Genomic DNA, 226,228 nt, shown 5'->3' with positions numbered 1-226,228 from the left:
GCAGCGGTGATCTTGTTCATCCTGGCCGGACGCTACTTTGAGAAGCGTTCCAAGCGCGAGGCCGGCGCGGCACTGCGCGCGCTGCTGGAGCTGGGCGCCAAAGACGTGGCCGTGCTTCGCGACGGCGACGAGGTCCGCATTCCCACCGACCAGCTATCGGTCGGTGATGAGTTCATCGTCCGTCCAGGTGAGAAAATCGCCACCGACGGCGTCGTTGTCAGCGGCCGCAGCGCGGTCGATGAATCCATGCTCACCGGCGAATCCGTTCCCGTGGAAGTGGGGGAAGGTGACAAGGTAACGGGCGCCACCGTCAACTCCGGCGGCCGCTTAGTCGTCCGGGCCACCCGCGTCGGGTCCGACACCCAGCTGGCTCAAATGGCCCAGCTCGTGGAGAACGCCCAGTCCGGCAAAGCCGAAGTCCAACGGCTGGCAGACCGGATCTCCGGAGTGTTCGTGCCCATCGTGATCGCCATCGCCACAGGCACGCTGGCGGTTTGGCTCGGCGCAGGGTTCCCGGTGACGGCAGCGTTCACCGCCGCCGTGGCCGTACTGATCATTGCCTGCCCCTGCGCCCTGGGCCTTGCCACGCCCACCGCACTGCTGGTGGGCACCGGCCGAGGGGCCCAGCTGGGCATCCTGATCAAAGGCCCGGAAGTGCTCGAGTCCACCCGCAGGGTCGACACCATCCTGCTGGACAAGACCGGCACCGTCACCACCGGCAAGATGACCCTGCAGGGCGTGCACACAGCAGCAGGCACCGAGACAAACGAACTGCTCCGCGTCGCCGGGGCCCTCGAGGACGCTTCCGAGCATCCCATCGCCCAGGCCATCGCCCGCGGCGCCGCCGAACGCGTCGGCGACCTGCCCGTCCCGGAGTCCTTCACGAATGTCGAAGGACGCGGCGTGCAGGGTGTGGTCGATGGACACCTGGTCATCATCGGACGCGAAACCATGCTCGAGGACTGGTCCCTGACCATGCCCGCAGACCTGGCCCGCATCAAAGCACAAGCCGAATTCGCCCGGGAAACCGCCGTGGTCGTAGCCTGGGACGGGCAGGTCCGTGGAGTGCTCACCGTCGCTGACGCAATCAAGGAAACCAGCGCCGAAGCCATCACACAGTTCCGCGCCCTGGGCCTTACCCCGGTGCTGCTCACCGGCGACCACCAGGTCGTCGCCGAACAGGTAGCCGCCCAGGTAGGGATCGACCAGGTCATCGCAGAGGTCATGCCCCAGGACAAACTCCGCGTTGTCACCGACCTGCAGAAGCAAGGCAAAGTCGTGGCCATGGTCGGGGACGGCGTCAACGACGCCGCAGCCCTGGCCCAGGCCGACCTGGGCCTGGCCATGGGCACCGGCACCGACGTCGCCATCGAAGCCGCGGACCTCACCCTGGTACGCGGAGACCTGCGGGCAGCCGCCGACGCCATTCGGCTCTCCCGCAAAACCCTCAGCACGATCAAAACCAACCTGTTCTGGGCCTTCGCCTACAACGTGGCCGCGATCCCGCTGGCCGCCCTCGGGCTGCTCAACCCGATGCTCGCCGGAGCCGCGATGGCGTTCTCCAGCATCTTCGTCGTCACTAACAGTCTCCGTCTGCGCTCCTTCAAAAGCCAGGCAGGAAACCCGTCACCGGCCGCCGCGCACTCCCGTGCACGGCAGCCGATCGACGCCTGAACCAACAACCCCACCACCGAAAGGAATCCCCATGGGAAGCTGCTGCAGAACCAACAACACCCCTAACGAGCCCAAAACCGAAGACCTGACCCTCACCGCAGGCCCAGGACAGGCCGATGACGCCGTCACCACGTGCCCGGTCATGGCCGGCACCCCCGTAGTCAAGGCTCTCGCAGAAGCCACCGGCCTATTCCGGGACTACGAAGGCAACCGCTACTGGTTCTGCTGCGCAGGCTGCGGACCGGCCTTCGACGCCGACCCGGCCAAATACGCAAACGCCGGCTGACACCGTCGGCGGCAGGAACGCCCACGCTGGGCGCGGTGACCAATAGCCACCGCGCCCAATGCTTACCGCTTGGAAGGACCCACAGCTATGACTGGTAGACCTCTGACCATTCGCTGCGAAGACGGTTACGAACTGCATGGCCACATTTGGGAACCTTGCGCCCTGCAAGTGGAATCATCCGGCTCTGTAGTCGTCATCGTCGGTGCCACCGGAGTCTTAGCCTCGTATTACCACCGCTACGCTTCCTTCCTCGCGGAGAACGGATTTATCGCCATCACTTTCGATTACCGCGGGATCGGGCAGTCCAGGGGAGTGAACATCAGAAACCTGGAGGCCAACTGGTACGACTGGGGACTGAAGGACATTGACGCAGTTCTCGAGTGGGCTGTAGCCAACGTCAGCTACGACCTTCACGTCGTAGGCCACAGCTTTGGCGGATTCGGCGTCGGACTGGCAAAACACGGCCAACAGGTAAAGCGACTCTTAACCGTCGGCGCTCAACACGCCCACTGGCGGGACTACCGTCCTGGACACCGGTTGCACTTCTGGTGGCGGTGGCACATCCTGATGCCTGCCATAACGCTCCGGCATGGGTACTTCCCCGGCAAGCGACTCGGATGGCTCGAAGATCTCCCCAAAGGCGTTGCCCTGAACTGGGCGCGAAGCCCAAGAGACTTTGCCGCAGGGGCAGGGCCTATGAGGAGAGCGGTATACGCGCATCAATCTTCCTTCACGGCTGCGACCCTTGCCGTTTCTGCTGCCGACGATCCTTTTGCATCCGAGACCGCCATCGCGCGGGGACTGGAATACTATCCGAATAGCCCCGCCATCGTTGTGCAGCTAAAGCCGCAGGACTTCAACAGCTCGGAAATCGGGCACTTCGCCCTCTTCCACAGCCGCTTCCGTGCCACATTCTGGACCGGAACCCTCCATTGGCTGCGTGACGGGACTAATCCCTGGGCCTAAGTACAACTGTCCGGCTTCAATATTTCAGGCACGAACGAAGCGGGCGATAGCCTCTGTGGCTTCCTGCATCTTGACCAGTCCAGCCTCATCACCGAGCTGCGCTGCATCCAGGACGCAGTGCTTCATGTGGTCATCCAGCAATCCCAATGCGACGCCGCGTAGGGCGGCCGTCAGAGCTGAGACCTGGGTGAGAATGTCGATGCAGTATTGCTCTTCGTCAACCATCCGGGCAATGCCGCGGGCCTGGCCCTCGATGCGCTTAAGCCGGGCCAGGTAGCGCTCTTTGTCAGTGATGTAGCCGTGGGTCGTGTGGCATTGCTCGTCATCGTTGGAGGCGACAGGCGGTTTGGCTGTGGATGGAGTCATGATTTTCCTTGAGGTATGACAGACGAGGGGGATCCTGTGCCCCGGGGGAAGGACGGCCCCTGCAGGACTTGGGCGGCGGCATCGATCGCACACCGAAACAGGCAACCCGCTGCCCAGCCGAGGACTTTGCTTGTAGGACCGCTCAGCCGGCCAACGCTTGCCCCCACACTTTCACGGGTTCCCATGCGGCTCCTTCGCGAACGATACCCCCTTAGGGTATAGGACTCCCGTAGTGAACTCAAGGCACTCGATCTGGCCTGACGTCACTGATGCACGCGAAGGAACCGAGTCGGAGGGCCTCCGTGACGACATCGCAGCACTGGTATCCGCCTTGGGGTAAAGCGATGCCACCAGCGGCCGACGGAAGGCTCAGGCACCGAACCAGTCCCGCCGCGTTACGCTATGACGGTAGGCCACACCAGCGCCCCCGCAGCGAAGGACGACATGACGAATTCAGGATCGATGGCCGCCAGGCGGGCAGCCGTCATTATCAATCCCGCCAAGCCCACCGACGTGGACGTTTACGAGATGGTCAAGCGCCATTCGCGGGACAACGGGTGGGGCGAGCCCATGTTCTTCGAAACCACTATCGAGGATCCGGGGCTGGGTCAGGCCCGGAAGGCGATGGAGCAGGGAGCCGACGTCGTTATCGCAGCAGGAGGGGACGGTACCGTCCGCGCCGTTGCTGAGGCCGTAGCGGGAACGGATACCCCGTTGGGATTGGTCCCGATGGGCACCGGGAACCTTTTGGCCCGGAACCTCGGTATGGACGTCACGGATTTGGAGGCTGCCGTTGTTGCTGCGCTGTTGGGCGAGGAGCAAAGGATCGACGTCGTCCGGGCCGTTCAGAACGGCAAGGGCGGCGAGGAAGCTGACAAGGTGTTCCTGGTGATGGCCGGGCTGGGGTATGACGCCACCATCATGGCGGACACCGACGAAGACTTGAAGGACAAGGTGGGCTGGCTGGCCTATGTTGACGCCGGTATCCGGAACCTGCCGGGAAAGCCCGTGAGGGCCACGATTTCCGTTGACGGGCGCCTCGTTGCCCACCGCCGCGTCCGCAGCATCATGGTGGGCAACTGCGGGAAGGTGCAGGGCGGCGTCGAAATTTTCCCGGACGCCAAGCTGGACGACGGCTTGCTGGACGTAGTGGTCCTGGCCCCGCGCGGCAGGTTCGGCTGGTTCTCCGTCATCGCCGGAATGATCGTCAAGGGCCGCAGCAAAGATACGTCGGTGGAGTACTACCAGGGTAAAGAAGTTGAGGTGCGCCTGGAACACGGCGAGGACTACCAGCTTGACGGTGACTATGAGGGCAACAGCAAGCACGTCACCATGACCATGCAGCCGGCCGCAGTGTCGGTCAGAATGGCCTCCCCCGGCTCGGCCAGTTAGCAGTCAGTAACCCCCAACCCCACCATCTGCCCGGCTGAAGCCCGGGCAGCATCCCCTTTGAAAGGAAGAGTCATGTCCAGTGCCACGCCCAATGGAGAGCTGATTACTTTGGAGGCGGGGAGCTACAAGGCAACTGTCGCCAGCGTTGGGGCGGGACTGGTTGGCTTGTCGTACCAGGGCAAGGACATCGTTCTGCCCTTCCCGACAGACCAACTGCCGCCTGCTTATGCCGGAAAGGTGCTCATGCCCTGGCCGAACCGGGTGACCGGCGGTGCTTACAGCTTCGGCGGGCAGCGCTATGAACTCCCGGTGAATGAGTCCGCTACAGGCAGCGCGCTGCACGGGCTTGCGCTGTGGAACGACTGGCAGGTTGAACAGCGCTCCGACGCCGAAGTGGTGTTCACGCACCTGCTGCGCGGCGAACCCGGCTACCCGTTCCAACTGGCACTGTCGGCGCGCTATGCCCTGGACGCTGACACCGGTCTGCGCATAGAGCTGGGTGCTGCCAACAGTGGCGCTGCCCCGGCGCCTTATGGCTGCAGCTCCCACCCTTACATCACGGTAGGCGGGGAGGACGTCGCCAATTGTGAGCTGGGTTTCCGGGCCGGCAAGGTGCTCCTGACCGATGAGGCGCTGCAGCCGACTGAGCTTCTCGACACCCGGGGTACGGAGTTCGACTTTTCCGGGCCCGGGTTGCTGGCTTCCCAGTCCCTCGACCACGCCTTTACCGCCCTTTCCGGGGGAACCTGGGACGTCACGCTCCGTAACCCCGCCCTGAAGCTCGCAGCCGTGGTGGAAGCCAGCGGAACCGATGCCCCTTGGGTACAGATCTATTCAGGAGAGCTGCGGGGCCGGAAGGGGCTTGCTGTTGAGCCGATGACTTGCCCGCCGGCGGCCTTCAACTCCGGCCAGGACCTGATTGTCCTCGAACCAGGCCAGTCACATTCCCTCACGTTCCGGATCCATGCCGTAGAGGGCTGAGCACCGGTTACGCCGCCCCGAAAGGCTACCGTGAAAGTCCTTGCCGATCTCTTTGCCATGGCTCCCGGCAATAAGGACCACCATCCGGCTCTCCGTTGCGCAATCGGCGTGTTCGTCCCGTTGACCACGCTGGTGTTGTCGGGACGGGTAGACCTTGCCATTTTTGCCTCCTTCGGGGCCTTCACCGGAATTTACGGGCGCGGCGAACAGCACGGCCCCCGGCTTGTTTCCCAGCTCAGGGCCGGAGGCCTCATGCTGGCAGTGATCCTGATGGGGGCGCTCACCGCCAGGATGGGACCGGCCTGGGCCATGAGTGCAGAACAGCACACGTGGCTGGTGGTCGCTGCAACCACCCTGGTGGCCGGCGGCTGTTCCGTGGCCATCTCGCTGTGGCGCATCCGCCCGGCCGGGTCCCTCTTCCACATCTTCGCGTTTGCCGCCATTGCCTCCATTCCCGGTCAGCCGCCACTTTGGCAGGGCATGCTTGTCTCCGTCCTGACGGTGCTGTTGTCCTTGCTGATTGGGTTCTCCTCCCGGGTGCTGCCGAGCCGGCGGACCCAGTGGCGGCTGCCGCCTCCCATCCGGCACACGGAAGGCGAGCGGCGCGCCGCCTGGCTGGAGGGTGCCGGTTATGTGGTGGCAGCCGGGTTGGCGGGTTCGCTGGCCACCCTTGCCGGGCAACGCCTGGGCTTCGGCCACAATTACTGGGCCATGGTGGCGGCCGTGGTTCCGCTGGTGGGCCACAGCACCCGTCACCGGATCAGCCGCGGCGTCCAGAGAATTCTTGGAACGGTGATTGGCCTGGTGATACTCGCCGGCGTCCTGCTGCTGGATCTTCAACCGTGGCAGACGGTTCTGATGATGGCTCTTTGCCAGTTCGGCGTGGAACTGTTCATCATCCGGCAGTACCTGGTGGCGCAGATATTCGTCACGCCCCTGGCCCTGAGCGCGACCCTTCTGGCCGGTTCGGCCGCCCCCGGCGCCCTCCTGCGGGATCGGATCGTGGAGACCGTGATCGGCGCTGCGGTGGGGATCGCCGTAGTCCTCTCGCCTGCCGCGCTTGCACGCATCCGGGCACGGCGGCATCAGCGCGAGTTACGGAGTTAGGCCATGGCGGTGTGCGCGGCGCTGTGCGAGTTGATGGTCTTCGCGTAGCAGCGCGACTGCGGGCTGTCCGAGTAGGGGCCGAACGCTGGTATCTCCTCGAAGCCTGAGTGCCTGTAGAAGGTGTGTCCGTCCGGCTGGGCTGAGCCCGCTTCCGCCGTGATCCTGGTGATTCCCTGCTTGTATGCCTCCGCCTCAAGCGCTGCCAGGATGGAACTCGCCACTCCTGAGCCGCGAGCGTACGGAATCACATAAAGCCGTTTAATCTCCGCGGTGTTCGCGTCCAGGAGCCGTAAACCGCCGCACCCCACGGGGTTGCCGGAGCTCTTTTCGTAGGCCACCAGGAATACGGCACAATCAGCGCCCGACGGCGGATTGCCGGGTTCGTGGTCCAGGGTACCGAAGCGGGCGTCCAGTTCGGCCTGCTGGGCTTTCCGAAGGTCCGCACCCACCGGATTCGACCAGGGAACCTGCCTGATGTTCAGCCGGGGATTGGTCTGCATGACTGCCTCGATTCGCTCGGTTCACCGAAGGGGTATGCCCAGTAAGCCTAGATTTGCGCGGTTACGGCGGTGTTTCCACCCGGTAAGGGCTCCGAGAATTTGTGGTCCCGGGGTGGATAATATGTATGCTTACTATCTGAAATTGCCCAATGAAGCGTAAGGAATGTGTGCGATGACCCTGGTCAATGAAAGAGCAAGCATGGATTCCTGGTTCGCCGCAGGGGACCGCGCAGGCCATGCACCTGTGCACTGTGGAATGCCCATGGAGTTTGCCCGTCCCTCCCTCGGGAAGCGCAGCGAATTGCTTGTTGGCTACACCTTCGAACGGCCGGAAGGACAAGTCACGTTGCCCCCGGTGTGGCGCTGTGCCTGCGGCTTCCAGTTGGACGCTCAGGCCTCGCGGCCGGTGGGATCCATCGCCGTGGGATCAGCAAATGCCAGGCCGCCAATGGGGCTGCCATCCCAGTGAACCAGCTGCCAGCCGGCATCGGGATCACCTTCCAGGATCACGATGCCGGTGTTCAGCAGCACGTGCTGGACGGCGAAGTCGTGGTCCACCCCCTTGGCGCGGGCGCCTGACCAGCAACGGATGGCGGCGCCGTGGCTGACCACCGCAGCAGCGGCTGAGTCTTCCAGAGCTGCGGCGTCCCGGGCGATTCCGGCGATGGCGGCGTCGAAACGCTCAAAAAACTCGTGGCCATTTGGTCCGGCAGGCATCCGCTTGTCCAGGTCTCCGGCCGTCCAGGAAAAGACTGTGCCCAGATAGCGGGCATGCGACTCGTGGTCAGTCAGCTTTTCCAGGGCGCCTGCCTCGATCTCGTGCAGCCCGTCCACGATCCGGGTTTCCAGGCCCAACGACTTTCCCAGCGGGGCGGCCGTGACCTGGGTGCGCAGCAGGGTAGAGGCATACAGCGCAGCGATGTTTTCGCCGGCCAGAGAACGGGGCAGGGCCTCAGCCTGGCGTTGACCCAGCTCGGTCAGTCCCGGACCCGGATGCGCGGTGTCCAGTTGGCCAAGTACGTTACCGGGAGTTTGTCCGTGACGGATCAGCAGCAGCCTCATGGGTCCAGTTTCGCACGACGCGGCTGCAGGCAGGGTTCAATCGGGGCCCGCCGGGGTAGCTGCCCGGCAGAGTCCAGGGAAACGGAAGGCGCCGGTCCACAGGAGCCCGGCGCCGCCGTCGTGATGATTCTTCTGCTGCGTGGGAACCTTACTTGAGGTGGTCCACCAGCTGGTCTGCGATGCCAATGTACTTGCCCGGTGTCAGCGCGAGCAGGCGGGCTTCGGCCTCCGGCGAGAGCCCCAGGCTCTGGACGAATTCCTGCATGCGCTCAGCGTCCACGCGCTGTCCGCGGGTCAGGTCCTTGAGGCGCTCGTACGGGTTTTCCATGCCTTCGACGCCGGCAATCGCCTCTGCGCGCATGACCATCTGGATGGCCTCGCCCAGGACTTCCCAGTTGGTGTCCAGGTCAGCGGCCAGAACGTCCTCGGCCACGTCCAGGCGGTCCAGGCCCTTGGCAACGTTGGAGATGGCCAGCAGGGAGTGCCCGAACGCCACGCCGATGTTGCGCTGGCTGGAGGAGTCGGTGAGGTCGCGCTGCCAGCGTGAGGTGACCAGGGTGGCGCCAAGGGTGTCCAGCAGACCGTTGGAAATCTCCAGGTTGGCCTCCGCATTCTCGAAGCGGATGGGGTTCACCTTGTGCGGCATCGTGGAGGAGCCTGTGGCGCCGGCAACGGGGATCTGGGCGAAGTAGCCGATGGAGATGTAGCTCCAGATGTCCGTGCAGACGTTGTGCAGGATCCGGTTGAAGCGGGCCACATCGGCATAGAGCTCAGCCTGCCAGTCGTGGCTTTCGATCTGCGTGGTGAGCGGGTTCCAGGTGAGCCCCAGGCCCTCGACGAAGGACCTGGAAACCTGCTGCCAGTCCGCTCCGGGAACGGAGGCCACGTGTGCGGCGTAGGTGCCGGTGGCACCGTTGATCTTGCCCAGGTATTCGGTCCTGGCGATCCGGTCCAGCTGGCGGGTCAGGCGGTGCGCGATTACTGCCAGTTCCTTGCCCAGGGTGGTGGGCGTGGCGGGCTGGCCGTGCGTGCGGGACAGCATGGGAACGGCGCGGTTATCCTCCGCCATCTTGCTGATCTGCTCCACCAGTGCACGGGCCGCGGGCAGCCACACGTCCTCCACAGCACCCTTGACGCCTAGTGCGTAGGAAAGGTTGTTGATGTCTTCGGAGGTGCAGCCGAAGTGCACCATGGCGGTCAGGTTCTCAATGCCGATGGCCGGCAGGCGGCGGCCGATGTAGTACTCCACGGCCTTGACGTCGTGGACGGTGACGGCTTCGATCTCGGCCAGTTCGCTGACTGACGCGGCATCGAATTCGGTGACGATGGAACGCAGCTGTTCCTGCTGCTCCGAAGTGAGCGGACCGGCGCCGGGGAGGACGTTGTTGCTGGTCAAGTGGATGAGCCACTCAACCTCGACGGCGACCCGGTCCCGGTTGAGCGCCGCCTCCGACAGGTAGTCGACAAGCGGCGCGACGGCGGACTGGTACCTGCCGTCCAAGGGGCCAAGAGCGATCTGTTCCGGGGAAGCGGCGAGGGCCCGGCGTCCGGAGGGCGTGCGGGTATCAGCTGTGGCGGCAGTTTCAGGCATGAGGCGATTCTTTCACGAACAGCGGCCGCCCCTTAAGCGGTGGCTGCGTATGACCTTTCCGCCACAGCCGGGCTCCGCCGTCACGCTTGCCCGGGCTGGTGCCGTTGTCCACATAACGCGGCGGGAGGCTGCCGTTCCCTGGAAGTGCTGCGTAGCGTCGGTTCCGGCTCGATTTTTGTTGGTGGCGTGGGGATACCGGGAGGAAAACGTGGACGGATGGCCGGGCATGGGCGGGGTGGGAGGATCCTCGGGAGTAGATGGCTTGGATGGTGCGGATCGCGGTGAGCGGTCAGAGCAGCTGCGGCTCCTGGCGGGCAGGATTGGTCAATGCGGTGACGACGGCGAACGCATCGGGGCCGGGCTGCGCCACGTCCAGTTGCTGGACTGGCAGTCACCGGCCGGGCGGGCCTACCGCAACAGTCTGGCCAGGCACTGCGATGCCTTGTGGCTCGCGGGACACACACTTCAGGCCGCCCGGGCCGCGGTCACCAGGCATGCAGAGGCTGTTGCGGAGCAGGAAACCCGGGGCGGTGTCCCATGGTGGACCTAAGGGACCTTGAGCCTGTGCAGGTCGGGCAGCTCCAGGTCCGTGGGGGCGTGGGCGGCATGACTTTCCAGCTTGAGGAACTGTTGGACGGGGCGCGGCGGCTTGAGGTGCTTTCCGCGGAACTGAGGAACATCGAAACCCGGCTGCAGGGGGCGCAGGGGAGTCTGTTCGCCTACCAGCTGGATACACCAGCGACGGGTTCGGCCGCCGTGATGGCCGTCCGGCGTGCACTGTCAGAAATGACTGCCGTCCGTTCCGGACTGGAGGACATCAGCGGAGGTGTCCGGGCGGCGCACCGCGATTATGAATACAACGAGGCCATGACTGCCCTGCAGCGCGCCTTGGGGCCGATCAGTCCGCTGCCCGACGGACCCGTGGAAGGGCTCGTTGGCTTGTGGCCGCCAAGCCGCGAAGCCACGGAATCCCTGGTGGGAAGCGCGCCGGTGGCACTGGGGCTCCTTCTGCTGGGGCTGCCCCGCAAAGAGGCCGTTCTGGTACTCGCGGCTCACGTTGCGGCCGGCCGCAGTGCCTCGGACATCCGCAGCCTGGTCCGGTTTGTGGCCGAGTCCTACGGCTCCCGCTATCGGCCGAGGGCAATCACTGCCAGTGCAGGACCCGCCCATCGGATCGTGCTGGACGCCAGTCCCGCCGGCCTGTTGGAGCGCGCGCGGCAGTTGGAGGACGAGCCCGGCGCCGCGGTGGAGGTGATCAGGGTGGAGGGCGGGGACGAACCGGCCTACATCGTGATCGTCCCAGGCACCCGCAGCGGCGAGGCCGGCGGCAGCGATCCCTTCGATGCCGCGGGGATAGTTGAAGGCCTGGGGTACGACTCCGCTGAGACGGCGGCGGCAATCCGGGACGGGCTTCATGCCGCGGGCGCAACGCAGGGCAGCCACGTGGTGGCCGTCGGCTACAGCCAGGGCGGAATCCATGCCATGAACCTGGCCCGGAACCAGGCCTTCCTGGATGAGTTCGAGCTCAAATATGTCCTGACCGCAGGTTCCCCTGTTGGCGGGGTGGAAGCTGTTCCGGACATAAACAGCCTGCACCTGGAGCACCGGCAGGACTGGGTGCCGGGCAGCGACGGCATGCCAGGCCCCGATGCCAGGAATCGGGTGACTGTCACGCTCACCGGACACGCAGAGACCCCCAAAGGAGGGGAATTCGGGCTGGGGCCAGGCCACTCGCTGGAAAACTACCGCGATGGTGCGGCCGAACTCCCTGGTAGCCCGGATCCGTCGCTCGTCGAATCCCTGGGCCTGCTGGGTAGCGTCGTGGGTGTGGGCGGCCTCGCGACCTCGACGAAGGTGGGGCTGACCCGGGTGCCGGAGCCGGCCCGCCAGCCTCCGCCGTTACCGCAGCGCACTGCTGACCGGGCGCCGGAACGGATACGGGCCCGCTAGCTCAGGCGGGCCGTGCGGTGATCAGCGCTTGCCCGGAAGCAGCCCTGACACCAGCGAGATGAGGGAGATGATGATGGCGCCCAGGATGGCCGTCCAGAAGAAGGAGTCGATGGTGAAGTGGATGGGCGTATAGCTGCTGATCCAGGCCGTGAGGTACAGCATCGCAGCATTGATGATCACCGTGAACAGGCCCAGCGTGAGGATGGTGATAGGCAGCGACAGCAGGCTGACCAAAGGCCTCACAAACGCGTTAACCACTCCGAAAATCAGACCGATAAAGAGGTACGCCAGGATGACCCCGATGACGTCGGTGCCCTCCGTGACTCCGGAGTTCGCCACCGCATTACTGGTGGCACTGCTGGAAATGTCCATCCCCGCCAGCAGCCAGCTGGCCACCCAGAGGGCAAGACCGTTGATCAGGACCCGAACGACGAATGAGCGCATGCGCCCATGCTCGCATACTGCGGCCTGGGGCCCTGGTTCCGGGTTGGGAAGGGGCGGGCATCAGGTGTCGGCGGCATCAGGAGTGTCAGGAAGCGGGGCCCACCGATTCGCGCCAGATGATGCGGTTGAGGGGAGTGGCCGACGGGGTGAACGTTTCGCCACGGATGACGGCCACCAGACGGCGCAGGGCGTCGGCTCCGATCCGTTCCAGGTCCACGTCAACGGTGGACATGGACGGTGCCAGGTACTCCGCAGCCTCCAGGTTGTCCCAGCCGGTTACGCTGACATCCTCCGGAACGCGCCAGCCGCGCATCAACGCGCCCCGCACCACGCCTGCAGCCACCACATCGTTGGCGGCAATAACGGCCGTGGGGTGCTGGTCTTCAGCAACAGCCAGCATCGCTTCCATCCCTGACCTGGCGCTCCAATTGCCCTCCACCACGCCAACGGAATCCAGGCCCAGCCGTTCAATCGTTTCCAGGTAAATCTGCCGGCGCGCGCGGGCGGAGGCGAACTGCGCTGAACCTGCCACATGCAGGAAACGCCGGTGCCCCAGTCCGGCCAGGTGCTCCATCATTTTCGTTACCGGAGAAGCGTCGGCCAACGCTCCGATACCGCGCATCTCGTCGTCGAAGTCGGCGGAGACCACAATTGCGGCACCCGCCGGGAGGCTGCTTCCAATGCCTTCGGCAAGAGGGGCAAGCGAAAGGATTCCTTCAACCTGTCCGGAATCGGCGAGCTCGAGCATCCGCTCCGTCCTGGACTCTGCATCCGGAAGGCTCAGGATTTCCAGGACAAAGCCGGCGTCATGCGCAGCAGCGCTGGCTCCGGCCAGCATCCGTGCCGGACTGTACGTGGCGGCAGGCAGCAGCACTGCCAGGCGGCCGGTGCGCCGGGTACGCATGGAACGGGCTACCAGGTTGGGCCGGTAGTTCAACGCTTCGATGGCGGCGCGTACCCGCTCGCGGGTGGGCGGCTTCATGCCCACATCGGAGCGCAGGTAGCGGGACACGGTCTGGTGGGACACGCCGGCCGCTTTGGCTACTTCCTTGATGGTGGGCCGCCGGGAAGGGCCGCCGGGCTTTTCCATCGAACCGCCTCTCCCGCCGCCGCCGTCACCAAGCTGATGAACGTTCACCACGTTAGCAGCGGTGCGTACCCCGGCAGTGGGGACAGCCGGACCATACCGATGGGTGAATGCCAACAGTAGGCTGGGTGCCATGATGCCATCTTCCACTCCCGCGGAGGGGGTGAGGCCGCGTCCCGTTGTGGGCCGTCTGCCCCGCTATTCCGCAGGTAAACCGCCCGCCGCCGTAGCCGGGCTCACCAGCTTCAAACTGTCCTCCAATGAGAACCCGCTTCCGCCCCTGCCGGAGGTCACCGCTGCCATCGCGGCCCGGACGGACTTCAACCGCTACCCGGATCCGCTGTGTACCAGGCTGAGGACGTCGCTCGCCGGCTTCCTGGAGGTGCCGGCGGAAGACATCGTCACCGGTGCCGGCAGCCTGGGTGCCCTCGGCCAGGTGCTGGCAGCTTTTGCAGGACAGAACGACGCCGGCGAGGCGGACGAGGTGGTTTACGCCTGGCGTTCCTTCGAGGCCTATCCGATCAGCGTAGGGTTGAGTGGCGCCACCGGCGTCCAGGTCCCTCTCACTTCGGACGGCAGGCACGACCTCGACGCGATGGCGGCCGCCGTAACTCCCCGAACCCGGGTGATATTGCTTTGCACCCCGAACAATCCCACCGGGCCGGCCATCACTGCCGCCGAAACCGAGAACTTTCTCCGGGCAGTCCCGCGGGATGTTGTTGTTGTTATTGACGAGGCCTACTTCGAATTCGTGCGGGCGGCTGAGGCGGTCAATGGAATTGATATCTACCGCAAGTACGCGAACGTAGTGGTCCTGCGGACATTCTCCAAAGCCTTCGGACTGGCCGGTCTCCGGGTGGGCTACAGCATTGCCCAGCCCGGACTCACCCGTTATCTGCGTGCTGCAGCAACTCCTTTCGCCGTGTCACAGATTGCCGAGGAGGCAGCGGTGGTGTCGCTCGAACACTACGGCCGGATTGTAGAAAGGGTACAAACCCTGGTGGATGAACGGACGCGGGTGGTGGATGGACTCGGGGAGCTTGGCTTGCGTGTCCCGGACGCCCAGGGCAACTTTGTCTGGCTGGACCTCGGACCCGGCGCGGCGGATTTCGCAGCTCAGGCCGCGGACCTGGCGCTCTCCGTGCGGGCCTTTGCCGACGAAGGCGTCCGCGTAAGCGTGGGCGAACCGGAAGCGAACTCCCGGTTCCTGCAGCTGTGTGCGGACTATACAAAAGCGCCACGGGGTTCCTAGCGCTTAACATTAGGCCTTTACGGACCTTACTGAAGATAAAGTAAGAGGCAACAAGCCAAAATATATGCACAAACCGGAATGCATTCCATCTGAGGCATATATCCCAGCGATTGCGCCGCATCCGGATGCGGCAAGCAAGGAGACGGTATGGGCGCCACACATTTGCCCTCCACCGAGTTCGACGGAACCGCCGTCGACGAGCAGCGCGAAGCGAGTGCCGAGACCCTTCTGGGCGGACCGGGCGTGGACATGGTCCAGCTGCTCGACGTTGACGGCAGGCTTGGCGAGGACGAAACCTTTTCCAGCTATGCCAAGCGCCTGGACCCGGAAAAGCTCCGTGGTTTCTACGCGGACATGGCCAGAATCCGCCGCTTCGACCAGGAGGCCACGGCTCTGCAGCGCCAGGGCCAGCTGGCCCTGTGGGTGCCGCTGACTGGTCAGGAGGCCGCGCAGATCGGTTCCGGCCGCGCCACGCAGCCGCAGGACTACATTTTCCCCACCTACCGGGAGCACGGTGTGGCCCTGACCCGGAACGTGGATTTGGCCGAGCTGCTGCGCCAGTTCCGTGGTGTGTCCAACGGCGGCTGGGATCCCAGGGAGACGAACTTCCACATCTACACGCTCGTGTTGGCAGCCCAGACCCTCCATGCGGTCGGATATGCCATGGGTATCCAGCGCGACCAGTTGCTCGCGGATGCGATCGGTGCGGATTCGATCGGAACAGAAACAGCCGTGGAGCCTGAGGAGCGAGCCGCGGTCGTCGCCTATTTTGGCGACGGTGCCAGCTCGGAAGGCGACGTCCACGAATCCATGGTGTTCGCTGCGTCCTACAACGCCCCGGTGGTGTTCTTCTGCCAGAACAACCACTGGGCCATTTCGGTCCCCAGCACCGTGCAGACCCGCATCCCGCTGGCCAACCGCGCCAAAGGCTACGGTTTCCCCGGCGTCCGGGTGGACGGCAATGACGTCATTGCCGTGCACGCCGTCACCGAGTGGGCTTTGGAGCATGCCCGCAGCGGCAAGGGCCCCGTGCTGATCGAGGCGTTCACCTACCGGGTGGGTGCGCACACCACGGCGGACGATCCCACCAAGTACCGCGAACAGGCGGAAGAAACGGCATGGCGGGCCAAGGATCCGCTGGACCGCCTGGAAAAGCACCTTCGTGCCGAAGGCTATGCTGACGATGCCTTCTTCGAGCAGGTCAAGGCTGACGGCGACGAGCTGGCAGCCTACGTCCGCCGCACCGCTTACGACCTCAAGTCTCCTGACATCCGCGAGAGCTTCGCCAATGTTTACGCGGAGGCCCATCCGCTGGTGGCAGAGGAACTTGCCTGGTTTGAGCAGTACAGCGCGGGATTCGCCGCCGAAGAAGCAGACGCCGACGCAAGCGAGGATGCCCGCTGATGACCACCATGACCATCGCCAAGGCCATTAATGAAGGTCTCCGCGCCTCACTGAAAAGCAACCACAAAGCGCTGCTGATGGGGGAGGACATTGGTGCCCTGGGTGGGGTGTACCGCGTTACTGAAGGCCTGCTCGCCGAGTTCGGCCCCTCCCGGGTAGTGGATACCCCGCTGGCTGAATCGGGCATCATCGGCACGGCCATCGGCATGTCGCTGCGCGGTTACAGTCCGGTGTGCGAGATCCAGTTTGATGGCTTTGTGTTCCCGGGCTTCAACCAGATCACCACCCAGTTGGCCAAAATGCATGCACGCAGCAGTGGCCGTCTGTCGGTTCCCGTGGTAATCCGCGTGCCGTACGGCGGCGGCATCGGCTCGATCGAGCACCACTCCGAGTCCCCCGAGGCGTTGTTTGCGCACACGGCAGGCTTGCGCATCATCACGCCCTCCAATCCGCACGATGCCTACTGGATGATCCAGCAGGCCGTGGAATGCAAGGATCCGGTGATCGTTTTCGAGCCGAAGCGCCGGTACTGGCTCAAGGGCGAGGTGGATCTTGATTCGCCCGGAATTGCCGCGGACCCCTTCAAGGCCCATGTGCTTCGCGAAGGAACCGACGCCACCATCGTCGCTTATGGTCCGCTGGTTCCGGTGGCCCTGGCTGCTGCCAACGCGGCCGCGGAGGATGGACGCAGCGTCGAAGTGATCGATCTGCGCTCCATTTCGCCCATCGATTTCGATGCCGTGACGGCATCCGTCGAGAAGACCGGCCGGCTGATTGTGACCCACGAGGCCCCCACCTTCGGTGGCATTGGCGGGGAGATCGCAGCCCGCGTCAGCGAGCGGGCGTTCCTGTCCCTCGAAGCGCCGGTGATCCGCGTGGGCGGCTTCCACATGCCCTACCCGGTGGCCAAGGTGGAGGAAGACTACCTGCCGGACATCGACCGCATCCTTGAGGCGCTGGACCGCGCCCTCGCCTACTGACCTAGGACATCATGACCCTGAAGAAATTCAACCTCCCGGACGTCGGCGAAGGACTCACAGAGGCGGAGATCGTCTCCTGGAAGGTCAGGCCCGGCGATTCGGTGGCCATCAACGACATCCTCTGTGAGATCGAAACGGCCAAGTCACTGGTGGAACTGCCCTCCCCTTACGCAGGCACCGTGCGTGAGCTGCTGGTCCCCGAAGGCGTAACCATCGACGTCGGCACCGCCATTATCAGCGTCACTGAGGGCGTGGCGGGGGATCCAACGCCTGCTGACGCGCCGGTGCCCGCTGCCGCCGCGCCGATTGCCCCCGCCGACCGGTCAGGCGCCGAGCCGCTGATGTACGGAACGCTTCCCGCTGATGACTCGGATGCCGCCGGTGCCTCTGATGGCATGGCGGGCCGCCCGCTGGTGGGCTCCGGTCCCAAGGCCGACGCCGTTAAGCGCCGCCCGCGGATTTCGACAGGCCCAGCCAACGGCCCGGCAGGCTCACGGACCGGCGGCGCCACCGGCGCCCTGACGGTCAATGCCCCGGAAGTGGAACCCGTCCAGCCCCATACCCCGGCCGCCGTGACCCAGCCGCCGGCACCTGCGGCAGCATCCATCCCGGCAGCCGCTGAAAGCCAGGCACCCGGCGCCCGCTCCGCCGTCGAACATTCCATCGCATCCACGGCAGCCGCTGCGCAGGCCGGCATCGCGGGCATCACCGGACTGGTGAACCGCGTGCTCGCGAAGCCGCCGGTCCGCAAGATCGCCCGGGACCTTGGCATCGACCTGGCTGACGTCGTCGCCACCGGCTCCCACGGTGAGGTGACCCGTGAGGACCTGGTGAGCTACCAGGCCCAGCGCGATGCCGAACTGGATAAGGCGGAGGGCTTCTGGGGCAAGGCGGGACGGCCGCAGGAGCAACGGATCGAGCGGATTCCCGTGAAAGGCGTGCGCAAAGCCACGGCCAAGGCCATGGTGGATTCGGCCTTCGCCGCGCCGCACGTGAGCATTTTTGTGGATGTTGACGCCAGCCGGACCATGGAATTCGTCAAGCGGCTCAAGGCGTCCCGCGATTTTGAAGGCATCAAGGTCTCGCCCCTGCTGATCCTGGCTAAGGCCGTGATTTGGGCTGCCGCACGGAATCCGAGCGTTAATGCCACGTGGGTGGACAACGCGGAGGGCGGGACGGCGGAGATCCACGTCAAGCACTTCCTGAACCTCGGGATTGCCGCAGCCACGCCGCGCGGGCTCATGGTGCCGAACATTAAGAACGCGCAGGACCTGTCCCTGAAGCAGCTGGCCCTGGCCCTGAACGAGCTGGCCACCAGCGCCCGGGCGGGCAAGACCAAACCCGCGGAAATGCAGGGCGGCACGCTGACCATCACCAACATCGGTGCCCTGGGCATCGACACCGGCACGCCGATCATCAACCCTGGCGAGGTGGCGATCGTGGCTTTTGGCACCATCAAGCAAAAGCCGTGGGTGCTGGATGGCGAAGTGATTCCACGCTGGATCACCACCCTCGGCGGCTCCTTCGACCACCGGGTGGTAGACGGCGACCTGTCCGCACGCTTTATGGCCGACGTCGCCGCCATCCTTGAGGAACCGGCGCTGCTGCTGGACTGACCGGACGCGGTGAACGCACCGTATCCCGTGATTGACTGGACCCCGTGAAAACCGCCACCCCTACTGCCCGGATCCGTGAAGCCAGACGCCGGGCCGCAAAGATCAGGGCGGCGAACGTCCTCTCGGAGGTTTTCCAGCCCCCGGTGACGGTGCTGGCCATGCTCCTGCTGAGTCCCGCCGTCGAGCCCGGTTTTCCGGCCACCGCCGGCTATGGTGCGGTCGCCGGGCTGTTCGTCTGCGTCCTGCCGCTGATCCTGGTCCTGGTGATGGTCCGGCTGGGTAAGGTGACCGACCACCATGTGAGCACCAGGAGCCAGCGGCCGCTGGTGCTGCTCATGGCGCTCGTATCGGTGCTGGCGGGCATCGGCGTTCTGCTCGTTGTGGACGCACCGCGAAGCGTGCTTGCCGCCATGCTGTCCGTAGTTGCCGGCGTCTTCCTTGTCGCCATCATCAGCGCCTACTGGAAGATCAGCGGACACGCGGCGGCAGTGTCCAGCGCCGTGGTGGTGATCATCGCAATTCTGGGGCCTGCCTGGCTGCCGCTTCTGGTGCTCATCCCGGCCGTCTGCTGGTCACGCCTGGTGCTCCGCGCCCACACGCTTGCGCAGGTCGTAGCGGGAACACTCTTTGGCGCCGTGGTAATGGCCGGAACGTGGTGGCTGTTCCTGCAGTGGCTGCTTTAGCCGGCGTCGTAGGTGTTGGCGATGTAGACGTCGCAGGAGGCGTTGTGCGCCACGCTGTTGGCTACGCTGCCCAGCACGCGGGCGATGCCCAGCATGCGGCGGTTTCCTACCACGATCATCTGCGCGTCCAGGCGTGCCGCCTCATTGATCAGCGCTTCCGCGGGTTTGCCGCGCGCGGCCGAGTAAGTAACACTGACATCCCGGCCCAGGGATTCGGCCACCGTCCGCGCTACGTACTCGGCGCCGTCGGCATCGGAGATGATGACCTGGTCGCTGCCGCTGCCAAAGACTTCGGTGCGGTCCTTGTCGAAGGCGGAGATCACATGGAGTCCCGCCCCCAGGGCCAGGGCCAGGGTGTGCGCCTTTTCGGCGGCCTTTTTGGCTGTAGGGCTGCCGTCCACTCCGACAACGATGATTCCACTCATGCGGGTAACTCCTTTGTTCCGTAGCGCTCGGGCGTCCTGTTCAGTCCGGTGGGGCCTAGATTACAGTGCTGCAGCCTAAAGCGCGTCGATGGCCCCGCGCAGCACCGGAGCAAGCCGGCGCACGCCTTCCGTGATGGCTTCCGGAGGAACGGCACTGAAAGCCAGACGCAGCTGATTGGACGGCTCGTCCGACGGCGTGAAGGCAGCTCCCGGGATGAACACCACTCCGGCATCAATCGCCTTTTGCAGCAGGGGGTAGGTATCCACGCCGTCGGGAAGGGTAACCCAGACGAAGAAACCGCCCTCCGGGTGCGTCCAGCTGATGCCCCCGGGCATGTGCTCTTCCAAAGCGGCCAGCATGGCCCGGCAGCGTTCGGCGTACAGGCCGCGGTAGGTTTCGATCTGGCCCAGCCAGTCGTAGTCGCGCAGATAGGCAGAGACGAGCATTTGGTTCAGCGACGGCGGACAGAGCGTGACTGCCTCTGCGGCCAGGTAGTAGCGGCGCTGCAAGTGCTCTGGAACCAGTGCCCAGCCAATCCGCAGGCCCGGGGCGAAGATCTTGGAGAAGGAGCCCATATAGATGACGTCATGTGGGTTCGTCGCCCGGAGCGGCGTGAGTGGCCGGCCGTCAAACTTCAGCAGACCGTAGGGGTTATCCTCCAGAACTAAAACATTCGCCGCGCGGCATATATCAACGATGTGCTGGCGCCGGGCCGGTGCAAGCGTGATGCCTGAGGGGTTGTTGAAGTTGGGGATGGTGTACAGGAACTTGACGTTCTTTCCGGCTGCCTGGAGTGCTGCGATTCGTTCCTCGAGGACTTCAGGCACCAGGCCGTCGTCGTCCATGTCCACCGTCTCCACCTGGACCTGGTAGGCCTCGAACGTGTTCAGGGCCCCCACATAGGTCGGGGTTTCAACCAGGACGACGTCACCCGGATTGCAGAACAGCTTGGTGGCGATGTCCTGGGCGGACTGTGACCCGGCGGTGATGACAACATTGGCCGGTTGTGCATCGGTGATGCCCTCGGCGGCCATCACCTGGCAGATCTGTTCGCGCAGTTCCAGGGTGCCCTGACCGTTTCCGTATTGCAGTGCAGTGAGGCCGTCGTTGGCGATGATCCGCGAGGCGGTCTGTGCCAGCTTGTCCAGTGGCAGTGATTCCAGGTAAGGGCTGCCCCCGGCCAACGACACCAGCCCAGGTCTCAGGGAAATGTCAAAGACGTCACGGACTGCGGACTGCTTGATGTTGGCGGCGCGCTCCGAGAACAGTTCATCGTGGCGGTGGGCGGATGTTGCCGCACGCTCGAGGGCGTCAATTGCTTCTGCCGGCAGCAGCTCTGCTGCGGAATCAAGTGTTTCGTGGGTCACACTTGCAAGGATACCAACAGGGGTTGTCTCATACGCAACCCCTGTTGCCTTGAGCTAGCGGCAGAGTGGGAAGCGCGGCAAAGTGTCGGTTGCAATAGTGTGTGAGACACACTATTGTCCTTGCCATGGGCATCGAAGAAACCACAGCAGGCCATATCCAGGAACTGCGGCGCGGCACAGTGGTGCTGGCGTGCCTGGTGCGGCTCGAAACGCCGGATTATGGCTACGCCCTGCTCGAATCCTTGAACGCGCTCGGCATCATCGTGGACGCGAACACTTTGTACCCGCTGCTGCGCCGTTTGGAGAAGCAGGGGCTGCTGGAGAGCGAATGGAATACGGACGAAGCCCGGCCGCGGAAGTTCTACCGCACCAGCCCGGCCGGTGAGGACCTCGCCGTCGTCCTTAAGAATGACTGGCGCCGCATCGACGGTGCACTGGCCGGACTAACCAGGGGAGAAGGAAAATGAGCAGTCTGACAGACCGTTACATCTGGGCCGCCGCGCGCAGTGTTCCGGAGTCGCAGCGGACCGATTTCGACCAGGAGCTGCGCGAACGCATCGGCGACGACATCGATGCCCGCGTCGAGTCTGGCTCGGGCCAGGCCGACGCCGAGCGGGAAGCCCTGACCGGGCTGGGCGACCCCGCGCAGACCGCCGCCAGCTACATCGACAGGCCGCTGCACCTCATTGGTCCGCGGTATTTCCTCACCTGGCTCCGTCTCCTGAAGACCATTGCCATGGTGGCGCTGCCGTTTGGCACCGCAGGAATCCTGCTGGGCCAGCTGATTAGCGGCGCGTCTTTTGGCCAGATCGCGGGAGCCACGGTTTCCGGAGCCCTCTCCATCGCCGTCCATGTGTTCGGGTGGACCACCCTGGTGTTTGTGATCATTGAACGCAGCGGCAGTCCGGTGCCAACCGATAAGTGGTCCGTGGAGCAACTGCCTGAGGTCCCGGACAGCGGCCGCGCAGCCCGCCGGAGCGAGCTGATCGCGTCGCTGGTGTTCCTGGCCCTGTTCATCGGCGCGGTCATCTGGCAGCACTTCGGAGTGGTGTTCCGCGACGGTGTCCGGGAGCCCATCCCGCTCCTGAATCCGGAACTGTGGTCCTTCTGGATCCCGTACTTAATCCTGTTGCTGGTGCTGGAAGCAGTATTTGCCGTCGCCGTTTACCGCACGGGTTGGACCTGGCAGCTGGCGGTGATCAACGCCGTGATGAACCTGTCCTTCATCCTTCCGGCTCTGTGGCTCTTCCTGTCCGGACGCCTGGTTGACCCGGCGTTCCTGGAGGTCATCGGCTGGCCGTGGGGACCAGGCGCCGGGCCGGTCATAGCCGCTGCCGCTGCCGTTGGCGTGATCCTCGGCGCAGGGTGGGAGATTCTCGACGGCTTCCGCAGGGTCAACCGCGAACGCGCCGCCCGGCAGGTCCAGCCCGTTTAACGGGCGCTGCAGCCACAAAACGGTAAGCCCCGCACGCCCACTGGGCGTGCGGGGCTTTCGTTGCTTAGCCGCCGTCTTAAGGCCAGGGACTAGGAAGCCGCAGGCTGGGATGCGGTGAGGACGTCGAAGATGTTCTTGATCTGCTCCACTACCTTGGCGTCGTCCTTCGGGTGGATCTCGGCGAAACGGACCATGGAGCCGGGGACGGCAAGCTTGACGTCCTCCAGCACCTCGGCGCCGGCAATACCAACGGCCTTGCGCGCCTCGTCCTGCGCCCAGACTCCGCCGTACTGGCCAAACGCGGTGCCGACGACGGCCGTGGGCTTGCCGGTCAGTGCGCCGGCGCCGAAGGGGCGGGACAGCCAGTCGATGGCATTCTTGAGCGATGCGGGGATTGTGCCGTTGTGCTCGGGGGTGACCAGGAGCAGGGTGTCGGCCTCGCTTGCTGCAGCGCGCAGGGCGGCGGCGGCGGCAGGAACCTGGCCTTCGACGTCGATGTCCTCGTTGTAGAAGGGGATGTTGCCCAGGCTTTCGTGGATGATCACGTCAACGTGCTCCGGAGCGTTCAGCTGGATGGCTTCGGCAAGCTTCTGGTTGGTGGACCCGCTGCGCAGGCTGCCTACGAGGGTGAGGACGGTGCTCTTGGTCATTGTGACTCCTTGGGATCTGGTCCGGCGGTGACCGGTTGTCTGTTTGGAATGTCCGGCTATAAGGGCCTTCAGACGACTAAACGGACTACGGTCCGGTTATATTCCAAACACTAGACTGTGGGATGTGAGCTTCATCCCCTTGCCGCCCGGGGGCTCCCTGGGAGCGGCTGCCGAACGCCGCGATGCCGCGCGCAACCGGGAACGCCTGCTCTCAGCCGCTCGGGAGCTCATCGACGAGTGCGGAGCCGAGGGACTCACGATGGACCAGCTGGCCGAACGTGCCGGCGTGGGTAAAGGGACCGTGTTCCGCCGGTTTGGCAGCCGGGCCGGACTGATGCTGAACCTCCTCAACGAATCCGAAACAGACTTCCAGACGCGCTTTATGTTCGGACCACCGCCGCTGGGACCCGGGGCACCGGCCCTGGAACGGCTCATCGCGTTCGGGGTGGAGCGGATTGCCTATGTGATGGAGTTCGGGGACCTGCTGCTGGCGGCCGAAGCTGCGCCGTACCACCGCCTGGACGTTCCGGCCACCGTCCTCCAACAGCGCCACCTCGAAGTATTGCTGCTGGAGGACGGAATACAGGAGGAGACGTGGCTGCTGGCCGGTTCCCTGGTGGCCACGCTGGAACCCGAACGCCTGATTCATGAGGTCCGGATACACGGGGTGAGCACCGAGCGGCTGGCTGGTTCCTGGCGCCAGCTTGTGACAAGGGTGGTCCGCGGCGGATAGATTACGCTGCTTGTACCCGCGGAACACGGAAGGATCAAGGAGCCATGCTCAGGTACCTCGCCAAACGCGGTGTCACCTATATGGTCATGATCTTTCTGACAACCTCGGCCGGTTACCTGATGGCCGTCAGTGCCCTGAAGCCGTCCGTCCTGGAGCAGGAGCGCATTCCCCGCCCAACCCCGGAGCAGGTGGCGGGTTCCCTGCGGCTGAAAGGGCTGGACCCTGAGCTCAACCCCTGGGAACGCTACCTGGACTGGCTGACGGCCGTGGTGACCCGTTGGGACTGGGGACGCAGCCCCAACGGTGCCTTCATCAACGCGGAGTTTGGTGATCGCGTCTGGGTTTCCACCCGGCTGTTCCTGGCCGCTGTCGTCCTCACCCTGCTCATCGGCGTCGCGCTGGGCGTTTACTCGGCGGCGAGGCAGTACAAGCTCCAGGACCGCATCATCACCTCCTACAGTTACTTGGCGTACATCCTGCCGGCACCTATCGCCTACTTCCTGGTGCAGCTGGCGGCCATCCGCGTCAACGAGGCGGCCGGCCAAAGGATCTTCTTCGTCACGGGCATCTCCACTCCGGGAACCGAACCGGGTTGGGGACAGTGGCTTGACCTGATGGCACACTACGCAGTTCCGACGGCGGCAATTACCCTGGTGGGCTGGGGCAGCTACCAGATCGCGCAGCGCCAGTACCTGCTGGATAACGTGAACGCGGACTTTGTCAGGACCGCCCGGGCCAAGGGGCTCACCCGGAACCAGGCCATCAGCCGGCATGCGTTGCGTGTTTCGTTCATCCCGGTGGCGCAAAGCATCGCCTTCACCGTCCCGGCCATCTTTGCCGGAGGGTTCTTCGCCGAGAAAATATTCGCCTGGCCCGGGATCGGCTCGTGGAGCATAGACGCGATCGGCGCCCAGGATGTCAACGCCGCCACCGCTACACTGGCGTACGGTTCAGTGATTTTTGCTGCCGGAGCCGTCATCGCCGACTTCGCTACTGCTTTGGTGGATCCACGGGTTCGGGTGCAGGCATGACCGGCCTTAATTCCGTGGATCCTGCATTCCTCGTCCCCTCTGGCACTGCCGGTGCTGTTACGGGCAAGCCAAAACTTCTGTTCCGCCGGTTCCTGCGGAACAAGACGGCCACAGCGGGCCTGTTGATTTTTCTTGCGTTGGCCATCTTCGCCCTGGCGGGCGGGTGGTTCACCAACTGGGACAAAGACACCATCGATCCTCTCTCCATCGGCATGCCGCCCTCGGGCAGCCACCTCCTGGGCACCTCGCAGGCCGGTTTTGACCTGTACGCCCTGCTGGTGGAGGCAACGCGGGTTTCACTGCTGATCGGTGTGCTGGTGGGCGTGGGCTCGACTCTGGTTGCCGCCGTCTACGGGTGCACCATGGCCTACTTTGGCGGCAAGGTGGACACCATCATGCTGTTCATCCTGGAAGCTCTGATCATGATGCCGGTGCTCCTGGTTGTAGCGGTGCTGACCAGTGGCGCGAACAGTCTGCGTGAAAATATGCCGGGTTGGTTGCTGATGGCGGCAGTCCTCCTCGTTTTCAGCTGGATGGGTTCGGCACGGCTGATCCGCTCACTGTCGATGTCGGTAGTGCAACGTGATTACATCCAGGCGGCCCGGTACATGGGCGTTCCAGCCCGCCGGATCGTATGGAGGCATCTGGTCCCCAACGTTGCCTCGCTGCTGGTCCTGGACGCCACGCGCGGCATCACGGCGGCTGTCCTCGCGGAGGTAGCTTTCTCTTTCATCGGGATCGGCATCAGGCCGCCGGACGTGAGCCTGGGCGTTCTGCTTGGCGGGTCAACAGCCCAGGTGCAGTCTTTCCCCTGGATGTTCTGGGCGCCGCTGGCTGTGATGTTCCTGCTGACCGGTTCGCTGGCCATGATGAATGACGGCCTCCGGGACGCCTTCGATCCGCATTCCGCGTCGTCCGGCAGGGCAAAGCGCGCCAGGCGGGACGGCTGGCAGCACAGGAGCCGGCGGCAGGGGCAACAGCCATGAGGGATCCCCTGCTGTCCGTCCGTGGCCTGAACGTCCGCTTCGCTGCCGGGGGCCGTAGTGCAGAGGCTGTGGTGCAGGCGGTCAGCGGCGTGGACCTGGACCTGTTTCCGGGCAAGACGCTGGGGCTCGTGGGCGAGTCAGGTTCGGGCAAGTCCGCCACCGCCCTCGCCATCATGGGGTTGCTTCCAACAACGGCGGAAGTCACGGGTGCCGTCCGGTTGGGAGGGGTGGAGTTGCTGGGACTCAGCGACAAGGCAATGTCCCGGTACCGTGGCAAGGACATGGGCATGGTGTTTCAGGACCCGCTATCGTCCCTGACACCCGTGTTCACAGTGGGTGCGCAGATCGTGGAAGCGCTCGCTATCCACAATCCAGCCATGAGCCGGAAAGCCAAAACAGCCCGCGCCGTCGAACTTCTCACCATGGTGGGAATTCCGCACGCGCGGGACAGACTGGGGGCATTCCCGCATGAGTTTTCCGGTGGCATGTGCCAGCGTGTCACCATCGCCATGGCGATCGCCAATGGTCCCCGGGTGCTTATTGCGGACGAGCCGACGACGGCCCTGGACGTGACCATCCAGGCACAGGTGCTGGAGGTACTGCATACAGCGCAGCAGGAAACGGGCGCCGCCCTGCTGCTCATTACGCACGACCTGGGCGTTGTGGCCGCGATGGCGGACGACGTGATGGTGATGCGCTGCGGGGAACCGGTGGAGAGCGGCCCGGGAGGGGAAATCTTCAACAACCCGCAGATGCCCTACACCAAGGAATTGCTGGCAGATGCCCGGGCACTTTTCGAACCGATGCCGGCCACGCAGTTTCAGGACGATCTTCCTGGTCGAAAGACGGTGCTGAAGCTCGCAGACGCGCGGAAGCACTACCCGCTCCTGAAGGGAACACTCATCAAGCGGCGCATCGGGACCGTGAAGGCACTGGACGGCGTCAGCTTCGAAGTCCGCGAAGGCGAGTGCCTGTCCCTCGTGGGGGAGTCCGGGGCGGGCAAGACCACCACACTGCTGGAGATCATGGAACGCCGAAAGGGCCGGCCCGATGAGGTGCAGCTGGTGTTCCAGGACCCGACGGCGGCGCTCGATCCCAGGTTCACGGCCTTTGAAGTCCTGGCCGAGCCGCTGCAGAACGCCGGCCTTGCACCGGCGGCAGTGAAGGAGCGCGTCCTGGACCTGATGCGCCTCGTCGCGCTGCCGCCGGATCATCTGAACCGTTTCCCGAACCAGCTGTCCGGTGGCCAGCGCCAGCGGATCGGCATTGCGCGTGCGCTGGCACTCAACCCGAAGCTGGTGATCCTGGATGAGCCCGTTTCAGCACTGGATGTCTCGGTGCAGGCCGGCATCATCAATCTTCTGGCCAGGCTGCGGGCTGAACTGGGCCTGAGCTACCTGTTGGTGGCGCACGATCTCTCCGTCGTCCGGCAGATTTCGGACCGGGTGGCTGTGATGTATCTGGGCAAGATTGTTGAAATGGGCGATGTCGGCACAGTCTTCGGGAGCCCGCGCCACCCGTATACCCGGGCGCTGCTGTCAGCCATTCCGGTACCGGATCCTGCGGTAGAGCGGAGCCGGCAGCGCATTATCCTCAACGGCGAGCCACCCGGCCCGCTGGATATTACCCAAGGCTGCAACTTTGCTTCCCGCTGCCCCATCTTTGCGGCACTGCCGGAGGCCAAAAAGCAGAGGTGCCTTAGCGAAGAGCCGCCGCTTGCGGCTGGCACCGGAGTGTCCGTTGTACGCGAGGATCCACGGCAGGAGTACGCCTGTTTCTTCCCTGATGCCGGCCTGGACACGAAAAGCCGGTCATCGTAACGAGGCATACGCTGAGGCACCCTAGAATCTTGGAACTGCCACTTTTTTGCAGATCGCGCCATGAAGGGAAAACCATGAAGCACCTGACCAGGCTCGGCGGGGCGGTGGCAGTTGCCGCTGCCTTCGCCCTCACCGGCTGCGGCGGCACTCCGTCCGGTCCGGCAACTGCCTCCGGCCAGGCCCCAGGCAGTGATGTTTCCAAGCTGGTCAGCGTGAACGAAAAACCGGCCTCAGACCTTGAGCAGGGCGGCAGCGTCACCCTTCCGCTGCTCAGCATCGGCCCGGACTTCAATGATTTCTCCAACAACGGCAGCAGCGCGGACAACGCGGCCCTGCTGGTCCCAATGAACCCCGTTGCGGTCCAGAACGGCGGGATCGGCGGCTGTTGGAAGCGGGACTACGCCGGCAAGGCCACACCGAATACAGACTTCTGCGAGACCGTGGAAAGCACCATGAGCGATGGCAAGCAGACCATCACCATCAAGGTCAATGAAGATGCCACGTACAACGACGGTACGCCCATCGACGTCAAAGCCTTCCAGAACACCTGGAACATCCTCAAGAGTTCCGGGAACGGCTACGACATCGTCAGTACCGGCAACTACGCCTCGGTGGAATCGGTGGAAGCAGGCAGCAGCAGCAAGGAAGTAGTGGTCAAAACCAGCCAGCCCGTCTACCCGCTGGATTCACTGTTTTTCGGCTTGATCCACCCCGCCGTAAACTCCCCGGAAATATTCAACAACGGCTTCAACGGCGACCTGCACCCGGAATGGATGGCAGGCCCGTTCGCGCTGGAGGACTACGATTCCGCTGCCCGCACCGTCACCATGGTCCGGAATGACAAGTGGTGGGGCGCCAAGCCCGTCCTGGACAAGGTGACCTTCCGGCAGCTGGAAACCAGCGCCCAGGTGGCGGCCTTCAAAAACAGCGAAATCGACGCCATGCAGGCCAACAGCATCGGACTGTACAAGCAGCTGGAGGGCAGCCCCAATTCCGAGGTGCGGCGCGGGCAGCGGTTGTTTGCCGGCGGCTTGAACATCAACGCCCAGCGGATTACCGACGTCGCGGTCCGCGAGGCGATCTTCACGGCGGTGGACCGGGAAGCCATCCGCGACGTGCGCTTCAACGGCCTCAACTGGGAGGAACCCAGCCCGGGTTCCATGATGCTGATGCCGTTCTCGGAGCACTATCAGGACAACTATCCCGTGGCCGGGAGTGGCCCGGAAGCGGCTAAGAAGGTCCTCAGCGACGCCGGCTACACGGAAAACGCCAACGGCATCATGGAAAAGGATGGCGAGCCCGCAGCGTTCAAGATCTCAAACTTCGGCGACGACCCCACAAACCTTGCCACCATCCAGACTTTGCAGAATCAGCTTAAGGCGGCCGGTATGGACGCTGGCATCGCCCAGTACGGTGCGGCCGAATTCGGCAGGGTGATGGGCGGCCGCGAGTTCGATCTCAGCATGTCCGGCTTTTCGGTGAGCGCGGATGCCACCAATTCCGTCAGGCAGTATTACGAATCCAGCACGAACCAGAATGGCCTGGGGGACGCGGAACTGGATGGCAAGATCGCTGAGCTGGGCACCATCGAGGATGATGCCCAGCGGAACAAGGCGGCCATGGACGTGGAGAAGGAGCACATGGCCAAATACTTCTCCATGGGAGTGGTGTTCAACGGCCCGCAGATCTCCTTCGTCCGTACCGGCCTGGCGAACTACGGCCCGGCGCTGTTCCAGAGCCCGTTCCAGGTCCCGGACTGGACCACCATCGGCTGGGAGAAGAAGTAGCCGCGGAGTAGCGTGTCAGAATGACATCGCACACCATCCGCAGCGCCGTCGTGGGTTATGGCTTGTCCGGCCGCGTGTTCCACGCGCCGTTGATTGCCGCAGACCCGCAGTTCTCGCTGGACGTCATCGCCACGTCGGACACCGCCCGGGCCGCCGCCGCGAAGGGCCGTTACCCGGAAGCGGAAATCGTGCCGGATGGCGCGTCCGTGCTGGCGCTCGCGGACAGCCTGGACCTGGTGGTGCTGGGGACCCCGCCCGCCACGCACTATCCCCTCGCGAAGACTGCCCTGGAGGCGGGACTGGATGTCGTCGTCGACAAGCCTTTCACCGTCACCAGTGTCCAGGGTGAAGAGCTGGTTGCCTTGGCTGAGCGGTTGGGACGCGTACTCACCGTGTATCAGAACCGGCGCTGGGACAGCGGCTTCCTCACGGTCAAAAAGCTGCTCGACGCCGGGGCGTTGGGTGACGTGCTGCGCTTCGAGGCAGCGATGGAGCGGTGGGCGCCGGAGATCACCAAGGCGTGGAAGGCCGCGGCGACTGTGGACGATGGCGGTGGGATCCTGTTCGATCTCGGCACCCATTTGCTGGACATGGCCGTGCAGCTCTTCGGTCCCGCGGAAGTGGTGCATGCGGAAATCAACGCGCGCCGGCCGCAGGAGCAGGCGGATGACGACAATTTCCTGGTGCTCAGGCACCGGTCCGTCAATGGCAAGGCACCGGTTACCAGCCACCTCACCATGAACGTGCTGTCCGCGGCGCCTGGGCCTGGCCTGCGCGTCCTGGGCACCAGGGCGGGCTTCGTCAAGCACGGAACCGACCCCCAGGAGCAGCAGCTGGGCGCCGGCATGGCGCCCAGCGCTGCGGAGTATGGAGTAGAACCGCCGGAGTCTGAGGGACTGCTGGGGGTGCCCGACGACGTCGAACGCGTTCCCACCGAACCCGGTGCCTACCAGGAGTTCTACCGGATCCTCGGGCAGAAGATACTCGACGGCGGCACTTCCTCCGGGTTGCCCCTGCCCGTTGATCCGCAAGAACCTGTGGCCGTGCTCCGGCTGATCGAACAGGCCCGGGCGCTCGCAACACGCTGACCCTGTGCACGAGTTAGCGCGCGGTCCCTTCCAAATGTGGTCCACATCACTTAGGGTCGGAACCGCGGGTGCTAACTGGAACAGCTGTATCAGTTTGTACCCGACGGCAGCCGCGTTAACCAACTACCGGGTGCCGGTCCGAAAAATCCCGGTACGGTGCCCGCTATCCGCCTGGCGCCTGCCGAATTGCAGAATGGAGCAAGTCCCCATGAGAGCATTTCCGCGTTTTATGGCACCAGTAGCGGCCGTCGCCATGGCGGCAGGACTGTTGGCCGCATCCGCGGTACCGGCAGCATCTGCGCCGGCCGCAACCGCTGAAGCCCAGACCTACATCGTCCTGTACAAAGCCAACGGGGTGTCCAAGTCGTCCCTTTCCAAGGTGGAGGGCGCTGGCGGCACAGTGGTGAACACCTACCCGCAAATCGGCGTGGCAATCGTCAAGTCCGACCGTGCCGGGTTTGGGCAGACATTGAAGTCCGCCGATCCCGGTATCCAGGGTGCCGCCTCCACTGCCGGTCTCGGCGTGGCAGTGGTTGATGACCTGGCTGCTGAAGAGGCCGCCGCCGCGGACGCAGCCATTGAACCCGGGACTCCAGCACCAGGTAACGACAACCTGGCTGCTTTGCAGTGGGACATGGACCAGATCAAAGCTCCGGAAGCCCGTGCACTCAACGGTGGCAGCGCTTCGATTGTGGTGGGCGCCATTGACACAGGCGTGGACTGGTCGCACCCGGACCTGGCAGCCAACATGGACTTCTCCAGGAGCGCGTCCTGCGTGGGCGGCGTCCCGAACCCGGACCCCGCCGCCTGGATGGACGACAACGGCCACGGCACACACACGGCCGGCACCATTGCCGCCGCCAAAAACGGCGTCGGAATGGTGGGCGTTGCCCCGAACGTGAAGATCGCCGGCATCAAGGCCGGTAACTCGGACGGCTTCTTCTACCCGGAGGCGGTGGTGTGCTCCTTTATGTGGGCAGCCGAAAAGGGCATTCAGATAACCAACAACAGCTACTACGCCGATCCCTACCTGTTCAACTGCAAAAACGATCCAGAACAGCGCGCCATCTGGGAAGCCGAGCGCCGGGCCATCCGGTTCGCACAGCAGAGCGGCACCACCATTGTGGCCGCCGAGGGCAACCAGTCAGATGACCTGGCCCATCCCACCCAGGACATCAGCAGCCCCAATGACACCACGCCGGTCACCAGGGACATTTCCAACGCCTGTGCGGTAGTGCCTGTTGAGGTTCCCGGCGTCATCGGCGTCACGGCCAACGGCAACAAGGGCTTTAAGTCCTTCTACTCCAGCTACGGCGTGGGAACGGCGTCCGTCATTGCCCCCGGCGGTGACAGCCGCCAGCTGACCGCTGCTGCTCCCAACGGCCGCGTGCTTTCGACTTGGCCGGCCGCTGCCCCCTGCGCCCGTACGGTAATGGACGGTGCGGCGAAGTACTGCTACATCCAGGGCACGTCCATGGCTTCACCGCACGTTGCCGGCGTGGCCGCGCTCATTGCCAGCACCGGAGTCACCAACCCCGGCAAGGTGGCCGCGAGGATCAACAACACGGCGGACAACATCGCCTGCCCTGCCGACATGTCCTTCTACGCACAGGACCCGTCCGTTAGCAATGGCGCGCCCCAGGTGTGCCAGGGCGGGACCGGCTACAACAGCTTCAACGGCCACGGCCAGGTGAACGCGCTGCGCGCCATCGGCGGCTAGTTTCCTCCGGTGTTAACAGCAGCCATCAGTAGGCACTGTTAAACAAAAGTACGACGGCGGGTCCCGGCTTTTCCTTCGAAAAGCCGGGATCGCGCCGTCGTACTTCTTTGTCCTTGGCTAAGGCAGGTGTCCTTACGCGGAAACCAGCTTGTGCCAATCGGCAACGAGGGGCAGGCCGTGTGCCTCGGAGACGGAGTGGTGTGCAACGTGGCCGGCGGCAATGTTGAGTCCGGCAGCGAGGGCAGGATCGCGGTCGAACGCGGCTTTGACGCCCAGGTTCGCCAGGGAGATGGCGTAGCGCAGGGTGACGTTGGTCAGCGCGTAGGTGGACGTATTGGGAACGGCGCCCGGCATGTTGGCAACGCAGTAGAAGATGCTGTTGTGCACCTTGTACGTAGGCTCCTGGTGCGTGGTGGGGTGCGTGTCCTCGAAGCAGCCACCCTGGTCCACGGCGATGTCCACCAGGACCGAGCCCGGCTTCATCCGGGCCACCAGCTCGTTGGTGACCAGCTTGGGGGCCTTGGCGCCGGGGATCAGTACGGAGCCGATCACCAGGTCCGCGTCCACTACTGACTTTTCGATCTCGTACTTGTTGGAGGCGACAGTTTTCAGCCGGCCCTGGTACTGGGCATCCAGTTCGCGCAGGCGGTTGATATTGATGTCCATGATGGTGACGTCGGCGCCCAGGCCCAGCGCCATGGCTGCGGCGTTGGTACCGGCAACACCGGCGCCCAGGACAACAACCTTGGCCGGACGTACGCCCGGGACGCCGCCCAGCAGGACGCCCTTGCCGCCGGCCGGAGCCATCAGCGAGGTTGCTCCAACCTGGACGGAAAGACGGCCGGCAACCTCGGACATCGGGGCCAGCAGCGGCAGGGTCCGGCCGTCCTGGACGGTCTCGTAGGCGATCGCGGTGACGCCGGAGTTGATGAGCTCGCGGGTCAGTTCCGGCTCGGCGGCCAGGTGCAGGTAGGTGAAGAGGATCAGGCCCTTGCGGAAGCGGTGGTATTCGGCCTTGACGGGTTCCTTGACCTTCATCACCATGTCGGCGCGGGACCAGACGTCATCTGCGTCGTTGACGATCTCGGCGCCGGCAATGGCGTATTCCTCGTCCGTGATGCCGGAGCCGAGGCCTGCGCCGCGTTCCACCAGGACAGTGTGGCCATGGGTGCGGAACTCGTTGACGCCAGGGGCCGTGATGGCGACGCGGAATTCGTTGTTCTTGATTTCTTTCGGGACACCGATGATCATGGGGGGCTCCGTTGTTTGCGGCTGTTTTTGGCAGCCGGCTGGGGACGCTGGCTTGTGATTCCAGAATAAATCCGGTGTGAGGCAGGTGACATTGATCCCCATGGTTCCCGTTGAGTAGAACCGCGGAAAATCAAGGTTTTTATCCTTTTGAACTCGACATTCGTCGAGGTACGGAGCGTCAGGTGTCGCCTCCTGTTCGTTAGCGTGCGGGCCGGTACCGGCAGTAATGTTGCTCCATGCAGCAGGACGTTGAGCAACTCGTGGAACAAGTGGCCGGCAAGCTGGGCCGCGGCCTTTCACTGGAGGACCTGGACGGCATGCTGCTGGCCTACAGTTCCAACCAGTCGCACGCCGACCGGGTGCGGGTGAACTTTCTGTTGAGCAAGAAGGTGCCCTCGGACGTCAGTGCCTGGCAGCTCTCTCACGGGATTGCCACCGCGGTCCGCCCGGTTGCCATTCCGGCCAACCCGGAGTTGGGCATGCTGGGCCGGGTCTGCGTACCGTTGACAGTCCGCGGCTTCCGCGTTGGCTACCTATGGGTGCAGCAGGATGCCGAAGAGGAAAGCCCGACGACGATCCTGGCCCAGTTGCCGGACGTCCAGCGCGATATTGAGCTGCTTGCCGGCCTCCTGCTCGAATCCAATACTGTTGAGTCGGGCTTCCGGCGCGGCAAGGAGCGGGAGTTTCTGGCGGCCTGTGCCGGCGACGTGAACGCCGCAGCGGCTGTCGCCGGCTGGCGAGAGGTCCAGCACAAGGGCCCGTGGCAGGCCGTCACCGCACTCGATGCCGACGGTTGGGCGGGCGGCGCGGATCCGGGAGCGGCCACCCTGATCCACAGTTCCGCGGCTCTGCAATCCACTGTGGGCGTGGACGCGGCTCTGTTCAGTGCCGGGGCAGAGGCGCACTCAGTGATCCTGTTCCGCGAATCCGTGGGCCGCGCCAGTCATGCGCAGGTGCTGGTGCATTACCAGCTGGAACTGGCCAAGCGCTCAGGCCGGCCGGTGCACCGGATCATCCTGGGCATCAGCGAGCCGTTCGCCAGGGCCCGCGGGTTGGCCGCGGCGTACCAGCAGTCGAAGGTGGCCGCCCAGGCAGCTGCCGTTGAACCGCGCCTTGGGGAGCTGGTTGATTACCGGGCCTGCGGCGTCTATCAGGTGCTGGCCTCGGCCGGTGGTGGGGCGGCTGCCTGGAGTGATTCCGGCTCCATCTATTTCCAGCTGCTGTTGGACCATGACCGCAACAGCGAATTGCTGCCGGTCCTGGAGTTGCTCTATGACAACGATGGCTCGGTGCAGGACGTCGCCGGCCAGCTCCACCTGCACCGCAGCAGCATCTACAACAGGCTGGGCCGGGTACGGCAGCTGCTGGGCGTTGACCCGTTGAAAGGGGCAGTCCGGCTGGAGCTGCATGCCGCCATGAAGGCCCGGCGCTGGGATGCCCGGCCGCGGATCTGAGGCCAGGCGGCCTTGGCGGTTTCGGTTTGCGGGCGTGCCGCTCCTTCCCTTGCCTCAGCAGAGCGCTACCAACGTTGTACCGCTCTGCTTCCAACGTTGTACCCTTTTGTGAGGGCCGGTTGTGCCCTTAGTGCGCGGAGGGAGCGGCTATGTCGGTCACAATTCGGGATGTCGCCAAGCTGAGCGGGTACTCCATCAAGACAGTGTCCAATGTGATTAACGGGCATCCGCAGCTCCGCCCGGAGACCCGGAAGCGTGTACAGGACGCCATTGACGAGTTGGGCTACCGGCCGAACCTTTCAGCCCGAAATCTCCGCGCCGGACGCACCGGCGTTATCGGGCTCCTAATCCCCGACCTCACTACTGCCTATTTCGCCGAACTAGCGGACGCCGTCATGCGCGCTGCGGCAGCAAAGGGAATCGCCGTCCTGATTGAGCCGGTCGGCAGTGGCCGTGACAACGAGGTGGCGGCCCTCCGGGGCCAGCACCGGCACATGGTGGACGGCATCCTCTACAGTTCCCTGACATTGGGCTCCGAGGACGCTGGACTTCTCAAGAGCGTCGACACTCCCCTTGTGGTTCTGGGAGACACATCTTTCGGTGGCCAGGTGGACCGGATCACGATGGCGAACACGGCGGGGGCGAAGGCAGCCACGCAGCATCTGGTGGCAGTTGGTCGTCGCAGGATCGTTGCCTTGGGCGCGCACGAAGGGAACATCGTGGCGTCGGCAGAGCTGCGTCTGGCCGGCTACAGGGCAGCCCTTGAGGAAGCGGATCTGCCGTTCAACCCGGACTTGGTGTGCTATGCCGATTCATGGCACAGGCGAGGGGGTGCGGCCGCGATGAGCCGGTTCCTGGCAGATGGGCTGGACTTCGATGCCGTGTTTGCATTCAATGACACGCTGGCTCTGGGCGCCATGCGCGTCCTCCAGGAGGCAGGTATCCGCATCCCGCAGGATGTTGCAGTCGTGGGCTTTGATGACCTGGATGAAACACGGTATTCCCTGCCGGCCCTGTCCACTGTCAATCCGCGCAGAGATCAGATCGCCCAGGCGGCGGTGGAGACTCTGCTGCGACGCATCGCGGGCGGAAATAGCCTCGAGGCCAAGGAAATAGAAACAGGCTTTTCACTCGAACTCCGCGAGTCCTCCATGGTACCCGGGAAGAGCACAGCCTCAGCCACCACCGCAGCTTGAAATAAAGCAGCCAAACTCTTGACCGCTATCAATGCTTGGCTCATGCTAGATACAACGTTTACGTACAACGTTTACCTAAGCTTTTCCCGCAGGTTTAGGGACGCCGCTGTCCCACTTCACTGAAAGGGTCGACATGATCAGGTCGCTCACAATCCTCACCGCGGTTGCTGCCGCATCACTGGCTCTGACGTCCTGCTCAGCTGCAGGCTCTGGTGCCGGGTCTGAAAGCAAGGACGGGGCCAAGTCTGAACTGACGTTCTGGCATGGCTACACCGAAGCTGACGGCAAGGTCCTGAACAAAATTGTCGAGGACTTCAATGCCTCCCAGAACGACGTCAGCATCAAAGTGCAGACCAATCCGTGGTCAGTCATCGATGACACGCTTCTTCCCGCACTCTCATCAGGCAATGGGCCGGACATCGTAGCAATGCCGGCGGAAAGGCTTCCCGTTTACGCGGACAAGGGCGCCTTTGTTGAACTTGATGACTTCTACAAGGATCCGGCCAGCAACCTGGACAAGCTGATTCCGGCAGCAGCAGACATGGAAACCGTCAATGGCCATAAGTACGGAGTCCCGTCCGGTTTTGTGCCGCTGGCCATGTTCTACAACAAGGCCCTATTTGCGAAGGCCGGCATCACCACCCCGCCGGAAACCTGGGAAGACTGGATTGCAGCGGCGAAGAAACTGACCATCGACGAAAACAACGATGGCACTCCGGAACAGTTCGGTCTCGGTCTGCCTGACCACGCAACCGTCGCCAACGGCGTGTGGCCCTCCCTTTTCTACGGAAACGGAGGCGACGTCGTCAAGGACGGCAAGGCAGTCGTAGATTCACCGGAAAATGCGGAGACCCTTAAGACCTGGGTGGACGCTATCCGCAACGACAAGATCTCACCGGCAGGCCTGGACGGCATTTCCGGTGACAAGCTCTTCAGCAGCGGCAAGGCCGCCATGTACCTCGGCGGTCCGTGGATGTCCTCGATCGCCACCGAGAACAAGATCGACTACGGCATCGCCGCCGTCCCGGCAGGACCTAAGGACCAGGCGGCATCCGCAATCGGGATCTCAATGGGCATCACAGAACAGAAGGACGGCTCCAGGGTCGAGGCGGCGCAAAAGTTCTTCACGTACTTCCTGCAAAAGGAACAGGCAACTGCCTGGTCCCTCGGCTCCGGCTGGCCCCCGCTGCGTTCGGACATCCCGGCGACAGAGGTCGCAGCCAACCCTGTCGTGGAAGCCCTGACGAAGCAGTCCGAATTCGGCCGCCCCCTGCTCCCCGGCGTCGTCAACAGCACGGACGTGCTGACAGCCGTGGACAAGCTCACCCAGCGCGCCGTCGCCGGCGAAAACATCCAGGACCTGCTCGATGAAACCCAGGCCTCGGTCCAGAAGATCCTCGACGCCAAATAAGAGAACGGAACAGGTGCGGCGCGCAGTGGCGCCGCACCCTTCTGGAAAGAAGCTCCCATGAGCACCACCATTCACAAGAAAACTACGGAAGCACTGCGGTACCGCGCACCAGCCCCTCTAGGGGGCCGCAGGAATCCGGCAATTGGGCAACGCCGCAAGAACATGCAAGCCCTGGCTTTTCTACTCCCCGCCCTCCTGATCCTGGGCGCCTTTACCGCGTGGCCTATGGTCTCCGCCCTGCGCCTGTCCTTCACTGACGCCAGCGGCTTCGGCAAGGAGGAGTGGGTCGGATTCGGGAACTACGCCCGCATCTTCACCGACCCTGTCATCATCAACGCCGTTATCAACACAGCGCTCTATGCCCTGCTGTTCACCCCGACGGCTGTGGCCCTGGCGCTTGCCTTGGCGCTGTTACTGAACGACCCCCGCCTGCCGTTCCGTGGCTTCTTCCGAACCGCCCTGTTCCTGCCTTTCATCATCAGTCTCGCCGTCGCCGCCATCGCCTGGACATACCTGATTGACCCACAGGTCGGGCTGCTGAATTACTGGCTGGGCAGCGCAGGGATCCGGATCGGCAACGTCCTGCAGGATCCCGTCCTGGCCATGCCGACCGTCGCGTTCGTCGCCGTATGGAAGAGCTTTGGCTTCTACATGGTCATCTTCCTGGCCGGGCTCCAGGAAATCCCCGGCTCCCTGTATGAAGCGGCGAAGGTGGACGGTGCCGGACCTTTCACTCGATTCCGGCATGTGACCATGCCGATGCTGTCCAACACCACAGCCTTCGTGCTCATCTTCGCCCTGATCGCAGCCCTGCAGGCCTTCGACCAGATTTATGTGATGACCGGCGGTGGGCCTTATGGCCATACCGAAACGGTCGTCATGCAGATTTACACCTCCGGCTTCCGCAAACTCGACGTCGGCTTCGCCTCAGCCCTGTCCTATGTACTGCTCGCGGCGACGCTGCTGCTCAGTGTCATCCAGTTTGTTTTCTTTGGAAAACGCGAACGTGAAGGCGACTGATGTCCACGAAACTACAACCGCAACCCGCCCCGGCCCTCGCCGGGTCAGGATCCACGGCCCGCTCCGCCAGGAGATCACGGCTGAACCGTGCCCTGGTGGCCACCTTCCTGGGCCTGGCCACAGCAGTGATTCTGCTGCCCATCGCCATCATTGTCTTCACAGCCTTCAAGCCGGCGGCCGAGGTCAATGCCTTCCCGCCGACCCTCGTCCCGGCCCAATGGACGCTGGATAACTTCACCCGGATCTTCCAGGATCTTCCCTTCCTCCGGCTGATCGGCAACAGCTTCATCTTCGCCGGGGGTGTCACCCTCTTTGCCCTGCTGTTCGACTCGCTGGCCGCCTACGCCCTTGCCCGGATCGACTTCACAGGCAAGAAGTTCCTGCTGATAGCGATCATCGCCAGCCTCATGATCCCCTTCCAGGCCACCCTGGTTCCGGTCTACCAGCTCGCCAGTGACCTGGGCTGGGTCAACACCTTCGCCGCGCTCATTGTCCCCCGCGCAGCCGACGCCTTCGGAATATTCTTCCTGCGCCAGTTCTTCCTCTCCCTCCCCAGGGATCTGGATAACGCGGCGCGGATTGATGGCGCCTCCGAATGGCGGGTCTATTGGAACATCGTCATTCCCAACGCGATGCCGGCCATCCTGACCCTTGGCGTGTTCGTATTCGTGAACAACTGGAACGACCTGCTCTGGCCGCTCATTTTCACCACTGATAAGGACATGGGAACACTGACCTCCGGGCTGACCCTTTTGACCGGACCCGGCGGGATCGTGCCGTACGGCGTAATGATGGCAGGCGCCCTCGTGGCCATACTGCCCCTCGCCGCCATCTTTATGTTTGTCCAGCGCCGCTTCATCGAAAGCGTCGCCACCACAGGATTGAAGTGAGGAAAAATTTGAACTGGCATGAAGACGGACGCCTGCATTTCGGGCTCGGTATCGAAGACACCTTCATCCCCCAGGAACGCGCGGGGGAACGCGCCCTGGACGAGTATGAACTAACCCAGCATTACCGCTTCTGGCACCAGGACCTGGGACTCGCCAAGGAAGCGGGCGGCGAGTTTCTGCGCTGGGGCATTCCCTGGTACCGGATAAACCCCGAACCCGGGGTCTGGAAATGGAGCTGGCTGGACCAGGTAATGGCCCGCTTCGCCGAACTGGAACTCAGGCCGCTGGTGGACCTCATGCACTATGGCACCCCCACCTGGCTGGACAACCAGTTCCTGAACTCCAGCTACCCGGAACGGGTAGCTGACTACTCGGCACGGGTCGCCGCACGCTACGCCGACACGGTCGTGGATTACACGCCGGTAAACGAGCCGATGATCCACACCTTGTTTTCGGGGAAGTTCGGCCACTGGCCGCCCTACCTCTCTGGCGACGACGGCCTCGTAGCCTTGGTCCGGAACCTATCCAAAGGATTCGTCCTCGCCCAGCAAAGCATGACCGAAGTACTCGGCGACCGCGGCATCTTCACCCACGTCGACGCAGGCTTCCGGTTCGTCAGCGATTCCGACGACGGTGTGCATGACGAGGACATTAGCCACCTCAGTGCCCGCTCGTTCCTGGTGGAGGACTTGGTCACAGGCAAGATAGACGCCGGACACGAACTCCTGCCGTGGCTCAGCAGGCACGGTATGACCGACCATGACCTGGACTGGCACCAGAAAAACATCGTGCTCCCAGATGTGATGGGAGTGAATTACTACCCGCTGCATTCGACCGAACTGCTTGAAGCAGCACGTCCAGTGCGCGGGGACATTTCCGACCCACGAGCCGTCCGGAACGACTGGACTGCTGGATTGGCCGACGTCATCACCGCTTACGGCAAGCGGTACGGTGCCCCCGTCGCGCTCACCGAAACCTGCCTCACAGGCTCCTACGAAGAGCGCATCAGATGGCTTGATGCCTCCGTAGCATGCGTGCAGGAACTCCGGGCGGCAGGTCAGAACATCGTTGGCTACACCTGGTGGCCCGTCACCGACATGTACGAATGGACCTACCGCTACGGCAGCAAACCGCTGGAACACTACCGCCTCACCATGGGCCTCTGGGACCTCGTCCCGGACGAAATCGGAACCTTGCACCGGATCAAAAACCCCGTCGCTGACCGGTTCCAACACCACGCCAGCGCTGCAGCAACTCCCGCACTCGAGCCCGCTGGACTGCGCTCCTCCTGACCAGCACCCCCGCAGAAAACTAATAGCCCACCAGCTCAAACCTGGTGCGAACGGACCCGATCAGTCACGTATCAGCCCGACCACAAATGGGAGAAGCAATGCACGAACAACCGACGGCTACCAGCGCGCCCAATAACGGGACCAGCGCCGTTCACACCAGACCGGGCATCACCATACTGGTGCTTGTCATGCTGGCGGTCTTCGCAAGCCAGTTCATAGGAATGCCACCGGCGGTGGCAGTAACCACCGGGAACGGGGCGCTGGTGTATTCACCGCCGGCAGGGTCCTCATTCGCGCCGGAAGGCGGACGCGCAGTTGGAACAACCTATGCCAAAGTCATCGCCCTGAAAAACAACGGGACCTCCAACGGCACCCAACTGGCCACCTTCGACAAGCTTGTCCTGACGAATGGGGTCCAGACATATCCGATCCATCGCAGCACGAATAATGGCGCCACCTGGTCCAAAATCTCTGAAGTGAACCCAAGCATTAACTTCCCGACTTTCACCAGAACCGCTCAGCCCTTCCTCTATGAGCTGCCCCAGCAGGCCGGCAACCTGCCTGCAGGCACCCTCCTGCTCACGGGTATGGTGATGCCCGAGGACCGGTCCAGCAGCAAGCTTGTGGTTTACAAGAGTTTGGATAAGGGACTTACCTGGTCTTTCCAGAGCACCATTGATTCCGGAGGCCCCGCGGTCTACGACCCCAGCCCCACCTCCACCACCACCACTGTCTGGGAGCCGTCCCTCGCTATCGACGGTTACGGCGGCCTCGTCGCCTACTTCTCGGATGAGCGGCAAAAAGCCAACGGAGTGCTGCAAGCGGTGTCCTACCGCCGCTCCACTGATGGCGGTCTCACCTGGGGTGCACTCGCCAACGTCTCAGCACCGCCAAACAACAGCGACCGTCCCGGCATGATTACGGTGACCAAAATGCAGGACGGCCGCTACCTGGCCACCTTCGAAGTTGTCAATCGGCCCAGCCAAAGCCAGAACACTGCACCGGTCTACTACAAGACCTCGCCCGATGGCCTGAACTGGTCACCCGCGGCCAGTATCGGAACAAAAGTCGCTCTCAAAGACGGACGAGGAATCGGATCCTCCCCCTTCGTGAAATGGGTCCCGACCGGCGGCCCCAAGGGCATGGTCATCATCGCTTCCAAATGGTCCCTTGACGCAGCCGGCAACATTGACGGCGGGCAGAACTTCTACGTCAACTACAACCTTGGCGACGGTCCATGGGAGCGACTGCCCTACGCCGTCACCTACGACGCCTCCGACACCCAGGGCGGTTCCTTTACCGGCTTCGCGCAAGGCTTTGACACAAGCGTCGACGGCAGAACTCTCTACCAGGCCACCAACGTCGAAAATCCAGTTACCACCTACAACGACGTCCGGGTCGGATCCATCCCGCTGGACGCCCAGCAGTACGAAGCCGAACACGCAGTCCGGCAGGACGTAGCTCTGGTAAATCACACGGACGCGTCCAATGGCGTAAAAGTAGGCAACATCAACAACGCCGGTAGCTCTGTCACATTCGCGGTAAAGGTTCCGGCCGCCGGAACTTATACCCTCAACATGCGTTACGCCAACGGCACAGGGGCAAACAGTTCCCATTCCGTTAGGGTCAACGGGAGCACGGCAACCACACTGAACTACCCGGCCACAGTGGATTGGGGGCGTTACGGATGGGCGCAGATGACCACTACGCTGGCCGCCGGGACCAACTCGGTTTCGTTCAGTAAGGCCAGTTCGTTTGCCGAGCTGGACGCGCTCCACGTGTATAGGGCGGCCTCGCCCCTGGACACCCAATTCAGGATAAGCAATCGAAACAGCGGTAAATCACTGGAAATCCTGGGCGCATCAACCGCGGACGGTGCAGGGGCCGGACAACGGGGGCAATCGGGCAGTCCATCTCAAATCTGGAACATCAAACAAGCCAGCGGAGGAATCCAGCTCACGAATGTCAACAGTGGCAAACTCCTCGAAATAGGTGCTGCGGCAACAGCCGATGGAGTCCAGGCAACCCAGTGGGGCGCTAACGGACACCCCACCCAAGTGTGGGCACCGACCGTCAGCGGTGGCTGGTGGAAGCTCACTAACTCCAACAGCGGGAAACTCCTCGAGATAGCTGGTGCTTCGACGGCCGACGGAGCCGTCGCCCAGCAGTACACCGCCAACGGGTTCACCTGCCAGGAATGGAGACTCACCCGGGAAGGCATACAGTAACGCTCGAATTCGCCGTCACTTCTTAGGCGAAGGTAAGGCATTGGAGCACCCCCTTTCGGGCAAGCCGGGAGGGGGTGCTCCCGTGCAGAGAGGGGGTCGCCTCCTAAACGAACCGCAGGGGTCCCGTTGAGAACATCATTGAGATTCCTTGGCTTTCTGCAGCTCCAGCCAGGCCATGATGTCCGCTGAGCGGATCCGGCGGTGGGTACCGCGGTATTCAACGGGGATTTCACCGCGATCCGTCATGTTCCGCAGGTAGGTGTGCGAGATTCCGGCGAGTTCAGCTGCCTGCGAGGTGGTGAGCATTTCCTCCACGCTGCTGACGCTGACGGATTCGCCGCGGCTGAAGCGGGACAAGAGATCCACGACGGCGTCCCTGGCCTGTGCGGGCAGCCGGTGGACGGTGCCATCCACGAAGACAGTGATGTCGTGGCTGCCTTCCAGGGCGCGCTGAAGTTTGACTGCATCCTCCGGCGGCAGTGCCGCCGTCACCGTGGGAGCTACGAGTGCCATGGGCCTAGACTAGCCGCCGGCCTGGTCTGCCCAGACGCCCGTGTCGAAGAATTTTTGGAGCGTGGCTTCGTGGGGTGCGGGATCCAGCTGCTGTTCGGCCAGCCACTCCGGGTTGTAATAGTTCCCCGCATAGCGGTCGCCGCCGTCGCACATCAGCGTGACCACGCTGCCGCGCTGACCGTCCGCGATCATCTGCGCGATCAGCTGCCATACACCCCAGAGATTGGTACCTGTGGAAGGTCCCGCGTGCAATCCGGCGAATTCCTGGAGGTGGCGCATGGCCGCAACAGATGCGGCGTCCGGCACCTGGATCATGTGGTCGATGACGCCGGGCACAAAACTCGGTTCCATCCGCGGCCGGCCGATTCCTTCGATCCTTGAGGGCTTGCCGGTGGCGTCAGCCGAACCGTCCCGCCAGGCCGGGTAGAACGCCGAGTTCTCCGGATCCACCACGGCCAGGCCTGTGGGGTGGCGGTGGTACCGGAGGTAGCGGCCAAGGGTGGCACTGGTCCCGCCGGTTCCTGCGCCGGCCACAATCCATTGCGGGATGGGATGTTCTTCCAGGGCCAGCTGCCCAAAGATGGACTCGGCGATGTTGTTGTTGCCCCGCCAGTCCGTGGCGCGTTCGGCGTAGGTGAACTGGTCCATATAGTGACCGTTGGCAGTGGCCGCCACCTCGGCAGCAACGGCGTACACCTCGGAGGCATGGTCAACCAGCAGGCAGGACCCGCCGAACTGTTCAATGAGGGCGATTTTCTCCGGGCTGGTGGTCCGGGCCATCACCGCAACAAACGGGAGCCCCAGCAGCTGCGCAAAGTAGGCCTCCGAAACGGCGGTGCTCCCGCTGGACGCCTCCACAATCGTGGTGCCCTCGGAAATCCAGCCGTTCACCAGGGCGAACAGGAACAGCGACCGGGCCAGCCGGTGCTTCAGGCTGCCCGAGCGGTGCGTGGACTCGTCCTTGAGGTACAGCTGCACGCCCCAATGCTCAGGCAGGGGAACGGAATAGAGGTGGGTGTCCGCAGACCTGTTGTTCTCAGCATTGATCCGGCGGACGGCTTCGTCAGCCCATGCCCGGTCCTGTCTATGCACCTTTTTCACCGCTCAAGCCTAACGCCGGGCAGCGCGGGATAGCATCGACAGATGAAGCTGAGCGGTGGCACTGACCTGTTCCATTACGGCCTGAAGGGGCGGCTCTACGTGTCCCGGGTGCCTGAGTCCGGCCAGGAGGGCCCGACGGCGGCACCCCGGCGAGTGCCGCCGTCGTACGTTCTGCTGCACGGCATCGGAGTCTCGCACCGGTACCTTGCCCGGCTGCACCTGCAATTGGCCAAGACAGGGGACGTGCACACCTTCGACCTGCCCGGCTTCGGTTCCGCGCCGTCGCCGCGCGAGCAGTTGCAGGTGGAGCAGTACGCGGACTTTGTGGCGGCTGCGCTCACCGGATCTGTCCCTGGTGCGTCAGTGGAGACTCCGCCCGGCGGATACGTTGTGGTGGGTCATTCCATGGGCACGCAATTCGCCGCCGAACTCGCGCTCCGGCACCCGCATCTGGTGTCCGGTGTGGTGCTGATGTCTCCCGTGGTCGATCCGCAGCGCGGCACGGCGCTTCAGCAGGCCGCCGATCTGACGAAGGACGCCTTGTTCTGCGAGTCGCCGTCCTCGAACGTTACTGTGTTCACCGATTACTTCCGCGCCGGCCCGCGCTGGTACCTGACAGAGCTTCCGGTCATGCTGGCCTACCCACTGGCGGACCGGATCCGTCAGGTGCAGCAGCCGGTGCTCGTGGTGCGCGGCAGCCGGGACCCGGTGGCCCGCGGACGGTGGTGCCGGGAACTGGTCGAGGCCGCTCCCCATGCCACCCTGGCGGAGGTACCGGGCAAGGGCCACGTAGTACAGCACACCGGAACAGCCGCCGTCGCAACTGCCATCAGTGCGTGGGAAAGCGCGACGGCGGTCCGGCCGGAGCCGGGGTAGCGGAAGGTTGGCTGCTCCTGGCGGACTGTCAGGTTCGGTCCACCATGTCCACCTGAATCTTCGGATTCCCCAAGGGGCCGAGCACGCCGGCGGTCAGGGAATGAGTCGCTCGGCGCGGTATCGGTCGATGAGCGCGGCGAAAGAGTCGACAGTGCGCCGGTAACCCGTGAACCCGGCGGTCCTGCTCTTGCCCATGTCTGTGACGACCTCGATGTCATGCATTTCGACAACGCCGGCTTCCACAGCCCCATCCAACATTTCATCCGTCAGTGACTGCGGGCCGACACCAATGGCGCGGTGGAGGGAAAGTGAAGTCCATCCCCACAGAATATGTGTCATGACCGACACATCAGCTGCAGGACTTCAGACGATAGTGGCGCGCCCTACTGTCACCAGGTCGATTATCCCGGAGGTCTCAAAAAAGGATCCTTTGATAGGACGCTCCTAGCATAGGAGATGTTCCTATAGACAAGTCCCCACCTAGGGAATCCTCAGCGGACTTTATTCTGACAGCGCGCGGACGGGCGCTACTAGTACCGACATGAATTTAGACTTCTATCTGATGAACAGGGTCGCAGCCGCACAAGATTGCTAGGAGCGCACGATGTTTGAGCTGACCACGCCCTTCCCCAATGCCTTGATGTACCTCGTGATGGAGGCTAATCCCGTAGTTCCAGACATCGATGGTTCAGCAAACCTATGGCGAACCGAAAGTATGGTCGCCCAAGCCGTGCTTCACGATGCGGAAGGGCATGTGCATTTCGCAGTGAGCGTTGGGCCGCCTACGAACTCCATGACCCTCTTGTTCCAGGACGTCCTGCATTCAAGTAGGCAAAAGCTAGAAGTTTGGAACATCTATACCGAATCCCTGGTAACTATTCAGCTCGAAGTCGAGGACTTTTCAGTGCGCGCCTGGGGAAACGATCCAAGAGAGTCCTCAGAAGTTCATATCCAGTTCCTGAGCGGGAATCCTGCGCTGGTTAGCTGAACGGAGCAAAGAGCCCCTACGGGAATCTTCCATTGATCCATGGCTGGTAGGAAGGGGTCGTACTACCGCAGGAGCGATCCTTGCAGACGCACCGCCAACAGATCAGGAAGATGCACGATGCAGTTGGGGAACCTGCATCGGGCATTAAATCGACCAGGGTATGCGTGCACCTCAACGCTGAATTTGACGTGGACAAGCATTTATTCCCTTGCGTGCGGTCAGGGACCGGCTTGCGGGCACCGCCGGCTCATGCTCCCAGCACCCCGAAATGGTCGTCTGGCAGAAACACCGGGCATATACCGTTGAGGAATGACGATCAGCTTCGAGGTGCGTCGCGCTGAGCCCGCCGATGCGCCGAACATGGCGAAAGTTCACGTAGAAACCTGGCGCGAGACTTACCGGGGGTTGATGAGTGATTCTGTGCTGGATGATCCCACGCTCTTAGACTGGCGCGAGCGATTCTGGAAGGCTGCGCTGACCGATCCAAAATATGAGCAGAACACAGTCGCCGTCGCTTCGCATGAAGAGTCGCCGATCGGCATTGCAATGTCAGGCCCCTCACTAGACGGCGCCAACGAGCCACAGCAGTTGTACGTCCTCTACGCTTATGCCGCTTTTCACGGGTCGGGGGTCGGTACTGCACTACTCAATGCAGTCATCGACCCGTCTATGCCTGCGTCGCTTTGGGTGGCCGACCCGAATCCGCGAGCACAAGCCTTTTACCGAAAGAATGGGTTTGTCGCCGATGGTGCGGTGAAAATCGAATACGACGTGCGAGATATTCGAATGGTCCGTAGCGTCGAAAAAGCAAGTGCCCGCTGATGGATCGTCGTCAGCACAGTAGGCGGAGGGGGAGCGAATGAGCAATGGCACGACGAATGGTGGCCGTCTGCGCCAATGGTGGCACGAGTTCAATGCGAAGCCAGTCCCGTACCCGACGGACCCGGGCCGCGCCGCGGTGCCGTACCCGGCGTCCAAGCGGGGTCAACGGCACGCGTTCGCAGAATGCGAGCAGTACCTCTTGCGCGAGATCGTGCACGCTGGCGGCTGGGCCCGGCACGTGAACGCCCGCGGCGCCCTCACGTTCGTCGCCCCGTGGCTCATCCAGCCCTGGCGGATACACGCTTCGCTCATGGACGACACAAAGGGCCGCGGTCCCATGAAGGCCCAGATGCAGGAGGTGGTGGACTGGCTCGCTAGCCACGGAGCGCTCCGGACGCTCAGTGACGAGCAGCGGAACGAGCTCGTTCGGGCCGGTGAGGATGAACGTGCTGCAGAGGGGCGCACCGGTGGGTCTCCGTACGACTCGCCGGAGTACCGCGCCAGGGTCGAGGACATGTACCGCGAGTGGGACCGCGATTCGTGGGAGGTCATCCCGGTGAAGATGCTGCACGTGTACCCGCACCTCGCCGACGCGGACCAGGACTGGCACGACACTGCCGTTCGCGATGAAGAAGCGTAGGTAGCGTCGGCACCTGCTGACCGTCGTATCCGCAGTGCCGACTGACGGGCGTTCCCCCGTGGGCACCAGCAGCGTCCGATAGACCATCCCCTTTCGAGCTGACCCGTGCGTCGAAGAGCTCCGTGAAAACGCCGCCACTTATCGCCGAAAACCACAGGCCCCGTTTCCCCATCGAGACATGTCGCCGTCCGGATAATGGATCCTTTGATGGGACGACAGGAGCGCCCAGGGCCTTCCGGCTAGATTATGAGGGCGGGAGCTAGTTGGTGATGTGACGAGTCAGGGGGACGAAGTGACGAAGCAGGGGCAGCAAGAAGTATTAGTGAAATTAGTGAGCGACGGCGGCCTGTGGCGCGCAGAGTTGCGATCACTTACGGCCAGGATCAATCTGGTGGTACTCGTTGTTGCCGTTGCGGTTGGTGTGTGGGGCATTTTCGACAGTATGACGGACGCCGGAGGCGATCGTTTCGCAGGTAACCTCAGCATCGTCGCCCCGAGTGTCTATGCCGGTTGGTGCATGTTGGAGCCGGTGCTGCGCCGCACGACGAGCACGGGGTCGGTGATAATGCGATTGGCGTCGGCATGCCTGATTGCACCGGGATTGGCAGTTGTCCCGATCGCGGCGGTTCAGGCGAGCGCGGTGATCTTCCCCGACATCCGACACGTCATCGAAACTGCGGCAGAAGACAACGGCGGATTCCACTACTACTGGTCTGAGGGTATTGGCGCCCAGTTGTTCCTTGTGCCGTTGGCAGGATGGATGATCGGCATGGGTGTTGCGTTAGGCGTTTGCCTCATCCTGACTTTGCCGATTCTTTCCCTGCGCGCACCCGACACTGTATCGAGCGGTTCACACATTGAAGCGGTAGCAGCCGAGAAACGAGTGCCGATAACCGCATTCGTCTTCTGTGGCCTCGGTGCGACGATGCTGGGGGTCGTGCTTTGGGTGTTCGGTGAAGGCGGAAGCGTTGACGAGTTCCCCGAAGATCTCGGGCGCTTCATAGGAACGCTCTCGTCCGGCTATTTCGACTGGAACGGGGCGATGTGGCTGATCGGAGTCGTGCTTGTCGTCGCCGGTGTACTCGCAATGGCATGGGCATGCGTGCCCGTGATGTCAGCGCGGCGGCGCAGGGATTGATCTGCTGCCAGAGCTTTGGCAGCGATGGTTTTCGCATTACAACAGCCCGGTTGCGCAGCTGGGCTGCGAGGCGGGCGACCCTACGCGCCCGTTGGACAGGGCAGCTGTGCCCTTTCTGCAGGCGCATATTTCCTGACAGAGTGAGGAGATGACCACTCACTGGAACACCGTCAGGCATGGAGGCCAGCTCCGGCAGAAGCCCGGGTGCACTGCGATTTGCACTCACACGGTCACCGCGCCACCTCTGCCGTGACGTTCCTTGCAGAGTTGCTACTCGAAGGCCCCCGTGGACGGCGGCTCTGCCTTGAGCTGGCGATGGAATTGGATCAGGAGCTCAGAATCGCCCTGTACCGGCTGGCCCAAGAGTTGGATAGTGGCCGCAGAACATCGAAGGCATGGCTGACCGCTGGTTCTTCCGGTGTCACTGCAGTTCAGCCCCCTGTTCCGTCGCGGGAGTGGATCTTGGTACGGCTCGAATCCTTGGCTCTCCCTGCGCCCGGGGATGACGCGGTGCAGACCGCCCTGCAGCGCTCCGTGGACGCCGCGCGGTACTGGCAGGAACCTGACGGCGAGGATGTGCTGGCGGCCCTCCCGGAAATCGCTGCGGCTTTGTCCCGGACCGCCGAGCAGGTGATAGCTGCACCGTCGGCTCAGTGGTGGCGGGAGCCTCGCGGGGTGGAGCAGTGGGCGGTTGACTGGCGGGTGGCCGACGACCCCGCGCCGCTGCCGAAGAACCCGGGGAAAGCGCTTGCGGAGTGGGTCCACAAGGAACGCGCGGAGGAGGTTCGGGCGGAGCGTGACCGCCCGGCAGACCCAACCGCGAACTGGTCCGGAACGTGGTGGTCCATTCCGCATGGGCTGGTCAAGACGGTTGGCAAGGTGCCCGCCGGGTTAAGACTGGTGGAAGATTCCCTCGGGTGGGAGCAGGCGACGGCGATTCCGGTGCGCGGACACGGCCGGACCCTTGAGATCGATACAGCCGATGACTGGGTAGCGCTCTGCCGCCATTACCCGCTAGAGGTAACGGCGTCACGGCGGCACGACTGGTTCCGCACAACTGGACGCCATGGCAGGTGGGTGATCCCGGACTGGCAGAGAGTTGCCGGCGAGTGGGATGCAGTGCACCTCACCGTCCTGGGCTACCTCAGTGCCGCTGGCCGCGCTCTTGAGGTTAACGCGGAAACGGCAACGGTCATCGCAGGATGGGACCCGGACAGCACCATCTGGTTGACGGATGTGGCCCGTGAATGGGAAGGCCCGCGCCAGGCATGGAAGCGGGACTCAAGCAGTGACCACTGGTTCCGGGAGCGGGACGTCCCGGGGTTGGCGTGACATGACCTCAGGGAAGCTGTGCGGTAGCGTCGACGGGACGATTAGTTGATAGGGATACCAATGTCGAAGCTCAAAATTTCCATGGCCGTCGCAGCATTGGCAGTTCCGCTGCTGCTTGGCGGCTGCTCGGCTGACGGATACGGCATTAAAGCCCTGGAGGCCGCCGCTGGTCCGGAGGATGCTCTGCCGGACGGAGTGAACGTGCGCGCTCTCGTGGATTTTGACCCGGGTACAGTGCGCCTCCTGGTGGAGGACGATGGCCGGCAGTATTTCGCCGGGCAGAATACTGACGGCACCGAGTCCTGCGTGGCAGTGGTGCCGGACGATCACGAGTGGTTCGCAGGTTGCGGGGCGATGACCAGCGCAGACAACCGGATCGTCACCGTGGCCGGACCTGACGGCAAGCCCGTGGCGCTGGTCCGGGACAATGCCGATGCCGAACGCCTGGAATCCGAAGGGTTCACGCGCATCCACCAGAACGTGTACGTCGCAGGGTAGCAGCTTCCAGTAGTTGGGTGGGCCCTACAGCCCCAGTTCCTCCAGCACCGGCAGCTTCGCCCGCACCCACGCCCGGGCTTCCGTGGCGCTGGGCGCGGAAAGTGCCAGCTTGGCCAGCTCCTGCGCCTCGGCCAAGGTGACGGTCTTCAATACGGCGGCCACCGCCGCCAAGGATCGGGCGGTCATGGACAGGGTGCTCACGCCCAGGCCGGTCAGCACGACGGCGAGCGCCGGGTCCGCGGCAGCCTCACCGCAGACGCCTACAGGCTTGTCATTCCCCTCTGCGCGCGAACCTTCCACCGTCAGGCCCACCAGCCGCAGGACGGCCGGCTGCCAGGGCGTGTTCAGGTTGGCCAGCGGGCCCAGCTGGCGGTCTGCGGCCATGGCGTACTGCGTGAGGTCATTCGTGCCAAGGCTTGCGAAACCGACCTCGCGCAGGATTGCTTCGGCGGTGAGCGCGGCTGAAGGGACCTCGACCATGACGCCGGGGGTACGGATGCCGGCGTCGGTGCACATGGACGCAAAGCGGGCCGCTTCCTCAGCGGTGGAGATCATGGGCGCCATCACCCAGACGTCAGCCTCCGACTCCTTCTCGGCCAGGGCAATGGCTTCCAGCTGGCGGTCCAAGACGCCGGGAGTGGTGAAGTCCGTGCGGTAACCGCGGACGCCCAGCGCCGGGTTGGGCTCCGTGGAATCGGTCAGGAACGGCAGCGGCTTGTCCGCCCCCGCGTCGAGTGTCCGAAGCACCACTTTCTTGCCGGGGAACGCATCAAAAACGCCCTTGTAAGCCGCGGCCTGTTCCTCCACGGAGGGCTCGGAATCGCGTTCCAGGAAGCAGAACTCGGTGCGGAACAGTCCCACCCCCTCGGCGCCGAGGGCAGCAGCGGCTTCGGCGTCCTTGGCACCTCCGACGTTGGCGAGGAGCGGCACCAGGTGGCCATCCGCCGTCGAACCCGTTCCAGTGAAATCGGCGAGCAGCGACGCCGTGGTGGCCCAGGCTTCGGCGGCTTCGCGGTGGGAGTCCTCCGGGTCCCTGATTATGGTGCCCGCGGCACCATCTACGTAGACCTCGGTGCCGTCCGCCAGTTCATCCACTCCGGCAGCGGCAACAACAGCGGGCAGGCCGAGTGAGCGGGCGATGATGGCGGTGTGTGACTGCGGTCCGCCGCCGGCCGTGACCAGGGCCAGGACCTTGTTCGGATCAAGGGTGGCGGTATCTGCAGGGGCGAGGTCCTCCGCCACCAGTACGAAAGGTGCGCTGGATTGCGGAATGCCCGGCGCCGGTACCCCACGGAGCTGCGCCACGATGCGGGCGCGGACATCCAGCACGTCGGTGGCGCGTTCGGCCATGTAGCCGCCCAGGTTCATCAGCATCTCAGACACCGAGGCACCCGATTCCCAGACGGCGCGCTCGGCCGATGTCCCGCGGGCAATGAGCTTGGACGCGCCCTTGATCAGCATAGTGTCCTTGGCCATCAGCGCCGTGGCCTCAAGGACCGCCTTGCCATCGCCAACGGCCAGCGCGGCGCGGGCCTTCAATTCGTCATGCACAGCCTGGGCCGCTTCCTTGAGGGCTGCAATAGCTTCCTCGGCGGTGGTTCCGGCGGCGAGCTGTTCACCCGCCGGTGGCTCGCTGATCGGCTTGGGCATCTGCCGAATGGCTCCGATGATGCGGCCGGGGCTCACGCCCACGCCTGGGAAGTTCTGCATTGAAGGTCCTCATTCTTTGCCGTGTTCGCTGGTGCCGTGCTGATGGTGCTGAGCGGGTGAGCTGCGATGCTTCCGAAGCCTGCAAAACAGTCTATGTGATGCGGTTCATATAGCAACGCTATAGGTGTTAGGGTAGCGGTTATGAGTATCGATGGCCAGCTACCGCCTAAGGCGCGGTTGTTGCGTGCTGCCGCGGAGCTGCTGGCCAAGTCCGGGGGAGCGCCGGTTTCCACCCGCCAGATCACCAGGCTGGCAGAGGTCACCGCCCCCACGCTGTATCACCACTTTGGTGACAAAGAAGGACTGTTCGACGCCGTCGTCGCGGCCGGTTTTGAAGAGTACGTTGCGGGCGAACGCGACTTCGCTCCTTCCGGACAACCGCTGGAAGACATCCGGCGGATGTGGGACAACCATGTGCAGTTCGGCTTGAACCAGCCGGAGCTGTATTTGGTCATGTTCGGCAACATCCGGCCTGAAAGCCGCCCGGCCATCGTGGCTGATGCCGAGGGGCTGATGGAGGAAATGCTGAACAAGGCCGCAGCCATCGGGCAGATCAACGTGCCGCCGCGGGAGGCGGCCAGGTCCATCCTGGCCGCCAATGTGGGGGTGACGCTCATGCTGATTGCGGAGCCCGCCCCGGACCGGAACCTTGAACTGTCCGCCCTGACCCGGGACGCCATGATCTTCGCGGTGTCCACGGAGCAGGCGGCCGGTGCCAGCGCAGACACCGGGCGTTCCTCGGTGGTTGTGGCAGCCATTGCCTTAAACGCAGCCCTCCAGGCCTCCAACCCGGACCAGCTTTCCAGCTCTGAACTGAAGCTGTTCCTGGAGTGGCTGCACCGAATCTCCAGCTCGAATACCTGAACCCATCGAACCATCCTGCGGAGCAGCAGGATTCACGGTTAGGAAAGAACATGGCAACGCAGACAGTTGCGAAACCCCGCACCAGCGTGCGGGTTGGCGTCCAGAAGTTCGGGACGTTCCTGTCCGGCATGATCATGCCCAACATCGGGGCGTTCATCGCCTGGGGCCTCATCACAGCACTCTTTATCGAAAAGGGCTGGTTCCCGGTCCCGCAGCTTGGCGGCTTCGGCACCAACGCCGACGGTGAGCCGTGGACCGGCCTGGTTGGCCCCATGATCACCTACCTGCTGCCACTCCTTATTGCCTACACCGGCGGCAGGATGGTCTATGACGTCCGCGGCGGCGTGGTGGGAGCCATTGCAACCATGGGCGTCATTGTCGGCGCAGGCATTCCCATGTTCATCGGCGCCATGATCATGGGTCCGCTGGGCGGCTGGACCATGAAGAAGATTGACATGCTGTGGGAGGGCAAGATACGCCCCGGCTTCGAGATGCTGGTGAACAACTTCTCCGCCGGCATCTGGGGTGCGCTGCTGGCCATGCTGGGGTTCTACGGAATCGCGCCACTGGTATCAGCGTTCAGCACGGCCGCCGGCAATGTGGTCCAGTTCCTCGTGAACAACGGGCTGCTTCCGCTGACAAGCATTTTCATTGAGCCCGCCAAGGTCCTGTTCCTGAACAACGCCATCAACCACGGCGTGCTGACCCCGCTGGGCGTCCAGCAGTCCCTGGAGCAGGGCAAGTCCATGCTGTTCCTGCTCGAGGCCAACCCCGGCCCCGGCCTGGGCATCCTGCTGGCCTACATGTTCTTCGGCCGCGGTGCTGCCAAGGCTTCCGCTCCGGGTGCAATCATCATCCACTTCCTCGGCGGCATCCACGAGATCTACTTCCCGTACGTCCTGATGAAGCCGCTCCTGATCGTCGCAGCCATCGCCGGCGGCATGACCGGCATCGCAACACTGGCCATCACCAATGCGGGCCTGGTTGCTCCGGCTGCCCCGGGATCCATCATCGCGGTCCTGGCACAGACGTCCCGTGACAGTTACCTCGGAGTGATCCTCGCCGTTGTGCTGGCCACGGCGGTCTCCTTCCTGGTGGCCGCGGTGATCCTGCGGACTTCCAAGAACCGCGACGACGGCGACCTTTCCGCCGCCACCTCCCGCATGGAGGACATGAAGGGCAAGAAGAGCTCCGTCTCCTCTGCCCTGACGGGCGGCGGTACCGCTGTGATGGCCGGTCCCATCAGGAACATCGTGTTTGCCTGCGACGCCGGTATGGGCTCCAGTGCCATGGGCGCCTCGGTGCTGCGCAACAAGATCAAGGCTGCCGGATTCCCGGACGTGAAGGTCACCAATTCAGCCATCGCCAGCCTCAACGACAACTACGACGTGGTGATCACGCACCAGGACCTCACCGAACGTGCCCGTCCTGCCACCGGAAGCGCCCGGCACTACTCCGTGGACAACTTCATGAACAGCCCGCGCTATGACGAGATCGTGGAACTGGTCAAGGAGAGCAACACCGAGTCTCCTGCTGCCGGCACCACTGGTGGCGCTGATTCGGGTGTCACCACTGAGTCTGCTCCGGCGTCGGACATCCTGGTGGGTGAGAGCGTGGTGCTGACCGGCACCGCTACCACCCGTGACGAGGCCATTGACGAAGCCGGACGGCTGCTCCTGGCCCGCGGCGCGGTCAACACCGCGTACGTCGAGGCAATGCACGAGCGCGAGGAATCCGTCTCCACCTACATGGGCAGCTTCCTTGCCATTCCGCACGGCACCAACCCCGCCAAGAACCACATCATGAGGTCCGCCGTGTCCGTGGTTCGGTACCCCAACGGGATCGACTGGAACGGCAAGGAGGTCAAGTTCGTGGTGGGCGTCGCCGGCGTCAACAACGAACACCTGCACATCCTGTCCTCGATCGCCAAGGTCTTCACCAACAAGGAACAGGTGGCAAAGCTTGAAGCAGCCACCACGGTGGATGAAGTCCTGGACCTCTTCGGAAAGGTCAACTCCTAGTGAAGGCTGTTCATTTTGGTGCCGGCAACATCGGCCGCGGGTTTGTGGGACTGCTCCTCCACAACGCCGGGTATGAGGTGGTGTTCGCGGACGTCGCGGACACCCTCATCTCCCAGCTGGCCGCGGCGGACAGCTACGACGTGCACGAGGTGGGAGAGGAGCCTGCCGTCAAGACGGTGAGCAACTTCCGGGCACTGAATTCCAGCACCCACGAAGCTCAGGTGGTGGCAGAAATCGCAAGTGCCGACGTCGTTACCACCGCGGTGGGTCCGCACATCCTCAAGTTCGTGGCGCCGCTGATCGCCAAAGGGATTGCCGCCCGGGCGAGCGATGCCACGCCGCTGCAGGTGATGGCCTGTGAGAACGCGATTAACGCCACGGACATCCTGCGTGACGCCGTCAGGGAACTCTGGGATGACGCTGCCGGTTCGCTGGCAGGGCGTGCGGTGTTTGCCAACACGGCCGTGGACCGGATCGTCCCCAACCAGGAACCGGACCAAGGCCTGGATGTCACGGTGGAGACGTTCTACGAGTGGGTCATCGACAGGACGCCGTTTGGTTCGGCGGCGCCGGTGATCCCCGGGGCGACTTTCGTGGATGACCTGTCGCCGTACATCGAGCGGAAGCTCTTCACGGTGAACACCGGGCACGCCTCGGCAGCGTACTTCGGCTTCGCCGCAGGGCTGGAAAAAATTTCGGAGGCCATGGCAGACCAGGATGTTGCCGAGGACGTCCGTGCTGTTCTCGAAGAAACCAAGCAGCTGCTGGTGGCCAAGCATGGCTTCAGCAATGACGAGCAGGAAGCCTACGTGCAGAAAATTCTGCGCAGGTTTTCCAATCCACATCTGCCGGACACGGTGCACCGGGTAGGCAGGGCGCCATTACGCAAACTTAGCCGGCACGAACGGTTCATTGGGCCGGCAGCTGAACTGGCCGAACGCGGGATCGTGCCGGAGGCGCTGCTGGGCGGTATAGCGGCAGCCCTGCGGTTCAACGATCCTTCCGACGCCGAAGCTACCGAGCTCGCCGGGATCCTGGGCTCCTCCAGCCCGGCTGAAGCCACGGAGAAGATCACCGGGCTTCCGCCGGAGCATCCGTTGTTCGACGCCGTCTGCCGGCTGGTGGAGGAGCGCGTCGCCTGACGCTGCCCCGACCTAAACGCTCCCTCAACGCCCGCACACTGCCGGCGCTGGGGGAGCGTTTTTATGTTCTCCGACAGGCCGCCTCCTGAGACCGGTTTGAACAGGACCCCGGCCCGTGGGAGCGTGTTCTTCATGGGCAAAGTACACGGAGAAATCAATGAGCGGTTGAGGGGATTCATCGCACGGCAGCCGGTCTTTTTCGTGGCGACCGCTCCGCTCTCTACTGACGGGCACATCAACCTCTCGCCCCGCGGAATGCCCGGCACTTTCGCGGTCCTGGATGAGCGGAAGTTCGCCTGGCTGGACCTCACCGGCAGTGGCAGTGAAACCGTCGCGCACCTCCGGGAGAACGGCCGCATCACTGTGATGTTCTGCGCCTTCGAGGGGCCGCCCAACATTGTGCGCCTGCACGGCACCGGTCGCGTCGTCAGCCGGTACGACGACGAGTACGGCTCACTCAGCCAGCACTTCGCGGATCAGGACGAGGCAAGAGCCGTCATTGTGGTTGACGTGGCCCGCGTTTCTGACTCCTGCGGTTGGGGCGTGCCCCAGATGACCTTCGAAGGCCATCGCGATCTGATCGGCCCATACTTCAAGCGCAAAGGGATAAACGGCCAGGCCGAATACCGGATCGCCAAAAACCGTACCAGCATCGACGGGCTTACGGCGTACGATTACGACCCCGTGGACCCGGTGGAGGCCTGACATCCCCAGAGCCGGTCGCCCGGTAGCTGCCTGCCCTCGTCCTGCCAGGCTTACTGCGGATTATGCGGATGAGGTGTCACTTTCAGAAGCTGACTGGCTGAATGTGAGAATTCGTTTGCTGCACCGCGCTTGTGTTCGCAAAGCGGAAATTTTAACGGGGCACTATGCTGCCGGTCAGACTTCAACCTTGTAGCCAAGAGTGAGGTCAGCGGCATTAGATCCTCGCTGCGTCTTAGACAATTTTGGTTGCTTGCCTTTCAGTCGCCCCTTGGCTTTTGGTACCGCCACGCCCTCGCGGGTGCGCATGCGGATCAGATCCGTCTCAAATCCGGCCACCATTCCCAGGACGTTGAACAGCAGCGGGCCTACCGGGTCAGTTGGGTCATGGGTACTTCCACCGAGACTAAGCACAACCTTCTTGGCCGTCAGCTCATCGGCAATGTCCCTGGCATCAGCTAGAGAGCAGGCCAGCCGGTCGAGCTTGGTCACCACGAGCGTATCGCCGGCTCGGCAGGCCACCGTCGCTTCACGGAGGTCCGGCCACACCCGATCTTCATTCCAGTCCTAAGGAATATGGTTGCTGTAATCCCCCCGTCACCGTGCATTCCATCGTGCGGGTCTTACGTACATGGCTCAAACCAGCAAGGGTGTGGAACGTGGCGACAGGCTTTAGCGGCACGGTGATCGACCGGCCTACGGGCACTACAGGACGGTGACCATCGTGGCCAGGTTCCTGTTCTCATGGTCGTCTGCACAAATTCTTAAAGCCCTCTGAGCAGCCACAAGCTGATTGGAGCTCACCGACATCGGTAAGGGTTTTCATGGCAAGCGCGTTCAGTATTCGCAGTCAGTCCTCAATATCACCTAGGTCCTGGGGCGCTTCCCAGCTCCACGCGAGGGCCGCGGCTGGCAACATGCTTGCCGCGACGAACGCGACGAGAGTGAGATAGATCCAACCGACGTCGCTGAGGAACTGGAAGGTGCTGGCCGTGGTGTGGTCGATGACTGCTAGTGCGCAGAGCGTGCCGATGAGTATCAGGACCCACAGGAACGCACGTTGGTGGCCGTGATGGCGTTGGGCGGTCTCGCGCTCATCGAGGAGAGCCAGAGGTGCAGTGTCAACCATCTGGGTGATGCGCCGCAGCAGAATGGTGCCGCCTGCTCCGCAAAGTGTTGCGAGGATCAGGACTAGCAAGGCCCCGGTACTGCTGTCGAGGGTCGCTGCGAGAATGCCCAGAGCAAGGGTAAGAGCAGGTGTGAGAGCCAGGAGTCGTTGAGTGCTGCGCGTTCCCAGCCAAGCGGGTAAGTGCCGTTGGCGCTGCTGCTGGACGCGTGCTTCGACATCAGCACGCACTTCCAGGGTGCGTTGGCTGTTGCTCGGGCGGGATGCCTTCATGAAGTTTGTCCTGTCATGGGGTCGGTGATTGGGCTGTCATGTACAACTGCGCGGACATGGGTGGGAAGGGAGTGAGGGAGAAGAGTGCCTCGACCGGTAGTGAGAAGTAGGCAGCCAGGCGTAGGGCGAGTTCTGCAGAGGGCCCGTAGTCGCCGCGTTCGAGGAAGCCAATGGTCTGGACGTTGACGTTGACCGCTTCGGCTAGTTGGCGCCGGCTGACGCCGCGCTCAGCGCGTAGCACTGCGAGGCGGTTGTAGAGCGCCTTGCCGTCGGGTTCGCCTGAGGTGTTGCTTCTCATAATTAGAGTGTTGCGTTAACACAACAGTTTGGCAAATTGCAGAACGAAGCGGGCGGCTTACGCTGTGTGCTGCTTTTAGGGATCGGTTTGCGGGACGTATCCAGGACGCGAAGCAGCGCGAAAACGACGACATCGAGCGGAGCTGTCCACAGCAAACCCTTTTGTAAAAGGCACAGATTAGAATGGCGTCGAGCAGCTACAACCCGAACAGGTAGGATTCCCGGCATGGCCCACATCAGCGTCCGCGCCTTCGGCACCGTCATGATTTTTGGGGTTCCCGAGGATGCCGACATGAGCGGATTCAGTTTCGCCGGCTTCCGGAACCGTGCCGATGCTCAACAGCAACTCAACACCTACCTCGAGGGCCTGGGCTACGACGTGAGCCAATCCTATTTGTGGTGATCGTGCCGGATGACAGTAGGGGTTCCGGACGCACGAAACCCCGGCCGCCGCTCTCCCCTTCAGCAGCACCTGTCGAGGGTGTCTCCTCGGCCGATCGGCTAACGGGCGGTCTGAGAAGGCGCGAATGTCCCCCGAGAGTCTGTCCGCAATGAAGGGACTGGGTTGGCGTTGCAGCACCGCCCCGGTAGACATAGCTCAGGAACCCTGACAGCTTGATCCAGCGAAAGGCACATGAAATGCAGCCATGGATTCACCCACTACAGAGACGTACGAGGATCTTTCTCTTCCTCCAGATCATCGGTGCATCTATCGCTGCAGTGGCCATACCCGTCATTTTGGTCGTGCTGCAGGAACCGACCAGGGATCACGTCATCCTCGCGATCGTCATGCCAGTCATCTGCGTCATCGCGGTAGTGCTCGGAATGAAGTCTCTTCGCAAAGTGGAAGAAGAGTTCCGCCCCGGCGCCAACGAAGACCGCCAACAGGAATGAGCCACACTGTTTTGACTTCATCACAGTGCCCGGTGGAGGATCCGCATACGGACACTCAGTAGCGGTGTTTAGTCGTCGAAGACGGACCAGCAAATGCTGTTCCTACGGCTTTGGTCCTCGAGGACAAGGGGGCAGAGGTGGCCGGGTATCTGCTGACGCTGCGAGTCGCGCTCAGCACGCGCAGCGCTTCGTTCTTGATCGCGGGGTGCTGCAGCTGCAGCAGCCCTGATGGCATAAGCGGCCGCGCCCAGGTCATGTTCTGGAACGTGGGCGACGCAGGCCGCTTGGCCGGCTGCGTATGCCGCGAACCGTGGAGCACCTCGCAAAGGACGCGCAGCACCCCACACGTCCAACACCTAACGCTTGGGCGATTTCCAAGATGGGTGTTTAGTCCGCATGGGTTTGGTACCAGCCATCCAGCACAGCAGGACGGACGCCAGGCAAATTACCGCGAACAGGGACCCGGCGGCGCTCCGGAAAAAGCCGCGCAAGTGATAACCACGAAAAATTTATACATTTCTCTGAACCAGAATAACGTGCTACGTTCCTGTATTGAACTGAGCGATTCAAAATGGAGGCCGCACTTCGCGGAAGTGGCCATGCCCGCCGGGGGGCAGATTGAGGGGGACAAAAATGAAACATGTGATCGAGGTGGACGGGCGCGGTTGTCCGCTGTTTGTTGCAGGTGAAGCCCGCCTGGGCAGCGCTGTGCGGACCATTGGACACGAGTTGGCCGGGAGCTCAAATCCTTCACAGCCGAAGCGTCGCAAGGTGGCGAAAGCGTGAGCGGCAGGCTACGTGCAATCCGAGGTGGAATCGGTCTTCTTGACGACAGCCGCGACTTGATCAGGCGTGCATCGAAGGAGCTTATCCAGGCAATTGTTAATGAAAACGGCCTGGATTACGCTGATCTCGAGTGCTTATGGTTTACGGTCACCCCGGATTTGAAATCTGACATTCCGCCTCTCGCTCTCCGAGAACAGCTAGGTATCAACATCCCAGCTCTTTGTGCCGTTGAAGCTGACTGGGAAGGGCAGCCGGAGAAAACCATTCGAGTGCTCGCATTAGCTCGCTTCGGCCGGGAAACGGACGTCCGGCACGTCTTTCGTGACGGTGCAAGCCCTGAACGCCCCAGTGTCCCTGACCAGCCCCAGAATCCTGAGCAAAGCTCGTGGGATGAGCGTCCCCATGCGGCTTCAATCGGGCATGTGGACTCGGCCTCCGCTACCGCAAATGCACATCGAGGCGCCGACATATCCTCAGCCATGAAGCAGCAACTCACGCGCATCCTTGGTGAAACTTCCGATGCTCTTATTTTCCCGGAACTGGTCGATTCAAATGTTTCCGGGTTTGCTTCCCGACGCGTTCCTGCGATTCTTCGCCCGAACAGCGTAGAGCAAGTTGTAGAGATTATCCGCGCCTTTCAGCCAGCCAATGAGCCACCCCTGTATGCCGTTTCAACCGGGCGCAATTGGGGTCTAGGCTCGCGCAACCCTGTCGAGGAAGACTCTGTGCGCCTGGAACTCGACCGCCTTAGTCATATCCGGGACTTGTCCATTTCTGGCGGATGGGCCGTCATCGAACCTGGCGTAACACAGCACGATTTGACCTCCCAACTCCAGGGAAGTCGCCGGATGCTCAACGTCACGGCTTCATCGGCATATACGAGCATTCTGGGCAACGCGCTCGACCGCGGTGTGGGCTTGCGAAGACAACGCCTCCATGACCTGGTTGGAGTTGAGGTGATTATGCCTGACGGCGGCTTAGTGCGTGTTGGCTGGTGGCCAGACGAAAGTGGGTCTGCACCGAATGCCGCGGGCTTGGGGCCATCGTTGCTTTCGCTCTTCAGCCAATCCGATCTAGGTATCGTGACTGCTGGAGTGATCCGGCTCATCGACCGACCGGAGGTCCAGCACGTACTTCGGTTATCGTTTGGCGCCAACCGGCTGGTTTCGGCGATCGACGCTATTCGGCGCTGGCAGGCGCAAGGGCTCTTCCAAGGGGTACTGAAGGTCTACGACGTGACGTCCTCGACCTCGTACGGCAGCAATGACGAGGACGGATACCGGGCTCATCTCAGCGTCGGCGGAACGGCCGCCTCAGTTTCCGCACTGCTCGGAATCCTAACTGAGGAAGCCAACGAAACAGGCTTGTTTTCTTCAATCGAGCGTTCCGACCTGAACCCGCCAATGGAAGATGACACTGTCGCACGTGTCGTGGAAGCCGGCTTCGCTGGTGACACCAGCCTTCATGAGCAAATGCTCCGCTCGGCTACTGGAGCTCAGGCCGCTACGGTCGACACTCATGGCGGAGGGTGGATCTTCTTCCTCCCGTTGATCCCGTACACAGGCGCGGACGTTCAGACCGCGCTCCGTCTGCTCGATACAGTTCACGAACAAACTGGCATTCGGCCAGGAGCAACGATCAATGCCCTTGACTCCGATGTCATCGACCTTGTGGTCTCCTTGCGCTTCGACCGGAGCAACGAGGAAGAGACAGCCCAGGCTCACCGTGCACTTGATCGTCTGTACGAGAGTTTCACCGAGGCCGGCTACTGGCCGTATCGACTCGATAGTGAGCACGGCCCTTGGGCAGACCGGCTCAGCAATCCTGCAGCGCGCGCACTCGGTCGCCGCATCAAGTCCCTGCTCGATCCTGACCGGGTCATCGCCCCTGGCCGATACTCCTGAACCATCGTTACGCCTAGATAAGAAGGACATTTTCTTATGAGTACAACCATGAGCACGAAAGAAACCCAGCCTGTTGGTATGCCATCGAACAGCGAAGAGATACTTGACGCGGCCAGAGCGCTTCAGCCGTGGCTGAGTGAGCAGTCTTCCCGGATTGAGCAAAACAGGAAGCTGCCGATCGATGTAGTGGACCGAATACGCACTGCCGGCGTTTTCAGGGCGGCAGCACCTGCTGCATGGGGTGGTCCGGAAATGAACTCGATGGAACAGACGATGCTCGTCGAAGTCATCGCAACAGGAGACGTTTCTGCCGCTTGGTGCACGATGATCGGCATGGACTCCGGCATCTACTCCGGCTTCCTCGATGAGGACATCGCACGCCAATTCTACGATTCCATTGACGCGGCCCAGTCGGGATGGATCTATCCGCACGGAAAAGCGTACCGGGTCGAGGGTGGCTATCGAATTTCCGGGCGTTGGCGCTTCGGTTCCGGAATTACCCACGCAAACAAGATTTCCGCAGGTTGTACGGTCTATAACGAAGACGGCACACCAGTGATTGATGAACTCACCGGCGGACCTGAATGGCGCGTCATGCTCGCCCCCGCGGGTTCTTACGAACTCATTGACACCTGGCACACCACCGGCCTCGCAGGCTCTGGTTCCCTGGACTATTCCGTCGAAGACCTCTTCATCCCCGAAGAGCACAGCTTTACTTTCAACCGTCCTGTCCGGACCGGGCCTTTGCATGATGCCCCCGACGCCATTCTTCGGAAGATGTCCGGTGTTCCTCTCGGCATGGCTAGGGCTGCACTTGACCACGTGCGAGGCCTGGCCGTCGATCGAGTTGATCGCGAAACCGGTATCGCATGGGCCGAAGATCTGCGGGTACAGCAGACGATCGCTCAACTTGAGATGGAATTGTCAGCGGCTCGGGCGAGCGTGTACTCAACTCTTGAGCGTCAGTGGGCAGCTCTGGAGTCGGGCGCCCCGCGCGATGCCGATGCTCGTGTCGAAACTGCCCTCGCGCGTTACAACGCTTTCCGCACCGCGAGGTCGATTGTGCATCGTCTCTATGACCTTGTCGGGGGAGCCGCTGTTTATCGTGATCGGTCCCCGCTCGATCGCTGGTTGCGCGATGCGAACACCATGTGCCAACACGCGGTCGCCCAAGACTCCGTCCTGCAGCTGTCGGGCAAAGTCCTGTTGGGTGGCGCCTCAACGTCTCCGTTCTTCTAGACCACCAGAACTTCATCAGCAGCTCCACGAAAAAATTGACTCTTCCCAGTAAGAAAAGAGACACGTCATGGCTTCGACCGCACGGGTCGTCCTGTTCTCCGAAGTTAACTCCAAATTAGGCTCCCCGTTTCTGGACATGCTTCACCACCACCCACTGATTGACCTCGTAGCCGTTGTTACGAGTCCACCAGAGACTCTTTGCGACTATTTCATTGGGGACACCCAGCCAGTGGACATTGAAGAGCAAGCCAAGAAGTACGGCGTAAAAGTTCTTCGACCGGCCAGCGTGAATGACCCGGACGCCGTATCGGCAGTGAGGGAGCTGGAACCTGATTACCTGATCGTCGCCAACTTCCAGCAACTCATCAAAAAGGACCTGATTGAAGTCCCGAAGGTCACCTCGATCAATTTCCATCCGAGCCAACTTCCGCTCTATGCCGGTCTGGCACCGTTCTATTGGATGGTACGTAACGGCGAGACTGATGGGGCCGTCTCAGCAATTGAGCTGGCAGCAGGGCTCGACACTGGGGCGATTATTTCCCAGCATAAGACGCCACTAACCGGTCGGGAGACTGCAATCGAACTACGCACTCTCCAGGAGCGCGCGAATGTACTCATGCTGCTCGACTTGATTCCTGACATGGCGAGACAGTCCTTTACGCGCAGGGAGCAAAACCTCGCCGAGCGTACCTACTACGGACGTCCCGGATCCAAGGACTACCGGCTCGACTTTGCCTATCCCGCTGAAGTTGTTGCCTGCCATGTCCGTGCAGGTTACCGGCACCCAGGTGCCTTTGCAGAGACTCTGGACGGAACCCGGATAACGATCCTTTCGGTCGCTCGATCAGGGACGAACGTTCCACAGAGTGAGCTTGTTCCTGGTCTGGTTCGGGACACCGTGGATGGCATGTATGTCGGCTGTGCAGATGAATGGCTACGCATCACCACGATCGACGTCGGGGGAGAAGAAGTGCCCGCGCATAGTGCTCTGCTCTTTGACGGGCAGCGCCTTTTCGTCGGACAAGCCGTCCCGAGTGCATCCAGGAGCCTCGCATGAGCGTGCCACAGAATCAACGCCATATTGAAGCCGAACCCGAAGCGTTTCACCTGCCACGTGGTGAAGGAAAACGCGTCTGGCTCAACGGCGATGTCTACACACTGAAGGTAGGCGGGGAACAATCCCGTGGTGCGCTAACCCTCATCGAAGCATCTGTGCCCCCGGGCGGAGGCCCACCACCGCACACTCACGACATCGAAGACGAAGCTTTCTACGTCATTGATGGAGTTCTCCAAATTATGGCCGGCGACAAGCAATACGAAGCCGGGCCTGGGGACTTCGTATTCATACCGCGAGGCACGATACACGCTTTCCGCAACAATGGCGCCCTACCCGCCAGGCAGCTTCTTATCTTCACGCCCGGCCATTATGAGGGCTTCTTCTTTGAATCAGGCATCCCTGTCATCGAAGGCCGACAGGCGCCCCCACGGGACCCAGCCGATGACGGCCGCGTCAACGAGATCGGTGAAAAATATGGCTCGTTACAGGTTCAGTTTCACCCTGAACTGCTCGAAGCCCGCACCGTAAAGTCTCCTTCAACCTAAACCGGCAACGTAAGAGCAATCATGCAAGCCACTTTGAAAGGCAAAAAATGAGCAACACCCGCGAACTGAATGGACGAGCTGCACTGGTAACGGGCGGAGGCCGCGGAATCGGAGCTGCGATCGCCCGCCGGCTGGCTGAGGAAGGCGCCGATGTAGCCCTTGGCTATAATTCCGATTCTGCGTCAGCTGAGGAAACCGCGCGCAGCATCGAAACGGACACAGGGCGTCGCGTCGTAGCGATCCAAGGGGACGCAGGGGATCCAGCATCGGTAGCAGCCGTGGTCGACCGTTGCGCCGAACTTCTGGGACGCCTGGACATCCTGGTCAACAACGCGGGCATTCTTGACCCGGAATCGGCCATGATCGATGAGCTGGATCCGGAAGTCGCAAACCGGATCATAGACGTAAACGTGCGCGGCCCGCTGTTTGCTTCAGCAGCTGCCGCACGCCACCTGGGGGAGGGCGGCCGGATCATCAACATTGGTTCCTGCGTCGGCGATAGAGTGCCTGGTGCCGGCTACACGATCTATGCGACGTCCAAAGCCGCCATTACAGGGATGACCAAAGCCCTGGCGCGCGACCTCGGGCCACGCGGGATCACGGTAAACGAGGTGGCTCCGGGCGCCACCAACACGTCGATGAATCCTGAGGACGGGCCGAACTCTGCCGAGCAGAAAGCGACGTCGCCATTTGGGCGGTTTGCGAACCCCGAAGAGATCGCCGACGCGGTGTTCTACTTCGCCTCACCCAGAGCAGCGTTCACCACAGGGGCAAGACTTGGCGTCGACGGCGGCCGTAACGCGTAAGGTAATCCTCGCCAACCGTATTGGACAGGTTCATCCAAAATGTTAGTGTGGGGCGATGGGAAGACCTCGCCAGTTCGATGAACGTCAAGCGGTGGAGTCTGCCTGCCAGGTGTTTTGGGCCAAGGGGTTCGACGGCACTTCGACGGAGGATCTCTGTGTAGCCACAGGACTCAACCGAAGTAGTCTCTACAACACCTTTCGGTCCAAGGAGCAGCTGTTCCGGCTGTCATTGGTGCACTACACCGCCACAACAACCGCCAGGCAAGATGAGTTTTTGGAGATTCCAGGGAAGAGCGGCCTGGAACGCCTCCGGATACTCTTGAAGGCGATTGTGGACGATGAAATTGCCAACCGCGCAGCCGGCAATGGCTTCGGCTGCTTTACCGTCAACACCATCACGTCCATTGCGGCTCGAAATTCCGAGGTTGCCCAGCTCATCGACACAGATCTGCAGAAGCGCATCGCAGCACTGGGTGCTGCGGTGCAGAGCGGACAAAGCGATGGTTCGATCAACAAGGACCGGGATCCCCGCGAAACTGCCTGGTATATAACAACTGTCATTTCGGGAATGCGGGTCTCGGCGCAATCAGGGGCCGATAAGAAAATTTTGGACGCACTGGCCGGCACCGCGCTTCAGGCCCTCGCCGCCTAGTTCGCGCCTTACGGCCTCATCTCCTTCCCGAAGCTGGCAAGCTCATCTGCCGCTTCAACCCCATTACCTGGCAACCGGGAAGCCCTGCCGGGCTTTCCAGTTCCACGTAGCAACATCCGCATGCTGAAACGAACTATTCACTATCCGCGTTATGAATCGATCAGTTCAAAACTGACGACCACAGTCGCACCCAGGAGGAACACTAAATGCCAAAGCCCGTATACCTTATGTCGCTCGGCATCTTCGTGATGGTTTGCAGCGAGCTCCTTGTCAGCGGATTGATGCCGCAGATGTCGAGAGATCTTGGCGTGAGTATCCCGGAGATCGGCTACCTCGTCACCGTGTTCGCCTTGGCGATGGCACTTGGCGGTCCGCCCCTGACCCTTGCCGTGATGCGTATGAGTACCAAAAAGGCCTTGCTGACGCTTTTCATCGTCTTCTTGATCGGAAACGCTCTGGCCGCGTTGTCGACGTCCTACGGCATGATGCTGGCCGGGCGTCTCGTTACCGGAGCGGCTTCGGGGGCCTTCTTTGGCGTCGCGCTCTCTGCCGTCGCCCAGATCACCGCCCCCGAGGTGCGCGGACGTGCCACAAGCCTTGCGCTGCAGGGACTGATGCTCGGCACCGCACTTGGCCTGCCGCTGTCAACACTTATCGGTGGCCAGCTGGGTTGGCGCTCGGCTTTCCTTGCGATCGCCGTCCTGACCGTGATCATCGCTGTCGCCACAATGATTGCGCTACCTGACATGGCACCAGAGAACACCGGTGGCCTGCGCGCAGAAGTCCAAGTATTCCGTAGTCCTCGTTTGTGGTTCATCATGGCAACCTCGACGCTCATCATCGGGGCAACCTTCGCCGCGTTCTCGTACTTCGCGCCGATTCTTACCGAGATCACCGGCTTCTCCGAATCAATCGTCCCGCTCCTGCTGCTCGGATACGGCGCAGCCACCGTGGTCGGCAACATCATTGTTGGCCGGCTCGCACAGTCACACACGATCTCAGTAATTGTGATCGGTCTACTGCTCAATATCGTGTTCTTGATCGGATTCGCGCTCTTCGCCCAGGTCCCTCTGGCGGCGATCATCGGGATGATTGGTATCGGTCTGGTGGGCATCACCCTGAACCCGGCCATGATCACCCGTGTCCAACAGGCTGGCAACACAGGCTCCCTCGTCAACACCGCTCATTCTTCATTCATCACCTTCGGCGTTGTGGTCGGTTCCTGGATTGGTGGCCTCGGGATCAGCGCTTCCGGGCTCAAGGCTCCGCTCTGGGTTGGTGCGGTACTGGCCGGCCTTGCGCTTCTTGCGATGGTCCCGGCAATCATCAGTAAATCTCGCGGCCGTCAAAGGAACGAGACCGAGACCACATCCGGAACTCCTGAACTAACTGCCGTTGAACACTAGCTAGCCCCGGCTGTCCTCTCTCTGACACCTAGCCAGCGTGCCCGGCTCCTGTAGGAGGGGCACGCTGGCAAAACCTGAATTGAAATTTCGATCCTTCACGGTGGGGATTATGAGCCCAGCGTATGCAGCCATGCGACTGAACCAATCACATTGAACGTGGGAGAACTACCTTGCGAAATAGCCAAGAAGACAGGGCTTACTTAGTTCGGCGCACTGAGCTCAGCCCGACCTGCTTTCTTCTCCACCTCCGCATAAATATGGGAGATGGAATTCGTGCCGGCGAAACCCTGAAGATCCGCATCCCCTCGGATGGGCAGGAAGAGCGCTCCTCCTACTTCACTGTTCTCAGTTCACGTCCCGGCGGCGAAATTGCCATTCTGACGCGGGTCACCGGACGCGGAGGCGCGGCGGATGCATTGTCTCTTCACATGGAAGTCGGCGCGGAAGCATGGACATCGCAACCCTATCCACCTGTTATCGATCATTTCAGAAACCTGCGGGGTTCGGTTCTTTGTCTCGTTGCCGGTTCAGGAATCTCGATGGTGGGAGGAATCGCAGAGCATAGCCTCACGGCTGACACAGATATTATCTTCTTCGGAAAACAGGAAGACTGCGCTGCAATCCCTGCCACGGTGATTCATCACGTTTACCAAGGGCCAGCATCCCGTGGGCCCCGAAGTATCCATTCATGGAACTCCTCCGTCCAGGGACGCCCGACTGCCGCCGACATCGAACAGATAATCCGCAGAGAACAGTATTCAACCGTAGTTGTCTGCGGCCCCGCCGCCTTCTGTGACATCATCTGGTCAACATACGGTGAGTTGGGGATTAGCCGCCAGTACGAAGACCAGAGATGGGGGATCGCAGCGGTTGTTGATCCTAACTTGTTGCAGCTTCGGTGAAAGCGAATGCCGGTCAATCGTTCCCTCGTCCAAACGTTCGGCAACAACCGGCACACTCTGGGTTGGCGCCACATTCCAGCTCGGCGGCGGAGGGCTCCCCTCGACCTCTTTGACCTCGAAGTGACTCAGAAGGTCACTGGTGGCTTTTGACATAAAATATCTACCGCACATAAGGCAATCCTGCCCTGCGGCCACCCGTTCGGCAGGTTGCATGCCGGGGCGTCACGGTGACTTCATCCCGGTAGGTCATACGCGGCTTGTTGTAGACCTCGACTGCACCCAATATTGCAGACAGCGAGTTATCCACCAACCGCCTCATAGATACATACGGCGCGCCCATTCGATCTACCTCCAGCATTCGACGCTGGATGAGATCCTGCGTCGTGATTGTCCTCCACCTCGGCGGGACACTCTTCCCCACAGGCTACCTGCGCCTATGGTGCGGACGATGAGAACTCAGCGTGTCGACCCCTGACAACACCAGTCGGGCGGCTATCGTCCCACTTCCTTAGAAGTGGGACACCCCTGGTGGGACACTCCCCCGCGGATCCCGATGTCATTTTCAGAAGTTGACTGCACTGAATGCCGGAAGTCGTCTGCGCTGCGTATTGGACCGTAGGCGGATCCCTCAACGGACGGTTGCGAGTCTCTCTGTAGCAGCCTCGGCCCTCTTGCCGCTTGGGCGCCTACAGGGTAGGTCCGAGTCGACCGCATAAGGCCACATAGCTCAGCGCCCAAACGCGAGTTGACGAGATTTCAGAGAGTGGCTATATTTTTCTCTCGTAAGAAAAAGAGAACGGAAGTTCCCCCGCTTGAGTTACCTGTTTATGGGGAAGCACCGTTGCAGTAACACCTGGTCGTCGGACAGCTTGAGACGGCCAGAGCAACACCAGTAACACCTGGTCGTCGGACAGCTTGAGACGGCCAGAGCAACACCAGTAACACCTGGTCGTCGGACAGCTTGAGACGGCCAGAGCAACACCAGTAACACCTGGTCGTCGGACAGCTTGAGACGGCCAGAGCAACACCAGTAACACCTGGTCGTCGGACAGCTTGAGACGGCCAGAGCAACACCAGTAACACCTGGTCGTCGGACAGCTTGAGACGGCCAGAGCAACACCAGTAACACGGGGCGGGCAAGTTGAGAGCATCCTTATGCATTCCTTGCCCGCCCCGTACCGTTCGGGTCTGCTGCCCGGTACAAGGGTCCCATTTGTTAGTTGGGAGGCCCCGAATAGACATCCGTCAGCGGACGGTAGCTCCGGCCAAGGTGTGTCCTACTATCGAGAAGTGATAGAAGAACAGGTCAAGACGCTTCGACGACGGTATCCGGGTCACGACTGGACCCCGATCAGCGTCGGCTGCTCTGGGGCACTGGTTTATAGGCTGGATGGACCCATCGACCTGTACGTGAAGGTTGGCACCCTGACCAACAACAGGGACACCGGATTCGACTTGGGGGCCGAAGAAGAGCGTCTGCGTTGGCTTGCCCAGGTTGGAATTCCCACTCCCGAGGTCGTGGACTACGACATCTCTAACGACTGCGCATGGTTAGTCACCACGGCAGTGCCGGGTCGTTCAGCTGCCGATCACTGGCCAGCCGACCAGCGCCCAAAAGTCGTTGACGCACTAGCAGATTTCACTCAAACCCTGCACGGCCTACCAATCGAGGACTGCCCCTTCGAAAGAAGCCTCGCCGTCACTATGCCCGCCGCCGCCCACGCAGTTGTGCAGGATCTGGTTGATCTGGACCGGCTCGACCCCGCGTATGCGCATTGGACACCGCAACAATTGCTCGATGAGGCTTATGCCACCGTTCCCGCCTTCGAAGACCTCGTCGTCTGCCACGGCGATCTTTGCCTTCCCAACGTACTGCTTGACCCTGACACTCTCAGGGTCACGGGGCTCATCGACGTTGGACGCCTGGGACGTGCCGACCGTTACGCCGACCTCGCCCTGGCCGCCCGGAGTATCGCCAGCGCCCAAAACCCTCAGTACAGCGTTCACCACGCTGATCGTTACCTCAGCCGTTACGGCATAGAACAGGCTGACACAAACCGCGTCACCTTCTACCGGCTCTTGGACCAGTTCTTCTAATGAGGCGGAAGCGGCGGCCCCTGCGTCCGGTGGAGGATCGGTCATCGTGCATGCGTGGGATCGACGTACGCACGGTGGGGAACTCATCGCACAGAGAGCTCCGGGTGGTTCAGAAGGGTAGTGACCTCCACGTCGCCCCAATAGCGGGTATCACGGAGACGACGAGTAGAGCGGCCATGACGAGATTGAATATGAGCACGTGCCTCGGTTTGGAGATAACTCGGCCAGCTTCCACACCCAGTAGCGTCCAGGCTGCCGTGCACGGGAGGCTGAACACACCAAAGATCACTGCCATCACTCCTACTTCCAGAAGGAAGGAGTCCCAGAAACCGGTGAATGTACTCAGGGCGGCGACTGCCAGCGTCCAGGCTTTTGGGTTGACGAACTGGAACAGTGCCATCTGAATGAATCCAGGTGGTTTCGTGCTCTGCTTAAGGGACAGATCGGTGGGTCCGGTTGCGATTTTCCACGCCAAGTACAGAAGGTAAAGGACACCTATCGGGCGAAGGATGTCCAAGATGACGGGCCATTGATTGAGTACCTGGCCCAGGCCGACTCCTACCAGGAGGAGCATGACCGGGAATCCGATGTTCACACCCAGAATCGCAGGCAGTGTGCGCTTGAACCCGTATGTTGCGCCTGAGGCCATCGTGATGGTGTTGTTCGGCCCCGGAGTGCCGGCCCCGGCCAGCACAAAAAGGATCAAGGTGAAGATCGCCATCAGATCAACCTATGCCATCGACGGTTTAGGTCTTCATTTTGAAGATCTAAGTCGAACTCAGTACCGGCGCGGCACTAAGACTGCCGGACCCTGGCCGGTTAGCCATCCCTTAGCGGACGATGAGCGATGAGGGAATCTCGGTCACTTGCTAGACAATTTGGGCAGATCAACTCCCACGGGCTGAGGCACTGTGGCGAGATAAAACCGAATAAAAACAACGAAAGCCGTGCCTTTGATGGGATGATCACGGCACGGCTTTCGTTATCAAGGGTGGGTGCGGGGTCGCGCTCCGCCCTCAAGCCAGAGGCTACGAGGCGCCCACTCCGGACACGCTGCTGATCCAGGAAAGGTTCTTGGAAACGGACGCGTGGTCGTTGTAGTAGCGCGTGTAGTCGGACGGGTTCTGGGCGGGCAGGATGCTGGACGTGGAGAGGACGCCCACCAGCTTGCCGTTGACAATCAAGGGCCCGCCGGAATCGCCGCCCAGCGTGTGGCCCGTCTGCGACTGCGTGCGTACGGAGGGCCCGCCGTACGTGTCCGTGCCCTGACCGGCCACTGTGACGTTGGCAGTCTTCAGGTTGTAGGACATGGTGCCCGCACCCTCGGTCTGGTCTCCCCAGCCGTAGACCTTTGCTGCTGTTCCTGTTGCGGGGAAGGAGCTGGAGAGGCTCACGTAGGAGCCGTAATGCGGAGTGGAGAGCTTCAGGAGCAGGACATCGCCGGTGCTCGAGGCATAGCGGGCGGCCACGGTCTTAACCGTGCCCCCGGTTTCCAGGTAAGTGCTCCCCAGGCGGACGGACTGCAGGGAAGCAGAATTGCAGTGCTTGGCCGTGATGACCCAGCTGGCGGAGATCTGGCTGCCCGTGCAGCCGACGTTGGTGCCGGTGGAATCGAAGGAGATCTGCGCGGCGTAGGGCGCAGCGGAGATCGTGGTGTTGCTACCGCCCGCGATATCCGGGCTGGCGGTGTCCCCGCCGGGAGCAGGGGCGGCGTTGGCGCCGGACAAGGGGACCAGGAGGGCGGCGGTGGCTGCGGCCGTGGCCAGTAAGCGAGCGATCTTCAAAGCGGGTTTGCTCCTTCGCAAGTGGACCCTTGGCGGCAGGCAGGGTTACCGCCTGCCGGGTCTGTTCCAGGGATGGGCCGCACACGCTGTGCCACCTAACCGAGACTGTACTCACGCTTATTATCTATGTCACGTCTTTTGACAAAAATGGTCATTCTTTTTTAAGCGTGATGTCCCTCACGAAAGCCCTCTCCGGCCAGTCCTGGTTTGAACTTAGCCTGTCCTTACTTATAGGGTCATAACTGAAATTAGGTGACAAAATTGTGACTTAAATACTCTTGGTGGGAGCACACGTGAAGAAGCGGTTTTCGACATACCTTGGGGCGCTCGCGGCCGGCGCAGCCCTGCTGGCGGTAACGGCTTGCGGAGGCGGCGCCGAAGCTACTCCGGCCGCCAGTACAGCCAGCACCATTACGGTGGAGCACGCCTCGGGCACCACCGAGAACGTGCCGGTGGCCCCGGAGAAGGTCTTCACCTTTGACCTCAGCGTGCTGGACACCATGGATGCACTGGGCGTAGAGCCCGCCGGAGTGCCGGAAGCGGCCTACCCGAAGTCCCTGGAAAAGTACGCGGCAGGCAGCTACGCCAAGATCGGCTCGCTCAAGGAGCCGGACTTTGAGGCAGTCAGCGCCGGCGCACCCGACCTGATCATCATCTCCGGCCGCACCGCTGCAGCCTACGAGGAACTGAGTAAGATCGCGCCAACGATCAACCTCGCCATTGACGAGGCCCGGCCGATGGACAGCTTCGCTGAGCAGACCGCAACGCTGGGCAAGATCTTCAACAAGGAATCCGACGTTGAAGAAAAGCTCGCCGCCCTGAACGTCACCATCGACGAAACCAAGGCCAAAGCGAAGGACGCCGGAAAGGGCCTGATCGTCCTGACCTCCGGCGGCGAGATCACCGCCTACGGTGCAGGTTCACGCTTCGGCATCATCCACGACGTCCTGGGTGTCACCCCGGCCGCCGAGGTCAAAACCGAGGGCGCCCACGGCGAGGCCGTGTCCTTCGAATACATCAAGGACGTAAACCCGGACATCCTCTACGTCATCAACCGCGATACCGCAGTCGGGTCCGAGGCTGCCGCCGCCGATCCCACCCTGGACAACGAGCTGGTGAAATCCACCAACGCTGCCAGGAACAACAAGGTCATCGCCCTTGACCCGGCCAGCTGGTACCTCGTCGGGTACGGCCTCAACAACGTCCAGGCCATGGCCGACGCTGTAGCCGACTCGCTCGCCTAAAGCCCTGACCCCGGTTTCACAGCAATGACCGGCACGGCAGTGCGCACCATAGCGCCGATCAGCCGCAGCCCGGCCCGCGTACCCGCGGGCCTGGCTGCGGCTGCCGTCGTTGTCCTGGCACTCGCCGCCGGCAGCATGTTCGTAGGCGTCAGCGATGTGTCGCTGCCGGCACTCCTGGCCGGCGATCCGGAAACCACCGCAACGTTCTGGATTTCCCGGCTGCCCCGCACCCTGGCCGTGGTGCTGGCCGGCATGTCCGTAGCCGTCGCCGGGCTCATCATGCAGCTCATGGCCCGGAACCGCTTCGTTGAGCCTTCCACCGTGGGCACCCTCGAATCTGCAACCCTCGGCATCCTGGTGGTCACCGTGGTTGCCCCGGCGTCCCCGTTGCTGGTGAGGATGGCAGTTGCCAGCGCGTTCGCCGTCGCTGGCACGGCGCTCTTCCTGGCGGTCCTGCGGCGGCTCCCGGCGCGCAATACCCTTCTGGTTCCGCTGGTGGGCATCATGCTGGGCGGCATCATCGGCGCCGTCACCACGTTCTTCGCCTACCGCTACGATCTCCTCCAGACCCTGAGCAACTGGATGGTGGGCGACTTTTCCGGGGTGCTCCGCGGCCGGTATGAGCTGCTGTGGATCGTGGCCGTTCTTATGGTTCTGGGCATGCTCGCGGCAGACCGCTTCACCGTCGCCGGGATGGGCCAGGACTTCACCACCAATCTGGGCCTGAACTACGCCAAAACCATGCGGCTGGGGCTGGTGATCGTTTCGCTGATCTCCGCCGTGGTGGTCACAACCGTGGGCGCAGTGCCATTCCTGGGCCTGGTGGTGCCGAATATCGTGTCGCTGATGGTAGGCGACAACCTCCGCCGCGCCGTGCCCTGGACAGCCCTGTTCGGCGCCGGGTTCGTGTTAATCTGCGATGTCATCGGCCGGACCATCCGTTACCCCTACGAGGTTCCGGTGGGCATGGTGATGGCCGTCGTCGGCGCCGTCCTGTTCCTGGCCCTGCTGCTGAGGAAACGCAATGCCTGACATCACTACCAAAGACAAAACCGGAACGCACGACGTCGGTGCTGCCGCCACACCCGGTGCCAGGGCCCGCATCGCGGCGGGCCGGCTGCGCCGTTTCCTCCGGAATGCGCCGCCCAAGGTGGTGTTCGGGATTCTGCTGGGTGCCGCCGTCGTCGCCGTCTGTTTCTTCCTGTTCAGCGAACTGAAGGGCAACGTGGGCTATGTGCTGCCACGGCGGGCGCTGAAGGTGGCGTCGATGCTGGCAGTTGCCGTGGCGGTGGGGGTTTCCACGCTGGTATTCCAGACGGTGACGGCAAACCGTATTCTGACGCCGTCCATCATGGGCTTTGATGCCTTGTACATCCTGGTGCAGACCGGCATGGCCTTTGTCCTGGGCGCGGCAGCGGTGGTTGCCGCCCCGCCCACTGTGCAGTTCGGCATCGAAGTGGCGCTGATGGTGGCCTTCAGCGCGCTGTTGTACCGCTGGATGTTCACCGGAGCCGCCCGGTCCATCCACCTGCTGCTCCTGGTGGGCATCATCCTGGGCAGCCTGTTCCGCGGCGCATCGTCCCTGCTGCAGCGGCTGATGGCGCCGAGTGAATTCCTGATCCTGCAGGACCTGTTTTTTGCCAGCTTCAACAATGTGGAGCCGTCCCTGCTGGCGGCGTCCGGGGTGATCATCGGCGTCGTTGCCGTGTTCGTGTGGCGCGCCCGGCACACCCTGGACGTATTGGCGCTTGGCCGCGAAGTGGCCATCAACGTGGGCGTGGACCACCGCCGCGTGGTGATGTGGAGCCTGCTGGGCTGCTCGCTGCTGGTGGCGGTTTCCACCGCCCTGGTGGGCCCGGTGACGTTCTTCGGCCTGCTGGTGGTGAGCCTGGGCTACCAGCTGTGCCGGCAGTTCAGCCACGCGTGGCTGCTGCCGATTGTCGTGCTGCTGGGAACCGTTGCGCTGGTTGGCGGCCAGCTGATCCTGGAGCGTGTCTTCGGGTTTGCCAGCGCGCTGAGCGTGGTCATCGAATTCGCCGGCGGCATCCTCTTCCTCTACCTGCTGCTGAAAGGCTCGCTGAAATGATCGACGTCCGGAACGTCTCCAAGAGCTACGGCGGCCAGAAGGTCCTGGACGATGTCAGTTGCGAGATTCCCCGGGGCGGGATCACCTCGATCATCGGGCCCAACGGCGCCGGAAAGTCGACGCTGCTCTCCCTGATCAGCCGCCTCCAGCCGCTCGAATCCGGCACCGTGTCCGTGGCCGGCCTGGACGTGGCCGCCACGCCCAGCCGTGAACTCGCCCGCACCATGGCCATCCTGCGGCAGGAGAACCACCTCACCATGCGGCTCACCGTCCGGGACCTGGTGGCGTTCGGCCGCTTCCCGCACTCCGGCGGCAGGCCCACCGTGGAGGACCTCGCGGCAGTGGAAGAGGCGATCGGCCACCTGGACCTGACGTCCATGGCAGACAAATTCGTGGACGAACTCTCCGGCGGACAGCGGCAGCGCGCCTACATTGCCATGGTGCTGGCCCAGGACACCGAATACCTTCTCCTGGACGAGCCGCTGAACAACCTGGACATGAAGCACTCCGTGGAGATGATGCGGCTGCTCCGCCGGCTTGCCGACGACCTCGGCAAAACCATCGTCCTCGTGGTTCACGACATCAACTTCGCGTCCTGCTACTCGGACACCATCCTGGCCATGAAAAACGGCCGGCTGGTGCACCAGGGCAGCCCGGATCACATCATGCAGCAGGCCATGCTCCACGACGTCTACGACATCGACATCCGCATCGAGGAAATCGACGGCAACCGGATCGGCGTGTACTTCGCCTGAGGTTTCCTTTTGAACCACCCACGACGCCGGCACAAGCGCATTTCCACTATCGGAATATGCCCACTTCGGATATATTGCCACTATGACCGAAGTCGCCTTCTGGATCCTCACGGCCCTTGCCGGTGGACGCCAGCACGGATACGCCATCCTTCAGGACGTGGAAGAGCTCTCCAATGCTGAGATCTCGTTGCGTGTAACCACGCTGTACGCCACGCTTGAGCGTCTCGTACGGGACGGAAATGTTCGCCCGGCAGGTGAGGAAACGGTAGCCGGCCGCGCGCGACGCTATTACGAACTCACCGACGACGGCCGGCATGCCCTGGCCCGGGAAAGCGAGCGCCTTGCCACCAGGCTGCGCGCGGTGGAGGGCAGGCTGGCAGCTCCGAAGGTTGCGGGTGGCCGCGCAGCTCCGGCCACAATGTCAGGGGGGTATGCAGGGTGAGGGGCAGCAGACGGCAGCGGTACACCCGGCTGCTTCGCTGGTATCCGCGGACGTGGCGGGAGGACCACGGCCGAGTGGTCCTCGATACCCTTGAGCAGCACGCTGTCGATCAGGGCCGGTCCCGCCCATCCCTGGCGGAAGCCTGGTCACTGAGGGCGCACGGGCTCGGTGAACGGGCTACGTATCAGTGGGCTGTAGGCTGTGCGGCCATAGCCTCGCTCACATTCATTGCCACTGCCATCATGTTGGTCACTAATGCGATAAATCTTCCGGGTGCCGGTACCGTCCGGCTACTCTTGTCTGTCCTTATTGGCCCCATGGCCTTGGCGTTTGCTGGCGTGGTGCTTCTCTACAGGGCAGGGCGCATCACCGCGCCGGCGGCGCTATTCACTGCCGTAGCGGCCATTCCCGCCTGTGGCCTTACGGCGGTGACAGCGGCGAGTTGGACCGTCGGATTCAATGAGGCAGATGAGGGGATGGCCCGGTCGTGGTTCGGGTCATCGACACTCCTGTTCCTTGGGCTCGCCGGAGTGGCCGGAACCATCTGCCTCCTCGGACCGATCAGCGCGGCCCTCAATACTCGGCGATCACGCGCCGGGCGTCTCATCCAGAGTGTCCTTTTGGCGGCACCGCTGGCGTTGGCTCTCGGCGCCCTCATACTCATGGCAGCCCACATCTTCGGCATGATCATCGCCGTAATCGTGTTGGTGGTTGCACTGCGGGCCTCTACCGCAAATTCTGAGCGGGAAGCCCTGCCTTCTGCTCCGCGGGCCAATTCGTCGGCCGGAGCCCAGCGGCAACACGCAGCAGTTGGCGTAGCCGCGGCGGTCAGCTTGGTGGTGGGGATTGGCTGCCTTGTTTTTGCACTCACCGGAAGCAGCTGGGCCTTCTGGGTGAGGGACTCCACCCGTGCCATGAACCTCGGCCTCGCAGCGGGCGCCCTGGCTGCCATCCCGGCCGCCCTGGCGGCGGGATCCGTGCTTTCCGATCGCGTAGGCCGCGTTGCGCACGCGTCGACGTTCCTCTGTTGTGCCGGGCTCATTGCGGTTGCGTCCGCTCAACTTCACGGGGCCGGACATCCTTGGCAGTGGCCGCTGATACTCGCTGCCGCCGTACTCGCGGGCTTTGCGATCGCGCTGCCTTTCGGACGGCTGATTCCAGGTGGACGCATGGCCTTGGTTGCCGTAACCATCCTGTTCGGTCTGGCGGCATCGATCGTGGGCCTCTTCATGGTGACAGCGGCCGGTTTCATCGCGCCCGTTGCAGCTGCCGTCCTGCTTGCCTGGGCGCTACTGCGTCTATCGAAGCAGCGGCGCCCAGTACAGCCGGGGATACTTCACCACTAGGAGCATCTCACGACGCCGGCACTCACCATGTGTGCCGGCGTCGTGATGTGCTTGGGTCATGAACACCGACGCCACCGCAGCTGATTCCCGTACCTTCCTGACCCTCGACATCGACGGCGGAACCGTCCGCTTCCGGCCGGCAACCCGCCGGGACCTGGCCGGGATTGTGCGCCTGGTGGCGGAGGACCCGCTCGCAGCGGCACGGGAGGACCTGACGGACATGGCGCCGTACGAGGCGGCTTTTGACGCCATCGACGCGGATCCGGGGCAAGTGCTGGTGGTGGGGGAGTTGCACCCGGTTGATGGCGCGAATCCCACCCTGGTGGCGACGTTCCAGCTCAGCTTCCTCCCGGGCCTGTCCCGAAAAGGCAGTCTGCGTTCCCAGATCGAAGCGGTGCGGGTGGTGGACAGTCTTCGTGGCCAGGGCGTGGGTCAGGAGATGGTGCGCTGGGCTATTGATGAGTCCCGCCGTCGTGGTTGTGGTTTGGTCCAGCTGACCACGGACAAATCACGGAGGGATGCCCCCCGGTTCTACGAACGGCTGGGCTTCGCCGCCAGCCACGAGGGCATGAAACTGCGCCTCTGAACGCGAAGCGGGGGCTTACCGCTTGGCCGCACCCTTGGGCACAAACAGCGTTTCCGCCTGCTCAAGGGACATCCCGTTGGTCTCCGGGACCTTGAACATCACGAAGAAGAACGACGCCGCCGCGAACAGCGCGTACATGGCGTAGGTGAGCGGCAAAGAGGCCGCAGCCATCACGGGGAAGCTGAGGGTGATGGCGAAGTTGGCTATCCACTGCGCAGCAGCGGCCAGGCCCAGCGCCCGGGCACGGATCCGGGAGGGGAAGATCTCGCCCAGCAGCACCCACACCAGCGGGCCCCATGAAGCACCGAAGCTGATGACAAACACGTTCGCAGCCACCAGAGCCACCGGGCCCCAAGCGCCAGGCAGAGAGATGTCGGAACCCGAGCCCACGGCCTGCGAAAACGCCACAGCCATCACGCCGAGGGACACGGCCATACCGATCGAGCCGGTCAGCAGGATGGGCCGCCGGCCAATCCGGTCCACCAGGGCAATGGCCACGAGGGTCACCAGGATGTTGGTGACGGAGGTTGCCACGGAGATGGTCAGCGAGTCGCTTTCCTGGAAGCCCACGGCTTTCCACAGCGTCGTGGAGTAGTAGAAGATCACGTTGATACCGACGAACTGCTGCAGCACCGACAGCGTGATGCCGATCCAGACCACGCCCTGCAGGCCCAGGGTCTTTCCGCGGAGGGAGCCCTCCTTGCCGGCGAGGTTGTCCATTTCGATGGCCTCACGAATTTCCCGGATGTGCCGGTCCGTGTCCTCCGCGGGAGCGATCGAGTCGAATACCTTCCGCGCCTCGTCCTCATTGCCCTGGAACACCAGGAAGCGCGGGGACTCCGGCAGGGTGAAGGCAATCCAGCCGTAGACAACGGCGGGTACGGCGCCCGCAAGGAACATCCATCGCCACGCCTCGATGCCCAGCCAGAACGGCTGGCCTGCGCCGGACGCACCGTTGGCGAATAAAGCATCCGAAAGCAGTGCCGCGAAGATACCGGTGGTGATGGCCAGTTGCTGCAGGGAGGCCAGCCTGCCGCGGACCTGCCGGGGCGAGATCTCGGAGATATAGGCGGGCGCGATCACGGACGCGAGGCCAATGCCCAGCCCGCCCACCAGGCGCCAGAAGATCAGGTCCCAGACACCGAAGGCAAAGCCGGTGCCGATCGCGCTGACCAGAAAGAGTAACGCGCCCAGCTTCATGGCAGGGATCCGGCCGTAGCGGTCGGCTACCTTGCCTGCAAGGTAGGCACCCGCGGCGCAACCGAGCAGGGCCACGGCCACGGCAAACCCGGTGACTGCCTCGGAAAGTACAAACTCGTCCTGGATGGCATCTACGGCGCCGTTGACCACAGAGGAATCAAAGCCGAAGAGGAACCCGCCTACCGCCCCTGCCAGGGCCAGCCAGATCACCCGCCCCGGAATTTTGGTGGACAGTTGCCCTGCGGCGGCGGTCATAACGCTCCTCGGTGTAAAAGTCAGGTCTGTGCCCGTCGGGGCGTCCCTAGTCTTACACCATGAGTCCTGCTCCCTGAGTCAAAGGCAGGTAAATGAGACGAAGTGTACATTTTCAAGGTCCTGGGGCAGCCGAGCGCTCAGCGTTCCACCAGGATCCCGTCCGGATCGCACCAGACCATAGCGCCCGGGCGGATACGGACCCCGTCCAACTCCAAGTCCACATCGGTCTCCCCGGCACCAGCCTTGCTGCTCTTGCGCGGGTTGCTGCCAAGAGCCTTCACACCCAGATCAAGCTGTGAAATAGCTTCCCGGTCCCGGATGGCGCCATTAATAACGACGCCGGCCCAACCGTTCGCCACAGCGCTCGCGGCGATCATGTCCCCCATGAGGGCGGTACGCAGCGATCCGCCGCCGTCCACCACTAATACGGCTCCGTCGCCGGGAGTGCCCAGGACAGATTTCACCAGGGCATTGTCTTCCAGGCAGCGGATGGTGCGGGCCGGTCCGCTGAAGTGCGTCCTGCCGCCCATGGACAGGAATTGCAGGGAAACGGAGTCCAGTTCCTCGCCGCGTTCGTCGTAAAGATCCGCGGTGTTGACGTTTTGGGGGAGGTGGGTGATGTTTGGTTCAGCCATGGCTACTCCTGTTGTTCAAAAAGTGGGTGGAAATGGATGGTGCGCAGATGCCCCACGATAGTCTGATTCCACACGTTAGAAACCGTTCTGGGGAGCCCGCAGTGAGCCTGTCCGATACGCCTGCTTCGGCGCCAAACTCCGGAGCCGTTCCGCCCGCACAGTCATCGGCACTTGCTGACCCCATCGTCAAGGTCACGCCCCGCTGGATCACCGGCCTGGTGCTGGTCAATGTAGGCATCAATGCCGCGTTTTTCGGGCCCATCAACGTCTTCATCGGTCAGCAGGCCATTGGCATCGATCCGGCGAACAAGGAAGCCATCCTTTCCCTGGTCACGGGCTGCGGCGCGGCCGTCTCACTGGTGGCCAATCCGTTGTTCGGCGCGCTGTCGGACCGCACCGTGTCCGGATTTGGCCGCCGCGCGCCCTGGGTCCTGGCCGGCGCCGTCCTGGCAACTGCGGCTCTCCTGGCCATGTCCGGCGCCGGAGCTGTGGCCCTGATGGTGCTGTGCTGGTGCCTCGTGCAGTTGGGCGCGAATGCGGCCTACGCCGCCATCACCGCCGCCGTGCCTGACCGCGTTCCGGTACTCCAGCGCGGCGGTGTGGGCGGGCTCGCTGCCATGGGACAAACGGCGGGAATCCTGCTCGGAGCGATCTTCGGCGCCGTCGTCAGCGGGAACTACATGGTGGGCTACTGGCTCTGCGCAGCCGCCCTCCTGTTCTCCGTGCTGCCTTACCTTTTCCACCGCAACGATCCACCGCTGCCCCGCGAAGAGCGCGAGCCCTTCCATCTGGCCACCTTCGCCCGCGGCTTCTGGATCAGCCCGGCACGCTACCCGGATTTTGCGTGGGCATGGCTCACCCGCTTTCTGGTCAACGTGGGGAACCAGCTGACCATTGTGTACCTGCTGTTCTTCCTGCGGGACGTGATTAAACACGACGACCCGGCGTTGGGTGTCCTCATCCTGACCGGGATTTACGCAGTGATGGTGATGGTGACGGCGGTTCTGGCGGGCCCGTGGAGCGATCGCACCGGCAAACGGAAACCGTTCGTCATCGGTTCCTCCGCCACGATCGCCTGCGCCGGCCTGATCATGGCGTTCTTTCCGGTGTGGACGGGAGCACTGGTGGGCGCGGCCGTGCTGGGCATCGGCTTCGGCGCCTACCTCGCCGTTGACTTCGCGCTGCTCACCCAGGTCCTCCCGCACGCCATCAGCCGCGGCAAGGACATGGGCGTAATTAACGTGGCCAACTCGCTGCCGCAGGTATTCGCCCCGATGCTTGCGTACGTCTCCCTCACCTTCCTGGGTGGTTACGTCACGCTCTTTACGACGGCGGCCGTCATCGGCCTGCTGGGTGCCGTGTTCGTGGTGAAGATCAAGTCGGTCGCCTAGGGCCTGCCCATGCTGGACCCGCTGGTTGCGCCGGCCGTCACGGCAGCAGTCGTCGCAGCGGTTACCGGGTAACGGGCAGCGTTGTAACAGGCAGCGTCGGCCCGGAACCTTCAGGCTGGACGACGGCGCCACTCGCCCTTCCGCCATTTCGATGGTTCCGTGCCCATTCGATGTCCCCGGGCGTCGACCCTGAACGGAACCATCGAAACGGGCGGTGGCCGCTGCCGGCACGGGGTGGGCTTAGACAGCCGGGCGTCCGGCCGGCCCTAAACTGGGGGCATGACCCAGGAAACTGTTGTAACCGTCCTTTGCGGCCTTGCCATCCTGGTGGGTGTGGCGGGGACGATTATTCCCGTACTGCCCGGGAGCATCCTCGTCGGTGCGGCCCTGCTGGCGTGGGCCATTTGGGGTGGTGCCGGCGCGGTGGGCTGGGTGGTCTTCGCGATCGGGGTGGTGTTTGTGGCAGTCGGGATGGCCGCCAGCGCCGTGCTCACCGGCCGGAAGATGAAGCAGCACGCCATCCCAGGCCGTAGCGTGGTGATCGGTGTAGTGGCCGGCGTGGTGGGCATGTTCGTTATTCCGGTAGTGGGGCTGTTTGTGGGTTTCGCGGCCGGACTGCTGCTGAGCGAACTGGCCCGGACGCGGAATTTTGGCACCGCCACCACCACCAGCTGGACCGCCCTCAAGGCCACCGGGCTGGGCATCCTGGTGGAGTTCGGCCTTGCGTGCCTGGCGGCCAGCACCTGGGTGATTGGCCTGTGGGTGGCTGCGGCGACGTAGCATGGAGGAATGACCGCGGGGGATTTTGGAGCGCCGATTTACAGGGATACCCGTGACCTCACGCCCTTTGGGCAGCCCCGCTTCCGCACTCCGGTAACTGAACTTGCCGGCAGCCTGGGCGGGCTGGTCCAAGGCGTGCTGGGCGGCCGTGACCACGCCTTGATATCGGTGGATGGCGTTGTCCCCAGGCTTAGGCTCCGGCCGGGTAAAGCTGCCAAAGCCGTCCACGATGCCATCTTCACCAGCAGGGAACCGGGGCGGCTGCTGGTGGTGGCCCGCTCCTATCCAGGCTGGGCCGGACTGTGCTGTGTAATGGCGGGCCTGTTGGCGTATCAGCACGGCAGGTACCTGTATGCCTGTGAGCTCCTCCAGCGCGGGCTGGCAACCAGGAACGACGACGAAGCGAACCAGTATGCCTTTGCTTACCTTTCGCAGGTGGTCACCCGGGTGGAGGTTGCCGACCGCATCGAAGTCCCCGTGCTGTTCAGCCAGGAGTCCGTGTTCCTGGCGCTCTCACACGCGTTGCGGGAAACCGGGCAGCTGGAAGCCTCGCTCCAGGCACTGAAGAATCTGCCGCCGTCGCTACCTACGGCGCTGGCACGCTGTGCGCTGGCCTTCGCGTTGGGCAGGGACAAGGAAGTGGTGATTTGGACCGAGGGACTGCTGAATTCCGACGACGTTGCCGCTGCGTTGTTGCTTCTCAGGGCTCGTGCACTGCGTCGGCTGGGCGCCCGGGCTAAGGCGGACTGCGCACTCGGTGAAGTTCTTCGGCGTCGCAAGACCCACGTGATGCTGCGCAACGATGCCCTTTCCGACCGGGCGCTGCTGTTGCTGGACAACGGCCGCAAGTCACTCAACCCCAGGGACTGGCTTCGTGGTAAGCCGGTGGAATCAGAGCTGGAGATTATCCGGAAGGACGTCGAAGAGCGAAGGCTGTGGGAGCAGGACTGGAACAAGCTGCACGGCGAGTAGGGGACTCTCAGAGCGGTCGTTCGTGCTGCTCGTTACGCTGCTTGTTTGCTCTCGCGCGGACGTGCATCTTCTCGCCTTGGCCTCCGAAGACACTGAGTACTTCTGCCTGCTGATCTCCCGTGCTGCCGAACCAATGGGGTACGTGAGTATCGAACTCGGCTACCTCCCCCGGTCCCAGGACCAGATCATGGTCCCCGAGAACAAGGCGCATGCGACCCGAAAGGACGTAAAGCCATTCATAGCCTTCGTGCGTCTTGAGGGTGGGCTCGGACTTGGATGTCGGGATGACGATCTTCCACGCCTGCATGCCCCCGGGCTGGCGGGTCAGCGGGATGACCGTCCTGCCGTTGGCGTTGAGGGGTTTAAGGCGGATGCGAGGGTCCCCCACTTCAGGTGCGCCGACCAGCTCATCAAGTGGCACCCGGTAAGCCTGAGCCAAAGGCAGGAGCAGCTCCAGGCTGGGGCGCCGCTGGCCGGTCTCCAACCGGGACAAGGTGCTCTTGGAAATACCAGTGGCTGCTGCGAGGCTGGTCAAGGTCACGCCGCGCTTCCTGCGAAGGCGCTTGAGCCGTAGTCCCACTTGGTCAAGCGCGGCGGCAATTCCTGCTGGTTGATCATTCACTGGCTTATCAAACATCCTTTTTCCCGGAAACGGCAACGATTGTTGCCGGGACTGGAATTCCGGATGATTCTGAGGCCATGAATGAACACGATGTCGTAATAGTGGGCGGTGGCGCCGCAGGATTGTCCGCAGCACTGGTGCTGACCCGGGCCCGCCGCAAAGTCCTTGTAGTCGACTCCGGTGCACCCCGCAACGCCCCGGCGACTCATATGCATGGCTTCCTTTCCCGTGACGGCCTGCCGCCCGCTGAGCTCTTGTCCATGGGGCGGGACGAGGTGGAAGGCTACGGAGGCGAAATCGCTGGCGGGGTTGTCACCGAACTGGTCCCGGCCGGCAGCTCGGCGTTTTGGGTGCTGCTATCAGATGGCCGGCGCTTTTCCACCCGGCGCCTCCTCGTTGCCACCGGACTTCGCGATGAGCTGCCACCCATCCCCGGCCTTGCCGACCGATGGGCGCGGGATGTCCTCCACTGCCCGTACTGCCATGGCTACGAAGTCCGTGACCAGCAGTTGGGTGTCCTGGGCGGCTCACCGGACACCCTCCGGTACGCACAGATCGTCCGGCAATGGGCCAAGGACGTCGTCTTGTTCGTACCAGCCGGGTTCCTAACACCCGCACAACGCTCAGAGCTGGTTGCCCGTGCCATCGGAATTGTGGAAGGCGGCGTCACCCGCATCCGGACGGAAGATGACCGCCTGCAAGGCATCGAAATGGACGACGGCAGGATCATCCCGCGCGACGTCCTCTTCGTACCGCCGCGCTTCGTTCCGAACAATGACCTCCTCGCCGGCCTCGGCTGTGAAATAGATGAAACCGGGTGGGCCGTCAAAGACGGGACAGGCAAAACCACCGTTCCGGGGGTATGGATAGCGGGCAACGTGGCCAATCCGCGGGCTCAGGTCATTACGGCGGCCGGCGAAGGATCCGCAGCAGCCATGGCAATCAACGCCGACCTGGTGGACGAGGACGTCAGAAGAGCCGTCAAGGCCTTCAATATGGGCTTCTAACCCCGGTCTTTCCGACCTCAGCGAACTTTCAACCCAATAGAAAAGCTATCAAGGAGCTCCTATGTCCAGTCCTTCAACAGCCACTCGCCCTGCACCGCCAACAAAGCACCAGCTGGCACTGATGATCTGGCTCGCTGTCTTCCCCACCTTGACCGCCATCAACCTCGTCCTCGGAGACTGGCTGGCCACGCTGAACCCTGTCCTGCGGACATTTGTCCTGGCCACCGTTGCAGTTCCCATCGTTATCTACGGCATCATGCCGCAGCTTCAGCGGCTGCGCACCCTCCTAATAAACCGACGTTGAGAAACAGAGTGGCCAGCACTTCTCTTACCCGGCTCTTGTGGCTGTAGCGGCCCCGGAGTACAACGGAGAAATGAGTGAGGCAATCAGGTCCTGGATGCAGAAGTACATTTCTGCATGGACAACCAACGAACCGGAAGATATTGGGGCGCTCTTCAGTGACAACGCTGTGTACGCCACCAGGCCGCATGACCCCGACCCGTGGATTGGGCGCGAGCAAATCGTTGAGCGTTGGCTTGAGGCGAAGGACGAGCCCGGGGGCTGGACCTTCGACTGGAAATTGCTCGGCACTGACGGTGACCTCGCCTTTGTCCAGGGTTACACGGACTACCTGGGGGACCTGCCCAGCTATCACAACCTCTGGATCATCCGACTCACGCCGGATGGCCGCGCGGCGGAATTCACCGAATGGTTCATGGAGGACGGCAGCCAGGCAGCTCCCTGACGCGTCCAGCTACGGGAGCGGCGATTGGGAGCGGCGCCCATTCAAGCCTTAATCTTCGCGGAGCAGGCCCGTGGTCCGGTAGGGGATCACCTCACGCAGGAACATGCTGGTGGAGGTGCGGACAATGCCCGGGCAGAGACGGATCTCTTCGGATACCCGGTACAGATCATCGGGGCTGGTGGCCACCACACGAATCAGCAGGTCGGTATCGCCGGCGGGTGCGTGGCATTCGAGGACTTCGGGAATCTCACGCAGCGCGGCAATCGCCTCGTTCAGGTGGCTCTGGTCCAGCTCGGCACTGACCGCTGCGGACACGCCCCTGCCCATCGCGGCAGGAAGCACGCGGCTGCTGTTGGGACGAAGGGCGCCCGACGCCGTCATCCGCTCCAGTCGGGACTGGACAGTTCCGCGCGCCAGCCCCAGCCGCTGGGCCAGGACCATGATGGGAAGGCGGGGATCGTCGTCGAGCGCCATGAGGATACGGCGGTCGGTGGTGTCGAGGATCTGCAAAGTGCCCACTTTCGGAATCTACTGCCGGCAAGTACTGGTCAGATTGACCAGCCAGTTTGATGCTTGTTGTGCCAACTGTAGGACTCCTGCTCAAATAGTGGCAACAGGGACAACGGCGAACGCTGAATCCCGCACAGGCTACAGGAAACCCGGCACACCACCCGGACCCTGGATCAGGCATCCCGCAAGGACGCTGCCGCTGACTGACTCTTGTTCACACCAACGTCTGTTAGCCCATCTCTCATTCGGATTACTTGTTCACAAGTGCCACCGCCCCGCGAGTGGCACGGCAAGAGCCCCTGAGCCACCGAACCGCGGAAGTGTCCGCAGCGTTCTGTAGCTGAGGGGCTCTTGTGCGTGGCGGCATAGGCTTGGGTCATGACTTTCGCAGGCCGCTTCGCCCCCAGCCCTTCGGGCGAACTGCACGTCGGCAACCTGCGCACCGCCATGCTCGCCTGGCTCTTCGCACGTTCCACCGGGAGGGCCTTCCTGCTCCGGGTGGAGGACCTGGACCGGGCCCGGGCAGGCGCCGAAGCCGTGCAGCTGCGGGACCTGCAGGCTGTGGGCGTCACGTGGGACGGCGGCGTGGTGCGCCAGACGGACCGGGAACCTCTCTATGCGGCCGCGATCGACCGGCTTTCCGCGGCCGGCCTGGCCTACGAATGTTTCTGCACCCGGCGTGAAATACAGGAAGCGCCATCCGCCCCGCACGCTCCCCAAGGCGCCTATCCGGGCACGTGCCGGGATTTGTCTGCGGAGGAGCGCGATGCCCGGCGGGCCGTGCGCCCGGCCGCGATCAGGCTGCGCTCCGGGGTTTCAGAACTTACCGTCAGCGACGTCCTGCATGGCGGGTTCACCGGCGTGGTGGATGATTTTGTGCTGCGCCGCAACGACGGTGTTGCCGCCTACAACCTCGCGGTGGTGGTGGACGACGCCGGGCAGGGCGTGGACCAGGTGGTCCGCGGCGACGACCTCCTGCCGTCGACACCGCGGCAGGCCTACCTGGCGTCACTGCTGGGATATCCGGTGCCGGACTACGCCCACGTTCCACTGGTACTCAATGCCGACGGCGCCCGGCTGGCCAAGCGCGACGGCGCCGTGACCCTGGCGGATCTCGCCCTCGCGGGCCACTCCGCCGCCGATGTGGCCGCCTTCGTGCTGGCTTCGCTGGCCCTGCCGGAAACCCTGGAGTCCGCGCTCGCCGGCTTTGATCCCGCGAAGCTGCCCCGGGAACCGTGGATCTGGAAGGGGATGCCCGGGCTCTAGGGAGGGCTCCGATTGGGGACAGCCGGGTAATCTGGAAGGCATGTCCCAAACCCCTGCTCCTGAAGAGTCCGCGTACGCCTCCAATCCCGCAGGTACTGCCTCTCCACGTTTTACCGTCGAAACTGCCCGTGTCCTGGCCGAGGTGGCCCACAACCGCCAGAAGGACAAACTCAAGCGACCCTACCGCGATCACGTGCTGGCCGTCGGGGATGCCCTGGCCGATTTCGACGACGACATCCAGATCGCCGGCTACCTCCACGACATTGCCGAGGACACTCCTATTACCCGGCAGGCGTTGCTGGACATGGGCGTCTCAGAGCGGGCAGTGGAGATCATCGAACGGGTCACCAAGAGCATGTATGAGAACCCTGATGACTACCAGGGGATCATCCGCGAGATCGCCGAGGACCACGATGCCACCTTGGTCAAAATCGCGGACAACGCCCATAATTCTGTGCCCGAGCGGGTCAAGGCCCTGGCCGAGAAGTGGCCGGACAAGCCGCCGGTCACGCGCTATTCCGAGGCCCGTCCCGTCCTGTACACGGCTGTTCCGGCCGAAGAGATCCGGCTGATCCTTGAACGGGTTAACCCTGCGCTGCTGCCCGAACTGGAAGAACTGACCGACCTCGAGGAAGCGACGGACTAGCCCTTCGTCCGGTCAGCCCGTCCGGCTGTGCAGGCGGGCCAGATCGGTTTCACGCCATTTCCGGCCGGCGGCCTCGTCCGCCACAATCACGAAGGCCGGCCCGGCCACGATGACCAATAGGCAAGCCGTGACGGGCAGCCCGGCAGCTGCCAGGGCGACGCCAAGCCCGCACGATGCCACCACCACAGCTGTCATCACGAGGTTCCGCGCATCGAAGCCGGTCAATGAACCGTAGACCCAGTTCAGGGCAATCTTGAATATTGCAACGGGGATGGCTACGGCGGCTACGGCGGCTGCTGCGCTGATGTGCGCCTCGTGATCGATGTAGTACGCCAGCACGTGCAGACCGGCCCCGGCGGCGGCGATGGCGGCGAAGATGAGCATATGTCCGTAGCCGAAGACGAATGACTTCTCGCGCCGGACATGAAGGGCCTCGCCGCTGGGCAGAGTGAAGTAGACCCACCACAGGGCAAAGGCCAGGCCTGTTCCGCCCAGCCCGACCAGGGCCGCGTTAAGGCTCCAGCCGTGGAGGGCGACGATGACCCGGAGAGTTTCAATGGCTCCGATCAGGCATTCACCCAGGGCAATGATGGCCAGGAGGCCGTAGCGCTCGGCTATGTGGTGGGCGTGCCAAGGTGTTTTTGACCGACGTTCGGCCACCCACGGCGTTGCCATCTCCATGAGAAATAAGGGCAGGATCATCAGGACTGTAGTGAGAACAGGGGCGTCGATAAAGATCACAGCCACCCAGCCGAGCTGCACAATGGCCAGGTATCCCGCGTATTGGAGTGCTACATGCCGGCGTTCCGGATCCTGCCGGGCCACCCGCATCCACTGGAAGATCAGGGCCACCCGCATCACAACGTAGCCCAGGACCATCACGGCGTTGTCCACATGCTCGCCTTCGACAAGGGAGTGGAAAAGCGGTTCCACTCCCATGGCCAGCACCAGTACGCCCACCATCTGCACCATGGACGACCCGGAAAATCCAGTCGTCCGTGTCGTAGGCGCTGGCGAACCACGTGAAGTTAATCCAGGCCCAGTTCACCGCGAACATTGCGAAGGTGAAGCCGATGAGTCCGGGCGCCAGGTGGTCTTCGGCAATGGCATGGGCGAACTGGCTGGAGGCCACACTGAAGGCAATGACGAAGGTCAGATCGAAGAACAGCTCCAGCGGAGTGGCCGGGCGGTGCGGCGCGTGCGGATCGCGTCCGCCCATTCGAGGGAGGACGCGGCGGGAACTGAACGGCATTCCGGATGCCCTTTCTGTCGGGTAGCTGCGAATGTACAGTACCGGCAGCGATGCAGCTGGGGCTATCTGACAACGGCATTGCGCAAATGTGCGTAGCTGTCGTCGTAAGTCGCCATAATCGAGGCGGTGCTCTCAGGGTATTGACTGCGACTTACCCCTGCCCTGTCCGCCAAGAGGTTGTACCGGCCCTCAATCTCCTGGTCCAGAACTGGTTCCAACTGGGCAATCCAGGTCCGGTAATCATCCGCGTCCTGGCCGCTGACGGGCGGGACCGGACCTTCTACCGGCACGTCAAGAGCCCCGGCGAGGGTGGCCATCACGGCGGCCTTGAGCTGCAGCGTTCGCAATTCCTCAGAACCGTCAGCCGCAGCGATGGCATGCCTTTCATTGCCCGCCCACAGGGTTTCCGCCAAGGTACTTCCCTCGCTGACCCCCTTGTCCACAAGACCCAGCAGGCCATCCTGCACAGGTTTGGGCAAGTCACCAAACTTCGGGATAAATTTCTTGACCGGGACGAGCCCAACCACAGACTCAACCGGTTTGATCACGGCTTTAGCCGCTTCATCCTGGTCAGCCCCTGCCACAATGCCGGCGCCATCCGAGGCGGCGTCCAGGAGGGCGTGCAAATGGACCAGCCGCTTGCCGACGCCGAGCACATCGATCGGGTTGTCCGTGCCCTGGGCGTGCCGGGCCAGTGCCGCCGAGTAGTCCGCCGCGAACGCATCCATGGCCCCGCCTCCTCCGCTTCCATAGATGCGGCCGATGACCCCAGACACTACTTCCTCATCCAGCACGGCGGCACGCCGGGATGAGCCGTCAGGCATCCGGATGTCCGTGGTGATTGCGTCGCCCGGATTGACTCCGGCGTCTTCAAGGAAGCTTGATTCGAGCAGGCCAGGCAGCTGGATGGCGGCAGCAAAGGTCAGCGATTCGACGGCGGCGGGACTGAGTCCATCCTTTTGAAAGTGCGGATTGTGAGCCAGCGTGGTGATGATGAGCCCGGATCCGGCTGCCAGCTGGTCCCACTCGGCGCTGTCGAGACCGGCCGGATGGATGGAGGCAGAAGCCCAGACCGCGAGTGCGCCTTCGAAACGATCAGCGTCGTTCCCGTTCGCTGCCTGCCAGTCCCGGCCGTACCAGTGGCGGATCCGGTCTGCTCCGTCCGCCTCGGTGAGGAAAGCGTGCGACGCTTCGGGTGAGTGGGCCAGCTGGCTGAAGACCAGCCCTGCCGGATCGCGGAGACGTTCAGCTGCTCGGTCTGCTGCCCCTGGCTGGGCTGTTTCTGCCTGGATGATCGCGGGGAGTGGGGTGGAAGTTCCCGTCTGGACCGGCGAGTCCTGGATCCGTTCCCGCTGGTCAACCCGGCGGGCCAGCGCCAAGGCCAGTGGAGCTCCGATGGCAGCGCCGGACAGCAGGTAGGCCAGGCCCGTATTTCCTGTCCTAAGGTCCTGGACCATGCCTGCGTCGAAGTCCGGGCGGTTAAGGGTCTCGAGTCCAACGTCCGGCAGCAGCCCGGAAGCCATAGCGGCGGCCTCCGAGTCATTCCAGCGTTGCGAGGCCAGCACAAAGGCCGATCGCATGGCCTGCGGGAAGCTGGAGGATTCAGAGCCCGGCCTGCCCTCCCGGGACGCGGGAAAGGAACCCACGAGCCGGGCGGCTTCCGTACCGCCTAGGGCTGTGAAGAAGGCGTCCATGTGTTCGGCGGAATAGCCGTAGGCGTCCAGGAGGTCCTTGAGTTGAGCATAGGACTCAGCGGTGGGCGGGTGGCGGCGAAGAATGTCCCGGGACTTGGCAGCCATTACTTCCGCTACCTGCGCCGGGCTGGCCCTGCGGGGATCGGCGATGCCGAATTCCACAAGCTGCCGTCGTGCCGATTTCCAGTCGCTCACGCGATGGGTGGCAACGGCTGCAACGGCTGCCCGGTCTGCGTCCCGGCGTTGCTCCCAGAGGCTCTCGATGTCCCGCTGGCAGCTGGCTATCTCCTCAGTCCGGACCTGGCGCTCAGCGAGTAGCCGCGCATAGGCAACTTCAGCGTCAGCACTCATGCCGCGCGGATACATCATGCCGGACGATGCCGGATCGGGGTGCAGGCGCAGCCATTCCCTGGCCAGTTCAATGCGGGCCCGGATTGGGCCGAACGAGCGGGAAATCCCCTCCAGGTCCTGCCGGTAGCGGTCCACTCCGGCCAACTGCCCCAGCAGGTTTTCCGAGACGCGCTTGAGATGCTGCTGGATGCCGTTCAGCAGGGCTGTGCATGCCGAGGCATCCGTTCCCTGCCATGCTCCAGGGATTTGGCCGGCCACGGAACCGGCGCCGGTGGCAGCGGTGTCCGTATCAACTATCTGCTGACGCAGGATCATGGCAGCCGTGATCAGTTCACCGGCGTTGTGTTTGCCGGGGTTCTCTTCCAGGAGGGCCGTCATACCGGCCATCCTGCCAAACGGCGTGCCGTATCCGCCCTCTCTATGCACGCTATGTGGATAACTCTCCGGGCCAGGGGACCGGTCCTAGACCCGCCCCAGCGAGCCAATGTCCTCGAGGAAGTCCCTCTGGACCTCCTCGCTCACCGTGGTCCGGGTTTCTCCGATTGCATCAAGGTAATCCTGGGTGGTAGGACCCTTCCGGACAGTCTTCCGGACGGCCTCCTCAACCGCGACGGAGGAAGATAGCGTGACCCCGGAGGCGCCGTCGTTGTTCTTTCCGTACACAACGTTCTCCAGCGCCCGCTGGGAGGCACTTCGCGCCGCATACTCAATGTCCGCGGGCGAGAACCCCTGCGTCCGCTCCACCAGCAGGGCAACATCCACGGAATCCACCACGGACGGTGGGATGAACCGCTGCCACATGGCAGTGCGCGCCTGCGCGTCCGGCAGGCCGATGGGAATTACGTAATCGAAGCGGCCGTGGCGGAGGAATGCGGTGTCCAGTGCGCGAATGAAGTTGGTGGCGCAGACCAGCAGCCGTCCCGGCTGTTCGCGGAATGCCGGAATGATCTTGAGCAGCTCGTTGGTGACGCCTTGCAACGGCGACGGCGGTTCACCGGAGCGCTGCGACGCGATCTCCTCCACCTCGTCGATGAAAACCACAGCGTGTTCCAGCTCGGAAATCTCCAGGAACGTCTCCCGGAGTGCACCGGCCAGGCCCTTCGGATCGGCGGCGAGCCGTGACGGAAACACCTCCACGAAGGGCCACTCGAGGCGGGATGCAATCGCCTTGGCAAACGTGGTTTTGCCGGTGCCGGGTGGACCGAACAACACCACCGCGCGTGGCGGCACCACACCGTATTCGTCTGCCAGATCGGCCTCGGCGAGCGGCAGGACTAAACGTCGTTCCAGCAGCTCCTTTTCCTTGCGCATGCCCGCAACGTTCTCCCAGAGGTCCCGCGCCAGTACGCGGCCGCCCAGCTGCCCCAACGCGCCCAGCTCCTGCCGCTGGACAGGAATGGTCCGCTCAAAATACCGGAGGTTCTTCTTCAGCGCGAAGCCGCGGCTGACAAACGCCTCCACGCGCGTTTCCGCCTCGGGCATCAGCGCAGACAGCTTGTTGAGTCCATGCGGGGCCATCCGGTTCTCGACGGCGGACAGCAGTGAGGTGCCAATACCCTGGCCACGGTTTTCCGGCAGCGTGGCAAGGAAAACGATCCAGCCCTGGTCGTGCGCGGCCCGTCCGACGGCGGCACCCACCACCGTTTCGCCCTGCACCGCCACCACCGCGTGGTCCTTTTCGCAGGAGGCCAGCACCTCGGAGAGGGCATATACCGGCTCCACGTTGGAGGCCTTAAGCGTCTCCCACAAGTGCAGGATGCCGTCCAGGTCGCTTGAATGGAAGTCCCTGATCCGCCAGGTTGTCATGTGGTGTCTCCCGGGGTGGTTCGTCATTGAACTGGGCAGAGCCGCGGAGTGCGGCATGCTGCTGAGCATAGGCGATTGACACCCTTGCGCCGCCTGCCTGCCGCTTCGTTACGCCAGCGGGCAAGCAGACAACGACGGCGGCACCCGGGTTCCGTTCGCAGGAAACCCGGGTGCCGCCGTCGAACTTTACTGCTGGTCAGACCTTGATGGGAACGGGGTGAACCTCGTCCGCCGGGTGGCCTGCCCGCTCGTGGATGCGCCTGACGGCGTCCGCGGACGGGGCTTCGGACAGGCAGTAAACCACGCCGGCGTCGGGGTCGGCCCATGCGGTTTTGAATTCCACATTCTCGTCACTTTGAATGGCGAGGTCGGCGTCGTGCGCGGCTTGAAGGGCTTCTTTAGTGAGCCCGGACATGTTGCGGTGGATATCCATGAACTCCGGCATCTTTGTGCTGCCTCCCTGGGTTGTTCTACGGTGAATACCGAGGATGATGCCGACGTTAGACCCGGGTCCCAGAGCCGTCAAGAGGTAAGTTTTCCTGGATGGTGCCGTGCTCTCACGGGCGCTCTCGCCGGTCTCCTCCGCCAGCCGCCGCAGGCTTGGCCGGACCAGGTCCTCCAGTGGGAAACGTGCCGATGCCGCAGATCCCGGCAGCAGGCCTGGCCGGTCAGCGATGTGCTCCTGAGGCCGGATTCATTTCAGCGCTGCGAGCGAAGCGATGTCCCGGGGCGTGGTCCGGCAGCAGCCGCCCAGCAGCCGTGCACCGAGTCCGCGCCACATGGGGGCGCCCTGTTCAAGGGTGAGGGGTTGGCCATTGATGACATCGTTTTCGGTGGGCGCCGGACCCCAGGTCTTGGTGACGGCGTCATAGCTTTCGCCGGAGTTTGGGTAGGCGAGCAGGGGAATAGCGGTTGCCTGGCGCAGGGTGCTTAGCGCGGGGGACACGAGTTCCAGCGGCACACAGTTCACCCCGAGCGCAGCAACCCGAGGCTCCGCGGCACACAACTCGGCCACTGCGCCCAATGGCGTGCCGTCGCTGATGTGCCCGCCGTCCCGGAGCGTGAAGGACAGCCAGGCCTCGACGTCGAACTCCACCAACAGCTCCAGCAACGCCTCGGCCTCCGGTAGGGAAGGCAGCGTTTCACAGGCCAAGAAGTCGACGCCGGCCTCCAGCAGGGCGGCGATCCGCGTCCGATGGAAATCGAGGAACGCGGCCCGGTCCAGGTGATAGTCGCCGCGGTACTCGGACCCGTCGGCCAGGTAGGCCCCGTAGGGGCCCACGGAACCCCCAATCAGCAGCGGCCCGGCGTTGGGGTTTTCGGCGAGGTATTCCGTGCGCGCTCCATCGGCCAGCCGGACACTCAACGCCACCAGGTCCAGCGCCTCTGCCTCGCTGATTCCACGACGGGCAAAGCCCAGCGGCGTGGCCTGGTAACTGGCGGTAAGGGCCACTTGGGCGCCGGCGCGGAAGTAATCCAAATGCACGCGCTTAACCAGCTGGGGCTGCTCCAGCAGGACCTTGGCTGACCACAGCGGGTCATCGAGGTTGCTGCCGTGAGCCTCCAACTCGGTGGCCAGCGCGCCGTCCAGCGTCAGGTTTTGCTGTTCGTCAAGGAGCCGGGAGAGGGCGGTGTTCCGGGACATGGCTACTTGAACGTCTCCGCCGGCGGGTTTGCCACCACCGGGGCCAGGCCGGTGAAGCCGTCGCGGGCCTGGGCGATCTCCCGGATCCGCTCGCGGCAGGCGTACCAGCCAAACACCATCAAGGCGCAGGCGACGGCGGTGACCAGCATGGTGAGCGGCGATTCGATGAACACCATCACCAGGACACCGGCCAGGAACAGCAGCGACAGGTAGCCGGTGTAGGGGGCGCCGAACATACGGAAGGACGGGCGCTCCAGGAAGCCCTTGTCTGCCCAGCGCTTGAGCTGGATCTGGCACAGAACTATGGTGGCCCACGTCATGACGATGCCCACGGAAGCCACGTTCAGGACAATTTCGAAGGCCTGCGCGGGGACCAGGTAGTTCAGCGGGACACCCAGCAGGGAGACGCCGGCCGTGATGGCAATTCCACCGTAGGGCACGCCGGCCTTGTTCATCCGCGAGGCGAACTTGGGCGCGGAGCCGTTGACGGACATGGAGCGCAGGATCCGGCCGGTGGAGTACAGGCCGGCGTTCAGCGAGGACAGCGCGGCGGTGAGCACCACCAGGTTCATGATGACGTCCACGCCCTGGATGCCGATGGAGCCGAAGAATGTCACGAACGGGCTGACACCCTTTTCATAGGACGTGTACGGCAGCAGCAGGGCGAGCAGGATGACCGAGCCGACGTAGAAGACGGCGATGCGGAACACCACGGAGTTGATGGCCTTGGGCATGATCTTTTCCGGGTTTTCGGTTTCGCCGGCCGCGGTGCCTACCAGCTCAATGGAGGCGTAAGCGAACAGCACACCCTGCATCAGGATGATCATCGGAAGCAGGCCGTTGGGGAAGACGCCGCCGTTGTCCGAGATGAGGCTCAGGCCCACCTGCTGGCCGTCCACCGGGGTGCCGAAGATGACGAAGTAGGTTCCGACGACGAGGAAGACTACCAGCGCGGCCACCTTGATCAGGGCGAACCAGAACTCCATCTCGCCGAAGACCTTCACGGACACCAAATTCAGTGCCAGGACGACCAGCAGGGCAATCAGGGCCCAGGCCCACTGCGGGACCGCGGCCATCCAGGGGATGTAGTTGCCGAAGAAATTCATGTAGAGCGCGGCGGCGGTGATGTCCACGATGGTGGTGGTGGCCCAGTTGATCCAGTAGAACCAGCCGGACACAAACGCGGCCTTTTCGCCGTAGAACTCGCGGGCGTAGGAGACGAAGGACCCCGACGACGGGCGGTGCAGCACCAGTTCGCCGAGCGCACGCAGGATGAGGAACGCGAAGAAACCGCAGACAGCGTACGCGATGACCAGCGACGGGCCAGCTGCATTAAGCCGGCCGCCGGCGCCCAGGAACAACCCTGTTCCAATGGCGCCGCCGATGGCGATCATCTGGATCTGCCGCGGCTTGAGGTTCTTGTGGTAGCCCTTGTCCTCGGCATGCAGCGCCGATTCGGTGGCGTGTGCCTGGGGCGGAACGGTGTGGTCCGTAATGGGTGTTTGTGCCATGGGGGAATGTCCTTTGGGGGTTGGGCTTGTCGAAACCGTGAGCGTCCGGTGGTTGAGGTTGTCGAAACCCCGGTTTCGACAACCTCAACCACCGTTACTTGCTGAGGTTGGCCAGGCGTTCGGGGCTGAGGAGTTCCTGGAGTTGTGGTGCGGTGAGCAGTCCGTGTTCCAGGACCAGTTCGGCCACGCCCTTGCCGGTGGCGAGTGCTTCTTGGGCGATGGCGGTTGCGGTGGCATAGCCCAGGTGGGGATTCAGGGCGGTGACCAGGCCGATGGACTGCTCCACGGTGAGGCGGAGGTGTTCGGTGTTGGCGGTGATGCCGGTGACGCAGCGGGCCGTAAGGGTGCGGCAGGCCGCTTCGAGGTGGCTGATGCTCTTGTGGAGGCTGTGGACGATGATCGGTTCGAAGGCGTTGAGCTGGAGCTGCCCGGCCTCGGCGGCCATGGTGATGGTGACGTCATTGCCCACCACCTCATAAGCCACCTGGGAGACCACTTCCGGGATCACCGGGTTGATCTTGCCGGGCATGATCGAGGACCCTGACTGCACGGCCGGGAGGTTTATTTCGCCGAGTCCGGCGCGTGGTCCGGAGGAGAGGAGCCGGAGGTCGTTGCAGATCTTGGAGAGTTTTACGGCCACGCGCTTCAGGACGCCGGAGAGGTGGACGAACGCGCCAACGTCCTGCGTCGCTTCGATGAGGTCGACGGCGGTGACCAGGGGCAGGCCGGTTACTTCGGCCAGGTGCCGGCAGGCTGCCTCGGCGTAGCCAGGAGGCGCGTTCAGACCGGTGCCGATCGCCGTGGCGCCCAGGTTGATTTCGTGAATGAGGAGGTCCGCTTCGGCTAGGCGCAGCTTGTCTTCTCCGATGGTGACGGCGTAGGTGCCAAACTCTTGGCCCAGGGTCATGGGGACGGCGTCCTGGAGCTGGGTGCGGCCCATCTTGACGATGGTGCGGAATTCCAAGGCCTTGGCAGCGAACGCGTCTTCGAGTCCGGTGAGGGCGTCCAGGAGTTCGCGGGCGGCGAAGATGGTGCCCAGTTTTACGGCGGTCGGGTAGACGTCGTTGGTCGACTGGCTCAGGTTGACGTGGTCGTTGGGGTGCAGGCGGGCGTAGTCGCCTTTGGGGTGGCCCAGGATTTCGAGGGCGCGGTTGGCGATGACCTCGTTCGCGTTCATGTTCGAGGACGTGCCGGCGCCGCCCTGGATCACGTCCACCACAAACTGGTCGGCGAGTTCACCGTTCATCACGTCCTGGCAGGCCTGCTCGATGGCGTCCCCGCGCTCGGCGTCCAGGAGACCGAGTTCGCGGTTGGTGCGGGCCGCGGCGAGTTTCACGGCGGCGAGCCCGCGGACCAGGTGCATGTTGCTGGACAGCGGCTGGCCGGTGATCGGGAAGTTCTCCACCGCCCGCAGCGTGTGGACACCCCAGTATGCGGTGGCGGGGATGTCCCGGTCACCGAGCAGGTCGTGCTCGGAGCGCGTCGCTGCCGCAGGGGTTTCGATGGTCGGGAAGCTGTTTGTCATGGTGGTCCTAGCGGGCTTCATTGACGGGCGTGGACAGGAAATCGAGGGCCTGGAAGGTGCCCACGTTGCGGCCGCCTCCCAGGACTGGGGCGGTGGCGAGGGAGCCGAGGGTGGAGGTGTCGACGTCGAGCGCTCCCAGTGCGCGGACGGTGACGGGCATCCGCGCGCGGTCGCCGCCGTCGGAAATCTTCACCGCGATGGCACGGCCGTCCGGGAGTCCCACCAGCTGGACAGCTTCAAAGCCGTCCTTCGCCACCACCCCGGGCACCAGGCGCATCAGTTCGGTGACGTCCCGGCGTTCGCCGGCAACCATCTCCGGGTGGCGGCTCATGGCCAGCCCGACGACGGCTTCCGCGGTGAGTGCCGGCGGCTCCTCGCCTGCCCCCGAGATCCCGGCGTCGGAAGCGGCCTTGGCGATCTTTCCGAAAGCGGTGGCCATGCCGCGCAAGGTGAGGGCGAACAGCGGAGTACCGCAGCCATCCGTGCTGATCCCGAAGGGCTGCTCGCCGGTGAGCTCGGCAACCGTGGCAGCGACCAGCTGCTGCAGCGGGTGGCCAGGATCCAGGTAGCCCTTGACCGGCCAGCCATTGATAACACACGTGGCGGCCATGGAGGCGTGCTTGCCGGAACAGTTCTGAGTGAGCTGGGTCGCGGTGCCGCCGGCACGCAGCCATTCTTCGCGCTCAGCCACGCCGTAGGGCAGGTCGAGGCTGTTTTCCAGGGCGTCAGGCGTGAGGCCGTGGAGTTCCAGAATGCGGCGCGTGCCGTCAATGTGGGTGGCGCTGCCAGAGTGGCTGGCTGCGGTGAGGGCCAGCAGGTCGGCGGGGAGGTCCAGCCCCGCCCGCACCATGGCGACCGCCTGCAGCGGCTTGAGCGAGGACCGCGGGTAGAACGGCGCAAGGGGATCGCCGGCACTAAGGAGGGTGCCGCCGTCGTGATCGGTAGCGATGACCGAACCGTAGTGGATGCTTTCGGCGAGGCCATCACGAACGGCGACTGCGAGCGGCGCGTGCGCGGGGAGTTGGCCGGCGTGGGCGGGCAGGATGACAGGCGCGGGGGAGGGCATGGGGTCCTTAGGGGGTGTCCAGGAGGGGCGGGTCCGCTTGTGGCGGGGGCTAACTGTCCAGGATGGAGTCGACGGCAGCGCCGACGGCTTCGAGGTGGCTTGCCATGGCTGCCGCGGCGGCTTCCGGGTTGCCGGCTTCGATCGCGGAGAGGATTTTCTGGTGCTCAGTGTCAGAGGCATGCTGCCGGTCTGCCACCAGGTTCAGGGTTTCGGACTGGTGTGCCAGGGCGTCCCGGATGTCCGCCACCACGCTGGCAAACACGCGGTTTCCGCTGGCCCGGGCGATGGCCGTGTGGAACGTGGAATCAAGATGTACCCAGGATTCCGGGTCACTTTCCTGGAGCATGGCCTGGGCAACGTCCTTGAGCTCCTGGAGGTCCTCATCGCTGCGGCGGAGGGCTGCAAGTGCCGCCGCCGGGACCTCGATGTGCGGCCGGGCTTCGGTGAGGTCGCGCGCTGAGTACTGGCCAAGTGCCAGATCGTTTGCCACCTTATTGGCGACGACGAATGTTCCCTTGCCTGTTTTGGTGACAGTCAGGCCAAGGGCGGTGCAGGAGCGGAGAGCCTCCCGGATCACGGAACGGCTCACCCCGTACTGCGCAGCAAGTGCTGCCTCGGAGCTCAGTTTGGCGCCTACCTCCACCCGGCCGGACTCGATGTCCTGGCGGACGGCGTTGAACACTGCCTCGGCGGCGCTGAGCCGGGTTAATGGCGTATGGCTTGGACCCGCAGGCTGTCCTGCTGTCCGGCTGTCTGACAGGTTCACGGTTAAAAATATGGCACGGGTCACAGGGGCATGTCAAAGTGGGGCATATTTTCATCCGGTAGCCTCGAAGGGATCCCGTTTCCCAACTGAGGACCTCCATGTCTCCCCGCACGCTGTTCCGCACCTTTGCCATCGCCGAAGCCATCACCTGGACCCTGCTGCTCCTCGGCATGTTCCTGAAGTACGTCACCAAAACGACGGACGTGGCGGTCTCGATCGGCGGCGGTATCCACGGCTTTGTGTTCCTCTGCTACGCCGTGGTGGCGTCCTTTGTGTGGCTGAACCAGAAATGGCCGGGCCGGGTGGGTGCCGTTGCGTTGGTCGCCACCCTCATCCCCTACGCCACCGTTCCGGTGGAGCGCCGGCTGGACCGTCAGGGAATGCTCGACGGCGGTTGGCGGCTCGGCGCCGGCGGTGACCAGCCGCGCGGGGTGCTGGAAAAAGTCCAGGCCTGGGTCCTCCGGAAGCCCATAGTTGCCGGCGTGAGCGCGCTGGCTGCCGTCGCCGTCGTCTTCGGTGTGCTGCTGGTGGCCGGCCCGCCCGGCACTTGGTTCGCCTAGCTCGCTATTTTGCCTGGCTCGCCGCTTTTCCAGGCCGGAGCGATGCTTCTTCCTGTTCCGGAACAGATGTATTGGCCGGTCCACGGACACTGAGGATCAGTGAGTCCAACGACTTGCGGGCGGCATCGATGGCGGCCAGTTCCCTGCTGAGGCGTTCGCGTTCCCTGAGAAGCCGCGCATGCAACTCCTGGGTCCGCACAGTTGGATCGGTGACGCATGGCAGGATCTCGGCCATCGTGGAACTGCACAAGCCCGCGCTGAAGAGCCGTTGAATGAGCAGGACTCGAGGTACAGCATCGGCGGTGTAGGTGCGTTGTCCTGAGTCGGTTCGATGTGCCGTCAGCAGTCCCTGTTCCTCGTAGTAGCGAAGGGACCGGAGACTGACTCCCGTCGCGGCTGCCAGTTCACCGATTCGCACTGTTATTTGCCCCTCACATTGGTGTCAGGTCCTACGGTAAAAACATGACGAACAAGAACTCAAACCATCCCGTGAAGCAACTCCGCCTTGTGGTCGAGGCAGAGGATTATGAAGCCGCCGTTGCCTTCTATCGTGACGTCCTTGGATTGACGGAGCAAGCAGCCTTCGAAGGAGAAGGAGATGCACGCGTCACGATACTGGAAGCCGGCCGCGCGACTCTGGAAATTGCCAACCCTGCACAAGTGAAGATGATTGACGCAGTGGAGGCTGATGGCAAGCGAAGTCCCAGCATCCGGGTGGCTTTTGAAGTCGAGGATTCGGCGGCCTGCACACAGAAGCTCGTGGACGCAGGCGGAACGCTGATCGCTGCACCCACGGAAACTCCCTGGAAGTCCCTCAACTCCAGGCTTGCAGCTCCCGCGGGCCTTCAGATTACGCTCTTCCAGGAACTCGAGAACGCGGAGGAACGAACCGCCCGGCCCGGCTTCAAACAGCCCTAGGGCCACCGTCCCCGTCGGCGGCGGGGGCCACACTTCCGTCCTGGAGTGCCGCCGTCTGCCGTTTCCCCCGGAGGAACAGCGCAACCGCGGCCGCCGTCGCCAGGCAGAGCAGGGCGTTGACCCCGATGGCCGGCAGTACTGCGTCCAGAACTCCCTGTGGACTCCGATCGCCGCCTTGTTGAAGAAGCACCGCCGCGATGATGCTGCTCATGATTGGGATGCCCATGGTGATGCCCACCTGCTGGCTCATGGTGGTCAGGCCGGTCGCGAGGCCCTGCTCAGTGTTGGAGAGCCCGGAGGTGGCGGTGATCATAAAGCCGACAATCGCCGCCAGGTTGGCAACGCCGCCGACGAAGGTTGCCAGCAGAACCAGGCCCAGCGAAGCCTGGCCGGTGTTGATCAGGAGCAGGGACCCGGTGGCTGCGGACTGAACCGCCAAGCCGCCCACGATGGTGGCTTTTGCGCCGTATCTGCCCACGATCCCGGGAGCGATCAGCCCGCCCACCACGGTGCCGACGCCCAGCACGGCGAAGGCCAGCCCTGCTCCGAGAGGCGAGAAACCCAGGACCTGCTGCAGATACAGCGTGAGGACAAAAACCAGGGACGTCTCCGTGGCAAAAGCCAGGATTCCTGCGACGTTTCCCCAAGCAATATTGTTCCGGCGCAGGATGGCGACCGGGACCAGCGCGTGGGAAGTGCGCTTCTCAATGATGACGAAAACGGCAAGCAGCGCCAGCCCACCGGCCAGCGATCCCCAGGCCAAGGGATCCAGCCAGCCCCGTTCACCCGCCGTGGTCAGGCCGAAGACCAGCAGGAGGAGCGCAAGAGTCACGGTCAGTGCCCCGGGAACATCCAGGCGCGTCTTCTTTGTCCGGGGTGCTTCGGTCAACAACTTCGGTGCGAGGACCAGGACGAACAGGGCCACCGGGATATTGATGAAGAAGGCCCAGCGCCAGGAGAGCAGGTCCGTCAGGAGGCCCCCGAGGATGGCGCCGGCGGTGAACCCGGCAGCCATCAGGGAACCGTTCAGGCCCAGTGCCTTATCGCGGAGGGGCCCCTCAGGGAATGAGGTGGTGAGCAGGGACAACGCCGCGGGGGTGACGGCCGCGGTCGCAAGGCCTTGCGCCACCCGGGCAGCCAGCAGGACCTCCGGCGTCGTGGCGAGCCCGCCCACCAGCGAACCAATCCCCAGCAGTGCCATCCCGGCGACGAAGAGGCGCTTGCGCCCGAAGAGATCAGCCACCCGGCCGAAGAAGAGCGTAAAGCCCGCCGCACACAGGGCGAACGACGTCGCCGTCCATTGGAGCTGCTCCAGCGACAGCCCGACGTCGGTCCCGATCCTTGGGAGGGCGACGTTCAGGATGGAGAAATCCACCGCGAGGGTGAAGCTGGCGGTCAGCAGCAGGATCATGACCAGCCGCTGACGGCCCGTCATCCTGGCCGGCAGCGTGGAAACCGGAGGAAGCGCGCGGGTGTCCGGGGAGGTGTCAGGTGTTGTCATTCGGGAAGTGTCCGTTCAGCGGGTCAGGTATGGATTCCTTTCCACCCTGTCGCTCCAGTGCCCGGACAGCCACGCCGTGTTGTGGGTAGCACTGCCGGTGCTACCCACAATCGGCGAGGGTCGTGAATACTCGGGGTATGAACCAACCGGCAGCCATGGGCGATTTCCTGCGCAAGCGGCGGGCTGCGCTGAGCCCCGGCGATGTGGGACTGATGGACTACGGTACCCGCCGCGTCCCCGGCCTGAGGCGCGAAGAAGTAGCCATGATGGCGGGAATGAGCGTCACGTACTATGCCCGCCTGGAACAGGGGCAGCACGTCAACGCTTCGGACGCCGTCATCGATTCACTCGCCCGGGCGCTGGCGCTCACAGATGTGGAGCGGAAGCACCTCGCCGATTTGTCCGGCATCAGGCGCGGCGGCGCGAAGCCATCCCGGAGCAGGCCGGACCACGTCCGCCCGGGAACCAATCGACTGGTCGACGCCATGGCTGTCCCTGCCGTGGTACTGGGCAAGCGCACAGAAATCCTGGCCTGGAACTCCGCCGGCCATCGCCTGGTGGCCTCCCACGAGGACTTTAATGCGCCGGAGGCTCCATCCAGGCGCCCCAACATGACCCGGATGCTCTTTTTGAATGACGCCACCCGCGCCCTCTACCCGCACTGGCGCTCAGAGGCGGGGCGGGCCGTCGCCTCCCTGCGGTTGCTGTCCGGAAGGTTTGCGGACGACGCCGAGCTGGCGGCTTTGGTGGGTGAACTCACCCTGAAGAGTCCGGAGTTCGCCTCGATGTGGGCGGAACATCCCGTGGAAAACTGCATGTCAGGACAGAAAACCCTGCTGCATCCCGACGTCGGATCCCTGGAGCTTGGGTTCGAAGTACTCACCATGCCGGATGATTCCGGTCACCGCATCCTGACCTACACGGCAGAGCCGGGGAGTGGTTCCGCCGCTGCCCTCGTCCGGCTCTCGGCGGACATACCCACTGGCGGGCTGAGGCTGCAATGACAGGTGCGTATTTCAGTCCTAATCTTCACCAGTCCACCGCACCCTTTTCGCACTTCACCCAGCATGGAGGCACAGGGTACACGGCAGGAATTATCGGCCAGGACCCGCAGAGCGGTGCCTTGGTCTCGGGTGACGTCGCGGAACAGTGCGTTGCCATGTTGGCCAACCTGGGGACGCTGCTGAGCGAGGTCGGGCTGGAATTCTCCGATGTGCTTCGAACAACTGTTTACCTGACGGACTACCAGGATTTCGCGGCGATCAACCGCGTCTATGCTGAGCGGCTCACGGCTCCCTTTCCCGCGCGAACCACCATTCAGGTTGCAGCGCTCCCGCTCGGCGCGAAGGTTCAGATCGACGCCGTCCTTGCGATGCGGAGCTGATCATGCCCTACCCACTTATTGAACCCTTCGACTCAGGGATGCTGGAAACCGGTGACGGTCACCAGCTCTACTGGGAGGTATGTGGCAACCCAGAGGGCAAACCGGCCGTTGTTTTGCACGGAGGCCCCGGATCGGGGTCCTCTCCCTGGTGGCGTCAGTTTTTCGACCCTGGACTTTACCGAATTGTGCTGTTTGACCAGAGGGGTTGCGGCCGAAGCCTCCCAAATGCCGGCGACGACGTCGCCGCGCTGGACCGGAACACCACGGCCCATCTGGTGGCTGATATCGAGCGGCTGCGGAAACACCTTGCCATTGAGCAATGGCTGGTATTTGGAGCCTCCTGGGGCTCCACCCTGGGACTTGGGTACGCCGTGGAACATCCCGGTCAGGTATCTGAGCTGGTGTTGTGGGCTGTGGTCACCACCAGGGCAGGGGACGTTGCCTGGCTGACGCACACCATGGGGGAAATCTACCCACAGGAGTATGACGAGCTGCTCGAAACCCTTCCCGTCAATCGCAGGGATGGAAACGTGGCGGCGGCAATCAACGAGTTGCTGATCTCGGACGATCCTGCCGTATGCGGTGCAGCGGCACAGGCCTGGTGTGCCTGGGAGGACCGCATCGCCACTCTCAGCGGTCCGGTGCAATCGAGCCCCCGCTTCGCGGACCCGCGGTTCCGCCTTGGGTTCAGCAGGATCGTCACCCACTACTTCGGCAACAACGGTTTCCTCGCAGATGACGCCATCATGGGGCGTCTGGACCGGCTCAGCGCCATCCCTGCGTACCTCCTCCGGGGCAGGCTGGATATCGCCTCCCCGTTACGCAGTGCCTATGAGATTGCACGGAAATTGCCCTTGGCGACGCTCGATATTGTTGAAACTGACGCACATGGCGGTGGCGACGACACCATGGACCGGTTGGTGAACGCATTAGACAGGTTCGCCGATCCGGAGGACCGGGAGTCGTGGAATCGTGTACTGGACGCCTAGCCCGGCGAAGTCTGTCTCTTCCCGCAGAGCCACTCTAGTGAGACCATGCCCATATGAGCGATGAAATCAATGAAGACCCGCGCGAGCATAACCCGCACCAGCGCGGGCATGCTGCACCAAGCACCCAGCAGATGCGGACCGTTGGCCAACGCCGGCGCGAAGCGGAGCAAAAACTGGATCAGCACCTCGATGAGGCGCACCACAAAGATGACCGCCACCACTCCGCTGACTCGCGGACAGATACCGGGAAGACCGCTGGTGGGGATGTGGACAGCGCCGACGTTGCCGCTATCCAAAACGATGACCGGCTGACCGCGGCAGACCGCGTCGATTTGATAGCCAACCAGGCCATCCCCGACACAGAAAACAAGGGTACACAGCCCGACAATAACGGCAATCGTTAAAATCTCAGGGACTACTCGGACGGCAGCGACGGTGTTTGCTGCCGTCTCCCTTGGGCGGGGCATCTTTTAAGGCCGCGGTGTCGAATAAAGGGCATGAACTACTACAGCCCGGCGGCGCAGGAACGGGCAAAAGACGCCGCATACGATGCAGTTGAAAAAGTACTGACCGGCCTGTTCGAGCCGCTAAGTAGACAGGCCCTGACAGCACGCTGGAACCAGGCCCTCGAAGCCATGGAAAAGCACCTCGAAGCGCAGGACAACGGAACGGAATAATCCCCTGGCCGTTCCGCAGTAGGTTCTGTCAGGCCAACCGGGGACCGAGGACCGTTGAAACCACTATGAACCAGATCCCCACGAAGGCGAACATCCCGCCAAAGAATCTAATGAATAGAGGCTTGGAGAAGATCGACTTGGAGTAGTCGACTCCCAAGGGCTTTAAGTCTTTCATAACCCCCGCGTAAGCCTGCGCGGACCCGCGCACGTTGAAGACCAGGACAAACCCAAGCACGACAGCGGACAAGCCTAAAGCGCTCAGGATCCAAGGCATCACGTTCACAACCTGTGTCTGGCCCAGGAGCGCCGTAAGGGGCACGGATACAAACGCCGCTGCGAACACAACCGTGTAGGCGACAAGGCAGCCCTTTAGCGGTTGCGGCAGTCTCATCATTGATCGCCAAAATTTCATTGGTCCCCCATCCAATCGGCTATTGCAGCCACCCTAACCCGTCCACGCTGCGGAGCGGGAACTGCCTCCGGTGTTGTGCGGCATCGTGCATAGGGGGCATCACGAGCGGGGGGTGGCGTCCAGGCCCTCCATAGCCCAGGCTATGATCCGGAGCTCGAATGGTGGCGGCTCCAACGCCTCGTGGACGTACGCGTCAAACTCGAAGTCTTCAGCGTTTCCACCCTCTCCCCAGTACTTAATCCAGAGACCTGTCATGGTGATGGCGTTTTTCTCCAAAAGGATTCTTGCTGTCTGCCGTGGATCGTCCATATCTGTTATCCCAGTGCTATCGCCGGTCATCCTGCAGCTTGAAGTGATAAGTCTACTTACTAATGGAGTTTCAGGCGAGGACGGAACACCAGCCGTGCGAGGAACGGCACCAGCGCCAGAGAGGCTGCTGCGCTGGCTCCCAGCAGCAGGAAGCCAACTCCGGTCTTGTCCCCGCCGCCGATGTCGAAGGTGTCCGCCAGCCCCATCCCGAACGGGAACGACGCCCAAAAATATGCTGGCCCGCCGAGGCAAAGAATAGTCAGGTATACAGCCAGAACCACTGCCGGTGGGTCCTTCCGACGCCTGAGGAATGTCACGGCAGCAGCAACTCCAAGCGCGGTCCCCACGACCACAAAAGCGTAAACAACCTCGAGGCCCATGGATTCGGACGCCGCTTCCACGCCCGCGTAGATCTCATGGAGTTCCATATCCGGCATGGCAGCCAGCGGATTCCAGATAACGATATTCAGGACACCCAGGGCTGCATAGATGATGACGACGGCCAGGCCCGCCACGTTGATTACCTGCGCTGAACGTTTCATGTTCCCCCCCAATGGCCCAGTTCCGGGCAGTCTAACCGGAGTCTCCGCCGCAGAGGCCCCTGGAAGCTGGCGGCAGCTCCGGCGTCGTACGGTTATTCAACGGTTCCGTGCGCAATAATCGGAACCTAGGCCATTTGTCCCTTGATCAAACATCTGGAGCAGTCCATGCCTGACCTGGTAATCAGCAGCATCGACAAGACCCGGCTGGAAGCTGGCTATCTGAGCGTCACCGAACTGCTGGAGGCGGCACACCAGAACACCTTCCTGGACCCGTTCTCGATCCTGATTTCGCGGAATGTCATCCTCGGGGAGGGAAACACCTTCTACCCGAATGTGTTGATTTCCTGCCGGCAGGGCCAGTGCTTCATCGGCAGCGGAAACGTCTTCCACTCCGGAACCACGGTGATGGTCGACGCCGGCGGCATGGTCTTGATGGGAAACAACTGCGAAGTGGGGCCTGGGGGAGTGCAGTTGCTGGCCGACCGGCACAACGCTCGCCTGGTGGTGGGGGACGCGGTGCGCATCCGGGGCGGAGTGTCCCTGTCCGGGAGCGGAGTCCTGCAGCAGGACTCAGAGATCCTGCCCGGCACTGTTGTCGGCTCGACGCCCTAGAGGTGTTGGATGCCCGCGCGCTGCATGGCGTCGCGGTAGATCTCAACGCTCTTGGCCAGGAGCTCTTCCTGCTTGGTTTCCGAAACGGCGAACGCACGGCCGCCCAAAGCGCTGGCCTTGTACACCTTGATACCGCTGTTGCGCAGCGAGGAGTGGTACGTCTTCTCGAAGAGCGTCAGGAACGACGAGGCATCCGTGCCGTGGGCAATAATCGCGGAAACACGCGAGTTGATCTTCAGGAACTGGCGGAAAGGGCGGAGGCCGTCGGTCTTTTCCTGGACATTCAAGGCGCTAGGCAGTTCGGGATCGCGTACCCAGGGGTAGGCGTGCCACGGCATCACGTAACGGGGGTCCAGCTCGGCAGCCTCGTAGATGCTGGTAGCGCGGCGGGCGGCTTCGTCATCGTTGAAATGGGAGACAAATCCTGACAGGGTTCCCCGGCCGGGGCTGACCTGCAGGCTTACGATCCGGCACTCGTCCTCATCGTGGATCGGGTCCACGTACGGAACAACGGAACCGGGTTTGCGTGCCATCAGCTCGTCACAGAGCGCGGTCACTGCCGCAATGTTTGGTTCCTGCAACAGGGTTTTCTTTTCATCCCAGTCAATGGTCATGGTCTCTCCCTCAGCAGCACGGGCATCCAGATTCAGGCGTCTCTTGCAACTCTACGCTTTTGGGCGGCTGGGCGCTTACGGGCAGTTTCGAGAACACGCTGAACCTATTGTTCACCTCGCGTTCCATATGCAGTACGCCGTTCTCGTAATTGCGTGTCACCTCACGCAGGTTTTGTATGGGTATCCCGTTCGCCCCGAAAGGATTTCCCCATGCGTTTCCCCCTCGCTCCCACCGCAGGCATTCTCGGCCTTGCGTCCATACTCGTCCTGACCGGCTGCGCCGGCGGTCCTGCCTCCGCTGACGCCGAAGCCGCCGATGTTCCCATCAAGTTCGCCACGCTGCCCCTCACCGACGACCCCAATGCAGTGAACCCGGTGGACGCCTTCGCCGAACTGGTTGCGGCAGAAACCGGCCGCGAGGTGGAGGTCATAGACGTACCGGACTACACCGCCGTGATCGAGGCAATCCGCAACAACCATGTGGACATCGGCATCATGAGCGGCTTCCCGTCCGCCCTCGCGGTGAACACCGGCGAAGTTGACTCCCTGATCGCCTGGCCCGGCGGCAAGGAGCCTGTCTCCACCTGCCTGGTCCTGGACGATTCGCCCATCAAAGCTCTCAAGGACATCAAGCCTGAGACGGTTGTCGCCTTTGCGGACCCCGCTTCCAGCTCCGGATACTTCATGCCGACGCACATGCTCCACGAGGCCGGTCTGGAACCCAAAACCGGCTACACCTCGCTGTTCGCCGGCGGTCACGACATGAGCTTCATCGCCCTCGAAGCCGGCCAGGCCGACGTCGCCTGCACCTCAACGATCTTCCCCACCATGGCCGGCCAGGGCAACAAGATGTTCCCGTTCGACGAAGGTGAGACCCGCTCGATCGGCGAGAGCATCCCCATGCCGGTGTCCGTCACCGTCCTGGCCAGCCAGGGCATGTCCGCAGAGAAGCGGGCCCTGCTGCTTGACTCACTCCCCAAGGTCTTCGCCGAGAAGAACGCCGAGAAGCTGGGCGTACTCTACGAGGGAATGACCAAGGGCGAGCCGATCCTCGAGCCGGGCAAGCACGTTTTCCAGCCGTTCGTGGACATCGCCGCTGTCGCCGACGTTGATATCTCGGACCTGAGCTAGATGAACGCCCCAACGCTCAAGCCGGCCGCCATGGCCAAAGCTGCAGAACCGATTCCGACGACGGCACTCAAGCCGGCCTCTCCAACCACCGAAGAGCTCCGGCAGCACCTTCCCCTCGTCACCGCGCGGGATCTGAAGGTCGCGTACGGTGGCGGGCCCCTGGTCCTGGACGGCGTTGATCTGGACCTGTACCCCGGCGAGGTCGTCGCACTCCTGGGTTCCTCGGGATCCGGCAAATCCACGCTGATGAAGTCCCTGACCGGTTTCGCTCCCATCACCGCCGGCACCGTCCGCGTTGCCGGCCATGATGCCACCAACCTGAGGCGGGGTGAGCTGCGCACCTTGCGTGCCGACGTCGGGCAGGTTTTCCAGCAGTTCAACCTCATCCCGCGGCTCAGCGTGCTGACCAATGTGCTGACCGGCGCCCTCCACAGTGCCGGACCCATCAACCTGGTGGGTGGCTTCGGCGGCGCGCAGCGGAAGCTGGCGCTGCAGCTGTTGGATCGCGTGGGCATAGCGCACAAGGCGAATGACCCCGCGCGCTCGCTTTCGGGCGGCCAACAGCAGCGCGTCGCCATTGCACGTGCCCTGATGCAGCAGCCCAAACTCATCCTCGCCGATGAGCCGGTGGCCTCCCTGGACCCCAAGCTCGCCGACTCGGTACTGGAGCTGCTGCGAGGAATCGCCAAGGAAGACGGCATTCCGGTGCTCGTCAGCCTGCACGTCCTGCCCCTGGCGCTGCAGCACAGCGACCGCATCGTGGGACTCCGCCACGGCGAGATGCTGGTTTCGGCTCCCACCGCCGAGCTCGACGCCGCGAAGCTGGCCCCGCTTTACCGGAACGAGGAGGACGACCATGCCGACCATCTCGCCTGAACGCCAGCAGGCCAGGCCGCAGCTGGACAAGACGGAGCGCCAGCGCCTGGAGAAGGCCTTCACCGTTCCCCGGACCCGGTTTATGATCGGCGTTCCCGTTGCCGCCGTCATCATGTTGTGGTCGTTCGTCGGAGCGGAATTCAACTTCGTGAAGCTGGGCGAAGGCACCATCAACATGGCCGAATTCGTGACCCGCCTCTTCCCGCCGGACTTCGCCAAGTTCGGAACCATCGTTGAGTTGCTGATCGAGACCCTGCAGATGGCGATCGTCGGCACGGTACTGGGCGCGGTCCTGTCGCTCCTGGTCGCGTTTGCTGCGGCGTCGAACATTGCCCCCAAGTGGCTGTACTACCCAGCCCGCTGGATCATGAACGTGATCCGCTCCGTCCCGGACCTGGTCTTCGCCCTGATGTTCGTCTCGGCCGTCGGCCTGGGCCCGTTCGCGGGCATCCTGGCCATGACCCTCGGCTCGATCGGATCCATCGGCAAGGTCTACGCGGAGGCGATGGAGGCGGCAGACCGCGGCCCCATCGTCGCCATGGAAGCCGTAGGGGCGTCCAAGCGCCAGGTAATCCAGTACGGCGTGCTGCCACAGGCGGCGCCCCTCCTGGTCTCCTACACGCTCCTGCTTTTCGAAGGCAACGTCCGCGGTGCCACGATCCTTGGCCTCGTGGGTGCCGGCGGCATCGGCCTGGAGCTGACCACCGCCATGAGGATGTACAACTACGGCCATCTGAGTGCGATCGTGCTCAGCATCATAGTGCTCGTCACGATCATCGATCAGTGCAGCGCCCTTATCCGACGGAGACTCACATGACCATCATCAGCACCATCCCCGGGCTTGAGCTCAGCGCCCCGGTGAACCTGCGGGACCTCGCCGGCATCCCCATTGAGGGCGGCGTGATCCAGCCCGGATTCGCGATCCGCACGGACGATCTGTCCTACGTGACCGAAGACGCCGCCGCACAGCTGGTGGCCCAGGGCCTCAGCGCCATCATCGATCTGCGGTCCAAGGATGAAACCGTCCTCACCGGCCGCGGTCCGTTCGCCAACACCGCCGTCACCTATCACCACCTGCCGTTCATCTCGAGCATCGATCATGACCTCACACCCGGCGGGAGCTTCGACCAGGCAGCTTTCGCGGAGATGTATGTGCGGATGTTTGACCGCGCTGCCGTGAACATTGTCAGTGCGCTCGGGATCATGGCGCACACGCCCGGCGCTTCCGCATTCCACTGCGCCGCCGGCCAGGACCGTACCGGCGTGCTGGCGGCCTCACTGCTGCTGGTACTCGGCGCTTCCCACGAGGACATCGTTGCCGATTACGTGCGCACCGGTGAGAACTCTGCCGCGATCCATGCCCGCATCCGGCCCGTCATCGGGGCTCTCATGGCCCGGCTGGGCATGGATCTGGACGCGATGGCACAGGCGGCCACGCGCTTGGAGTTTTCTGATGTGCCGATGCGTGCGCTGCTGTCCAGCTTGGTTGAGCAACACGGGGACCCGCTGGTGCCGCTGCGCGCCGCAGGCCTCACGGATGCGCTGAGTCAGCGCCTGCGGGAACGGGCGCTGGGCGCCTGACTCGTCCGTGTGGGCCGCTACGAATCAGACGGCGTGTCGCGGGTCAGGAGAAACTTTCCCGACCCGCACCGCCGTCAGGTCACATCCACTGGACCAGTTGCACGACGAGACCGTTTGGGTCGCGGTATTGGGCGAACCGCTCACCCCATGGCTCTGTCTCCGGGGAAGTGACGACTTCGACGCCCTGGGAAAGCAGCTGCTCGTGATACGCGTCCAGATCTTCGACGACGAGCACGATCAGAAGCCCATCACCGGCTGGCCCTGCAATCTCTGCCGGCTTGAACGTCGGAAGGCCGGTGCGCAGGAAAATGATGTTCGAGCCGCCGTCGGGATGCTTGAGGGAAGCGAAGCCATCGTCCTGCATCTCCACTGCATAGCCGAAGTGCTCGACCAGGAAGGCTGCTGAGGCTTCCGGCTTTGAGACATTGAGTGAAACGGCAAAACCGCTGAATATAGTAGGCATGCACAACCCTTTCCGTATGTTGTACGGATAGTAACCGCAATGGTTCGGCTTCTATTCCTGAGAAGCTTGAGGGATGGGTGAAATGAGTACTATCCAGCTGTTGTGGCGAAACACGCATCCGGCCCCGCGTCGGGTCGGGCGGCCTTCGACTACTACTTTGGATGCGGTTGTCATTGCCGCAATTGCATGCGCAGACGAACAAGGACTCGCAGACCTCTCACTGCGCATGGTCGCGGAACGACTTGGTGTGGGCGTGATGACGCTCTATGGCTACATTGAGAACAAGGCGCAGCTGCTTGACCTGATGGTGGACCAATGTCGGCTGCAGATGAAGTCCGCACCGTTGTCCGGTTCATGGCGGCTGATGCTCGAGCAGGTAGCGGCCGAGAACCTGGCGCTATTCGAGGAGCATCCCTGGCTGGCTCATGTCGAAACGGAACGAGCCATCCTGGGGCCTGGAACGCTCGGAAAGTACGAACGAGAACTCGGTGCGGTCGAACCGTTTGACTTCACAGACGCAGCCAAGGACCAGGCTCTTGCCCTTGTGTTGAATTTTGTACGTTCGTCCGCGCGGGCTTTCGAAGCTGCCCATGTCGAACGCCGCGAAGAGACTCCAGAACAGTGGTGGGAACGTGAAGGCGCCGAACTGGCGTCCCTGGGGATCGAGGCCCGTTACCCTCGCGGCGGCCGGATCGGCGCAGCCGCCGGCGTGGCCACAGGTGCGGCCTCGGAGTCCCGTGCCGCCCACACGTTTGGCCTCGCTGTGATTTTGGACGGTCTTGCAGCCCAGCACCCCGACGCTGCCTGACGCGACCGCCGTCGTGCTGGCGTTGCTGTAGCACCCACTATGGAACGTTCGACGGCGGCGGGCCGGGGCCGGTGCTACAGTTCGGCGGCGGCAATGGGGCCGGAGCCGACGGGACCCAGATCATGCCGGGCGCGCAGCTCGATCGATGTTCCGGCCTGCTCCAGTTCCAGCACGTGAATGCTGTTCGTACCCTCCACCACCAGCGGCGCCGGGATGTACAGGGTCACTTGCGGGCCGATGTTCCAGTAGCGTCCCAGCAGGAACTCGTTGATCCAGACGAAGCCCTTGGTGAAGCCGGGCAGTGCCAGGTAGGCGTCCGCCGGGCCTTCGGCCTCAAAAGTGGCGGAAGGGAGCGGCGCCAGCTCCGCCATGCCCCAGTCTGCGAGTGCCACCGGTGTGTTGGTCCAGTTGAAGGTGTAGCGCTGGTTGACCAGCACCCCGCCCAGGAGGCCCTTTCCGTGCCCGGTCAAGGGGCCGTAGTTGATCCGTCCCTGGTTCTCCACGAGGATCTCCAGCCGGACCGGGACACCATGCCCGGTCACAGTAAGGCCGGCCGCACCGGTGACGTCATCCAGCACACCGGCATATACACCGTCCAGCCAGATGTACGCACGGTCGGTCAGGCCCGGCAGGTGCAGCTGGGTGTCGTCCGGCCTGTCCGGGCGGCCGGGCAGCACGGCGTCGGCGGCGTAGAGCACCATACCCGCCCCCAGCCCCAGTTGCTCGAAGGACAGCGGCTTGACCGACTCCACCGGGTTCCCCGCGTGGCGCATTAGTTCCAGCAGTTCCGCGCCTGGTGAGACCGGAAGCGTCCGGGCCGGCAGCACCGCCGTTCCCTTGGTGAGCTGCGCGGGAAGCGGCGGGAGCTCGGTGAGGCCCTGCGCGCGGAAGAATTCGGCCCGCATGGCGTGGAACTTCGGCGTCAGCGCACCGTCCTCGGCAATCGGCGCGTCCGAGTCGTAACTGGTGACTGTGGGCTGGAGCCTGGTGCCGTCGTGGTTGCTGCCGGACCACAGGCCGAAGTTGGTGCCGCCATGCGCCATGTACAGGCACACCGATCCTCCAAGGTCCAGGATTTTCCGGACTTCGACGGCGGCCCCCGCCTCATCGCGGACCGTGTGGTTCTCGCCCCAGTGATCGAACCAGCCACCCCAGAACTCGACGTTGAAGAAGGGTTCGCCGGGCCGGCGCCGCTGCCAGGTGGCAACCGCTTCGTCGCCGCGGCTACCCAGCGTCGCAGTGGCCCAGGTGCCTTCCATGGCGCCGCCGTCGAGGAAGTAGTCCGTGCCGCCGTCGGCAGTAAACAGCAGCTCCGTGATGCCACGGTCTTCCAGTGCCGCGCGGTTCCAGCGGAGGTAATTCTGGTCGTCACCGTAGCTGCCGTACTCGTTCTCAATTTGTACTGCGATCACCGGGCCGCCCTGGCCTGCCTGCCGGCTGGCGATGATGGGAAGCAGCACATCAAACCACTCCTCAATGGCTGCAGTGTAGGCCGGGTCCAAGCAACGCAGTCCGATTCCCGGGATGCCGGTCAGCCAGGCGGGGAATCCGCCGTTGTCCCACTCGGCGCAGATGTACGGGCCCGGCCTGGCGATCACATCAAGCCCCTCCGCCGCGGCGAGGTCGATGAAATGTCCAATGTCCCGCCAGCCCGCAAACTCCGGATCGGCATCCCGCTCGGGCTGGTGAAAGTTCCAGGCGATATACGTATCAACAGTGTTGGCGCCCATGGCCTTGAGCTTCCTGAGCCTGTCCTGCCACTGATAGGGGTGGACGCGGAAGTAGTGGATGGCTCCGGCGAGGATCCTGTGCGGTTCACCGGCCCGGAAGATCTTTGAATCGCGAAGGGTCAGGATGGGGTCAGGCATGCGTCTCCCAAGTCCGGCTTGATCAGGTGACTCGATCATAGCCGCGCCGGGCTGAACCAGAGGTCTGAACCTGGGCCGACGCTCCGCGTACGATTCTTGGACCGGGATGTTGGTATCCGAATTTTTTTGGGGAGTTTTCCGGTGTCACCCGCAGTCTTGGCAGGAGAGCCCAGCATGGAAAGCACACTGGTCAGCAGGACAACGCTCAAGGCGGACGGATTCGCCGGGTTCCGGAGTATCGGAGGCCTGGAAATCATGCGGATTCCCCAAGGCACCGGCCTCTTCGCGGTACTGCGGCCGGAGGGGTTTGAGCCCCGCTACCTCAAGAAGAGCAGTGCCGGAGTGTTCAAGAAGAAGGACCCCTCCCTGCCGGAACCTGCGCTCGCCGCTGAATGGGTAGAGGCGGCTGACGTCCTGTACATCGGCAAGGCCGGGCCCGGGAGCAAAGGAAACCGCGGCCTGCGGAGGCAGATCCAGGAATTCATCGACTTCGGCAAGGGCAAGCCGCCGGGCCATTGGGACGGCCGGCTCGTGTGGCAACTGGCCGGTCCGGAATCCCTGTTGATCGCGTGGAAGGAGCTGCCCGCTGATGAACTGAACGGCACTGAGGCCAAGTACCACGCGGATTTTGTCCAAGCGTATGGCCAGCTGCCCTTCGCGAACCTGGTGCAGGCCCGCGCCAGGAAGTAAATGGTTGACAGCGACGAGGAGCCCGCTCAGTCGGCGCTGCCCCGCAACCGTTCCATCTCGCGGCGGTCCTTCTTGGTGGGCCGTCCGGCGCCGCGGTCCCGTTGCGGAAGGCCCAGGGCCGGCGCAATGGGCCGTGGGGGCGTATGGTCCGTGAAGCAGTGCGAGGCCGCCTCGGCGCCTACGCGTTTTGCGATCAGCCGCCGGACCTCAAGTGTCCGCTCGTAGCCGGACATCCGGACCGTGACTGTATCTCCGGTAACCAGCGTGGCCGAAGCCTTGGCCGGGCTGCCGTTCAACCGGACATGCCCGGCGCGGCAGGCAGCAGTGGACGCCGAGCGGGTCTTGTAGGCGCGTATGGCCCAAAGCCAGGCATCGATTCGGACGCTTGCGGGGGAGGACGGAAGGCTGGTCATGATTGGCAACGAGTATACGTCGCCCCAGCGTAGGCGGCAGGGAAAACTGCCTTGGCCGGGGTTTCCGTCGAGGCGGGCGTGGGCCGGAAACGCTACAGCTGCGGCCGTTCCAGGAACTCCGCTAAGGCCAGCGGATCCTGTCCGGTGAGCCCGTGCACGTCCGGAGACACGCCGGACATTTCACCGGCGGCAATGGCCGTATAGGTGCTCACCCAGGCATCCACCTGCCAGCCAGGCGCGCCGTAGGATGCCCTCGATGCGTACGCCTCCTCAACAGTCTCCGGGTGGTAGCTGACCCGCCGGCCGGTGCGTGCCGTCATGATCTCAGCAGCCTGCCCCAGCGTGAATTCCTCCGGGCCGGTCAGGTTGTAGGTCTTGCCGGCATGGACGTCCGGATCGCGGAGTACCGCCGCGGCGCAACGGGCGATGTCCTCCCGGGCCACCGCGGAAAGCACGCCGTCGCCGGCAGGCCCGCGGATCACGCCGTCCTTGCCGGCCAGGTGCGGCAGGAAGTCCAGGTAGAAGTTGTCCCGCAGGAACGTGTACGCCATGCCGGAGGCCTTGATGTGCTCCTCGGTGGCGTAATGATCGCGGGCCAGGGTGAAGGTGGCGTCCGGAGCGGCACCATAGAACGACGTGTACACCACGTGCCGTACCCCGGCCGCCACGGCAGCGTCCACAAACGCCAGATGCTGCCGCAGCCGGTCTTCGGCCTCAGCTGCGGACACCATCAGGAGCGTCTTCACGCCCGCCAGCGCCGCGGCTGATGCGTCGGCGTCACCATAGGAGCAGACCACGACGGCGGAACCTTGCAACTCCGGCACCCTCGCTGCATTGCGCACCACGAGGCGCAACGGGGTGCCGGCGTCGGAAAGCTCGCGCGCCACCCTGCCGCCGATGTTCCCAGTGGCACCGGTGATGGCGAGCTCAGGGAGCCCGGACCCCGGCTGTGCAGTCACGGTATTCCCTATTCCCGGGTGGCGGGCGACTTGGTCTGTGCGGCGTCGCGCTCAGCCAATCCGCCGACAGCTTCGTCAATCCGCTTCATGATTTCCGCCTCGAGGACAATTCCGGCAGCAGCGGCGTTGTCTGCAACCTGCTCAGGCCGGGACGCCCCCATGATCGCGGACGCCACGTTCGCGTTCTGCAGGACCCAGGCGATGGACAGCTGGGGCATGGACAGGCCCGCATCCTCGGCAATGGGCCTCAGTGCCTGAACGCCGGTCAGGACGTCGTCGCGCATCCAGCGTTCAATCATGTTGGCGCCGCCCTTTTCATCGGTGGCACGGCTGCCTTCCGGCGCGGGCTGCCCGGGCTTGTACTTTCCGCTCAGCACACCCTGGGCCATGGGGGACCAGACGATCTGGGACAGGCCCAGTTCCTCGGACGCCGGGACCACCTCAGCCTCGATGACCCGCCACAGCATGGAGTACTGCGGCTGGTTGGAGATCAGCTGGAAGCCCAGTTCCCTGGAAAGTGCATGCCCTTCGCGGATCTGGTCCGCGGTCCATTCGCTGACGCCGATGTACAGCGCTTTGCCGGCACGGACGATGTCCGCGAACGCCTGCATGGTCTCTTCCAGCGGCGTTTCGAAGTCGTACCGGTGAGCCTGGTAGAGGTCAACGTAGTCAGTCTGCAGCCGGGACAGCGAACCGTTGATGGACTCCATGATGTGCTTGCGGGATAGGCCCTGGTCATTGTGGCCCTTTGGTCCGGTGGGGCCGTAAACCTTGGTGAAGATTTCCAGGGATTCGCGCCGTTCGCCCTTCAACGCCTCGCCCAGGACGGTCTCGGCCATGGTGTTGGCGTACACGTCGGCAGTGTCGAAGGTGCTGATGCCGGCATCCAGGGCAGCCTGGACGCACTGGGTGGCGACGTCGTTCTCCACCTGCGATCCGTGGGTCAGCCAGTTGCCGAACGTGATTTCGGAGATCTTTAAGCCGCTGTTACCGAGATATCTGAATTCCATGGGCTTTACGCTAGCCGAGTTCCCCGCCTGCCGTAAGTGCCTGGCAGGGCCTGGCAGGGCCTGTCAGCCGGCCTTGCGCTGCTCCCTGGGGATCTGTTCTTTCAGTACAGGCATGCCGTTCCGGGCCACCAGGGATTTGCTGCCCGCCTTGACCAGCCCGGCTGGAATGTACGGCTTCCTGAACGACGGCGGGACGGGGTCCCCCTTGATTGGCGCTGCCGGCCGGCCTAGAGCGGACTCAACCAGCGGTGCGACCTCCGAGAGCTCCTGCGCCGGGACGGCCGGATCCGGAAGATCGCGGACTGTGGTGTGCAGAGGCGGCCGCTGTGCCTTCTCCCGCTCGGCGGCGCGGGCGTCTGCTGCCGCCACGGCGGCGGCCCAATCTTCCGCCAGGACCATGGGCTCGGGTTTGGCGGCGTTCAGCAGGGGGTGATGTTGGACGGCGGAACGGACGCTGGCCTTGACGGCTGCGGGTTTGAGCAGCGCACCCCAGTCCCTGGCAGGGCGGTGCGCCTTGGGCGCCGACGCCTTCTGTGCTGGTGCCTCTTGGGCTGGCGCCGGTTCCATCATGGCAGGCAGTGGTCCGGAGACATGGACTATGGGAATGGTTTCATGTCGCGGAAATCTTCCCACCAGCGCCATGGCGATCACGGCCACCAGTTTGCCGGTGCCGGCGATCAGCAGCGTGATAACGAACATCAGGAACATGACCAGGAACATGACGAAGCCAAGACCAACCGTGCCCAAAAAAGTCAGGTTGAGGGTCAGTGTTGTGGGGTCTCCCATGTCATGCCTCCGATCCGTCGCGGTCCAAAGATTAAGGGCGGTGCCAGCCAGCCCCGTTCATTACCCTACGGATTTTTATCGTCGGCCGTGCCTTACGCGCCGGGTCCGGCGCCGGTTGTTTCTAAGCTGTTACCGGATGTGACAAACTCCTGGAAACCCCTGAACTGAGATGAGCTCCATGACCCGGTCAGCCGCCGTCGACCGTCCCTGCCCCTGCCTGTCCGGCGAACTGTACGCCGGGTGCTGTTTCCGCTTCCACAGCGGTGAAGCGGAAGCGCCCACGGCGGAGCAGCTGATGCGTTCACGCTACAGCGCGTTTGTGGTCGGCGATGCCGCGTACCTGCTGCGGACATGGCACCCGGACACGCGGCCTGCCCAACTGGAGTTGGATCACAGCATTCGATGGCGGCGGCTGGATATCCTTTCGACCAGCCGCGGCGGCCCGCTGGATTCAGAAGGAATCGTCGAGTTCAAGGCGTGGTACAGCCAGGGCACGGAGCGAGGAGCCCAGCACGAGACAAGCACCTTCCGGCGCGTGGATCGCCGCTGGTACTACCTTGCCGCCGTCGGGTTCCATTAGGTGCGCGGGGAACGTTGCCGAAGTCCTCCACCACGTCGCGCAGGAACTAGTGTCACGGCTCGAAGCAGCTGATTAGTTCCCCACCATTCGGATGCCGGCGGTGCCTTGCAAAAGGATCCTTTGTCTGGACAGTGTGGGGCGGCGATGGGTTCGGCATCGCTCAAGTTCCTTCGGTGCCCTTGTCGGCGCTTCTTCCCTACGTCCCGGTCGCTCTAGCAAGGGGCGCGAAAAACCCTTGACAACTTTTATTGTCAATACCATGATGGTGGCATGCAGGACGTTGAAGTTATCGAAAACGCCGGGGCAGCCGCAGCCGTGCTGGATCCGGTCCGGGCCAGGCTGCTCGGCGAGCTGGCCGTTCCGGCCTCAGCCGCCGGACTAGCCGCCCGAGTCGGTATCACACGCCAGAAGGTCAACTATCACCTCAAGGCACTCGAGACACACGGCCTCGTGGAGCTGTACGAGGAGCACCGGCACGGTGGCATCACCGAGCGGGTGCTGCAGGCCTCGGCGGCGTCGTACGTCGTGTCACCGGCGGCTATCAGCGCGTCCGCGGCTGATCCGGACGCCAATAACGACCACCTGTCGGCGGGCTACCTCGTCGCGCTGGCCGGCCGGCTGGTGCGCGAGGTCGGCGCCCTGGCCCGCCGGGCCAGCACATCCGGCAGGGCCCTGCCGACGCTGACCATCGACACCAAGATCGGCTTCCGGTCCGCCGCCGACCGGGCTGCCTTCGCCGACGACCTGACCGCCGCGGTGCTCGACCTGGCCGCCCGCTACCACCATGACGACGGGCGCCCGCACCGGCTCGTCGTCGCCGCACACCCCCTTCCCGAGGAGAACCGATGAACACCACACCGAACGTCCCGTACCGCCTGGAATTCAGCATCGAGGTCCCGGGGACCCCGGAGCAGGTCTGGCAGGCCGTCGCCACCGCTAAGGGCATGAGCGCCTGGTTCCTTCCGACCGAGATGGAGGAGCGCGAGGGCGGTTCCCTGCATTTCACCATGGGCCCGGAGATGGGCTCGGACGGCCGGGTCACCGGCTGGAATCCGCCGCGCCGCCTCGCCTACGAGGAGGATTGGGCCGCCCTCATGGGCAAGGACCCGGATACGCTCAGCCCGCTGACATCGGAGTTCCTCGTCGAGGCGCAGTCCGGCGGCACCTGCGTAGTGCGCGTCACCACCAGCGGCTTTGGAACCGGCGCCGACTGGGAGCCGGATTTCTGGGATGACATGGGCTCCAACTGGATGCCGTTCTTTGACAACCTGCGCCTTTACCTGTCGCACTTCCCCGGACAGGAAGCCACACAGCTCGAGGCCACCGCCTCCCACCCCGGCGACGCGCAGGCACTCTGGTCGGCCCTGCACGACACGCTCGGAATCGGCAACGAGGGGACGACGGTCGAAGTGCGCGGCGCTGCCGGCAGGGTCGAGCGTGTCGGCGAACGCCAGGCGCTGATCCGGCTCACCGCCCCGGTGCCCGGAATGCTCAGCGTCTTCGCCTACAGTGAGGGCGGCAGCACAGCAACGGCGGGCGTACGTGCGTACCTGTTCTCCACCGACGCGGCGGACTACGTGCAGCGTGAAGAACCAGCATGGCAAACCTGGCTGCAGGGGCTCACCGTCCCGGCCTGACTCTCAGTGCACAGCAGCATTGTGCGGCTCCGAGGAGCTGGAGATCGGTGAGTGGCGATGAGATGAGTCGCGCTGACTTAGATGCCTTTGATTCCGTGATCAGGAGACTAGTCAGCATGCTTAGCTTTTACTAAGGTGACGTGTAAACCTTCGAGTCCCGTTGCTGTGAGGAGAAACCAATGACACACCACGTGACGTCAATGCTCGCCACTTACCCCAAGGACCTGGGAGGTGTGGACAAGGAAAAGCTCGCGGAGTGTATTCAGGCTTGCTTTGAATGCGCCCAGACATGCACCGCGTGTGCCGATGCGTGCCTAAGCGAGGACATGGTTGCTGAGCTGACCAAATGCATCCGCACGAACCTCGATTGCGCGGACATCTGTGCCACCACCGGCACCATCCTTTCCCGCCACACAGGGTACGACGCCAACATCACCCGTGCTGTGCTGGAGGCCTGCCGTGCAGCATGCAAGGCCTGCGGTGACGAGTGCGATCAGCACGCTGGGATGCATGAACACTGCCGAATCTGCGCCGAAGCATGCCGACGCTGCGAGAAGGCGTGCGAAGAAATGCTCACCCCCCTTAGTTGAATCCATTACCGCCGTGCGGCAGCAGAGGGCACGGTCGACGTTTGGATTCTTGTATCGGGAGCGAACTAGCGCCAAAGAGATATGAGAAAAGCACCGCTGCAGGACCCTGTCCCGGGTTATTGCTTCTCGATTTGCGAGGCCACGATATAGGAATCGCCTTGCCATTTCTGGTGTAAAGCCTCATCGAGATCGATCCCGGTTTCCTTTTCTACCTCTGCCACGTCGAACCCCCGGTAGACGATCCCGGTGACCTTGACCAGGTTGGTTCTGACGGGTTCAAGTTGATGAACGATGAGGAGGTCCTCGACCAGGGGGTCTTCGGGATCTTTGATGGCGAAGCTGGAAGGAGAGACGACATCCGTGGCCTCTCCCGACACCGTGACCTTTTTGTACTCCAACTCGTCACCGGCGTCCCGGATGGCATTAAGGTGCACCTCGGAAATTTCAGTTCCCGTTTCGGGTGCATCCCCGCTGCAGCCGCTGGCCGCTGTGGCCATAACTATCACCGATGCTGCCCCTGCAAGTATCCGTAGTCGGAATGCAGCCCTCCTCCGCGCGATTCCGGTTCTGTTTTCAGCAGCGTGGGTCATTGCGTCCTCCTAGCTCCGGGTCCGATATTTCTATGCTAGTGCGGGGGTTTTTCGGTGCCTACGCCTCAGCCAATCCGACACCGGACAGCGACTTCCTGGACACGGGCCGCGGAGCGCCCCTTGGGTTGCGCAGGGAGCTAAGGCTGCCGGTCTCGTGCTCCGGGCGGGGAGCCGTCAGACTGTGATCATGGATTGGACGCGTGCGAAGGACTGGTTGATCGGTGCTGTTGGGATGGTCCTGGTTCTGGGGGTCGCGGTTGCTGTGTTCTGGTGGGTGGTGAGCGAGCCGGTGGGTGGGGGAGAAGCCGGCCCGGTGCCGTCGCCGACGGACGGGCCCGTGCGGTCACCGGCCAAGGTGCCTCCGCCTGGCCTGAGCGGAGACGATGTGTGGCTCGCGGACCTTGAGTTGGAGGTTGGAACAGTGGTGACCGAAGATTCGATACTTCGCGATGTCCGGGCCGTGGGGCAGGACGTAATCGCGGGGCGGGACGGGCTGATCGCCGCACAGCTGACCGTGGACGCGACCGTACCGTTTGAGACTGTCGCCGAGGAACTGGGCAACGGGACCGTGGTCCGCGCCGCCGAAGACGGTCAGGCGATGGTAGTTCGTAATGTCCAGGTCCTGGGACGCGAACTGCGCGTTACCGCTACCGGTACGGTCGAGGTCGAGGCCGGCAGGCTGGTTGTCCAGCCGCGCTCGATCGACTTTGGCGGGCCGGAATTCCTCTCCGACGCAGTTGCTGCCGTGGTGCGCCAGCTCGTGACGATCGAACACGACATCGAGGGGCTGCCCGAGGGTCTTGTGCTTCAGGACGTCGTCGTCCAAGGCGACGGCTTCCGTGCCACCCTCCAGGGCGAGGCTGTCAGGATCGTCCCCTAGCTCCCTATTGACTTGGGTGAAGATGGAGGAGGCGTCACGAATTGCTTAGTTTTTCTGCCTGAGGAAGTAGGCGCCCAGGGTGCCGGCGAGGGTAGCGAAGACGGCCACGGAGTAGATGGCCAAAAGGACCTGGATGATGCGGGAAAAGGCGGAAGTTCCGGTAATGCCGTTGCCCGTGACGGCGGCCATCGCTGACTCATAGAGGGAATCGGCGTAGGAAGCGTGCTCTCCTGTTGCGTAGAGGAGTTGGCTCGTTGCCAGGATGACCACGGCGGTGACGGCGGTGAGCCATCCGATCCTGCTGGTCAAAAGTCGTCCGGCCGAGCGGGAACCACGGACCCCTGCTGAGAGGATTGATCCGTAGCGGGCAAACCTGGCGACGCGGACAAGCCGGAGTGCCTGCAGGGCGCGGAAAAACCTCAGGAAAGGCACGAGCAGGAAAAGCACCTGCCACCAGCTCTTCTTCCAGAACTCTTTCCCGAACCCTGCAATATAGGCGCGAAGCAGGAATTCAGCCACAAAAACGGCCCAGAACACCCAGCCCACAACGCTGAGAACCCCCACCATCACAGGTTCGGTTGCAATGAGCTGACCGAGCACCACGAACAGGAAGATAACCCCGAGGACCCCCATGGGCTTATCCAGCGCACGGGCCAGTTCTTCCGCTATGCGAAGCCGCTCACTCTCCGGGGTACCGCCCCCGGGCTTCGAAACTTCGTCAGGGTCCGTCATTGGGCTTCCGTCGGGGGCGCGCCTTTAACACCTTTGAGGGCGGAACCGTCTCCTAGTTTGCATCCGGTGATGACGCTGATGCTCCCGTTGGTTTCCAGTACCACTGCTGCCACGTCCGAGAGGTCACCGGACCCGGTGGAACGCACCGCCTGCAGCACTTCGGACTCGCTAAGGCGGTTCCTGCGCAGCTCGTCCGCTTGAAACTTCCCGGCTATAACTAAAGCCACTGGACGGGCCGTGACAGCAGCCCTGGCTCCGGTCACATGCGCGGAGGCCCAGGCAACGACGAACTGCAGCCCCGCGAGAAGCGCCAGGGCCGCCAGTCCCTCAAGGAAGGCGACGTCGGAGCTGAGCAGGATTGTCGCCAGCGTTGATCCGAAGGCAACAGTGACGATGAAGTCGAACGCATTCAACTGCCCCAAGGTCCGTTTGCCGGACAGTCGAAGGACCACTACCAGGGCCGCATACGAGACTGAACCGACGATGAGGACACGCAGAATATCGGCCCAGGAATCAAACCACATAAGTTACCTGCCCCTTTCCTGGAATCTCTTTCGCTGACACGGTACTCCTTCGATGCCGGAGGTTCTGAACCGAAACACGGCAAGAGGAACGTACTTGACAGTACGCTGAGTAATTCCAGTCCAACCAGCCAACAAGGAACGAATCAGCGGAGGAAATCACCGGTGTCCGGTCCTTTTACGAGAGTAGGAACAAATGATCAAAGGACTCCTCATACCGGCGGTATATCTCTAATGACCGGGCGCGTGGTGCAGTGGAAGGACGCGTTGCGGACACAGCTGTGGCCCCTACCGACAGCCGCTGTTGCTCTAGCCGTGATCTTGGGGACCCTGTTGCCTGCGCTGGATGCTGCCGTAGACGGTCAGCTGCCGGAGGACGTAGCCGTATTTCTCTTCAGTGGAGGACCGGAAGCGGCCAGGTCAGTCCTTCAGGCCATCTCAGGGTCTCTCATTACCGTGACGTCCCTGACTTTTTCGCTCACCGTGGTCACACTGCAGCTGGCCAGCAGCCAATTTTCCCCACGCCTGTTGAGGACCTTCACCTCGGACCGGTTCGTCCATGTCACACTGGCCCTCTTTTTGGCCGCCTTCGCTTTCGCCTTGACCGTCCTGCGAAGCGTTCGCGGGGAGAGCAGCGGAACCAGCCCCTTTGTCCCTGAGATATCGGTAACCGTTGCCTTCGTGCTCGCTATTATGAGCGTTATTGGGCTGGTGCTCTTCCTGGCGCACTTGACCCGCGAGATTCGAGTGGAAACCATGATGCGCCGCGTCAACGTGGAAACCCAGCAAACCATTGACCGGGTTTTCCCGCTGGACCGCCCGCAGCCGGGGCCCAAACCGTTCCCGACACCGGACCAGTTCCTCATCTTCTCCGCCGGTTCAGGGTTCCTGACATCCCTGGACAAGAACGCACTAGTGCAGGCTGCGGAAGATGCAGGAGCGGTGATACGAATTGACCGGGAACCGGGCAGCTCCCTCGTAGAGGGTGTTCCGTTCGCCACTGCCTGGCCGGCCGAGCCCGGCTCCGCGATCCCGGAGGAAGCCCGTGAAAAGCTGGCTGATGAAGTGAACGCCGCTGTGGCTACCGGGTTCGAACGCACGAACGTTCAGGACGTCGGGTTCGGATTCCGTCAGCTGGTGGACGTGGCTGCCCGTGCGTTGTCACCAGGGGTGAATGACCCCACGACGGCGGTGCACGTCATCGGACACCTCTCCGTTCTTCTGTGCCGGCTGGCCAGCAGAGAGACCGGCCCGGAGCACCTCACCGACGACCAAGGACGGGTGAGGGTAGTGATCGCGCTTCCGAACCTCACTGAGCTCCTTGACTTGGCGATGAACCAACCCAGACAGTACGGAGCGGCAGATTCAGCCGTCGCAGGGCGCCTCTTGGCGCTCCTCCAGGAACTTAGCTGGTGTGACCGAAACGGCCGGTACAGGGGGGAGATACTGGATCATCTGGGTTGTATGCGTAACGCCGTCGGCGTAGCTGACTACTCAGCGGCCGAGCGAAAAAACCTGCTGAATCTAGCCGACTCCATAGAACGACTTATGCACTCATAAAAGCGCAGCAGGACCAAGTGGGCCATCTAATTATCACGATTGCTGTTCGACGCGTACCCCATTCCTGGGTTATCTCAGCAAAGGATCCTTTTGGCCGACTTGCGGGAGCACGCGGAGCGGGGAGTGGGCCGGGGTTCAGGTGCAGCATTCCCGACCGGAGGATCGGGCTTTCGGATTCCTGCAGGCCTTGTGGTGGTTTATTGGCTGTCCAGCCGACGCCGGGCGCTTGGGACCGGTGTCGGCCGGACGGCAAAACAGTAACAAAACCGCTGTTGGTGTTGGAGCAAATTCTTCAGTATTTGGGACCTCCTGGGAAAGAAGATCGTCTTTACAGCCGTTGTGGACTTTCCGGTGTCACGTCCTGTGACGGGGCCGAGTATGGCCAGGCTAGCGACTTCTCCGACCCCCCGCTGCATGTGCGTGACATGTCAGGGGCTACATGCGGAGGGTGTGTGCTGCTGGACGGATGGGTTGGTTGCTATTAGTGTCTTTTAACACTAAAGCCGGCAGGGGCGCACGCAGCGTCTGGAGAGGAGGAGCGCATCACCGCTGACCAATACCAGGTACTACTGTTCAGTCCGCTGAAGGCCCCTCCCGCGGGGCCTTCTTTTTTGTGCGCGGCAGCATGCCTGGCCGAGAGGATTGCCCGGCGCCTTGGTTGGTCGGATAGCTGCGCTTAGTGACGGCCTCCCGCAGCTCAGGGTGCTGGGTTTGTGTCTTGCGTGACGCACTCAGATTCAGCCATATGGGCGCGGCCCAGATCTTCGATGGCCCAATTGATGATCTTGAGGTCAAGTGGCGGCGGTTTTAGAACCTCGTAGACGTATGCCTCAAACTTTAAAGGGTGTGGCGTTCCCGCCCTGGGCCCAGTAACTGAGCCATAGCCGATCTAAAGTAATGGCGCTCATCTGGGCTCGAGCTTTCTGGCGTGGATCGTTCATGTCTGACACCGCGCGTCGTCCCCCAAGAGCTTGTTCCGTCAAACGGCGCAACTTTAACTCCTAAATCTACTTACTATTCCCGTCACCGCACCGGCCTTTTGCGCGGGGTTGGCTGGTGAGCCAACGCTCGGCGGCTCAAGCCTGGACGATGTACTCGACTACCAGCAGGGCCGTTTGGGTTGCTGAACGAGCCCGCGATCGTATGGATAAGGTGGACGCCCCTTCCTGGCATGGGCCAGCGATCGGGTTTTTGCGCCCATTGATCGATTGGTTGGAACTGCCGGGGACAGCGGTATTGCTGCTGTCCAAGCACGACGGCATGCTGGAGTAATGCCTTCAATGTTCACGTGGCGGGGGACTGACGACCCAGACCGAATCGACCACGCATCCGTCTCCCTCACTCAAGACAGCATGAGCGCCTGTGGCGTTTCACTTACCTCGTCTTACGCCAGCTCCTGGCAACTCGACGTCGAATCAGGCTGGGTAACACGTTCCCTGTGCGTAAACATTCAGGGCCACAACTGGGGTCGCTCACTTGTTCTTACTCGCGATGACAGCGGCGGATGGAGCGCCGACGCGACGGCCTGGGGTGACATCGACCTACCCCCTCCCGGGTTAGCGAATACAGAAAGCCTGCAAGGTGCCATCGATTGCGACCTCGGCTTGTGTCCGCTCACAAACACCATGCCTATCCGGCGTCTTGGCCTACTGGAACAAAACGTTTCTGACACGGCGTTAGTGGTGGCTTGGGTCGATGTGCCATCGCTGCGGGTTATCCCGAGTGCCCAGGTTTATGGGTCCGGAACAGCAATGACGTCAGGTGCCGTTCGCTATGCCAGCTTCAGTGGTGATTTCACCGCTGAACTTACTGTCGACAACAACGGTGTTGTGGTCGATTACCCGCAACTAGCCCGAAGGGTGCAGATCCCGAGCTGACTCGCCTTTGATCGTATAGCGGAGGATCGGCATACGCGGCGAATCTGCACGTGTCGTCAAGCGATCAGTTTTTTGTCTGCTCCGGCCGTTGCTGCTTGTGGCGCGCGGGCTGGTAGGAGCCGGGCGGCCGTGTTCGCAGTGACAATGAGTGCTATTCCAACCCATTCGACAGCGCTGAGTCCTTCGTGGAGCAGTAACGCTTCGACAACGGCTAGATCCGTGCATTGGAGCCTGAATCCGTGTCGCGTCGCAAGGCCTGCAACCCGGTGTGCGATAACTCCCGTTGCATTCACCAGCCGGCGCGCTACTGTGTCCGGCCGGTACCTATGGGAATATCCGCGGGAAATTTTCCGGTGGCTCGCTTCCGGCACCTTCACTTCACAGTGAGTGTGCCTTTCATGTTGGCGTGGAAGATGCAGTGGTAGGGATAAGTTCCCGGTTCGGTAGGAGCTGTGAAGGTGGTGGTGCCGACTTTGGTGATGGTATCGAAAGCGTCTGCGGTGTCTGCGGTGATCGAGTGCGCTTCGACGTCTTCGTTGGTCACGGTGACTTCCGCTCCGGGGCTCACGGTTTCGGTTCCCTCGTACTTGAAACCCTTGATCAGTATTTTCGCCGAAGCCGCTTCCGCAGAACCCGTGGCTGAGGTCGTGGCTGTGGTTGAAGGAGTTTCTTCTACGGTGGCGGCGGGAGCTGACGGGAACTGTTGTGTCAGTGTCGGTGCTGCGGTGGTGTCGGCCCCGGAGGTGCCGGAGTCAGCGCAGCCGGACAGAACCAGAGCCGCTGCTGCTGCCGTGAGGCCGAGTGCGTTGCTGATTCTGATGTTCTTTTCCATGGGATGGGCCTTTCCTTGGGTACCGCTGGTGGATGCTTTTTGACGTGCCGTGTGGGGTTAGTGGTGTTCGACCCAGCAGGCGAGGATGGTGGTTGATAACTGGTAGGCGAGGGCGTTTCGGGTGATGCTTTCCGGTCCCAGGGTCTCGGGGAGGTTTGTGGCGTCCACGTTAAGGACGAAGCTGTCTTTTTGGAACACCGCTGATCCGGCCCGGGTTTCGTAGGCCGGGAACCCCAGGTTGGCGAGCCCCTCAATGGGTGTGGCGTCCTTGGCCAGAGCCTGCATGGCGTCAAAGTAGGTCAGCGCCGTGGCCTGGTCCTTCTCTTCCCTAACGGAAATAACAAGGTCCCCGTCATTCAGGTGGTAGGTGCAGGTGAAGGTGCTGTCGGCCCAGTCGCTGATGGTGTGTGGGGTTTCTTTCAGGCCCAGGATGGCGGTGAGCCGGTCGATGGGTTGGTCCCCGCAGACCATTTTCGAGGCCTCGCTGGGCCCGTCCGCGGTCTTGGAGGGGGAGAGCGCTTCTTCGCTGTGGTGTCCGTTGTGGCTTCCGGCCGCACCGCCTGGTGGTGACGCGTCCGTTGGAGACGGGGCGGTTGAGGCAGGCGCAGGTGATGTTCCTGAGGATGCTGCCATGGTGCAGCCGGCGAGTAGGAGGGTGGACAGGGTCAGGGAGGCCAGCAGGGTGTTGGGGTGTTTCATTCCTCATCCGTCCTAGCCGTTAGCCCGTCGAAAGAATCGGCGGAGGGTTGTCAGGTTTTTAGTTTGGCGTAGATGACGTAGTTGTCATCGAAGAGCCCGGTGGTTGCTGCCGGTGCGTGCCGCAGGAGCAGCCGAAGGTGGCGTGCTGGCGCTGGTGCCGCAGCCGGTGCCGGCCAGGGCTGCGCAGAAGCCCGGCTGCCGTGGAGTTTTTCGGGCTTCACGGCGGCCGGGCTTCAGGTGTGTCACTGGGTCGAACCGATCAGCTCGTGCTTAGGCAGCTGAACCGGCGGTGCGACGACGGACTACGTATGCTCCGCCGGCCAGTACGGCGAGGACCAGTCCGCCACCGAGTGCCAGGGCACCGGTATCGGTTCCGGTCTCGGTCACACCGGTGTCAGCGCCGCCAACAGGCATAGCCATGCCCGCAGTCAACGTGCCACACAGAGCCGGTGACGTTGCGGCCAGGGGCAGCTCGGGGACGAGGTCGGACTTTGCTGCCTGGCCGGCTGCGCTGAGGGTGGCGGGGTCTAGGCCGTGGACAACGATGACGGCGGTGCCAGCTTCAAGTGCGGCCTTGGTTTCGGCGTTCAGTTCGAATGTGCGGTCGATGGTGTAGCTGCCGCCCTGGCCGGCGACCTTGAGGTCAAGGCCGGCTGCGGGGCTGGTGTCACCGCTGGTGGAGAGGGTGGTGACGATGCCGCCGTAGGACGGAGCGCCCTCGGTGGTGTTAATGACCTGGTCACCGTCCTTGTCGGCCGAGGGATCCGGACATGTGCCCTGGGCGCCGCCGTGGATGTGCTGAACGTGCGGGTACGGTGCGTCCATAAACGTCTCGGCCAAGCCTGAAACATTCAGTACGACGTGGGCCTGGTTGCCGGTGACGTCAACGGTGACGGTGCCTGAACCGGAGCTGCCGTTAAGCTGGCCCAGGTTCGTCTGATAGGACTGGTCAGCGGCCATGGCCGGGGAACCGGACAGGGCAAGGGCTCCCAAAGCCAGGGTAGGTACTGCCATAAAGCGGAGTGTCTTGTTCATTTGAATTACTCTCCTCATACACGCGCATGTGATGGTGGACGCCCCACGGTAGGGGACACCAGTACTTCGAAGCAGACCACCCACCTGGATGGGTAAGAATGTGTCCCAAACCACAGTCCAAGAATTTAGAGCCGATGCGTAACCATAAAAGGTCAAGTCTCTTGGAAGCTAAGGTCTGGTTTGGTCGGTCAGAGTGCTGAAGGGCGACTGTCCCGAGGTTGTATCCGTGGTCCACGGCGGGTCTTTCGCTGCAGTAAAGTGAGGCCGGCCAGTGCCAGTGCGCCGGCTATTGCTTCGGCGAGGGCGGTGATGACTTTGGCGGTGTTACCAGGCCGGTTCATACATTGATGGCAGTGGCCCCGCAGCGGGGATCTGGATGTAGCGGTAGAGGATGCCAGCTGCCAGGGAAGACAGGGCAACTACAGCGGCGACAGCGAAAGCCGTGCGCGACGCTTTGACGAGAACAAATATCACGGCCAGGACTGCGGCGCCTGCCTGGACCAAAAACAGGGTCCCTTGGCCGATGCCTCCCGGTGCGGCTTGCTGGTACCCGGGCGCGAGCTGGATGTGGATGACGGCACTAACCACCAGTGCCGCCGCGATACCAATCCGGACACCCCACAGGTGACCGGGTCCCGATACGGGGAGGTGTAGGCGTTTCACTTCACAACCAGCGTCCCGGTCATCTGAGGATGGAACATGCAGATGATGCCGTAGTCCCCGGCCTCAGCCGGAGCTTCGAAAGTAACGGTTTCTCCGGCAGGGACTTCGATGTCGAAACCGCCTTCGTCCTTGGTGGTCACGGTATGCGGCGCTGTCATCGTTGGTCACCCTCACCATGGACCCGGGCTTCACGGACGCCGGAACCTCATAGGAAAAGTCCTTGATCGTGATGAGAGCCTCCCCGGCAGCTTCCGAAACTGCCCCCGACGGGGACGATGATGGGGCAGCCGGTGGCGGGTAGGACGTGCCGCCGCCCTGGGCGCCGCAGCCAGCGATGCCTGCCAGGGACATGGCGCTACGACAGCCAAAACGCTTCTGCTCAAGGGAATAGCAGGCTCTAACGCGGGCCCAGGGCGCCGGGTTCCACTAGGTCCTGGCAGCTCGCAAGCAATTATTCGCGGCGCTCGTCACGGGTCCTGCCGTCGCGGAAGTCACCCTCGCCGGGTTCCGTGCGGCGGGGCTCGTCCCGGAGGGTTTCATCCCGTAGCCGGTCATCCCTTCGGTCAGCGGCCGTCAGCCTGTCTTCCTCGGCCTGACGGTCGTCCACGTAGCGCTGGTCGGTGCGGCGGTCGTCCACCCGGTCGTCCACGTAGCGGTCGTCGCTGCGGCGATCGAGCAGGTTGCGGCCGACCACTTGGTCGTCTTCAACATATTCCGTGTCTGTGGCGTACGCGCCTGCGAAGCCCGCGCGGTCCACGTTCCGGTGGAATCGCATGCCAGCAAGGCCGCCCAGGACTGCTCCCACCAGGGCAATCAAGGCGACGATAACCGCGGCAATAATGCCCGTCGTCGTCAGCTGTCCTTCGTTGACGGGGATGCGGGGAAAGGTGTTCAGCTCGGCGAAGATATTGAATTGTTGCCCGGCCAGGATGCCCAGCAGTGCCACGATAATCGCCATGATGATGGCCCAGAGCCACACCATGACCCCCTGCTTGGCGCCGTTGAACCGGGCCATCCGGCCAGCCACGTACCCGCCGCAGTAGTAGCTTACGAACAGGATCACCAGCAGGGCGATGATGCCGATAATGCCGACGGGGCCTTCGGTAGCCTGGTTGACGGCCTCATTGACGTCGGTGTTGGTGGACAGTCCCACGGCGGTTCCAGCGGCCGCGACGAGTGCTGTCAGGAGCACGGCCATTCCAGTGGCTGTCAGCCAGCCAAAGAACGCCGAGCCCACCTTGATGCCCCCAAATTGTTCTTTTTCTCGGGCCACAACCGCCTGGCGGTCGCCCGGATCTGCTGTGCTCATGTTTCAACCTAAGCACCGCGCCCGGTAGATAGCAAGGGTGCTTATTATTTGGCGGCGTCGGGTTCAGCTGTTCGGCCTGTATTTGCGGTGCAGGTTCTCATTCCTGGAAGGACCAGGGGTGGCATCGGCGATCCATGGGCCGGTCCCTTCGGACTGATCAAGGATTCCAGCCTCCAGCCACGCATAGTCTCCGGCCAGGACCTTCCCTGCCAGAACACGGTCGCCATCGTCAGTGTTGCGCCATAGCTGCTCGAAGTATCCATCCACCCGCACGCGCGCCTGCTCGCAGTATGCCTCCGCAAGCTCAAAGGCTGAGGCCCCGCGCTCCGGAGCTGTCCGCAGCAACATCTCGGCCCGGGAGCAGCAGGCCGCCATGGCGAACAACTCCGCGCCGATGTCCACAATCCGGCCCAGGAATGCCTGCTTGAACTCCAGCTTGGCCTGCCACCGGCCCATCCCGTAAAACGTCTGCCGCGCCAGCCGCCGGGACGCCCGCTCCACGTAACGCAGCTGCTTGGCCAGCCGGCCGAACTCCGCATACGAGCGGGGATCCATGCCCGCGCCGGCCACCAGTTTGGGCAACCAACGGGCGTAGAAACCTGAAGCGCCGACGGCGGCACGCGCCTTGTCCTGCAGGCTGGCGTCCGCGGAAGCGAGATCCCCGGCGGCCGCCAGGTGTGCGTCCACGGCTTCGCGGGCAATGAGCAGGCGCATGATCTCCGAGGAACCTTCGAAGATCCTGTTGATGCGCAGGTCCCGGAGCTGCTGTTCGGCAGGCACGGCGCGTTCGCCCCGGGCCCGGAGGGATTCTGCAGTTTCAAAGCCGCGCCCGCCGCGGATCTGCACCAACTCGTCCGCGATCAGGCAGCTCATTTCAGTGGACCAAAGCTTGGCCAGGGCGGCCTCTATCCGGACGTCCTTCTGGCCGGCGTCGGCCAGCTCGGCGGACAGTTCAAACACGGCGTCCAGTGCAAAGGCCGTGGCGGCGATGAAGGAGATCTTCTTGCCTACGGCCTCGTGCTTGCCCACTGGACGGCCCCATTGGGTCCGGGCGTTGGACCACTCGCGGGCAATCTTCAGGCTCCATCGCCCGGATGCGACGCACAGGGCTGGGATGGACAGCCGGCCGGTGTTCAATGTGGTCAGCGCGATCTTCAGGCCCTGGCCCTCGCGCCCCAGCCGGTTTGCCACCGGAACCCGCACCTGGTGGAAGCGGGTCACGCCGTTCTCGATCCCGCGCAAGCCCATAAAGGCATTGCGGTTTTCCACAGTGATACCGGGGGAGTCCATTTCCACCACAAACGCGGAGATTCCGCCCTTGTGCGCGGTGCCGTCGGCGTCGGTGTGGGCGGGCACCACGGCCATCACCACCACCAGCTCCGCGATCACACCGTTGGTGGTCCAGAGCTTCACGCCGTCCAGGAGATATGCGTCGCCGTCGTCAGTGGGAACTGCGGTGGCGCCCAACCGCGCGGGGTCGCTGCCGACGTCGGGCTCTGTAAGGAGGAAAGCGGTGATGGCACCCCCGGCGCAACGCGGCAGGTACTCCTTCTTTTGTGCATCATTGCCGAAGACCTTCACCGGTTCCGGGACGCCGATGGACTGGTGGGCGGACAGCAGCGCACCGAGACTGGGGTGGACCGAGCCCAACAAAGCCAGCGCCCGGCCGTAGTACACCAGGGACAGCCCAAGGCCGCCGTACTCCTGGGGAATTTTCATACCGAAGACGCCCAACTCGGCCAGTCCCTTGAGGTATTCGTCAGGAATCTGCGCGTCCGCTTCGATGCGCGGCCCGGACATGGTCCGGCAGAAAGTGGCGAGGCCTTCCATGAACGCCTCCCCGCGCTCCACATCCTCTGCCCGGGCCTGCGGCCAGGGGTGGATCAGCGAGAGGTCGAAACTGCCCAGGTAGAGGCCCTTGGCGAAGCTGGGCCGGTCCCAACTGGATTCCCGGGCGGCTTCGGCAACGGCGCGGGCCTGCTGCTCGGTAACCTCATGCCCCAATTCCTGGGGCGGCACAGGGGTTTCGGATGCGGGGCTGTCAGTCAGTGCTGCAGTGGAGTCAGTAGCGGAGCTCACGGGTATCTCCTCCGACCGGTTTTACCGGTTCAGGCCGCGGGTCCGCCTCGGGTAGGGAACCCTCCAGCTGAGTTCATGCTACCGGGCGGTAGCTTCCTGTGCCAGAGCCTGTTTGCCCGTGAATATCGGTGGGCAGCTTCACCTTGGAGCCGTGGTGGACCAGCCGGTCCCAGAGATGGTTGATGCCGTGGACCAGGGCTTTCAGGGCACCCCAGACAATGTTCCAGATCAGTTTGCACACCCCCAGCAGGACCAGGGCCACGAAGGCGGCGGCGAAGACGAAGGCGGCAAGCACCAAAGCGATGAATATTGTCGCGAGGAATACCACCGTGGCTGATTCGACTGCTGTGACATCAAACTGCATGGCTTCTCCTGCGGCAATGCCCGGAGAATCCGGGCGAAATACAACCACCCACTACTTGAGTAGCAAGAGCGTAAGGTCACCTGCGGTGCCGGGGCCAGAGCCCGACGGCGGGTTGTGGCAACTGATGCCTGATCGGAACACTGGTGGCGATCCGGTCACGGAATGGTTGCGTTTATCTGCGCTGGTTAGGGATACCGACCTGCTGGGGGGAGCGCGGGAATCCCATCGTTCTCGCATCACATATCCCATGGAATTAGAGGCACAGCACGGCGTGAGCCATGCGCCGCCAATGCGTCATTCGCCCGGGCCGCTCCCCCCGCGGGTCTTATGAGGAGGTTCGGGAGAGGACCCAAGTGCTGGTGGCGTCGCGCCGCTCGAAGGTTACGGTGGTGACGAGCGCTTGGATCAGCGCCAGTCCGCGGCCCGACTCGGCGTCCTCGTCCTGCATCGTCGGCACCATCGGCCCGAACGGAGGCTTGGCGTGGTAGGCGCTGACGCGTGCCTGAAGAAGGGTGGTCCGGACTTCGATGTCCACGCCGAGTTCCACAGGTTTCTTCCCGGCCGGCTCCGCGTGCTGGACAATGTTGGTCGCGGATTCGATGACCGCCGTTGTGAATGTCATTTGGTCCACATCCCGGACGAAGGGGACGTCCAGCCACAGGCTGTCCAGGTGGTTGTGGACGGCTTCGATGGCCTCTTCGGCAGCTGGTCCCCGGAAGCGGCGGGACGCCAGGACCCTAGTCATTGCTGAACGCTTCTTCGGCTGTGGCGTAGTTGGTGAGGACTTTGTCCATGCTGGTCAGTTGCAAGACCATTTTTACTTGCGGTTGGACTGCGGCGATCCGGAGGTCACCACCCGCTTGGCGCGTGGCCTTGAGGCAGCCGATGAGCGCGCCAAGGCCTGAGGAGTCCAGAAAGGTGGTCTTTCCCAGATTGATCACGATCCGGTTGGATCCGCCGCCGATCACCTCGGTAACGAACTCGCGCAGTCTCGGCGCGGAGACCATGTTCAGTCGTCCGTCCGTCCTGATTTCCGCATACGAGTCTTTGATCTCACAACTAAACTCCATCGGGATTCCTCTCTGTAGCTGCCAGATCTGAGGCTGGTCTATATCCTTTATAGAGCACTGCGCGGACCAGGATGCTCATTACCGTCAGGTCGAAAATGACCCAGGTGACGTTGACGAGGGTGCCCAGCGGTTCTGCCAGGCCGGCGGCCAGGCGGATGATTCCGACTACGGCGGCCAGCACGAGCAGCACGGACACTACAATCTGTGGCTGAATCAGGCTCCAGCTGGGTCCGCCGCTTTGGCGGGCTTTGGGAGTGACAGCGAACCCCAGGGGGCGGCCGAACCAGACGTTGCGGGCGGCCGTGGAGCAGGCCTTGATCCAGGTGGGGAACAGAGCCAGGCTGTACTGCTGGCCCCGCCAGGTGGGGATGCCGCGGCCGGCGACGGCGAACAGAAGCTGGTTTACGACCATGAAGGGGATGAACCGGATGAAGAAGTCCCAGCTTAGGCTCTGAACCGGCAGGATGCCCAGCAGCAGGTAGATGATGGGGGCTGCGAAGTAGATGACGGCTGCGTAGCCGCTGAGGTAGGTCCACATGGTGGCGAAGTACATGAGCCGTTGTCCGAGCTTGAGGCCTTTCTGCACCAGGGGGTTTTCCCGCAGCAGCACCTGGATGGTTCCCTGTGCCCAGCGAAGGCGCTGAGTGAGCATAGTCTTCAGGTCCTCAGGCGCCAGCCCGTACGCCAGGATTTCATGGTGGTAGACGCTTTGCCATCCCATGGCGTGCATGCGCATGGCAGTGGCCATGTCCTCGGTGACGGAGATGGTAGCCAGCGGCATCACCGGCTGGGCTTCGTCGTTGCGTTCAACTGACAGCGCGTCGAGGACGGCCTGCACGGATTCGAGGGCACCAAGGGGTGACCAGTCACGGCTGGACATCCGCTGCACGGCGTGGTCGGCCATTGCAGGCACGCTGGATTCGCCGGCGTGCGCGAGTTGCATGGCGGCAATTTCTTCGAGGTCGGCCTGTAGCGCCTGTACGTCGGCGCTTACCAGGGTCTGCACAGCCGCATCAACCCGACGGCGGACGCGGTAAGTAATTTCGCCCAGCGGCCGGCCTGCGCCCAGTTCCTGCTGGGCCTCGCGGGTTACCGCCTCCACCTCATCCAAAACCTGGGCCACCAGAGGCCTGTCCACGTCCACAGACTTCCGCGCCTTCCGAATTGCGGAGCGGGAGGCAGCCAGCGCCCGGCGGATGCTCTTCTCGGTTTCTTTCACGTAGCCCACCAGCCCCAGTTGCATCAGGGCTTCACGGCGCAGGATGGCGTTGGAACCACAGAAGAAGGCCGCATTCCAGCCGTCCTTGCCCTGTTGAATGGGTCCGTAGAAGAGCGGCGCCTGGCTGCCCAGCGGATCATCGGCAGGAACATTGCTGAAGTACTGCGGCGTCTGCACGAGCGCCACCCGCCGGTTATTGAAGTAGCCCAAGGTCTTTTCAAGGATGTCGGGTTCAGGGATCTGATCCGCGTCCAGGATCAGCAGGAACTCCCCGTGGGTCTGCATAAGGGCGTTGTTGAGATTGCCGGCCTTGGCGTGCCTGGGCACGTTGGACGTCCAATCATCGCTGCGGGTCACATAACCGATGCCGTGCTCTTCGGCGAGGGCCTTGAGTTCCGCGCGGGCGCCGTCGTCCAGGATCCAGGTGCTGTGCGGGAGCCTGATCTTCTGCGCGGCAAAGGCCGTCGTCAGCACCATGTCCAGGTCTTCGTTGTACGTGGTGATGAAGACGTCCACCGTGGCATCAGGAGGGGGCGGCGGTGCGCCCTTACGGACTTTCAGCTTCCACACCGTCATACCGAACAGCATGACGTCGATCAGGCTGTAGGTCTCCGCAACGACAAGCGGCACGGCGATCCACCACGCATCCCAGTTCAGGGACGCTGCCCAGCGCCACGTAATGTAGTTCACGCCGGTAATCACGGTCAGCACCACCACAAGGCGGGTCCAGAAACGGGTCATCCGGCTGCCTGGCCGGCTTCTTGCCCTCTGTAGGCCGCAGTGCCGCTGGGTTTTACACAGAAGCGTCGCACGTCTGGCATACATGTCCTCACTCGGTACTTGAATTGTACCCGCCAGTAGCGTACTGCGCTGCCAGCGCTGTCTTCTCACCTGCCTGCACTAAGCCGTGCGTCGGAGCATAAGGAGCGTTACGTCGTCGGTCTTGGCAGTAGGCGTGGGGACGAACCGCTCCAGGGCTTGTTCAAGGTCAGTGCTTGCCGCCAGTTCTTTGAGTGCTGCTGGTGGGCTGGTTTTCCCACCCGCGCCACCGCCTGGTCCTGGCATCCTGCCTGTTGGGTGCGGTTGCCTGTGCGCTGTTTTCCTGGACCAGCCCATACCTGACCAACGACCTGGACGTCCGCCTGGGCTGCTGCCTGAGCAGGGATTCAGGCAGCACACCGGGGCATATATTGTGATCCTCGGGATCGTCTGGGTCATGGTCAAACCCGTTTCCTGTTCCGATTCATACCCCGCTGACACCTCGCGGCGCAGGGCCGGCAACCATCTGCTCCCTGCCGAAGTACCGGAAAACGAGAAAGAAGCCTCTGGGTTGACGAACAAACCCAGAGGCTTCTATCCCGCATCTACCAGCTTCATCGTCTGCAGGCGCTCAAGGAACGTGAACGCCTGCCCTGCCCCGGTGAATGCGGGAGGGCTCGCATCAGCCACGTTTCCTATTTGGCCCGAGCCGCCAAGGCCTGGGCCAGCGCCTGGGCGGACGAAGTGCTGCTGTTGATCCGCCAGTCGGTTTCCTTGTCGAAGTGGAACCAGATAATTGCGGTGACGTCGGACTGGGCGGAAAGGTAGCTGATCAGGGAGGTATTCCAATCGGCTTTCGAGCCTCCATGCTCCGCGGAAGAGGTTTCTGCGATCAGGATGCGCTTTCCAGGTGCCAGGCTACGCAACTGGGTGAGGCCTTCGCTGAAGAGCTGCGAGGGGGACTGCCAGGAGCTCCAGGAAGCGGACGTTCCCCAGTTGTACCCGTCCAGGGCTACTGCGTCGACGTAGGAGGACCCGGGGTACAGGTCGGTGAGCGGCGTCGATCCCCAGTAGGGAACGTTAGGGTTCCACACCCAGGTGATATTGGATGCTCCGGTTCCGGCGACAACGTCGTGAACGTGGCGCCACGCGTTGACGTAGTCTCCTGCGCCGTTGCCGTTGACCTGCTCGGACCAGGGGTACCAGTTGCCGTTCATCTCATGGCCGAACCGAATCATTACTGGTTGTCCCCATTTAGCCAGCGATTGGCCCCATTCCCGCAAGTAGGGGTCAAAGTCACCAGCGGCGATACGGTCCAGCGAGTAGGCGGGTTGATTGGTGCCGCCACCCCAGGCCCAGGGCTCCCAGGTCAGCAGGATCTGGGCTCCGCGACTCCGGGCAGTTTCGAGCTCCTGGATAGGGGGAGCCTGCTTGAAGTCCTTGTAAGAGAGGATGATCGAGGGAGTCTCGCCGGCGAGGGCAGTGACTTCATCCAGTTCTGCTGAGGCAAGCGGCCCGCCCGGGGTGCCGGCACCGAACCTGAGAGTTGCCGTGCTCGGCGCGGTCGTGACCGGCCCGGTCACCGGGGCAGGCTCTTCTTCTGTGACGGACGGCGAGCTGTAAGTGAGGGTGAAGGAAGCAGAGGCGCTAACCTGGCCCGATACAGCCTGGATTCGCATGGAGGCGTCTGTTGATTCGGGTATCACGACATCAGCAGTGAAGTATCCGGAAGTGCTGGTTCGGAACGCAACGCTCGTGGTGCCGGCGCTGATAGTTCCGGAGTTCTTCTTGGGGTACGCTGTCCCGGTGACCGTCACAGTCGTGCCCACCGGGCCGGACGAGGGACTGAGGCTTATGGCCGCCGGGGCAGCGTGTGCCGGCGCCCCTGCCCACACTCCGCCGCAGGCAAGCAACGCCAGGACTGAGACCAACATTCTAAACAGCTTCATGAAACCTCCCATTTGACTCCAGCAAAGCAGCCGTGACGGACACAGGTTGCCTGCTGGAAAGGTGGGGGTGAGACCAAATGGTGCCCCCAGTACCAATTCTCCACGTTATGTCAAGTGGGCAGGTAGGGTTCTGCAAAGAATTCGACAGTATTGTCATGTCCTGTTGCAGCAGGCCCATCAACCAATAAACCTGTCTTACGTCAGGATCAACTATCGGTCAGCAAATCGTTTGCGGTGATACATTCTGTCAAGCAGCTTCGCCTGCTATAGGTCAGATACCCGGCCGCCGACGGGGGGAGCATAACCAGGAAATGAAAAGCCATTTCAGCATGCCACCGATATTTCCGACAACTGAGCCCTTGCCACTTAGGTACTCCGCTCGAAAGGAGCGCATCGGCCACATGATGGGTGTGTCCAAAGAGCTATTCGAAGTCCCGGATCGGGTCGCAAACCTGTGGATGGGCAGGGGTCCTGATCATGTTTCTGCCCTTACAAAGCAGATACCAATAGCCGGACTTTTTTTTGCGGCCGCGATCATGAGCATTTCCATCTCGACGCTGACTGTCAGCAGTTGGCCGGCACTACTCACGGGTGCCTTGCTGATAGCGGCAGCGACTCTTCTGGCGGCAGTTTTTTCCCGTCCAGCTCTGGCCCGGTTTGCGCTCTTTGTTCCCGCCGCTGATTTCCTCGCCGCCGGCCTGCTTCGGCATGGGACCGGTGATAGCCAATCCATCTATGCATCCCTTGTGCTCCTGCCCGTTCTGTGGTTCGCCGCGATGGAAGGGCGCCGGCACGTTCTTTACGCGGTCCTTGGAGCTGCCTTCGCGGTCCTGGTCCCGTTCGTCCTGGGCGCCAGCACGGAAGAGAACCCGAACGAAATGTTCCGTGGCCTGTACAACATGTTCGTTTTTTTCCTCGCCGCAGGAATCGTCAACGAGCTTGCCTCCCGGGCCCGCCGTCGCCTGAGGTCCGCCCGGGCGGAGGCGGCGGCCGCGTCGGAGGAACTTAACCGTGCGGCTCAAATCCAAAGCTACCTCCTACCCAAAGAAGCAGCCCCGCTACCCGGATACGAGACCGCTGGCGTCTGCATACCGTCGAAGGCTGTGGGTGGAGACTTCTTTGACTGGTATGAGATTGATGGCGGCCTGGGATTCACGCTGGGGGACGTCATGGGCAAAGGCGCCGGGGCAGGAATGATCGCTGCCACCACGCGGGCTGTCATCCGCAGCGCCAAAAACAGTGAGGATCCCGCCGTAGCCCTAAGCTTGACCGCAGATTGCCTCACCACCGAACTAAGCCAGGCAGCATCCTTTGCCACACTCTTCCACGCAAGACTCCGCGCTGAGGACGGGCGGGTCCTTTTCTGCGACGCGGGTCACGGTTTGACGTTACTTATCCGTGCGGACAGGACCTGGGAAAGGCTCGTCTCCGGGGAACTGCCGGTAGGGCTGCTCCCGGGGACCACGTGGCAGTCGCTTGAGTTTCGTCTTCGCCCTGGAGACATGATCGTCAGCTTCAGTGACGGGGTACTGGACCTGTACGACGGCACACTCACCGCCATCGACGAGATCGCGCTGCTCGCTACCGCAGCCACCTCGGCCACAGATCTGGTCAACGCGGTGCAGAAACTGGCCGCAGCAACCAACAACCCCGACGACGTAACGATCCTCGCAGTCCGCAGAACGGTATTGGAACGATCGGACAGGGACACCGATCGCTGAGAGAATGCAGTGGCCAGCAATGGCTTACGGCCACTGGTCGAACCTGGTTTCGGTGCGAAAGTCCGCCGTCGCGTAGGTCTTCTGCCTGTCCGGCTGGTGTTGGCGGTTGTAGCTGAGACTAGGCGGGGACGGCGGTGATGATGACGTTTTTGCCCGAGGGGTCTTCTGTGAAGCAGCTGATGAGCACGAGTCGGTTTGGATGATGTCCCAGATGTCGTTGTGTTTGAGGGTGTCTTTGTGCACTGAAAAAGGCCCCATCTACGACAATTGCGGCAGTCGATCCGGCTGCCGCTAACCCCTTGCGAGTGAATATGGTTTCCCCTGATGCGAAGGTTTCCTTCGAGACCTTGTCCGAAGGCGAGGCGCAGATGTCTTTCTCGCGCCTTAGGGGACATATCAACGTGTCCTCCGGCTAATTCCGATCACCACTCGGCTAGAAAAAGCCAAGTCACCGTGGCAGCGGTACGAGCGGGACTCTAAACACCTCGTTCGGCCAGGCGCGGAAGCGGCGTTTACATCGCGACTTCCCTGGTCTTCGGCCGATACCATCAGCGCACGGCTGCGAGTCTTGGGAATTGCTCACCAAGGGGCCAGCCTGGGCGTCAAAGCCTGAAAGCCGAAGGCCAGAACGACCAGTTTCATTTGGCCTGGCCCGTGGTTCTAACAGGTGTTTTGCTTGTGGGCGAGTATCCGAAAAACGATGCCCCCCGGCCCGCCGCGATGGACTTCGGCAATTGTGAAACCCGCGCCTGTCAGGTACGGCACAGGATCACGGGTGATGTGGTCCGCGCTGACCCGGATGCACAGCGGTTCGATCACTTTCATCAACGCTCGGCCCAGCTTACGCGTGGAGCGCCCGTGCTCGGCCAAAACGAATACGCCGCCCGGACGGAGCACGCGGTAGGCCTCACGGCTGGCAGCCAGTGGATCAGGGATGGTGCAGAACGTGAAGGTGGACACAAAAGTATCTGCACTTTCCGACGGTAAGTCCAGAGCCTGCGCGTCACCGCGATGCAACTGGATGCGGTCGATTCGCTTTTCCGATACACGCCTGCGGGCGATAGCGAGCATCTCCCCGGATAGATCAACCCCGATCACCTGCTTCACACCCGAGCCGTACAGCGGGAGGTTCAAACCCGAACCAACCCCTACCTCAATTACCTCCCGACGGGCCATTGACACAGCCCAGGCCCTGGCGCCGACGGCGACATAGCGCTCGAAAACGGCCATCCACCGGTCGTATATGTAGGCATTCTTGTTGAAGACTTTCTCGATTTCTTCGTTGCTGGTTTGGTACATAGCACCCTCCCGGAGATACTGCATTTGTTCGCTGGAAACAGAGCTAGTGGACGGCTGTACTCCAGGCACCGGTAGAGATTCAGCTCGGGATCCTTAGCTCCGGACTTTCCTGACGCTGAATTTGCGTCGTCGCACGGAGGAGGGGCCTTTCAGGCGGATTCGGTGCCAGCGCCCGTGGGCAACGGCGCCGTTGGGGTCAACAGGAGAAGCAACAGCAGGTATCTGCGACGATCCTCTCCTGCGGCGCCGCAAGCGACGGAGAGCGAATACCGTTAAGACGATCCAAGCGAAAGCCACACCGAAAACCAAGATCAACGCCGGAATCGTATCCATGGCTAAGTCTAGGCGCGAACTAACACCAGGGACTACTAAATCTTTGGACGTCCCGGTACCTTACCCGCCTCACCGGTTAGTCACCCCTTTTGAATTCCAGGGCCGCCGCCAGATAAGGAGCAGTCCGGCTGTGCGGTGAACGCGCGACGTCGGCAACTGTTCCGGCTGCGACAATGCGGCCGCCGGCATCTCCGCCGGAGGGGCCCAGGTCCATGACCCAGTCCGCAGCCGCCACCACGGCCATTTCATGTTCCACCACAATGACTGTATTCCCGCTGTCCACCAACCCGTGGAGCTGGGTCATGAGCAGCTCAACATCGGCCGGGTGCAAGCCCGTGGTGGGTTCGTCCAAAAGGTAAAGCGTGTGGCCGCGCCTGGCGCGCTGAAGCTCGGTGGCGAGCTTGATGCGCTGCGCCTCGCCGCCGGAGAGCTCGGTGGCGGGCTGCCCCAGCCTGAGATAGCCAAGCCCTACATCCCGAAGGCTCTTAAGGCTGCGGGCCGCTGCAGGAATGTCCGTCAGGAACTCTGCTGCCGCATCCACGGTCAGCCGCAGGACCTCAGCTACGTTCTTGCCCCGGTACGTTACTTCCAAGGTTTCGCCATTATAGCGGGAACCATTGCACTCCGGGCACGGTCCGTAGCTGCCCGGCAGGAAAACCAGTTCCACTGCAACGAAACCCTCACCCTGGCAGATGTCACAGCGGCCACCGGCCACGTTGAAGGAGAACCGCCCCGCCCCGAAGCCGCGTGCCTTGGCCTCCGTTGTGGCGGCGAACTCCCTGCGCACAGCGTCGAAGAGCCCGGTGTAGGTAGCGAGGTTGGACCGGGGCGTCCGCCCGATGGGCTTCTGGTCCACGGTGACCAGCCTGTCGATCCGGTCGGCGCCGCGGACCCCTCGTACGGTCAGCGGCGTGGCCGGATCCGTCTCACCCTGCTCTGTCTCCGACGCTATCTGGTTGGCTTGCAGTCCCGAGCCCACCACCTCGCCCAGGACATGGCTCACCAGGGTGGACTTGCCTGAGCCGGACACTCCTGTCACGGCGGTGAAAACACCTAACGGGAAGCGCGCATCAAGGTTCTTGAGGTTATGCCGGCTGACTCCGGACAGCTCCAGCCAACTGTGCGGCTTCCGGACAGTTCCAGGACGGGGTGGCGCTCCGCCGTCGTCGAAAAGGAAAGGGCGGGTGACGGACTCCGGGATTGCTGCAAGCCCCGCAACCGGCCCGCTGTAGAGGACCTCACCGCCGCCTTCCCCTGCCCGGGGGCCTACATCTACCAGCCAGTCCGCCCGACGTACCACGTCCATGTTGTGTTCCACGACGAAGACCGAATTGCCGGAGGCTTTGAGCTGGTCCAGCACTGCCAGGAGCGGCTCTGCGTCGGCCGGGTGGAGGCCCGCGGAAGGTTCGTCCAGCACATAGATGACACCGAACAGCCCAGACCGGAGCTGGGTGGCAATTCTGAGCCGCTGCATCTCACCGGGAGAAAGGCTGGGGGTAGCGCGGCCCAGCGCCAGGTATCCCAGGCCCAGGCTCAGGAGTACGTTGATTCGCGCCAGGAGGTCGGCCGTAATGGCCACCGCCACCTCGTTCTCCTCACCGGACTGTTGGTGGCGGGACGCTGTGCCTGCCTTTTGCAGACCGGCTGTGGGCCGGATGACCTCGGCCAGTTCGGCCATGGGCATCGCGTTCAGTTCGGCGATGCTCCGGCCGGCGAAGGTCACGGCGAGAGCTTCCGTCCTAAGCCCGGTACCGTGGCAGCGCGGACAGGGACCGGATTCCATAAAAGCCAGCACCCGCTCCCGCATGGGAGCACTCTGGGAGTCTGCGAGGGTGTGCAGGACGTAGCTTTTGGCGCTCCAGAACCGGCCTTTGTAGGGCTTGGCCACCCGGTCCCGTTCAGGGGTTACTTCCACAACGGGCTGTTCTTCGGTGAACAGAATCCAGTCGCGCTGCTTCTTGGGCAGCTTGCGCCAGGGCGTTTCCACGTCGTAACCCAGGTGACTGAGGATGTCGCGGAGATTTTTGCCCTGCCAGGCTCCCGGCCACGCGGCAATGGCACCTTCCCGGATGGTCAGGGCGTTGTCCGGAACCAGGGAGTCCTCGCTGACCGTGTGTGCCACGCCAAGTCCATGGCATTCCGGGCAGGCACCGGCGGCGGTATTAGGCGAAAAAGCGTCTGAATCCAACTGCTCCGTATCTGCCGGGTAGGTTCCTGCCCGTGAAAACAGCATGCGTAGCGAATTGGACAGCGTGGTCACGGTACCCACAGAAGAACGGCTGCTGGGTGTTCCACGGCGTTGTTGAAGGGCGACGGCGGGTGGAAGCCCCGAGATCATCTCCACCTTGGGATTGTGGCCCTGCTGGATGAGGCGGCGGGCATAAGGCGCCACAGACTCGAAATAGCGACGCTGGGCTTCTGCATAGATGGTGCCGAAGGCCAGTGAAGACTTTCCGGAACCCGAAACTCCCGTGAAAGCCACAATGGAGTCCCGCGGCACGTCCACGTCCACGTTCCGGAGGTTGTTCTCACGCGCGCCCCGCACCCGCACATAGCCATCGATCACGTGGTCGCCATGCAGCCCTGCCGCGTCGTCCTTATTTGTTGCGCTTTGCATTCATTCGACTCTAGCGGCGAGGCGCGGTTTGGTCCTTGTCGCCTACATTCGTTCTCTTCCAACAGAGGCCGCCCAGCCCCCGCCGCCTGCTGCGTTAACCTTGTAGTTGGCAGTTTTCCGGGCAGCGCCTGGATATCAACCCCACCAACGTTCCATAGAGGAGAGTGCGTGCCCCGCTCCGCCAGGTCTTCGGCCGATGCCATCAGCGCCCGGCTGCGAGACTTGGAATCGCTCACCAAGGGGCCGGCCTGGGCACTAACGCGATCGGCGCCGTGGGTGATCGCGGTGCTGCAGGCGTCCTTTACGCGCACCCGGCCGCAGCTTCCGCTCGAGGAGTTCCATGCCGACGTCGACTCCTTCCTGGAGCAGTTCCGGCGCGAGGACCCAACTGTGGGGATCTCGGCAAGCGACACGCTGTCGGGCAAAAAGTACGCTGACGAGTGGACCCGGCGGCAGTTCCTCACCCGCCGCAACCAGTCCGGCCGCATCGTCTATGAAGTTACCGAACCCGCAGCCCGCGTTCTGGCCTTCCTGGACAGCCTGTCCAGCGAACGGTCAACGCTCAACGGTTCGCGGCTGGGGACGCTGCTGGGCGACGTGGAAAAACTTGCCAACGAGACCAACCCGGACCAGAGCGCCCGGCTGGAGTCTCTGGAAGAGGAAATCGAACAGCGCCAGCAGCTCATCGAGGACATCAGCTCCGGCGAGTTCGATGGCCTGTTGGATGACGACCAAGCCGTTGAGGCCGCGGGTAATGTGCTGGACCTGGCCGCCAGCCTTCCCGCCGACTACAAGAAGATGCGTGACCGGATCGAGGAGCTGGTGGGCGAGCTCCGCAACCAGATCATCGAGGACTCGCTCAGCAAGGGTGCCACCATGGCACAGGTGCTGGAGGCGGACAAGCGGCTGCGGCAAAGCCCTGAGGGACGTACGTTCCGGTCCTTCACGGCTTTCCTGGAGGATCCGCAGCAGCAGCTCCGCTTTCGTTCGGCGATCGGCGAGGTCCTCAGCCGGCAGTTCGCTGACGAGCTTACCGTCGACGAACGCGAGACCCTTAAGAACCTGGTGGCCGAACTCCGCCAGCAGCACAGCCAGATCCAGCGCATCTACGGCAAGCTCAGCGAGAGCCTGAACACCTACGTCCAAAGCGACGATTTCCGGCAGTCCGTCCGGCTCCGCAAGGTGCTGGGCGAGGCGGAGCAGGCCATCCGCTCGCTGCCCTACGAACGCGACCGTCGTGGCCTGGTTCCCGGCCCGCTGTTGTTCAACGCGGGCTTCGAATCCCTCGCCATGGTCAAGCTCTTCGACCCTGACGAGTTCGCCGTGCCGCCCCGCCTGGCCGATCCCATCGCGTTCAGCGATTCGGACCGGGTGCGCTCGGCGAGGACCGCAAAAGCCAAGCCCGACGTCGTCAGGGAGGCTCTTGCAGGCGCCGGCACCTTGGCGGAGGCGTGGGACAGCCTCCCTACCGAAGAGCGCCACATCAACACCATCCGTGCGCTCCTGTCGCACGCCCTGCACGACGGCGCTGGCTTCGACCGCGGCGCATGGTCCGCCATCGACTTCGCGCAGATAGACGGCTCCACCCGAAAGGCCTACCTGCCGGTGGTCACGCTCAAGGAAGACTCCCATGACTGAAGAAATTACGACGGCGCCACATCCGGTGGTCGAGCCCCAGGACTCTCCGGTGGTCGAGCTTGGGGAGTGGCTGGGGAGCGAGACCCATGAGACCAGGACTTCGTCCGGCTCAATCACCGGGGGCGTCACGCCGCGGGACACTTTTGTGGACGGCGCCGCCCTGTACCCGGGAGACACCGGGGTCCTGTCCATGAAGATCCGCCAGGCACTGGTGCGGCTGCTGAAAGGCCCGTACGTCGACGGCGGCCGCGACGAAAAACTGTGGACCACCATCCTGGACAACCAGCTCATCCTCCGCAGCCGCCTGTCCGAGATGTTCCTCACCCTCCAACTGGACCACGAACGCAAGATCGCTGTCCTGCGCCCCGTTGACCCGGAGTCCATCGGGGCCGGCAGCCGGTCCAGCATCCTCCGCCAGCAACGCGCGCTCAGCCGCGTCGAAACGATTGTGCTGCTCCGGCTCCGCCTTCTCCTTGACCGCCACGTCACCGCGCAGACGGACCCCACTATCACCCATGAAGAAATCACGGACCTCGTGGCCCACTACCAGCCCACGGGCCAACAGGATGCCCTCCGCGACGCGGATGTAGTCACCCGTGCGATCACCAAGCTCCTGGCCCGCCAGCTCCTCCTCCCCACGCCCCTGGACGACGTCTTCACCATCTCCAACGCCCTCCCGCTGGCCCTGCCTTTCGAGAACATCGGCGACATCCCCGCCCACATCGAAGCCCTGGTCAAGGTAGCCGCGGACGAATCCGGGACAGAGCCGATGCTGGAACTGGACGAACATGGTGCGGACGAAGACGACGCCGCCCCCGCCCCAGAGCCGGACGGCTCTGCTGCAAGCAGCGAGCCGTCCGGCTCCGGTAGCGGGTCTGGACTTCCCGATACTCGCAAGCTCGCACCGGGGCCCTCGTCCATTCCCCTTGATGCCACTCCCGGGGCGGCATCGGCGTCGTCTCACTCGTCCCGCAGCGATGCCCCCGGAGCGGAGGAAGCGAAATGAGCATCGCGACGATGCTTCCCATGGGGGAGCTGACCAACCCGGGGCAGATGCGGCTTGCGTTGGTGCAGGTGGTCAACTGGGGGACGTTCCATGGGGCCCACACCATGCATGTGGACCGGAACGGCACGCTGCTGACGGGTAACTCCGGCGTCGGCAAGTCCACGTTGTTTGACGCGATGCTTCGCGTGTTTGATGCCCGTCCGCGCTCCAACGAGGCAGCGGCGCAGCGTGCCGGCGGGGCTGTGGAGGACAAGAGGACCACGTTCACGTACATGCGCGGCAAAGTTGGCGACAAGGCTGTGGGGGAGGGCTCGGCGAGTGCCTTCCAGAGGCCCGGCGCCACTTGGTCCGCCGTCGGCCTGACTTTTGACAACGCTGCGGGCACCCGCGTGACGGTGTCTGCCCTCTTTGATGTGCCCAAAAACGGTACGGAGTCCAGCGTGGGCCGGTACTACCTGATCGACAACAAGCCCTTGGACCTGCAGGCCATTGAGGGCATTGCGGACAAGCGTTTCACCAGAGCGGCGCTGGAAACGGTGTTCCCGGACGCCCAGGTCTTCGATGTGCACAAGGCGTTTGCGGAGCGGTTCCGCCGGCTGCTGGGGATCAGCTCGGACCAGGCCCTGCCGCTGCTGCGCGTCATCCAGGCAGGCAAGGGCCTGGGCGGCAGCGTAAACACGTTCTTCCGGGACCAGGTGCTGGACGCACCGGCCACCCTTGTTGCCGCGGATGATGTGGTGGAGGAGTTCAGCAACCTGATGTCCATCCGGCAACGGCTGGAGGATGTCCGCCAACAGCGCGACCAGCTGGCCCCGGTGCCTGAGCTGAATAAGGAGTATGCCCAGGCGTTGCTGGACGCGAACCGGCTCCGGGCGCTCGCCGGTGAGGAATTCGAGTCCTACCGGCAGCAGCTCGCCGTCGAGGTCCACCAGAAAACCCTGGCCAGGTTCCATGAGATGGCGCAGGCGAAGGCCAAGGAACTCGGTGCCGAGCGCACCGTTCGGGACGCCCTTGCCAAGGAACTGCGCCAGCTGGAAACGGACTACAACAACCAGGGCGGCAACGCGATTTCCGCCATTGAGCAGTCCCTGGAGAACGCCCGGGTGGGGTTGCGCCTGCGCCAACAGGTAGAGGAAGCGGCCCGGAAGGCGCTCGCCGACGCCGGCCTGGAACTTGAATGGACAGCGTCCGGCTGGGAGCAGGCCCACGAGCAGGCAGCCGCGAGGTCGGCGGAGCTGAGGGACGATTCCGAGGCCCTCAAGGAGCTCCGCTTCGAGGCCTTCGACGCGCATGCCACCAAAAAGCGCGAACTTGCCGCGGCTGAGCAGGAGCTTGTGTCCTTGAAGACGCGCACCTCGCTGCTGCCGCCGTCGAGCATTGAAAACCGGTCCGCCATCGCTGCAGCAACGGGCATCCCGGAAGAGCAGATGCCGTTTGCCGGCGAGTTGATGGACCTGGCAGACGGGCAGGAGCGATGGCGGCCTGCGGCAGAGCGCGCGCTCCGGAACCTGGCCACCACGCTGCTGGTTCCGGGAGAGCATTTCGCCGCGGTGACCCGTTACCTGAACGATCACAGGGTGCGTGGGGCTCTCCGCGCCGTGGATATCTCCAAGCCCCTGGCCGGCGGTGCGCTGGCTGTGGAGGACGTGAACGACGGCGACCTCCTCACCAAACTGGACATCCTCGCCTCGGGTGCGGCTGCTGACGCCGGGGAATGGATCCGGGAAAGGATCGCCCTGGATTTCGCCTATCCGTGCGTTGAGGATCCGGACGAGCTGGCGGGTCTGGACAAGGGCCTGAGCCTGGGCGGGGTAGTCAAGCGCAACCGCCACACCGTGGAAAAGGACGACCGTTTCACCGGCCGCCAGGACTACGTGTTGGGCTTCGACAACGCCGCCAAGCAGGAGCTGGTAGCGGCGCAAGTGGACGAGCTGGTCCGGGAACTGGGTAAAGCTGCCGAATTGGCGCAGAGCCGCGAAGAGTCCCACCAGGGCATGACCCGCCAGCTCGAGGCGCTGCGCCGGGTGGCCGAGGACCACCGGCCCTGGGAACAGGTTTCCGCGGACGTGGCAGCAGAGGAACTGGCCAGGATCGAGCAGCGGCTAAGGGACGCATTGGCCTCCCAGGCGGACCTCGAGCCGCTGCGTGCCCGCATCGACACCGCGCGCGAAAAGCACCAGTCCTCCACAGGCGCGGCGGCTGTCCTGCAGAGCGAGTACAAGGCGCTCGACCAGCAACTCACGGCGACCGATGCCCTGCTGGAAGCCGCGCGTGGCCGCCTGGAGCAAGCGCCGCCGTCGGACTCCACCGTTGCCGCGCTGGAACCGTACTTCGCCGGTTTCGGAGATGTCACGGAGATGCACGAGCTGGATAACCTGGCCAACCGGGTGCGCACCACGCTGCTGGGTGAACTGCATGCCGCGGAAACCCGCGGGCAGGGCACGGCGGAGCGGCTCACCAGGATCTTCGAGGCGTTTGTGCGCGAATGGGGATCAGCCATCTCAGCGGACCACGGCACGTCGATTGGCGCTGCCGGCGAGTTCGAATCGCGTTACCACGCCATCATCAGCGACGGTTTGCCAGCGCAGGAGGCCGAGTTCCGGCGTTTCTTCAACCAGCGCACGCACGAATCGTTCAGCACGCTGCTGCATCTGCTGGATGAGGAGCGCCGGTCCATCACCAGCCGCATCCTGCCCCTGAACGGGATCCTGTCCCAGGTGAACTTCCACGAGGGCAGCTACCTTGAGCTGGATATCAAGCAGACTATGCCTGCCACTGCCAAGCAGTTCAAGGACGCCATTCAGAATGCACTCAAGGCCCGGCATGCCCGTCCCGGCAAGGCAGAAATGACTGACGAGGACGCTGCGCTCACCCTCCGGTACAAGTCCCTCGAGTCGCTGGTGAAGAGGCTCAGCTCGCAGGCGCCGGAGGACCGGCGCTGGCGGGCAGAAGTGCTGGACGTCCGCGGCCACGTGTTTATCCAGTGCAAGGAGCACCGGGAGGTTGCCGGTAAGAATCGCACAGATGTGTTTATGCATGCGGACACCGGCTCCATGTCCGGCGGCGAGCGTCAGCGGTTCACGGCCTTCATCATGGCCGCGGCTCTGAGCTACCAGCTGGGTATCGCGGACCAGGGTTTCACCACCTACGGCACGGTCATGATGGACGAGGCGTTTGTGCTGGCCTCGGAGGAATTCGCCGGTGCCGGGATCAAGGCGCTGCACGAATTCGGGTTCCAGTTGCTGCTGGCCGCCCCGGAAAACGTCATCGACCTGTCGCGGCACCTGGGTTCCGTCACCGAAATCCTTCGAGACAAGCGCACCAACCGCTCAGGCGTACTGACCGCCCCGGTGATCACGCCGCCGTCGAACGTTGGCTCTGCCTGGCGCTCCGAAGCCAACCCGGTGGACATAGTCCTGAGGTAGGGGGCGGTGAGGATTGCCACAGCCGCTGTCCCCACCTGGTGCCGTAAGGGGTCCCCAAACGGGATGCTTAGCAACTTGCATCTAGAATCGGGGTCATGTCGGAAACTGGCGAGGTCGTATTCAGCGACGGGGTCATTGTGCTACGCCCGCTGAGGGTTGAAGATGCGGCGGACCACTTTGCCGGCGAGGATAGCGAATTGGTGCGTTGGCTGAACGGCGGCCGTGGCACGATCGAGTCCGTTCGGCGGTATGTCGAGCAGGTTCAGCAGATGTGGGAGAACCACGGGCCCGTCTTCACCTTCGCCATTCGGCTCGCGGCCGAGGATACCCTCGTAGGAACAATAGACGTCCAGCTGAGGCAGGACGCCTACCGCTCCGAGCAGGCCAATTTGGCCTATGGGCTATACCCTGGCTGGCGCGGCCGCGGGTTCGGCACCCGCGCAGTGAGCCTTGCTTTAGCGTTCTTGCGCCGCGACACGTCGGTGCGTTCGGCTCAGATACGAGTCGAACCGGGAAACGTGTCATCCGCCGCAGTGGCCGTTCGGGCCGGCTTCACCCTGACGACGCCGAGCGCCGGGACCGTCGACGGCCATGATTGCTACGAGCACGCAGTCCGCTAAAGGTTCCCTGACTCCCATCTGTAGTGCAAGGGATGAACCTATCCGCTGGCGCTCCTGAAAGCGGGAAGGGTCAGAGGGGCACCTGCGGCCGGACCAAAACCAAAAGGCCGGCCGCAAGTGTTCCCGTGGTGTCGTCTACCGGGAGACGCCGTCGCGCACGCGGTCCAGGAACTTAGCCGTCCGCGACTCGAGGGCGGCAATCTGCCGGACCACGACGGCGGCCGGGTCCGGGTTGATCTCATTGGCGGGCGGTTCCTTGCGGACGTTGGCGCTGCAGCCGAAATCGGCACAGATCAGCGTCCCCACGGTGTTGCCGTCGCGGCCAGACTGCCCGGCCCGCTTGGCTACCCATAGGTAGACATCGTCCTTGGAGAACACGTCCCGGCACAGTTCGCAGAGCACCACGCGCTTCTTTCCCGAGCCACCCTCGGGTGCGCGCAGCATAATCCCGGTCAGCTTGCCCTGGTGCGGAACCACCAGGTACCCGCGCTGGGGCATCTTTTCGTCACGCCAGCCGAGGAAGTCCAAGTCATCCCAGTTGAGGGTGTCGAAATTGGGCGGAAGGGTGAGTTTTGCGGCCTCGGATCGGCTGGCGTTCACAAAAGAGGACCGGATTTGTTGCTGGCTGATTTTCTGCATGGCGGAGCTTCTTTCAAAAGTGGTCGACGTCCGCGCGCACGAGGGGACGCGGAATGGCAGGGGTACGTCGGATCACCCGGCTGAAAGGCAAGCGGGAAAGGAAAGGTTCCGCTTAGGCAAATTCCGACGTAGGGGGGAGTGCAAAGCAGGCCATAACGGCCACCCCGCTAACCATGGCAGCGGCAACCGAAACAGTGCGCATGCTCATCCCCTCGTCGTTTCTCCTGGAAGCGGTAGTCCGCTGTCGTTATACTCCCAAAGTTGTGGCCGGACTGTCCAGAAGAGTCAACCGGCGCGGCCGTTTGGAATACGTTACGCGAACGTTTCTTAATTCGACCGAGGCTAGGCTAGCCTTACTTGGGTTCGCATCACTTACTTCAAAGGATTCACGTGGCTTCCCAATTTCCCCGCCGTGCCCTGCTCAAGACCGCAGGTTCCGCAACTGCCGTTCTGGCCGCCGTCGCCCTTTCCCTCAGTGGTTGCTCCACCGGCCCCGCAGCGTCTTCAGATTCCAACAGCACGGCCGCCGGCAGCACGCAGTTCCCCGTCACGATCGAGCACGCCTTTGGTGAGACTGTCATTGAAAAGCAGCCCACCCGCGTAGCCACCGTCTCCTGGGTCAACGACGACGTGTCCATTGCACTGGGCGTTGTCCCTGTGGGTGTGCCCAAAGTTGAATGGGGCGGCAACGAGCAGGGCTCCACGCCGTGGAAGGACGCGGCCCTTGAAAAGCTGGACGCCGGATTCGGTACGGACAAGGCCCCGGCGCAGTACTCCGAGGCTGACGGCATCAACTTCACCGAGATCGCCAAGCTCACGCCGGACGTCATCCTGGCCGCCTATTCCGGCCTGACCGAAGAGGATTACAAGAAGCTCAGCGAGATTGCCCCCGTGGTTGCCCACCCGGAACTCGCCTACGGAACTTCCTGGGAAGACGCCACCACCATTATCGGCAAGGCACTGGGCAAGGATGCCGAAGCGTCCACGCTGATCAAGGACACCGAGGCCACCATCAAGGCCGAGGCAGCCAAGTACCCGCAGATTGTGGGCAAGACCTTCATCTACGGTTACGCCACTCCGACGGATCTGACATCCATGGGCGTCTACACGGCGAATGACAACCGGCCCAAGTTCCTTACCTCCATCGGTATGAAGCTCGCCCCGGTGGCAGAGCAGGCATCTGCCGGCTCCAAGGAATTCTTTGTGCCGTGGGCTGCTGAAAAGGCCAACGAACTCGATTCCGACGTCTTCCTGACTTCAGTCGAGGATGCTGCCGAAGCGGACCTCATCAAGAACGATCCCTTGATGAGCCAGATCCCGGCCATCAAGAACGGTGCTTTTGTGGCCGATACGGACAAGAGCCTGGTCCTGGCCGTTTCCGCTTCCTCGCCGCTGAGCCTGCCGTGGTCCCTGGACCAGTTCCTCCCGCAGCTCGGTGCAGCCGCGGACAAGGTGAAGTAAGAACCTCACCATGACGCAAAGTACGACGACGGCACTCATCGAGGGGCGGGACAATGCCGCTTTGACTTCGGCCAAGCGGCAAGACCTCGCCACCCGATCCAGCAGGCGCTCACCCATGGGCCGGTCCGCCTGGCTGCTGGGCGCCGTCGTCGTACTTGCGTTGATCACCGCGCTCTCGCTTGCCGTGGGCGCACGGGCGATCCCGCTGGAAACCGTCTGGCAGGCCATCACCGCGTTCGACCCCGCCAATGGAGATCACGCCGTGGTCCAGGCCCGCATCCCGCGGACCGTTATGGGACTCCTGGTGGGCTGTGCCCTGGGCCTGGCCGGAGCGGCGATGCAGGGTGTTGCCCGCAACCCGCTGGCCGATCCCGGCATCATGGGCGTCAACGCCGGCGCGGCGCTGGCCGTTGTCAGCGGCATCTACCTTTTCGGCGTTACGGCACTGTCCGGGTACATCTGGTTCGCCTTTGTAGGCGCCGGGATTGCCGCCGTCGTGGTGTACCTGGTTGCTTCCCTGGGCAGGGAAGGCGTGACGCCGGTCAAGCTTGCCTTGGCGGGCGCTGCCCTCAACGCCGGCCTTTTCTCGTTGATGAACGTTATCCTGGTGTCCAGCCAAGACACCTACGACCGCTTCCGGTTCTGGCAGGTAGGCGGTGTGGCCGGCCGCGACTGGTCCGTAGTGCTGTCGGGCTTGCCGTTCCTGGCTGTCGGCATGGTGATTGTGCTGTTCTCCGGCCGCATCCTGAACAGCCTGGCCCTTGGCGACGACGTGGCCCGCGGCCTGGGCCAGCGTGTCGGCCTTGCCCGCGGCGTCAGCGCCCTCGGCATCGTGCTGCTCTGTGGCTCCGCTACCGCGCTGGCCGGCCCGATCGGCTTCGTAGGTCTGGTGATTCCGCACGCCGTCCGCATGCTGACAGGCCCGGACTACCGCTGGATCCTGCCGTTCTCCGCCATTCTGGCCCCGGTCCTGCTGCTCGGCGCAGACGTGATCGGACGCGTGGTGCTGCTGCCCAGCGAAGTCCCCGTCGGCATCATGACCGCACTTGTGGGCGCTCCCGTTTTTGTCTGGCTGATCCGCCGCGGGAAGGGAGCCGGACTGTGACAACTTCCAGCACGGCCGCCACCTCAACCGCCGCCGATGCAGCACCTCACGGCATTCCCGCCGTCAAACACTCCCGCGAAGTGCCATCCCGTGAACAGCCGAGCGGGAAAAAGAGCCGCGGAGGGAACCTCCGTCCCGCCTTGAACCGGACCGCCATCCTGGCCGTCGGCGTCGTGGTGCTGTTCTTCGCCAGCGTCCTGCTGGGCAGCTATACCGTGACCATCCCGGACTTCTTCAAAATTGTGATCGCGGACCTGACCGACGGGCCCAAGATCCCCGGCGCCAGCTTCATCGTGATGGAAAGCAAACTGCCACGCGCGGTAGTTGGCACCATGATCGGCGTGGCATTCGGCCTGGCCGGTGCCCTGTTCCAGACCATGCTGCGCAATCCGCTGGCCAGCCCCGACGTCATCGGCATTACCTCCGGGGCCAGCGCCTCTGCCGTCTTCGCCATCGTGATCTTCGGCGCCGGCGGTGCGAGCGTGTCCTGGGCGGCACTCGCCGGGGCGCTCGCCGTGGCGGGCTTCATTTACTTCATCAGCCGCAGTGGGTCGCTGGGTTCCGGCGGCGGCAAGGGCGGCAACGCTGCCGGAAACCGGCTGATCCTCGCGGGGATCGGCATCGCTGCGGCGCTGCAGGCTGTGGTCAGCTTCCTGATGACGCGGACAGACATCCGGACCGCTGCCGAGGCCCTCGTCTGGATCAACGGATCTCTGAACTCGGCCAGCTGGGACCGGGCAGGCTTTCTGGCAGTCGCGCTTATCATCCTGGTCCCACTTGTGGTGGTGCTGGCTGTGGCGCTGCGCATCCTTGAGCTCGGTGACGATACCGCGTCCGGCCTCGGAATCCGGGTCGCGTTTACCAGGCTGGCCGTTGTCATCGTGGCGGTTTCACTTGCGGCGGTGGCGACGGCGGCAGCCGGCCCCGTTGCTTTCGTCGCCTTCCTTGCCGGTCCCATTGCCCGTCGCTTCACCATGAAAGCCAGCCTCCCGGCGTCGGCCTTCGTCGGTGCCCTGATTGTCCTGGCGGCCGATTTCTTTGCCGTCAACATTGCCCCTCTGCTCCTGGACGGCACCGTGCTCCCGGTGGGCGTTATCACCGGCGCGCTCGGTGCCCCGTTCCTGCTGTGGCTCCTGGTCACGGCCAACCGAAAGGATGCCTGAGATGGCGTTACTGAACGCGAAAGACCTGACGCTGCAATATGACCAGCGCTGCATCGTGGATAGTCTCACCGCCACCATCCCGGAGGGCAAGGTGACCATGATCGTCGGGGCAAACGCCTGCGGCAAGTCCACACTGCTGCGCGGACTGTCCCGCCTGCTGAAGCCCGCTGGCGGCAGCGTCACGCTGGATGGCAAGGACATCCACAGCCGTCCGGTCAAGGAACTGGCCCGCATCCTGGGCCTGCTGCCGCAGCACCCTACGGCGCCGGATGGCATCACCGTGCAGGACCTGGTGGGCCGTGGCCGTTACCCGCACCAGGGCTTATTCCGGAGCTCCAGCGCCGAGGACGAACGCGCCGTGCAGCACGCCATGGAAGTCACGGACACTTTGCAGTTGGCAGACCGTAATGTGGATGAACTGTCCGGCGGCCAGCGCCAGCGGGTGTGGATCGCCATGGCCTTGGCGCAGGAAACCGAGGTGCTGCTGCTCGACGAGCCCACCACCTACCTGGACCTGGCCCACCAGGTGGAGGTCCTGGACCTGGTCACGGACCTGAACCGCCGCCGCGGCACCACAGTCGCGATTGTGCTGCATGATCTCAACCTGGCTGCACGCTATGCGGACCACGTCATCGCCATGAAGGGCGGTGCGATCGTGGCCGAAGGCAGTTCCACTGACGTGATCACCGAGGCACTGGTCCGGGACGTCTTCGGGCTGGAGTCCAGGGTGGTTTCGGACCCGATTTCCGGCACGCCCCTGATCGTTCCCATTGGCCGGCACCACTCGCCGGTTCAGGATGTGACGGATGGACCCGGCGCTCCAACTGAACCGGCTGCAACGGCGGCCGCCCACCCAAAAGCACTGACCGCAACATTGGAGATGGCCTCATGACCAGCGCAAACGCCACCAAAACCACCACAGCCGGTACGAAAACTGAACCGATGACGCTCGCGTTCGACGTCACCGTCTCCTCCGTGCAGCAGCTGAGCCCCACCTTCCGCCGCGTCACCCTGGGCGGCTATTCGTTGCGTGACTTCGGCGTTCGCGGCGGCACCCTCGACCTGCGCATCAAGCTGATGATTCCCTCGCTGGCTGAGGACGGAACGCAAATTCCGCTGCCTGCTTTCAATATGGAAGAAGCAGGCTGGTACCAGGAATGGCTCGCCATGGACCCCACCCTCCGCGGCTCGATGCGCACCTATACCGTCCGTGAGTCCCGGCTGGACAGCGTCTACCCGGAAATCGACGTCGACTTCGTGATGCACTTCGATGAAAACGGTAACGGCGGCCCCGCAGCCAATTGGGCCCAGGCCGCCAAGCCCGGTGACGCCATCACCCTCATCGGACCCAACAACCGGGCCGCGCACTGCTTCACCGCGGAAATCTACTCAGGTATCGAGTGGCGTCCGGGCATGGCCCAGCGGGTCCTGCTGGCCGGCGACGAGACAGCCATCCCGGCCATCTCCGCCATCCTCCAAAGCCTGCCCTCCTATATGACCGGCCATGCCTTCCTTGAAGTACCCGAGGCCGGCGATTTCCTGGAGCTCGAGTCCGCCGCCGACGTCAAGATCACGTGGCTGGCCCGCGGCGCCTCGATCGGCCGCTCGCGACCGCACGGCGAGCTCCTGCAGGAAGCCGTCCGTAAGGCCGTGCCGGTGCCGGGCTGGGTGGGCATCAAGTCCGACGACGGCGGAGCCGGCCCCGAGCCGGAGGACGTCAACGTGGACGAGGAGATCCTCTGGGAGACTCCGGCGCGCATGGAAACCGCTGCGATCGCGGCAACCAAGAACCCGGACATGCCGGCCGGCGCCATGCCGTTTTATGCCTGGATTGCCGGCGAAGCAGCCGTCATTAAGGACATGCGCCGCTACCTGGTGCGCGACGTGGGCATCGACCGCAAGCAGGTCGCGTTCATGGGTTACTGGCGCCAGGGTAAATCTGAAGGCTGACCCTCCCGTGGGCCGTGTCGCCTGATGTTCATCCGGCCTTTCCCGCCCCGCATTTATATGTGGCTAAGGTGGGGCGGGTGCGTGGCATTCCTGAGCTTCCTACCGGCGGGCGGCGCGTGTACGTCGCCCTGGGAGATTCCTTTACCGAAGGTGTGGGGGACAACTCGCGCCGGCTTCCCAACGGAGTCAGGGGCTGGGCTGACAGGGTTGCCGAGAAGCTGGCCAAGGCGAACCCCGGCTGGGAGTATGCCAACCTTGCCATCCGCAGCAAGCGGCTGCGCCACGTGGTGGCCGAACAGCTGGAACCCGCGCTGGCCATGGAGCCGGCCCTCATCACGCTCTACGCCGGCGGTAACGACATCCTTGATTTCGGCACGGACATCAACGCGCTCCTGGCGGAATACGAGGATCTGGTGGCGAAGCTCAGTGCCACAGGGGCGGTCCTGGTCCTGTTCACCGGGTTTGACGTAAAGGTCTCGGCCGTCCTTGAGCCGCTCAAGAAGCGCAACGCCATTTACAACCAGCGCGTCCGCGAGTTGGCAGACAGGTACAACGCGGTGCTGGTCGACTTCTGGTGCTTTGAGGCCTACCACGATCCGCGCATGTGGGCTCCGGACCGGCTCCACATGTCCAAAGCGGGCCACAAATACATGGCGGCCCAGGTCCTGGATCACTTGGGCGTCCCGCACAAAATAACGCCAAAGGACTGGGGGCCACCGGACAGGATGACGCTCCGCGCATGGGAGCGCCGGCAGCGTCGTTGGATGAAAGACTGGGTGCTGCCGCTTTTTAGCCGGAAGATCCGGGGAATCACGCTGGGCGATGCCCTGCGGCCGCGCTGGCCGGAGCCGGTCAGGGTACCGGCAAAAGGCGGGCTGAAGAAGCTGGCCGACGAGCTCGTGGCCGGGCCCTGAGAATCCCGCGTCACCAGCCCAGGAAAGTTACTCGTCCAGCAGGTTTTCGAATCCTTCAGCCACCCGGCTGGCGTGGAATGCGGTGACCTCGAATTCCGCCACGCCGTTGATATAGAACGGATCCCGGGCCAGGGAATTGTCCAGTTCTTCGCGGCCGGCCCGGGACAACAGCATCCCGCCGGTGCGCGGAACCTTGCGTCCGGCAGCAACGAAGACGCCGTCGTCAAAGGCCTTCTGCAGCCATTCGACGTGGGCATCGAGGTGTAAATCCACTATGTCCTGGGGCACTTTGTAGGTCAGGGAGACTACATACATGCGGCTCAGACTACCGCGAAGGTATAACAGGCCCCGCTCAGTTGAACCGTCAAGCATCGCAAGCTCCTAGAATGGAGGGATGACTGAACCACGGTGGCTGAATCCTGATGAGCGACGCGCGTGGCTGGCGCTGCTGAGCATCAACACCATGTTGCCGGCAGCCCTGGACAACCAGCTGCATGCTGCGGGAAAGGTCTCGCTCTTCGACTACAACGTAATGGCCATGTTGTCCGAGGCGGAAGGCCGCTACCTCCCCATGAGTGCCCTGGCTGGCCGTACCAGCGCCTCCCTCTCGCGCTTGTCCCACGTGGTTACCAAGCTGGAGAAGCGCGGATGGGTGGAGCGCCGGCCGCATCCCGGTGATGCCCGCGTCACCACCGCGCACCTCACCGACCAGGGCATGGACAGGCTGGTCGAGCTGGCACCGGGCCACGTCGAATCGGTACGGAACAAGTTCCTGGACGCCCTGACCCAGGAGGACGTCGCCGATCTCGCCAGGATCGGCGAAAAGATCGTGGCAAAGCTCGACGCCGACCATTGGATCCTGCGCAACTGACGGTAGGCGGGGGTTCGTCTTGGTGGGCTCCCGGCGCTGGTGGCAGACTCGGGCCTATGGAATTTACCTCCCGCTATGTCGCCCTTGGCGACTCCTTTACAGAGGGCGTCGGTGACGACGATCCAACCCGACCCAACGGTGTCCGTGGCTGGGCTGACCGGGTTGCAGAGCAGTTGGGTGCCGCAGATCCGGGATTTGGCTATGCGAACCTGGCGATCCGGGGACGGAAACTGCGCCAGATCATCGCCGAACAGGTGAGTGCCGCCGTCGAGCTTAATCCCACCCTGGTGAGCATCTACGCCGGTGCGAATGACATCCTCCGGCCGCGCATCGACATTGATGACCTGCTGGTGGAGTATGACGACGCCGTTGCCCGGCTGACTGCCACCGGAGCCACCGTGGTGATGTTCACCGGTTTCGACGCCCGCGGCTCGAAGGTCTTCAGCACCATGCGCGGCCGGACCGCCATCTACAACGAACTGGTGCGCGGAATCGCGGGCGATCACGGTGCGCTGCTGGTGGACTACTGGCGCTTCAACGAGTACTACGACTGGGGCATGTGGGCTCAGGACCGGATGCATATGTCCGCTGCCGGGCACGCAAACATGGCCAAAAGGGTGCTGACCGTGCTGGAGCATGATCACTCCATAGAAGTACCGCCCATGACACCCGTACCTCAGCTGGGCCCGCTCGAGACAGTGGGCGCCAATGCGCGCTGGGCGCGTGAGTTCGCCGGGCCCTGGGTAATGCGCCGGCTGACCGGTACGTCTTCGGGCGATGGCCTTCAGCCCAGGTACCCTCACCTGACTCGGCTGTAGCGGTTTCAACCCGGCCGTCCCGCGCCGCTTGGGCGCCTGGCGGGGCGGCCGCCCTTATACACCTTCGCAGCCCGGATTGGTCTTTAATTGCGCGAACTCGTAGACTTGACAAGCGCTAAGTGCGCGGAGCGTGCGCAATTGCTCCGGTTGCCCGGTATTTTCTCCAGGGTGGCCGGTAGTTAGGGGCTCAAGTTGCGTGACTAACCGTTCGCCCTGATTCACTTTTGGGTCGCTCTTAGCTGCATGATCCAGCAGCAGATATGCGGATCATTACATTCAATTTTTGAGGAGAAGTCATGGCAGCACACTGCCAAGTGACCGGAGCCGAGCCGGGCTTTGGGCACAGCATTTCGCACTCGCACCGCCGCAACAAGCGTCGGTTCGATCCGAACATCCAGAAGAAGCGCTACTGGGTTCCGTCCCTGCGCCGTAATGTCACCCTGCAGCTGTCTGCAAAGGGCATTAAGACCATCGACGTCCGCGGCATCGACGCAGTCGTCGCCAGCATTCTTGCTCGTGGGGTGAAGCTCTAATGGCTAAAGACAAGGACGTACGTCCGATCATTAAGCTGAAGTCCACCGCGGGAACCGGTTACACCTACGTAACCCGCAAGAACCGTCGTAACGACCCGGACCGTATGGTCCTGCGTAAGTACGATCCCAAGATCCGCCAGCACGTCGAATTCCGAGAGGAGCGCTAAGCATATGGCTAAGAAGTCAATGATCGCTAAGAATGAACAGCGTAAAGTCATCGTAGAGCGTTACGCTGCCAAGCGCCTCGAGCTGAAGAAGGCTCTGGTAGACCCCAACTCCACCGACGAAGTCCGTGAAGCTGCACGCCTCGGCCTGCAGAAGCTTCCGCGCAACGCTTCGCCGGTACGCCTGCGTAACCGCGACATCATCGATGGCCGTCCGCGCGGTACCTTCCAGAAGTTCGGTATCTCCCGTGTCCGCTTCCGCGACATGGCACACCGTGGCGAGCTTCCGGGCATCACCAAGTCTTCCTGGTAATCCGCTTCTGCTGATTCCAGCTGCTTGAAAAGGGCCGGCAACCGTTTGGTTGCCGGCCCTTTTGCGTTTAAGGCCCGGGGCGGCGCGTCCGGTGATCGAGCACCATCGTTGATCGAGCTGGTCCGGTGATCGAGCTTGTCGAGATCCGGTGCGTGCTGCAGCCCACAGTGTTGAAGGCACGACGCCGGCACTCACTTTCGCCTATTTTCCTCACCCTGATAGCCGGTATTCCGCGCCGTGGCGGGGTTCTGTTGATGCGGGGCACTGGGTGGTGGTGGATTTGTGTTGGGGGTTGGGTGGGTGTATTGTTTTTTGAGTCGCCGCCGCTGATGCGGGAAAATAGCGACCGACCCCCTTCTTCAAATGGCCTGGAAATGGCGCGCTTTTTGGTGTGTTGTTGGTGGGTGGGGCTGGTTTGGTGGAGTGTTGATCGCGGAAACGTTGGTTTGCAAAGCTTCGCTGGATCGGGTAAGTTTGAAAAGTTGCTCCGGAGCGATCCACGGCTGAGATGTTGTGGTGGTGCCGGGTGTGTCTGTTGTTTGAGAACTCAATAGTGTGCCAAGTTTATTGATACCGATTTATTTATATGAATTGGTTGTTTTTGACCGGGCCTGTGCCGCCCCTGTGGTGTGGGTCTGGTTTTTTTCAGCTGGTTTCAAATTTTGTGCAGCCATTTTCCTGCGTTATTTCCGTGGGTGTGGTTGTGTCTGTTTTTGTTTTACTTCAACGGAGAGTTTGATCCTGGCTCAGGATGAACGCTGGCGGCGTGCTTAACACATGCAAGTCGAACGATGATGCCAGCTTGCTGGTGGATTAGTGGCGAACGGGTGAGTAACACGTGAGTAACCTGCCCTTGACTCTGGGATAAGCCTGGGAAACTGGGTCTAATACCGGATATGACTCCTCATCGCATGGTGGGGGGTGGAAAGCTTTTTTGTGGTTTTGGATGGACTCGCGGCCTATCAGCTTGTTGGTGAGGTAATGGCTCACCAAGGCGACGACGGGTAGCCGGCCTGAGAGGGTGACCGGCCACACTGGGACTGAGACACGGCCCAGACTCCTACGGGAGGCAGCAGTGGGGAATATTGCACAATGGGCGAAAGCCTGATGCAGCGACGCCGCGTGAGGGATGACGGCCTTCGGGTTGTAAACCTCTTTCAGTAGGGAAGAAGCGAAAGTGACGGTACCTGCAGAAGAAGCGCCGGCTAACTACGTGCCAGCAGCCGCGGTAATACGTAGGGCGCAAGCGTTATCCGGAATTATTGGGCGTAAAGAGCTCGTAGGCGGTTTGTCGCGTCTGCCGTGAAAGTCCGGGGCTCAACTCCGGATCTGCGGTGGGTACGGGCAGACTAGAGTGATGTAGGGGAGACTGGAATTCCTGGTGTAGCGGTGAAATGCGCAGATATCAGGAGGAACACCGATGGCGAAGGCAGGTCTCTGGGCATTAACTGACGCTGAGGAGCGAAAGCATGGGGAGCGAACAGGATTAGATACCCTGGTAGTCCATGCCGTAAACGTTGGGCACTAGGTGTGGGGGACATTCCACGTTTTCCGCGCCGTAGCTAACGCATTAAGTGCCCCGCCTGGGGAGTACGGCCGCAAGGCTAAAACTCAAAGGAATTGACGGGGGCCCGCACAAGCGGCGGAGCATGCGGATTAATTCGATGCAACGCGAAGAACCTTACCAAGGCTTGACATGAACCGGAAACGTCTGGAAACAGGCGCCCCACTTGTGGTCGGTTTACAGGTGGTGCATGGTTGTCGTCAGCTCGTGTCGTGAGATGTTGGGTTAAGTCCCGCAACGAGCGCAACCCTCGTTCCATGTTGCCAGCGCGTAATGGCGGGGACTCATGGGAGACTGCCGGGGTCAACTCGGAGGAAGGTGGGGACGACGTCAAATCATCATGCCCCTTATGTCTTGGGCTTCACGCATGCTACAATGGCCGGTACAAAGGGTTGCGATACTGTGAGGTGGAGCTAATCCCAAAAAGCCGGTCTCAGTTCGGATTGGGGTCTGCAACTCGACCCCATGAAGTCGGAGTCGCTAGTAATCGCAGATCAGCAACGCTGCGGTGAATACGTTCCCGGGCCTTGTACACACCGCCCGTCAAGTCACGAAAGTTGGTAACACCCGAAGCCGGTGGCCTAACCCCTTGTGGGAGGGAGCTGTCGAAGGTGGGACCGGCGATTGGGACTAAGTCGTAACAAGGTAGCCGTACCGGAAGGTGCGGCTGGATCACCTCCTTTCTAAGGAGCACCTACAGATTGTTCATGCCGCGTATGTGGTGTGGGGGTTTGTCAGGAGTATATGCCCGTTGCGCAGACGCTAGTTCTGCGGCGGGTGCTCATGGGTGGAATATCAATAAATAGCGGCTGTCTGTGGTTTCGCTTGTCCAGTACGGTGACTGTTCTTCCTCTTTGCGGGGGTTGGTGGTTGCTTGGAACGATGTGGTGGGGTTTGCGGGTGGTTTAGTGTTTGGCACACTGTTGGGTCCTGAGGCAACAGGGCCGTGGATGCTTTCTTCTGCTCTTTTGGGTGGGTGGGGGTGTTTGCGGGTTTGTTTGTTTCTGGTTTCCTGGCTGCATCGATCGCATGGTGGTCCCGTTCGCGGGGCTTGTGTGGGGTGTGTGGTTTGGGGTTGTTGTTTGAGAACTACATAGTGGACGCGAGCATCTTTTATAAGAAGCAATTTCCAAGAATATGAACCTGGATCTGGTTCCGTGCGCCTTTGGGTGTGCGGGGACGGTTTCTGTGGTTCTCTCGAAAATCTGTTTTGAATTGATCTTTGTGGTCAAGTTTTTAAGGGCACACGGTGAATGCCTTGGCATTAGGAGCCGAAGAAGGACGTGGGAATCTGCGATATGCCTGGGGGAGTCGATAACCGGACTTTGATCCCAGGGTCTCCGAATGGGGAAACCCCGCCAGGAACGCGAGTTACCTGGTGACCCGTATCTGAACACATAGGGTACGTGGAGGGAACGCGGGGAAGTGAAACATCTCAGTACCCGCAGGAAGAGAAAACAATAGTGATTCCGTCAGTAGTGGCGAGCGAACGCGGATCAGGCTAAACCGTTCCATGTGTGATAGCCGGCGGGCGTTGCATGGTCGGGGTTGTGGGACTTTCCGTACTGTCTCTGCCGGGACAGTGAGGTGTGATGTGCTGGCATAGGTGAACGGTCTTGAAAGGCCGGCCGTAGAGGGTGTGAGCCCCGTAACCGTAATGTTTGGTGCCGCCTGGAGAGTATCCCAAGTAGCACGGGGCCCGAGAAATCCCGTGTGAATCTGTCAGGACCACCTGATAAGCCTAAATACTCCCTAATGACCGATAGCGGACCAGTACCGTGAGGGAAAGGTGAAAAGTACCCCGGGAGGGGAGTGAAACAGTACCTGAAACCGTGTGCTTACAATCCGTCGGAGCAACCTTGTAGTTGTGACGGCGTGCCTTTTGAAGAATGAGCCTGCGAGTTAGTGTTACGTCGCGAGGTTAACCCGTGGGGGGAAGCCGTAGCGAAAGCGAGTCTGAATAGGGCGTTGCAGTGGCGTGATCTAGACCCGAAGCGAAGTGATCTACCCATGGCCAGGTTGAAGCGACGGTAAGACGTCGTGGAGGACCGAACCCACTTCAGTTGAAAATGGAGGGGATGAGCTGTGGGTAGGGGTGAAAGGCCAATCAAACTTCGTGATAGCTGGTTCTCCCCGAAATGCATTTAGGTGCAGCGTTGCGTGTTTCTTACCGGAGGTAGAGCTACTGGATGGCTAATGGGCCCTACAAGGTTACTGACGTCAGCCAAACTCCGAATGCCGGTAAGTGAGAGCGCAGCAGTGAGACTGTGGGGGATAAGCTTCATAGTCGAGAGGGAAACAGCCCAGACCACCAACTAAGGCCCCTAAGCGTGTGCTAAGTGGGAAAGGATGTGGAGTTGCGAAGACAACCAGGAGGTTGGCTTAGAAGCAGCCATCCTTGAAAGAGTGCGTAATAGCTCACTGGTCAAGTGATTCCGCGCCGACAATGTAGCGGGGCTCAAGTACACCGCCGAAGTTGTGGATTTCAGATAGTAGACAAGCCTTCGTGGTTCAGTCGTCTGGAGTGGTAGGGGAGCGTCGTGTGGGCAGTGAAGTCGCGGTGTAAACCAGCGGTGGAGCCTACACGAGTGAGAATGCAGGCATGAGTAGCGAAAGACGGGTGAGAAACCCGTCCGCCGAATGATCAAGGGTTCCAGGGTCAAGCTAATCTGCCCTGGGTAAGTCGGGACCTAAGGCGAGGCCGACAGGCGTAGTCGATGGACAACGGGTTGATATTCCCGTACCGGCGAAAAACCGCCCATGCTGAACAGGGGATACTAACTGCCCGAAGCCTGCCCGATCGCCCTTGTGGTGTGAGGGTTTTGGTGGAGCGCAGGACCTGATCCTGGGAGGCAAGCGTATTAACAGGTGTGACGCAGGAAGGTAGCCAAGCCGGGCGATGGTTGTCCCGGTCTAAGGATGTAGGGTGAATGGTTGGTAAATCCGCTGTTCGTGATGCCTGAGATCTGATGGGACCCCCGTATGGGGGGATTTGGTGATCCTATGCTGCCGAGAAAAGCATCGACGCGAGGTTTTAGCCGCCCGTACCCCAAACCGACACAGGTGATCAGGTAGAGAATACTAAGGCGATCGAGAGAATTATGGTTAAGGAACTCGGCAAAATGCCCCCGTAACTTCGGGAGAAGGGGGGCCCCAACCTTGAAAGAACCACGCGTTCTGGAGGGGATCGGGGCCGCAGAGACCAGGGGGAAGCGACTGTTTACTAAAAACACAGGTCCGTGCGAAGTCGCAAGACGATGTATACGGACTGACTCCTGCCCGGTGCTGGAAGGTTAAGAGGACCGGTTAGCCGCAAGGCGAAGCTGAGAATTTAAGCCCCAGTAAACGGCGGTGGTAACTATAACCATCCTAAGGTAGCGAAATTCCTTGTCGGGTAAGTTCCGACCTGCACGAATGGAGTAACGACTTCCCCGCTGTCTCAACCATAAACTCGGCGAAATTGCAGTACGAGTAAAGATGCTCGTTACGCGCAGCAGGACGGAAAGACCCCGAGACCTTTACTATAGTTTGGTATTGGTGTTCGGAGTGGCTTGTGTAGGATAGGTGGGAGACGTTGAAGCCCGGACGCCAGTTCGGGTGGAGTCATCGTTGAAATACCACTCTGGTCACTTTGGACATCTAACTTCGGCCCGTAATCCGGGTCAGGGACAGTGCCTGATGGGTAGTTTAACTGGGGCGGTTGCCTCCTAAAGAGTAACGGAGGCGCCCAAAGGTTCCCTCAGCCTGGTTGGCAATCAGGTGTCGAGTGTAAGTGCACAAGGGAGCTTGACTGTGAGAGAGACATCTCAAGCAGGGACGAAAGTCGGGACTAGTGATCCGGCGGTACATTGTGGAATGGCCGTCGCTCAACGGATAAAAGGTACCTCGGGGATAACAGGCTGATCTTGCCCAAGAGTCCATATCGACGGCATGGTTTGGCACCTCGATGTCGGCTCGTCGCATCCTGGGGCTGGAGTAGGTCCCAAGGGTTGGGCTGTTCGCCCATTAAAGCGGTACGCGAGCTGGGTTTAGAACGTCGTGAGACAGTTCGGTCCCTATCCGCTGCGCGCGCAGGAAATTTGAGAAGGGCTGTCCTTAGTACGAGAGGACCGGGACGGACGAACCTCTGGTGTGTCAGTTGTACTGCCAAGTGCACCGCTGATTAGCTACGTTCGGATGGGATAACCGCTGAAAGCATCTAAGCGGGAAGCCCGCTTCAAGATGAGATTTCCATACACCTCGTGTGTGAGAGGCCCCCAGCCAGACCACTGGGTTGATAGGCCGGATGTGGAAGCGGGGACTAAAGACCCGTGAAGCTGACCGGTACTAATAGGCCGATAACTTACACCACACACCAGTGCGTGAACGAAACCTTCAAAAGACGTTCACACCAAAGCACTGCGTAAAGATCAAGACTGCTTGCGTCCACTATGTGGTTCCCAAACAACAAACCCGCACCACGGGCACGTTGCACAGGAACCAACAACAAAATAACAACACCACAAGTTGTAACACCAGACTTCCCACACCCCCAACAAGGGGTGACGGGTACAAGGGTTACGGCGGTCATAGCGTGGGGGAAACGCCCGGTCCCATTCCGAACCCGGAAGCTAAGACCCACAGCGCCGATGGTACTGCACCCGGGAGGGTGTGGGAGAGTAGGTCACCGCCGGACAAACACTAGGCTCAGGCCCCGACACCACGTGTCGGGGCCTGACCCCTTTAACACCACCACACCCCACACCAACACCGTGCCCAAAGACACAGCCAGATACGGTGCCCTCTCCCGGGAACTTAGACTTACCAGCATGACTTCCAGCTCCCGCACACCTGCCCGGAAGCGGGCCACCATCCTTGATGTGGCCGCTGCCGCTGGGGTCTCGAGGCAAACTGTCACCCGGGCCATGAACGGCATGCCGGGGATTAAGCAGTCAACCCGGGAACGCGTCCAGGAGTTGGCGCGTGAACTTGGCTACACGCCGAGCCGGTTCGCCAAAGGCCTCGTCCAAGGGGCACGTACCTCTGTGGGCCTGGCAATTCCGGATCTCACCAACCCATATTTCCCTGCCTTTGCCTCGAGTGTTGTTGAGATGGCGACCCAGCGGGGCTGGAACGTGGTGGTGGACGACTACGGACATGGTGCCGGCAGGGCCCTGGATGCCATCGAACGTCTGGCACCGCAAGTGGATGCGGTTATTGGCTATCTTGGCCAGGATTCGGATCAGGCCCAGGCAATGCTGGGTAGGCGCCCGGTGATCTTGCTGGATCATCCATCAGGCCAGAGCGCAGGCAGGATTTCTTTCAATTACCGCCATGCAGCACGGCTTGCGCTTGAGTATCTGGCCGGGGACGACCGCAGCCACATTGCTTATCTGGATTCAGGGCCGCAGGAGTCGATGACAGCCCGCGGTACGGCTGTTGTGGATGTTGCCCGCGAGCTCGGGATCGAGCTGACTGTTGCCCGTAGTGCGGACTCCGCGCTGGCTGCATCCGGGGCTGTCCGCGAATTGCTGTCCCAGTCTGCGCAGGTGGACGGACTCCTGGCCTTCAACGACCTGATGGCGGCCGGCGCGCTCAAAGCCTTGGCCCAAGCCGGGCGTGCTGTGCCCGGGGACTGTGCGGTGATTGGCATGGACGGGATCCCGCTCGGCGAGTTGGTGACGCCTGAGTTGACCACCCTCTCTGTGGACCTCCGGGAAGTGGGAAGGGCCGCCGTCGGACTGCTTGACGGGCTGCTGTCCGGCACCGTCTCTCCGGGAAGCTCGGCAGCTGAACTGACCCTGCGCCATGAGCTGGTGTTGCGCCAATCGGCGTAGAACTGTCCCGGAGCCTATCCAAAGGGCTGCCGGACCGGTAGCATCTTCCGCGTACCGTGAACGTTCACGGAAGGCTGCGCCTGCATACGCGGCCGCTCCCAAGCCCCGGATAAAGGAACGCTATGCCAGTTGAGTCACCCACCGAAACGATCGAGCCCTCTGCCCAGGGCGCCGCGGGCAACCAGCCCCGCCCGCTGGAGCTGGCGCCCAGGAAGTCCTCAACCTGGCCTCACTGGAACCTTCCCGGGGCACCCTCCCGCCACGCGCCTACCTGCACAGCGACGCTCCCAATCTGAAGCTCAACGGCGACTGGCTGTTCAGGCTCAGCCCCGGCGTGCGCCAGGCTCCGGACGGCTGGCAGTTCGGCGGTGACGCTGAGGGCTTCACCACCCTGCCCGTCCCCTCAAACTGGCCGATGCACGGACACGGAAAGCCCGCATACACCAACGTCCAGTTCCCGTTCCCCGTTGAGCCGCCGCATGTCCCCGAGGCGAACCCGATCGGCGACCACCTGGTCGAATTCGAAGCCGGGCCAGAGTTCTTTCCGTGCGCCCTCCTCCGTTTCGATGGCATTGACTCTGCGGGTACGGTGTGGCTGAACGGCACCGAACTGGGAACCACCCGCGGCAGCCGGCTTGCGCACGAATTTGACGTTACCGGCGTCCTCCGGGAAGGCCGGAACGTCTTGGCGGTACGCGTGGCGCAGTTCTCGGCCGCCAGCTACGTGGAGGATCAGGACATGTGGTGGCTGCCGGGCATCTTCCGCGACGTTACGCTGCAGGGACGGCCGGAGCACGGCATTGACGATGTTTTTGTCCACGCCGACTTCGATCACCACACCGGGCACGGCCTCCTCCGAGTGGAAGCGAGCCGGGGCGGCGAAGCGGTTGCCGCCGTCGTACGCATTCCGGAACTCGGGCTGGAACTGGAGTCAGGCACCGTATACCGGATTCCGGACATTTCACCGTGGTCGGCGGAGGTGCCGCGGCTCTACGAAGCAACCGTCAGCACGCCTGGCGAGACGGTACAGCTGCAGCTCGGATTCCGCAGCATCCTTATCGAGGACGCCCAGTTCAAGGTCAATGGCCGGCGGATCCTGCTGCGCGGCGTGAATCGCCACGAGCATCATCCAAAGCTGGGCCGGGTGGTTCCGCGCGGGTTTATGGAAGCGGAACTCCGGCTCATGAAGCAGCACAACATCAACGCAATCCGAACGTCGCACTACCCGCCGCACCCGGATTTCCTGGCCCTGGCTGACCAATTGGGTTTTTACGTGGTGCTCGAATGCGATCTTGAGACGCATGGTTTCGAAAGCAGCGGCTGGAAGCAGAATCCCAGCGACGATCCGCAGTGGGAAGCCGCGCTGGTGGACCGGATGCGGCGCACCGTGGAGCGGGACAAGAATCACGCAGCCGTCATTATGTGGTCCCTGGGCAATGAGGCGGGGACCGGCCGGAACCTGGCGGCGATGTCGCGCTGGACCAAGGACAGGGACCCGTCCCGGCCCATCCACTATGAGGGCGACTGGAGCTGCCCGGACGTAGACGTGTACTCAAGGATGTACGCCAGCCACGCTGAGACCGAGTTGATCGGCCAGGGCAAGGAGGAGCCGCTGGCCGATTCCGGGCTCGATGCGCGCCGGCGCGCCATGCCGTTTATGCAGTGCGAGTACGTGCATGCCATGGGCAACGGACCCGGCGGCATGACTGAATACCAGGAGCTGTTCGAGAGCTATCCCCGGCTGATGGGTGGCTTTGTGTGGGAGTGGCTGGAGCACGGGATAACCGTGGCCGCGACGGATGGCACCGAGCAGTTCGCCTACGGCGGCGACTTCGGCGAGGAAGTGCACGACGGGAACTTCGTGACGGACGGCCTGGTGGACGCCAACCGCAAGCCCCGCCCCGGCCTCCTTGACTTCAAGAAGGTCATCGAGCCGCTGCAGATCACTGTGGAGGAGGACTGGTCAGGCTTCACGGTGCGGAACGGCTTTGATTTTGCGGACACCTCAGCGCTCAGCTTCCGCTATCAGGTGGAGGCCGACGGCGTGACTCTCGACGCCGGCACGGTTGCGGTCACGCCGTTGGCGCCCCGGGCGGACTGCTTCGTGCGGCTGCCCGCCGGCCTCCCGGCGTTGGCCGGGAGAGGCGCCGCGGTGCTCACCGTCAGTGCCTGCCTTGCTGCCGACACCGACTGGGCATTGGCCGGGCACGAGGTTGCATGGGGCCAGGCTGTCCGTGAACTGCCCGCCGTCCCGGCGCCCGCCGCCCTTGAGGCTGTGCGTGTGGATGACGCTGAGCTGCACCTTGGCCCCGTGACGTTTGACCGCGCTACCGGAGTTCCGACGGCGATCGGCGGCATTCCTGTGGACGGCCTTTGCCTGATGCTCTGGTGGGCGCCGACGGACAACGACCTGGGGGTCGAATGGGACGGGGCGGACCGCAGGCCACTGGCGACGCAGTGGAAGGACGCCCGTCTGGACCGGATGCATAGCCGTCTCATCGGCATTACCGCTGAACCGGCAGCGAACGGTGGCGAGGTGCTCGTCGTCCGGACCCGGATGGCGGCGGCGGACAAGCAGTTCGGGGTGCTGGTGGACTACTCGTGGAGCAGTGATGGCCAGGATGTCCAGCTCCGGACCCAGGTCCGCCCCGATGGTGAGTGGACCAACGCCGGCTTCGCGGTGGAGTGGGCGCGGATTGGGTTGGAGCTGATCCTGGGAACGGGTACCCAAGCCGTGGACTGGTTTGGCCAGGGGCCACATCAGGCATACCCCGACTCCGGGCAGGGAGCCAGGACGGGCTGGTTCGGCCTCCCGCTGGATGAACTGGATGTCGACTATGTGCGCCCCCAGGAATCGGGTGCCCGCGCAGGGGTTCGCGAAGCAACGGTGACCCTCAACGCCGGCACGTTGGACATCAGCGGGGAACCTTTCGCTTTGACTGTCCGCCCATACGGGCAGGACGTCCTCGACGCCGCAACGCACCGCGCCGACCTGGCCTCCGACGGGCGCACTTACGTGTACGTGGACCATGCCCGCCGTGGAGTAGGTACGTCGGCATGCGGACCGGGAGTCCTGGAGGCTTACCGGCTGCCGCCGCGGGAGGCAGACTTTTCGGTGGTGTTGCGGGCACGAGGCTGAGTCCTTAAGTGTGATCCAGTCCATATAACCGGTGGCCCCACCACGCGCCTGAACTTGATGGCTGGACCCCTGGAATCCGCGGAGTGCCGCGGGTTTTGGGGGTTGTGGGTGTGGGTGGTGGTGGATTTGTGTTGGGGGTTGGGTGGGTGTATTGTTTTTTGAGTCGCCGCCGCTGATGCGGGAAAATAGCGACCGACCCCCTTCTTCAAATGGCCTGGAAATGGCGCGCTTTTTGGTGTGTTGTTGGTGGGTGGGGCTGGTTTGGTGGAGTGTTGATCGCGGAAACGTTGGTTTGCAAAGCTTCGCTGGATCGGGTAAGTTTGAAAAGTTGCTCCGGAGCGATCCACGGCTGAGATGTTGTGGTGGTGCCGGGTGTGTCTGTTGTTTGAGAACTCAATAGTGTGCCAAGTTTATTGATACCGATTTATTTATATGAATTGGTTGTTTTTGACCGGGCCTGTGCCGCCCCTGTGGTGTGGGTCTGGTTTTTTTCAGCTGGTTTCAAATTTTGTGCAGCCATTTTCCTGCGTTATTTCCGTGGGTGTGGTTGTGTCTGTTTTTGTTTTACTTCAACGGAGAGTTTGATCCTGGCTCAGGATGAACGCTGGCGGCGTGCTTAACACATGCAAGTCGAACGATGATGCCAGCTTGCTGGTGGATTAGTGGCGAACGGGTGAGTAACACGTGAGTAACCTGCCCTTGACTCTGGGATAAGCCTGGGAAACTGGGTCTAATACCGGATATGACTCCTCATCGCATGGTGGGGGGTGGAAAGCTTTTTTGTGGTTTTGGATGGACTCGCGGCCTATCAGCTTGTTGGTGAGGTAATGGCTCACCAAGGCGACGACGGGTAGCCGGCCTGAGAGGGTGACCGGCCACACTGGGACTGAGACACGGCCCAGACTCCTACGGGAGGCAGCAGTGGGGAATATTGCACAATGGGCGAAAGCCTGATGCAGCGACGCCGCGTGAGGGATGACGGCCTTCGGGTTGTAAACCTCTTTCAGTAGGGAAGAAGCGAAAGTGACGGTACCTGCAGAAGAAGCGCCGGCTAACTACGTGCCAGCAGCCGCGGTAATACGTAGGGCGCAAGCGTTATCCGGAATTATTGGGCGTAAAGAGCTCGTAGGCGGTTTGTCGCGTCTGCCGTGAAAGTCCGGGGCTCAACTCCGGATCTGCGGTGGGTACGGGCAGACTAGAGTGATGTAGGGGAGACTGGAATTCCTGGTGTAGCGGTGAAATGCGCAGATATCAGGAGGAACACCGATGGCGAAGGCAGGTCTCTGGGCATTAACTGACGCTGAGGAGCGAAAGCATGGGGAGCGAACAGGATTAGATACCCTGGTAGTCCATGCCGTAAACGTTGGGCACTAGGTGTGGGGGACATTCCACGTTTTCCGCGCCGTAGCTAACGCATTAAGTGCCCCGCCTGGGGAGTACGGCCGCAAGGCTAAAACTCAAAGGAATTGACGGGGGCCCGCACAAGCGGCGGAGCATGCGGATTAATTCGATGCAACGCGAAGAACCTTACCAAGGCTTGACATGAACCGGAAACGTCTGGAAACAGGCGCCCCACTTGTGGTCGGTTTACAGGTGGTGCATGGTTGTCGTCAGCTCGTGTCGTGAGATGTTGGGTTAAGTCCCGCAACGAGCGCAACCCTCGTTCCATGTTGCCAGCGCGTAATGGCGGGGACTCATGGGAGACTGCCGGGGTCAACTCGGAGGAAGGTGGGGACGACGTCAAATCATCATGCCCCTTATGTCTTGGGCTTCACGCATGCTACAATGGCCGGTACAAAGGGTTGCGATACTGTGAGGTGGAGCTAATCCCAAAAAGCCGGTCTCAGTTCGGATTGGGGTCTGCAACTCGACCCCATGAAGTCGGAGTCGCTAGTAATCGCAGATCAGCAACGCTGCGGTGAATACGTTCCCGGGCCTTGTACACACCGCCCGTCAAGTCACGAAAGTTGGTAACACCCGAAGCCGGTGGCCTAACCCCTTGTGGGAGGGAGCTGTCGAAGGTGGGACCGGCGATTGGGACTAAGTCGTAACAAGGTAGCCGTACCGGAAGGTGCGGCTGGATCACCTCCTTTCTAAGGAGCACCTACAGATTGTTCATGCCGCGTATGTGGTGTGGGGGTTTGTCAGGAGTATATGCCCGTTGCGCAGACGCTAGTTCTGCGGCGGGTGCTCATGGGTGGAATATCAATAAATAGCGGCTGTCTGTGGTTTCGCTTGTCCAGTACGGTGACTGTTCTTCCTCTTTGCGGGGGTTGGTGGTTGCTTGGAACGATGTGGTGGGGTTTGCGGGTGGTTTAGTGTTTGGCACACTGTTGGGTCCTGAGGCAACAGGGCCGTGGATGCTTTCTTCTGCTCTTTTGGGTGGGTGGGGGTGTTTGCGGGTTTGTTTGTTTCTGGTTTCCTGGCTGCATCGATCGCATGGTGGTCCCGTTCGCGGGGCTTGTGTGGGGTGTGTGGTTTGGGGTTGTTGTTTGAGAACTACATAGTGGACGCGAGCATCTTTTATAAGAAGCAATTTCCAAGAATATGAACCTGGATCTGGTTCCCTGCGCCTTTGGGTGTGCGGGGACGGTTTCTGTGGTTCTCTCGAAAATCTGTTTTGAATTGATCTTTGTGGTCAAGTTTTTAAGGGCACACGGTGAATGCCTTGGCATTAGGAGCCGAAGAAGGACGTGGGAATCTGCGATATGCCTGGGGGAGTCGATAACCGGACTTTGATCCCAGGGTCTCCGAATGGGGAAACCCCGCCAGGAACGCGAGTTACCTGGTGACCCGTATCTGAACACATAGGGTACGTGGAGGGAACGCGGGGAAGTGAAACATCTCAGTACCCGCAGGAAGAGAAAACAATAGTGATTCCGTCAGTAGTGGCGAGCGAACGCGGATCAGGCTAAACCGTTCCATGTGTGATAGCCGGCGGGCGTTGCATGGTCGGGGTTGTGGGACTTTCCGTACTGTCTCTGCCGGGACAGTGAGGTGTGATGTGCTGGCATAGGTGAACGGTCTTGAAAGGCCGGCCGTAGAGGGTGTGAGCCCCGTAACCGTAATGTTTGGTGCCGCCTGGAGAGTATCCCAAGTAGCACGGGGCCCGAGAAATCCCGTGTGAATCTGTCAGGACCACCTGATAAGCCTAAATACTCCCTAATGACCGATAGCGGACCAGTACCGTGAGGGAAAGGTGAAAAGTACCCCGGGAGGGGAGTGAAACAGTACCTGAAACCGTGTGCTTACAATCCGTCGGAGCAACCTTGTAGTTGTGACGGCGTGCCTTTTGAAGAATGAGCCTGCGAGTTAGTGTTACGTCGCGAGGTTAACCCGTGGGGGGAAGCCGTAGCGAAAGCGAGTCTGAATAGGGCGTTGCAGTGGCGTGATCTAGACCCGAAGCGAAGTGATCTACCCATGGCCAGGTTGAAGCGACGGTAAGACGTCGTGGAGGACCGAACCCACTTCAGTTGAAAATGGAGGGGATGAGCTGTGGGTAGGGGTGAAAGGCCAATCAAACTTCGTGATAGCTGGTTCTCCCCGAAATGCATTTAGGTGCAGCGTTGCGTGTTTCTTACCGGAGGTAGAGCTACTGGATGGCTAATGGGCCCTACAAGGTTACTGACGTCAGCCAAACTCCGAATGCCGGTAAGTGAGAGCGCAGCAGTGAGACTGTGGGGGATAAGCTTCATAGTCGAGAGGGAAACAGCCCAGACCACCAACTAAGGCCCCTAAGCGTGTGCTAAGTGGGAAAGGATGTGGAGTTGCGAAGACAACCAGGAGGTTGGCTTAGAAGCAGCCATCCTTGAAAGAGTGCGTAATAGCTCACTGGTCAAGTGATTCCGCGCCGACAATGTAGCGGGGCTCAAGTACACCGCCGAAGTTGTGGATTTCAGATAGTAGACAAGCCTTCGTGGTTCAGTCGTCTGGAGTGGTAGGGGAGCGTCGTGTGGGCAGTGAAGTCGCGGTGTAAACCAGCGGTGGAGCCTACACGAGTGAGAATGCAGGCATGAGTAGCGAAAGACGGGTGAGAAACCCGTCCGCCGAATGATCAAGGGTTCCAGGGTCAAGCTAATCTGCCCTGGGTAAGTCGGGACCTAAGGCGAGGCCGACAGGCGTAGTCGATGGACAACGGGTTGATATTCCCGTACCGGCGAAAAACCGCCCATGCTGAACAGGGGATACTAACTGCCCGAAGCCTGCCCGATCGCCCTTGTGGTGTGAGGGTTTTGGTGGAGCGCAGGACCTGATCCTGGGAGGCAAGCGTATTAACAGGTGTGACGCAGGAAGGTAGCCAAGCCGGGCGATGGTTGTCCCGGTCTAAGGATGTAGGGTGAATGGTTGGTAAATCCGCTGTTCGTGATGCCTGAGATCTGATGGGACCCCCGTATGGGGGGATTTGGTGATCCTATGCTGCCGAGAAAAGCATCGACGCGAGGTTTTAGCCGCCCGTACCCCAAACCGACACAGGTGATCAGGTAGAGAATACTAAGGCGATCGAGAGAATTATGGTTAAGGAACTCGGCAAAATGCCCCCGTAACTTCGGGAGAAGGGGGGCCCCAACCTTGAAAGAACCACGCGTTCTGGAGGGGATCGGGGCCGCAGAGACCAGGGGGAAGCGACTGTTTACTAAAAACACAGGTCCGTGCGAAGTCGCAAGACGATGTATACGGACTGACTCCTGCCCGGTGCTGGAAGGTTAAGAGGACCGGTTAGCCGCAAGGCGAAGCTGAGAATTTAAGCCCCAGTAAACGGCGGTGGTAACTATAACCATCCTAAGGTAGCGAAATTCCTTGTCGGGTAAGTTCCGACCTGCACGAATGGAGTAACGACTTCCCCGCTGTCTCAACCATAAACTCGGCGAAATTGCAGTACGAGTAAAGATGCTCGTTACGCGCAGCAGGACGGAAAGACCCCGAGACCTTTACTATAGTTTGGTATTGGTGTTCGGAGTGGCTTGTGTAGGATAGGTGGGAGACGTTGAAGCCCGGACGCCAGTTCGGGTGGAGTCATCGTTGAAATACCACTCTGGTCACTTTGGACATCTAACTTCGGCCCGTAATCCGGGTCAGGGACAGTGCCTGATGGGTAGTTTAACTGGGGCGGTTGCCTCCTAAAGAGTAACGGAGGCGCCCAAAGGTTCCCTCAGCCTGGTTGGCAATCAGGTGTCGAGTGTAAGTGCACAAGGGAGCTTGACTGTGAGAGAGACATCTCAAGCAGGGACGAAAGTCGGGACTAGTGATCCGGCGGTACATTGTGGAATGGCCGTCGCTCAACGGATAAAAGGTACCTCGGGGATAACAGGCTGATCTTGCCCAAGAGTCCATATCGACGGCATGGTTTGGCACCTCGATGTCGGCTCGTCGCATCCTGGGGCTGGAGTAGGTCCCAAGGGTTGGGCTGTTCGCCCATTAAAGCGGTACGCGAGCTGGGTTTAGAACGTCGTGAGACAGTTCGGTCCCTATCCGCTGCGCGCGCAGGAAATTTGAGAAGGGCTGTCCTTAGTACGAGAGGACCGGGACGGACGAACCTCTGGTGTGTCAGTTGTACTGCCAAGTGCACCGCTGATTAGCTACGTTCGGATGGGATAACCGCTGAAAGCATCTAAGCGGGAAGCCCGCTTCAAGATGAGATTTCCATACACCTCGTGTGTGAGAGGCCCCCAGCCAGACCACTGGGTTGATAGGCCGGATGTGGAAGCGGGGACTAAAGACCCGTGAAGCTGACCGGTACTAATAGGCCGATAACTTACACCACACACCAGTGCGTGAACGAAACCTTCAAAAGACGTTCACACCAAAGCACTGCGTAAAGATCAAGACTGCTTGCGTCCACTATGTGGTTCCCAAACAACAAACCCGCACCACGGGCACGTTGCACAGGAACCAACAACAAAATAACAACACCACAAGTTGTAACACCAGACTTCCCACACCCCCAACAAGGGGTGACGGGTACAAGGGTTACGGCGGTCATAGCGTGGGGGAAACGCCCGGTCCCATTCCGAACCCGGAAGCTAAGACCCACAGCGCCGATGGTACTGCACCCGGGAGGGTGTGGGAGAGTAGGTCACCGCCGGACAAACACTAGGCTCAGGCCCCGACACCACGTGTCGGGGCCTGACCCCTTTAACCACCCAACCCAGCACCAACACCGCCGGGGAAGCGCGGCTGTCTATGGGCCCCAACGTGAGCCAAAGTCTGTGGAAAACGAGCCGAATCGGGTGATTTTCCTCAAGAAAACGCGGAAACACGCGGAATTTGCGGCCTCAGTCGGTGCAAGCTGGTAAGTTTTCGAACAGTGGCTTGTGTGCACACCGCGTGCAGGCTCCAGAAACATGATCGTCCAGGAGGACATAAATGGCTAAGAACCGTAGTGAACTTGTTGCAGAGGTAGCGGGCAAGGCCGGCACCAGCCAGGCTGCCGTGAACTCCGTCCTCGATGCACTGTTCGAGGTTTTCGAGACTTCCGTCGCCGCCGGCGAGAAGATCACCATCCCGGGCTGGCTCGCTGTTGAGCGCACCGACCGTGCAGCCCGCACCGGCCGCAACCCGCAGACCGGTGAGACCATCCAGATCGCAGCCGGCCACAGCGTCAAGCTGACTGCAGGCTCCAAGCTGAAGGCTGCAGTCGCCAAGAAGAAGAAGTAGTCTTCTTCGTAGCATCGATGGAAGCGGCAACCCGAGCGGTTGCCGCTTCCTTCGTTTAACGGCCGGGCAAGGGCACCCAGTGCAGGCCCGATTCGCGGCGTGGGCGGACGTAGCGGAGAATGGAGAGGTGCCCTCCGCAGCAAAGTCACCTTCCAAGAACTCCACCCCGGCGTCTGTTGCCGCCGGAGGCTCTGCCGCTGGGATTTCCCCTGCATGGCAGTGGGCCGGCTTGGCGGCGCTCTTCGCAGGCCTAGTGGTGGCGTTGCTCTTCTCCGGAGCTGCTGCAGTCCGCGACGTCTCCGATCCCGGTGCCCTGGTCCGCTGGGGGCTCCCTGTCAGCAAGGCGCTGCACAACGTGTCGCTCGCTACGGTAATCGGCGGCTTGATTTTCGCTGTGGTCATCCTGCCAAAGGATGCCGTCGGATCGAGGATCAAAGCGAAGGCGGACGCCGGCGCCGCCGAACACCCGCTCTTCAGCCGGGCGCTGGGAGTCACAGCGGTTGCCGGTGGTGTGTGGACGCTTTCGGCTGTAGCGGTCCTGGTCCTGACCTTCGCGGACGTGGCCGGCCTGCGGCTGTCCGGTGATGCTCAGTTCACGCAGTCGCTGGTTTTCTTCATGACGGACATCGAGACTGGCCGTGCCTGGCTCTGGGTGACCATCATCGCCGCGGTGGTGACCACGGCTCTCTTTGGCCTCAGGTCGCTGACGGCTTTGGCACTCACGCTGGTCCTCGCCGTCGTCGGGCTGGTCCCGACCGCGCTGATCGGGCATTCGTCGAGTTCCTCGGACCATGAGGGGGCCATCAACTCCCTGGGCCTGCACCTGCTGGGCGTGAGCGTGTGGGTAGGCGGCATCGTGATGCTGGTACTGCTCTCGAGGCTCCTGAGCGGCACCGATCTTACCGAACCCGTCCTGCGGCGTTTTTCCGCTCTTGCCGGCTTTGCGTTCACGCTGGTCCTGACTTCCGGTGTTATCAATGCGAGCATCCGCATCACGTCCTGGGGTGATCTTTTTGGTTCCGCCTATGGCCAGCTGGTGGTGGCGAAGACGCTGGCCACTGTTGCCTTGGGCGCCATCGGGTTTATGCACCGGCAATGGGTGATTCCACAGCTGGGCCGCAAGGGGCTTTCCGCCAAGCGTGTGCTGTGGCAGCTGATAGCGGTAGAACTCCTGATCATGGGCGGCACTTCCGGAGTGGCCGTAGCGCTGGGGCGTTCGGCGCCGCCGGAGCCCACCACCTACGCCCCGGATGCTTCGCCCGCCTTCATCCTTACCGGCTACGAGCTGCCGCCGGAACTCACCGCCGAGCGCTGGCTGACCGAGTGGCGGCTGGACTGGCTGTGGGTTGCCGCCGCCCTGTTCGGCCTGGTGGCCTACGTTCTGGGTGTTGTGAAGGTACGACGCCGGGGGGACAAGTGGAGCCCGTTCCGCACCATTAACTGGGTGGTCGGCCTGGTAGTGCTCACCTACATCACCTCCGGTCCACCCGCTGTTTATGGGAGGGTGTTGTTTTCCGCGCACATGGTGGACCACATGGCCCTGACCATGGTGGCTCCCATCTTCCTGGTGCTGGGCGCGCCGGTGACGCTGGCGCTGCGCGCTCTGCCTGCCCGCAGTGACGGATCCCGGGGCCTCCGCGAGTGGCTGCTGGTATTTGTGCACTCGAAGTTTTCCCAACTCGTAACCCACCCGATCTTCGCGGCCGCCAACTTCGCCGGCTCGATTGTGCTGTTCTACTACTCGGACGCCTTCGGCTACGCGATGCGGGAGCATGTGGGCCACGAGCTGATGATCCTGCACTTCACGCTGACCGGATACATCTTTGTGCTGACCATGATCGGGACGGACCCGCTGCCGCGTCGGGCCCCGTACCCGATGCGGCTGCTCCTGCTGCTGGCCACCATGGGTTTCCATGCGTTCTTCGGTGTGGCGATCATGGGTGGCACTGGTTTGCTGGCTGCCGACTACTTCGGCAACCTGGGCCGGGCCTGGGGCGTTTCGGCCATCGAGGACCAGCAAATGGGCGGCGCAGTGGCCTGGGGGATCGGCGAGGTACCGACCCTGCTGGTGGCAATCGGGGTCGCCATTATGTGGTCCCGGTCCGATGAGCGCGAGAAGCGTCGCGTGGACCGGGCAGCGGACAGGAATAACGACGCCGATCTCAATGCTTACAACGATATGTTTGCCAAATTGGCCGAACGCGACGCCAGGCTGGCTGACCGCAATTCGAAGCTGGAAGGACGCTCATGAGCGAAACCGTACGCACCCACCACCGGGTCCGCGCCTCCGAGCTGGTGGGCCGTAGCTGGCTTAACACCGGCGGTAAGTCCCTGGACCTGGAATCCTTGCGCGGCAAGATCGTGCTGCTGGACTTCTGGACGTTCTGCTGCATCAACTGCCTGCACGTCCTGGATGAGCTGCGCCCGTTGGAGGAGCAGTACTCGGACGTCCTGGTTACCGTTGGCGTCCACTCGCCCAAGTTCGAGCACGAAGCAGACCCGGTAGCCCTGGCGGCCGCCGTGGAACGCTACGAGATCCACCACCCCGTGCTGGACGATCCCGAACTGGAGACCTGGAAGGCCTACACGGCCCGTGCCTGGCCCACCCTCGTGGTCATCGACCCCGAGGGTTACATCGTTGCGCACCTGTCCGGCGAAGGCCATGCAGACGGCCTGGGCGTGCTCATCTCCGAACTCGTCGCCCAGCATGAGGCCAAAGGTACGCTACACCGTGGTTCCGGGCCTTACGTGGCGCCCGAGCCCACCTCCGGAACGTTGCGTTTCCCGGGCAAGGCCCTTTACCTTCCGTCCGGCCGCGGAACCGTGGGTGAGGCAACAAGCAACGACGCCGGCTCCTGGCTTGTCACGGACACCGGCCACCACCGCATAGTGGAACTGCACACCGACTTCCACACCGTTCTAGCGACCTACGGCACCGGAGTTAAGGGGTACGCCGACGGCGGTGCCGCCGGTGAGGCGGCCACCGCCCAGTTCAACGAGCCCCAGGGCCTGGTGCTGCTGCCGAAGGATGTGGCAGCGAAGGTGGGTTACGACGTCGTCATTGCCGACTCCGTCAACCACCGCCTCCGCGGACTTTCGCTGGCGGACGGAAAAGTCAGCACGCTTGCCGGAAACGGCGTCCAGCGGCTGCTCGAAACCGGACCGGCCCGCGTGGACGAGGACGCAGCCGGATTCACCGGCCAGCTCAGCGAGCACCCGCTCGAGGTTTCACTGAGCTCGCCGTGGGACGTGATCTGGTCCAGCAAGCTCAATGCCGTGGTGGTCGCCATGGCCGGCACGCACCAGATTTTCAGCTTCGACCCCTTGAGCGGGGCAGTGGCGATTGCCGCGGGCAACGGCCTTGAGGGCCTGCTGGACGGCGCCGCCCACGAGTCCTGGTTCGCCCAGTCCTCCGGGCTGGCCGAAGATGCGGACGGCAACATCTGGGTGGCTGACTCGGAAACTTCGTCCCTGCGTAAGCTCGTGATCGATGACGCCGGAACGCTCACCGTGGAGACCGCCGTCGGTAAGGGCCTCTTCGATTTTGGCTTCCGCGACGGTGAGGCCGCCGAGGCCCGGCTGCAGCACCCGCTGGGCGTCACGGTGTTGCCCGATGGTTCCGTGGCGATTGCGGATACCTACAACGGTGCCGTCCGCCGCTACGATCCCGCCACCCGCACCGTTTCCACGCTGGCGCGCGGCCTGTCCGAGCCGTCCGACGTCATTGTGGACCACACCAAGGTGGCCGGTGCGGAGCCGCTGCTGGTGGTGGTTGAGGCAAACAAGCACCAGCTGATTTACGTTCCCATCCCCAAGGAAGCCCAGCAGGTGGATGAGGGCGCGTCCCAGACGCACCGCCCCAAGAGCCCCGTGGCTCCCGGGCTGCTGGCGCTTAACGTCCGTTTCACCGCCCCCACCGGGCAGAAGCTCGACGACCGTTGGGGCGATCCTACCCAGCTGAAGATTTCCTCCACCCCGCCGGAACTGCTGCTCTCCGGCGGTGGAACATCGGTGGGACTGAACCGGACGCTGGAGTTGAGCGCTGATGTTCCAGACGGCGTCCTGCACATCACCGCCCGTGCGGCGGCGTGCGACGGACCGGAGACCGAAGACGGCGAGATCCCGGATCACGCAGCATGCCACCTGTACCAGCAGGATTGGGGAATCCCCGTGCTCATGACCGCTGACGGCGACACCGAGCTGGTGCTGGACCTCCGCGGCATGGACTAAGGACCTGGACCGACTATGCAAAAGGCTGCAGGCCGTGACATGGCGTCACGGCCTGCAGCCTTTTGCGCGACTTGGCGGCCCACTTATGCGGACGGCGGGGCGTCTATCCGCGCGCCCTTGAAGGGCGGAAAAGCACCGTCTTCACAGATCGGTGAAGAAATGACGCATGCATGAACTCACCAGTGCTGGCTCTTCCTTCGCCATGAAATGGCCACCGCGGGGCAGGATTGTAAAAGCCCGGATGTCGGTGTAGCAACGTTTTGCTAACTCAACCGGATAGCCGAGATCGCCTTGACCGACTGCAATTGCAGCCGGAACGCTCACAATCTGTCGTTTGGCACGATGCCGGAAGTCATAGTACGAGCGGAACGAGGATCCGATTGTTTGCGTGAACCAGTAGAGCGAGACGGTCGTCAGGAGGTCCTCGCGAGTGAACTTCTCGTCCAGGGTAAGTTCGGCTGGCCCGCTGTGGCGGTCGCTCCAGTTGCGGAACTTCTCGACGATCCACGCCGCAAGGCCCGCGGGAGAATCGTTGAGAGCGGCCGCCGCGATATCTGGTCGAGTGCCTTGCATCTGGGCGTATGCCGTCTCCCCGTCCCACTCGTCCTCCAGCCAGGCGAGAAAAGCTATCTCCTGCTGCGAAAGGTCCGCCCGCTCGTCGCTGTCGGGGACAGCAGGGTGCGTGACGAAAATACCTATGACGGACTCAGGGAACTGGACGGCAAGGCTGTGACTAACTGCCGCGCCAATGTCTTCACCGTATGTTCCGTACCTCCCATAACCCAAGACATCCGTCATGAGTAAGTGCATGACTGCGGCCGTCGTAACATCCGTGAAGTGTCCGTTGGGGGCTTCAGAAAAGCCGTAGCCCGGCAGGGATGGGATTACCAGGTCGAAGTCGGGTAGCAACGGCGCGAGCGCAAGCATGTCTGCGAAGGAGTAAGGCCAGCCATGAAGGACGATGATGGGCGTTGCTCCGGGATTTGCCGACTTCAAGTGAACAAAATGCACCATCTGGCCATCAATCTGAGCCGTGAACTGCGGGAACGAGTTGAGCCATTCTTCTTGTGCTCGCCAGTCGAAGCCGTACTGCCAGTGGGTGAGAAGATCGTGCAGGTAGTTCATCGGCACGCCAGCCGTCCAATCGGCGCCCGGGGTCTGTGCGGGAAGACGCGAGCGTGTGAGGCGTTGCCGCAGGTCGGCTAGGTCGGATTCGGGTACATTGATGCGGAATGTCTCCATGATTGAATGCTATCGGCCCGTTAGGGCCTTGTTGCCTATCCGGTTGTGATCCACAAGGTTGGGGTCGTTTGGCATGACAACAGGGTCGGCCATCCGAGCCTGGGTAACAGCGTGTCCTCCTGACATCTTGTCTCAGGCAAAGGCGTTCGCGGCTCGTCTAGTAGCTCAGCTGCGGGGTGAGGTTGACGGCTTCACTAGTGACGTCGAGGCGGGTGGTGAAGCTGAACGCCACTTCCTCGTTGAGCGGGAAGTACGCCCCGGAGAAGGAGTCCTGTTGTTTGCCGGTAACCTTCGCCTTGCCGTCCAGCGGAGCAACTACCCAGCGGCCGTCGAAGGGCTCGATACTGATTTCCGGGTAGGCAGTCACAGTCCAGTTAATTGATCCGGGCGTGATGTTGTTCCGGCTGACATGGTAGAACGGGCAGTCGGGCTGCAGCCGCTGTTCCCGGGTTGCGTCCGCTGCGCAGCTGTCCAGGAACTCGCGGACCTTGGCGCCGACGTCGTCCTTCAATTGCTGCGTTGCCTGCGTCAGCAGGGTCAACGGGGCAACCGGCAGGTCCCGGCCCGTCACTGTGGCCCGGCTTGCGGCGGCGGCAAAGTACGCGCCATTAAGCGACGCCTCATACTCGCCCGGGTAGAAAACGGCGAAGGAATTCTTACCGTCGGGCATGTTGACCGGCACTCCGTTGAGGGTGGCCTCCACGGAGTTGACCACGCTGACTTCTACTTGGGGCAACGGTGCCGGGACAAAGGCCCAGGTGTTGAAGAACAGCCACTCAGTGCCTGCCTTTTCCAGCAGGAACTCCGTACTGAGCTGGCTGCCGTCGATGGTGTAGTCCATTGGAACCTTGACGCGGTTCCCGTCCTGTGGCTCCGGCTTGCCCAGCTTGACGTCCGTGATGCGGGACGTGGCGGTCTGGAGCGCTGTGCCGTCCAGCATGGATGGGTCATTGGGCGGAACCGTGGCTCGAAGCAGGCCCAAAGCCTTGCCGCCTTCACCGCTCTGCAGGGCAGCCAAATACTCCCGGACAGGCTGGTGCGGACTGGACACGGTGTTGTTGACGATGTTCACGGCAACAATGGCTGCAGCAACAGCAAGCATCAGGCCCAGCAGCCATCCGGCTGCAATCCTGACCAACGCCTGACTCATCTGCACGCCCCCTACGTTACCTGCCAGCTCACAAATTCCCCTTGTCAAGTACGACCGCGGCACGCAATGTGGCGGTCAAGGCGCCTTAGCGGCGGCGCCGGGAAGAGGTGCCAAAGACGCCTCGGAGCAGCTCTCGGCCCAGCTGGGTCCCCATGGAACGGGCCATGCTTTTGAGACCGCCGCCCAACGCCCCACCAAGGGCATCGGCGAGATCACCAACCATGCCGGAGTCCTGGTGACGGGGTACGGGCAGCGGGGCGGGAGCCGCGGGAGGTGCCTGCCGCGGGGACCCGGGCGCCGGCGTCGGAAGTGGCCTGCTGCTGGGACGCCCCAGGATCGCTTCCTCGATGCGGCGCGCTTCTTCGTCTACGTCCAGTGCCCCCGGAACCGGAGGTTCGCCCGGCGTGGCGGGCCCCGTGGCGGGTGCGCCCTTCCCGGTGAGTAACTCGAAGGCGGAGACGTTGTCCACCGGGGTGCCGTACTTGCCGAGCAGCGCGGAACCAGCCACGGTGCTTTTGATGAGGTCCTCGGCGCTGGGCCCCATCACGGACTCCGGCGCGCGCAGCCGGGTGTGGGCTACCGGGGTCGGTGCACCATTTTCGTTCATGACCGTGATGACGGCTTCACCGATTCCGGCTGACGTCAGGGTCTCTTCGAGATCGTAGTCGCTGACCGGGAAGGTGGAGACGGTGGCCTTGAGCGCCTTGGCGTCCTCAGGAGTGAAGGCGCGCAGGGCGTGCTGGATACGGTTGGCCAGCTGGCCGAGGACAGCAGCCGGCACGTCCTTGGGGGTCTGCGTGACGAAGAAGATGCCAACGCCCTTTGACCGGATCAGCCGGACAGTAGTGGTGATGGCGTCGAGGAAGGCCTTGGAAGCGCCGCTGAACAGCAGGTGGGCCTCGTCCAGGAAAAAGACCAGCTTCGGCTTATCCAGATCGCCGGCCTCGGGCAGGTCCTCGAAGAGGTCGGCCAGAAGCCACATCAGGAAGGTGGAGAACAGCATGGGCTTGGTCTGCAGCGTGGGAAGTTCCAGGCAGCTGATGACGCCGCGGCCGTCGGGGGCCGTGCGGAGTAACTCGGCGGTGTCGAACTCCGGTTCACCAAAGAACTTCTCCAGGCCCTGGGCTTCCAGATTGACCAGTTCGCGGAGGATGACGCCGGCGGTAGCCTTGGACAACCCGCCCAGCTCTGACAGGTCCGCCTTGCCCTCCTCGGAGGTAAGGAAAGTGATGACGGAGCGGAGGTCTTTGAGGTCGATCAGCTCCAGGTTCTTCTTGTCAGCGAAGTGGAAGACCAGCTGCAGGCTGGACTCCTGGGTGTCGTTGAGGTCCATCACACGGGAGAGCAGGATGGGGCCGAAGGACGTTACGGTGGCGCGGACCGGGACGCCGTTGCCGTCGCCGCCCAGCGCAAGGAACTCCACCGGATACGTCTTTCCGGACCAGGCCTGGCCGATGCTCTCCGTGCGGGCGGTCAGTTTCCCGCTGGCTGTTGCGGCGGTGGCCAGGCCGGACAAATCACCCTTGATGTCCGCGAGGAAAACCGGGACGCCGGCACTGGACAGCTGCTCGGCCATCATGTGCAGGGTGACGGTCTTGCCGGTACCGGTGGCGCCGGCAACCAGTCCATGCCGGTTCATCATGGAAAGCGGCAGGCGGACCTGCGCCTCCTTGTGAAGTTCGCCGTCCACAATTGCGGCGCCGAGCTCGATCGTGGCACCTTCCAGCGTGTAGCCCTTCTGGAGAGTGGCGAGCTTTTCTGCTGTGGTCTTGGTCTCTTTGGCCATGCGGCCAGCTTAGCTGGGGAGTGCGACAGATTGGCGGCTACTGCCCCACCCGTCCGTCGACGCATTCGCGCAGCAGGTCAGCGTGGCCGCAATGCCGGGCGTATTCCTCGATCCGATGAACCATCAGCTCCCGGACAGCGATCCCGTCCTTGCCCACACGCTCGCCAAGTTCCGGATGCCTGGCCAGCGCAGCATCGGTTGCGGCCTGTTCGCGTGCCAGATCGGCATACGCGGCCTCTACCTGGGCGGGGTCTGCGACGGCACCATCGAAGTCGGCATCACGTTTGCCATAGAGCTTCGGCAGCGGTTCGTCGTCGCCGATCCAGTTGTGCCAGTCCCGTTCCACTTCGACCAGGTGCCGAAGCAGGCCCAGGAGCGACATGGTGGACGGCGGAACGGATCGCCGGGCCAGTTGTTCCGCATCAAGGCCTTCGCACTTCATCAGCAGCGTCAGCCGGTAGTTCGCCAGGTAGTCCTGCAACGTAGCAAGCTCGCCGTCCGGACTGGCACCGTTGCTCTCACGGGGGTCGTCGTCCGGGTCAACCCACATGTCCGCGTAGACGGTGGCCTGGGTCCAGCGTGCCGGTTCTTCAGTCATGGGTTTCATTCTTGCCTGCAACGACCGGTCGCACCATAAAAACGTCCACCTGATCTTCACTTTCCAGTACAAATCCGTGGCGCTCATACAGGCGTCGTGCCGGGCTGCCCTGCAGCACGTTGAGCCGGAACGGCCGATGGTCCGCATGCCGCTCCAGCACCCGGGCCAACACTTCCGAACCGATTCCCGAGCCCTGAAACTGCGGGGAGACATAAAAGTGCTCGATCCACATTTCCTCCACCGCGGGCCGGACGGCAATCACGCCGGCGGGTTCCCCCTCGGAGGTGATGATCCACGTGTGCCTCTGGCGCGAATGCATTGAGGAACCTTTGGCGGACGCGATCGGCATCGAACCGCTCCAGTCGTTCCAGATCCGGACGCAGGACGACGGCCCGTAACTCCGCCAGCCATCCGGCGTCGTCCGCGGTACTGGGCAGGAGGTCGACGGCGGCAGTTGCTTTAGCGGGCATGTTCCCATTAAAGGGCCATTCTGTGCCTTCAGAGATGCTCCGCAACGTGTACCCCCGCGGCCGCATCGAAGGCTCCCGGGTAAGCATCGCGGCCTGCTAGAAGGACATTTGGGCCTGGTTCGGCTCACGCTGTGTGGCGCGTTTGCGTGCGTAGGCGCGTGCGGCGCGGACCCGGTCGCCGCAACGGGTTGAGCACCACTGCCGTCGCGCGTGTGTGCGGAGGAAGAACCGCCGGCAGCCGTCGGCTTCGCAGGAGGCGAGCACCGATGCCTGGTCGCCGCTTAGCAGGGAGGCGGCGTCATCGGCGATAACAGCCATGACGTGCTCCACGACCTGTGTCACGGGATGACTGGCGCTGCGGGTGAATCCTACGGCCGGGTCGAACTGAAGCAGGAGCGCCCCGGGTGCACAAGTCAGCGCACGGTTAAGAGCATGCACGGCCGCTGTCGGGGGGACGTCCCCGGTGGTGTGCGCCTTGAAGAGATCCCGCAGATCTGCACGCAGCGCTGCCAGCCTGCCTCGGCAGTGCTCGTGCAGCACAGTCTCCGGTGCGATGAGATCGTGTGCCACCAGCCAGGCCGCGGCGTCGTCAGGTTGGCCCAGCTCGTCGTAGCGTTTGCCCCCGGGTAGTTCCCTGATGCTGTTGACCAGCGCAAGGCTGGGATGCTCTTGCGCGCCTGGGGCCACGGGCAGTGTCTCTGACATGGTTCTCATGGTATCAGTTTCGTTTAAACATGAGACAGGTGTTACGCTTCCATCACGCCAAAAGCCCGTTTTTCCGTGAGGAGCTTGTATGCAGTTCGGACGATCATCCGGCACGTCCCCGTTCACGTTGTCTGTGCTTTCCGCCGGGGGAACCGGTGTCGGGATGACCGCAGGGGAGGGCCTCGCGGGTACTGTCTCGCTGGCGCGGACGGCGGACCAGCGGGGCTATCACCGGTTCTGGATGTCTGAACATCATGGGATGGGCGCGACGTCGGTGTCTTCACCGCAATTGATGATCGCCCGCCTCATCGCGGAGACGACTCAACTCCGCCTTGGTGCCGGAGGGGTGATGCTGCCCAACCATGCCCCGTTGCTGATTGCCGAGCAGTTCGGGATGCTCGAGGCTCTCGCCCCGGGCCGGATTGACATTGGTCTGGGGCGGGCCCCGGGCACTGATGCGGCGACCGCTGCCGCGTTGCGCAGGGGTGCGGAAGCCAACGATGAATTCCCGCATCAGGTGCTCGAGTTGCTCGGGTTCCTGGGTGACGGGTTCCCTTCCGGACACCCCTACCGGCACGTCCACGCGGTTCCCGGTCCCTGGCAGGCGAGGGAAAACCGGGTCCCTGCAACCGTGACCACGCCGGAAGTTTGGGTGCTGGGCTCTTCTCCCTACTCGGCGCGGTTGGCCGGGCGGCTCGGCCGACCGTATGCGTTCGCATTGCAGTTTGGCGACGCCGACATCGACACTGCTATGCGTCTGTACCGGGAGAGCTTCCAGCCCTCCGACATGCTTGCCGAGCCTTACAGCCTTGTCAGCGTGCCCGTGGCGATCAGCGACGACCCGGTGGAGGCGAAACGGCAGGCGGCGACATCAGCGATGGCGATGCTGCGTATGTTCAAAAGTGAGGGCTATCTGCTCCTGCCTCCAGACGAGGTCGACGCGTACCCGGCAACCATCCAGGAGCGGCAGATCCTCGATGCCTACACCAGCCGCAGTTTTCATGGCACCGCCGTTACTGTCGCCGACCGTCTCGAAGCCCTGCACGAGCGCACCGGTGTTGATGAGGTGATGCTCGTCGTCGGCGGCCACTCGGCAACTCTCGACCGGCACGGGATAGTTTTGATGGCTGATCACTACGAACTCCCGCACCTGAATGCACCGCTACCGGCTACTGCGCAATAGTGCCATTCCGGCACTCCGTCGTTCACAACACACCCCTTGGAGGAGAATCCCATGACAGCACCCCACCGAGCCCTGATCGTCATTGACGCCCAACAGGAATACTTCGACGGACTGCTTCCCATTCAGTACCCGGCACGTGATCAATCCATCGCCAGCATCCAGACCGCGATCGAGGCAGCAGAGCAGACGGGAACGCCGGTAGTGCTCGTCCAGCATGAGCTTCCGGCCGAAGCCCCGGTGTTCGGAGCCGGATCGGCGACCTGGCGAAACCACCCCGGCGTAACCGCCCATGAGGACGCGGCAGCCAAGCGCATCGGCAAGCAGTTCTCCAGTATCTTCGCCGCCACCGACCTCGAGACCTGGTTGCGTGAACAAGGCATCGACACGATTACGCTCGTTGGCTACATGACAAATAACTGTGTGATCGCCTCCGCCGCTGCCGCCGAGCCCCTTGGGTTTACCGTCGAAGTCCTCGCAGACGCAACCGGAGCAATTGACCTCGCCAACGACGCCGGCACCGCCTCTGCACGTCAGGTGCACGAGACCCTCATGGCACTACTGCACTCGAACTGGGCCGCGGTCACCGATACCGGGACCTGGACCAAAGCACTGCGTACAGGAGCGACGCTAATCAAGAGCGACCTCGTCACCTCCGCCCAACAAGGCCGCGGCATCCGGTAGAAACAGGGGTATGGCCCCAAGCGGAAATGCGCTGGGCGACCCGCTGTTTGACGGTCAGCTCATGGTCCCGCGGTCGCCCCTTCCTTCTTCCCCTCCGGTATCGTGTGGGGATGGTGCGAGGACTAGCCGACATTGGTGCTGAGGGTGTTTTACTCGCGGGCGCCGGCCGGGCCATCCTGCTGCAGATCGCGGATCCTGCGGTGGGCCGTGGCGTTGCCGAGCACAGCAACTTCTCCGAGCGGCCGCTGGACCGGCTGCTCTCCACCATGACCTATGTCTATGCCGTGGTGTACGGAAATGAGGCGCAGCTGGCTGCCGTGCGGCGCAACGTGAACCGCGCCCATGCTCCGGTCCGCAGCCGTCCCGATGCACAAAGCCGCCCAGATGCACAGAACCGCGCAGGTTCCGGGTCCGACGGATACAGCGCCTTCGACGCCCACTCGCAGCTGTGGGTCGTTGCAACGCTTTACGACACTGCCGCCACTGTCTACGAGAAGATCTATGGGCCGCTGGATGATGAGGCCGCGGACCTCGTCTACCGCGATTACGCCAGGATTGGCACGGCCTTGCAACTTCCGCACGAGCTGTGGCCCGCCGACCGCGCCGCGTTTGCCGGGTATTGGCACCAACGCCTGGCCAGCCTCAAAGCCGAAGAGCCTGCCCTGAGCGTTGCCCGCAATCTCCTGTACCCGGCGGGCGGACCGCTGTGGCTGCGGCTGAGCATGCCGCTGGCCCGGTTCCTGACCGCCGGACTACTGCCCGAACACCTGCGGACCGGCTTCGGCCTGCCCTGGAGCGAACGCCATGGACGCCACTTTGACCGGACCCTGAAGGTACTTGCGGCGGTCTACCCACGGCTGCCGAAGCGGCTCCGCCACTGGTTCAAGAACTACTGCCTGGAGCGGCTTGATGCGGCCTGATCCGTTCGCCGGCAGGCGCGACAATACAGCTGGCAGTGTTTCCGACAGCGAGCTGCCTGGCACCAAACGCAGTTTTACGGCCGTGGAGCGCTCGCTGGATCAGCGTGCCCGGCGGCTCCTGTCCGTGGGCCCCGCCAGCGGTATCCGCGCCCGGATCACCGAGTTTGTGGCGTTCGGCCTCAAACAGGCCTGGGCGTGCGTCTTCGGGGCCGCATTGCTTGCCGTGCTGATGGCTGCGCGTCTCTGGTATCCGCAGGACGCCGCGTTGGTCCGGAACGATTTCCTGACCCTCGCTGCCGTCGCCATCCAGATCCTCATGGTCACCTTCCGGCTGGAAACCCTCCGCGAACTCCGGGTGATCGTGCTCTTCCACCTGGTGGGCACGGTCATGGAGCTGTTCAAGACCGACGTCGGCTCCTGGTCCTACGAGGCTGAAGGCTTCCTGCGCATCGGCGCAGTTCCGCTCTTCAGCGGCTTTATGTACGCGGCTGTGGGTTCCTACATGGTGCGCGTCTACCGCCTTTTTGACCTGAAGTTCGCGCAATATCCACGCCGCTGGACGACGGCGGTCCTCGCGGGAGCCATCTACGTCAACTTCTTTACCCACCACTATTTCTGGGACGCACGCTGGGTGCTGCTGGCCGCTGTCGTGGTTCTCTATGGACGGTGCGTGATGCACTACCGGGTGTTCCGCCATGGTTTCCGGATGCCGTTGACCGTCGCGTTCCTGTTGGTGGCGTTGTTCATCTGGATCGCGGAAAATATCGCCACCTGGTCCGGCGCCTGGCTCTACCCGAGTCAGGTGAACGGCTGGCATCTTGTGTCGCTGGACAAGCTGGTGGCGTGGTTCCTGCTGATGATCATCTCGGTGGTGCTGGTGGCCTGGGTCTACAAGCCGGAGCCGCCCGTCCCTGCTGGTCCGCCAGAATCAGGTACAGAGCCCGGCGGACTTCATCGATCTTCTGCCGTGCTGCCTCCCGCCGGGAGTTAAACAAAACGACGGCGGCCCTCCCGCGTGGGGAGCGCCGCCGTCGAAAGTTCCGGCTTGAGCCAGCCTGGGACCAACAGGAGCCTACTGCGGGCTCTTGTCCTTCTTGGAGTCGTGGGCCGGTGCCGGCTGTTCGGCATCCTGATCGGAGAAGTGCTCCTGGATCTGGCGCTCCACCTCCTCGGACATGCTTTCGGCAACCTGATCGGCAACCTGGTCGGACACGCGCCCCGACACCTCCTCATGGACGTGCTCCACCATAACTGCCTGCGCCATTTTGCGCTGGGCAACCAGGAAGGCGCGGTGCTCGCCGTGGAAGGCCTTGGCCGTTGAGAGGCACATCAACAGCATCACGATGCTGAACGGCAGGGCTGTCAGGATGGCAGCTGTCTGGATGGACGCCAGCCCTTCCGTTCCCACCAGCAACAGCGCGATGGCCACAGCGGCAGCCAGGACGGCCCAGAAGACACGGATCCAGTTCTTCGGATGGGCGTCGCCGCCGGTGGAGATCATGCTCATCACCAGCGCACCGGAGTCGGCGGACGTGATGAAGAAGATGGCAATCAGTAAAATGGCGCCGATCATTAGGGCCGGGCCACCGGGAAGGTCGCCCAGCAACCCAAAGAGCGCGTTTTCGGTGTCAACGCTGCCGTCGTCAGCTACCAGCCCGCCCTGGCCAAAGATCTGCCGGTAGATGGCCGATCCGCCCAGGACGGAGAACCACAGGAAGCCAACCAATGTGGGAACCAACAGGACACCTGCCACGAACTCGCGGACCGTACGGCCTTTGGAAATACGGGCAATGAAGATGCCGACAAAGGGTGCCCAGGACATCCACCAGCCCCAGTAGAAGGTTGTCCAGGCGCCCTGCCAGGCCTCACCCTCGGCACCGGAGAAAGCCAGCGTGTTGAACGTCAGACCCAGGACGTTCTGGAAATAATTACCGATTGACTGCACAAACTCGCGAAGCAGGAACAGCGTGGGACCGGCGAAGAGAACCACCAGCAGCAACACGGCCGCAAGTACCAGATTGATGTTGGACAGCCACTTCATACCGCGGCCTACACCCGAGATCACTGAAACGATCGTGAGGGTGGTAATGCAGAGGATCAAGCCAATCTGCGTGCTCTGGGTGGCAGCCAGGATTCCGGCGGTGTCCAGTCCGGCGGAAATCTGCAGGACTCCCAAGCCCAGGGAGGTGGCGACGCCAAAGAGTGTTCCCACCAGGGCGACGACGTCGATGGCGTGGCCCCACGCGCCGCGCACGCGGCTGCCCAGGAGCGGTTCCAGAGTCCAACGGATGGAAATAGGCCGGCCTTTGCGGTGTACCGCGTAGGCGATGGCCAGACCCACCACCACGTAGATGCTCCAGGCATGCAGACCCCAGTGCAGGAACGTCTGGGTGATCGCCTGCTGGCCAAGCTCAAGATCCGTGCCGGTAACTCCGGGGCGGGGGCTGGCGAAATGGTTGAGCGGTTCGGCGACGCCCCAGAAAACCAGGCCGATGCCCATGCCCGCCGCGAACAGCAGGGCAAACCAGGACATCAGGGAGAACTCGGGTTTGTCGTCGTCCTTACCCAAGGTGATATCGCCGTAGCGGCTAAAGCCCATCCAAAGGGCGAAGACGACGAAGAAGGCAACGATAAGTACGTAATACCAGCCAAAAGCGCCGATGACATTTTCCTGCAGGCCAGCGAACAGTGCCGAGGCGGCTTCTGGTTGAACGAGCGCATACGTCACGAAAACAACGATTATTGCTGCTGCCGGAATGAATACCGGAAGCGCCAATCGCGACCCTTGTACCGTGCTGGTTCCTGCTTGATCTTCTGGTTTGTGAGGCGGTCCTGCCGCCGAGTTATTGGTTGTCTTGGTGGTCATGGTTGTGCTCCTTGATAGGTGCCAGCTAGTCATGCCGCTTAGCAACGCCGGGCCTCCAGGCGTTGTGGAGTTGTTGTTCCACACTACCCACTGCGGTGAAACTTTCAATCCGGAACCTATTGCATTGTCCTGCCATTGCCGATATAAGCGCTTCGGGGGAGGGAGGACTTCGCTATTCCTGTGCGGCATCCCACCCGGGCGACAGAAATATCCGGGGCTCCGGCGTCGTTGTCGACAGATGTCCCGCCGTATCCCGGCGTGCACATTTCTGCGCAACGAATTGAAAGGCCGGCACCAACGTGACGCTTCCCCTCTCCATCCTTGACTTGGCGACTATCGGCAAAGGCCAGACGGCGGGGGAGAGCTTTGCGGGCAGTGTGGCGATGGCGCAGCTGGCGGAGGAGCGCGGCTACCGCCGGATCTGGTACGCGGAGCACCACAACATGTCCTCGATTGCATCGTCCGCCACCAGTGTGTTGATTGCCCATATCGCCGCGCACACGAAGTCCATCCGCTTGGGAGCCGGCGGCGTGATGCTGCCCAACCACTCCCCGCTGACCATTGCCGAGCAGTTCGGTACCCTGGAAACCCTGCATCCGGGGCGGATAGACCTCGGCCTTGGCCGGGCTCCCGGCAGCGACCAGAACACGCTGCGCGCCCTTCGCCGGGACCCGATGTCCGCCGATTCCTTCCCTCAGGATGTCCTGGAGCTGCAGGGCTATCTCACTGGCCCCACCCGGATCCAGGGTGTGGAAGCGACGCCGGGCAAAGGCACCAATGTTCCGCTCTACATCCTCGGCTCGTCGCTGTTCGGTGCGCGGCTGGCAGCTCAGCTGGGCCTGCCGTATGCGTTCGCCTCGCACTTCGCCCCGCAGGCCCTGCAGGATGCGGTGGCCATTTACCGCCGGGAGTTCAAGCCCTCCGCGCAACTGGACGCACCGCACGTGATCGCCGGAGTGAACGTGATCGCCGCCGATTCCGCCGCCGAGGCGCATGCTGATCTCGTTGCCACCAAGCGCGCTCGAGTTTCCCTGTTTTTCGGTGGCGGACGGGAATTCACCGACGACGAGGCGGACATGGTGCTCGACTCGCCGCAGGGCCAGCACATCAGCCAAATGATGCGCTACTCAGCTGTTGGTACCCCGGACGCCGTGATGGAGTACCTGGACGAGTTTGCTGCTCATGCCGACGCGGACGAACTCATCGTGGCGCACCAGAGCTCCGACACGGCGGGCCGCCTTCGCTCTGTGGAGTTGCTGGCCGACGTCGCCGGGCTGGTCCCCGCCTAAGTGAGCAGCAGTGCCACGCCGATCATCGCCGGGACAGCCACGATCGTGGTCACCAGGACGGTGTCCTTGGCCACTGTCAGGCCGGTGTCGTAGCGGCTGGAGGCGACAAAAACATTCTGGGCTGTAGGCAGTGAGGTAACCACCACCACCGCGAACAGGGCGTGCCCGTCCAGGCCCATGACGAAACGGGCAAAGAGGTACGCAATCCCGGGCTGGACAATCAGCTTGAAGGCGCTGGCCAGTAAGGTATCCGTGCGGCGTCCGGCCGCAGCCTGCAGCGGCCTGCTGCCGTTGAGGCTGATCCCGAAAGCAAGCAGCATGGCCGGAATGGCCGCGCCGCCGATCAGGTGAATGGGCTCCATGACCAACGCCGGCACCTGCCAGTTCATGCCGGCCACCAGGAGGCCCAGGCCGCTGCCCACAATCATGGGGTTCTTCAGGATCATCAGCACGAAGGTCAGGGGAGTGGTTCGGTGCTTGCTGGTGCTGGCATCGAGCAGGATCAGGAACAGCGGAGTGAAGAACGCCAGCTGGAAGATCAGCAGTGGCGCCACGTAGCTGGCGTCGCCCAGGACGTAAACAGCGATGGGGATGCCCAGGTTGGCAGAGTTGGCCAGCGAGGCCGCCATCGAGGACATCAGCGACTCCGGCAGCGACCGTTTCAGCCAGAACTTCACAATCGCGAAATACCCGACGGCGGTAGTCACCGCGGCGACAGCAGTCACCAGCAGGGGTGTGGCGAAGACCTGCTCCAGTTCGGCGTTGCTGAGAGTTTCGAAGAGCAGGGCGGGGCTGGCAACAAAGAAGGCGAGGGCGCTGAGCACAGAACGCGCGCCGGGTCCCAGGATGTTGAGGCGGCCAACGAACATCCCCACCAGGATGATGGCCCAGACAACGAAGAACCCGGCGAGTACGTCCAGCACGCGCGCGGTTTAGCTGTACTGGCCGGTGAAGTTGCTCAAGGCATGCGGCGGACGCAGGGTGCCCGGGGTAATCCCTTCGGCGGGGTCATTGCCAAGCCGGACTATCTTATTGTCGTGGTCAACGTGGACCACCTTGGGCTCATAGGCCAGTGCCTCTGCCGTGGTCATCTCGGCATAGGTGATCAGGATGACCACGTCGCCCACGTGGGCCAGGTGCGCAGCAGCACCGTTGATGCCGATCACGCCCGAACCGCGCTCGCCGGCAATCGTGTAGGTTTCCAGCCGGGCGCCATTGGTGACGTCCACTATGGAAACCAGCTCACCGGGCAAGATGTCCGCAGCGTCCAGCAGGTCCAGGTCAACGGTGACCGAACCTACGTAGTGAAGGTCGGCATGGGTGACCGTGGCCCGGTGGATTTTGGACTTGAACATTGTGCGATTCATAACGGCTACAGTCTACCGTTCCTGTTCAGGACGGCGCAGTGACGCAAGAGACATAACGGCCGTTCCTTACTCAGGTCTCAAGATCAGCGTTCGACGCCGATACTGAGTCCGCGGTTGCAGCCAGCGTCTCGCGGGCCGCCAGGATCGCCGGACGCTGGGCGCTGGATCGGCGTACCGACGTAAAGACGGTACGGTGCGGTTTCCCGGGCAGCTCGAGCAGGGTGGCGGTGGTGCCGCGTCCGGTCCAGACCAGGTCCGGCATCAGCGCCACGGCGTTCCCGGACTCGATGAGCCGGATCTGCGCCTGCAGGTCAGCAGTTTCAAACCGGACATCGGGTTCGAAGCCGGCGCCGCGGCAGGCCTGTTCCGCCCAGTGGCGTGAGGCGGCCCCCCGGGGCTCCATCACCCAGGGCATGTCCGCCGTGTCCTGCAGCGAGGTGATCGGGTTTTCTTCGCGTTCTCCGCCCAATGCGCCCGCAGGCGGGACCGCCAGCCGGATGGCGTCGGTGGTGAGCTTCACCCGGTCCAGGTCTGCATAGCGCGGGGCGGCGTGCCCGGGATACTGCTCGGCAATCACCAGGTCGAAGTCGCGGGCCCAGGTTTCGTGCAGGGCCGTTTCGGGTTCGCGCTGGACCATTTCGATCCGCACTTCAGGATATTTTGTAGCCATCCGGGTGAGTGCTTCCGGCATCAGCGCGAGGGCAGCGGACTGGAAAACGGCGATCCGGACGGTTCCCGTAACTGTGGTCAGAGATGCCGCGAGGTCTGCCTCGGCCTGCTCCAGCGTCTGCAGCAGCGTCGCCGTGTGGGCCACCAGTACTTCAGCCTGGGGCGTGAGCTGAACGCGTCGTCCGGTCTTCCTTAAAAGCTGGACGCCGGCTTCCTTTTCCAGCAAGGCCAGTTGCTGGGAGACCGACGACGGGCTGTACTGGAGTGCCTCCGCCACCTCGGCCAGCGTGCCCCGGATTTTCAGCTCGCGCAGCAGGCGGAGGCGGCGGATATCCAGCATTGGTTTCCCCGATGTGTTGTAGATAAGTTGGTAAAACTAATGACTATTGTTTAGAAGTATTCACTTTATCTAATGCAACCGTGCTTGCATACTGTTCTAACAAAGTTAAGCCCGTCACACTTGCACTACGGCCGGGCCCCAACTAGCGGGAGACGCTAATGAGTTCATCACCAGCAAGCCAGTCGATCATGAGGCGAAAGCCTCTGGACGACATCGAAGAAGAAAACAAACACAGTGGGCTGTTTAAGTCCTTGGGCCTCTGGCAGCTGACCGCTATTGGCGTCGGCGGCATCATCGGCGTCGGAATCTTTTCGCTGGCAGGCCTGGTGGCAGCCGGCGGTGAAGACACGCCGGGCGTGGGACCAGCAGTGCTGATTTCATTCCTCGTTGCGGGCTTGGCATCCGCCGCCGCGGCACTGTCCTACGCGGAGTTCGCCGGCATGATCCCGCGCGCCGGTTCCGCGTACACCTACGGCTATGTGGCGCTGGGCGAGGTGATCGGCTGGTTCATCGGCTGGGACCTGTTATTGGAGTACATCGCCATCGTGGCGGTGGTGGCCATTGGGATTTCCGGCTACTTTGAGGCTTTCCTCTCCGGCATTGGCATCCACCTGCCAGTATGGATGGCCTCTACTGCGGATGAGGGCAAGGGCGGCATCGTCAATATTCCGGCCATCGTAGTTTGCCTCCTCGTGACCTGGATCCTGTCTCGCGGCACCAAAGCCTTTGGCCGCTTTGAGTTGGTGGCCGTGGCCATCAAGGTCATCCTTATTCTGTTCATCATTGGGCTGGGTATCTTCTATATCGACACCAACAACTACAACCCGTTCATGCCCAGCGGGTTTGGGCCAGTCCTCGCCGGTGCGGCCACCGTGTTCTTTGCCGTCTTCGGCTATGACGCCATGAGTACCGCCGCAGAGGAAGCCAAGGACGGCAAGAAACACATGCCTAAGGCGATCATCCTTTCCCTGATCATCGCCATGCTGCTGTATGTTGCTGCCACTCTGGTCCTTACCGGAATGCAGAACTACAAAGACATCGATCCCACTGCCGGATTCGCGTCGGCGTTCACGGGCGTCGGCTTGCCGGTGATTGCTACCATCATCTCCGTCTTTGCGGTGCTGTCCATTCTCACTGTGATGCTGACCTTCCTCCTGGGAGTCACTCGCGTCTGGTTCTCCATGAGCCGGGACGGCCTGCTCCCTGGCTGGTTCTCGAAGACCGATCGGAACGGCACGCCGCAGCGCGTGACGTGGATTGCTGGGGTTGCTTCGGCGCTGCTGGCCGGCGTCTTCCCCATCAAGGCCGTCGCGGACCTCACCAACATCGGCATCCTGGCTGCTTTCGTGGTGGTCTGCCTCGCGGTGATCATCTTCCGCTACAAGAGGCCGGATGCGCCAAGGACTTTCCGCCTGCCATTGATGCCGGTGGTTCCGGCCTTCGGCGTTCTGGCGTCGGCTTTCCTCATGTTCCAGCTCGAGTGGGAAACCTGGGCACGCTTCGGCGTCTGGCTGCTAGTGGGCTTGGCCATCTACTTCTTCTACGGCAAGAAGCACTCCCTGATGAACCCGGACAGCCCGCGCCATCAGGAAGCTGTGGATATGCACCGGCCCCTCGCCTGAGGAAGTCCCTCCCGGATCCATGGGTTTTACACTCCGGCCCTCCCACACTTTCAGTGCGGGAGGGCCCAGCCATTTAATGCAGGAAAGGTGTGGGTTCGTCCGGTGCAACAAGTTGGTTTTCATAACGGGTAATGCTTAGGAAACGTCGCTTTATCTTATGTGAAAGGAAGCTCATACTGAAGGAAAGAGCCCTCCACTTGAGAGAAAGAAACGGGTAGACACCATGGCCCAGACGGCAACAAAGCATTCCCCAACCAGCGCAGCTGACGCAGTGGACGTAAACGTCCCGCAGGCACAGTCGCTCGCCAATGAAACCATCGCCCTGGTGCGTCACTGGCTCACTGAAGCTTCGAAGGTTCCCGTTGATGCGTCAGCCCAGCAGCTCGCCGGCGTCCTGAAGGACCCGAACGGCCTGGACTTCACGGTCGGATTTGTCGACGGCGTCGTCCGCCCTGAGGACCTGCGTGTCGCCGCCCGCAACCTGGCAGCCCTGGCTCCTAAAGTTCCGGCGTTCCTCCCTTGGTACATGCGCAGCGCCGTCCGCCTGGGTGGCACCATGGCCCCGGTCCTGCCCCAGGTAGTCATTCCGGTTGCCCGCAAGGTGCTCCGCGAGATGGTGGGCCACCTCATCGTGGATGCAACCGACGCCAAGCTGGGCCCGGCCATTGCGAAGATCCGCAAGGACGGCATCAAGCTCAACGTCAACCTCCTGGGTGAAGCCGTTCTCGGTGAGCATGAGGCCTCCCGTCGACTGGAAGGTACCCATACCCTGCTGGCGCGTCCCGACGTTGACTATGTCTCCATCAAGGTTTCCTCCACCGTGGCACCGCATTCGGCCTGGGCCTTCGATGAGGCTGTGGAACACGTCGTGGAGAAGCTCACGCCGCTTTTCACCCGGGCGGCTTCCTTCGCCCGCTCCGGCCAGAAGGCCAAGTTCATCAACCTGGACATGGAGGAGTACAAGGACCTGGACATGACCATTGCGGTCTTCACCAGGATCCTGGACAAGCCCGAGTTCAAAACCCTCGAGGCCGGGATTGTGCTCCAGGCCTACCTGCCGGACGCACTGGCGGCCATGATCCGTCTGCAGGACTGGGCCGCGGAACGCCGCGCCAACGGCGGAGCGGCCATCAAGGTCCGCGTGGTGAAGGGCGCCAACCTGCCCATGGAACAGGCGGAATCCTCGCTGCACGACTGGCCGCTGGCCACCTGGAACACCAAGCAGGACTCGGACACCAACTACAAGCGCGTCATTAACTACTCGCTGCATCCGGACCGGATCGGCAACGTCCGGATCGGCGTCGCCGGCCACAACCTCTTTGACATCGCCTTCGCCTGGCTTTTGGCCAAGCAGCGCGGTATCGCGGATACCGCACAGCAGAGTATTGAGTTCGAGATGCTGCTGGGCATGGCCCAGGGCCAGGCAGAAGCCGTGAAGAAGGACGTCGGCTCGCTCTTGCTCTACACACCTGTGGTGCACCCGGCCGAGTTCGACGTCGCCATCGCCTACCTGATCCGCCGCCTCGAGGAAGGCGCCAGCCAGGACAACTTCATGTCCGCGGTGTTTGAACTCAGTGAGAACGAGCAGCTGTTCGAGCGCGAGAAGCAGCGCTTCCTTGCGTCGCTGGACGAGCTGGATGCCGCCGTCCCGCCCGCCAACCGCCAGCAGGACCGCAACCAGGCTCCGCAGTCCATGCCGCACGACCACTTCGAAAACACCGCGGACACCGACCCCTCGCTGCCGGCCAACCGCACCTGGGGCCGCGCCATCCTTGAACGGGTTCCGTCCTCGACGTTGGGCAACGCCTCCGTGGCAGCGGCCCTGATCACCGACGAAGCCACCCTCAACACGGTGATTGAAACCGCCGTCGAAAAGGGCAAGGCCTGGGGCGCCCTCTCCGGCGACAAGCGGGCCGAAATCCTGCACCGTGCAGGCGACGTCCTGGAAGCCCGCCGGGCAGACCTGCTTGAGGTCATGGCCAGCGAGACCGGCAAGACCATTGACCAGGGCGATCCCGAAGTCAGCGAAGCCGTCGACTTTGCCCACTACTACGCCGAATCGGCGCGGAAACTCGAAAAGGTCGACGGCGCAACGTTCGTCCCAGCCAAACTCACCGTGGTGACTCCGCCCTGGAACTTCCCGGTCGCCATCCCGGCAGGGTCCACCCTCGCGGCACTCGCGGCAGGCTCCGCCGTCGTGATCAAACCCGCAAAGCAGGCCGCCCGCAGCGGTGCCGTAATGGTCGAAGCCCTGTGGGAAGCCGGTGTGCCCAAGGACGTGCTGACCATGGTGCAGCTGGGCGAGCGGGAGCTGGGCACGCAGCTGATCTCGCACCCCGCTGTTGACCGCGTCATCCTGACCGGCGGTTACGAGACAGCCGAGCTGTTCCGTTCCTTCCGCAAAGACCTGCCGCTGCTGGCAGAGACCAGCGGCAAGAACGCCATCATCGTCACCCCCAGCGCAGACCTGGACCTCGCGGCCAAGGACGTGGCGTATTCCGCGTTCGGCCACGCAGGCCAGAAGTGCTCGGCTGCCTCATTGGTGATCCTGGTGGGCTCCGTGGCCAAATCCAAGCGCTTCCACAACCAGCTGGTGGACGCGGTCACCTCCCTTAAGGTGGGCTACCCCGAGGATCCCAGCAGCCAGATGGGGCCGATCATCGAACCGGCCAAGGGCAAGCTCCTGGATGCGCTGACCACCCTCGGTGATGGTGAAAACTGGGCAGTTGAACCGAGGAAGCTGGACGAAACCGGCAAACTGTGGAGCCCCGGCGTGCGCTACGGCGTCCAGCGTGGCAGCTACTTCCACCTCACCGAGTTCTTCGGACCGGTGCTGGGCGTCATGACTGCTGAGACTCTGGAAGAGGCAATCGCCATCCAGAACCAGATCGAATACGGCCTCACCGCCGGCCTGCACTCGCTCAACCCGGATGAGCTGGCCACCTGGCTGGACACCATCCAGGCGGGCAACCTTTACGTCAACCGTGGCATCACCGGCGCCATTGTGCAGCGCCAGCCGTTCGGAGGCTGGAAGAAGTCGGCAGTCGGTGCCGGAACCAAGGCCGGCGGTCCCAATTACCTGGTAGGCCTGGGTGACTGGAAGTCTGCCCAAAGCACGGCAACGGCAAAGCCGGCACACCCCGTAGTGCGCCGGCTCGCCGATGCTGCTGCCGATGTGCTGGAGCCCGCCGAACTGGACGTACTGGACCGCTCGCTGGCCTCTGACGCCCAGGCGTGGGCTGAAGAGTTCGGTGCTGCCAGGGATGTCTCCGGGCTCAGCGCCGAACGCAATGTGTTCCGCTACCGTCCGCTGCCGGTCACCATCAGGCTTTCCGACGGCGCCCCGCTGGCGGAGCTGTTCCGTACAGTTGCCGCCGGCGTCCTTGCCGGATCGGCACTTACGGTCTCTGCCGCCGTCGAACTCCCTGCGCAGTTGCGCACGTTGCTCGACGGTCTGGATGTTTCAGTAACAGTGGAGTCCGACGCCGAGTGGCTGGCTTCTTCTTCGAAGCTCGCCGCGGCGGGGAAGCTTTCCGGAGCGCGCATCCGGCTGATTGGCGGGGACGCCAAGGCTCTCGCCGAGGCGACCGGCGGCCGTCCTGACCTTGCGGTTTACTCGCACCAGGTCACGGAGGCCGGCCGCGTGGAGCTGCTGCCGTTCCTGCATGAGCAGGCTGTCAGCATCACCGCGCACCGGTTCGGAACTCCGAACGCACTATCTGAAGGACTTATCTAGCATTGATCTGGCGCTGGATCAGCAATGATCCAGCGCTGGTCTGAATTGCTTAGCAGGTTGTAACACGTCGATTGTGGCCGGGCGGCTTCCCAAGGGGTTGCCCGGCCACTGCCGTTTGCCACTTAGCCGAGGAACCAGCCGGCAGGAGCCCAGGTAAAGGGCACCTTATGTCCGGAAAATTCTTCACACCGGGTGCAGGTGTAGCTGACCTCACCGAGAGATTTGATGCTTCCATCCCGCCGGACGATCGGTGGAACGAAGGACTCGAGATAAACGAATTCATCAGTTCCGCAGCCTTCGCAATGAGGCTTGCCGACGTATCCGTCGTATTCAGCGGCAACGGGAGCTGGATGGGGTGCCCGGTTAGCCGGGGCGGCCTGAACTCCGGGCCTGCGGCGGCCGTTGCGGAGGGAGCGAAACGTGGGGAGGTGATCATTATGGGCTGTCGTCATTGGCTGCCGTTTCCCGGACATTGGCGGAGCAATGCGCCAGCAAATGTCCGTTGAAAAATGTTCAACACGGCCTGTCTGCTAGACCGTCCAGCCAATGATACGCAACCATCGGCGGTTGATCAATGGTCACGCGGACTTTTTGAGGGTCCGCCCTACGATCGCCTGTGTCAGAGCTTCGATGACCTCGTTGTTGGCATGCGGGTTGCGCAGCAACGTGAAATCGACGTCGCCCACGGGCGGGAGGTTGAAACGCCTGGTGATGATCTTCAGGTCCTCGGGGACCAGCGACGAAGGCATCACGGCAACGCCGATCCCCGCGCGGACGGCGGCCAGGACACCGCTGATCTGCCGGGTGCTGCACGTAATCTGCCAGGTGCGGCCGTGGGATTCCAGGGCATCGATGGCCAGTTTCCGGCTCAGACTGGGCGATGGGTAGGAGATCAGCGGTACAGGTTGGCCCGGTTCCAGGGAGGTCTGTTCCAGGCCGACCCACGCGAAGGAATCGTGCTGCACCACTGTGCCTTCCTTAGCCCCTGCAACCCATTTAACGAACACCAGATCGAGCTGGCCCGCGTTGAGCTTGCGGTAAAGCTGGTCACTTTGACCCACAGTAAGTTCGAGGTTGATCTGCGGATAGATCTGCCGGAACTCTCGCAGGATCCGTGGCAGGCCCGTGATTGCGAGGTCGTCGGCCGTGCCGAACCGCAGCTTTCCGCGCATCGCTGATCCGGAGAAATACCGGTCAGCGGCATCGTGGGCGGACAGGATGGTGCGCGCAAAACCGGCCATTGCATCGCCGTTGTCCGTCAACCGGACATCCCGGGTGTCCCGGCTCACCAGTCCTCGCTTGGCGGCCAGCTCCAGCTTCCGGACGTGTTGGCTGACGGTGGGCTGGGCCAGGCCCAGCCGCGCCGCCGCCTTCGTGAAGCTCAGCGTTTCCGCGACCGCCAGGAATGAGCGGAGCTGGACGGGATCGAACACTGAGCCTCCCGGCATCGAGGATTACTGTATTACGTTTTGTTATCTTACTTATAGGATCAATAAACTTCCATGATTCATGGCGCCGCGCCTAGGGTTAAAGGGACCCCCATCCATCCTTCTCTTTGAGGACACCCCTGTGGCACCCCCACCTAGCGCGGCAACGTTGACCCAACCCCTCGAAGTCGTGACGGAGCGGCTGCCGTGGCGGCAGACGTTCATATCGCTCAAGGTCCCGAACTTCCGGATCTTCGCCATCGGCCACTTTGTGGCGGTCATTGCCGTGTGGATGCAGCGCATTGCCCAGGACTGGATGGTGCTGGAGCTTTCCGGTTCCGTGACCGCCGTCGGTATCACCGTGGCCCTGCAGTTTGCCCCGTCGCTGTTCCTTGGCCCTTGGGGCGGCATGGTCGCGGACCGCTTCGCCAAACGAAAAATCCTCATCCTGTCCCAGTCCGTGGCGGCGGTGCTGGCGGCCGCCCTGGCCGTGCTGGCACTGACCGGCACCGTGCAGGTGTGGCAGGTATATGTGATTGCTTTCCTCCTGGGCCTGGTGACAGTGATTGACCAGCCCGCCCGGCAGGTCTTCGTGAACGAACTGGTCGGGCCCAAATACCTGCGCAATGCCATCAGCGTCAACTCCACCACCTTTCAGCTGGGCGGCCTCCTGGGCCCGGCTATAGCAGGGCTCCTGCTCTCTGCCGTGGGGGCGGGCTGGGCCTTTGCCGGCAATGCCGTGGCCTGTATCTTCACCGTCTCCATGCTGCTCCTGCTCCACAAGGACCAGCTGCACATCAGCGCGCCCACGCCGCGAAGCAAGGGGATGCTGAAAGAGGGATTCCGGTATGCGCTGAGCAAACCCACAATCTTCTGGCCATGGCTGATGGCCGCTTTCGTCGCCGTGTTCGCACTCAGCCTCCCCGTGCTGCTGGCTGCCTTTGCCGACGACGTGTTCAATGCAGGAGCCAGCGGTTATGGCCTGCTCAACGCCCTGGTGGCTTTGGGTGCACTCACCGGCGCGGTGGCTTCCACACGCCGCCGCCGGCTGCGGCTTCGGTCCGCGGTCATGGCCGCCGGGCTCTTCGGGCTGATGCTGGTGTTGGCGTCATTTGCGCCCTCCATGGTTTGGTTCGGCGCCATTATGGTGGTGGCAGGCTTCTGGTCGATGATGTTCCTCACCACGTCCAACCAGCTGGTGCAGACCAGCTCCAACATCGCCATCCGCGGCCGGGTCATGAGCCTGTACCTGGTGGTATTGATCGGCGGCCAGGCGATTGGGGGGCCCATGATGGGCTGGCTGGCCGAACACGTTGGACCCCAGATAGCCGTCCTGATCGCCGGCGGGGTGCCGGCTCTCGCGGCGGCAACCATTGCCGTCCTGCTGGCACGAAAAGGCGAGCTGTCCGTACGTGTGGACCTTAAGAACCGGCGCCCGGTGGTGCGGATTGTCCAAGGGGCCCGGACGGCCTAGAGTCCCTGCCAAACGCATATGCATCACTTCTGGCGGATTGGTTAAGAACAGCACCCCCGGCCAATGAGACGATGGTCCGGGGGTGCTCTTCTTGCCAACTGGAGCGGCTGACGGGAATCGAACCCGCGTATCAAGCTTGGGAAGCTAGCGCTCTACCATTGAGCTACAGCCGCAGTGCCCCGCTAAGCGGAGCAGAACTTAGCTTAGCGCAGTTCGGTGCCTGCCCGGGTCACGCTGGGAGGGCGCGTCATAGGGTAACTCTTCGGTTAAGCCGGGCCCGTTCGCTAGGTGGCGCGGGAGGGCGATGGCTAGGCTTGAAACGTAGTTGAAGTGTCTGGGGGAGACGGGCTTCTGAGATTTGCCCGACGTCGAAAGCGGTCCCCATGGCATTTGCCGAGCACGATGTCCTCATCGCCTGTGATGCAATGAAGGTCTACAACTTCCTCCTGGACGGCGCCAACCTGCCCTTGTGGCGGAGCGGAATCCGCAGCATCGAACTGGTCTCCGGCACTGCCGGGTCAAAGGGCGCGGTGTACCAGCAGACCCTGAGCGGGCCCGGCGGCAGGTCCATTGCCGCAGACTTCGAGATCACGCAGGCACGGCCCGGAGCCGAGATTGAATTCCAGGTGATCGCCGGCCCCATCCGGCCAAAGGGCGGTTACTACCTCAGCACCGAAGGGTCCGGCACCAGGGTGCGCTTCGCTTTGGATTACCAGCCTAAGGGGCTCTTCTCGCTCCTGAACGGCTCTGTCTACCGGACTATCAAGGAGCAAGTGGGGCAACTGGACCGGCTGCGGCAGGTCCTCGAAGGCTAAAGGGCGTCTTGAACCTCCGGCTATGCGGTATTTTGGGAGCGTGCTGATCTCTGACCGTGATATTCGTGCCGAAATAGACTCCCAACGGATTGTCCTTGAACCATACGATCCCGCCATGGTGCAGCCGTCTTCGGTGGACGTCCGGATCGACCAGTTTTTCCGGCTCTTCGACAACCACAAGTACGCCCACATCGACCCGGCCGAAGAGCAGCCAGAGCTGACCCGGCTGGTGGAGGTGGACCCGGGCGAACCGTTCATCCTGCACCCCGGCGAGTTCGTGCTGGGCTCCACGTATGAGACGGTCACCTTGCCGGACGATATCGCTGCCCGCCTGGAAGGCAAGTCCTCGCTGGGCCGGCTCGGGCTGTTGACCCACTCCACCGCCGGTTTCATCGATCCCGGATTCTCCGGCCACGTGACGCTGGAACTTTCCAACATGGCCACGCTGCCCATCAAACTGTGGCCGGGCATGAAGATCGGCCAGCTCTGCTTCTTCCGGCTGACCTCCGCGGCGGAGTACCCGTACGGCTCCGGGGAGTATGGCAACCGCTACCAGGGCCAGCGCGGCCCAACCGCAAGCCGCAGCCATCTGAACTTCCACCGCACGGCGATCTAGGCCCGGACAAGCCCCGGGCTGGCCGGCCGGTACACCAGTTTCACCAGCGGCTCGATGTAGCGCGCCATCAGGGGACCTGTTACGGCCATGATCAGCACGTACGCCGTGGCCAGGGCTGCGAGCTCGACGTCCACTACCCCGGATGTCACCGCCAGGCCGGCAATAACGATGGAAAACTCACCACGGGCTATCAGTGCAGCGCCGGCGCGGAACCGGCCGGGCCTGCCGATGCCTGCCTGTTGCGCGGCCCAGTACCCGGTCAGCATCTTGGTCAGGATGGTGACCACTGCCAGGATCAGCGCCCATCCGAGAACGGGCGGAATGGACGCAGGGTCGGTATTGAGCCCGAAAGCCACGAAGAAGATGGCCGCAAAAAGATCACGCAGTGGCTCCAGGATGCGGGTTGCATTATGCGCCGTTGCTCCGGAAATCGCGATGCCGAGCATGAAAGCGCCGACGGCGGCCGACACCTGGAGTGCGGAAGCCAGGCCGGCCACCAGCAGCGCGGCGCCCAGCAGGTTGAGCAGGAAAACCTCTGAATTTTCGCTGTGCAGCAACGACGACACGCGCTTTCCGTACCGCAGTGCCACCACCAGCACCACCGTGACGACGGCCAGCGAGATGCCAACCGTCTGCAGGCCGACCAGGAAGCTGACACCTGAAAGGGTGGCAGTGAGGATGGGCAGGTAGACCGCCATTGCGAGGTCCTCAAAAACCAGGATGGACAGGACGGTAGGAGTTTCGCGGTTGCCCAGCCGGCCGAGGTCCGTGATGACCTTTGCGGCGATACCGGACGAGGAGATGTAGGTGACGCCGCCCATGACCATTGCTCCCACCAGCCCCCAACCAAGCAGCAGGGCAATGCCCGCGCCAGGAGTGAAGTTCAGCACGAAGTCCAGGATGCCGGCTTTCCAGGACCGTCGCAGACCGGTGACCAGCTCAGGCGCGGTGTATTCCAGGCCAAGCATCAGCAACAGCAGAATCACGCCGATCTCGCCGGAAAGGTGCGCGAAATCGTGCATGCCGTCGAGCTTGATGACTCCGCCCGCACCGAAACCGAGGCCGCCAAGGAGGTAGAAGGGGATGGGTGACATGCCGATCCGGCCGGCCAGCCGGGCCAGGAGTCCGAGGCAGAACACCACGGCCCCCAACTCGATGAGGGTCAGCGCAAGCAGGTCCATTCCGGGTTAGCCGTTGCGGAGAATGTTGGCCGCTTCGTCGAGGCCTTCCTGCGTACCTACCGCCACCAGCAAATCACCGGTGTGGAGCACGACGTCGGGTCCCGGCGAGGGCACAACCTCACCTTCACGCATTATCGCCACGATGGAAACGCCGCACCGCGTCCGGATGCGGGCCTTTCCCATAGGTTTATTGTGAAACGGCGAGCCAGCCGAGATGGAAAACTGCCGCGTGACGATTCCTGGAACGTCCTTATGTTCTTCCGCCAGTTTTATGGCCAGGTGACGGCCGCCAAGGAGATTTCCCAGAGCATTTGCTTCGTCGCTGGTCAGCGCGATGGACGCCTGGCAGGTGTCCGGATCGTCCCACCGGGAAACAATGAGCTCGGTGGTTCCTTCCCGCAATTCCACGACGCCGATCCGGCGCCCTGAAGCGGTAACAAAATCCTTGCGTCGGCCGATGCCGGGAAGATCGGTTTCATCCACATCCATGCATCCAGCCTAGTCTGCAACGCCCGGTCGTGGGGTGACACCAACCACTTCAGGCCCGTACCGGCGGCTGCCAGGTGGAGAGCCGTCCGCACATCCCGTAACCCGCCGGGCCTGGCTTGGGGAGGGCTCGAGCCACAGCCGATCCGGCGAGTGTTTCGGCGGAGCCGTTCTCCAGGGCATTCAGTGCGCGTTCGGTGGTTGCCACGTCGGCGCGGACCCTGTCTTCCCAGATCCCGCGCCACTTGGCGATGTTCGGGCGGACCAGCGCGGCGGCAACCTTATGGAAGCGGGCCAGGGCATCGGTTCCGTCGGTCAGCATGGCTTCCCGAAGCTCGAAGTAGCCTTCCAGGGCAAGATCACGACGACGGCGGGCCGCTTCCGCGGCGGCGGCCTCACCGTGATCCCGTCCCGGCAGTGCGGCATGGGAGGCATACAGTTCGGGGTCCGCGAGTACACGGGCCGGGAAGGTCAGGACGGCATCGCCTGCTTCCGGGAGGCCCGCATTGGACATGATCACGTTCAACGCGAGTGAATCCGTGTTGACCAGCCGGTGCACAGTGCCGGGGCTGAACCAGAGCATGGAGCCGGCGGAAAGTTCGTGCTCCGCCGGGCCGGTCATGCTCAGCGTTTGCACACTACCGCTGCCCGAGGTTACGAGGTAGGCCTCGGAAGAGACAGTATGCAGGTGGGGCGAGCCTCCGCACAGACCATCGGCGGCTTCCCAGTCGTAGACTTCCAGTCCGCTGACTGCGGTCCCGCCGGGGAACGCAGGAACAGCCGGAACAGCGTTGCCGTCCGAAAACCCGAGGGAAGCCATCAGCCTGCCACCCCCGCCAGCAGTCCGGCGGCACGGTCTGCGAGTGCGGTGGCCCTTCCGACGTCGGACGTTCCATCCGCTATGACCACGGCGTAACGGAACCGGAGAGTGGAACCGGCGGTGAACAAGACCTCTTCGCTGAAGAAGGGTGCCGGCCCCATGCACGGGAACGGCTCGGTGCGGACAAACCATTCCGGCTGCGGGTGGCCGGTGGAGGGATCGTCCACCATAAGGATTGTGGAGAAGCGGCAGGTCTCATCATGCTGGCCAACGAATGCCAGCCAGGGCGCGCGCTTACCGCGCAGTTCCTCACCGGTGGCGCCGCCCGGACCGAGGATGGTCCCGCCGGCAAAGGCCCGCGGTCCGCGCCAGAACAGCCCGCCGTAACCGGCGTTCTCGCGGCCTTCGGTGGTGGGGGATCCGATGTGGATGTCAGCGCCGGACACATTGGTCATGGCTGTTTCGAAGATCAGCGTCCAGCTTTCAGGGTCATCGCCGGGGACTGCCTGGAAGGAGCGTTCTTCCTCCACCACGAGGGCGCCGGCCTCTGTGATCCACTGCAGGCTGTGCGAGAAAGTGAAGGTGCCGCCGTCGGCTTCTTCGGTTCTCACGGACTGGTGGCGCATGGCGCCGTTGTTGGGCAACGACTGGTAGCCCTGGCCGCGGCGGTAACTGGGCCCGCCCCAGAAATTGTCCGGGCCCAGGTGCGGCAGGGACCAGGCGATGCCCTTGTGCCAGGTGTGGTCGTGCGGGCGGTAGGCGGTGACGGCATCGCCGCCGCGGGTCCGCAACGGGTGGAAGAACGGGCGCGGGGATTCGTTCTGTGCATCCGTGGCGACGTAGGTGTAGTTAAGGAGGGCGACGCCGTCGAACGTGACCTCTACCGACTGGCCGTCATCGCTCCAGTCGAGACCGGAAGCTGCGGACGCCGGATTGGACGTGGTGTCAGGAAGTGTTTGGCTCATGCGTTGCTCGTTTCCAGTTTCCAGGGTTCCAGCCGGCCGTCGGCGCGGTCAAAGAACGGATTTCCTTCGGTAATGCTGTCGCTGCGGACGCTCTGCCCGGTGATGGCGCTGGAGTAGATGCCGGCCGCGAGTTCCATGGTGGCATAGGCATCTGACAACGTAACCGGGAGGTTTGTTCCCGCGGCCAGCGCTGCGATGATTTGCCGGTACTGCGCCGGATGACCGCTGCTTCCTTCAGAAGTGTCCGCGTCCCACACTTCCTGCAGCTGCTCCATGCCCGGTGCGGGCGTAAAACGCCAGTGCGAGTCGTCATAGCCGTAGAGGTGCTCCACCTCCACGGTGGCGTTCTCATAATCAAGGCGCAGCTGGGAAGTTTCGCGCGGTGAAATGACCGAGTTAATCACCGTGCTCAGCGCCCCGGACTCAAACCGCACCACAGCCATGGACACGTCTTCTGTCTCGGTGCGGCGGGCCAGCCTGGCGGCGAACGCCGTGACCTCCTGCCAAGGACCCCACAAGTCCAGGAGGAGATCGAATTGGTGGATGCCGTGGCCCATGGTGGGCCCGCCGCCTTCGATGTCCCACTTTCCGCGCCAGGGCACGTCGAAGTAGGCCTGGTCCCGGAACCACAGTGTGTTGCAGTACCCGGTGAGCGGGGCGCCCAGGACGCCGGCTGCCTGCAAACGCTTCAGTTTCAGTGCCGCGCCCCCGAAGCGGTGCTGGAAGACGCAGCTGACGCGTTTGCCGGAAGCAGCTTCGGCCTCCTGGAGCTCGGTGAGTTCGCGCAGGGAAAGCGCAGGCGGCTTCTCCACTACGACATTCAGGCCCAGTGCCAGTGCCTCTTTAGCAAGGGAAGCGTGTGACGACGGCGGCGTGCAGATTGCCACCACGTCCAGTCCCAGCCGCGCGGCTTCCTCGAGGCTGGCTGCGGTGGTGGAAACAGCCCAGGTGCCGGCGAAATCACGTGCGCGTTTCTGGTCAATGTCCGCTGCGACAACCAGCTCGGCTCCGCCGGCCTTCAAGGCCTGGGCGTGGGCAGCGGCGATGCCGCCCGTTCCGATGATGCCGGCGCGGATGGCGGCCGCTTTCGCCGTAGGCTGGCCGGTGGTGTGAGTGGCGGCTTGGTTTACCGGGGCGGTTTCACCGGGAAGCTGTGGCAGGTTCATGGATCCTTCGGGAACGGAAAAGTCGGTGCCACCAAGTATGTGATCGATCACTTTAGCTTGTCAAGGGTGTTGCGGAAGCGGTTTCACGTTTCTTCGGCCGGGCGGTTGAGAGTTGGCAGAAGGCTGCAGAACCAGTGTTCCCGCTTGCTGGCGGCAGGTCAGGCCTGCGGGACTACTGCTATGGCCGTCTTGTTCGGCGGCTTGACCGGAAGGAGCACCAGCAGGCCCAGCAACAGGACCACCATGATGCCGAGGATTCCCCAGCGCTGCGCCTCGCCGGGCGCCACCAAGGGAGTGGCGATGGCGATGCACAGAGTGAACAGTGCCGGCGCGAGGAAGCTGACTGCCCGGCCTGTGGTGGCGTACAAGCCAAAGAGCTCGCCGGATTCGCCGTCCGGGGCGAGCCGGGCAAGGTAGGCCCGCGACGACGCCTGGGCCGGACCTACAAACAGGCACAGGAACAATCCGAACACCCAGAACGTGGTGCTGCCGGCCCAGGCCATGCCGAAGAAGGTGTAGTCCCCGCTGCCCAGGACCAGGATCACCGTGCCGGCGATGAGGAGACCGATCAGGGAGGCGATGATGACTCTCTTGGGGCCAACCCTGTCGTCCAGTAAGCCGCCGATCATGGCTCCGATCGCCGCCACCACATTGCCGAAGATCGCAAAGATGATCACCTGCGGCAAGCTGAAGCCGAAGGTGCCGGCAGCAATCACGCCACCGAAGGTGAATACTGCCGCCAGCCCGTCACGGAACACGGCGCTGGCCAGCAGGAAGAAGATGGTATGCGGGCTGGTCCGGTAGATGGCCTTGATCCGCTTCAACAGGAGCCGGTAGGAATCGATGATGCCAAGCGTCCTGGCCTGCGGAGGCTTGGGCAGCTCGGGGACGGCGAACATCACAGGAAGCGCGAAGATCAGGAACCAGAGCGCCGAGAACAGTGCCACAAGCCGGATGTTGAGAGCGTCCTCCGTAGCGGAGCCAAACCAGTCGAAGCTCGGTTGGACGAAGAGCTGGAGCACAGCGAGCAATGCCACGATGCCGCCCAGGTAGCCCATGCCCCAACCGAAGCCGCTGACTTTGCCGATGGTTTGCGGCGTGGAAACCTGGGTCAGCATGGCGTTGTAGTTGACGCCGGCGAACTCGAAGAACACGTTGGCCAAGGCGATCAGGGACACTCCCAGCAGCAGCAACTCAGCGTGGGGGTAGACGAAGAAGCACAGCCCGGTCAGGATGGCCACGGCAACCGTGTTGACGCCGAGCCACAGCTTGCGGCGGCCGCCCGCATCGGAGCGCTGCCCTGTGACCGGCGCGAGGAGGGCGATGGCAAGGCCTGCCACAGCCAGGGCCCCGCCCAGCATCGCGGACGCGCGGTCCTCGCCGCCAAAGGCATCTGACGTCAGGTACACGGTGAAGACGAAAGTGGTCATCACGGCGTTAAAGGCGGCGGAGCCCCAGTCCCAGGCCGCCCAGGCCAACACTCTGCCCTTACTGGTGACCTGCGGTCCTGCAACAAGTTCCGACGTCGGAAGGTTGGCCCCGGCCGCGCTCGCGCTGTTCATACGCTGATGCTAGCCGCACGGGCGGTGATCAGGTGTGCAGCGCCAGTGGATCACTGCCGGAATGGACCACCGGGGTCAAACTGTCAGTAGCTGATTGGTAAACTGTCCCGACTGACATCTACGAATGAACCGCCTGCCCTGACTCTTGAAAATCGAATCCCTGACGTTGCGGAGATACCAGTGATCACAGTCCTTGCCCTGCACTTTGTGGTGGCTGCTGTGGCGCCGGTTCTGTTCAGGAAGTTCGGCCGGAGTGCGTTCTACGCCCTGGCGATGGTCCCCGCCGGCTCGTTCATCTGGCTCCTTCTCCAGTACCCCGCGGTGTACGCCGCAGGGGGACAGGGCCAGATAGCGGAGGTCATCCCGTGGATACCGGGGCTGCAGCTGGAGCTCGCCTTCCGGATGGACGCACTGGCGTGGGTGATGTCCCTGCTGGTGCTGGGCGTCGGTGCCCTGGTGCTGGTTTATTGCGCCAGGTATTTCCATAAGCATGATCCCGATCTTGGCGGCTTTGGCGCGCAGCTGCTGGCTTTCGCGGGCGCCATGTTTGGCCTGGTCACAGCGGACGATCTTCTCCTGATGTTCATCTTTTGGGAGCTCACCACGGTCCTGTCCTATCTGCTGATCGGCTACTCGCGGACCAGGCTGTCCGCCAGGCGCTCCGCGCTGCAGGCCCTGATCGTCACCACCGCAGGTGGCCTGACCATGCTGGTGGGCCTGATCATGCTCGGCTTCAGCGCCGGGACATACCGGATCTCTGACATCCTGGATAAGGCTCCCACGCTGACGGCAGGACCCGCCGCCGGAACTGTCGCTGCCGCCGTCGTGCTCATCCTGGTGGGGGCCATCACCAAGTCTGCGCTGGTCCCGTTCCATTTCTGGCTGCCCGGTGCCATGGCCGCCCCCACACCGGTGAGCGCCTACCTGCATGCAGCCGCCATGGTGAAGGCCGGCATCTACATCGTGGCGCGGCTGGCCCCCGGGTTCGCGGAGACCGCCTTCTGGCTGCCCGTAGTTCTGGGACTGGGGCTGGCCACCATGCTGGTGGGCGGCTACCGTGCGCTGCGTCAGACGGACATCAAGCTGATTTTGGCCTATGGAACGGTTAGCCAGCTGGGCTTCCTCACTATGGTGGTGGGCCTCGGGACGCCGGATGCGGCGCTCGCCGGACTGGCCATGCTTCTGGCCCACGGACTCTTCAAGGCCACACTGTTCCTGGTGGTGGGCATCATCGACCACCAGGCCGGCACCCGCGATATTGCCAAGCTGTCCGGAGTGTTCAGTTCCGCCCGTGCACTGGCGATCGTGGCGGGAATCGGCGCGGCTTCCATGGCCGGCGTGCCGCTGATGGCCGGTTTTGTGGCCAAGGAGTCGGTACTGGAAGCGTTCCTGCACCATCTCGAGTCAGGCTCCGGGAGCGCGTGGCCCGTGGTGGTGCTGGCCGGCGTGGTACTGGGATCTGTCCTCACGTTTGCGTACAGTGCGCGGTTCATGTGGGGTGCTTTCGCTGCCAAACCCGGGGTGGAGCGCACGCCGTTCAAGCCCATTGCGCCGTCTTTCCTCGCCGCGCCTGCCGTGCTGTCCCTCCTCACCATCGTGTTCGGCCTGTGGCCGCTGCCCATTGACGGCTGGATCCAGCCCTACGCGGCCCTGTTCGCAGAGACCGGGTCCGACGGCGCTGCCGTTGCGGAGGCCGGCCACCTGGCGCTGTGGCATGGGCCGACGCCGGCGCTGGGCCTGACAGTCCTCACCTTTGTGCTGGGCGGTGCCATGTACGTGGGCAGGAACTGGATTGCCCGGGCGCAGGAGCGGGTGCCCGGCTGGGTGGATGGGGATCGCGCCTACCAGCTCACCATCGGCGCGCTGGACGACATCGCGGTCTGGGTCACCGGGCGCACCCAGCGTGGTTCGCTCTACTTCTATCTGGCCGTGATCCTGAGCATGGCCGTGGCCCTGCCGCTGTCCGCCATGCTCGTGGCCCGCAAGCCGCTGCCGGGCGGGTTGTATGTCATCGATCCCAATTCTCCGCTGCAGCCGGTAGTGGCAGTCGGCATCGTGATCGGTGCCGTGGCCGCAGTGCGCGCCAACAAGCGCTTCCTGGCCGTGCTGATGGTCTCCGTAACCGGATACGGGATCGCCTTGTTGTTCGCGCTCCAGGGCGCGCCGGACCTCGCATTGACCCAGATGCTGGTGGAAACCATCATCCTGGTGGCGTTTGTGCTCGGGATGCGCAGCCTGCCGGCGGAACTGCGGGACCGGACCGGCGGCAAGTACCGGCTGGTCCGCGTCATCATTGGGCTGGCCTTCGGCGTCACCATGGTTTTTGTTGCCATCTACGCCATGGGTGCCCGGGTGGCGTCGCCGGTATCGCTCCTGTTCCCGGAACTGGCGTACGACGGCGGCGGGGGACTCAACACGGTCAACGTCACCTTGGTGGACATCCGGGTGTGGGACACCTTCGGTGAGATCGCCGTGCTGGCGCTGGCGGCTACCGGAGTTGCCAGCCTGATTTTCATCCGCGGCCGCGGTGACCGGATCCGTCCGGCAAGTACCGTGGCCGGGTGGAAGGACCGCGCGAAATCCGCTGACCCAAGTTCCCGGGAGGGCGCCGCGTTGGGCCTCTCCCGCAAGTTCGCCTCGTCGGCCCGGGATGCCTGGATAGTCGCCGGTCATACGCTGGCCCCGGAGCGGAGGTCCATCATTTTCGAAGTGGTCACCCGGTTGATGTTCCACTCCATCATTGTTTTTTCCCTTTACCTGCTCTTTGCCGGGCATAACCTCCCCGGCGGCGGCTTTGCCGGTGGGCTGATGGCAGGGCTGGCATTGACTATCCGTTATCTGGCAGGCGGCCGTTTCGAGCTCCGGGAGGCGACCCCGATCAGCGCCGGGAAGCTTCTGGGTGCCGGACTGGCAACAGCGGCCGCGGCCGGCGTCGTACCCCTGTTTTTAGGTGCTGCAGTGTTCCAGTCCGCCATCGTGCAGTTCTGGCTCCCGGTTTTCGGGGACATCAAGTTTGTTACCTCCACCCTCTTCGACATCGGCGTGTACACCGTGGTGGTGGGGCTGGTGCTGGACGTGCTGCGCAGCTTGGGCGCCGAGATTGACGAAAATGTGGAGTCAAACTCCGGGCAGGACGGGCGGATCATGCTGGACGAGGAAGACTCCGATAGAGAACTCACCGTTCACGCCGAGTCCCCCGCGGGAGGCGTCTCATGAGCATCAACCTCACGCTGCTCTGCGTCATGGGAGCGCTGTACGCCTGTGGAATCTACCTGCTGCTGGAACGTAGCCTTACCCGCGTCCTGCTGGGCCTGATGATGCTGGCCAATGCCACCAACCTGCTGCTCCTGGCCGCGGGCGGCTACGCGGGACTCGCTCCGCTCTACAGCAAGGGCACGGACCCGGGGGATTACAACGATCCGCTGCCGCAGGCCCTGATCCTCACCTCGATCGTGATCTCCTTTGCTGTGACGGCCTTTATGCTCGGCATCATCTACCGCACTTGGGTACTGGGCCGCCGGGATGACATCCAGATCGACCTCGAGGACCGCCGGGTGGCGCGCACGCCGAGCTTTGACGCCGAGGACGATGCCGCGATCCCCCTGGAAACATCCGAATTTCCGCTGCTTCCCAGGGATGATGGCGGAACCATCAAGGCAGGCGGCGGCCGGATGGCCGTCAGCGATGCCATCCTCGAAGAGAAGCCAGGGTCCAGGAATGTCACTCCCCGCCCGGATGGAGGGCTGAAGTGAATCTTGCCAGCCTGGCGCCGCTCGCCGTCATCCTTCCCATTCTGGGTGCTGCCGTAACCTTCGTCCTCTACCGGCATTCCCGTGCACAGCGCACGGTGAGCATCGGACTGCTGACGTTGACCCTGCTGCTGGAGTGCCTGCTGCTGGCCTCCACCTGGAGCGGGGGAACGTATGCCGTGAACATCGGCGGCTGGCTGCCACCATGGGGGATTGTCCTGGTGGTGGACCAGTTCTCGTCCCTGATGCTGGTGGTCTCCTCTGCTGTCAGCCTTGCCGTGCTGGTTTACGCCACCGGACAGGACATGGCCGACGGCGACGAAGACTCGCCGGTGTCGATCTTCCACCCCACCTACCTGATCCTGGTGGCAGGCGTTTCAAACGCCTTCCTGTCCGGGGACCTGTTCAACCTCTATGTGGGCTTCGAGATCCTCCTGACGGCAAGCTATGTGCTGATGACCCTCGGCGGCACCGGCCCGCGGATCCGGGCAGGCGTGACCTACGTGGTGGTATCCGTGGTGTCCTCCGTGCTGTTCCTGATCTCCATCGCCATGGTCTACGGCGCCACCGGCACAGTGAACATGGCGGATTTGGCCATCAAGCTGGCCGATCTGGATCAGGGAACCAAGACCCTGCTGCACATCATGCTGCTGGTGGCCTTCGGCATCAAGGCCGCCGTGTTTCCGCTGTCCTTCTGGCTGCCTGATTCCTACCCCACGGCCCCCGCTCCGGTCACTGCGGTGTTTGCCGGCCTGCTCACCAAGGTGGGGGTGTATGCCATGGTCCGGACCGAAACACTGCTCTTTCCGGGGGACTCGCTGAACACGCCGCTCATGGTGGCTGCACTGCTGACCATGGTGGTGGGCATCCTGGGTGCCCTGGCCCAAAGCGACATCAAGCGGCTTTTGTCCTTCACCCTGGTCAGCCATATCGGCTACATGGTATTCGGGCTGGCGATGTCTTCAGTGGCCGGCCTGGGGGCGGCCGTCTTCTACGTCGCCCACCACATCACCATCCAGACCAGCCTGTTCCTGGTGACGGGCCTGATCGAACGCCGCGGCGGCAGCTCCTCAATGGACCGGGTTGCCGGGCTGGCCAAGCTGTCCCCGGTGCTGGCCCTGCTCTTCTTCATCCCGGCCATGAACCTGGCCGGCATCCCGCCGCTCTCCGGATTCCTGGGCAAGGTGGGTCTGATGCAGGCCGGAGTCGAGCTGGGGACGCCGCTGGCCTACGCCCTGGTAATCGGCGGCGTTATCACCAGCCTGCTGACGCTGCTGGCTGTCGCCAGGGTGTGGAACCGGGCCTTCTGGCGCAGCCCGGAGGACGCCGAGTACCCGGACCCGGTGCTGCTCGCGGCTCCCGACGCCGACGGTTCTGCCGGCAGTGGCACCAGCAGCAACGTGACCGTCCTGCCCAGGACCATGGTGGGATCAACGCTGGGGCTGGTGTTGGTGGGGGTCTCCCTGACCGTGTTTGCCGGCCCGCTGTTCACGGTCTCGGACCAGGCGGCAGCGGAGATGCTCGACCGTTCCGCCTACATCCACGCCGTTCTGGGCGGCGACGCCCCGGTTCCGGCGCTCCAGACGGGAGGCCGGCCATGAGCCGCAGGCGGATATCCCTGCGCCAGGAGTTGCCGCTCCTGGTCTGGCTGGTGGTGGTCTGGTGCGCGCTGTGGCAGGACTTCAGTCCCGGCAACCTCCTGTTCGGTGCCATGATCGCCGCTGCAGTGGCCCGGATGTTCTACCTTCCTCCCGTTGAGCTCAGCGGCAGGTTCAACATCTTGCATGCCATCCCGTTTGCCGGGGTGTTCCTGGCCAAGGTGGTGGCCGCCAGCTTCCAGGTGATGTATTTTGCCGTGGTCCTCGGACCCCGAATGACCAGGGCGGTCGTCGCCGTTCCGCTGCGGAGCCACCAGGACCTGCTGGTGACGGCCACGGGACATATCCTTTCGCTGATTCCCGGCTCGCTGGTGGTGGAGGTAGACCGCTCTTCGTCCACCCTGTACCTGCATACCTTGAACGTCGCGGACGCTGATGGTGTGGCCCGCATCCGGCAGGAAGTCCGGAATATCGAAGCCGGACTGATCCGGATCATGGGCACCAGGGAAGAACTCGAAGCCCTGCAACAGGAGGCCGCCAGATGATGCAGATTGTCCTGACCGTCACGGCGGTCATCCTGTCCCTCGCGGCGGCCGGTGCCATTCTCCGGATTTCGCGTGGGCCGTCGCTGCTTGACCGGGTGCTTGCGGCGGACGTGCTGCTGGCCATCGTGGGTGCGGCCCTGTGCATCGACATGGCCGTCAACCGGCACCTGAACAACCTGATCCTGCTGGTAGCCATTTCGCTCATCGGGTTCGTGGGGTCCGTGACCGTAGCCAGGTTTGTGGCCGACAGGCGGGAAGAGCCCCTTGAATCCTGAGCCTTCAACACTGGACGTTGTTATCGACGCGGTCTCGGCCGTGTTTATGGTCGTGGGCGCGCTGATGTCCCTGGCCGCCGCCATCGGCCTGCTGCGGTTCCCGGACCTGCTGACCCGTATGCACGCGGCTACAAAACCGCAGGTCCTGGGCCTGTTCCTGCTGTTGACTTCCATCGGGTTGCAGATGCGTACCGTCTGGGTGTGGCCCGTGCTGTTGGTGGCCTGGTTGTTCCAGCTGCTCACCGTGCCGGTCTCCGCCCACATGGTGGGCCGGGCCGGGTACCGGACCAAGCACCTGCATCGCGAAATGCTGACAACGGACGAGCTGGAAGCCGTGGTCCAGTCCGCGACGAGGACCGGCCGCGAGGACACCGCCGATTCGCCCCATACGGAGCTTACGGCCGCAGACGCGGACGTTGAATCAGAGGCGGAGGCAGAGGCGGATCGGGCGTAGCAGTCCTCATGTTCGCTCCCCGCAGCCAGGGGTGAGTATCAGGCAAGTTCCTCCATGCGCCTGGCCAGGATGTCGTTCATCGCCAGCAGGCCCACGAGCTGGTTGCCTTCCACCACCACAAGCCGGCTGAGGCGGTAGCGGCTCATCAGGGCAGCCGCCTGACGAACGGACAATTGCTCGTTGACCGTGATCGCCGGAATGGTGGCGGCATCATAGACATTCAGGAGGTCCACATCGCCCTCCTGCGCCACCACGGTGTCCAGCAGTTCCCGGTAACTCAGCAGACCGTAAGCGTCATGCGCGTGCTGCCGGTCCACCACCAGGCTCTTCACCTGCCGGTCCTTCATCATGGACAGCGCCTCACGCAGCGTGCTGTAGGGGGAAATGGTGACCACCTCGGGGACCATGACATCTTTTACAGTGAGCATCCTTTTCCTCCTTGTGCGTGCCGCGTTTCGTGTTGGACCGGTTCAGGCGTCATCACGACGCAGGTGCTCCTCAAACCTGACCACCTGCCGTATATCGATCCCCGTCAAATGCTCGATCGGTACCGCGAAGGCCAAACCGCGGGATTCGGTTCCACGGACCAGGACCTGGTGGAGTTCCTTCAGGATCGGGGCGCTGAGATGTGTCCCCACAACCATCAGCAGTACGGACTGCGTTCCCTCGAACGTCAGGCCAAAGAAGGTCTTCTTGGCTTCCCCGCCGATTCCCTTGCCAGCCAGGATTGTCACCCCTGTGGCGCCTGCCCGCTGGGCGTGCTCGATGACTCTGTCTTCCAGGTCGTCAGGGGCGATGACGACTATGGCGGTGAATTTCATGCCGGTTCCCTCCTTAGCCGGGGAAATCTCTCAATCACCATGGCATACACCATGACTGATATGACAGGAAAGATCGACGCGAAAGCGATCAGGCCAAACCCGTCGATCAGCACGTCCCTTCCCTCCACCGCTGCTGCAAGGCCGATCCCGAGGGCTGTCACCAGCGGCACAGTGACTTCGGACGTCGTTACGCCCCCAAGGTCGAACGCGAGCGCGATGATGTACTTGGGCGCGAAAAAGACCAGCATCATGGCCACGGCGTATGCGGCCATGATGAAGTAGTGGAAGGGCCCGCCCACCAGAATGCGGAACACGCCAAAGGCGATGCCCACGGCCACCCCGGCAGCGACTATTACGCGGATGGCGAATCCGTTGATCCGGCCAGGCGACGCGTCCTGGGCCTGAGCACCTATGGCTACCAGAGCCGGTTCAGCCATGGTGGTGGCAAAACCGATCAGCAGCCCGAACAGCACAATCAAGGCAGGGGTACCCTGCGCGATGAGTTGTTCGGCCATCATGGTCCCGATAGGAAAGAGCCCGAGCTTCAGTCCCACGACGAAGGCATACAGCCCCACCAGGACCATGACGAACCCGACGACGACGCGCATCGGATGAGCCAGTCTTTGCCGCAGGGCCACGTACTGAAAGAACAGGACCACCCCCACGATGGGGAGGACCTCCCGGACCATCCCGGCCAAACCCAGGAACATGCCGATAACCCAGTCACCCGGGTCTTCCCCCGGTCCGCCGACCGGCACGGCGGCGCCGGGGTCATCGAAGGCATACACCCAGGTCCCGTAGAGCTGGACCCCGATCATGGGCACCATCACGCACAGCGCCACCAGGCCGAAGCCGTCCGCCAGGACGCTGCGTCCCCTGATGGAGTTCGCCAGGCCCAGCCCGATCGCCGCTATCAGGGGAACGCTGACGATATTGGTGGTGACGCCACCGGAGTCGTAAGCCAGGCCGATGATCTCCGGCGGGGCCACATAGCTCAGCCCCAGCACAATGAGATAACCGGCGATCAGGATTTTGTGCACGGCCCAGCCCCGCAGGACCCGCAGGATGCCCAGGATGAGGACCAGGCCCACCGAGACTGCGATGACAAGGCGCAGCACCAGTCCGTTAATCCGGCCCCCACTGACCAGTTCGGCCTGCTCCGCGACGGCGATTACGGCAGGTTCAGCAACGGAAGCTGCGAAGCCGATAGCAAAGCCGAAGGGCAGCAGGAGTCCCAAAGCGCCGCGGCGGACAAACTGGTTGCCGAGGTTCTTGCCTACCGGAAAAATGCTGAGATCCAGCCCGTGCAGGAACAGTGCAATACCCACGGCCACAATCAGGAGCCCCGCCACGATAGCCAGGGGGTCAGCAGGCAGGCTGCGGAACACCAGCAGCTGGAACAAGGCAACAACGACGACGATGGGCAGCAGGTTCCTGAGCGCCTTGAGGAATTCATCACTGAATCTGCTGAGGTGCTCCATCGGGTCCTCTCCCGGGAATGATCCTGTGAGTACCTGGGGCCTTTAGTTTGCCCGTCCTGTCAGCAGGTGTCTACCGGGTTGGAGCGCAGTTGGAGCTAGACGATGTCCTGGCTCTTGGCGAAGCGCGCGATGGCCCGCTGCGTTCCCCTGTTGGCCAGCACCTGGATGACGGTGCTTACCACGGCGGAGATCAGGGCGAAGGTGAGGGCGGACCGAAGAGTGGTGGGGGTGTCGTCGTCAGCACCTGTGGGCGGCTTGTTCCCCGTGATCTTTTCCCAGATCTTGTTGACGGCCTTGGTACCTGCAAATCCGGCGCCGAGGCTGACTCCGGTGCCGATCAATTTCATGAGAACGTTCATAGCGTGGGCTCCTTGCTGGGGGAACAATGACTTCCCTTAGCCTAACGTCAGGGCGCAGGCCTACGGTGCCTTGACCAGCCCTTCTGCCCTAACAGTCCAGTCTTCCGGAAAGCCCGGCGCCTGCCGTTCGGGACCGTCGTCCCAGCCGGCTGCCATCAGGGCAACAGCGGCCAGGAGCCCGCCGTTGCCGGGCAGATACAGTGGCAGCGAGTCTGTCTGCCTGTTATGCCCGTTGACCAGGAAGGTATTTTTTCCGGCAGGCAGCAGCAGGGCGTCGACGGCGGTGTCCGGTTCGCCCAGCCGGGCGGCCGTCATGGCCATCACCGGGTAATCCCAGCCCCAGGTACTGTCCCAATCCCAGTCGGCCAGCACCCCCTTCAGCGTGGCGCGCATGGCCTCCGGGTCGATGATGTTTGTCTGCGG

Annotated in this window: 210 protein-coding genes, 1 tRNA gene, 6 rRNA genes and 5 pseudogenes (2 of these 222 running past the window's edge); 130 read left to right on the top strand and 92 right to left on the bottom strand. The window is 62.9% G+C overall.

All coding sequences use genetic code 11. From position 1 onward, the window contains the following. The 3 genes from ACWA13_RS17935 to ACWA13_RS17925 all read left to right on the top strand — a co-directional run. Positions 1-1,674 carry the 3' portion of a heavy metal translocating P-type ATPase gene (locus ACWA13_RS17935; protein WP_463935749.1) on the top strand. It extends 645 nt beyond the left edge of the window, so the window shows 1,674 of its 2,319 coding nt (coding positions 646-2,319); the start codon falls outside the window, past its left edge; its stop codon occupies positions 1,672-1,674. Positions 1,675-1,705: 31 nt separating this feature from the next. Beyond that, positions 1,706-1,960: a YHS domain-containing protein gene (locus ACWA13_RS17930; RefSeq protein WP_463935747.1), complete on the top strand. Its 255-nt coding sequence runs from the start codon at positions 1,706-1,708 to the stop codon at positions 1,958-1,960. Between the two features lie 87 nt (positions 1,961-2,047). After that, positions 2,048-2,926 carry an alpha/beta hydrolase family protein gene (locus tag ACWA13_RS17925; RefSeq protein WP_463935745.1) on the top strand — a complete coding sequence of 293 codons (879 nt, stop codon included), beginning with the start codon at positions 2,048-2,050 and terminating at the stop codon, positions 2,924-2,926. A 24-nt stretch (positions 2,927-2,950) separates the two neighbouring features. On the opposite strand, the gene ACWA13_RS17920 is transcribed toward ACWA13_RS17925, so the two are convergent. Further along, on the bottom strand, positions 2,951-3,292 hold the full coding sequence (locus tag ACWA13_RS17920; RefSeq protein WP_463935743.1) for a metal-sensitive transcriptional regulator: 342 nt from the start codon (positions 3,290-3,292) through the stop codon (positions 2,951-2,953). 444 nt (positions 3,293-3,736) lie between these two features. On the opposite strand from ACWA13_RS17920, the gene ACWA13_RS17915 reads away from it, so the two are divergent. From ACWA13_RS17915 to ACWA13_RS17905, 3 genes are all read left to right on the top strand, one after another. Continuing rightward, positions 3,737-4,684, top strand: a complete 948-nt coding sequence (locus ACWA13_RS17915) for a diacylglycerol/lipid kinase family protein (RefSeq protein ID WP_463935741.1) — start codon at positions 3,737-3,739, stop codon at positions 4,682-4,684. Positions 4,685-4,756: 72 nt separating this feature from the next. After that, positions 4,757-5,665: an aldose-1-epimerase gene (locus ACWA13_RS17910; protein WP_463935740.1), complete on the top strand. Its 909-nt coding sequence runs from the start codon at positions 4,757-4,759 to the stop codon at positions 5,663-5,665. A 30-nt stretch (positions 5,666-5,695) separates the two neighbouring features. Continuing rightward, positions 5,696-6,772, top strand: coding sequence for an FUSC family protein (locus tag ACWA13_RS17905; protein WP_463935739.1), 1,077 nt, complete (start codon positions 5,696-5,698; stop codon positions 6,770-6,772). Here ACWA13_RS17905 and ACWA13_RS17900 read toward each other — a convergent pair. From ACWA13_RS17900 to purB, 3 genes are all read right to left on the bottom strand, one after another. Continuing rightward, on the bottom strand, positions 6,769-7,272 hold the full coding sequence (locus ACWA13_RS17900; protein WP_463935738.1) for a GNAT family N-acetyltransferase: 504 nt from the start codon (positions 7,270-7,272) through the stop codon (positions 6,769-6,771). The genes ACWA13_RS17905 and ACWA13_RS17900 overlap by 4 nt on opposite strands. 390 nt (positions 7,273-7,662) lie before the next feature. Next, positions 7,663-8,334 carry a histidine phosphatase family protein gene (locus tag ACWA13_RS17895; RefSeq protein ID WP_463935737.1) on the bottom strand — a complete coding sequence of 224 codons (672 nt, stop codon included), beginning with the start codon at positions 8,332-8,334 and terminating at the stop codon, positions 7,663-7,665. A gap of 148 nt (positions 8,335-8,482) precedes the next feature. Next, entirely contained in the window at positions 8,483-9,925 is a 1,443-nt protein-coding gene (gene purB, locus ACWA13_RS17890) for an adenylosuccinate lyase (RefSeq protein WP_463935735.1), read from the bottom strand. Between the two features lie 49 nt (positions 9,926-9,974). Here purB and ACWA13_RS17885 point away from each other — a divergent pair, with 49 nt between their 5' ends. Then, positions 9,975-10,475 (top strand): hypothetical protein, encoded by a 501-nt coding sequence (locus ACWA13_RS17885; RefSeq protein ID WP_463935734.1) that lies wholly within the window; start codon positions 9,975-9,977, stop codon positions 10,473-10,475. After that, positions 10,463-11,875: a hypothetical protein gene (locus ACWA13_RS17880; protein WP_463935733.1), complete on the top strand. Its 1,413-nt coding sequence runs from the start codon at positions 10,463-10,465 to the stop codon at positions 11,873-11,875. The genes ACWA13_RS17885 and ACWA13_RS17880 overlap by 13 nt, the downstream gene beginning before the upstream one ends. Positions 11,876-11,896: 21 nt before the next feature. Here ACWA13_RS17880 and ACWA13_RS17875 read toward each other — a convergent pair whose 3' ends face one another. Both ACWA13_RS17875 and ACWA13_RS17870 read right to left on the bottom strand, forming a co-directional pair. After that, a complete protein-coding gene (locus ACWA13_RS17875) occupies positions 11,897-12,319 on the bottom strand; it encodes a phage holin family protein (RefSeq protein WP_463935732.1) in 423 nt (140 codons plus the stop codon). Between the two features lie 85 nt (positions 12,320-12,404). Continuing rightward, entirely contained in the window at positions 12,405-13,541 is a 1,137-nt protein-coding gene (locus ACWA13_RS17870; protein ID WP_463935731.1) for a LacI family DNA-binding transcriptional regulator, read from the bottom strand. On the opposite strand from ACWA13_RS17870, the gene ACWA13_RS17865 reads away from it, so the two are divergent. The 5 genes from ACWA13_RS17865 (at position 13,540) to ACWA13_RS17845 (ending at position 19,341) form a co-directional block, all read left to right on the top strand. Beyond that, the gene (locus ACWA13_RS17865; RefSeq protein WP_463935730.1) at positions 13,540-14,658 is read left to right on the top strand and encodes a histidinol-phosphate transaminase; all 1,119 of its coding nucleotides are present in this window, start codon (positions 13,540-13,542) and stop codon (positions 14,656-14,658) included. The two genes, ACWA13_RS17870 and ACWA13_RS17865, sit on opposite strands and share 2 nt — an antisense overlap. A gap of 147 nt (positions 14,659-14,805) precedes the next feature. Beyond that, the gene (gene pdhA / locus ACWA13_RS17860; protein WP_463935728.1) at positions 14,806-16,062 is read left to right on the top strand and encodes a pyruvate dehydrogenase (acetyl-transferring) E1 component subunit alpha; all 1,257 of its coding nucleotides are present in this window, start codon (positions 14,806-14,808) and stop codon (positions 16,060-16,062) included. Further along, positions 16,062-17,042 (top strand): alpha-ketoacid dehydrogenase subunit beta, encoded by a 981-nt coding sequence (locus ACWA13_RS17855; protein WP_463935727.1) that lies wholly within the window; start codon positions 16,062-16,064, stop codon positions 17,040-17,042. Before pdhA ends, ACWA13_RS17855 begins: the two co-directional genes overlap by 1 nt. Before the next feature lie 11 nt (positions 17,043-17,053). Continuing rightward, positions 17,054-18,658: a dihydrolipoamide acetyltransferase family protein gene (locus ACWA13_RS17850; protein WP_463935726.1), complete on the top strand. Its 1,605-nt coding sequence runs from the start codon at positions 17,054-17,056 to the stop codon at positions 18,656-18,658. Between the two features lie 44 nt (positions 18,659-18,702). Then, positions 18,703-19,341: a phosphatase PAP2 family protein gene (locus tag ACWA13_RS17845; protein WP_463935725.1), complete on the top strand. Its 639-nt coding sequence runs from the start codon at positions 18,703-18,705 to the stop codon at positions 19,339-19,341. On the opposite strand, the gene ACWA13_RS17840 is transcribed toward ACWA13_RS17845, so the two are convergent. Both ACWA13_RS17840 and ACWA13_RS17835 read right to left on the bottom strand, forming a co-directional pair. After that, positions 19,338-19,766: a universal stress protein gene (locus ACWA13_RS17840; protein ID WP_463935723.1), complete on the bottom strand. Its 429-nt coding sequence runs from the start codon at positions 19,764-19,766 to the stop codon at positions 19,338-19,340. The two genes, ACWA13_RS17845 and ACWA13_RS17840, sit on opposite strands and share 4 nt — an antisense overlap. 75 nt (positions 19,767-19,841) lie before the next feature. Further along, the gene (locus ACWA13_RS17835; protein WP_463935722.1) at positions 19,842-21,134 is read right to left on the bottom strand and encodes an aminotransferase-like domain-containing protein; all 1,293 of its coding nucleotides are present in this window, start codon (positions 21,132-21,134) and stop codon (positions 19,842-19,844) included. Positions 21,135-21,259: 125 nt separating this feature from the next. Between ACWA13_RS17835 and ACWA13_RS17830 the strand changes: the two genes are divergently transcribed. Further along, positions 21,260-21,601 (top strand): PadR family transcriptional regulator, encoded by a 342-nt coding sequence (locus ACWA13_RS17830; protein ID WP_463937966.1) that lies wholly within the window; start codon positions 21,260-21,262, stop codon positions 21,599-21,601. Beyond that, entirely contained in the window at positions 21,598-22,569 is a 972-nt protein-coding gene (locus ACWA13_RS17825; protein WP_463935721.1) for a permease prefix domain 1-containing protein, read from the top strand. Before ACWA13_RS17830 ends, ACWA13_RS17825 begins: the two co-directional genes overlap by 4 nt. A gap of 89 nt (positions 22,570-22,658) precedes the next feature. On the opposite strand, the gene ACWA13_RS17820 is transcribed toward ACWA13_RS17825, so the two are convergent. Continuing rightward, the gene (locus ACWA13_RS17820; RefSeq protein ID WP_463935720.1) at positions 22,659-23,219 is read right to left on the bottom strand and encodes an NAD(P)H-dependent oxidoreductase; all 561 of its coding nucleotides are present in this window, start codon (positions 23,217-23,219) and stop codon (positions 22,659-22,661) included. Between the two features lie 124 nt (positions 23,220-23,343). On the opposite strand from ACWA13_RS17820, the gene ACWA13_RS17815 reads away from it, so the two are divergent. From ACWA13_RS17815 to ACWA13_RS17785, 7 genes are all read left to right on the top strand, one after another. Then, the gene (locus ACWA13_RS17815) at positions 23,344-23,952 is read left to right on the top strand and encodes a TetR/AcrR family transcriptional regulator (RefSeq protein ID WP_463935718.1); all 609 of its coding nucleotides are present in this window, start codon (positions 23,344-23,346) and stop codon (positions 23,950-23,952) included. A gap of 44 nt (positions 23,953-23,996) precedes the next feature. Then, the gene (locus ACWA13_RS17810; protein WP_463935716.1) at positions 23,997-24,983 is read left to right on the top strand and encodes an ABC transporter permease; all 987 of its coding nucleotides are present in this window, start codon (positions 23,997-23,999) and stop codon (positions 24,981-24,983) included. Next, the gene (locus tag ACWA13_RS17805) at positions 24,980-25,969 is read left to right on the top strand and encodes an ABC transporter permease (protein WP_463935715.1); all 990 of its coding nucleotides are present in this window, start codon (positions 24,980-24,982) and stop codon (positions 25,967-25,969) included. Before ACWA13_RS17810 ends, ACWA13_RS17805 begins: the two co-directional genes overlap by 4 nt. Then, positions 25,966-27,789: a dipeptide ABC transporter ATP-binding protein gene (locus tag ACWA13_RS17800; protein WP_463935714.1), complete on the top strand. Its 1,824-nt coding sequence runs from the start codon at positions 25,966-25,968 to the stop codon at positions 27,787-27,789. Before ACWA13_RS17805 ends, ACWA13_RS17800 begins: the two co-directional genes overlap by 4 nt. Positions 27,790-27,863: 74 nt before the next feature. Further along, a complete protein-coding gene (locus ACWA13_RS17795) occupies positions 27,864-29,576 on the top strand; it encodes an ABC transporter family substrate-binding protein (RefSeq protein WP_463935712.1) in 1,713 nt (570 codons plus the stop codon). A gap of 20 nt (positions 29,577-29,596) precedes the next feature. Next, positions 29,597-30,664 carry a Gfo/Idh/MocA family protein gene (locus tag ACWA13_RS17790; RefSeq protein WP_463935711.1) on the top strand — a complete coding sequence of 356 codons (1,068 nt, stop codon included), beginning with the start codon at positions 29,597-29,599 and terminating at the stop codon, positions 30,662-30,664. A gap of 208 nt (positions 30,665-30,872) precedes the next feature. Beyond that, entirely contained in the window at positions 30,873-32,384 is a 1,512-nt protein-coding gene (locus tag ACWA13_RS17785; protein ID WP_463935709.1) for a S8 family serine peptidase, read from the top strand. Positions 32,385-32,516: 132 nt separating this feature from the next. On the opposite strand, the gene ald is transcribed toward ACWA13_RS17785, so the two are convergent. Beyond that, a complete protein-coding gene (ald, locus tag ACWA13_RS17780) occupies positions 32,517-33,635 on the bottom strand; it encodes an alanine dehydrogenase (protein WP_463935708.1) in 1,119 nt (372 codons plus the stop codon). Positions 33,636-33,871: 236 nt separating this feature from the next. Here ald and ACWA13_RS17775 point away from each other — a divergent pair, with 236 nt between their 5' ends. From ACWA13_RS17775 to ACWA13_RS17745, 7 genes are all read left to right on the top strand, one after another. After that, on the top strand, positions 33,872-35,089 hold the full coding sequence (locus ACWA13_RS17775) for a PucR family transcriptional regulator (protein WP_463935707.1): 1,218 nt from the start codon (positions 33,872-33,874) through the stop codon (positions 35,087-35,089). 149 nt (positions 35,090-35,238) lie between these two features. Next, positions 35,239-36,285: a LacI family DNA-binding transcriptional regulator gene (locus ACWA13_RS17770; RefSeq protein ID WP_463935706.1), complete on the top strand. Its 1,047-nt coding sequence runs from the start codon at positions 35,239-35,241 to the stop codon at positions 36,283-36,285. A gap of 133 nt (positions 36,286-36,418) precedes the next feature. Then, positions 36,419-37,696, top strand: coding sequence for an ABC transporter substrate-binding protein (locus ACWA13_RS17765; protein WP_463935705.1), 1,278 nt, complete (start codon positions 36,419-36,421; stop codon positions 37,694-37,696). A gap of 57 nt (positions 37,697-37,753) precedes the next feature. Then, positions 37,754-38,716: a carbohydrate ABC transporter permease gene (locus ACWA13_RS17760; protein ID WP_463935703.1), complete on the top strand. Its 963-nt coding sequence runs from the start codon at positions 37,754-37,756 to the stop codon at positions 38,714-38,716. After that, complete coding sequence (locus tag ACWA13_RS17755) at positions 38,716-39,606, top strand: carbohydrate ABC transporter permease (protein ID WP_463935701.1); 891 nt, start codon at positions 38,716-38,718, stop codon at positions 39,604-39,606. Before ACWA13_RS17760 ends, ACWA13_RS17755 begins: the two co-directional genes overlap by 1 nt. Further along, positions 39,603-40,898 carry a family 1 glycosylhydrolase gene (locus ACWA13_RS17750; RefSeq protein WP_463935700.1) on the top strand — a complete coding sequence of 432 codons (1,296 nt, stop codon included), beginning with the start codon at positions 39,603-39,605 and terminating at the stop codon, positions 40,896-40,898. The genes ACWA13_RS17755 and ACWA13_RS17750 overlap by 4 nt, the downstream gene beginning before the upstream one ends. Positions 40,899-40,996: 98 nt before the next feature. Continuing rightward, positions 40,997-43,126, top strand: a complete 2,130-nt coding sequence (locus tag ACWA13_RS17745; protein WP_463935699.1) for an RICIN domain-containing protein — start codon at positions 40,997-40,999, stop codon at positions 43,124-43,126. A gap of 135 nt (positions 43,127-43,261) precedes the next feature. Here the strand turns inward: ACWA13_RS17745 and ACWA13_RS17740 are convergent, their stop codons facing one another. Further along, positions 43,262-43,639: a helix-turn-helix domain-containing protein gene (locus ACWA13_RS17740; RefSeq protein WP_463935698.1), complete on the bottom strand. Its 378-nt coding sequence runs from the start codon at positions 43,637-43,639 to the stop codon at positions 43,262-43,264. A gap of 9 nt (positions 43,640-43,648) precedes the next feature. Next, positions 43,649-44,740 carry a PLP-dependent cysteine synthase family protein gene (locus tag ACWA13_RS17735; RefSeq protein ID WP_463935696.1) on the bottom strand — a complete coding sequence of 364 codons (1,092 nt, stop codon included), beginning with the start codon at positions 44,738-44,740 and terminating at the stop codon, positions 43,649-43,651. 42 nt (positions 44,741-44,782) lie between these two features. Here ACWA13_RS17735 and ACWA13_RS17730 point away from each other — a divergent pair, with 42 nt between their 5' ends. Continuing rightward, positions 44,783-45,616, top strand: a complete 834-nt coding sequence (locus ACWA13_RS17730) for an alpha/beta fold hydrolase (RefSeq protein WP_463935695.1) — start codon at positions 44,783-44,785, stop codon at positions 45,614-45,616. A 93-nt stretch (positions 45,617-45,709) separates the two neighbouring features. Here ACWA13_RS17730 and ACWA13_RS17725 read toward each other — a convergent pair whose 3' ends face one another. Further along, a complete protein-coding gene (locus ACWA13_RS17725) occupies positions 45,710-45,955 on the bottom strand; it encodes an RNA-binding protein (protein WP_463935693.1) in 246 nt (81 codons plus the stop codon). A 265-nt stretch (positions 45,956-46,220) separates the two neighbouring features. On the opposite strand from ACWA13_RS17725, the gene ACWA13_RS17720 reads away from it, so the two are divergent. The 6 genes from ACWA13_RS17720 (at position 46,221) to ACWA13_RS17695 (ending at position 51,034) form a co-directional block, all read left to right on the top strand. After that, positions 46,221-46,604: a hypothetical protein gene (locus tag ACWA13_RS17720; protein ID WP_463935692.1), complete on the top strand. Its 384-nt coding sequence runs from the start codon at positions 46,221-46,223 to the stop codon at positions 46,602-46,604. A 309-nt stretch (positions 46,605-46,913) separates the two neighbouring features. Then, positions 46,914-47,426 (top strand): N-acetyltransferase family protein, encoded by a 513-nt coding sequence (locus ACWA13_RS17715; RefSeq protein WP_463935690.1) that lies wholly within the window; start codon positions 46,914-46,916, stop codon positions 47,424-47,426. 37 nt (positions 47,427-47,463) lie between these two features. Next, on the top strand, positions 47,464-48,066 hold the full coding sequence (locus tag ACWA13_RS17710; RefSeq protein WP_463935688.1) for a hypothetical protein: 603 nt from the start codon (positions 47,464-47,466) through the stop codon (positions 48,064-48,066). 292 nt (positions 48,067-48,358) lie between these two features. Further along, positions 48,359-49,204 carry a hypothetical protein gene (locus ACWA13_RS17705; RefSeq protein WP_463935686.1) on the top strand — a complete coding sequence of 282 codons (846 nt, stop codon included), beginning with the start codon at positions 48,359-48,361 and terminating at the stop codon, positions 49,202-49,204. A 249-nt stretch (positions 49,205-49,453) separates the two neighbouring features. Further along, complete coding sequence (locus ACWA13_RS17700; protein ID WP_463935685.1) at positions 49,454-50,536, top strand: hypothetical protein; 1,083 nt, start codon at positions 49,454-49,456, stop codon at positions 50,534-50,536. 60 nt (positions 50,537-50,596) lie between these two features. Next, positions 50,597-51,034: a hypothetical protein gene (locus ACWA13_RS17695; RefSeq protein ID WP_463935684.1), complete on the top strand. Its 438-nt coding sequence runs from the start codon at positions 50,597-50,599 to the stop codon at positions 51,032-51,034. Between the two features lie 24 nt (positions 51,035-51,058). Here ACWA13_RS17695 and ptsP read toward each other — a convergent pair whose 3' ends face one another. Continuing rightward, on the bottom strand, positions 51,059-52,744 hold the full coding sequence (gene ptsP, locus ACWA13_RS17690; protein WP_463935682.1) for a phosphoenolpyruvate--protein phosphotransferase: 1,686 nt from the start codon (positions 52,742-52,744) through the stop codon (positions 51,059-51,061). A 141-nt stretch (positions 52,745-52,885) separates the two neighbouring features. On the opposite strand from ptsP, the gene ACWA13_RS17685 reads away from it, so the two are divergent. From ACWA13_RS17685 to ACWA13_RS17670, 4 genes are all read left to right on the top strand, one after another. After that, positions 52,886-53,608, top strand: coding sequence for a TetR/AcrR family transcriptional regulator (locus ACWA13_RS17685; RefSeq protein WP_463935681.1), 723 nt, complete (start codon positions 52,886-52,888; stop codon positions 53,606-53,608). A 50-nt stretch (positions 53,609-53,658) separates the two neighbouring features. Then, complete coding sequence (locus tag ACWA13_RS17680) at positions 53,659-55,629, top strand: PTS mannitol transporter subunit IICBA (protein WP_463935680.1); 1,971 nt, start codon at positions 53,659-53,661, stop codon at positions 55,627-55,629. Further along, positions 55,629-56,771, top strand: coding sequence for a mannitol-1-phosphate 5-dehydrogenase (locus tag ACWA13_RS17675; RefSeq protein WP_463935678.1), 1,143 nt, complete (start codon positions 55,629-55,631; stop codon positions 56,769-56,771). The genes ACWA13_RS17680 and ACWA13_RS17675 overlap by 1 nt, the downstream gene beginning before the upstream one ends. 132 nt (positions 56,772-56,903) lie before the next feature. Next, on the top strand, positions 56,904-57,476 hold the full coding sequence (locus ACWA13_RS17670) for a pyridoxamine 5'-phosphate oxidase family protein (protein ID WP_463935676.1): 573 nt from the start codon (positions 56,904-56,906) through the stop codon (positions 57,474-57,476). Between the two features lie 225 nt (positions 57,477-57,701). Here the strand turns inward: ACWA13_RS17670 and ACWA13_RS17665 are convergent. The 3 genes and pseudogenes from ACWA13_RS17665 to ACWA13_RS17655 all read right to left on the bottom strand — a co-directional run. Further along, a pseudogene (locus tag ACWA13_RS17665) lies at positions 57,702-58,028 on the bottom strand (recombinase family protein); the annotation flags it as partial. A gap of 295 nt (positions 58,029-58,323) precedes the next feature. Further along, complete coding sequence (locus ACWA13_RS17660; RefSeq protein WP_463935675.1) at positions 58,324-58,872, bottom strand: hypothetical protein; 549 nt, start codon at positions 58,870-58,872, stop codon at positions 58,324-58,326. Between the two features lie 13 nt (positions 58,873-58,885). After that, entirely contained in the window at positions 58,886-59,170 is a 285-nt protein-coding gene (locus tag ACWA13_RS17655) for a helix-turn-helix transcriptional regulator (RefSeq protein ID WP_463935673.1), read from the bottom strand. A 225-nt stretch (positions 59,171-59,395) separates the two neighbouring features. Between ACWA13_RS17655 and ACWA13_RS17650 the strand changes: the two genes are divergently transcribed. Together ACWA13_RS17650 and ACWA13_RS17645 are read left to right on the top strand one after the other, a co-directional pair. Beyond that, a complete protein-coding gene (locus ACWA13_RS17650; protein WP_463935671.1) occupies positions 59,396-59,572 on the top strand; it encodes an RNA-binding protein in 177 nt (58 codons plus the stop codon). A gap of 236 nt (positions 59,573-59,808) precedes the next feature. Then, positions 59,809-60,063, top strand: coding sequence for a hypothetical protein (locus ACWA13_RS17645; RefSeq protein WP_463935670.1), 255 nt, complete (start codon positions 59,809-59,811; stop codon positions 60,061-60,063). A 68-nt stretch (positions 60,064-60,131) separates the two neighbouring features. On the opposite strand, the gene ACWA13_RS17640 is transcribed toward ACWA13_RS17645, so the two are convergent. Further along, positions 60,132-60,410, bottom strand: coding sequence for a putative immunity protein (locus ACWA13_RS17640; RefSeq protein ID WP_463935669.1), 279 nt, complete (start codon positions 60,408-60,410; stop codon positions 60,132-60,134). Between the two features lie 435 nt (positions 60,411-60,845). Between ACWA13_RS17640 and ACWA13_RS17635 the strand changes: the two genes are divergently transcribed. From ACWA13_RS17635 to ACWA13_RS17600, 8 genes are all read left to right on the top strand, one after another. Continuing rightward, positions 60,846-62,753 (top strand): chorismate mutase, encoded by a 1,908-nt coding sequence (locus tag ACWA13_RS17635; RefSeq protein ID WP_463935668.1) that lies wholly within the window; start codon positions 60,846-60,848, stop codon positions 62,751-62,753. Between the two features lie 48 nt (positions 62,754-62,801). Continuing rightward, complete coding sequence (locus ACWA13_RS17630) at positions 62,802-63,992, top strand: acyl-CoA dehydrogenase family protein (RefSeq protein ID WP_463935667.1); 1,191 nt, start codon at positions 62,802-62,804, stop codon at positions 63,990-63,992. A gap of 67 nt (positions 63,993-64,059) precedes the next feature. Next, complete coding sequence (locus ACWA13_RS17625; RefSeq protein WP_463935665.1) at positions 64,060-65,049, top strand: methionyl-tRNA formyltransferase; 990 nt, start codon at positions 64,060-64,062, stop codon at positions 65,047-65,049. Beyond that, entirely contained in the window at positions 65,046-65,594 is a 549-nt protein-coding gene (locus tag ACWA13_RS17620) for a cupin domain-containing protein (protein ID WP_463935663.1), read from the top strand. Before ACWA13_RS17625 ends, ACWA13_RS17620 begins: the two co-directional genes overlap by 4 nt. Before the next feature lie 47 nt (positions 65,595-65,641). Further along, entirely contained in the window at positions 65,642-66,400 is a 759-nt protein-coding gene (locus ACWA13_RS17615) for an SDR family oxidoreductase (RefSeq protein ID WP_463935662.1), read from the top strand. A 55-nt stretch (positions 66,401-66,455) separates the two neighbouring features. Then, positions 66,456-67,052, top strand: coding sequence for a TetR/AcrR family transcriptional regulator (locus ACWA13_RS17610; protein WP_463935660.1), 597 nt, complete (start codon positions 66,456-66,458; stop codon positions 67,050-67,052). Positions 67,053-67,258: 206 nt separating this feature from the next. After that, entirely contained in the window at positions 67,259-68,458 is a 1,200-nt protein-coding gene (locus tag ACWA13_RS17605; protein WP_463935658.1) for an MFS transporter, read from the top strand. A 257-nt stretch (positions 68,459-68,715) separates the two neighbouring features. Further along, on the top strand, positions 68,716-69,360 hold the full coding sequence (locus ACWA13_RS17600; RefSeq protein ID WP_463938010.1) for a ferredoxin reductase domain-containing protein: 645 nt from the start codon (positions 68,716-68,718) through the stop codon (positions 69,358-69,360). On the opposite strand, the gene ACWA13_RS17595 is transcribed toward ACWA13_RS17600, so the two are convergent. Both ACWA13_RS17595 and ACWA13_RS17590 read right to left on the bottom strand, forming a co-directional pair. Next, on the bottom strand, positions 69,265-69,531 hold the full coding sequence (locus ACWA13_RS17595) for an SOS response-associated peptidase family protein (protein ID WP_463935657.1): 267 nt from the start codon (positions 69,529-69,531) through the stop codon (positions 69,265-69,267). The two genes, ACWA13_RS17600 and ACWA13_RS17595, sit on opposite strands and share 96 nt — an antisense overlap. After that, positions 69,521-69,679 (bottom strand): DUF3644 domain-containing protein, encoded by a 159-nt coding sequence (locus tag ACWA13_RS17590; protein ID WP_463937965.1) that lies wholly within the window; start codon positions 69,677-69,679, stop codon positions 69,521-69,523. Before ACWA13_RS17590 ends, ACWA13_RS17595 begins: the two co-directional genes overlap by 11 nt. Positions 69,680-70,653: 974 nt before the next feature. Here ACWA13_RS17590 and ACWA13_RS17585 point away from each other — a divergent pair. After that, entirely contained in the window at positions 70,654-71,457 is an 804-nt protein-coding gene (locus ACWA13_RS17585) for an APH(3') family aminoglycoside O-phosphotransferase (RefSeq protein ID WP_463937964.1), read from the top strand. Between the two features lie 109 nt (positions 71,458-71,566). On the opposite strand, the gene ACWA13_RS17580 is transcribed toward ACWA13_RS17585, so the two are convergent. Continuing rightward, positions 71,567-72,178: a LysE family translocator gene (locus tag ACWA13_RS17580; RefSeq protein ID WP_463935655.1), complete on the bottom strand. Its 612-nt coding sequence runs from the start codon at positions 72,176-72,178 to the stop codon at positions 71,567-71,569. A gap of 307 nt (positions 72,179-72,485) precedes the next feature. Continuing rightward, positions 72,486-73,241, bottom strand: a complete 756-nt coding sequence (locus tag ACWA13_RS17575) for a S1 family peptidase (RefSeq protein ID WP_463935653.1) — start codon at positions 73,239-73,241, stop codon at positions 72,486-72,488. Between the two features lie 293 nt (positions 73,242-73,534). Between ACWA13_RS17575 and ACWA13_RS17570 the strand changes: the two genes are divergently transcribed. The 7 genes from ACWA13_RS17570 (at position 73,535) to ACWA13_RS17540 (ending at position 79,700) form a co-directional block, all read left to right on the top strand. Beyond that, positions 73,535-74,485, top strand: a complete 951-nt coding sequence (locus tag ACWA13_RS17570) for a siderophore ABC transporter substrate-binding protein (protein ID WP_463935651.1) — start codon at positions 73,535-73,537, stop codon at positions 74,483-74,485. A 24-nt stretch (positions 74,486-74,509) separates the two neighbouring features. Continuing rightward, entirely contained in the window at positions 74,510-75,517 is a 1,008-nt protein-coding gene (locus tag ACWA13_RS17565; RefSeq protein WP_463935649.1) for an ABC transporter permease, read from the top strand. Next, complete coding sequence (locus ACWA13_RS17560) at positions 75,510-76,571, top strand: iron chelate uptake ABC transporter family permease subunit (protein ID WP_463935648.1); 1,062 nt, start codon at positions 75,510-75,512, stop codon at positions 76,569-76,571. The genes ACWA13_RS17565 and ACWA13_RS17560 overlap by 8 nt, the downstream gene beginning before the upstream one ends. Continuing rightward, complete coding sequence (locus ACWA13_RS17555; protein WP_463935647.1) at positions 76,568-77,326, top strand: iron ABC transporter ATP-binding protein; 759 nt, start codon at positions 76,568-76,570, stop codon at positions 77,324-77,326. Before ACWA13_RS17560 ends, ACWA13_RS17555 begins: the two co-directional genes overlap by 4 nt. Positions 77,327-77,408: 82 nt before the next feature. Then, a complete protein-coding gene (locus ACWA13_RS17550; RefSeq protein ID WP_463935645.1) occupies positions 77,409-77,768 on the top strand; it encodes a PadR family transcriptional regulator in 360 nt (119 codons plus the stop codon). Continuing rightward, positions 77,765-79,114, top strand: coding sequence for a hypothetical protein (locus tag ACWA13_RS17545; protein WP_463935643.1), 1,350 nt, complete (start codon positions 77,765-77,767; stop codon positions 79,112-79,114). Before ACWA13_RS17550 ends, ACWA13_RS17545 begins: the two co-directional genes overlap by 4 nt. Positions 79,115-79,172: 58 nt before the next feature. Next, positions 79,173-79,700, top strand: a complete 528-nt coding sequence (locus tag ACWA13_RS17540) for an N-acetyltransferase family protein (protein WP_463935641.1) — start codon at positions 79,173-79,175, stop codon at positions 79,698-79,700. Between the two features lie 15 nt (positions 79,701-79,715). Here ACWA13_RS17540 and ACWA13_RS17535 read toward each other — a convergent pair whose 3' ends face one another. Continuing rightward, the gene (locus ACWA13_RS17535) at positions 79,716-81,155 is read right to left on the bottom strand and encodes a sugar porter family MFS transporter (RefSeq protein WP_463935640.1); all 1,440 of its coding nucleotides are present in this window, start codon (positions 81,153-81,155) and stop codon (positions 79,716-79,718) included. A gap of 137 nt (positions 81,156-81,292) precedes the next feature. Next, positions 81,293-81,790 carry a ribonuclease E activity regulator RraA gene (rraA, locus tag ACWA13_RS17530; RefSeq protein ID WP_463935638.1) on the bottom strand — a complete coding sequence of 166 codons (498 nt, stop codon included), beginning with the start codon at positions 81,788-81,790 and terminating at the stop codon, positions 81,293-81,295. A 101-nt stretch (positions 81,791-81,891) separates the two neighbouring features. On the opposite strand from rraA, the gene ACWA13_RS17525 reads away from it, so the two are divergent. From ACWA13_RS17525 to ACWA13_RS17515, 3 genes are all read left to right on the top strand, one after another. Then, positions 81,892-83,181: an MFS transporter gene (locus ACWA13_RS17525; RefSeq protein WP_463935636.1), complete on the top strand. Its 1,290-nt coding sequence runs from the start codon at positions 81,892-81,894 to the stop codon at positions 83,179-83,181. Between the two features lie 279 nt (positions 83,182-83,460). After that, the gene (locus ACWA13_RS17520; protein WP_463935634.1) at positions 83,461-83,961 is read left to right on the top strand and encodes a DUF456 domain-containing protein; all 501 of its coding nucleotides are present in this window, start codon (positions 83,461-83,463) and stop codon (positions 83,959-83,961) included. 9 nt (positions 83,962-83,970) lie between these two features. Then, positions 83,971-84,933 (top strand): hypothetical protein, encoded by a 963-nt coding sequence (locus ACWA13_RS17515; RefSeq protein ID WP_463935632.1) that lies wholly within the window; start codon positions 83,971-83,973, stop codon positions 84,931-84,933. A 7-nt stretch (positions 84,934-84,940) separates the two neighbouring features. Here ACWA13_RS17515 and ACWA13_RS17510 read toward each other — a convergent pair whose 3' ends face one another. After that, positions 84,941-85,555 (bottom strand): helix-turn-helix domain-containing protein, encoded by a 615-nt coding sequence (locus ACWA13_RS17510; RefSeq protein ID WP_463935630.1) that lies wholly within the window; start codon positions 85,553-85,555, stop codon positions 84,941-84,943. 77 nt (positions 85,556-85,632) lie between these two features. Between ACWA13_RS17510 and ACWA13_RS17505 the strand changes: the two genes are divergently transcribed. From ACWA13_RS17505 to ACWA13_RS17495, 3 genes are all read left to right on the top strand, one after another. Next, positions 85,633-86,562 (top strand): NAD(P)/FAD-dependent oxidoreductase, encoded by a 930-nt coding sequence (locus ACWA13_RS17505; RefSeq protein ID WP_463935628.1) that lies wholly within the window; start codon positions 85,633-85,635, stop codon positions 86,560-86,562. Between the two features lie 61 nt (positions 86,563-86,623). Then, positions 86,624-86,866 carry a putative antibiotic biosynthesis monooxygenase gene (locus ACWA13_RS17500; protein ID WP_463935626.1) on the top strand — a complete coding sequence of 81 codons (243 nt, stop codon included), beginning with the start codon at positions 86,624-86,626 and terminating at the stop codon, positions 86,864-86,866. A gap of 70 nt (positions 86,867-86,936) precedes the next feature. Then, positions 86,937-87,308, top strand: a complete 372-nt coding sequence (locus tag ACWA13_RS17495) for a YybH family protein (RefSeq protein WP_463935625.1) — start codon at positions 86,937-86,939, stop codon at positions 87,306-87,308. 48 nt (positions 87,309-87,356) lie between these two features. Here ACWA13_RS17495 and ACWA13_RS17490 read toward each other — a convergent pair whose 3' ends face one another. Then, positions 87,357-87,818: an Lrp/AsnC family transcriptional regulator gene (locus tag ACWA13_RS17490; RefSeq protein ID WP_463937963.1), complete on the bottom strand. Its 462-nt coding sequence runs from the start codon at positions 87,816-87,818 to the stop codon at positions 87,357-87,359. A gap of 378 nt (positions 87,819-88,196) precedes the next feature. Here ACWA13_RS17490 and gluQRS point away from each other — a divergent pair, with 378 nt between their 5' ends. Together gluQRS and ACWA13_RS17480 are read left to right on the top strand one after the other, a co-directional pair. After that, entirely contained in the window at positions 88,197-89,084 is an 888-nt protein-coding gene (gluQRS, locus tag ACWA13_RS17485; protein ID WP_463935623.1) for a tRNA glutamyl-Q(34) synthetase GluQRS, read from the top strand. Positions 89,085-89,124: 40 nt separating this feature from the next. Then, positions 89,125-89,730 carry an HD domain-containing protein gene (locus ACWA13_RS17480; RefSeq protein WP_463935621.1) on the top strand — a complete coding sequence of 202 codons (606 nt, stop codon included), beginning with the start codon at positions 89,125-89,127 and terminating at the stop codon, positions 89,728-89,730. Between the two features lie 12 nt (positions 89,731-89,742). Here ACWA13_RS17480 and ACWA13_RS17475 read toward each other — a convergent pair. From ACWA13_RS17475 to ACWA13_RS17430, 10 genes and pseudogenes are all read right to left on the bottom strand, one after another. Further along, a pseudogene (locus tag ACWA13_RS17475) lies at positions 89,743-90,949 on the bottom strand (low temperature requirement protein A). Between the two features lie 95 nt (positions 90,950-91,044). Then, positions 91,045-93,405, bottom strand: a complete 2,361-nt coding sequence (locus ACWA13_RS17470; protein WP_463935619.1) for a hypothetical protein — start codon at positions 93,403-93,405, stop codon at positions 91,045-91,047. 84 nt (positions 93,406-93,489) lie between these two features. Further along, complete coding sequence (locus tag ACWA13_RS17465; RefSeq protein WP_463935617.1) at positions 93,490-94,833, bottom strand: ATP-binding protein; 1,344 nt, start codon at positions 94,831-94,833, stop codon at positions 93,490-93,492. Between the two features lie 196 nt (positions 94,834-95,029). Further along, a complete protein-coding gene (locus ACWA13_RS17460) occupies positions 95,030-95,359 on the bottom strand; it encodes an SCO4226 family nickel-binding protein (RefSeq protein WP_463935616.1) in 330 nt (109 codons plus the stop codon). 36 nt (positions 95,360-95,395) lie between these two features. After that, positions 95,396-95,491 (bottom strand): annotated as a pseudogene (locus tag ACWA13_RS17455) (IclR family transcriptional regulator); the annotation flags it as partial. A gap of 36 nt (positions 95,492-95,527) precedes the next feature. Continuing rightward, entirely contained in the window at positions 95,528-96,478 is a 951-nt protein-coding gene (mmuM, locus tag ACWA13_RS17450) for a homocysteine S-methyltransferase (protein ID WP_463935614.1), read from the bottom strand. A gap of 2 nt (positions 96,479-96,480) precedes the next feature. Further along, positions 96,481-97,989 (bottom strand): amino acid permease, encoded by a 1,509-nt coding sequence (locus ACWA13_RS17445; RefSeq protein WP_463935613.1) that lies wholly within the window; start codon positions 97,987-97,989, stop codon positions 96,481-96,483. 94 nt (positions 97,990-98,083) lie between these two features. Next, positions 98,084-99,514, bottom strand: a complete 1,431-nt coding sequence (locus tag ACWA13_RS17440) for an aspartate ammonia-lyase (RefSeq protein WP_463935611.1) — start codon at positions 99,512-99,514, stop codon at positions 98,084-98,086. Positions 99,515-99,521: 7 nt separating this feature from the next. After that, the gene (locus ACWA13_RS17435) at positions 99,522-100,580 is read right to left on the bottom strand and encodes an asparaginase (protein WP_463935610.1); all 1,059 of its coding nucleotides are present in this window, start codon (positions 100,578-100,580) and stop codon (positions 99,522-99,524) included. A 49-nt stretch (positions 100,581-100,629) separates the two neighbouring features. Next, positions 100,630-101,346, bottom strand: coding sequence for a FadR/GntR family transcriptional regulator (locus ACWA13_RS17430; RefSeq protein WP_463935608.1), 717 nt, complete (start codon positions 101,344-101,346; stop codon positions 100,630-100,632). 98 nt (positions 101,347-101,444) lie between these two features. On the opposite strand from ACWA13_RS17430, the gene ACWA13_RS17425 reads away from it, so the two are divergent. Continuing rightward, positions 101,445-101,906 (top strand): DUF3817 domain-containing protein, encoded by a 462-nt coding sequence (locus ACWA13_RS17425; RefSeq protein WP_463935607.1) that lies wholly within the window; start codon positions 101,445-101,447, stop codon positions 101,904-101,906. A gap of 4 nt (positions 101,907-101,910) precedes the next feature. Here ACWA13_RS17425 and ACWA13_RS17420 read toward each other — a convergent pair whose 3' ends face one another. After that, a complete protein-coding gene (locus ACWA13_RS17420) occupies positions 101,911-102,324 on the bottom strand; it encodes a MerR family transcriptional regulator (RefSeq protein ID WP_463935605.1) in 414 nt (137 codons plus the stop codon). A gap of 44 nt (positions 102,325-102,368) precedes the next feature. Between ACWA13_RS17420 and ACWA13_RS17415 the strand changes: the two genes are divergently transcribed. Then, positions 102,369-102,824, top strand: a complete 456-nt coding sequence (locus tag ACWA13_RS17415; RefSeq protein ID WP_463935603.1) for a VOC family protein — start codon at positions 102,369-102,371, stop codon at positions 102,822-102,824. Here the strand turns inward: ACWA13_RS17415 and ACWA13_RS17410 are convergent. Further along, complete coding sequence (locus ACWA13_RS17410; protein ID WP_463935601.1) at positions 102,811-104,325, bottom strand: MFS transporter; 1,515 nt, start codon at positions 104,323-104,325, stop codon at positions 102,811-102,813. The two genes, ACWA13_RS17415 and ACWA13_RS17410, sit on opposite strands and share 14 nt — an antisense overlap. Before the next feature lie 137 nt (positions 104,326-104,462). Here ACWA13_RS17410 and ACWA13_RS17405 point away from each other — a divergent pair, with 137 nt between their 5' ends. From ACWA13_RS17405 to ACWA13_RS17385, 5 genes are all read left to right on the top strand, one after another. Beyond that, positions 104,463-105,329 carry a helix-turn-helix transcriptional regulator gene (locus ACWA13_RS17405; protein ID WP_463935599.1) on the top strand — a complete coding sequence of 289 codons (867 nt, stop codon included), beginning with the start codon at positions 104,463-104,465 and terminating at the stop codon, positions 105,327-105,329. After that, positions 105,326-105,709 (top strand): RidA family protein, encoded by a 384-nt coding sequence (locus ACWA13_RS17400; RefSeq protein ID WP_463935597.1) that lies wholly within the window; start codon positions 105,326-105,328, stop codon positions 105,707-105,709. Before ACWA13_RS17405 ends, ACWA13_RS17400 begins: the two co-directional genes overlap by 4 nt. A 2-nt stretch (positions 105,710-105,711) precedes the next feature. After that, on the top strand, positions 105,712-106,698 hold the full coding sequence (pip, locus tag ACWA13_RS17395; RefSeq protein ID WP_463935596.1) for a prolyl aminopeptidase: 987 nt from the start codon (positions 105,712-105,714) through the stop codon (positions 106,696-106,698). Positions 106,699-106,751: 53 nt separating this feature from the next. Next, the gene (locus ACWA13_RS17390) at positions 106,752-107,102 is read left to right on the top strand and encodes a hypothetical protein (RefSeq protein ID WP_463935595.1); all 351 of its coding nucleotides are present in this window, start codon (positions 106,752-106,754) and stop codon (positions 107,100-107,102) included. A 93-nt stretch (positions 107,103-107,195) separates the two neighbouring features. Next, on the top strand, positions 107,196-107,375 hold the full coding sequence (locus ACWA13_RS17385) for a hypothetical protein (RefSeq protein WP_463935593.1): 180 nt from the start codon (positions 107,196-107,198) through the stop codon (positions 107,373-107,375). A gap of 28 nt (positions 107,376-107,403) precedes the next feature. On the opposite strand, the gene ACWA13_RS17380 is transcribed toward ACWA13_RS17385, so the two are convergent. From ACWA13_RS17380 to ACWA13_RS17370, 3 genes are all read right to left on the bottom strand, one after another. Then, positions 107,404-107,769 carry a hypothetical protein gene (locus ACWA13_RS17380; protein ID WP_463935591.1) on the bottom strand — a complete coding sequence of 122 codons (366 nt, stop codon included), beginning with the start codon at positions 107,767-107,769 and terminating at the stop codon, positions 107,404-107,406. 117 nt (positions 107,770-107,886) lie between these two features. After that, positions 107,887-108,126, bottom strand: a complete 240-nt coding sequence (locus ACWA13_RS17375; RefSeq protein ID WP_463935589.1) for a hypothetical protein — start codon at positions 108,124-108,126, stop codon at positions 107,887-107,889. A 29-nt stretch (positions 108,127-108,155) separates the two neighbouring features. Next, positions 108,156-108,638 (bottom strand): hypothetical protein, encoded by a 483-nt coding sequence (locus ACWA13_RS17370; protein WP_463935588.1) that lies wholly within the window; start codon positions 108,636-108,638, stop codon positions 108,156-108,158. A gap of 165 nt (positions 108,639-108,803) precedes the next feature. Here ACWA13_RS17370 and ACWA13_RS17365 point away from each other — a divergent pair, with 165 nt between their 5' ends. After that, positions 108,804-109,250, top strand: a complete 447-nt coding sequence (locus ACWA13_RS17365) for a hypothetical protein (protein ID WP_463935586.1) — start codon at positions 108,804-108,806, stop codon at positions 109,248-109,250. Here ACWA13_RS17365 and ACWA13_RS17360 read toward each other — a convergent pair. Continuing rightward, a complete protein-coding gene (locus ACWA13_RS17360; protein ID WP_463935585.1) occupies positions 109,247-109,864 on the bottom strand; it encodes a uracil-DNA glycosylase family protein in 618 nt (205 codons plus the stop codon). The two genes, ACWA13_RS17365 and ACWA13_RS17360, sit on opposite strands and share 4 nt — an antisense overlap. Positions 109,865-110,074: 210 nt before the next feature. Between ACWA13_RS17360 and phnD the strand changes: the two genes are divergently transcribed. From phnD to ACWA13_RS17340, 4 genes are read left to right on the top strand one after another with little or no spacing between them, the layout of a single operon-like run. Beyond that, the gene (gene phnD / locus ACWA13_RS17355) at positions 110,075-110,995 is read left to right on the top strand and encodes a phosphate/phosphite/phosphonate ABC transporter substrate-binding protein (protein WP_463935583.1); all 921 of its coding nucleotides are present in this window, start codon (positions 110,075-110,077) and stop codon (positions 110,993-110,995) included. Then, positions 110,996-111,871, top strand: a complete 876-nt coding sequence (locus ACWA13_RS17350) for a phosphonate ABC transporter ATP-binding protein (protein WP_463935581.1) — start codon at positions 110,996-110,998, stop codon at positions 111,869-111,871. It begins immediately after the preceding gene. Then, complete coding sequence (gene phnE / locus ACWA13_RS17345; protein ID WP_463935579.1) at positions 111,852-112,688, top strand: phosphonate ABC transporter, permease protein PhnE; 837 nt, start codon at positions 111,852-111,854, stop codon at positions 112,686-112,688. The genes ACWA13_RS17350 and phnE overlap by 20 nt, the downstream gene beginning before the upstream one ends. Beyond that, positions 112,685-113,452 carry a tyrosine-protein phosphatase gene (locus ACWA13_RS17340; protein ID WP_463935577.1) on the top strand — a complete coding sequence of 256 codons (768 nt, stop codon included), beginning with the start codon at positions 112,685-112,687 and terminating at the stop codon, positions 113,450-113,452. Before phnE ends, ACWA13_RS17340 begins: the two co-directional genes overlap by 4 nt. 79 nt (positions 113,453-113,531) lie before the next feature. Here ACWA13_RS17340 and ACWA13_RS17335 read toward each other — a convergent pair whose 3' ends face one another. Continuing rightward, positions 113,532-113,915: a VOC family protein gene (locus ACWA13_RS17335; protein ID WP_463935575.1), complete on the bottom strand. Its 384-nt coding sequence runs from the start codon at positions 113,913-113,915 to the stop codon at positions 113,532-113,534. An 82-nt stretch (positions 113,916-113,997) separates the two neighbouring features. On the opposite strand from ACWA13_RS17335, the gene ACWA13_RS17330 reads away from it, so the two are divergent. Continuing rightward, positions 113,998-114,723 carry a TetR/AcrR family transcriptional regulator gene (locus tag ACWA13_RS17330; RefSeq protein ID WP_463935573.1) on the top strand — a complete coding sequence of 242 codons (726 nt, stop codon included), beginning with the start codon at positions 113,998-114,000 and terminating at the stop codon, positions 114,721-114,723. Positions 114,724-114,797: 74 nt separating this feature from the next. Here the strand turns inward: ACWA13_RS17330 and ACWA13_RS17325 are convergent, their stop codons facing one another. After that, entirely contained in the window at positions 114,798-116,591 is a 1,794-nt protein-coding gene (locus ACWA13_RS17325) for a glycoside hydrolase family 35 protein (protein ID WP_463935571.1), read from the bottom strand. A 174-nt stretch (positions 116,592-116,765) separates the two neighbouring features. Here ACWA13_RS17325 and ACWA13_RS17320 point away from each other — a divergent pair, with 174 nt between their 5' ends. Next, on the top strand, positions 116,766-117,281 hold the full coding sequence (locus ACWA13_RS17320; protein ID WP_463935570.1) for a hypothetical protein: 516 nt from the start codon (positions 116,766-116,768) through the stop codon (positions 117,279-117,281). Between the two features lie 26 nt (positions 117,282-117,307). On the opposite strand, the gene ACWA13_RS17315 is transcribed toward ACWA13_RS17320, so the two are convergent. The 4 genes from ACWA13_RS17315 to ACWA13_RS17300 form a co-directional block, all read right to left on the bottom strand. Next, complete coding sequence (locus tag ACWA13_RS17315; protein WP_463935569.1) at positions 117,308-117,694, bottom strand: RNA-binding S4 domain-containing protein; 387 nt, start codon at positions 117,692-117,694, stop codon at positions 117,308-117,310. A gap of 92 nt (positions 117,695-117,786) precedes the next feature. Continuing rightward, entirely contained in the window at positions 117,787-118,653 is an 867-nt protein-coding gene (locus ACWA13_RS17310) for an SDR family oxidoreductase (protein WP_463935567.1), read from the bottom strand. Between the two features lie 8 nt (positions 118,654-118,661). Continuing rightward, a complete protein-coding gene (locus tag ACWA13_RS17305) occupies positions 118,662-119,663 on the bottom strand; it encodes an aldo/keto reductase family protein (protein WP_463935565.1) in 1,002 nt (333 codons plus the stop codon). 63 nt (positions 119,664-119,726) lie between these two features. Beyond that, positions 119,727-120,449, bottom strand: a complete 723-nt coding sequence (locus tag ACWA13_RS17300; RefSeq protein WP_463935563.1) for a hypothetical protein — start codon at positions 120,447-120,449, stop codon at positions 119,727-119,729. Positions 120,450-120,627: 178 nt separating this feature from the next. Between ACWA13_RS17300 and ACWA13_RS17295 the strand changes: the two genes are divergently transcribed. The 4 genes from ACWA13_RS17295 (at position 120,628) to ACWA13_RS17280 (ending at position 123,256) form a co-directional block, all read left to right on the top strand. Beyond that, complete coding sequence (locus ACWA13_RS17295; protein ID WP_463935562.1) at positions 120,628-121,029, top strand: YchJ family protein; 402 nt, start codon at positions 120,628-120,630, stop codon at positions 121,027-121,029. Between the two features lie 270 nt (positions 121,030-121,299). After that, a complete protein-coding gene (locus ACWA13_RS17290) occupies positions 121,300-121,878 on the top strand; it encodes an ArsR/SmtB family transcription factor (RefSeq protein ID WP_463935560.1) in 579 nt (192 codons plus the stop codon). Then, positions 121,875-122,666, top strand: a complete 792-nt coding sequence (locus ACWA13_RS17285) for an SRPBCC family protein (protein ID WP_463935558.1) — start codon at positions 121,875-121,877, stop codon at positions 122,664-122,666. Before ACWA13_RS17290 ends, ACWA13_RS17285 begins: the two co-directional genes overlap by 4 nt. 179 nt (positions 122,667-122,845) lie before the next feature. After that, positions 122,846-123,256: a four-helix bundle copper-binding protein gene (locus ACWA13_RS17280; protein ID WP_463935557.1), complete on the top strand. Its 411-nt coding sequence runs from the start codon at positions 122,846-122,848 to the stop codon at positions 123,254-123,256. Between the two features lie 116 nt (positions 123,257-123,372). Here ACWA13_RS17280 and ACWA13_RS17275 read toward each other — a convergent pair whose 3' ends face one another. Further along, positions 123,373-123,846 (bottom strand): hypothetical protein, encoded by a 474-nt coding sequence (locus ACWA13_RS17275; protein WP_463935555.1) that lies wholly within the window; start codon positions 123,844-123,846, stop codon positions 123,373-123,375. Positions 123,847-124,033: 187 nt separating this feature from the next. On the opposite strand from ACWA13_RS17275, the gene ACWA13_RS17270 reads away from it, so the two are divergent. Next, positions 124,034-124,726 (top strand): LmeA family phospholipid-binding protein, encoded by a 693-nt coding sequence (locus tag ACWA13_RS17270; protein WP_463935554.1) that lies wholly within the window; start codon positions 124,034-124,036, stop codon positions 124,724-124,726. A gap of 45 nt (positions 124,727-124,771) precedes the next feature. On the opposite strand, the gene ACWA13_RS17265 is transcribed toward ACWA13_RS17270, so the two are convergent. Beyond that, a complete protein-coding gene (locus ACWA13_RS17265; RefSeq protein ID WP_463935553.1) occupies positions 124,772-125,458 on the bottom strand; it encodes a hypothetical protein in 687 nt (228 codons plus the stop codon). Further along, entirely contained in the window at positions 125,455-125,982 is a 528-nt protein-coding gene (locus tag ACWA13_RS17260; RefSeq protein ID WP_463935552.1) for a DUF421 domain-containing protein, read from the bottom strand. The genes ACWA13_RS17265 and ACWA13_RS17260 overlap by 4 nt, the downstream gene beginning before the upstream one ends. 231 nt (positions 125,983-126,213) lie before the next feature. Here ACWA13_RS17260 and ACWA13_RS17255 point away from each other — a divergent pair, with 231 nt between their 5' ends. Both ACWA13_RS17255 and ACWA13_RS17250 read left to right on the top strand, forming a co-directional pair. Then, positions 126,214-127,539: a DUF2254 domain-containing protein gene (locus ACWA13_RS17255; RefSeq protein ID WP_463935551.1), complete on the top strand. Its 1,326-nt coding sequence runs from the start codon at positions 126,214-126,216 to the stop codon at positions 127,537-127,539. 1,271 nt (positions 127,540-128,810) lie between these two features. Continuing rightward, the gene (locus ACWA13_RS17250; protein ID WP_463935550.1) at positions 128,811-129,416 is read left to right on the top strand and encodes a putative glycolipid-binding domain-containing protein; all 606 of its coding nucleotides are present in this window, start codon (positions 128,811-128,813) and stop codon (positions 129,414-129,416) included. 373 nt (positions 129,417-129,789) lie between these two features. On the opposite strand, the gene ACWA13_RS17245 is transcribed toward ACWA13_RS17250, so the two are convergent. The 13 genes and pseudogenes from ACWA13_RS17245 to ACWA13_RS17185 all read right to left on the bottom strand — a co-directional run bounded on the left by ACWA13_RS17245 (position 129,790) and on the right by ACWA13_RS17185 (position 141,394). Next, positions 129,790-130,248 carry a cupredoxin domain-containing protein gene (locus ACWA13_RS17245; protein ID WP_463935549.1) on the bottom strand — a complete coding sequence of 153 codons (459 nt, stop codon included), beginning with the start codon at positions 130,246-130,248 and terminating at the stop codon, positions 129,790-129,792. A 57-nt stretch (positions 130,249-130,305) separates the two neighbouring features. Then, a complete protein-coding gene (locus tag ACWA13_RS17240; protein ID WP_463935548.1) occupies positions 130,306-130,947 on the bottom strand; it encodes a hypothetical protein in 642 nt (213 codons plus the stop codon). Between the two features lie 50 nt (positions 130,948-130,997). After that, entirely contained in the window at positions 130,998-131,168 is a 171-nt protein-coding gene (locus ACWA13_RS17235; RefSeq protein WP_463935546.1) for a hypothetical protein, read from the bottom strand. A gap of 49 nt (positions 131,169-131,217) precedes the next feature. Then, positions 131,218-131,982: a CHRD domain-containing protein gene (locus ACWA13_RS17230; protein ID WP_463935545.1), complete on the bottom strand. Its 765-nt coding sequence runs from the start codon at positions 131,980-131,982 to the stop codon at positions 131,218-131,220. Between the two features lie 324 nt (positions 131,983-132,306). Next, positions 132,307-132,645, bottom strand: coding sequence for a hypothetical protein (locus ACWA13_RS17225; protein WP_463935543.1), 339 nt, complete (start codon positions 132,643-132,645; stop codon positions 132,307-132,309). Beyond that, on the bottom strand, positions 132,642-132,803 hold the full coding sequence (locus ACWA13_RS17220) for a cupredoxin domain-containing protein (protein ID WP_463935541.1): 162 nt from the start codon (positions 132,801-132,803) through the stop codon (positions 132,642-132,644). Before ACWA13_RS17220 ends, ACWA13_RS17225 begins: the two co-directional genes overlap by 4 nt. 545 nt (positions 132,804-133,348) lie before the next feature. Continuing rightward, positions 133,349-133,933 (bottom strand): annotated as a pseudogene (locus tag ACWA13_RS17215) (hypothetical protein); the annotation flags it as partial. 84 nt (positions 133,934-134,017) lie between these two features. After that, positions 134,018-136,033, bottom strand: a complete 2,016-nt coding sequence (locus ACWA13_RS17210; protein ID WP_463935539.1) for an acyl-CoA dehydrogenase family protein — start codon at positions 136,031-136,033, stop codon at positions 134,018-134,020. Between the two features lie 73 nt (positions 136,034-136,106). Further along, on the bottom strand, positions 136,107-136,397 hold the full coding sequence (locus tag ACWA13_RS17205) for a hypothetical protein (protein WP_463935538.1): 291 nt from the start codon (positions 136,395-136,397) through the stop codon (positions 136,107-136,109). Between the two features lie 325 nt (positions 136,398-136,722). Beyond that, positions 136,723-137,142 (bottom strand): ATP-binding protein, encoded by a 420-nt coding sequence (locus ACWA13_RS17200; protein ID WP_463935536.1) that lies wholly within the window; start codon positions 137,140-137,142, stop codon positions 136,723-136,725. Continuing rightward, positions 137,135-137,467, bottom strand: a complete 333-nt coding sequence (locus tag ACWA13_RS17195) for an STAS domain-containing protein (protein ID WP_463935535.1) — start codon at positions 137,465-137,467, stop codon at positions 137,135-137,137. The genes ACWA13_RS17200 and ACWA13_RS17195 overlap by 8 nt, the downstream gene beginning before the upstream one ends. Further along, on the bottom strand, positions 137,457-139,427 hold the full coding sequence (locus tag ACWA13_RS17190) for a glycosyltransferase family 2 protein (protein ID WP_463935534.1): 1,971 nt from the start codon (positions 139,425-139,427) through the stop codon (positions 137,457-137,459). Before ACWA13_RS17190 ends, ACWA13_RS17195 begins: the two co-directional genes overlap by 11 nt. Positions 139,428-140,140: 713 nt before the next feature. Continuing rightward, positions 140,141-141,394, bottom strand: coding sequence for a glycoside hydrolase family 26 protein (locus ACWA13_RS17185; RefSeq protein WP_463935532.1), 1,254 nt, complete (start codon positions 141,392-141,394; stop codon positions 140,141-140,143). A gap of 536 nt (positions 141,395-141,930) precedes the next feature. On the opposite strand from ACWA13_RS17185, the gene ACWA13_RS17180 reads away from it, so the two are divergent. Beyond that, a complete protein-coding gene (locus ACWA13_RS17180; protein ID WP_463935530.1) occupies positions 141,931-143,115 on the top strand; it encodes a PP2C family protein-serine/threonine phosphatase in 1,185 nt (394 codons plus the stop codon). Between the two features lie 118 nt (positions 143,116-143,233). On the opposite strand, the pseudogene ACWA13_RS17175 reads toward ACWA13_RS17180, so the two are convergent. From ACWA13_RS17175 to uvrA, 3 genes and pseudogenes are all read right to left on the bottom strand, one after another. Then, positions 143,234-143,352, bottom strand: a pseudogene (locus ACWA13_RS17175) (class F sortase); the annotation flags it as partial. A gap of 423 nt (positions 143,353-143,775) precedes the next feature. Continuing rightward, a complete protein-coding gene (locus ACWA13_RS17170; RefSeq protein WP_463935529.1) occupies positions 143,776-144,414 on the bottom strand; it encodes a class I SAM-dependent methyltransferase in 639 nt (212 codons plus the stop codon). Positions 144,415-144,823: 409 nt separating this feature from the next. Beyond that, a complete protein-coding gene (uvrA, locus tag ACWA13_RS17165) occupies positions 144,824-147,364 on the bottom strand; it encodes an excinuclease ABC subunit UvrA (protein WP_463935528.1) in 2,541 nt (846 codons plus the stop codon). A gap of 168 nt (positions 147,365-147,532) precedes the next feature. On the opposite strand from uvrA, the gene ACWA13_RS17160 reads away from it, so the two are divergent. From ACWA13_RS17160 to ACWA13_RS17145, 4 genes are all read left to right on the top strand, one after another. Beyond that, a complete protein-coding gene (locus ACWA13_RS17160) occupies positions 147,533-149,002 on the top strand; it encodes a DUF3375 family protein (RefSeq protein WP_463935527.1) in 1,470 nt (489 codons plus the stop codon). Next, on the top strand, positions 148,995-150,008 hold the full coding sequence (locus ACWA13_RS17155; RefSeq protein ID WP_463935526.1) for a DUF4194 domain-containing protein: 1,014 nt from the start codon (positions 148,995-148,997) through the stop codon (positions 150,006-150,008). Before ACWA13_RS17160 ends, ACWA13_RS17155 begins: the two co-directional genes overlap by 8 nt. Further along, on the top strand, positions 150,005-153,433 hold the full coding sequence (locus ACWA13_RS17150) for an ATP-binding protein (protein ID WP_463935525.1): 3,429 nt from the start codon (positions 150,005-150,007) through the stop codon (positions 153,431-153,433). Before ACWA13_RS17155 ends, ACWA13_RS17150 begins: the two co-directional genes overlap by 4 nt. Positions 153,434-153,528: 95 nt before the next feature. Continuing rightward, positions 153,529-154,053, top strand: a complete 525-nt coding sequence (locus ACWA13_RS17145) for a GNAT family N-acetyltransferase (RefSeq protein ID WP_463935524.1) — start codon at positions 153,529-153,531, stop codon at positions 154,051-154,053. Positions 154,054-154,188: 135 nt separating this feature from the next. Here the strand turns inward: ACWA13_RS17145 and ACWA13_RS17140 are convergent, their stop codons facing one another. Continuing rightward, positions 154,189-154,692, bottom strand: a complete 504-nt coding sequence (locus ACWA13_RS17140) for an FBP domain-containing protein (protein ID WP_463935523.1) — start codon at positions 154,690-154,692, stop codon at positions 154,189-154,191. Between the two features lie 390 nt (positions 154,693-155,082). Between ACWA13_RS17140 and ACWA13_RS17135 the strand changes: the two genes are divergently transcribed. From ACWA13_RS17135 to ACWA13_RS17110, 6 genes are all read left to right on the top strand, one after another. Beyond that, positions 155,083-156,153, top strand: coding sequence for an ABC transporter substrate-binding protein (locus ACWA13_RS17135; protein WP_463935522.1), 1,071 nt, complete (start codon positions 155,083-155,085; stop codon positions 156,151-156,153). Between the two features lie 115 nt (positions 156,154-156,268). Further along, positions 156,269-157,258, top strand: coding sequence for a FecCD family ABC transporter permease (locus ACWA13_RS17130; protein WP_463937962.1), 990 nt, complete (start codon positions 156,269-156,271; stop codon positions 157,256-157,258). 140 nt (positions 157,259-157,398) lie between these two features. After that, positions 157,399-158,421 carry a FecCD family ABC transporter permease gene (locus tag ACWA13_RS17125; RefSeq protein ID WP_463937960.1) on the top strand — a complete coding sequence of 341 codons (1,023 nt, stop codon included), beginning with the start codon at positions 157,399-157,401 and terminating at the stop codon, positions 158,419-158,421. A gap of 1 nt (position 158,422) precedes the next feature. After that, positions 158,423-159,313 (top strand): ABC transporter ATP-binding protein, encoded by an 891-nt coding sequence (locus tag ACWA13_RS17120; RefSeq protein ID WP_463935521.1) that lies wholly within the window; start codon positions 158,423-158,425, stop codon positions 159,311-159,313. Then, complete coding sequence (locus ACWA13_RS17115) at positions 159,310-160,371, top strand: siderophore-interacting protein (RefSeq protein ID WP_463935520.1); 1,062 nt, start codon at positions 159,310-159,312, stop codon at positions 160,369-160,371. Before ACWA13_RS17120 ends, ACWA13_RS17115 begins: the two co-directional genes overlap by 4 nt. A 77-nt stretch (positions 160,372-160,448) precedes the next feature. Beyond that, positions 160,449-161,285 carry an SGNH/GDSL hydrolase family protein gene (locus ACWA13_RS17110; RefSeq protein WP_463935519.1) on the top strand — a complete coding sequence of 279 codons (837 nt, stop codon included), beginning with the start codon at positions 160,449-160,451 and terminating at the stop codon, positions 161,283-161,285. Between the two features lie 27 nt (positions 161,286-161,312). Here the strand turns inward: ACWA13_RS17110 and ACWA13_RS17105 are convergent, their stop codons facing one another. Next, a complete protein-coding gene (locus ACWA13_RS17105; RefSeq protein ID WP_463935517.1) occupies positions 161,313-161,600 on the bottom strand; it encodes a YciI family protein in 288 nt (95 codons plus the stop codon). Positions 161,601-161,679: 79 nt separating this feature from the next. On the opposite strand from ACWA13_RS17105, the gene ACWA13_RS17100 reads away from it, so the two are divergent. The 16 genes from ACWA13_RS17100 (at position 161,680) to ACWA13_RS17025 (ending at position 185,387) form a co-directional block, all read left to right on the top strand. Next, positions 161,680-162,156 (top strand): MarR family winged helix-turn-helix transcriptional regulator, encoded by a 477-nt coding sequence (locus tag ACWA13_RS17100; RefSeq protein ID WP_463935515.1) that lies wholly within the window; start codon positions 161,680-161,682, stop codon positions 162,154-162,156. A gap of 56 nt (positions 162,157-162,212) precedes the next feature. Then, positions 162,213-162,974 carry an SGNH/GDSL hydrolase family protein gene (locus tag ACWA13_RS17095; protein ID WP_463935513.1) on the top strand — a complete coding sequence of 254 codons (762 nt, stop codon included), beginning with the start codon at positions 162,213-162,215 and terminating at the stop codon, positions 162,972-162,974. A gap of 296 nt (positions 162,975-163,270) precedes the next feature. Further along, positions 163,271-163,507, top strand: a complete 237-nt coding sequence (gene rpmB, locus ACWA13_RS17090) for a 50S ribosomal protein L28 (RefSeq protein WP_463935512.1) — start codon at positions 163,271-163,273, stop codon at positions 163,505-163,507. Continuing rightward, positions 163,507-163,674 carry a 50S ribosomal protein L33 gene (rpmG, locus tag ACWA13_RS17085; protein WP_056737121.1) on the top strand — a complete coding sequence of 56 codons (168 nt, stop codon included), beginning with the start codon at positions 163,507-163,509 and terminating at the stop codon, positions 163,672-163,674. The genes rpmB and rpmG overlap by 1 nt, the downstream gene beginning before the upstream one ends. A gap of 4 nt (positions 163,675-163,678) precedes the next feature. After that, the gene (gene rpsN / locus ACWA13_RS17080; protein WP_026266887.1) at positions 163,679-163,984 is read left to right on the top strand and encodes a 30S ribosomal protein S14; all 306 of its coding nucleotides are present in this window, start codon (positions 163,679-163,681) and stop codon (positions 163,982-163,984) included. Positions 163,985-164,707: 723 nt separating this feature from the next. Then, positions 164,708-166,231: ribosomal RNA gene (locus ACWA13_RS17075) — 16S ribosomal RNA — on the top strand. 543 nt (positions 166,232-166,774) lie between these two features. Beyond that, positions 166,775-169,899 (top strand): 23S ribosomal RNA (locus ACWA13_RS17070). Between the two features lie 207 nt (positions 169,900-170,106). Continuing rightward, positions 170,107-170,223: ribosomal RNA gene (gene rrf, locus ACWA13_RS17065) — 5S ribosomal RNA — on the top strand. The 16S, 23S and 5S rRNA genes sit together here, the layout of an rRNA operon. Before the next feature lie 133 nt (positions 170,224-170,356). Further along, complete coding sequence (locus ACWA13_RS17060; protein ID WP_463935510.1) at positions 170,357-171,364, top strand: LacI family DNA-binding transcriptional regulator; 1,008 nt, start codon at positions 170,357-170,359, stop codon at positions 171,362-171,364. A gap of 334 nt (positions 171,365-171,698) precedes the next feature. Further along, entirely contained in the window at positions 171,699-174,503 is a 2,805-nt protein-coding gene (locus tag ACWA13_RS17055; RefSeq protein WP_463935508.1) for a glycoside hydrolase family 2 TIM barrel-domain containing protein, read from the top strand. Positions 174,504-175,072: 569 nt separating this feature from the next. Beyond that, positions 175,073-176,596: ribosomal RNA gene (locus tag ACWA13_RS17050) — 16S ribosomal RNA — on the top strand. Positions 176,597-177,139: 543 nt separating this feature from the next. Further along, positions 177,140-180,264, top strand: a 23S ribosomal RNA gene (locus ACWA13_RS17045). A 207-nt stretch (positions 180,265-180,471) separates the two neighbouring features. After that, positions 180,472-180,588: ribosomal RNA gene (gene rrf / locus ACWA13_RS17040) — 5S ribosomal RNA — on the top strand. A 278-nt stretch (positions 180,589-180,866) separates the two neighbouring features. Next, complete coding sequence (locus tag ACWA13_RS17035) at positions 180,867-181,157, top strand: HU family DNA-binding protein (RefSeq protein ID WP_354236135.1); 291 nt, start codon at positions 180,867-180,869, stop codon at positions 181,155-181,157. Positions 181,158-181,284: 127 nt separating this feature from the next. After that, positions 181,285-183,408 carry a bifunctional copper resistance protein CopD/cytochrome c oxidase assembly protein gene (locus tag ACWA13_RS17030; RefSeq protein ID WP_463935506.1) on the top strand — a complete coding sequence of 708 codons (2,124 nt, stop codon included), beginning with the start codon at positions 181,285-181,287 and terminating at the stop codon, positions 183,406-183,408. After that, the gene (locus ACWA13_RS17025) at positions 183,405-185,387 is read left to right on the top strand and encodes an NHL domain-containing thioredoxin family protein (protein WP_463935505.1); all 1,983 of its coding nucleotides are present in this window, start codon (positions 183,405-183,407) and stop codon (positions 185,385-185,387) included. The genes ACWA13_RS17030 and ACWA13_RS17025 overlap by 4 nt, the downstream gene beginning before the upstream one ends. A 141-nt stretch (positions 185,388-185,528) precedes the next feature. On the opposite strand, the gene ACWA13_RS17020 is transcribed toward ACWA13_RS17025, so the two are convergent. The 6 genes from ACWA13_RS17020 to ACWA13_RS16995 all read right to left on the bottom strand — a co-directional run bounded on the left by ACWA13_RS17020 (position 185,529) and on the right by ACWA13_RS16995 (position 191,347). Beyond that, positions 185,529-186,629: an epoxide hydrolase family protein gene (locus ACWA13_RS17020; RefSeq protein WP_463935503.1), complete on the bottom strand. Its 1,101-nt coding sequence runs from the start codon at positions 186,627-186,629 to the stop codon at positions 185,529-185,531. A gap of 157 nt (positions 186,630-186,786) precedes the next feature. Beyond that, on the bottom strand, positions 186,787-187,779 hold the full coding sequence (locus ACWA13_RS17015) for a hypothetical protein (RefSeq protein ID WP_463935502.1): 993 nt from the start codon (positions 187,777-187,779) through the stop codon (positions 186,787-186,789). Between the two features lie 85 nt (positions 187,780-187,864). Next, a complete protein-coding gene (locus ACWA13_RS17010) occupies positions 187,865-189,565 on the bottom strand; it encodes a helicase HerA-like domain-containing protein (RefSeq protein ID WP_463935500.1) in 1,701 nt (566 codons plus the stop codon). A 37-nt stretch (positions 189,566-189,602) separates the two neighbouring features. After that, on the bottom strand, positions 189,603-190,163 hold the full coding sequence (locus ACWA13_RS17005) for a DinB family protein (RefSeq protein WP_463935499.1): 561 nt from the start codon (positions 190,161-190,163) through the stop codon (positions 189,603-189,605). Beyond that, positions 190,156-190,482 (bottom strand): GNAT family N-acetyltransferase, encoded by a 327-nt coding sequence (locus tag ACWA13_RS17000; RefSeq protein WP_463935498.1) that lies wholly within the window; start codon positions 190,480-190,482, stop codon positions 190,156-190,158. The genes ACWA13_RS17005 and ACWA13_RS17000 overlap by 8 nt, the downstream gene beginning before the upstream one ends. Positions 190,483-190,729: 247 nt before the next feature. Then, positions 190,730-191,347 carry a CGNR zinc finger domain-containing protein gene (locus tag ACWA13_RS16995; protein WP_463935497.1) on the bottom strand — a complete coding sequence of 206 codons (618 nt, stop codon included), beginning with the start codon at positions 191,345-191,347 and terminating at the stop codon, positions 190,730-190,732. 79 nt (positions 191,348-191,426) lie between these two features. Here ACWA13_RS16995 and ACWA13_RS16990 point away from each other — a divergent pair, with 79 nt between their 5' ends. From ACWA13_RS16990 to ACWA13_RS16975, 4 genes are all read left to right on the top strand, one after another. Further along, positions 191,427-192,521 carry an LLM class flavin-dependent oxidoreductase gene (locus ACWA13_RS16990; RefSeq protein WP_463935496.1) on the top strand — a complete coding sequence of 365 codons (1,095 nt, stop codon included), beginning with the start codon at positions 191,427-191,429 and terminating at the stop codon, positions 192,519-192,521. A 51-nt stretch (positions 192,522-192,572) separates the two neighbouring features. Next, positions 192,573-193,202 (top strand): isochorismatase family protein, encoded by a 630-nt coding sequence (locus ACWA13_RS16985; RefSeq protein WP_463935494.1) that lies wholly within the window; start codon positions 192,573-192,575, stop codon positions 193,200-193,202. A 110-nt stretch (positions 193,203-193,312) separates the two neighbouring features. Next, positions 193,313-194,122: an oxygenase MpaB family protein gene (locus ACWA13_RS16980; protein ID WP_463935492.1), complete on the top strand. Its 810-nt coding sequence runs from the start codon at positions 193,313-193,315 to the stop codon at positions 194,120-194,122. After that, positions 194,112-195,113 (top strand): DUF817 domain-containing protein, encoded by a 1,002-nt coding sequence (locus ACWA13_RS16975; RefSeq protein WP_463935491.1) that lies wholly within the window; start codon positions 194,112-194,114, stop codon positions 195,111-195,113. The genes ACWA13_RS16980 and ACWA13_RS16975 overlap by 11 nt, the downstream gene beginning before the upstream one ends. A gap of 81 nt (positions 195,114-195,194) precedes the next feature. Here ACWA13_RS16975 and ACWA13_RS16970 read toward each other — a convergent pair whose 3' ends face one another. Then, positions 195,195-196,988, bottom strand: coding sequence for a BCCT family transporter (locus tag ACWA13_RS16970; protein WP_463935489.1), 1,794 nt, complete (start codon positions 196,986-196,988; stop codon positions 195,195-195,197). A 299-nt stretch (positions 196,989-197,287) separates the two neighbouring features. Between ACWA13_RS16970 and ACWA13_RS16965 the strand changes: the two genes are divergently transcribed. Next, positions 197,288-198,277, top strand: coding sequence for an LLM class flavin-dependent oxidoreductase (locus ACWA13_RS16965; protein WP_463935487.1), 990 nt, complete (start codon positions 197,288-197,290; stop codon positions 198,275-198,277). Here ACWA13_RS16965 and ACWA13_RS16960 read toward each other — a convergent pair. From ACWA13_RS16960 to ACWA13_RS16950, 3 genes are all read right to left on the bottom strand, one after another. Then, positions 198,274-199,200 carry an AEC family transporter gene (locus tag ACWA13_RS16960; protein WP_463935486.1) on the bottom strand — a complete coding sequence of 309 codons (927 nt, stop codon included), beginning with the start codon at positions 199,198-199,200 and terminating at the stop codon, positions 198,274-198,276. The genes ACWA13_RS16965 and ACWA13_RS16960 overlap by 4 nt on opposite strands. A 9-nt stretch (positions 199,201-199,209) precedes the next feature. Next, positions 199,210-199,644 (bottom strand): aspartate 1-decarboxylase, encoded by a 435-nt coding sequence (panD, locus tag ACWA13_RS16955; RefSeq protein ID WP_463935485.1) that lies wholly within the window; start codon positions 199,642-199,644, stop codon positions 199,210-199,212. Positions 199,645-199,714: 70 nt separating this feature from the next. Beyond that, positions 199,715-200,653 (bottom strand): LysR substrate-binding domain-containing protein, encoded by a 939-nt coding sequence (locus ACWA13_RS16950; RefSeq protein ID WP_463935484.1) that lies wholly within the window; start codon positions 200,651-200,653, stop codon positions 199,715-199,717. A gap of 158 nt (positions 200,654-200,811) precedes the next feature. Between ACWA13_RS16950 and ACWA13_RS16945 the strand changes: the two genes are divergently transcribed. Further along, the gene (locus tag ACWA13_RS16945; protein WP_463935483.1) at positions 200,812-202,275 is read left to right on the top strand and encodes an amino acid permease; all 1,464 of its coding nucleotides are present in this window, start codon (positions 200,812-200,814) and stop codon (positions 202,273-202,275) included. 223 nt (positions 202,276-202,498) lie between these two features. Continuing rightward, the gene (locus ACWA13_RS16940) at positions 202,499-206,011 is read left to right on the top strand and encodes a proline dehydrogenase family protein (protein ID WP_463935481.1); all 3,513 of its coding nucleotides are present in this window, start codon (positions 202,499-202,501) and stop codon (positions 206,009-206,011) included. A gap of 578 nt (positions 206,012-206,589) precedes the next feature. Here ACWA13_RS16940 and ACWA13_RS16935 read toward each other — a convergent pair. Next, positions 206,590-207,444, bottom strand: a complete 855-nt coding sequence (locus ACWA13_RS16935; RefSeq protein ID WP_463935479.1) for a LysR substrate-binding domain-containing protein — start codon at positions 207,442-207,444, stop codon at positions 206,590-206,592. Between the two features lie 76 nt (positions 207,445-207,520). Between ACWA13_RS16935 and ACWA13_RS16930 the strand changes: the two genes are divergently transcribed. Beyond that, complete coding sequence (locus ACWA13_RS16930; protein ID WP_463935477.1) at positions 207,521-208,912, top strand: MFS transporter; 1,392 nt, start codon at positions 207,521-207,523, stop codon at positions 208,910-208,912. Positions 208,913-209,011: 99 nt separating this feature from the next. Here ACWA13_RS16930 and ACWA13_RS16925 read toward each other — a convergent pair. Next, a tRNA-Gly gene (locus ACWA13_RS16925) sits at positions 209,012-209,085 on the bottom strand. Positions 209,086-209,295: 210 nt separating this feature from the next. On the opposite strand from ACWA13_RS16925, the gene ACWA13_RS16920 reads away from it, so the two are divergent. Beyond that, positions 209,296-209,727 (top strand): SRPBCC family protein, encoded by a 432-nt coding sequence (locus ACWA13_RS16920; RefSeq protein ID WP_463935476.1) that lies wholly within the window; start codon positions 209,296-209,298, stop codon positions 209,725-209,727. Positions 209,728-209,767: 40 nt separating this feature from the next. Continuing rightward, positions 209,768-210,343 carry a dCTP deaminase gene (dcd, locus tag ACWA13_RS16915; RefSeq protein ID WP_463935475.1) on the top strand — a complete coding sequence of 192 codons (576 nt, stop codon included), beginning with the start codon at positions 209,768-209,770 and terminating at the stop codon, positions 210,341-210,343. Here dcd and ACWA13_RS16910 read toward each other — a convergent pair. The 6 genes from ACWA13_RS16910 to ACWA13_RS16885 all read right to left on the bottom strand — a co-directional run bounded on the left by ACWA13_RS16910 (position 210,340) and on the right by ACWA13_RS16885 (position 216,523). Next, positions 210,340-211,524 (bottom strand): cation:proton antiporter, encoded by a 1,185-nt coding sequence (locus ACWA13_RS16910; protein WP_463935474.1) that lies wholly within the window; start codon positions 211,522-211,524, stop codon positions 210,340-210,342. The genes dcd and ACWA13_RS16910 overlap by 4 nt on opposite strands. 6 nt (positions 211,525-211,530) lie before the next feature. Further along, positions 211,531-212,013, bottom strand: coding sequence for a cation:proton antiporter regulatory subunit (locus ACWA13_RS16905; RefSeq protein WP_463935472.1), 483 nt, complete (start codon positions 212,011-212,013; stop codon positions 211,531-211,533). A 49-nt stretch (positions 212,014-212,062) separates the two neighbouring features. Further along, a complete protein-coding gene (locus ACWA13_RS16900) occupies positions 212,063-212,830 on the bottom strand; it encodes a cupin domain-containing protein (RefSeq protein WP_463935470.1) in 768 nt (255 codons plus the stop codon). Beyond that, the gene (locus tag ACWA13_RS16895; protein WP_463935469.1) at positions 212,830-213,795 is read right to left on the bottom strand and encodes a DUF6807 domain-containing protein; all 966 of its coding nucleotides are present in this window, start codon (positions 213,793-213,795) and stop codon (positions 212,830-212,832) included. Before ACWA13_RS16895 ends, ACWA13_RS16900 begins: the two co-directional genes overlap by 1 nt. Continuing rightward, positions 213,792-214,961 (bottom strand): Gfo/Idh/MocA family protein, encoded by a 1,170-nt coding sequence (locus tag ACWA13_RS16890; protein WP_463935467.1) that lies wholly within the window; start codon positions 214,959-214,961, stop codon positions 213,792-213,794. The genes ACWA13_RS16895 and ACWA13_RS16890 overlap by 4 nt, the downstream gene beginning before the upstream one ends. Positions 214,962-215,119: 158 nt before the next feature. Next, positions 215,120-216,523, bottom strand: coding sequence for an MFS transporter (locus ACWA13_RS16885; protein ID WP_463935465.1), 1,404 nt, complete (start codon positions 216,521-216,523; stop codon positions 215,120-215,122). Positions 216,524-216,703: 180 nt separating this feature from the next. Between ACWA13_RS16885 and ACWA13_RS16880 the strand changes: the two genes are divergently transcribed. Genes ACWA13_RS16880 through mnhG form a run of 6 tightly spaced genes read left to right on the top strand, consistent with a single transcriptional unit; the run spans position 216,704 to position 223,144 of the window. After that, positions 216,704-219,739 (top strand): Na+/H+ antiporter subunit A, encoded by a 3,036-nt coding sequence (locus tag ACWA13_RS16880; RefSeq protein ID WP_463935464.1) that lies wholly within the window; start codon positions 216,704-216,706, stop codon positions 219,737-219,739. Beyond that, positions 219,736-220,275: a Na(+)/H(+) antiporter subunit C gene (locus ACWA13_RS16875; protein ID WP_463935463.1), complete on the top strand. Its 540-nt coding sequence runs from the start codon at positions 219,736-219,738 to the stop codon at positions 220,273-220,275. Before ACWA13_RS16880 ends, ACWA13_RS16875 begins: the two co-directional genes overlap by 4 nt. After that, positions 220,272-221,873 carry a Na+/H+ antiporter subunit D gene (locus ACWA13_RS16870; protein ID WP_463935462.1) on the top strand — a complete coding sequence of 534 codons (1,602 nt, stop codon included), beginning with the start codon at positions 220,272-220,274 and terminating at the stop codon, positions 221,871-221,873. The genes ACWA13_RS16875 and ACWA13_RS16870 overlap by 4 nt, the downstream gene beginning before the upstream one ends. Continuing rightward, a complete protein-coding gene (locus ACWA13_RS16865; RefSeq protein ID WP_463935460.1) occupies positions 221,870-222,415 on the top strand; it encodes a Na+/H+ antiporter subunit E in 546 nt (181 codons plus the stop codon). Before ACWA13_RS16870 ends, ACWA13_RS16865 begins: the two co-directional genes overlap by 4 nt. Next, complete coding sequence (locus tag ACWA13_RS16860) at positions 222,412-222,690, top strand: MrpF/PhaF family protein (protein WP_463935458.1); 279 nt, start codon at positions 222,412-222,414, stop codon at positions 222,688-222,690. The genes ACWA13_RS16865 and ACWA13_RS16860 overlap by 4 nt, the downstream gene beginning before the upstream one ends. Beyond that, positions 222,680-223,144 carry a monovalent cation/H(+) antiporter subunit G gene (gene mnhG, locus ACWA13_RS16855; protein WP_463935457.1) on the top strand — a complete coding sequence of 155 codons (465 nt, stop codon included), beginning with the start codon at positions 222,680-222,682 and terminating at the stop codon, positions 223,142-223,144. The genes ACWA13_RS16860 and mnhG overlap by 11 nt, the downstream gene beginning before the upstream one ends. A gap of 38 nt (positions 223,145-223,182) precedes the next feature. Here mnhG and ACWA13_RS16850 read toward each other — a convergent pair whose 3' ends face one another. From ACWA13_RS16850 to ACWA13_RS16830, 5 genes are all read right to left on the bottom strand, one after another. After that, the gene (locus ACWA13_RS16850) at positions 223,183-223,572 is read right to left on the bottom strand and encodes a CBS domain-containing protein (RefSeq protein WP_463935455.1); all 390 of its coding nucleotides are present in this window, start codon (positions 223,570-223,572) and stop codon (positions 223,183-223,185) included. Between the two features lie 42 nt (positions 223,573-223,614). After that, positions 223,615-223,965: a P-II family nitrogen regulator gene (locus ACWA13_RS16845; protein ID WP_463935454.1), complete on the bottom strand. Its 351-nt coding sequence runs from the start codon at positions 223,963-223,965 to the stop codon at positions 223,615-223,617. Further along, entirely contained in the window at positions 223,962-225,446 is a 1,485-nt protein-coding gene (locus ACWA13_RS16840) for a DUF1538 domain-containing protein (protein ID WP_463935453.1), read from the bottom strand. Before ACWA13_RS16840 ends, ACWA13_RS16845 begins: the two co-directional genes overlap by 4 nt. A 95-nt stretch (positions 225,447-225,541) precedes the next feature. After that, complete coding sequence (locus tag ACWA13_RS16835) at positions 225,542-225,805, bottom strand: DUF4235 domain-containing protein (RefSeq protein WP_463935451.1); 264 nt, start codon at positions 225,803-225,805, stop codon at positions 225,542-225,544. 60 nt (positions 225,806-225,865) lie between these two features. Beyond that, positions 225,866-226,228: the end of a hypothetical protein gene (locus ACWA13_RS16830; RefSeq protein ID WP_463935449.1), read on the bottom strand. Its footprint extends 1,836 nt past the window's final position; the window shows 363 of its 2,199 coding nt (coding positions 1,837-2,199); the start codon falls outside the window, past its right edge; it ends in the stop codon at positions 225,866-225,868.

This window comes from Pseudarthrobacter sp. TRD_SC_9 (assembly GCF_055361265.1).
Note: the sequence above shows the minus strand (reverse complement) of the source record. Positions and strands in the feature narration are given on the sequence as shown.

Bases quoted from the DNA above. Each gene is read 5' to 3' on its own strand.
- pdhA (WP_463935728.1), top strand. From the start codon at position 14,806: ATGGGCGCCACACATTTGCCCTCCACCGAGTTCGACGGAACCGCCGTC.
- ACWA13_RS17535 (WP_463935640.1), bottom strand. From the start codon at position 81,155: ATGACCGCCGCCGCAGGGCAACTGTCCACCAAAATTCCGGGGCGGGTG.
- ACWA13_RS17230 (WP_463935545.1), bottom strand. From the start codon at position 131,982: ATGAACAAGACACTCCGCTTTATGGCAGTACCTACCCTGGCTTTGGGA.
- ald (WP_463935708.1), bottom strand. From the start codon at position 33,635: ATGATCATCGGTGTCCCGAAAGAAATCAAGAACAACGAATTCCGCGTC.
- ACWA13_RS17695 (WP_463935684.1), top strand. From the start codon at position 50,597: ATGTCGAAGCTCAAAATTTCCATGGCCGTCGCAGCATTGGCAGTTCCG.
- ACWA13_RS17790 (WP_463935711.1), top strand. From the start codon at position 29,597: ATGACATCGCACACCATCCGCAGCGCCGTCGTGGGTTATGGCTTGTCC.
- ACWA13_RS17325 (WP_463935571.1), bottom strand. From the start codon at position 116,591: ATGCCTGACCCCATCCTGACCCTTCGCGATTCAAAGATCTTCCGGGCC.
- ACWA13_RS17760 (WP_463935703.1), top strand. From the start codon at position 37,754: ATGAGCACCACCATTCACAAGAAAACTACGGAAGCACTGCGGTACCGC.
- ACWA13_RS16985 (WP_463935494.1), top strand. From the start codon at position 192,573: ATGACAGCACCCCACCGAGCCCTGATCGTCATTGACGCCCAACAGGAA.
- ACWA13_RS17245 (WP_463935549.1), bottom strand. From the start codon at position 130,248: ATGGAAAAGAACATCAGAATCAGCAACGCACTCGGCCTCACGGCAGCA.
- ACWA13_RS17265 (WP_463935553.1), bottom strand. From the start codon at position 125,458: ATGACGGACCCTGACGAAGTTTCGAAGCCCGGGGGCGGTACCCCGGAG.
- rpmG (WP_056737121.1), top strand. From the start codon at position 163,507: ATGGCTAAAGACAAGGACGTACGTCCGATCATTAAGCTGAAGTCCACC.
- ACWA13_RS17560 (WP_463935648.1), top strand. From the start codon at position 75,510: ATGCCTGACATCACTACCAAAGACAAAACCGGAACGCACGACGTCGGT.
- ACWA13_RS17500 (WP_463935626.1), top strand. From the start codon at position 86,624: ATGTCCAGTCCTTCAACAGCCACTCGCCCTGCACCGCCAACAAAGCAC.
- ACWA13_RS16865 (WP_463935460.1), top strand. From the start codon at position 221,870: ATGAGCCGCAGGCGGATATCCCTGCGCCAGGAGTTGCCGCTCCTGGTC.
- ACWA13_RS17920 (WP_463935743.1), bottom strand. From the start codon at position 3,292: ATGACTCCATCCACAGCCAAACCGCCTGTCGCCTCCAACGATGACGAG.
- ACWA13_RS17375 (WP_463935589.1), bottom strand. From the start codon at position 108,126: ATGACCGGCGATAGCACTGGGATAACAGATATGGACGATCCACGGCAG.
- gluQRS (WP_463935623.1), top strand. From the start codon at position 88,197: ATGACTTTCGCAGGCCGCTTCGCCCCCAGCCCTTCGGGCGAACTGCAC.
- ACWA13_RS17015 (WP_463935502.1), bottom strand. From the start codon at position 187,779: ATGAGTCAGGCGTTGGTCAGGATTGCAGCCGGATGGCTGCTGGGCCTG.
- ACWA13_RS17410 (WP_463935601.1), bottom strand. From the start codon at position 104,325: ATGACAACACCTGACACCTCCCCGGACACCCGCGCGCTTCCTCCGGTT.
- ACWA13_RS16975 (WP_463935491.1), top strand. From the start codon at position 194,112: ATGCGGCCTGATCCGTTCGCCGGCAGGCGCGACAATACAGCTGGCAGT.
- ACWA13_RS17670 (WP_463935676.1), top strand. From the start codon at position 56,904: ATGGGCAAAGTACACGGAGAAATCAATGAGCGGTTGAGGGGATTCATC.
- ACWA13_RS16980 (WP_463935492.1), top strand. From the start codon at position 193,313: ATGGTGCGAGGACTAGCCGACATTGGTGCTGAGGGTGTTTTACTCGCG.
- ptsP (WP_463935682.1), bottom strand. From the start codon at position 52,744: ATGCAGAACTTCCCAGGCGTGGGCGTGAGCCCCGGCCGCATCATCGGA.
- ACWA13_RS17725 (WP_463935693.1), bottom strand. From the start codon at position 45,955: ATGACACATATTCTGTGGGGATGGACTTCACTTTCCCTCCACCGCGCC.
- ACWA13_RS17515 (WP_463935632.1), top strand. From the start codon at position 83,971: ATGACCGCGGGGGATTTTGGAGCGCCGATTTACAGGGATACCCGTGAC.
- ACWA13_RS17795 (WP_463935712.1), top strand. From the start codon at position 27,864: ATGAAGCACCTGACCAGGCTCGGCGGGGCGGTGGCAGTTGCCGCTGCC.
- ACWA13_RS17120 (WP_463935521.1), top strand. From the start codon at position 158,423: ATGGCGTTACTGAACGCGAAAGACCTGACGCTGCAATATGACCAGCGC.
- ACWA13_RS17465 (WP_463935617.1), bottom strand. From the start codon at position 94,833: ATGACAACCTGGCGGATCAGGGACTTCCATTCAAGCGACCTGGACGGC.
- ACWA13_RS17440 (WP_463935611.1), bottom strand. From the start codon at position 99,514: ATGACAAACAGCTTCCCGACCATCGAAACCCCTGCGGCAGCGACGCGC.
- ACWA13_RS17765 (WP_463935705.1), top strand. From the start codon at position 36,419: ATGATCAGGTCGCTCACAATCCTCACCGCGGTTGCTGCCGCATCACTG.
- ACWA13_RS17785 (WP_463935709.1), top strand. From the start codon at position 30,873: ATGAGAGCATTTCCGCGTTTTATGGCACCAGTAGCGGCCGTCGCCATG.
- ACWA13_RS17820 (WP_463935720.1), bottom strand. From the start codon at position 23,219: ATGACCAAGAGCACCGTCCTCACCCTCGTAGGCAGCCTGCGCAGCGGG.
- uvrA (WP_463935528.1), bottom strand. From the start codon at position 147,364: ATGCAAAGCGCAACAAATAAGGACGACGCGGCAGGGCTGCATGGCGAC.
- ACWA13_RS17805 (WP_463935715.1), top strand. From the start codon at position 24,980: ATGACCGGCCTTAATTCCGTGGATCCTGCATTCCTCGTCCCCTCTGGC.
- ACWA13_RS17850 (WP_463935726.1), top strand. From the start codon at position 17,054: ATGACCCTGAAGAAATTCAACCTCCCGGACGTCGGCGAAGGACTCACA.
- ACWA13_RS17275 (WP_463935555.1), bottom strand. From the start codon at position 123,846: ATGACCCACGCTGCTGAAAACAGAACCGGAATCGCGCGGAGGAGGGCT.
- ACWA13_RS17710 (WP_463935688.1), top strand. From the start codon at position 47,464: ATGAGCAATGGCACGACGAATGGTGGCCGTCTGCGCCAATGGTGGCAC.
- ACWA13_RS16990 (WP_463935496.1), top strand. From the start codon at position 191,427: ATGCAGTTCGGACGATCATCCGGCACGTCCCCGTTCACGTTGTCTGTG.
- ACWA13_RS17555 (WP_463935647.1), top strand. From the start codon at position 76,568: ATGATCGACGTCCGGAACGTCTCCAAGAGCTACGGCGGCCAGAAGGTC.
- ACWA13_RS16950 (WP_463935484.1), bottom strand. From the start codon at position 200,653: ATGCTGGATATCCGCCGCCTCCGCCTGCTGCGCGAGCTGAAAATCCGG.
- ACWA13_RS17650 (WP_463935671.1), top strand. From the start codon at position 59,396: ATGGCCCACATCAGCGTCCGCGCCTTCGGCACCGTCATGATTTTTGGG.
- ACWA13_RS17800 (WP_463935714.1), top strand. From the start codon at position 25,966: ATGAGGGATCCCCTGCTGTCCGTCCGTGGCCTGAACGTCCGCTTCGCT.
- ACWA13_RS17295 (WP_463935562.1), top strand. From the start codon at position 120,628: ATGACCCGGTCAGCCGCCGTCGACCGTCCCTGCCCCTGCCTGTCCGGC.
- ACWA13_RS17875 (WP_463935732.1), bottom strand. From the start codon at position 12,319: ATGCGCTCATTCGTCGTTCGGGTCCTGATCAACGGTCTTGCCCTCTGG.
- ACWA13_RS17680 (WP_463935680.1), top strand. From the start codon at position 53,659: ATGGCAACGCAGACAGTTGCGAAACCCCGCACCAGCGTGCGGGTTGGC.
- ACWA13_RS17260 (WP_463935552.1), bottom strand. From the start codon at position 125,982: ATGTGGTTTGATTCCTGGGCCGATATTCTGCGTGTCCTCATCGTCGGT.
- ACWA13_RS17480 (WP_463935621.1), top strand. From the start codon at position 89,125: ATGTCCCAAACCCCTGCTCCTGAAGAGTCCGCGTACGCCTCCAATCCC.
- phnE (WP_463935579.1), top strand. From the start codon at position 111,852: ATGCCGACCATCTCGCCTGAACGCCAGCAGGCCAGGCCGCAGCTGGAC.
- ACWA13_RS17270 (WP_463935554.1), top strand. From the start codon at position 124,034: ATGGATTGGACGCGTGCGAAGGACTGGTTGATCGGTGCTGTTGGGATG.
- phnD (WP_463935583.1), top strand. From the start codon at position 110,075: ATGCGTTTCCCCCTCGCTCCCACCGCAGGCATTCTCGGCCTTGCGTCC.
- ACWA13_RS17565 (WP_463935649.1), top strand. From the start codon at position 74,510: ATGACCGGCACGGCAGTGCGCACCATAGCGCCGATCAGCCGCAGCCCG.
- ACWA13_RS17005 (WP_463935499.1), bottom strand. From the start codon at position 190,163: ATGACTGAAGAACCGGCACGCTGGACCCAGGCCACCGTCTACGCGGAC.
- ACWA13_RS17155 (WP_463935526.1), top strand. From the start codon at position 148,995: ATGACTGAAGAAATTACGACGGCGCCACATCCGGTGGTCGAGCCCCAG.
- ACWA13_RS17520 (WP_463935634.1), top strand. From the start codon at position 83,461: ATGACCCAGGAAACTGTTGTAACCGTCCTTTGCGGCCTTGCCATCCTG.
- ACWA13_RS17335 (WP_463935575.1), bottom strand. From the start codon at position 113,915: ATGCCTACTATATTCAGCGGTTTTGCCGTTTCACTCAATGTCTCAAAG.
- ACWA13_RS17900 (WP_463935738.1), bottom strand. From the start codon at position 7,272: ATGCAGACCAATCCCCGGCTGAACATCAGGCAGGTTCCCTGGTCGAAT.
- ACWA13_RS16840 (WP_463935453.1), bottom strand. From the start codon at position 225,446: ATGGAGCACCTCAGCAGATTCAGTGATGAATTCCTCAAGGCGCTCAGG.
- ACWA13_RS17010 (WP_463935500.1), bottom strand. From the start codon at position 189,565: ATGGCCAAAGAGACCAAGACCACAGCAGAAAAGCTCGCCACTCTCCAG.
- ACWA13_RS17140 (WP_463935523.1), bottom strand. From the start codon at position 154,692: ATGCAGAAAATCAGCCAGCAACAAATCCGGTCCTCTTTTGTGAACGCC.
- ACWA13_RS17880 (WP_463935733.1), top strand. From the start codon at position 10,463: ATGGTGGACCTAAGGGACCTTGAGCCTGTGCAGGTCGGGCAGCTCCAG.
- ACWA13_RS17115 (WP_463935520.1), top strand. From the start codon at position 159,310: ATGACCAGCGCAAACGCCACCAAAACCACCACAGCCGGTACGAAAACT.
- ACWA13_RS17655 (WP_463935673.1), bottom strand. From the start codon at position 59,170: ATGAGAAGCAACACCTCAGGCGAACCCGACGGCAAGGCGCTCTACAAC.
- ACWA13_RS17390 (WP_463935595.1), top strand. From the start codon at position 106,752: ATGAGCGATGAAATCAATGAAGACCCGCGCGAGCATAACCCGCACCAG.
- ACWA13_RS17605 (WP_463935658.1), top strand. From the start codon at position 67,259: ATGCCAAAGCCCGTATACCTTATGTCGCTCGGCATCTTCGTGATGGTT.
- ACWA13_RS17715 (WP_463935690.1), top strand. From the start codon at position 46,914: ATGACGATCAGCTTCGAGGTGCGTCGCGCTGAGCCCGCCGATGCGCCG.
- ACWA13_RS17590 (WP_463937965.1), bottom strand. From the start codon at position 69,679: ATGAGGCGGTTGGTGGATAACTCGCTGTCTGCAATATTGGGTGCAGTC.
- ACWA13_RS17755 (WP_463935701.1), top strand. From the start codon at position 38,716: ATGTCCACGAAACTACAACCGCAACCCGCCCCGGCCCTCGCCGGGTCA.
- ACWA13_RS17255 (WP_463935551.1), top strand. From the start codon at position 126,214: ATGACCGGGCGCGTGGTGCAGTGGAAGGACGCGTTGCGGACACAGCTG.
- ACWA13_RS17615 (WP_463935662.1), top strand. From the start codon at position 65,642: ATGAGCAACACCCGCGAACTGAATGGACGAGCTGCACTGGTAACGGGC.
- ACWA13_RS16940 (WP_463935481.1), top strand. From the start codon at position 202,499: ATGGCCCAGACGGCAACAAAGCATTCCCCAACCAGCGCAGCTGACGCA.
- ACWA13_RS17150 (WP_463935525.1), top strand. From the start codon at position 150,005: ATGAGCATCGCGACGATGCTTCCCATGGGGGAGCTGACCAACCCGGGG.
- ACWA13_RS17840 (WP_463935723.1), bottom strand. From the start codon at position 19,766: ATGAGTGGAATCATCGTTGTCGGAGTGGACGGCAGCCCTACAGCCAAA.
- ACWA13_RS17660 (WP_463935675.1), bottom strand. From the start codon at position 58,872: ATGAAGGCATCCCGCCCGAGCAACAGCCAACGCACCCTGGAAGTGCGT.
- ACWA13_RS17580 (WP_463935655.1), bottom strand. From the start codon at position 72,178: ATGGCGATCTTCACCTTGATCCTTTTTGTGCTGGCCGGGGCCGGCACT.
- ACWA13_RS17405 (WP_463935599.1), top strand. From the start codon at position 104,463: ATGAACCAACCGGCAGCCATGGGCGATTTCCTGCGCAAGCGGCGGGCT.
- ACWA13_RS17470 (WP_463935619.1), bottom strand. From the start codon at position 93,405: ATGACGGCCCTCCTGGAAGAGAACCCCGGCAAACACAACGCCGGTGAA.
- ACWA13_RS16995 (WP_463935497.1), bottom strand. From the start codon at position 191,347: ATGAGAACCATGTCAGAGACACTGCCCGTGGCCCCAGGCGCGCAAGAG.
- ACWA13_RS17435 (WP_463935610.1), bottom strand. From the start codon at position 100,580: ATGCCCTCCCCCGCGCCTGTCATCCTGCCCGCCCACGCCGGCCAACTC.
- ACWA13_RS17285 (WP_463935558.1), top strand. From the start codon at position 121,875: ATGAACACCACACCGAACGTCCCGTACCGCCTGGAATTCAGCATCGAG.
- ACWA13_RS17600 (WP_463938010.1), top strand. From the start codon at position 68,716: ATGGGAGATGGAATTCGTGCCGGCGAAACCCTGAAGATCCGCATCCCC.
- ACWA13_RS17060 (WP_463935510.1), top strand. From the start codon at position 170,357: ATGACTTCCAGCTCCCGCACACCTGCCCGGAAGCGGGCCACCATCCTT.
- ACWA13_RS16850 (WP_463935455.1), bottom strand. From the start codon at position 223,572: ATGCTCACTGTAAAAGATGTCATGGTCCCCGAGGTGGTCACCATTTCC.
- ACWA13_RS17370 (WP_463935588.1), bottom strand. From the start codon at position 108,638: ATGAAACGTTCAGCGCAGGTAATCAACGTGGCGGGCCTGGCCGTCGTC.
- ACWA13_RS17550 (WP_463935645.1), top strand. From the start codon at position 77,409: ATGACCGAAGTCGCCTTCTGGATCCTCACGGCCCTTGCCGGTGGACGC.
- ACWA13_RS17610 (WP_463935660.1), top strand. From the start codon at position 66,456: ATGGGAAGACCTCGCCAGTTCGATGAACGTCAAGCGGTGGAGTCTGCC.
- ACWA13_RS17720 (WP_463935692.1), top strand. From the start codon at position 46,221: ATGTTTGAGCTGACCACGCCCTTCCCCAATGCCTTGATGTACCTCGTG.
- ACWA13_RS16930 (WP_463935477.1), top strand. From the start codon at position 207,521: ATGGCGCCGCGCCTAGGGTTAAAGGGACCCCCATCCATCCTTCTCTTT.
- ACWA13_RS17095 (WP_463935513.1), top strand. From the start codon at position 162,213: ATGGAATTTACCTCCCGCTATGTCGCCCTTGGCGACTCCTTTACAGAG.
- ACWA13_RS17290 (WP_463935560.1), top strand. From the start codon at position 121,300: ATGCAGGACGTTGAAGTTATCGAAAACGCCGGGGCAGCCGCAGCCGTG.
- ACWA13_RS17385 (WP_463935593.1), top strand. From the start codon at position 107,196: ATGAACTACTACAGCCCGGCGGCGCAGGAACGGGCAAAAGACGCCGCA.
- ACWA13_RS16835 (WP_463935451.1), bottom strand. From the start codon at position 225,805: ATGAACGTTCTCATGAAATTGATCGGCACCGGAGTCAGCCTCGGCGCC.
- ACWA13_RS17425 (WP_463935607.1), top strand. From the start codon at position 101,445: ATGTCTCCCCGCACGCTGTTCCGCACCTTTGCCATCGCCGAAGCCATC.
- ACWA13_RS17145 (WP_463935524.1), top strand. From the start codon at position 153,529: ATGTCGGAAACTGGCGAGGTCGTATTCAGCGACGGGGTCATTGTGCTA.
- ACWA13_RS16970 (WP_463935489.1), bottom strand. From the start codon at position 196,988: ATGACCACCAAGACAACCAATAACTCGGCGGCAGGACCGCCTCACAAA.
- ACWA13_RS17910 (WP_463935740.1), top strand. From the start codon at position 4,757: ATGTCCAGTGCCACGCCCAATGGAGAGCTGATTACTTTGGAGGCGGGG.
- rpmB (WP_463935512.1), top strand. From the start codon at position 163,271: ATGGCAGCACACTGCCAAGTGACCGGAGCCGAGCCGGGCTTTGGGCAC.
- ACWA13_RS17495 (WP_463935625.1), top strand. From the start codon at position 86,937: ATGAGTGAGGCAATCAGGTCCTGGATGCAGAAGTACATTTCTGCATGG.
- ACWA13_RS17740 (WP_463935698.1), bottom strand. From the start codon at position 43,639: ATGGCACTCGTAGCTCCCACGGTGACGGCGGCACTGCCGCCGGAGGAT.
- ACWA13_RS17630 (WP_463935667.1), top strand. From the start codon at position 62,802: ATGAGCACGAAAGAAACCCAGCCTGTTGGTATGCCATCGAACAGCGAA.
- mmuM (WP_463935614.1), bottom strand. From the start codon at position 96,478: ATGTCCCGGAACACCGCCCTCTCCCGGCTCCTTGACGAACAGCAAAAC.
- ACWA13_RS16875 (WP_463935463.1), top strand. From the start codon at position 219,736: ATGAGCATCAACCTCACGCTGCTCTGCGTCATGGGAGCGCTGTACGCC.
- ACWA13_RS17885 (WP_463935734.1), top strand. From the start codon at position 9,975: ATGACCTTTCCGCCACAGCCGGGCTCCGCCGTCACGCTTGCCCGGGCT.
- ACWA13_RS17625 (WP_463935665.1), top strand. From the start codon at position 64,060: ATGGCTTCGACCGCACGGGTCGTCCTGTTCTCCGAAGTTAACTCCAAA.
- ACWA13_RS17185 (WP_463935532.1), bottom strand. From the start codon at position 141,394: ATGAAGCTGTTTAGAATGTTGGTCTCAGTCCTGGCGTTGCTTGCCTGC.
- ACWA13_RS17825 (WP_463935721.1), top strand. From the start codon at position 21,598: ATGAGCAGTCTGACAGACCGTTACATCTGGGCCGCCGCGCGCAGTGTT.
- ACWA13_RS16920 (WP_463935476.1), top strand. From the start codon at position 209,296: ATGGCATTTGCCGAGCACGATGTCCTCATCGCCTGTGATGCAATGAAG.
- ACWA13_RS17365 (WP_463935586.1), top strand. From the start codon at position 108,804: ATGCCTGACCTGGTAATCAGCAGCATCGACAAGACCCGGCTGGAAGCT.
- ACWA13_RS17105 (WP_463935517.1), bottom strand. From the start codon at position 161,600: ATGTATGTAGTCTCCCTGACCTACAAAGTGCCCCAGGACATAGTGGAT.
- ACWA13_RS17035 (WP_354236135.1), top strand. From the start codon at position 180,867: ATGGCTAAGAACCGTAGTGAACTTGTTGCAGAGGTAGCGGGCAAGGCC.
- ACWA13_RS16860 (WP_463935458.1), top strand. From the start codon at position 222,412: ATGATGCAGATTGTCCTGACCGTCACGGCGGTCATCCTGTCCCTCGCG.
- ACWA13_RS17870 (WP_463935731.1), bottom strand. From the start codon at position 13,541: ATGGCACCCAGCCTACTGTTGGCATTCACCCATCGGTATGGTCCGGCT.
- ACWA13_RS17180 (WP_463935530.1), top strand. From the start codon at position 141,931: ATGAGCATTTCCATCTCGACGCTGACTGTCAGCAGTTGGCCGGCACTA.
- ACWA13_RS17130 (WP_463937962.1), top strand. From the start codon at position 156,269: ATGGGCCGGTCCGCCTGGCTGCTGGGCGCCGTCGTCGTACTTGCGTTG.
- ACWA13_RS17415 (WP_463935603.1), top strand. From the start codon at position 102,369: ATGACGAACAAGAACTCAAACCATCCCGTGAAGCAACTCCGCCTTGTG.
- ACWA13_RS17025 (WP_463935505.1), top strand. From the start codon at position 183,405: ATGAGCGAAACCGTACGCACCCACCACCGGGTCCGCGCCTCCGAGCTG.
- ACWA13_RS17775 (WP_463935707.1), top strand. From the start codon at position 33,872: ATGCAGCAGGACGTTGAGCAACTCGTGGAACAAGTGGCCGGCAAGCTG.
- ACWA13_RS17505 (WP_463935628.1), top strand. From the start codon at position 85,633: ATGAATGAACACGATGTCGTAATAGTGGGCGGTGGCGCCGCAGGATTG.
- ACWA13_RS17445 (WP_463935613.1), bottom strand. From the start codon at position 97,989: ATGGCACAAACACCCATTACGGACCACACCGTTCCGCCCCAGGCACAC.
- panD (WP_463935485.1), bottom strand. From the start codon at position 199,644: ATGAATCGCACAATGTTCAAGTCCAAAATCCACCGGGCCACGGTCACC.
- ACWA13_RS16945 (WP_463935483.1), top strand. From the start codon at position 200,812: ATGAGTTCATCACCAGCAAGCCAGTCGATCATGAGGCGAAAGCCTCTG.
- ACWA13_RS16910 (WP_463935474.1), bottom strand. From the start codon at position 211,524: ATGGACCTGCTTGCGCTGACCCTCATCGAGTTGGGGGCCGTGGTGTTC.
- ACWA13_RS17195 (WP_463935535.1), bottom strand. From the start codon at position 137,467: ATGGAGTTTAGTTGTGAGATCAAAGACTCGTATGCGGAAATCAGGACG.
- rpsN (WP_026266887.1), top strand. From the start codon at position 163,679: ATGGCTAAGAAGTCAATGATCGCTAAGAATGAACAGCGTAAAGTCATC.
- ACWA13_RS16890 (WP_463935467.1), bottom strand. From the start codon at position 214,961: ATGAACCTGCCACAGCTTCCCGGTGAAACCGCCCCGGTAAACCAAGCC.
- ACWA13_RS17865 (WP_463935730.1), top strand. From the start codon at position 13,540: ATGATGCCATCTTCCACTCCCGCGGAGGGGGTGAGGCCGCGTCCCGTT.
- ACWA13_RS16895 (WP_463935469.1), bottom strand. From the start codon at position 213,795: ATGAGCCAAACACTTCCTGACACCACGTCCAATCCGGCGTCCGCAGCT.
- ACWA13_RS17300 (WP_463935563.1), bottom strand. From the start codon at position 120,449: ATGGGAGACCCCACAACACTGACCCTCAACCTGACTTTTTTGGGCACG.
- ACWA13_RS17930 (WP_463935747.1), top strand. From the start codon at position 1,706: ATGGGAAGCTGCTGCAGAACCAACAACACCCCTAACGAGCCCAAAACC.
- ACWA13_RS16905 (WP_463935472.1), bottom strand. From the start codon at position 212,013: ATGGATGTGGATGAAACCGATCTTCCCGGCATCGGCCGACGCAAGGAT.
- ACWA13_RS17350 (WP_463935581.1), top strand. From the start codon at position 110,996: ATGAACGCCCCAACGCTCAAGCCGGCCGCCATGGCCAAAGCTGCAGAA.
- ACWA13_RS17915 (WP_463935741.1), top strand. From the start codon at position 3,737: ATGACGAATTCAGGATCGATGGCCGCCAGGCGGGCAGCCGTCATTATC.
- ACWA13_RS17340 (WP_463935577.1), top strand. From the start codon at position 112,685: ATGACCATCATCAGCACCATCCCCGGGCTTGAGCTCAGCGCCCCGGTG.
- ACWA13_RS17925 (WP_463935745.1), top strand. From the start codon at position 2,048: ATGACTGGTAGACCTCTGACCATTCGCTGCGAAGACGGTTACGAACTG.
- ACWA13_RS17400 (WP_463935597.1), top strand. From the start codon at position 105,326: ATGACAGGTGCGTATTTCAGTCCTAATCTTCACCAGTCCACCGCACCC.
- ACWA13_RS17645 (WP_463935670.1), top strand. From the start codon at position 59,809: ATGCAGCCATGGATTCACCCACTACAGAGACGTACGAGGATCTTTCTC.
- ACWA13_RS17685 (WP_463935681.1), top strand. From the start codon at position 52,886: ATGAGTATCGATGGCCAGCTACCGCCTAAGGCGCGGTTGTTGCGTGCT.
- ACWA13_RS17320 (WP_463935570.1), top strand. From the start codon at position 116,766: ATGGAAAGCACACTGGTCAGCAGGACAACGCTCAAGGCGGACGGATTC.
- ACWA13_RS17745 (WP_463935699.1), top strand. From the start codon at position 40,997: ATGCACGAACAACCGACGGCTACCAGCGCGCCCAATAACGGGACCAGC.
- ACWA13_RS17315 (WP_463935569.1), bottom strand. From the start codon at position 117,694: ATGACCAGCCTTCCGTCCTCCCCCGCAAGCGTCCGAATCGATGCCTGG.
- ACWA13_RS17220 (WP_463935541.1), bottom strand. From the start codon at position 132,803: ATGACAGCGCCGCATACCGTGACCACCAAGGACGAAGGCGGTTTCGAC.
- ACWA13_RS17810 (WP_463935716.1), top strand. From the start codon at position 23,997: ATGCTCAGGTACCTCGCCAAACGCGGTGTCACCTATATGGTCATGATC.
- ACWA13_RS17595 (WP_463935657.1), bottom strand. From the start codon at position 69,531: ATGTGCGGTAGATATTTTATGTCAAAAGCCACCAGTGACCTTCTGAGT.
- ACWA13_RS16885 (WP_463935465.1), bottom strand. From the start codon at position 216,523: ATGAACAGCGCGAGCGCGGCCGGGGCCAACCTTCCGACGTCGGAACTT.
- rraA (WP_463935638.1), bottom strand. From the start codon at position 81,790: ATGGCTGAACCAAACATCACCCACCTCCCCCAAAACGTCAACACCGCG.
- ACWA13_RS17895 (WP_463935737.1), bottom strand. From the start codon at position 8,334: ATGAGGCTGCTGCTGATCCGTCACGGACAAACTCCCGGTAACGTACTT.
- ACWA13_RS17730 (WP_463935695.1), top strand. From the start codon at position 44,783: ATGAAGCTGAGCGGTGGCACTGACCTGTTCCATTACGGCCTGAAGGGG.
- ACWA13_RS17000 (WP_463935498.1), bottom strand. From the start codon at position 190,482: ATGCATTCGCGCCAGAGGCACACGTGGATCATCACCTCCGAGGGGGAA.
- ACWA13_RS17830 (WP_463937966.1), top strand. From the start codon at position 21,260: ATGGGCATCGAAGAAACCACAGCAGGCCATATCCAGGAACTGCGGCGC.
- ACWA13_RS17360 (WP_463935585.1), bottom strand. From the start codon at position 109,864: ATGACCATTGACTGGGATGAAAAGAAAACCCTGTTGCAGGAACCAAAC.
- ACWA13_RS17305 (WP_463935565.1), bottom strand. From the start codon at position 119,663: ATGGAATTCAGATATCTCGGTAACAGCGGCTTAAAGATCTCCGAAATC.
- purB (WP_463935735.1), bottom strand. From the start codon at position 9,925: ATGCCTGAAACTGCCGCCACAGCTGATACCCGCACGCCCTCCGGACGC.
- ACWA13_RS17250 (WP_463935550.1), top strand. From the start codon at position 128,811: ATGCCTTCAATGTTCACGTGGCGGGGGACTGACGACCCAGACCGAATC.
- ACWA13_RS17330 (WP_463935573.1), top strand. From the start codon at position 113,998: ATGAGTACTATCCAGCTGTTGTGGCGAAACACGCATCCGGCCCCGCGT.
- pip (WP_463935596.1), top strand. From the start codon at position 105,712: ATGCCCTACCCACTTATTGAACCCTTCGACTCAGGGATGCTGGAAACC.
- ACWA13_RS17020 (WP_463935503.1), bottom strand. From the start codon at position 186,629: ATGGAGACATTCCGCATCAATGTACCCGAATCCGACCTAGCCGACCTG.
- ACWA13_RS17540 (WP_463935641.1), top strand. From the start codon at position 79,173: ATGAACACCGACGCCACCGCAGCTGATTCCCGTACCTTCCTGACCCTC.
- ACWA13_RS17100 (WP_463935515.1), top strand. From the start codon at position 161,680: ATGACTGAACCACGGTGGCTGAATCCTGATGAGCGACGCGCGTGGCTG.
- ACWA13_RS17280 (WP_463935557.1), top strand. From the start codon at position 122,846: ATGACACACCACGTGACGTCAATGCTCGCCACTTACCCCAAGGACCTG.
- ACWA13_RS16900 (WP_463935470.1), bottom strand. From the start codon at position 212,830: ATGGCTTCCCTCGGGTTTTCGGACGGCAACGCTGTTCCGGCTGTTCCT.
- ACWA13_RS17205 (WP_463935538.1), bottom strand. From the start codon at position 136,397: ATGCAGTTTGATGTCACAGCAGTCGAATCAGCCACGGTGGTATTCCTC.
- ACWA13_RS17380 (WP_463935591.1), bottom strand. From the start codon at position 107,769: ATGATGAGACTGCCGCAACCGCTAAAGGGCTGCCTTGTCGCCTACACG.
- ACWA13_RS17855 (WP_463935727.1), top strand. From the start codon at position 16,062: ATGACCACCATGACCATCGCCAAGGCCATTAATGAAGGTCTCCGCGCC.
- ACWA13_RS17190 (WP_463935534.1), bottom strand. From the start codon at position 139,427: ATGACCCGTTTCTGGACCCGCCTTGTGGTGGTGCTGACCGTGATTACC.
- ACWA13_RS16845 (WP_463935454.1), bottom strand. From the start codon at position 223,965: ATGAAATTCACCGCCATAGTCGTCATCGCCCCTGACGACCTGGAAGAC.
- ACWA13_RS17770 (WP_463935706.1), top strand. From the start codon at position 35,239: ATGTCGGTCACAATTCGGGATGTCGCCAAGCTGAGCGGGTACTCCATC.
- ACWA13_RS17240 (WP_463935548.1), bottom strand. From the start codon at position 130,947: ATGAAACACCCCAACACCCTGCTGGCCTCCCTGACCCTGTCCACCCTC.
- ACWA13_RS17200 (WP_463935536.1), bottom strand. From the start codon at position 137,142: ATGACTAGGGTCCTGGCGTCCCGCCGCTTCCGGGGACCAGCTGCCGAA.
- ACWA13_RS17620 (WP_463935663.1), top strand. From the start codon at position 65,046: ATGAGCGTGCCACAGAATCAACGCCATATTGAAGCCGAACCCGAAGCG.
- ACWA13_RS17170 (WP_463935529.1), bottom strand. From the start codon at position 144,414: ATGTACCAAACCAGCAACGAAGAAATCGAGAAAGTCTTCAACAAGAAT.